This is a genomic window from Nocardiopsis sp. FR4, assembly GCF_009830945.1.
Classification (GTDB): Bacteria; Actinomycetota; Actinomycetes; order Streptosporangiales; family Streptosporangiaceae; genus Nocardiopsis.
Genome location: NZ_ML776454.1, coordinates 63,240 through 293,925, shown reverse-complemented (window position 1 = coordinate 293,925; position 230,686 = coordinate 63,240). Strand labels below are relative to the sequence as shown.

The 230,686-nt window shown below is 73.1% G+C and carries 206 protein-coding genes, 1 tRNA gene, 3 pseudogenes and 3 riboswitches (1 of these 213 running past the window's edge); of the genes and pseudogenes, 140 read left to right on the top strand and 70 right to left on the bottom strand.

Going from position 1 to position 230,686, the window contains the following annotated elements:
- Both FYW95_RS01270 and FYW95_RS01265 read right to left on the bottom strand, forming a co-directional pair.
- Positions 1-266: the start of a TetR-type transcription factor C-terminal domain-containing protein gene (locus FYW95_RS01270; protein WP_159940086.1), read on the bottom strand. Its footprint begins 355 nt before the window's first position; only the first 266 of its 621 coding nucleotides appear in the window; it begins with the start codon at positions 264-266; its stop codon lies off the left edge, out of view.
- 212 nt (positions 267-478) lie between these two features.
- On the bottom strand, positions 479-1,195 hold the full coding sequence (locus tag FYW95_RS01265) for a glycerophosphodiester phosphodiesterase (protein ID WP_159940030.1): 717 nt from the start codon (positions 1,193-1,195) through the stop codon (positions 479-481).
- Positions 1,196-1,423: 228 nt separating this feature from the next.
- Here FYW95_RS01265 and FYW95_RS01260 point away from each other — a divergent pair, with 228 nt between their 5' ends.
- Complete coding sequence (locus FYW95_RS01260; RefSeq protein WP_013151829.1) at positions 1,424-2,194, top strand: DeoR/GlpR family DNA-binding transcription regulator; 771 nt, start codon at positions 1,424-1,426, stop codon at positions 2,192-2,194.
- Between the two features lie 15 nt (positions 2,195-2,209).
- Here the strand turns inward: FYW95_RS01260 and FYW95_RS01255 are convergent, their stop codons facing one another.
- Entirely contained in the window at positions 2,210-2,677 is a 468-nt protein-coding gene (locus tag FYW95_RS01255; RefSeq protein ID WP_159940032.1) for a VOC family protein, read from the bottom strand.
- A 96-nt stretch (positions 2,678-2,773) separates the two neighbouring features.
- On the bottom strand, positions 2,774-4,024 hold the full coding sequence (locus tag FYW95_RS01250; RefSeq protein ID WP_160049879.1) for an MFS transporter: 1,251 nt from the start codon (positions 4,022-4,024) through the stop codon (positions 2,774-2,776).
- A gap of 180 nt (positions 4,025-4,204) precedes the next feature.
- Here FYW95_RS01250 and FYW95_RS01245 point away from each other — a divergent pair, with 180 nt between their 5' ends.
- Positions 4,205-4,951, top strand: a complete 747-nt coding sequence (locus FYW95_RS01245) for an HD domain-containing protein (RefSeq protein WP_236567580.1) — start codon at positions 4,205-4,207, stop codon at positions 4,949-4,951.
- Positions 4,952-4,968: 17 nt separating this feature from the next.
- On the opposite strand, the gene FYW95_RS01240 is transcribed toward FYW95_RS01245, so the two are convergent.
- Both FYW95_RS01240 and FYW95_RS01235 read right to left on the bottom strand, forming a co-directional pair.
- Entirely contained in the window at positions 4,969-5,286 is a 318-nt protein-coding gene (locus tag FYW95_RS01240; protein WP_159940036.1) for a DUF4031 domain-containing protein, read from the bottom strand.
- Positions 5,287-5,360: 74 nt separating this feature from the next.
- A complete protein-coding gene (locus FYW95_RS01235) occupies positions 5,361-5,834 on the bottom strand; it encodes an Lrp/AsnC family transcriptional regulator (protein ID WP_159940038.1) in 474 nt (157 codons plus the stop codon).
- 192 nt (positions 5,835-6,026) lie between these two features.
- Between FYW95_RS01235 and FYW95_RS01230 the strand changes: the two genes are divergently transcribed.
- The 3 genes from FYW95_RS01230 to FYW95_RS01220 all read left to right on the top strand — a co-directional run bounded on the left by FYW95_RS01230 (position 6,027) and on the right by FYW95_RS01220 (position 9,528).
- A complete protein-coding gene (locus FYW95_RS01230; protein ID WP_159940040.1) occupies positions 6,027-6,926 on the top strand; it encodes a tryptophan 2,3-dioxygenase in 900 nt (299 codons plus the stop codon).
- Between the two features lie 33 nt (positions 6,927-6,959).
- Positions 6,960-8,198: a kynureninase gene (kynU, locus tag FYW95_RS01225; RefSeq protein WP_159940042.1), complete on the top strand. Its 1,239-nt coding sequence runs from the start codon at positions 6,960-6,962 to the stop codon at positions 8,196-8,198.
- Positions 8,199-8,688: 490 nt separating this feature from the next.
- Positions 8,689-9,528 carry a hypothetical protein gene (locus FYW95_RS01220; protein ID WP_159940044.1) on the top strand — a complete coding sequence of 280 codons (840 nt, stop codon included), beginning with the start codon at positions 8,689-8,691 and terminating at the stop codon, positions 9,526-9,528.
- Between the two features lie 61 nt (positions 9,529-9,589).
- On the opposite strand, the pseudogene FYW95_RS01215 reads toward FYW95_RS01220, so the two are convergent.
- The 3 genes and pseudogenes from FYW95_RS01215 to FYW95_RS01205 all read right to left on the bottom strand — a co-directional run bounded on the left by FYW95_RS01215 (position 9,590) and on the right by FYW95_RS01205 (position 13,000).
- Positions 9,590-10,884: pseudogene (locus tag FYW95_RS01215) on the bottom strand (dihydrolipoamide acetyltransferase family protein).
- Positions 10,881-11,864 carry an alpha-ketoacid dehydrogenase subunit beta gene (locus FYW95_RS01210; protein ID WP_159940090.1) on the bottom strand — a complete coding sequence of 328 codons (984 nt, stop codon included), beginning with the start codon at positions 11,862-11,864 and terminating at the stop codon, positions 10,881-10,883. The pseudogene FYW95_RS01215 and the gene FYW95_RS01210 overlap by 4 nt, the downstream one beginning before the upstream one ends.
- 23 nt (positions 11,865-11,887) lie before the next feature.
- Positions 11,888-13,000, bottom strand: a complete 1,113-nt coding sequence (locus tag FYW95_RS01205) for a thiamine pyrophosphate-dependent enzyme (RefSeq protein WP_159940046.1) — start codon at positions 12,998-13,000, stop codon at positions 11,888-11,890.
- A gap of 134 nt (positions 13,001-13,134) precedes the next feature.
- Here FYW95_RS01205 and FYW95_RS01200 point away from each other — a divergent pair, with 134 nt between their 5' ends.
- From FYW95_RS01200 to FYW95_RS01170, 7 genes are all read left to right on the top strand, one after another.
- Positions 13,135-13,572 (top strand): Lrp/AsnC family transcriptional regulator, encoded by a 438-nt coding sequence (locus tag FYW95_RS01200; RefSeq protein WP_159940048.1) that lies wholly within the window; start codon positions 13,135-13,137, stop codon positions 13,570-13,572.
- 66 nt (positions 13,573-13,638) lie between these two features.
- On the top strand, positions 13,639-14,427 hold the full coding sequence (locus FYW95_RS01195) for a PhzF family phenazine biosynthesis protein (protein WP_159940050.1): 789 nt from the start codon (positions 13,639-13,641) through the stop codon (positions 14,425-14,427).
- A gap of 508 nt (positions 14,428-14,935) precedes the next feature.
- Positions 14,936-16,543, top strand: a complete 1,608-nt coding sequence (locus FYW95_RS28685; RefSeq protein ID WP_160049878.1) for a LuxR C-terminal-related transcriptional regulator — start codon at positions 14,936-14,938, stop codon at positions 16,541-16,543.
- A 117-nt stretch (positions 16,544-16,660) separates the two neighbouring features.
- On the top strand, positions 16,661-17,515 hold the full coding sequence (locus FYW95_RS01185; protein WP_201294592.1) for a class I SAM-dependent methyltransferase: 855 nt from the start codon (positions 16,661-16,663) through the stop codon (positions 17,513-17,515).
- A gap of 92 nt (positions 17,516-17,607) precedes the next feature.
- Positions 17,608-19,377, top strand: a complete 1,770-nt coding sequence (locus tag FYW95_RS01180) for an ABC-ATPase domain-containing protein (RefSeq protein WP_160049877.1) — start codon at positions 17,608-17,610, stop codon at positions 19,375-19,377.
- 170 nt (positions 19,378-19,547) lie between these two features.
- Entirely contained in the window at positions 19,548-20,474 is a 927-nt protein-coding gene (locus FYW95_RS01175) for a proteasome assembly chaperone family protein (protein ID WP_159941312.1), read from the top strand.
- Positions 20,471-21,625: a quinone-dependent dihydroorotate dehydrogenase gene (locus FYW95_RS01170; protein ID WP_159941310.1), complete on the top strand. Its 1,155-nt coding sequence runs from the start codon at positions 20,471-20,473 to the stop codon at positions 21,623-21,625. Before FYW95_RS01175 ends, FYW95_RS01170 begins: the two co-directional genes overlap by 4 nt.
- A 41-nt stretch (positions 21,626-21,666) precedes the next feature.
- On the opposite strand, the gene FYW95_RS01165 is transcribed toward FYW95_RS01170, so the two are convergent.
- Together FYW95_RS01165 and FYW95_RS01160 are read right to left on the bottom strand one after the other, a co-directional pair.
- Positions 21,667-23,205 carry a polysaccharide deacetylase family protein gene (locus tag FYW95_RS01165; protein WP_159941308.1) on the bottom strand — a complete coding sequence of 513 codons (1,539 nt, stop codon included), beginning with the start codon at positions 23,203-23,205 and terminating at the stop codon, positions 21,667-21,669.
- 173 nt (positions 23,206-23,378) lie between these two features.
- Positions 23,379-24,935, bottom strand: a complete 1,557-nt coding sequence (locus tag FYW95_RS01160; RefSeq protein ID WP_159941350.1) for a polysaccharide deacetylase family protein — start codon at positions 24,933-24,935, stop codon at positions 23,379-23,381.
- Between the two features lie 267 nt (positions 24,936-25,202).
- A riboswitch (cobalamin riboswitch) is annotated at positions 25,203-25,366 on the top strand.
- A gap of 159 nt (positions 25,367-25,525) precedes the next feature.
- Here FYW95_RS01160 and metE point away from each other — a divergent pair.
- Positions 25,526-27,829, top strand: a complete 2,304-nt coding sequence (metE, locus tag FYW95_RS01155) for a 5-methyltetrahydropteroyltriglutamate--homocysteine S-methyltransferase (RefSeq protein ID WP_159941306.1) — start codon at positions 25,526-25,528, stop codon at positions 27,827-27,829.
- A gap of 81 nt (positions 27,830-27,910) precedes the next feature.
- On the opposite strand, the gene FYW95_RS01150 is transcribed toward metE, so the two are convergent.
- Together FYW95_RS01150 and FYW95_RS01145 are read right to left on the bottom strand one after the other, a co-directional pair.
- Positions 27,911-28,981 (bottom strand): DUF3558 domain-containing protein, encoded by a 1,071-nt coding sequence (locus tag FYW95_RS01150; protein WP_160049876.1) that lies wholly within the window; start codon positions 28,979-28,981, stop codon positions 27,911-27,913.
- 585 nt (positions 28,982-29,566) lie between these two features.
- Positions 29,567-30,610, bottom strand: a complete 1,044-nt coding sequence (locus FYW95_RS01145; RefSeq protein ID WP_159941302.1) for a coiled-coil domain-containing protein — start codon at positions 30,608-30,610, stop codon at positions 29,567-29,569.
- 499 nt (positions 30,611-31,109) lie between these two features.
- Between FYW95_RS01145 and FYW95_RS01140 the strand changes: the two genes are divergently transcribed.
- The 6 genes from FYW95_RS01140 to FYW95_RS01120 all read left to right on the top strand — a co-directional run bounded on the left by FYW95_RS01140 (position 31,110) and on the right by FYW95_RS01120 (position 36,670).
- Entirely contained in the window at positions 31,110-32,066 is a 957-nt protein-coding gene (locus tag FYW95_RS01140) for a methionine ABC transporter ATP-binding protein (protein WP_159941349.1), read from the top strand.
- Complete coding sequence (locus FYW95_RS01135) at positions 32,063-32,800, top strand: methionine ABC transporter permease (protein WP_159941300.1); 738 nt, start codon at positions 32,063-32,065, stop codon at positions 32,798-32,800. Before FYW95_RS01140 ends, FYW95_RS01135 begins: the two co-directional genes overlap by 4 nt.
- A 197-nt stretch (positions 32,801-32,997) precedes the next feature.
- Positions 32,998-34,395, top strand: a complete 1,398-nt coding sequence (locus FYW95_RS01130) for a GH1 family beta-glucosidase (protein WP_159941298.1) — start codon at positions 32,998-33,000, stop codon at positions 34,393-34,395.
- Between the two features lie 147 nt (positions 34,396-34,542).
- Complete coding sequence (locus FYW95_RS01125) at positions 34,543-35,577, top strand: LacI family DNA-binding transcriptional regulator (protein WP_159941296.1); 1,035 nt, start codon at positions 34,543-34,545, stop codon at positions 35,575-35,577.
- A gap of 142 nt (positions 35,578-35,719) precedes the next feature.
- Positions 35,720-35,944 (top strand): hypothetical protein, encoded by a 225-nt coding sequence (locus tag FYW95_RS27920; protein ID WP_236567642.1) that lies wholly within the window; start codon positions 35,720-35,722, stop codon positions 35,942-35,944.
- A 60-nt stretch (positions 35,945-36,004) separates the two neighbouring features.
- Positions 36,005-36,670, top strand: a complete 666-nt coding sequence (locus FYW95_RS01120) for a hypothetical protein (protein WP_159941294.1) — start codon at positions 36,005-36,007, stop codon at positions 36,668-36,670.
- A 161-nt stretch (positions 36,671-36,831) separates the two neighbouring features.
- Here FYW95_RS01120 and FYW95_RS01115 read toward each other — a convergent pair whose 3' ends face one another.
- On the bottom strand, positions 36,832-37,986 hold the full coding sequence (locus FYW95_RS01115) for a M15 family metallopeptidase (protein WP_236567641.1): 1,155 nt from the start codon (positions 37,984-37,986) through the stop codon (positions 36,832-36,834).
- 714 nt (positions 37,987-38,700) lie between these two features.
- Here FYW95_RS01115 and FYW95_RS01110 point away from each other — a divergent pair.
- The 5 genes from FYW95_RS01110 (at position 38,701) to FYW95_RS01090 (ending at position 45,521) form a co-directional block, all read left to right on the top strand.
- Entirely contained in the window at positions 38,701-41,955 is a 3,255-nt protein-coding gene (locus FYW95_RS01110; protein ID WP_236567648.1) for a nitrate- and nitrite sensing domain-containing protein, read from the top strand.
- Between the two features lie 232 nt (positions 41,956-42,187).
- Positions 42,188-42,589, top strand: a complete 402-nt coding sequence (locus tag FYW95_RS01105; protein WP_014909276.1) for a roadblock/LC7 domain-containing protein — start codon at positions 42,188-42,190, stop codon at positions 42,587-42,589.
- Positions 42,590-42,687: 98 nt separating this feature from the next.
- A complete protein-coding gene (locus tag FYW95_RS01100) occupies positions 42,688-43,104 on the top strand; it encodes a DUF742 domain-containing protein (protein ID WP_236567640.1) in 417 nt (138 codons plus the stop codon).
- A gap of 34 nt (positions 43,105-43,138) precedes the next feature.
- Positions 43,139-43,732: a GTP-binding protein gene (locus FYW95_RS01095; RefSeq protein ID WP_017572034.1), complete on the top strand. Its 594-nt coding sequence runs from the start codon at positions 43,139-43,141 to the stop codon at positions 43,730-43,732.
- A gap of 100 nt (positions 43,733-43,832) precedes the next feature.
- Positions 43,833-45,521 (top strand): DUF885 domain-containing protein, encoded by a 1,689-nt coding sequence (locus tag FYW95_RS01090; protein WP_159941288.1) that lies wholly within the window; start codon positions 43,833-43,835, stop codon positions 45,519-45,521.
- Between the two features lie 46 nt (positions 45,522-45,567).
- On the opposite strand, the gene FYW95_RS01085 is transcribed toward FYW95_RS01090, so the two are convergent.
- Complete coding sequence (locus FYW95_RS01085; RefSeq protein ID WP_159941286.1) at positions 45,568-46,023, bottom strand: GNAT family N-acetyltransferase; 456 nt, start codon at positions 46,021-46,023, stop codon at positions 45,568-45,570.
- A gap of 157 nt (positions 46,024-46,180) precedes the next feature.
- Here FYW95_RS01085 and FYW95_RS01080 point away from each other — a divergent pair, with 157 nt between their 5' ends.
- From FYW95_RS01080 to FYW95_RS01010, 15 genes are all read left to right on the top strand, one after another.
- Entirely contained in the window at positions 46,181-46,756 is a 576-nt protein-coding gene (locus tag FYW95_RS01080) for an HIT family protein (RefSeq protein ID WP_159941284.1), read from the top strand.
- Positions 46,757-46,911: 155 nt separating this feature from the next.
- Complete coding sequence (pgsA, locus tag FYW95_RS01075) at positions 46,912-47,547, top strand: phosphatidylinositol phosphate synthase (RefSeq protein WP_159941348.1); 636 nt, start codon at positions 46,912-46,914, stop codon at positions 47,545-47,547.
- Positions 47,548-47,573: 26 nt separating this feature from the next.
- Positions 47,574-48,593 carry a phosphatidylinositol mannoside acyltransferase gene (locus FYW95_RS01070; RefSeq protein ID WP_159941282.1) on the top strand — a complete coding sequence of 340 codons (1,020 nt, stop codon included), beginning with the start codon at positions 47,574-47,576 and terminating at the stop codon, positions 48,591-48,593.
- Positions 48,590-49,795 carry a glycosyltransferase family 4 protein gene (locus FYW95_RS01065; protein ID WP_305081020.1) on the top strand — a complete coding sequence of 402 codons (1,206 nt, stop codon included), beginning with the start codon at positions 48,590-48,592 and terminating at the stop codon, positions 49,793-49,795. Before FYW95_RS01070 ends, FYW95_RS01065 begins: the two co-directional genes overlap by 4 nt.
- Before the next feature lie 122 nt (positions 49,796-49,917).
- On the top strand, positions 49,918-50,424 hold the full coding sequence (locus tag FYW95_RS01060) for a hypothetical protein (protein ID WP_159941280.1): 507 nt from the start codon (positions 49,918-49,920) through the stop codon (positions 50,422-50,424).
- A 229-nt stretch (positions 50,425-50,653) separates the two neighbouring features.
- On the top strand, positions 50,654-51,559 hold the full coding sequence (gene pdxS / locus FYW95_RS01055; protein WP_159941278.1) for a pyridoxal 5'-phosphate synthase lyase subunit PdxS: 906 nt from the start codon (positions 50,654-50,656) through the stop codon (positions 51,557-51,559).
- A gap of 114 nt (positions 51,560-51,673) precedes the next feature.
- Positions 51,674-52,282 (top strand): pyridoxal 5'-phosphate synthase glutaminase subunit PdxT, encoded by a 609-nt coding sequence (gene pdxT / locus FYW95_RS01050; RefSeq protein WP_159941276.1) that lies wholly within the window; start codon positions 51,674-51,676, stop codon positions 52,280-52,282.
- A complete protein-coding gene (locus tag FYW95_RS01045) occupies positions 52,279-53,028 on the top strand; it encodes a YebC/PmpR family DNA-binding transcriptional regulator (protein ID WP_159941274.1) in 750 nt (249 codons plus the stop codon). The genes pdxT and FYW95_RS01045 overlap by 4 nt, the downstream gene beginning before the upstream one ends.
- Positions 53,029-53,281: 253 nt before the next feature.
- Positions 53,282-53,791 carry a hypothetical protein gene (locus tag FYW95_RS01040; RefSeq protein ID WP_159941272.1) on the top strand — a complete coding sequence of 170 codons (510 nt, stop codon included), beginning with the start codon at positions 53,282-53,284 and terminating at the stop codon, positions 53,789-53,791.
- Between the two features lie 202 nt (positions 53,792-53,993).
- Positions 53,994-54,542, top strand: coding sequence for a crossover junction endodeoxyribonuclease RuvC (ruvC, locus tag FYW95_RS01035; RefSeq protein ID WP_159941270.1), 549 nt, complete (start codon positions 53,994-53,996; stop codon positions 54,540-54,542).
- Between the two features lie 51 nt (positions 54,543-54,593).
- Positions 54,594-55,214, top strand: coding sequence for a Holliday junction branch migration protein RuvA (ruvA, locus tag FYW95_RS01030; protein WP_159941268.1), 621 nt, complete (start codon positions 54,594-54,596; stop codon positions 55,212-55,214).
- A gap of 15 nt (positions 55,215-55,229) precedes the next feature.
- Positions 55,230-56,339, top strand: coding sequence for a Holliday junction branch migration DNA helicase RuvB (gene ruvB, locus FYW95_RS01025; RefSeq protein WP_159941266.1), 1,110 nt, complete (start codon positions 55,230-55,232; stop codon positions 56,337-56,339).
- A gap of 315 nt (positions 56,340-56,654) precedes the next feature.
- Positions 56,655-57,020, top strand: coding sequence for a preprotein translocase subunit YajC (yajC, locus tag FYW95_RS01020; protein ID WP_236567639.1), 366 nt, complete (start codon positions 56,655-56,657; stop codon positions 57,018-57,020).
- Positions 57,021-57,178: 158 nt separating this feature from the next.
- Complete coding sequence (locus tag FYW95_RS01015) at positions 57,179-57,733, top strand: adenine phosphoribosyltransferase (RefSeq protein WP_159941264.1); 555 nt, start codon at positions 57,179-57,181, stop codon at positions 57,731-57,733.
- Positions 57,734-58,313: 580 nt separating this feature from the next.
- The gene (locus FYW95_RS01010) at positions 58,314-60,491 is read left to right on the top strand and encodes a RelA/SpoT family protein (RefSeq protein ID WP_159941262.1); all 2,178 of its coding nucleotides are present in this window, start codon (positions 58,314-58,316) and stop codon (positions 60,489-60,491) included.
- A 44-nt stretch (positions 60,492-60,535) separates the two neighbouring features.
- Here the strand turns inward: FYW95_RS01010 and FYW95_RS01005 are convergent, their stop codons facing one another.
- The 4 genes from FYW95_RS01005 to FYW95_RS00990 form a co-directional block, all read right to left on the bottom strand.
- Positions 60,536-61,003 (bottom strand): nitroreductase/quinone reductase family protein, encoded by a 468-nt coding sequence (locus tag FYW95_RS01005; RefSeq protein ID WP_159941260.1) that lies wholly within the window; start codon positions 61,001-61,003, stop codon positions 60,536-60,538.
- Positions 61,004-61,119: 116 nt separating this feature from the next.
- A complete protein-coding gene (locus FYW95_RS01000) occupies positions 61,120-62,310 on the bottom strand; it encodes an acyl-CoA dehydrogenase family protein (RefSeq protein ID WP_159941258.1) in 1,191 nt (396 codons plus the stop codon).
- 94 nt (positions 62,311-62,404) lie between these two features.
- Entirely contained in the window at positions 62,405-63,661 is a 1,257-nt protein-coding gene (locus tag FYW95_RS00995; RefSeq protein ID WP_159941256.1) for a CaiB/BaiF CoA transferase family protein, read from the bottom strand.
- Positions 63,658-64,053: a DUF3870 domain-containing protein gene (locus tag FYW95_RS00990; RefSeq protein WP_159941254.1), complete on the bottom strand. Its 396-nt coding sequence runs from the start codon at positions 64,051-64,053 to the stop codon at positions 63,658-63,660. The genes FYW95_RS00995 and FYW95_RS00990 overlap by 4 nt, the downstream gene beginning before the upstream one ends.
- Before the next feature lie 214 nt (positions 64,054-64,267).
- Positions 64,268-64,382: riboswitch (SAM riboswitch) on the top strand.
- 56 nt (positions 64,383-64,438) lie between these two features.
- On the opposite strand from FYW95_RS00990, the gene FYW95_RS00985 reads away from it, so the two are divergent.
- From FYW95_RS00985 to FYW95_RS00975, 3 genes are all read left to right on the top strand, one after another.
- Entirely contained in the window at positions 64,439-65,779 is a 1,341-nt protein-coding gene (locus FYW95_RS00985; RefSeq protein WP_159941252.1) for an aminotransferase class V-fold PLP-dependent enzyme, read from the top strand.
- Positions 65,780-66,094: 315 nt separating this feature from the next.
- Positions 66,095-66,802, top strand: a complete 708-nt coding sequence (locus FYW95_RS00980) for an SAM-dependent methyltransferase (RefSeq protein WP_201294590.1) — start codon at positions 66,095-66,097, stop codon at positions 66,800-66,802.
- On the top strand, positions 66,793-67,332 hold the full coding sequence (locus FYW95_RS00975) for a DinB family protein (RefSeq protein WP_159941248.1): 540 nt from the start codon (positions 66,793-66,795) through the stop codon (positions 67,330-67,332). The genes FYW95_RS00980 and FYW95_RS00975 overlap by 10 nt, the downstream gene beginning before the upstream one ends.
- Positions 67,333-67,544: 212 nt before the next feature.
- On the opposite strand, the gene FYW95_RS00970 is transcribed toward FYW95_RS00975, so the two are convergent.
- Positions 67,545-69,638: a primosomal protein N' gene (locus tag FYW95_RS00970; protein ID WP_159941246.1), complete on the bottom strand. Its 2,094-nt coding sequence runs from the start codon at positions 69,636-69,638 to the stop codon at positions 67,545-67,547.
- Positions 69,639-69,855: 217 nt separating this feature from the next.
- Between FYW95_RS00970 and fmt the strand changes: the two genes are divergently transcribed.
- The 10 genes from fmt to FYW95_RS00920 all read left to right on the top strand — a co-directional run bounded on the left by fmt (position 69,856) and on the right by FYW95_RS00920 (position 80,032).
- Positions 69,856-70,791: a methionyl-tRNA formyltransferase gene (gene fmt, locus FYW95_RS00965; RefSeq protein WP_159941244.1), complete on the top strand. Its 936-nt coding sequence runs from the start codon at positions 69,856-69,858 to the stop codon at positions 70,789-70,791.
- 72 nt (positions 70,792-70,863) lie between these two features.
- A complete protein-coding gene (locus FYW95_RS00960) occupies positions 70,864-72,327 on the top strand; it encodes an RsmB/NOP family class I SAM-dependent RNA methyltransferase (RefSeq protein ID WP_159941242.1) in 1,464 nt (487 codons plus the stop codon).
- A 164-nt stretch (positions 72,328-72,491) separates the two neighbouring features.
- On the top strand, positions 72,492-73,163 hold the full coding sequence (gene rpe / locus FYW95_RS00955; RefSeq protein ID WP_159941240.1) for a ribulose-phosphate 3-epimerase: 672 nt from the start codon (positions 72,492-72,494) through the stop codon (positions 73,161-73,163).
- Positions 73,164-73,396: 233 nt separating this feature from the next.
- On the top strand, positions 73,397-74,518 hold the full coding sequence (locus FYW95_RS00950; RefSeq protein WP_201294588.1) for a phosphatase PAP2 family protein: 1,122 nt from the start codon (positions 73,397-73,399) through the stop codon (positions 74,516-74,518).
- A 70-nt stretch (positions 74,519-74,588) separates the two neighbouring features.
- Positions 74,589-74,719, top strand: a riboswitch (FMN riboswitch).
- A gap of 115 nt (positions 74,720-74,834) precedes the next feature.
- On the top strand, positions 74,835-75,467 hold the full coding sequence (locus FYW95_RS00945; RefSeq protein ID WP_159941238.1) for a riboflavin synthase: 633 nt from the start codon (positions 74,835-74,837) through the stop codon (positions 75,465-75,467).
- A gap of 91 nt (positions 75,468-75,558) precedes the next feature.
- Positions 75,559-76,848, top strand: coding sequence for a bifunctional 3,4-dihydroxy-2-butanone-4-phosphate synthase/GTP cyclohydrolase II (locus FYW95_RS00940; RefSeq protein WP_159941236.1), 1,290 nt, complete (start codon positions 75,559-75,561; stop codon positions 76,846-76,848).
- A gap of 106 nt (positions 76,849-76,954) precedes the next feature.
- On the top strand, positions 76,955-77,428 hold the full coding sequence (gene ribH / locus FYW95_RS00935) for a 6,7-dimethyl-8-ribityllumazine synthase (RefSeq protein WP_159941234.1): 474 nt from the start codon (positions 76,955-76,957) through the stop codon (positions 77,426-77,428).
- A gap of 107 nt (positions 77,429-77,535) precedes the next feature.
- The gene (locus tag FYW95_RS00930; protein WP_159941344.1) at positions 77,536-77,997 is read left to right on the top strand and encodes a PH domain-containing protein; all 462 of its coding nucleotides are present in this window, start codon (positions 77,536-77,538) and stop codon (positions 77,995-77,997) included.
- Positions 77,998-78,110: 113 nt separating this feature from the next.
- The gene (locus tag FYW95_RS00925; protein ID WP_159941232.1) at positions 78,111-79,271 is read left to right on the top strand and encodes an XdhC family protein; all 1,161 of its coding nucleotides are present in this window, start codon (positions 78,111-78,113) and stop codon (positions 79,269-79,271) included.
- Positions 79,272-79,444: 173 nt separating this feature from the next.
- On the top strand, positions 79,445-80,032 hold the full coding sequence (locus FYW95_RS00920; protein WP_159941343.1) for a nucleotidyltransferase family protein: 588 nt from the start codon (positions 79,445-79,447) through the stop codon (positions 80,030-80,032).
- An 18-nt stretch (positions 80,033-80,050) separates the two neighbouring features.
- On the opposite strand, the gene FYW95_RS00915 is transcribed toward FYW95_RS00920, so the two are convergent.
- The 5 genes from FYW95_RS00915 to FYW95_RS00895 all read right to left on the bottom strand — a co-directional run bounded on the left by FYW95_RS00915 (position 80,051) and on the right by FYW95_RS00895 (position 85,632).
- The gene (locus FYW95_RS00915; RefSeq protein WP_159941230.1) at positions 80,051-80,971 is read right to left on the bottom strand and encodes an aldose 1-epimerase family protein; all 921 of its coding nucleotides are present in this window, start codon (positions 80,969-80,971) and stop codon (positions 80,051-80,053) included.
- A 154-nt stretch (positions 80,972-81,125) separates the two neighbouring features.
- Complete coding sequence (locus FYW95_RS00910; RefSeq protein WP_159941228.1) at positions 81,126-81,485, bottom strand: DUF1801 domain-containing protein; 360 nt, start codon at positions 81,483-81,485, stop codon at positions 81,126-81,128.
- Positions 81,486-81,628: 143 nt separating this feature from the next.
- Entirely contained in the window at positions 81,629-84,334 is a 2,706-nt protein-coding gene (locus FYW95_RS00905) for a protein kinase domain-containing protein (RefSeq protein WP_159941342.1), read from the bottom strand.
- Between the two features lie 256 nt (positions 84,335-84,590).
- Positions 84,591-84,902 carry a DUF2470 domain-containing protein gene (locus FYW95_RS00900; protein ID WP_159941226.1) on the bottom strand — a complete coding sequence of 104 codons (312 nt, stop codon included), beginning with the start codon at positions 84,900-84,902 and terminating at the stop codon, positions 84,591-84,593.
- 187 nt (positions 84,903-85,089) lie between these two features.
- Positions 85,090-85,632, bottom strand: coding sequence for a YceI family protein (locus FYW95_RS00895; protein ID WP_159941224.1), 543 nt, complete (start codon positions 85,630-85,632; stop codon positions 85,090-85,092).
- A gap of 156 nt (positions 85,633-85,788) precedes the next feature.
- Here FYW95_RS00895 and FYW95_RS00890 point away from each other — a divergent pair, with 156 nt between their 5' ends.
- The 4 genes from FYW95_RS00890 to aroC all read left to right on the top strand — a co-directional run bounded on the left by FYW95_RS00890 (position 85,789) and on the right by aroC (position 89,262).
- Positions 85,789-86,253: a MarR family winged helix-turn-helix transcriptional regulator gene (locus FYW95_RS00890; protein ID WP_159941222.1), complete on the top strand. Its 465-nt coding sequence runs from the start codon at positions 85,789-85,791 to the stop codon at positions 86,251-86,253.
- 53 nt (positions 86,254-86,306) lie between these two features.
- Positions 86,307-87,026 carry an SseB family protein gene (locus FYW95_RS00885; RefSeq protein ID WP_159941220.1) on the top strand — a complete coding sequence of 240 codons (720 nt, stop codon included), beginning with the start codon at positions 86,307-86,309 and terminating at the stop codon, positions 87,024-87,026.
- A gap of 76 nt (positions 87,027-87,102) precedes the next feature.
- Positions 87,103-88,029, top strand: a complete 927-nt coding sequence (locus FYW95_RS00880; protein WP_159941218.1) for a prepilin peptidase — start codon at positions 87,103-87,105, stop codon at positions 88,027-88,029.
- A 51-nt stretch (positions 88,030-88,080) separates the two neighbouring features.
- Positions 88,081-89,262 carry a chorismate synthase gene (gene aroC / locus FYW95_RS00875; RefSeq protein WP_159941216.1) on the top strand — a complete coding sequence of 394 codons (1,182 nt, stop codon included), beginning with the start codon at positions 88,081-88,083 and terminating at the stop codon, positions 89,260-89,262.
- A gap of 150 nt (positions 89,263-89,412) precedes the next feature.
- Here aroC and hemC read toward each other — a convergent pair whose 3' ends face one another.
- Complete coding sequence (gene hemC / locus FYW95_RS00870) at positions 89,413-90,360, bottom strand: hydroxymethylbilane synthase (protein WP_159941214.1); 948 nt, start codon at positions 90,358-90,360, stop codon at positions 89,413-89,415.
- A 234-nt stretch (positions 90,361-90,594) separates the two neighbouring features.
- On the opposite strand from hemC, the gene FYW95_RS00865 reads away from it, so the two are divergent.
- The 8 genes from FYW95_RS00865 (at position 90,595) to FYW95_RS00830 (ending at position 96,892) form a co-directional block, all read left to right on the top strand.
- Positions 90,595-91,233, top strand: coding sequence for a DUF998 domain-containing protein (locus tag FYW95_RS00865; RefSeq protein WP_159941211.1), 639 nt, complete (start codon positions 90,595-90,597; stop codon positions 91,231-91,233).
- 123 nt (positions 91,234-91,356) lie between these two features.
- The gene (locus FYW95_RS00860; RefSeq protein ID WP_159941341.1) at positions 91,357-91,869 is read left to right on the top strand and encodes a shikimate kinase; all 513 of its coding nucleotides are present in this window, start codon (positions 91,357-91,359) and stop codon (positions 91,867-91,869) included.
- Positions 91,866-92,957 carry a 3-dehydroquinate synthase gene (gene aroB, locus FYW95_RS00855; RefSeq protein ID WP_159941209.1) on the top strand — a complete coding sequence of 364 codons (1,092 nt, stop codon included), beginning with the start codon at positions 91,866-91,868 and terminating at the stop codon, positions 92,955-92,957. Before FYW95_RS00860 ends, aroB begins: the two co-directional genes overlap by 4 nt.
- 145 nt (positions 92,958-93,102) lie before the next feature.
- On the top strand, positions 93,103-93,666 hold the full coding sequence (gene efp / locus FYW95_RS00850; protein ID WP_159941207.1) for an elongation factor P: 564 nt from the start codon (positions 93,103-93,105) through the stop codon (positions 93,664-93,666).
- Positions 93,666-94,079: a transcription antitermination factor NusB gene (gene nusB / locus FYW95_RS00845; protein ID WP_159941205.1), complete on the top strand. Its 414-nt coding sequence runs from the start codon at positions 93,666-93,668 to the stop codon at positions 94,077-94,079. Before efp ends, nusB begins: the two co-directional genes overlap by 1 nt.
- Positions 94,080-94,117: 38 nt before the next feature.
- Positions 94,118-94,882, top strand: a complete 765-nt coding sequence (locus FYW95_RS00840) for a methyltransferase domain-containing protein (RefSeq protein WP_236567638.1) — start codon at positions 94,118-94,120, stop codon at positions 94,880-94,882.
- Between the two features lie 105 nt (positions 94,883-94,987).
- Entirely contained in the window at positions 94,988-96,241 is a 1,254-nt protein-coding gene (dinB, locus tag FYW95_RS00835; protein ID WP_159941339.1) for a DNA polymerase IV, read from the top strand.
- 243 nt (positions 96,242-96,484) lie between these two features.
- Positions 96,485-96,892 carry a DUF3040 domain-containing protein gene (locus tag FYW95_RS00830; protein ID WP_159941203.1) on the top strand — a complete coding sequence of 136 codons (408 nt, stop codon included), beginning with the start codon at positions 96,485-96,487 and terminating at the stop codon, positions 96,890-96,892.
- Positions 96,893-97,112: 220 nt separating this feature from the next.
- Here FYW95_RS00830 and FYW95_RS00825 read toward each other — a convergent pair whose 3' ends face one another.
- Genes FYW95_RS00825 through FYW95_RS00815 form a run of 3 tightly spaced genes read right to left on the bottom strand, consistent with a single transcriptional unit; the run spans position 97,113 to position 101,843 of the window.
- Entirely contained in the window at positions 97,113-99,524 is a 2,412-nt protein-coding gene (locus FYW95_RS00825) for a transglutaminaseTgpA domain-containing protein (protein ID WP_159941338.1), read from the bottom strand.
- Positions 99,525-99,532: 8 nt separating this feature from the next.
- The gene (locus tag FYW95_RS00820; RefSeq protein ID WP_159941201.1) at positions 99,533-100,792 is read right to left on the bottom strand and encodes a DUF58 domain-containing protein; all 1,260 of its coding nucleotides are present in this window, start codon (positions 100,790-100,792) and stop codon (positions 99,533-99,535) included.
- Between the two features lie 58 nt (positions 100,793-100,850).
- Positions 100,851-101,843, bottom strand: coding sequence for an AAA family ATPase (locus tag FYW95_RS00815; protein WP_159941199.1), 993 nt, complete (start codon positions 101,841-101,843; stop codon positions 100,851-100,853).
- Positions 101,844-102,335: 492 nt separating this feature from the next.
- On the opposite strand from FYW95_RS00815, the gene mraZ reads away from it, so the two are divergent.
- The 4 genes from mraZ (at position 102,336) to FYW95_RS00795 (ending at position 106,484) form a co-directional block, all read left to right on the top strand.
- On the top strand, positions 102,336-102,767 hold the full coding sequence (gene mraZ, locus FYW95_RS00810; protein WP_159941197.1) for a division/cell wall cluster transcriptional repressor MraZ: 432 nt from the start codon (positions 102,336-102,338) through the stop codon (positions 102,765-102,767).
- Between the two features lie 277 nt (positions 102,768-103,044).
- A complete protein-coding gene (rsmH, locus tag FYW95_RS00805) occupies positions 103,045-104,112 on the top strand; it encodes a 16S rRNA (cytosine(1402)-N(4))-methyltransferase RsmH (protein ID WP_159941337.1) in 1,068 nt (355 codons plus the stop codon).
- A 9-nt stretch (positions 104,113-104,121) separates the two neighbouring features.
- A complete protein-coding gene (locus FYW95_RS00800; RefSeq protein ID WP_159941195.1) occupies positions 104,122-104,529 on the top strand; it encodes a cell division protein FtsL in 408 nt (135 codons plus the stop codon).
- The gene (locus FYW95_RS00795; RefSeq protein ID WP_159941193.1) at positions 104,526-106,484 is read left to right on the top strand and encodes a peptidoglycan D,D-transpeptidase FtsI family protein; all 1,959 of its coding nucleotides are present in this window, start codon (positions 104,526-104,528) and stop codon (positions 106,482-106,484) included. Before FYW95_RS00800 ends, FYW95_RS00795 begins: the two co-directional genes overlap by 4 nt.
- A gap of 153 nt (positions 106,485-106,637) precedes the next feature.
- Here FYW95_RS00795 and FYW95_RS00790 read toward each other — a convergent pair whose 3' ends face one another.
- Positions 106,638-107,843, bottom strand: a complete 1,206-nt coding sequence (locus FYW95_RS00790) for an MFS transporter (RefSeq protein WP_159941191.1) — start codon at positions 107,841-107,843, stop codon at positions 106,638-106,640.
- Between the two features lie 197 nt (positions 107,844-108,040).
- Here FYW95_RS00790 and FYW95_RS00785 point away from each other — a divergent pair, with 197 nt between their 5' ends.
- Positions 108,041-108,499: a MarR family winged helix-turn-helix transcriptional regulator gene (locus tag FYW95_RS00785; RefSeq protein WP_159941189.1), complete on the top strand. Its 459-nt coding sequence runs from the start codon at positions 108,041-108,043 to the stop codon at positions 108,497-108,499.
- 52 nt (positions 108,500-108,551) lie between these two features.
- Here FYW95_RS00785 and mmuM read toward each other — a convergent pair whose 3' ends face one another.
- Entirely contained in the window at positions 108,552-109,469 is a 918-nt protein-coding gene (gene mmuM / locus FYW95_RS00780) for a homocysteine S-methyltransferase (RefSeq protein WP_159941187.1), read from the bottom strand.
- 183 nt (positions 109,470-109,652) lie between these two features.
- Between mmuM and FYW95_RS00775 the strand changes: the two genes are divergently transcribed.
- The 15 genes from FYW95_RS00775 (at position 109,653) to FYW95_RS00705 (ending at position 128,112) form a co-directional block, all read left to right on the top strand.
- On the top strand, positions 109,653-111,314 hold the full coding sequence (locus tag FYW95_RS00775) for a UDP-N-acetylmuramoyl-L-alanyl-D-glutamate--2,6-diaminopimelate ligase (protein WP_160049875.1): 1,662 nt from the start codon (positions 109,653-109,655) through the stop codon (positions 111,312-111,314).
- A 376-nt stretch (positions 111,315-111,690) separates the two neighbouring features.
- Entirely contained in the window at positions 111,691-113,139 is a 1,449-nt protein-coding gene (gene murF / locus FYW95_RS00770) for a UDP-N-acetylmuramoyl-tripeptide--D-alanyl-D-alanine ligase (RefSeq protein ID WP_159941183.1), read from the top strand.
- Between the two features lie 41 nt (positions 113,140-113,180).
- Entirely contained in the window at positions 113,181-114,209 is a 1,029-nt protein-coding gene (gene mraY, locus FYW95_RS00765) for a phospho-N-acetylmuramoyl-pentapeptide-transferase (RefSeq protein WP_370462357.1), read from the top strand.
- 2 nt (positions 114,210-114,211) lie between these two features.
- Positions 114,212-115,666, top strand: a complete 1,455-nt coding sequence (murD, locus tag FYW95_RS00760) for a UDP-N-acetylmuramoyl-L-alanine--D-glutamate ligase (protein ID WP_159941336.1) — start codon at positions 114,212-114,214, stop codon at positions 115,664-115,666.
- A 165-nt stretch (positions 115,667-115,831) separates the two neighbouring features.
- Entirely contained in the window at positions 115,832-117,280 is a 1,449-nt protein-coding gene (ftsW, locus tag FYW95_RS00755) for a putative lipid II flippase FtsW (RefSeq protein ID WP_159941179.1), read from the top strand.
- Positions 117,277-118,437 carry an undecaprenyldiphospho-muramoylpentapeptide beta-N-acetylglucosaminyltransferase gene (gene murG, locus FYW95_RS00750; RefSeq protein WP_159941177.1) on the top strand — a complete coding sequence of 387 codons (1,161 nt, stop codon included), beginning with the start codon at positions 117,277-117,279 and terminating at the stop codon, positions 118,435-118,437. The genes ftsW and murG overlap by 4 nt, the downstream gene beginning before the upstream one ends.
- Positions 118,434-119,894, top strand: a complete 1,461-nt coding sequence (gene murC / locus FYW95_RS00745) for a UDP-N-acetylmuramate--L-alanine ligase (protein ID WP_159941175.1) — start codon at positions 118,434-118,436, stop codon at positions 119,892-119,894. The genes murG and murC overlap by 4 nt, the downstream gene beginning before the upstream one ends.
- 96 nt (positions 119,895-119,990) lie before the next feature.
- Positions 119,991-120,719, top strand: coding sequence for a cell division protein FtsQ/DivIB (locus FYW95_RS00740; RefSeq protein WP_236567637.1), 729 nt, complete (start codon positions 119,991-119,993; stop codon positions 120,717-120,719).
- 503 nt (positions 120,720-121,222) lie between these two features.
- Complete coding sequence (gene ftsZ, locus FYW95_RS00735) at positions 121,223-122,767, top strand: cell division protein FtsZ (protein ID WP_159941173.1); 1,545 nt, start codon at positions 121,223-121,225, stop codon at positions 122,765-122,767.
- 164 nt (positions 122,768-122,931) lie between these two features.
- Positions 122,932-123,651 (top strand): peptidoglycan editing factor PgeF, encoded by a 720-nt coding sequence (pgeF, locus tag FYW95_RS00730; protein WP_159941171.1) that lies wholly within the window; start codon positions 122,932-122,934, stop codon positions 123,649-123,651.
- Between the two features lie 176 nt (positions 123,652-123,827).
- Entirely contained in the window at positions 123,828-124,556 is a 729-nt protein-coding gene (locus FYW95_RS00725; RefSeq protein WP_159941169.1) for a YggS family pyridoxal phosphate-dependent enzyme, read from the top strand.
- Positions 124,557-124,690: 134 nt separating this feature from the next.
- Complete coding sequence (locus FYW95_RS00720) at positions 124,691-125,218, top strand: cell division protein SepF (RefSeq protein ID WP_159941167.1); 528 nt, start codon at positions 124,691-124,693, stop codon at positions 125,216-125,218.
- 39 nt (positions 125,219-125,257) lie between these two features.
- Positions 125,258-125,545: a YggT family protein gene (locus tag FYW95_RS00715; RefSeq protein ID WP_159941165.1), complete on the top strand. Its 288-nt coding sequence runs from the start codon at positions 125,258-125,260 to the stop codon at positions 125,543-125,545.
- Between the two features lie 135 nt (positions 125,546-125,680).
- Entirely contained in the window at positions 125,681-126,544 is an 864-nt protein-coding gene (locus FYW95_RS00710; RefSeq protein WP_160049874.1) for a DivIVA domain-containing protein, read from the top strand.
- A gap of 71 nt (positions 126,545-126,615) precedes the next feature.
- Complete coding sequence (locus FYW95_RS00705) at positions 126,616-128,112, top strand: hypothetical protein (RefSeq protein ID WP_160049873.1); 1,497 nt, start codon at positions 126,616-126,618, stop codon at positions 128,110-128,112.
- 79 nt (positions 128,113-128,191) lie between these two features.
- On the opposite strand, the gene ileS is transcribed toward FYW95_RS00705, so the two are convergent.
- Positions 128,192-131,392 (bottom strand): isoleucine--tRNA ligase, encoded by a 3,201-nt coding sequence (ileS, locus tag FYW95_RS00700; protein ID WP_159941159.1) that lies wholly within the window; start codon positions 131,390-131,392, stop codon positions 128,192-128,194.
- A gap of 361 nt (positions 131,393-131,753) precedes the next feature.
- Here ileS and FYW95_RS00695 point away from each other — a divergent pair, with 361 nt between their 5' ends.
- The 4 genes from FYW95_RS00695 to FYW95_RS00680 all read left to right on the top strand — a co-directional run bounded on the left by FYW95_RS00695 (position 131,754) and on the right by FYW95_RS00680 (position 134,201).
- The gene (locus FYW95_RS00695) at positions 131,754-132,011 is read left to right on the top strand and encodes a divalent-cation tolerance protein CutA (RefSeq protein WP_370463232.1); all 258 of its coding nucleotides are present in this window, start codon (positions 131,754-131,756) and stop codon (positions 132,009-132,011) included.
- Between the two features lie 233 nt (positions 132,012-132,244).
- Entirely contained in the window at positions 132,245-132,655 is a 411-nt protein-coding gene (locus tag FYW95_RS00690) for a TraR/DksA family transcriptional regulator (RefSeq protein WP_159941155.1), read from the top strand.
- Complete coding sequence (gene lspA / locus FYW95_RS00685; RefSeq protein WP_236567646.1) at positions 132,628-133,278, top strand: signal peptidase II; 651 nt, start codon at positions 132,628-132,630, stop codon at positions 133,276-133,278. The genes FYW95_RS00690 and lspA overlap by 28 nt, the downstream gene beginning before the upstream one ends.
- Positions 133,275-134,201, top strand: a complete 927-nt coding sequence (locus tag FYW95_RS00680) for an RluA family pseudouridine synthase (RefSeq protein ID WP_159941151.1) — start codon at positions 133,275-133,277, stop codon at positions 134,199-134,201. The genes lspA and FYW95_RS00680 overlap by 4 nt, the downstream gene beginning before the upstream one ends.
- A gap of 15 nt (positions 134,202-134,216) precedes the next feature.
- Here FYW95_RS00680 and FYW95_RS00675 read toward each other — a convergent pair whose 3' ends face one another.
- A complete protein-coding gene (locus FYW95_RS00675; RefSeq protein WP_159941149.1) occupies positions 134,217-135,185 on the bottom strand; it encodes a DMT family transporter in 969 nt (322 codons plus the stop codon).
- 73 nt (positions 135,186-135,258) lie between these two features.
- Between FYW95_RS00675 and FYW95_RS00670 the strand changes: the two genes are divergently transcribed.
- Complete coding sequence (locus FYW95_RS00670; RefSeq protein WP_159941147.1) at positions 135,259-136,167, top strand: LysR family transcriptional regulator; 909 nt, start codon at positions 135,259-135,261, stop codon at positions 136,165-136,167.
- Positions 136,168-136,201: 34 nt separating this feature from the next.
- Here the strand turns inward: FYW95_RS00670 and FYW95_RS00665 are convergent, their stop codons facing one another.
- The 4 genes from FYW95_RS00665 to FYW95_RS00650 form a co-directional block, all read right to left on the bottom strand.
- Positions 136,202-137,887, bottom strand: coding sequence for a thiamine pyrophosphate-dependent enzyme (locus FYW95_RS00665; protein WP_159941145.1), 1,686 nt, complete (start codon positions 137,885-137,887; stop codon positions 136,202-136,204).
- Positions 137,888-138,127: 240 nt separating this feature from the next.
- Positions 138,128-138,445, bottom strand: coding sequence for an AzlD domain-containing protein (locus FYW95_RS00660; protein WP_159941143.1), 318 nt, complete (start codon positions 138,443-138,445; stop codon positions 138,128-138,130).
- Positions 138,442-139,167, bottom strand: a complete 726-nt coding sequence (locus FYW95_RS00655; RefSeq protein ID WP_159941141.1) for an AzlC family ABC transporter permease — start codon at positions 139,165-139,167, stop codon at positions 138,442-138,444. The genes FYW95_RS00660 and FYW95_RS00655 overlap by 4 nt, the downstream gene beginning before the upstream one ends.
- A gap of 63 nt (positions 139,168-139,230) precedes the next feature.
- Complete coding sequence (locus FYW95_RS00650) at positions 139,231-140,088, bottom strand: AraC family transcriptional regulator (protein ID WP_201294584.1); 858 nt, start codon at positions 140,086-140,088, stop codon at positions 139,231-139,233.
- A gap of 86 nt (positions 140,089-140,174) precedes the next feature.
- On the opposite strand from FYW95_RS00650, the gene FYW95_RS00645 reads away from it, so the two are divergent.
- The 3 genes from FYW95_RS00645 (at position 140,175) to FYW95_RS00635 (ending at position 142,041) form a co-directional block, all read left to right on the top strand.
- Positions 140,175-140,612 carry a GNAT family N-acetyltransferase gene (locus FYW95_RS00645; RefSeq protein WP_159941139.1) on the top strand — a complete coding sequence of 146 codons (438 nt, stop codon included), beginning with the start codon at positions 140,175-140,177 and terminating at the stop codon, positions 140,610-140,612.
- A gap of 145 nt (positions 140,613-140,757) precedes the next feature.
- A complete protein-coding gene (locus FYW95_RS00640) occupies positions 140,758-141,429 on the top strand; it encodes a PaaI family thioesterase (protein WP_159941137.1) in 672 nt (223 codons plus the stop codon).
- A gap of 300 nt (positions 141,430-141,729) precedes the next feature.
- Entirely contained in the window at positions 141,730-142,041 is a 312-nt protein-coding gene (locus tag FYW95_RS00635) for a chorismate mutase (protein ID WP_159941135.1), read from the top strand.
- Positions 142,042-142,056: 15 nt separating this feature from the next.
- Here the strand turns inward: FYW95_RS00635 and FYW95_RS00630 are convergent, their stop codons facing one another.
- A complete protein-coding gene (locus FYW95_RS00630) occupies positions 142,057-143,325 on the bottom strand; it encodes an endonuclease/exonuclease/phosphatase family protein (protein WP_159941133.1) in 1,269 nt (422 codons plus the stop codon).
- 136 nt (positions 143,326-143,461) lie between these two features.
- Positions 143,462-144,823: a glutamine synthetase family protein gene (locus FYW95_RS00625; RefSeq protein ID WP_201294582.1), complete on the bottom strand. Its 1,362-nt coding sequence runs from the start codon at positions 144,821-144,823 to the stop codon at positions 143,462-143,464.
- 405 nt (positions 144,824-145,228) lie between these two features.
- On the opposite strand from FYW95_RS00625, the gene FYW95_RS00620 reads away from it, so the two are divergent.
- A complete protein-coding gene (locus FYW95_RS00620; protein ID WP_370462968.1) occupies positions 145,229-145,507 on the top strand; it encodes a hypothetical protein in 279 nt (92 codons plus the stop codon).
- Here FYW95_RS00620 and FYW95_RS00615 read toward each other — a convergent pair.
- Both FYW95_RS00615 and FYW95_RS27515 read right to left on the bottom strand, forming a co-directional pair.
- Positions 145,504-148,503, bottom strand: coding sequence for a helix-turn-helix transcriptional regulator (locus tag FYW95_RS00615; protein WP_159941131.1), 3,000 nt, complete (start codon positions 148,501-148,503; stop codon positions 145,504-145,506). The two genes, FYW95_RS00620 and FYW95_RS00615, sit on opposite strands and share 4 nt — an antisense overlap.
- A 107-nt stretch (positions 148,504-148,610) precedes the next feature.
- A complete protein-coding gene (locus FYW95_RS27515; protein WP_201294580.1) occupies positions 148,611-148,784 on the bottom strand; it encodes a hypothetical protein in 174 nt (57 codons plus the stop codon).
- A 272-nt stretch (positions 148,785-149,056) separates the two neighbouring features.
- Between FYW95_RS27515 and FYW95_RS00610 the strand changes: the two genes are divergently transcribed.
- The 3 genes from FYW95_RS00610 (at position 149,057) to FYW95_RS00600 (ending at position 152,328) form a co-directional block, all read left to right on the top strand.
- Positions 149,057-149,680, top strand: coding sequence for a hypothetical protein (locus FYW95_RS00610; protein ID WP_159941129.1), 624 nt, complete (start codon positions 149,057-149,059; stop codon positions 149,678-149,680).
- A 121-nt stretch (positions 149,681-149,801) separates the two neighbouring features.
- A complete protein-coding gene (locus tag FYW95_RS00605; RefSeq protein ID WP_159941127.1) occupies positions 149,802-150,140 on the top strand; it encodes a hypothetical protein in 339 nt (112 codons plus the stop codon).
- A 376-nt stretch (positions 150,141-150,516) separates the two neighbouring features.
- The gene (locus FYW95_RS00600; RefSeq protein WP_160049872.1) at positions 150,517-152,328 is read left to right on the top strand and encodes a carbohydrate-binding module family 20 domain-containing protein; all 1,812 of its coding nucleotides are present in this window, start codon (positions 150,517-150,519) and stop codon (positions 152,326-152,328) included.
- Positions 152,329-152,565: 237 nt separating this feature from the next.
- On the opposite strand, the gene FYW95_RS00595 is transcribed toward FYW95_RS00600, so the two are convergent.
- Positions 152,566-155,616 carry a bifunctional [glutamine synthetase] adenylyltransferase/[glutamine synthetase]-adenylyl-L-tyrosine phosphorylase gene (locus tag FYW95_RS00595; RefSeq protein WP_159941123.1) on the bottom strand — a complete coding sequence of 1,017 codons (3,051 nt, stop codon included), beginning with the start codon at positions 155,614-155,616 and terminating at the stop codon, positions 152,566-152,568.
- A gap of 171 nt (positions 155,617-155,787) precedes the next feature.
- Positions 155,788-157,212, bottom strand: a complete 1,425-nt coding sequence (gene glnA, locus FYW95_RS00590; RefSeq protein WP_159941121.1) for a type I glutamate--ammonia ligase — start codon at positions 157,210-157,212, stop codon at positions 155,788-155,790.
- A gap of 326 nt (positions 157,213-157,538) precedes the next feature.
- Here glnA and FYW95_RS00585 point away from each other — a divergent pair, with 326 nt between their 5' ends.
- The 5 genes from FYW95_RS00585 to FYW95_RS00565 all read left to right on the top strand — a co-directional run bounded on the left by FYW95_RS00585 (position 157,539) and on the right by FYW95_RS00565 (position 162,293).
- Positions 157,539-158,018, top strand: coding sequence for an RDD family protein (locus FYW95_RS00585; protein ID WP_159941119.1), 480 nt, complete (start codon positions 157,539-157,541; stop codon positions 158,016-158,018).
- A gap of 181 nt (positions 158,019-158,199) precedes the next feature.
- On the top strand, positions 158,200-159,633 hold the full coding sequence (locus FYW95_RS00580; protein WP_159941117.1) for an LCP family protein: 1,434 nt from the start codon (positions 158,200-158,202) through the stop codon (positions 159,631-159,633).
- Positions 159,634-159,816: 183 nt separating this feature from the next.
- Positions 159,817-161,187, top strand: coding sequence for an LCP family protein (locus FYW95_RS00575; RefSeq protein ID WP_159941332.1), 1,371 nt, complete (start codon positions 159,817-159,819; stop codon positions 161,185-161,187).
- Between the two features lie 228 nt (positions 161,188-161,415).
- Positions 161,416-162,069, top strand: a complete 654-nt coding sequence (locus tag FYW95_RS00570; RefSeq protein WP_159941115.1) for a DUF2975 domain-containing protein — start codon at positions 161,416-161,418, stop codon at positions 162,067-162,069.
- Entirely contained in the window at positions 162,069-162,293 is a 225-nt protein-coding gene (locus FYW95_RS00565) for a helix-turn-helix domain-containing protein (protein WP_159941113.1), read from the top strand. The genes FYW95_RS00570 and FYW95_RS00565 overlap by 1 nt, the downstream gene beginning before the upstream one ends.
- Positions 162,294-162,367: 74 nt before the next feature.
- On the opposite strand, the gene FYW95_RS00560 is transcribed toward FYW95_RS00565, so the two are convergent.
- The 10 genes from FYW95_RS00560 to FYW95_RS00515 all read right to left on the bottom strand — a co-directional run bounded on the left by FYW95_RS00560 (position 162,368) and on the right by FYW95_RS00515 (position 174,273).
- A complete protein-coding gene (locus FYW95_RS00560) occupies positions 162,368-163,087 on the bottom strand; it encodes a DUF4191 domain-containing protein (RefSeq protein ID WP_159941111.1) in 720 nt (239 codons plus the stop codon).
- A gap of 212 nt (positions 163,088-163,299) precedes the next feature.
- Positions 163,300-164,253, bottom strand: a complete 954-nt coding sequence (gene lipA / locus FYW95_RS00555) for a lipoyl synthase (protein ID WP_159941109.1) — start codon at positions 164,251-164,253, stop codon at positions 163,300-163,302.
- A gap of 96 nt (positions 164,254-164,349) precedes the next feature.
- Positions 164,350-165,054 (bottom strand): lipoyl(octanoyl) transferase LipB, encoded by a 705-nt coding sequence (lipB, locus tag FYW95_RS00550; RefSeq protein ID WP_159941107.1) that lies wholly within the window; start codon positions 165,052-165,054, stop codon positions 164,350-164,352.
- Between the two features lie 9 nt (positions 165,055-165,063).
- A complete protein-coding gene (locus tag FYW95_RS00545) occupies positions 165,064-165,996 on the bottom strand; it encodes a TIGR01777 family oxidoreductase (RefSeq protein WP_201294578.1) in 933 nt (310 codons plus the stop codon).
- A 344-nt stretch (positions 165,997-166,340) separates the two neighbouring features.
- Positions 166,341-166,907 carry an NADPH-dependent FMN reductase gene (locus FYW95_RS00540; RefSeq protein WP_159941105.1) on the bottom strand — a complete coding sequence of 189 codons (567 nt, stop codon included), beginning with the start codon at positions 166,905-166,907 and terminating at the stop codon, positions 166,341-166,343.
- Positions 166,908-167,220: 313 nt separating this feature from the next.
- On the bottom strand, positions 167,221-169,011 hold the full coding sequence (gene sucB, locus FYW95_RS00535) for a 2-oxoglutarate dehydrogenase, E2 component, dihydrolipoamide succinyltransferase (RefSeq protein WP_159941103.1): 1,791 nt from the start codon (positions 169,009-169,011) through the stop codon (positions 167,221-167,223).
- A gap of 106 nt (positions 169,012-169,117) precedes the next feature.
- Positions 169,118-170,494: a dihydrolipoyl dehydrogenase gene (gene lpdA / locus FYW95_RS00530; RefSeq protein ID WP_159941101.1), complete on the bottom strand. Its 1,377-nt coding sequence runs from the start codon at positions 170,492-170,494 to the stop codon at positions 169,118-169,120.
- Between the two features lie 137 nt (positions 170,495-170,631).
- Entirely contained in the window at positions 170,632-172,137 is a 1,506-nt protein-coding gene (locus tag FYW95_RS00525) for a leucyl aminopeptidase (protein WP_159941099.1), read from the bottom strand.
- Positions 172,138-172,459: 322 nt separating this feature from the next.
- Positions 172,460-173,218: an adenosylcobinamide-GDP ribazoletransferase gene (locus FYW95_RS00520; protein WP_159941330.1), complete on the bottom strand. Its 759-nt coding sequence runs from the start codon at positions 173,216-173,218 to the stop codon at positions 172,460-172,462.
- 59 nt (positions 173,219-173,277) lie between these two features.
- Positions 173,278-174,273 (bottom strand): bifunctional adenosylcobinamide kinase/adenosylcobinamide-phosphate guanylyltransferase, encoded by a 996-nt coding sequence (locus FYW95_RS00515; RefSeq protein WP_159941329.1) that lies wholly within the window; start codon positions 174,271-174,273, stop codon positions 173,278-173,280.
- 209 nt (positions 174,274-174,482) lie between these two features.
- On the opposite strand from FYW95_RS00515, the gene FYW95_RS00510 reads away from it, so the two are divergent.
- Positions 174,483-174,689 carry a hypothetical protein gene (locus tag FYW95_RS00510; RefSeq protein ID WP_160049871.1) on the top strand — a complete coding sequence of 69 codons (207 nt, stop codon included), beginning with the start codon at positions 174,483-174,485 and terminating at the stop codon, positions 174,687-174,689.
- Positions 174,690-174,816: 127 nt separating this feature from the next.
- Positions 174,817-175,272: a hypothetical protein gene (locus FYW95_RS00505; protein WP_160049911.1), complete on the top strand. Its 456-nt coding sequence runs from the start codon at positions 174,817-174,819 to the stop codon at positions 175,270-175,272.
- 19 nt (positions 175,273-175,291) lie between these two features.
- On the opposite strand, the gene FYW95_RS00500 is transcribed toward FYW95_RS00505, so the two are convergent.
- The 3 genes from FYW95_RS00500 to FYW95_RS00490 form a co-directional block, all read right to left on the bottom strand.
- Positions 175,292-175,657, bottom strand: coding sequence for a DUF1622 domain-containing protein (locus FYW95_RS00500; RefSeq protein ID WP_159941095.1), 366 nt, complete (start codon positions 175,655-175,657; stop codon positions 175,292-175,294).
- Positions 175,658-175,806: 149 nt separating this feature from the next.
- The gene (locus FYW95_RS00495) at positions 175,807-176,811 is read right to left on the bottom strand and encodes an aldo/keto reductase family protein (protein WP_201294576.1); all 1,005 of its coding nucleotides are present in this window, start codon (positions 176,809-176,811) and stop codon (positions 175,807-175,809) included.
- A gap of 124 nt (positions 176,812-176,935) precedes the next feature.
- Positions 176,936-177,589, bottom strand: a complete 654-nt coding sequence (locus FYW95_RS00490) for a DUF3043 domain-containing protein (RefSeq protein ID WP_159941093.1) — start codon at positions 177,587-177,589, stop codon at positions 176,936-176,938.
- Between the two features lie 117 nt (positions 177,590-177,706).
- On the opposite strand from FYW95_RS00490, the gene FYW95_RS00485 reads away from it, so the two are divergent.
- The 5 genes from FYW95_RS00485 (at position 177,707) to FYW95_RS00465 (ending at position 181,819) form a co-directional block, all read left to right on the top strand.
- Complete coding sequence (locus FYW95_RS00485) at positions 177,707-178,480, top strand: PspA/IM30 family protein (protein ID WP_159941091.1); 774 nt, start codon at positions 177,707-177,709, stop codon at positions 178,478-178,480.
- On the top strand, positions 178,477-178,755 hold the full coding sequence (locus FYW95_RS00480; protein WP_159941089.1) for a PspA-associated protein PspAA: 279 nt from the start codon (positions 178,477-178,479) through the stop codon (positions 178,753-178,755). Before FYW95_RS00485 ends, FYW95_RS00480 begins: the two co-directional genes overlap by 4 nt.
- A 327-nt stretch (positions 178,756-179,082) precedes the next feature.
- A complete protein-coding gene (gene htpX, locus FYW95_RS00475) occupies positions 179,083-180,003 on the top strand; it encodes a zinc metalloprotease HtpX (protein ID WP_159941087.1) in 921 nt (306 codons plus the stop codon).
- A gap of 41 nt (positions 180,004-180,044) precedes the next feature.
- Positions 180,045-180,629 (top strand): PspA-associated protein PspAB, encoded by a 585-nt coding sequence (locus FYW95_RS00470; RefSeq protein ID WP_159941085.1) that lies wholly within the window; start codon positions 180,045-180,047, stop codon positions 180,627-180,629.
- Positions 180,630-180,715: 86 nt separating this feature from the next.
- Positions 180,716-181,819 carry a glycerate kinase family protein gene (locus FYW95_RS00465; protein WP_160049870.1) on the top strand — a complete coding sequence of 368 codons (1,104 nt, stop codon included), beginning with the start codon at positions 180,716-180,718 and terminating at the stop codon, positions 181,817-181,819.
- Positions 181,820-181,990: 171 nt separating this feature from the next.
- Here the strand turns inward: FYW95_RS00465 and FYW95_RS00460 are convergent, their stop codons facing one another.
- Both FYW95_RS00460 and FYW95_RS00455 read right to left on the bottom strand, forming a co-directional pair.
- Positions 181,991-183,238 carry an ABC transporter substrate-binding protein gene (locus tag FYW95_RS00460; RefSeq protein ID WP_160049869.1) on the bottom strand — a complete coding sequence of 416 codons (1,248 nt, stop codon included), beginning with the start codon at positions 183,236-183,238 and terminating at the stop codon, positions 181,991-181,993.
- A 387-nt stretch (positions 183,239-183,625) separates the two neighbouring features.
- A complete protein-coding gene (locus tag FYW95_RS00455) occupies positions 183,626-184,054 on the bottom strand; it encodes a PaaI family thioesterase (RefSeq protein ID WP_159941079.1) in 429 nt (142 codons plus the stop codon).
- Positions 184,055-184,180: 126 nt separating this feature from the next.
- Between FYW95_RS00455 and polA the strand changes: the two genes are divergently transcribed.
- The 5 genes from polA (at position 184,181) to coaE (ending at position 190,688) form a co-directional block, all read left to right on the top strand.
- Positions 184,181-186,973, top strand: a complete 2,793-nt coding sequence (gene polA / locus FYW95_RS00450) for a DNA polymerase I (protein WP_159941077.1) — start codon at positions 184,181-184,183, stop codon at positions 186,971-186,973.
- 41 nt (positions 186,974-187,014) lie between these two features.
- Positions 187,015-187,458 carry an alternative ribosome rescue aminoacyl-tRNA hydrolase ArfB gene (gene arfB / locus FYW95_RS00445; protein ID WP_159941075.1) on the top strand — a complete coding sequence of 148 codons (444 nt, stop codon included), beginning with the start codon at positions 187,015-187,017 and terminating at the stop codon, positions 187,456-187,458.
- A 432-nt stretch (positions 187,459-187,890) separates the two neighbouring features.
- Positions 187,891-189,381, top strand: coding sequence for a 30S ribosomal protein S1 (gene rpsA, locus FYW95_RS00440; protein ID WP_159941073.1), 1,491 nt, complete (start codon positions 187,891-187,893; stop codon positions 189,379-189,381).
- Positions 189,382-189,550: 169 nt separating this feature from the next.
- A complete protein-coding gene (locus FYW95_RS00435) occupies positions 189,551-190,075 on the top strand; it encodes a GNAT family N-acetyltransferase (RefSeq protein WP_159941071.1) in 525 nt (174 codons plus the stop codon).
- Positions 190,076-190,085: 10 nt separating this feature from the next.
- Positions 190,086-190,688, top strand: coding sequence for a dephospho-CoA kinase (coaE, locus tag FYW95_RS00430; RefSeq protein WP_159941069.1), 603 nt, complete (start codon positions 190,086-190,088; stop codon positions 190,686-190,688).
- Between the two features lie 61 nt (positions 190,689-190,749).
- Here coaE and FYW95_RS00425 read toward each other — a convergent pair whose 3' ends face one another.
- The gene (locus FYW95_RS00425) at positions 190,750-191,883 is read right to left on the bottom strand and encodes a hypothetical protein (protein WP_159941067.1); all 1,134 of its coding nucleotides are present in this window, start codon (positions 191,881-191,883) and stop codon (positions 190,750-190,752) included.
- A gap of 154 nt (positions 191,884-192,037) precedes the next feature.
- Here FYW95_RS00425 and uvrB point away from each other — a divergent pair, with 154 nt between their 5' ends.
- The 4 genes from uvrB (at position 192,038) to FYW95_RS00405 (ending at position 197,115) form a co-directional block, all read left to right on the top strand.
- Complete coding sequence (gene uvrB, locus FYW95_RS00420; protein WP_159941065.1) at positions 192,038-194,137, top strand: excinuclease ABC subunit UvrB; 2,100 nt, start codon at positions 192,038-192,040, stop codon at positions 194,135-194,137.
- Positions 194,138-194,316: 179 nt separating this feature from the next.
- Complete coding sequence (locus FYW95_RS00415; protein WP_159941063.1) at positions 194,317-194,757, top strand: DUF3060 domain-containing protein; 441 nt, start codon at positions 194,317-194,319, stop codon at positions 194,755-194,757.
- A gap of 343 nt (positions 194,758-195,100) precedes the next feature.
- Positions 195,101-196,096: a GNAT family N-acetyltransferase gene (locus FYW95_RS00410; RefSeq protein WP_159941061.1), complete on the top strand. Its 996-nt coding sequence runs from the start codon at positions 195,101-195,103 to the stop codon at positions 196,094-196,096.
- Between the two features lie 95 nt (positions 196,097-196,191).
- Entirely contained in the window at positions 196,192-197,115 is a 924-nt protein-coding gene (locus FYW95_RS00405) for a hydroxymethylglutaryl-CoA lyase (RefSeq protein ID WP_159941060.1), read from the top strand.
- A gap of 67 nt (positions 197,116-197,182) precedes the next feature.
- Here the strand turns inward: FYW95_RS00405 and FYW95_RS00400 are convergent, their stop codons facing one another.
- The gene (locus tag FYW95_RS00400) at positions 197,183-197,338 is read right to left on the bottom strand and encodes a hypothetical protein (RefSeq protein WP_159941058.1); all 156 of its coding nucleotides are present in this window, start codon (positions 197,336-197,338) and stop codon (positions 197,183-197,185) included.
- Positions 197,339-197,605: 267 nt separating this feature from the next.
- On the opposite strand from FYW95_RS00400, the gene FYW95_RS00395 reads away from it, so the two are divergent.
- The 14 genes from FYW95_RS00395 to der all read left to right on the top strand — a co-directional run bounded on the left by FYW95_RS00395 (position 197,606) and on the right by der (position 211,568).
- Positions 197,606-197,962, top strand: coding sequence for an ArsR/SmtB family transcription factor (locus FYW95_RS00395; protein ID WP_159941056.1), 357 nt, complete (start codon positions 197,606-197,608; stop codon positions 197,960-197,962).
- Positions 197,962-198,729 (top strand): cation efflux transmembrane domain-containing protein, encoded by a 768-nt coding sequence (locus FYW95_RS00390; RefSeq protein ID WP_159941054.1) that lies wholly within the window; start codon positions 197,962-197,964, stop codon positions 198,727-198,729. Before FYW95_RS00395 ends, FYW95_RS00390 begins: the two co-directional genes overlap by 1 nt.
- 307 nt (positions 198,730-199,036) lie before the next feature.
- Positions 199,037-200,674, top strand: a complete 1,638-nt coding sequence (locus FYW95_RS00385) for a CTP synthase (protein WP_159941052.1) — start codon at positions 199,037-199,039, stop codon at positions 200,672-200,674.
- A gap of 45 nt (positions 200,675-200,719) precedes the next feature.
- On the top strand, positions 200,720-201,379 hold the full coding sequence (locus FYW95_RS00380; protein WP_159941050.1) for an NUDIX domain-containing protein: 660 nt from the start codon (positions 200,720-200,722) through the stop codon (positions 201,377-201,379).
- Between the two features lie 3 nt (positions 201,380-201,382).
- Entirely contained in the window at positions 201,383-202,492 is a 1,110-nt protein-coding gene (locus FYW95_RS00375) for a site-specific tyrosine recombinase XerD (RefSeq protein ID WP_236567636.1), read from the top strand.
- Between the two features lie 276 nt (positions 202,493-202,768).
- Complete coding sequence (locus FYW95_RS00370) at positions 202,769-203,725, top strand: ParA family protein (RefSeq protein WP_159941048.1); 957 nt, start codon at positions 202,769-202,771, stop codon at positions 203,723-203,725.
- The gene (locus FYW95_RS00365) at positions 203,722-204,108 is read left to right on the top strand and encodes a hypothetical protein (RefSeq protein ID WP_159941046.1); all 387 of its coding nucleotides are present in this window, start codon (positions 203,722-203,724) and stop codon (positions 204,106-204,108) included. The genes FYW95_RS00370 and FYW95_RS00365 overlap by 4 nt, the downstream gene beginning before the upstream one ends.
- A 171-nt stretch (positions 204,109-204,279) precedes the next feature.
- Positions 204,280-205,245: a segregation and condensation protein A gene (locus FYW95_RS00360; protein WP_370462354.1), complete on the top strand. Its 966-nt coding sequence runs from the start codon at positions 204,280-204,282 to the stop codon at positions 205,243-205,245.
- A complete protein-coding gene (gene scpB / locus FYW95_RS00355) occupies positions 205,242-205,889 on the top strand; it encodes an SMC-Scp complex subunit ScpB (RefSeq protein WP_236567635.1) in 648 nt (215 codons plus the stop codon). The genes FYW95_RS00360 and scpB overlap by 4 nt, the downstream gene beginning before the upstream one ends.
- Complete coding sequence (locus FYW95_RS00350) at positions 205,876-207,465, top strand: pseudouridine synthase (RefSeq protein WP_160049868.1); 1,590 nt, start codon at positions 205,876-205,878, stop codon at positions 207,463-207,465. The genes scpB and FYW95_RS00350 overlap by 14 nt, the downstream gene beginning before the upstream one ends.
- 102 nt (positions 207,466-207,567) lie before the next feature.
- Entirely contained in the window at positions 207,568-207,930 is a 363-nt protein-coding gene (aroH, locus tag FYW95_RS00345) for a chorismate mutase (protein ID WP_159941042.1), read from the top strand.
- 68 nt (positions 207,931-207,998) lie between these two features.
- Positions 207,999-209,144, top strand: coding sequence for a prephenate dehydrogenase (locus FYW95_RS00340; protein WP_159941040.1), 1,146 nt, complete (start codon positions 207,999-208,001; stop codon positions 209,142-209,144).
- Positions 209,145-209,240: 96 nt separating this feature from the next.
- Positions 209,241-209,936: a (d)CMP kinase gene (gene cmk / locus FYW95_RS00335; RefSeq protein WP_159941038.1), complete on the top strand. Its 696-nt coding sequence runs from the start codon at positions 209,241-209,243 to the stop codon at positions 209,934-209,936.
- A gap of 192 nt (positions 209,937-210,128) precedes the next feature.
- Entirely contained in the window at positions 210,129-211,568 is a 1,440-nt protein-coding gene (der, locus tag FYW95_RS00330) for a ribosome biogenesis GTPase Der (RefSeq protein WP_159941036.1), read from the top strand.
- Between the two features lie 75 nt (positions 211,569-211,643).
- On the opposite strand, the pseudogene FYW95_RS27915 reads toward der, so the two are convergent.
- A pseudogene (locus tag FYW95_RS27915) lies at positions 211,644-211,981 on the bottom strand (MFS transporter); the annotation flags it as partial.
- Between the two features lie 145 nt (positions 211,982-212,126).
- Between FYW95_RS27915 and FYW95_RS00325 the strand changes: the two are divergent.
- Complete coding sequence (locus FYW95_RS00325) at positions 212,127-212,624, top strand: 2-thiouracil desulfurase family protein (RefSeq protein ID WP_159941034.1); 498 nt, start codon at positions 212,127-212,129, stop codon at positions 212,622-212,624.
- Positions 212,625-212,649: 25 nt separating this feature from the next.
- Here the strand turns inward: FYW95_RS00325 and FYW95_RS00320 are convergent, their stop codons facing one another.
- A complete protein-coding gene (locus tag FYW95_RS00320; RefSeq protein WP_159941032.1) occupies positions 212,650-213,189 on the bottom strand; it encodes a dihydrofolate reductase family protein in 540 nt (179 codons plus the stop codon).
- Positions 213,186-214,118: a helix-turn-helix domain-containing protein gene (locus FYW95_RS00315; RefSeq protein WP_159941030.1), complete on the bottom strand. Its 933-nt coding sequence runs from the start codon at positions 214,116-214,118 to the stop codon at positions 213,186-213,188. Before FYW95_RS00315 ends, FYW95_RS00320 begins: the two co-directional genes overlap by 4 nt.
- 165 nt (positions 214,119-214,283) lie before the next feature.
- Here FYW95_RS00315 and FYW95_RS00310 point away from each other — a divergent pair.
- The 6 genes from FYW95_RS00310 to FYW95_RS00285 all read left to right on the top strand — a co-directional run bounded on the left by FYW95_RS00310 (position 214,284) and on the right by FYW95_RS00285 (position 219,288).
- Positions 214,284-214,357: transfer RNA gene (locus FYW95_RS00310), tRNA-Pro, on the top strand.
- A gap of 231 nt (positions 214,358-214,588) precedes the next feature.
- Complete coding sequence (locus tag FYW95_RS00305; protein WP_159941028.1) at positions 214,589-215,275, top strand: Crp/Fnr family transcriptional regulator; 687 nt, start codon at positions 214,589-214,591, stop codon at positions 215,273-215,275.
- Positions 215,276-215,413: 138 nt separating this feature from the next.
- On the top strand, positions 215,414-216,148 hold the full coding sequence (locus FYW95_RS00300) for a hypothetical protein (RefSeq protein ID WP_159941026.1): 735 nt from the start codon (positions 215,414-215,416) through the stop codon (positions 216,146-216,148).
- Positions 216,141-217,751, top strand: a complete 1,611-nt coding sequence (locus FYW95_RS00295; RefSeq protein WP_159941024.1) for a hypothetical protein — start codon at positions 216,141-216,143, stop codon at positions 217,749-217,751. The genes FYW95_RS00300 and FYW95_RS00295 overlap by 8 nt, the downstream gene beginning before the upstream one ends.
- Positions 217,748-218,314 (top strand): hypothetical protein, encoded by a 567-nt coding sequence (locus FYW95_RS00290; protein ID WP_159941022.1) that lies wholly within the window; start codon positions 217,748-217,750, stop codon positions 218,312-218,314. Before FYW95_RS00295 ends, FYW95_RS00290 begins: the two co-directional genes overlap by 4 nt.
- Before the next feature lie 56 nt (positions 218,315-218,370).
- Complete coding sequence (locus FYW95_RS00285; protein ID WP_159941020.1) at positions 218,371-219,288, top strand: hypothetical protein; 918 nt, start codon at positions 218,371-218,373, stop codon at positions 219,286-219,288.
- 59 nt (positions 219,289-219,347) lie between these two features.
- On the opposite strand, the gene FYW95_RS00280 is transcribed toward FYW95_RS00285, so the two are convergent.
- A complete protein-coding gene (locus FYW95_RS00280; protein ID WP_159941018.1) occupies positions 219,348-219,704 on the bottom strand; it encodes a cupin domain-containing protein in 357 nt (118 codons plus the stop codon).
- A 159-nt stretch (positions 219,705-219,863) separates the two neighbouring features.
- Here FYW95_RS00280 and FYW95_RS00275 point away from each other — a divergent pair, with 159 nt between their 5' ends.
- Complete coding sequence (locus FYW95_RS00275; RefSeq protein WP_159941016.1) at positions 219,864-220,526, top strand: esterase/lipase family protein; 663 nt, start codon at positions 219,864-219,866, stop codon at positions 220,524-220,526.
- Between the two features lie 154 nt (positions 220,527-220,680).
- Positions 220,681-221,361, top strand: coding sequence for a flavin reductase family protein (locus FYW95_RS00270; protein ID WP_201294573.1), 681 nt, complete (start codon positions 220,681-220,683; stop codon positions 221,359-221,361).
- Positions 221,362-221,387: 26 nt separating this feature from the next.
- Here the strand turns inward: FYW95_RS00270 and FYW95_RS00265 are convergent, their stop codons facing one another.
- From FYW95_RS00265 to FYW95_RS27510, 6 genes and pseudogenes are all read right to left on the bottom strand, one after another.
- Positions 221,388-224,690 carry a right-handed parallel beta-helix repeat-containing protein gene (locus tag FYW95_RS00265; RefSeq protein WP_159941012.1) on the bottom strand — a complete coding sequence of 1,101 codons (3,303 nt, stop codon included), beginning with the start codon at positions 224,688-224,690 and terminating at the stop codon, positions 221,388-221,390.
- Positions 224,691-224,763: 73 nt separating this feature from the next.
- Positions 224,764-226,368 carry a hypothetical protein gene (locus FYW95_RS00260; RefSeq protein ID WP_159941010.1) on the bottom strand — a complete coding sequence of 535 codons (1,605 nt, stop codon included), beginning with the start codon at positions 226,366-226,368 and terminating at the stop codon, positions 224,764-224,766.
- Positions 226,369-226,413: 45 nt separating this feature from the next.
- Positions 226,414-226,776, bottom strand: a complete 363-nt coding sequence (locus FYW95_RS00255; protein ID WP_159941008.1) for a hypothetical protein — start codon at positions 226,774-226,776, stop codon at positions 226,414-226,416.
- A gap of 40 nt (positions 226,777-226,816) precedes the next feature.
- Positions 226,817-227,098 carry a YbaB/EbfC family nucleoid-associated protein gene (locus FYW95_RS00250; protein WP_236567634.1) on the bottom strand — a complete coding sequence of 94 codons (282 nt, stop codon included), beginning with the start codon at positions 227,096-227,098 and terminating at the stop codon, positions 226,817-226,819.
- Positions 227,043-229,760, bottom strand: a complete 2,718-nt coding sequence (locus FYW95_RS27910; protein WP_236572028.1) for a hypothetical protein — start codon at positions 229,758-229,760, stop codon at positions 227,043-227,045. Before FYW95_RS27910 ends, FYW95_RS00250 begins: the two co-directional genes overlap by 56 nt.
- Before the next feature lie 31 nt (positions 229,761-229,791).
- Positions 229,792-230,686: pseudogene (locus FYW95_RS27510) on the bottom strand (hypothetical protein); the annotation flags it as partial.

The following is a 230,686-nucleotide window of genomic DNA, read 5'->3' as shown; positions in this document are numbered from 1 at the left end:
GCCGCGGGAAGCTCCGGACGGTCCGCGGCCAGCTGCCCGTTGACCCGCTCCCGGGTGGAGCGCAGGACCACCGCGTAGGCCAGGTCGAACCGGGTGGGGAAGGCACGTCTGAGCGAGGCGGCGTCCGTCCCGGTCTCGGCAGCGATGCGGCGGGTCAGCGCGGACATGGCCAGACCCTGGGAGCCGTGTTCGGCGAACAGGCGCGCGGCACAGTCCAGGACGGAGGCCGTGGTGCGGAGCGCGTGAGGGGAGGTCTCGGCCGTCATGTAGTGGTGTCTCATCACTCGGAGTGCGCCTTCGAGGGGAGCGAGGGCGTAGGGTCGTCACCCGGTGGGTTAATGTTTTCGAGGATATCCACGCCACGTCGGCAAAAACGGGGAATGGCCAAATTCGGCGCGCGGCGGCGCGGCCAGTCGGCCGCTCCCGTCGGCGGCACGCGGGCCCGGAGCCGGGGAGCGGGTGCGGGCTCCGGACGGCGTCAGGCCGGGTCCGCGGCGTGTTCTCCCCGCTCACGGCTGCGGGTGAGCGACACGAGGTCCTCGATCCGCTCCGTGGCCAGGGCGTCCACCCCCATTCCGAGCACCCGTGCCATTTCCGGGAAGTCGTTCACTGTCCAGGCTGTTACGAGATATCCGAAACGGTGCATTTCTCCGACCAATTCCCGGGTCAGGAGCGTGTAATGCATGCCGAGGTACTCGGGCCGCAGGGAACGGGTCGCCTCCTCGGGCGGCGGTCCGGGCCGGTCCCAGGCCAGCATGAGCCGGGCCCCGGGGCTGCGGGCCCGCAGGGCGCCCAGGGCCTCGGTGGAACCGGTGAAGAGCACCCGGTCGCCGAACCCGTAGGCGCGCAGGAGCGCGTCCGCGGCCAGGGCGGCCTCCGGTGCGGCGGCGTCCAGGAGCAGGGGCGGCGGGGCGTCGCCGTACTCGGCCAGGACCTCCATGAGGGTGGGTACGCGCCGCTCCAGGTCGTCGCGGGTGGCGGCGAGTTCCGCCAGGGTCAGCTCGCCCACGGGGCGCGGCGGGGAACCCGGGGCGGCCACCACTCGTTCGTCGGCCAGGACGGGGTAGCCGTCGAGGGTCAGGTGGACGTCGACCTTGACCAGGTCGGCCCCCGCGCGCGAGGCTGAGCGCAGGGCCGGAAGGGTGTTCCCCGGAAAGCGTGCGGTGTCTCCGCGCAGTGCGATGGACAGCGTCATGGTGCCAAGGGTCGCAAAAACTCCCGCCGTACGCGGGGCAAACAGGAAAAGCGCCCTCCGGGGCGGACTCCCGGGGCCGTGCGGCCCCCACCTGGGGCGACGGTGCGATTGCGAGCGGGCTCACGCCGCACGGGCACCGAGGCGCCCCGTCGAGCTGGGAAACTTTGTTACACGGCGTCGTGGTCGCACGGCGCCTCCGAGGCCGTCCCCTGGAGTGTGAGGCGAACGATGATTCCGGACCAGCGACGAGAGCACATTCTCAAGCTCCTCCAGGAGCGCCACGTGCTGAGCATCAACGAGCTCACGTCGATGCTGTCCGTGTCCCACATGACGGTCCGGCGCGACATCCAGGCGTTGGAGAACGACGGCAAGGTCCTGTCGGTCACCGGTGGGGTGCGCCTCGCGGCACGGCTCAAGAGCGAACCCTCCTACCTGGCCAAGGCCCAGCTGGAGGTACCCGCCAAGCGGGCCATAGCGCGCGCGGCGGCCGACCTGGTCAGGGAGAACTTCACCATCTACCTGGACGCGGGCACGACCACGCTGCAGATGGTCCCCCTGCTGACCGACAAGGTCGGCCTCACCGTCATCACCAGCGACTTCAACGTCGTCGGCCACCTGATGGAGTACCCGGGGATCGAACTGATCCACACCGGCGGGGTGGTCTCGCACTCCGACCACTCCTCGGTCGGCCGCTTCACCGCCGACTTCCTGCGTCAGGTGAACGTGGACCTGGCCTTCATCGCCAGCAGCTCCTGGGACGCCGAGCGCGGCTCGACCACGCCCTCGGAGGCCAAGGTGGTCGCCAAGCAGGCGCTGCTGCGGATCGCCTCCAAGAGCGTGCTCACCGTCGACAGCACCAAGTACGGCAAGTTCGGCACGTTCCGTGTGGCCAGCCTGGAGGAGTTCGACCTGATCATCACCGACGACCGCCTGCCGCGCTCCGCCGTGGACGATCTGGCCGAGCGCGACGTGCGTCTGAAGCTGGTCGAGGTCGAGTAGGCGGGCCGGGCGGACTCAGCTGTCGTCGGCGTCGAGTTCGGCGTGCGCGAACAGCGCCAGTTCGGCGCCGTCGGGGTCGTAGAAGAGCAGCGTGGAGCCCTCCTCGCCGTGCATCACCGGGGAGTGCTCCACGTCGAGTTCGGCGAAGCGCTCCTCCCAGGCCTCCAGTTCGCCCAGGTTGTCCACGCCCAGGGTCAGGCGGTCCAGGCCGCAGTGCCTGCGGTCGAACCTGCCCTTGAAGTTGTCACGGTGCTGGATGAGCGCGAGCAGGAGGCCGGAGGCCGGGTGCTGGCACTCGGTGCGCAGTGTGCCCTCGTGGTCTCGCTTGGCGATCACGCGGAATCCCAGGACCGTCCGGTAGAAGCGCACACTCTCGTCGCGGTCGCGGACCGACAGCGTGATGCGGGCGAGCCCATTGAGCTGGGGCACGGGCACCTCTTTGCGGCGGGGGCCGATGGTGGCCAGTAGATCGAGCACGATCATCGAGCCTAGGTCTGAGTAGGAATGATGCGTGCCTCTTTAACGCGGGTTTAACGCCTGATGTTCCCCGAATCACCACGTTCATACCCGCACTTGGGTTTAGCCGCTGATGACAGGCCCCGTCGGCGTTGAGGAGGCGCCCTCCCGGCGGTCGTACCAACGGGTGCGCATGACCGCGGTGGTGACGGTGAGGGACGCCAGCGCGCCCAGGGTCGCCAGCGCGAACGCGCCCCGGTGGCCGAGCGCGTCGGCCAGGGCGCCCGAGACCGTCGAACCCAGCGCCTGTCCCAGGATCAGGCTGCTCAGGACCAGGGCCATCGACTGGGACAGGCGGCTTGCCGGGGCGGCCCGCTCGATGAGGCCGAACAGGCTCACGATGTGCGGGCCGATGGCCGCGCCCAAGACGAAGACGGCCGCGGCCAGGGTGGCCGCGCCGTGGTCCAGGTACAGCGGCAGGGTGAGCACGAACAGCGCGCCCGCCGCGACCCGGGTCCGCGCGGTGAGGGCGAAGCCCACGGGCAGCGAGGCCATCAGCAGCCCCGCGGCGGCGCTGCTGGCACCCATCACCGCGTACATGAGCCCGGACAGGTCGCCGTGCCCGGAGGCGGCGGCGAACGCGGTCACCCCGGTGGACATGCCGCCGAAGAACAGCCCCTGGCAGAACATGGGGACGGCCAGCACGAGCAGCGCGGGTGTGGCGATGCGGCCCTGGGCGCCGCCCGCCGCCGGGGTTCCGGGAGGGGAGGTCGGGTGCAGGGCGAACACGGCCCCGAAGACGCCGATGAGCACCGCGCCGCCCAGCACGCTCGCCGACGGCGACAGGGCCACGGTCAGCACGCCGACCAGTGCCGGACCGAGGACGAAGGCGGCCTCGTCGAGCACGCCCTCGACCGACATGGCGGCGGCCAGTGAGCGCTCCCGCTCCGCGCCCCGGTACGGGCCGCGCCGGATCAGCACGACCCAGCGGGTACGGGCCATGGGACCGATCTGGGGCATGCACGCGCCCGCCACGGCGGCCAGTCCGGCCAGCGCGGGAGCGGGGGCCCCGGCCAGGACCGCGGCCACGAGCGCGACGACCAGCACCGCGTCCGCGAGCGCGGTCACCAGCACCGGTACCCGCTGCCCGTGCCGGTCGGCGAAGCGGGCGATGACGGGCCCGCCCACGGCCTCACCCAGGGCGAAGGCACCGGTCACCGCGCCGGCCGCGGCCACGCTGCCGGTGGTCGAGGTGACCAGGGTGAGCAGCCCGATGAGGGACATGGAGATGGGCAGGCGGGCCAGGAAGCTGGCCAGCAGCAGCGGCCATCCCGCGATGTCGCCCATGCGCCGCAGGGTCTGCAGAGGTGACATCCGGCCCCGTCCCGTCGTGTGTCGCCGCCCTCAGGATTCCAGCACGGCGGCCGCGGCGCGGGCAATCGTGGAAAGGGCCAAGATTCATCCCATGATAGGGCTGCCGTTTGGGGCCGGGATCCTCCGAGCGGGGAGGACCCCTTCCGTGCGCGGCCGGGCCGCGTGGGGAAGACTGGCGGCATGAGCTCCCACGAACCCGGTCGGGCGCCCGCGCCGGACCACGACGCCGGACCAGGCCAGGACACCGCGCCGGAGCGGGGACCCGCCCCGGAACGGGGCATCGCGACACGGCTGGAGGCCGCCTGGCGCGATCTCGCCGGGACCTCTCCCGAGGCGGTGGCGGTGGGCGCCGAACTCCTGGGGCGCTGGAGCGAGCCGCACCGGCGCTACCACACGCTCGCCCACCTGGAGCACACGCTGCGCGCGGCCGACCTGCTGCGCGACCAGGCGCGCGACCCCGACCGCGTCCGCTACGCGATCTGGTTCCACGACGCCGTCTACGAGGGCGTCGCGGGGCGGGACGAGGAGGAGGGCGCGCGGCTGGCCGAGCGCCTGCTGCCCCTGACCGGGGCCGAACCGGCGCTGGTCCGGGAGGTGGCCCGCCTGGTCGGGGTGACCGCCTCGCACCGGCCCTCGCGTTGGGACGCCGACGGGGCGGTGGTGTGCGACGCCGACCTGTCGGTGCTGGCCGCCCCGGCCGACGAGTACCTGGCCTACGCCACGGCGGTCCGCGCCGAGTACCCCCACGTGTCCGACGCGGACTTCCGCTCCGGACGGGCCCGGGTGCTCAGGTCGCTGCTTTCGGCGCGGCACCTGTTCCACACGCCGTTCGGCCGGAAGCACTGGGAGCCGCGGGCCCGGGTGAACGTGCTCGCCGAACTCGACCGGCTGGAGGCGCCGCCGCCCGAGGAGCTGCCCCCGCCCTGACCCGGCGGGCCCGGGCCTCAGCGGCTCCCGCGGGACTCCGCGGCTTCCGGAACCCGGGCCCGCTCGCGGGCCCGTGCGGCCTTGGGCCGGCGCAGCCCGGCGGCCCGCAGCCGGGTGACGAGCTCGCGGCTGCCCACGTGCTCGGCGCCCAGTTCCAGGGCGCGGGCGTGCAGGTGCTCGGGGACGTCGTAGTGGTCGTGGTCGAAGGCGCGCTCGCGCACGCCCAGCGCGCGGGCGAAGGCGTGCAGCTCCTCGTAGGAGGAGTCGCTGGCCAGGTGGGCGAACAGCCAGCCGCGCGGACCGGGCCAGAGCGGGGTGTCGATGAGGAGGCTCATCCCAGCCACTCTAGGAGAGCCCGCGCCCGCCCGCGCCCCCTTCGCCGCCGGCCCCGCGCGGGCGGCTGCGGGGGTCAGCCCCGCTCCGTCACCGGGGCGCTCACCGCCCGCCAGGGGACCGGGCTGGACAGGACCATCGTGCTGGAGGGGCGGCCGTGCTGGGCGAGCGTGTCGATGACCTCCTCGAAGTGCTCCATGGAGCGGACCGCGATGAGCAGCACGCAGCAGTCGTCCCCGGTCACCCGGTGCACCTGGAGGATCTCGGGGATCTCCAGAGAGGAGGGCTCCCGCAGCAGGCAGTGGGCGCCGAAGCACTGCATGCGCACCAGGGCGGTGACCGGGAGTCCGGCGGCGGTCGGGTCCACGTGCGCGTGGTAGCCGGTGATCACCCCCCGGTCGGTGAGGCGGCGCACGCGGTCGGCGACGGCGGGTGCCGACAGGTTCACCCGGCGCGAGAGCTCGTTGTACGAGAGCCGTCCGTCCCGCTGGAGTTCGGTGAGGATGCGCTGGTCGACGCCGTCCAACGCGGTCGCCAGTCGTGCGGCCATGCTTAACGCTCCCAAAGTCCAAGGGCCTCATCTCTTACGAATGCTAAGCCAATGCCCGTTTTGCGTGCTCATCTTCCCTTCCTCCACCGGGCCTCCGTGTCCGATGATGTGACCCTGCGGCGGCGTGCGCGGAAGGCGGCTCCTCCCCGCGGCGCCGCACCACAGACCACACCAGACCGAGAAGGGGTCCCCATGCTCTCCACCACCGTCCAGCAGTGTCCGTACGCCGGTGAGGCCGGCGAGGCGGAGGCGGCCCGGGTGCGGCGGGCGGAACCAGAGGAGGGCGCCCCGAACCTGGCCTTCGACCGCCCGACCCCCTACGTCGACTACACCGGTATCGACACCCTCCTGAGCCTGCAGAGACCGCGTACGGACGAGCCCGCCGAGTCCGCGTTCATCATCGCCACCCAGGTCATGGAACTGCTCTTCGCCCTGGTGCGGGAGCGCTGGGAGGCCGCACGCGACGCGCTGGAGGCCGACGACGTGCCCGGCGCCCTGGCCTGGCTGCGCCGTGCGCACCACGCCCAGGACGTGCTCAACGACTCCTGGGGCCTGCTCGCCGACATGACGCCCACCGAGTTCAACCGCTTCCGGGACTCCTTCGGCGCGGCCTCGGGCTTCCAGTCCTACGGCTACCGGGAACTGGAGTTCCTGCTGGGCAACAAGTCCGCCGCCATGATCCGCCCGCACAAGGCCATGGGCGCCGTCGCCGGCCGGCTCACCGGCCTGCTGGAGCGGCCCGGCCTCTACGACGCGGCGCTGCGGCTGCTGCACCGCCGCGGACTGCCGGTCCCCGCGGACCGCGTCGAACGCGACTGGACCCTGCCCTACGAGCCCAGCCCGGAGGTGGAGGCGGCCTGGGCGGAGGTCTACGCCGACGACCGGCCCGGCAACGACCTGTTCCTGCTGGCCGAGGCCCTGGTCGACGTGGCCGAGCGGGTCACCCGGTGGCGCCACCGCCACCTCGTCGCGGTCAAGCGCACCATGGGGGGCAAGCCCGGCAGCGGCGGCTCCAACGGCCTGTCGTGGCTGGCCCGCAACGCCGAGCAGGACGTCTTCCCCGAACTCTGGTCGCTGCGCAGCAGCGTCTGACCCGCACCCACCACCAGCAGGAAGCAGGGCCCGATGATCCCCACCACCCGTGAGGAGTGCGCCGCACTGGACGCGGCCGACCCCCTCGCCGCCTTCCGCGAGGAGTTCCTCCTCCCCGAGGGCGTGATCTACCTGGACGGCAACTCGCTGGGCGCGCTGCCGCGCTCCACGCCCGGCCGGGTCGCCGACATGATCGAGCGGGAGTGGGGCCGGGACCTCATCCGCAGCTGGAACGACGCCGGCTGGTGGGACAAGCCGCGCACGCTGGGCGCCAAGGTGGCGCCGCTGGTGGGTGCCGCCCCCGACGAGGTGGTGGTCGGCGACGGCGTCTCGGCCAACATCTTCAAGCTCCTGGTCGCGGCGCTGCGCATGTCCGACCGGTCCGTGGTGCTGGGTGAGGCGGGCAACTTCCCCACCGACCTGTACGTCGCCGAGGGCGCCGCCGCGCTGGCGGGCGCCACCCAGCGGCGGGTGGACCCCGACGGGCCCGGCCTGGCCCAGGAACTGGCGCGGGGCGACGTCGCGGTCGTGCTGCTCAGCCACGTGGACTACCGCAGCGGAACCCTGCGCGACATGCCCGGGATCACCCGCCTGGCCCACGAGCACGGCGCCCTGGTGGTCTGGGACCTGTGCCACAGCGCGGGCGCGGTCCCGGTGGACCTCTCCGGCAGCGACGCGGACTTCGCGGTGGGCTGCACCTACAAGTACCTCAACGCCGGTCCTGGCGCCCCCGCGTTCCTCTACGCCGCCCGCCGCCACCACGCCGCGGCGGACCAGCCGCTGAGCGGCTGGCACGGGCACGCCCGCCCGTTCGACTTCGGTGCCGACTACGAGCCCGCCCCCGGGGTGTCGCGCTTCCTCAGCGGTTCGCAGCCGCTGGTGGCCGACGCGGCGCTGGAGGCGAGCCTGGACGTGTGGGCGCGGGCCGACCTGGAGCAGGTGCGGGCCAAGAGCCTGGCGATGACCGACCTGTTCCTGGAGCGCGCGGCCAAGGCGGGGGTCTCCTCGATCACCCCCGCCGAGCACGGGCGGCGCGGCAGCCAGGTCGCGCTCGTGCAGCCCGAGGAGGGCGCCGGGTACCCGATCGTGCAGGCGCTCATCGCGCGCGGGGTGATCGGCGACTTCCGCGCCCCCGACGTGATGCGGTTCGGGTTCACGCCGCTGTACCTGAGCTACGTGGACGTGTGGGACGCCGCACAGGCCCTGCTGGAGGTCGTGGAGACCGGCGAGTGGCGCCAGGAGCGCTTCTCGGTGCGCGGCCAGGTGACCTGAGCCGCCGGCGCACGCGGGCGGGCCCCGGTATGACAAGGGCCACCCACGGGCCCGTCCGCCGTCCTCGGGCGGGCCCGAAAACCCCCGGCGACCGGGGGTTTTTCTGTTTTCGGACTTGCGCGCGCCCTGATTTCCACCGTAATGACCAGAACACGCACGGTCATTTTACTCTACGGGTTCGCGAGCTTTGCATAAACGTGAGTTAGTGTCCTCGTGATCGGTTCGTTATTGGCTTTCGGCGAACCGGTGCCGAGCCCTTGACCGGCCCGTGCCGCAAGGGAGCCGAGACCCCTTTCCCGGGAACAGGGCCGCGCGAACCCACGCGCCGCAGCCCCGGAGAACCTCCCGTTCCCGCCCGCCATCGCCGTCGGCGATGCGGGAGAACCCCGTCATGACACGCCCTCACGCGGGGCGCGACCGGCGTGCCCCGCGTGTGCCGTCCGTCATGCCCGCGGTCTTCTCGGCCCTGTCGTCAACCCGCTTCCACTACATGAGCAACGACACTCCCATCCAATACGGCGAAGTCACCGCGACCTACTTCTGGGACGACGGTTCCGGTATCAACGGAGACACGGGAATGCCCGCCAGCGGCGAACCCATGCAGAAGGGCCTGTTCTCCAGCCCCAGCTGGCCGCTCGGCACCGAGGGCTACGTCGTCCACGAGGGCCGGAAGGCCGAGTTCTTCATCGGCGACCGCGGCCCCGGCGCCCCGTCCCAGGACTGCGACGTCCTGCTCGACATCGACGGCAAGACCTTCGCCGAGCTCACCGGCCAGACCTGGAACGAGGACAGCTACACCGTCAGCGGCGGCAACGGCCACCTCGAGGTCGAGTACTACATCACCGAGTGGGGCGACGGGAACGGCACGGAAGGCGCCCCGCACCCCTTCCAGGAACCCGGGAACACGTGCGAGGACGCCGTCTCCCCGATCCCCCAGGAGGCCCTGCCCCGGGAGGCGCCGGAGGAGGCGACCGAGGAGGGCACGGCCGCGGGGAGCCCCGCTCCCGAGAACGGTGAGCGGGCCGACCAGCGCCAGCAGCCCGAAAAGTCCGCCCCCGCCCCGGAAGAGGAGGGGGTGACCGCGGGAACGGCCGCCAACGACCTCTCCGGGTTCCGGCTCATGGACTCCGAGGGCGTCCTGGGCGGCACGGGCCTGCTCGCCCTGGCCCTGGTCCTGCTCGCGGTCCTCCACCTGTCCTGGGTCCGCCGCCCGTCCGGCGCGCACGCCGGCGCCGTCAGCGGCGGCAGGGGCCTCCTGGCGTCCAGCGGCGGACGCCACGCCCGGGGCTCGCGCCTGGGAGCGGTACTCGCCCGGGTGCACGGCCGCTAGCCCGGCACCCGCGCTCCCGGCGGCGCCCCCGGACCCGGGGGCACCGTGCCTCCGGAGCCGTTCAGAGCTCGCCGAGCAGCAGCTGGGGGCGCTCCACGCAGTCCGCCACGAATTTCAGGAACCCGCCCGCCGCGCCGCCGTCGCACACGCGGTGGTCGAAGGCCAGGGTCAGCTCCGTCACCGGACGGGGCACCACGTCCCCGCCCACCACCCAGGGGCGGCGCAGGATCCTGCCCAGGCCCAGGATCGCGGCCTCGGGGTGGTTGATGATCGCGGCGGACCCGTCCACCCCGAACACCCCTAGTTGTTGACCGTGAACGTCCCGCCGCGCAGCGCCTCGGGGCCCAGCGCGGCCGACCGCGCCGCCTCGGTGGCCTCGGCCAGCCGCGCCGACGGCTCGCGGGTGGCCGACCGGTGCGCGTCGCGCACCACCGGCACCACCAGGCCGCGCGGCGTCTGCGCCGCGAAACCCAGGTGCACGGCGTCGAAGCGCACCGCCTCGCCGCGCTCGGAGTCGAAGTGCGCGTTCAGCTCCGGGTAGCGGACCAGGCCCGCTAGCGCGAACCGCGCCACCAGCGCCAGCACGCTCACCGGCCGGTCCGGCCGGGCCTCGTTCAGCTCCCGGCGCAGCTCCAGCAGCCCGGTCGCGTCCGCGTCCACCCACACGGTGGCCTCGGGGATCTTTCGGCGCGAGCGGGCCAGCCGCTCGGCCATCGCGCGGTGCGCCCCGCGCAGCGGCAGCCGGTGCGTTCCCGGGACCTCCCCGGCGGGTCCGGAGGAGGCCGCGCGCGCCGCCGCCTCCACGTCCCGGCGCGGCACCAGGCCGCCCTCCCTGGTGCCGCGCACCGAGGCCACGTCGATCCCGTGCTCCCGGGCCAGCCGCCGCACCAGCGGCGACACCACCCGCACGCGGGTGCCCGGGGTGGTGGACGGGCCGCCGGTCGCCGTTGACCGGCGCGGCCCGTCCGCCCCGCGGGCGTACCGGCGGGGGGCCGACGCGCCCGATCCCGTGCCGTATCCCACCAGGACGGCGCCCGAACCCGCGGTCCCGGCGGCGCCGTCGCCGCCGGCGGGTCCGGATTCCTCCCGGGGGACCGGTACGGAGGTTTCCGAGGCCCCGGTGGACACGGTGACCAGCGGCGCTCCCACCGCGATCACCTCGCCCTCCGCGCCGTGGAGTTCGGCGACCGTGCCCGCGTAGGGGCAGGGCACCTCCAAGGAGGCCTTGGCCGTCTCCACCTCGGCCACGGGCTGGTCCACGCCGACCCGGTCGCCCACCGAGACCAGCCAGGTGAGGATCTCCGCCTCGGTCAGGCCCTCACCGAGGTCGGGCAGGGTGAGGACCTCGGCGCTCACCGTGCCCCCTCCACCCACTCCGCCTCCCACTGGAGCCGGTCCACCGCGGCCAGGACGCGGCCGGCGTCCGGCAGGTGGTACCCCTCCAGCTTGGGCGGGGGATAGGGCACGTCCAGCCCGCCCACTCGCAGCACCGGCGCTTCCAGGTAGTGGAAGCACCGCTCCGTGACGCGGGCGGCGATCTCGGCGCCGTACCCGCCGAAGACCGAGGCCTCGTGCACCACCACGGCGCGGCCCGTGCGGCGCACCGACTCCACCAGGACGGCGTCGTCCAGCGGCGCCAGCTGGCGCAGGTCCACGACCTCGATGGAGCGCCCCTCCCCGGCCGCGGTCTCGGCCGCCTCCAGGGCTGTCTCCACCATCGGACCGTAGGCGACGAGGGTCACGTCGGTGCCCGGGCGGCGCACCACCGGCCGGTCCATCGGCTCGGTGCGCACCGGCAGTTCGACGGCCTCCCCGGACCAGTAGCGCCGCTTGGGCTCCAGGAACACCACCGGGTCGTCGCAGGCGATGGCCTCGCGCAGCATCGAGTAGGCGTCCGCCGGGGTGCCGGGGGTGACCACCCGCAGGCCCGGGGTGTGGGTGTAGTAGGCCTCCGAGGAGTCGCTGTGGTGCTCCACGCCGCCGATCCCGCCGCCGTAGGGCACCCGCACGACCACCGGCAGCGCCACGGCGCCCCGGGTCCGGTTGCGCGTCTTGGCCAGGTGCGAGACCACCTGTCCGAAGGCGGGGTAGGCGAACGCGTCGAACTGCATCTCCACCACCGGGCGAAGGCCGTACATGGCCATGCCGATCGCGGTGCCCAGGATGCCCGACTCCGCCAGCGGGGAGTCGAAGACCCGCTCCTCGCCGAACTCGCCGCTGAGTCCGTCGGCCACGCGGAACACGCCGCCGAGCGGCCCCACGTCCTCGCCGTAGACCACCACGTCCGGGTCCTCGGCGAGCGCGTCGCGCAGGGCGCGGTTGAGCGCGGCGCCCATCGACACCTCGGCGGGAGGCACGGTCAGGCCTCCCGCAGCTCGCCGGCCAGCTCCCGGCGCTGCTGTTCCAGCAGGGGCGGGACCGTGGCGTAGACGTCGGTGAACAGCGCGTCGGGGTCGGGGCGCCCCTGCCGGGCCAGGCGCTCGCGCACGAGCGCGGCGACCCTCTCCGCGTCGGCGTCGAAGGCGGCCAGGGCCCGGTCGGTCTCCTCGGCGCCGCCGAGCAGGCCCTCGCTCCTGAGCAGGGCCTCCGTGCGCAGCAGCGGATCGCGTTCGACCCAGTAGGCCACCTCAGACTCGTCCCGGTAGCGCTGCGGAGCGTCGGAGTCGGTGTGCGGGTCCACCCGGTAGGTGACCGCCTCCACGATGGCCGGGCCGTTCCCGGCCCGGGCCTCGGCCAGGGCGCGCGAGACCACGGCGTGGACCGCGGCGGCGTCGTTGCCGTCCACGTGGTAGCCCCGCATGCCGTAGCCGACGGCCTTGTGCGCCAGCGTCGGCGCGGCGGTCTGCCGGTGCAGGGGCACGCTGATCGCCCAGTGGTTGTTCTGCACCAGGAAGACGACGGGGGCGTTCCACACGGCGGCGAAGTTGTAGGCCTCGTGGGCGTCGCCCTCGCTGGTGGCGCCGTCGCCCATGAGCGCGAGCGCGGCCACGTCGCGGCCCTTGCGGCGCGCGGCGTAGGTCAGGCCCACCGCGTGGGAGGCGTTGGTGGCCAGGGGGGTGCACTGCGGCGCGCAGCGGTGGCGGTGCGGGTCGTAGCCCGAGTGCCAGTCGCCGCGGAAGAGGGTCAGGGCCTGGACCGGGTCGACACCGCGGGCGACCAGGGCGACGGTGTCGCGGTAGCTGGGGAAGAGCCAGTCCCGTTCCGCCAGGGCCAGCACACCGCCGACCTGGGCCGCCTCCTGTCCCGTCGAGGACGGGTACACGGCGAGGCGGCCTTGGCGGGCGAGTGCGCTGGCCTGCCGGTTGAAGCGGCGTCCGATGACCATGGCGCGGTGGAGGTCGGCGAGCCGGGCGGGATCGGGAGCGGTGAACAACGGGTGTTCCACGCGCCGGCCGTGCCGGTCCACCAGGCGCACGGGCTCCGTCGAGGGGAGTGGCGGAGCCTGACGAGATCGCTCATCGGTGTGCTTCATGTCTTGAATATGAAGTGAATTACCCCATATTGTCGATATCCCCGGGCCGATGCTGGACGAACTGCCCAGTAGCGCGGTGCGGTGCCCCTGATGTTCTCCGCCGATCATCGTGTGAGCGGTATGAGGTAAGACACATGGCCGTGCAGCTGGACGACACCGACCGCCGCATCATCTCCCTGCTCCGCGATGACGGGCGCATGTCCATCCGCGCGGTCGCCGAACAGGCGCACATCTCCCGGGCCAACGCCTACTCGCGCCTGGAACGGCTGCGCGAGGAGGGCGTCATCCTGGGGTTCACCGCCGTCATCGACCCCGAGAAGTACGGCGCGGCCCTGTCGGCCTACGTGTCCGTGCGCATCGAGCAGCACTCCTGGGAGCGTTTCCGCGGCTACCTGCGCGACATCCCCGAGGTCGACCACGCCGCCCTCGTCTCCGGCGACGTCGACCTGCTGCTCCTGGTGCGCGTGGCCGACGCCGCGGCCCTGCGCACCTTCGTCCTGGAGCGCCTCCAGCGCCTCCCCGAGGTCAAGAGCACCCAGACCATGTTCATCCTCGACGAGCCGCCCCTGTAGGAAGGGTCCACCGAGCCCCCGAATGGACCTTGGGCCCGCGCACGGCGGGCTCCTAGGCTGAACCCCATGCCCGAGTACCGCGTGGTCGACGCCTTCACCGACCGGCCCCTGGCCGGAAACCCCGCCGCCGTCCTGGTCATGGACGGGGCCTACCCCGACGCGTGGGCGCAGGGGGTGGCCGCCGAGTTCAACCTGGCCGAGACCGCCTTCGCCCGCCCCACCGACGAGGAGGGGGCCGACTACGAGCTGCGCTGGTTCACGCCCACCGTCGAGGTCGACCTGTGCGGGCACGCCACCCTGGCCACCGCCCACACCCTGGCCGAACGGGGCGTCCCCGGCCCCTACCGCTTCAGCACCCGCAGCGGGATCCTCACCGTCACCGGTGACGGCGAGCGGCTGTGGCTGGACTTTCCCGCCCGCCCCCCGAAGCCGGTCCCGGCGCCCGAGGGGCTGGCCGAGGTCCTCGGCGCCCGGCCCCGGTGGGCCGGCCTGGGCGGCGGGGAGGACCTGCTGGTCGAACTCGACGACGAGGCCGCCGTACGCGGTCTGGCGCCCGACGCCGCCGCGCTCGCCCGGCTTCCGTACACCCTGGTCATCGCCACCGCGCGGGCCGAGAAGGGGCCCGACTTCGTCTCCCGCGTCTTCGCCCCCGCCATCGGCGTTCCCGAGGACCCCGTCACCGGCCGCGCGCACACCGTCCTCACCCCCTTCTGGGCCGAGCGCCTGGGCCGGGCCGAGATGGCCGCCCACCAGGCCTCCGCGCGCGGGGGAGACCTGCTGGTGCGGGACCGTGGCGAGCGCGTGCTGATCGGCGGCCACGCCGTCTCCGTGGCCACGGGGACCCTGCACCTCTAGGCCCCTGGAGAACCCGAGGGGAGCTCGACCGCGGAGCGGTGGTCCGCCAGGGAGGAGACCACCGCCGTCCGCGAGCGCCTGGAGGCCCAGCACCCGAACCGGCGGCGCCCCGCCGCCTCCGGGGCCGGTCCGGTGCTCGACGGACGGACCTCCCCCGGCCATGTCGGCAAGGTGGTGGGCCCCTGCCCGCGGCCCTGGGGGGCTGACCGGGCCGGGAGGGATCCCGGAAGATGGGAATCCGGGTTTTCCCCGTACGGGGACCCGACTTCCGGTAGAACTGAACCCGTGGCACCTCCCCACCCCTCCCGGGGAGGTGCCCGCCACAGGCTCCCCGGTACACCCCCTTGATGCCGGAGCGGTGCCCGTGGTGTCGCCGACCGGCCCCGGTAACGCTGCCGGGGTCGGTCCCGACCCCCGCCGGGTGCCGACCGCGCCCTCCACGGCCCCGGTCACGGCCTCGGCAGGACCGCCTCCACGTGCGAGAATGGGCCCATGCCGGGAGGTGCCCATGGGTGGTGACCAGGAGAGCCTCGACGCCGCGCGCACGGCCGTCCGCGACCGCCGCTGGTCCGACGCTGACCGGTACTTCGCGCGGCTGGACCCGGCGGGGCTGGACGGCGCCGCCCTCAACGACCTCGCCGACACCCACTGGTGGCTGTGCCGCCTGGACGACTCCATCACCGTGCGCCAGTGGGCCTACGCCGCCCTGCACGCCGCCCGCGACGCCCCCGGGGCCGCGCTCACCGCGTGGCGCCTGTTCGACGCGCACCTCATGGGCGGCCGTCAGGCGGTCGCCTCCGGCTGGCTGCGCTGCGCCAGGCGGCGCCTGGAGGGCGTGGCCGAGTGCGCCGTCCACGGCTACCTGGCCTTCGCCGACGCCGAACTCGCCTACGCCCGCTCCGACCTGGCCGCCGCGACGGAGGCGGCCCGGCGCATGGAGGAACTGGGCGGGCGCCACGGAGACCCCGACCTGTGCGCGATGGGCACGGTGGTCCGGGGACGGGTCCGCGTCGCCGAGGGGCTGGTGGAGGAGGGGCTCTGCCTCTTCGACGAGGCGATGTGCGCGGTCCTGGCCGGGGAGACCAGCCCGCTGTTCACCGGATGGATCCACTGCCTGGTGGTGGCCGACTGCTTCGCCGCCGCCGACCTCGCGCGCGCCGAGGAGTGGACCTCGGCCGCCCTGACCTGGTGCCGGACCCTGGAGCCGGAGGCGCCCTACCACGGCATGTGCCGGATCAAGCGGGTCGAGCTGGCGGTCCTGCGCGGCGACCTCGCCGGGGCCGAGGGCGAGTGCCGCCGCGCCTGCGCCGAACTCCTCTCCTACCAGCCCGCCTCGGCCGCGGAGGGGTACGGCCTGCTCGGGGAGATCCTGCGCCGGCGGGGCGACGCGGCCGAGGCCGAGCGGGCCTTCGCCCGGGCGGGTGAGCTGGGCGGAGACCCCCAGCCCGGCCTCGCGCTGGTCCGGCTGGCCGCCGGCGACGCCGACACCGCCGCCGAGATGCTCGCCGGCCCGGTCGACGGGATGGACCCGGCGGGGCGGGCGCGCCGCCTGGCGGCCGCCGCCGAGGTCGCGCACGCCCGGGGCGACCTGGCCGGGCTCAAGGCCGTCGCCGCCCTGCTGGCGGAGCGGACCCGCACCGTGCCGGAGGAGGCCGCCGCCGACCTGTCCGCGGCCAGGCTCCGCATGGTCGAGGGCCGCCCGCGTGCGGCCCTCGCCGCCGCCCGCAGGGCGCACGGCGCGTTCCGCCGCGCCGGGCTGCCCTTCGAGGCCGCACAGGCACGCGCGCTGGTGGGCACCGCCCTCGCCGAGGGCGGGGACCCCGCCGGGGCCCGGGCCGAGTGGGCGCGCGCACGCGCCGACTTCGCGGCGGTGGGCGCCCGGGGGCAGACCCCGGACGCGTCCGGTACCGCGGCGCGGCCCCCGCACGGGCTGACCGCCCGCGAGACCCAGGTGCTGCGGCTGGTCGCGGCGGGCCGCACCAACCGGTCCATCGCCGCGGAGCTGCACATCAGCGAGCACACCGTCGCCCGGCACATGAACAACATCTTCGCCAAGCTCCGGGTGTCCTCCCGCGCGGCGGCCACCGCCGTCGCCGTGCAGAGCCGCCTGGTCTGACCCCGGCGTGGGCCGAACGGACCATGGGCGGCGGCGGGGGGAAATGGGCAGGTCAGGCGATGCGCCGGGAACCCAACGCGCCTACGGTGCTGTCATCGAACACCGAGGAGGCCGATGATGAGCGTGCACAACCCTCCCCTGCGGGACACGGCGTGGCGGGGCTGGCAGCTGGGCGGGTCCACCGCCCAGGCCTACGAGCGCTTCCTGGTCCCGGCCGTCTTCGCGCCCTGGGGCCGCGAACTGGTCCGCCTGGCCGACCCCGCGCCCGACGCCCGGGTCCTGGACGTGGCCTGCGGCACCGGTGTCCTGGCCCGTATCGCGGCCGAGCGGCTCAACCCGGACGCCCGCGTGACGGGGGTCGACATCAACCCGGACATGATCGCGGTGGCCCGGGCCGTGGCCCCCGAGCGCGCCGAGCCGATCCGCTTCACGGTGGGCGACGCCTGCGCCCTCGACCTGCCCGGCGGGGAGTTCGACACCGTGCTCTGCCAGCAGGCCCTGCAGTTCCTCGCCGACCGGGAAGCGGCCCTGGCCGAGATGCGCCGGGTGCTGGTCCCCGGCGGGCGGCTGGCGCTGAGCGTGCTGCGCCCGCTGCGCTACAACCCCGCCTACGGGGCCTTCGCCGAGGCCCTGGCCCGCCACGTCGGACCCGACGCCGGAGCCATGATGCGCGCGCCCTTCCCCGAACTGGACACCGACGACCTGCGCGGTCTGCTGCGCGGGGCCGGGTTCGACCCGGTGACGGTCCGGATCAGCGTGACCAGCGCGCGCTACCCGTCCGTGCGCGAGCTGGTGCGCCAGGAGACGCTCAGCTCCCCGCTGGCCGCACGGATCCAGGAGGTGGACGAGGCGGCGCGGGCGGACCTCGTCGCCGAGACCGGGCGCCTGCTCGCCGACCACACCGACGACGAGGGCGTGGTGCTCCCGGTGCAGACCCACCTGGCCCTCGCCGAGCGGCCCCTCATGGGCTGATCCGGGAGGTTGTCCACAGGGCCCTCAGCGGCCGGTCCGCCAAGGCCCTACCCTGGCCGGAGCAGGACAAGCCACGGGCAGGGGGGACAGTGATGACGGGACGGTACGGGGGCGGCCAGGGGCGCCGTCACGGCGGCGGGGGCCGGGGCGGCGCCGGCCGCGGCGGCGGGCGCGGCGGCGGGCGCGAGGCCGAGCCCATCCGCGGCGTACGCGACGACGCGCGCCTGTCCGAGGAGCTCCTGCGCATGGACGGCGCCTCCTACGGGCGCTACAAGTCCCTGAGGGGCGACTGGGACTTCGGCGACTTCACCCTGACCGTGCAGCGGGTGCAGTCCGACCCCTTCGCCCCGCCCTCGCGGGTGCGCGTCCTGGTTCCCGACGCCGGCATCCCCAAGAGCGCCTGGGGCGACCCGGTGCGCCGCCGGGCCACCGCCGACTACCTGGGGCGGCGCGCCCGCCGGCTGCTGCGCGGGTCGCTGCTCAGGATCGACACCGGCGGCCAGGAGGTCATCGAGCGCTCCTCCTGCCAGCTCACCGACGGCGGCATCGACCTGCGCGTCGGCATCGACCTGCCCGGCCACGGCCGCCGCATCGACGGCCGCACCGCGGAGCGGGAGCTGTGCCGCACCCTGCCCGACCTGGTCGACGACCTGGACTGGGAGGAGATCGACGCCGCCGAGGCGGTCGCCTTCGCCGACACCGTGGCCGACACGGTCGCCCTGCGCGGCCAGCTGGCCGAACGCGGCCTGGTGGCCTTCGTCGCCGACGGGGCCGTCCTGCCGCGCCGCAGCGGCGTCAGCGACGAGCCCATGACCAGCGGGGCCGTACCCTTCACCTCGCCCGAGAGCCTGCGGGTGAGCGCGGACCTGCCGCACCGGGGCACCGTGACCGGCATGGGCGTCCCCGAGGGCATCACCCTCATCGTCGGCGGCGGCTTCCACGGCAAGTCCACACTGCTGCACGCCCTGGAGCGCGGGGTCTACGACCACGTGCCCGGCGACGGCCGCGAACTCGTGGTGACCCGCGCCGACGCGGTCAAGATCCGCGCGGAGGAGGGCCGCCGGGTCGAGCGCGTGGACGTCAGCCCCTTCGTGCGCAACCTGCCCACCGGCGCCGACACCGGCGACTTCCGTACCGACAACGCCTCCGGATCCACCTCGCAGGCCGCCAACATCTGCGAGGCCGTGGAGGCGGGCTCGCACACGCTGCTGGTGGACGAGGACTCCACCGCCACCAACCTGATGATCCGCGACGAGCGCATGCAGGCCCTGGTGCGCGGCGACCGCGAACCCCTGGTGCCCTTCATCGACCTGGTCCGCCCGCTGTACCGCGACCACGGGGTCTCCACGGTCCTGGTCATGGGCGGCAGCGGCGACTACTTCGACGTCGCCGACCAGGTCGTCATGCTCGACGCCTACCACCCGCACGACGTCACCGAACGCGCCCGCGCACTGGCCCGCCCCCGCACCGACGCCGACTTCTCCCCGCCCCGCGCCCGGGTGGTGGACCCGGCCTCCGTGGACGACACCACGTCCCGGGGGAGGGGGAGGGTCAAGCGCCGCGACACCGACGTGCTGGTCTTCGGCGAGAGCGACATCGACGTGCGCGCCATCGAGCAGTTCGCCGACCCCGGACAGATCACCGGAGCCGGGCTGGCCCTGCGCGAGCTGGTGGCCGGACGCCACCTGGACGGCGAGCGCACCCTCCACGAGGCGCTGGACTCCCTGGAGGAGGCCCTGGAGCGAGAGGGGGTCACCCTGCTCGGCGGTGACTTCGGCGGCGACTACGTCCTGCCCCGCCGCTACGAGGTGGCCGCCGTGCTCAACCGGTTGCGCGCCCTGCGGGTGGCCGCGCTGCGCTGAACCGCCCCGGGGGGTGTGACGGTGCTCCCACGGCCCCTCGGGGGCGTTCCGGATCGGTAACCTGGAAAAGCAGGACACAGCGCCCCAGGCGGGGCCAAGCCGGGACTCCCCGGCCCGCCGCCGTGCGGGCGCCGCTCCCGCGACCCCGACTTTTTGGAGACGAGAACCCGGTGCGTGATTCCGCAGACCTGTACCAACTCCACCCTGGCTTCGAGGACGTCGCCGGGCTGGCGATGCTCGTCTGTCTGGACGGCTTCGTGGACGCCGGGCACGCCGGACGCCAGATGGTCACCTCCCTGTTCGACCGGTTCGCCGCCGAGGAGATCGCCACCTTCGACGCCGACCGCCTGCTGGACTACCGGGCGCGCCGCCCGACGATGACCTTCGTCGAGAACACCTGGACCTCCTACGACGCGCCCAAGCTCGCCCTGTACCGGATGTACGACGAGGAGGACGAGCCCTTCCTGGTGCTGCACGGACCGGAGCCGGACCGGGAGTGGGAGGCCTTCACCGACGCCGTGCGCCAGCTGGTCGAGCACTTCTCCGTCACACTGTCCGTCAGCGCCCACGGCATCCCCATGGCGGTGCCGCACACCCGGCCGGTCACGGTCACCCCGCACTCCACCCGCCCCGAGCTGGTCGAGGGGCACACCCCCTGGATCGGCCGGGTCGAGGTGCCCGCCAGCGCCACCGCGCTGCTGGAGTTCCGGCTGGGCGAGCACGGCCACGACTTCGTGGGCTACGCCGTCCACGTGCCCAGCTACCTGGCCCAGTCCCCGTACCCGCGCGCGGCCATCGCCGCCACCGAGTACGTGGCCGCCGCCACCGGCCTGGCCCTGCCCACCGATCTGCTGGAGGAGACCGCCAAGGCCACCGACGTCGACGTCGCCGAACAGGTCGCGGCCTCGGAGGAGGTCCAGCGGGTCGTGGCCAACCTGGAGCGCCAGTACGACGACATCATGTCCTCGCGGACCGACCCCGAGGACCGGCCCACGCTCCCGCTGGCCGACGACGAGGCCGCCCTGCCCACCGCCGACGAGCTCGGCGCGGAACTCGAACGCTACCTCGCCGAGCGCGAGGGCGACGGAAACGGATGACCGTGCTCTACCAGATTGTCTTCCGCTCGGTGCTGCGCCACCTGGACGCGGAGAAGGTCCACAAGCTCAGCTTCGCCGCGCTGCGCGGCGTGGCCGCCGTCCCCGGCGCGGCCGCCGCGATGGGCCGTCTCCTCGGGCCGCGCGAGCCCGAGCTGACCGTGCGCGCCCTGGGACGGGAGTTCCCCGGACCGCTGGGCCTGGCCGCGGGCTTCGACAAGAACGCGGAGAGCCCCGCGGGCCTGGCCGCCCTCGGCTTCGGGTTCGTGGAGATCGGCACCGTCACCGCCCAACCCCAGCCCGGCAACCCCAGGCCGCGCCTGTTCCGGCTGGTGGCCGACCGCGCGATCGTCAACCGGATGGGCTTCAACAACGAGGGCTCGGCCCTGGTCGCCGAACGCCTCCACCACCAGACCGGCGGACGCCGTCCCGTCCTGGGCGTCAACATCGGCAAGACCAAGGTGACCCCCGAGGCGGAGGCCCCCGCCGACTACGCCCTCAGCGCCCGGCGCCTGGCCCGCTACGCCGACTACCTGGTGGTCAACGTCAGCTCGCCCAACACCCCCGGGCTGCGCAACCTCCAGGGCGTGGAACAGCTGCGCCCGCTCCTGGCCGCCGTGCGCGAGGCCCTCACCGAGGCCGGGCACCCCGAGCTGCCCCTGCTGGTGAAGATCGCCCCCGATCTGGCCGACGAGGACATCGACGCCGTCGCCGACCTCGCCCTGGCCGAGGGCCTGGACGGCATCATCGCCACCAACACCACCATCTCCCGCGCGGGCCTGGCCACCCCCGCCGACCGTGTGGAGGCCGCCGGGGCGGGCGGCCTGTCCGGCGCTCCGCTCAAGCAGCGCTCCCTGGAGGTGCTGCGCCGCCTGCGCGCCCGCGTGGGCGACCGCGTCACCCTGGTCGCCGTCGGCGGCATCGAGACACCCCGGGACGCCTGGGAGCGCATCCGGGCCGGGGCCACCCTCGTGCAGGGCTACACCGGCCTGGTCTACGGCGGCCCCCTCTGGCCCCGGCGCGTCCACCGCGGCCTGGCCCGGCTGACCCGCGCCGCCGGATACCGCTCCATCAGCGAGGCCGTCGGCGCGGACGTCCCCGCCCCGGCCGCCGCCGAGGACGGACCGGGCGCCGCCACCGCCGCCCGGAACTGACGCGGTGACGTGTCTCCCGTGCCGACACCCGCGCCCGGGGGTCAAGGCCCCGCGGGCGCGGTCAGCCCCTCGGGCGGGTGGCTGCTCCCCGGCTCGGGGCCGTCGTAGACCTGGCTGACGGTCGCGAACTCATACCCCCGCCCCCGCAGCCGTTCGATGATCTCCGGGACCGCGGCCAGGGTCGGGGCCAGCGTGTCGTGCAGCAGCACCACCGCGCCGGGCTCGGCCTGCTCCAGCACGTTCTCCGCGATCTCGTCGCGGTCCGCGCCGCCCCAGTCCCCGCTGTCCAGGCTCCACAGGATCTCGGCCATGCCCTGTCTGCCGATCTCCGCCAGGACCCGCGGTGAGCTGTCCCCGTACGGCGGCCGGAACAGCGTCACGGTGTGCCCGGTCTGGCGGCGCACCATCGCGCTGACCGCGGCCACCTGGCCGGCCAGCTCCTCGCCCGAGAAGGCCTTGGTCATGTGCTCGTGCTGGTCGTTGTGGCTGGCCAGCTCATGTCCCTCGGCGTAGGCGCGCCGCAGCACGCCGGGCCTGGTCAGGGCGGGGTCGCCGTTGAGGAAGAAGGACGCCTTCACCCCCTCCTCCGCCAGCAGGTCCAGCAGGTGCGGTGTGGTCGGGGCCGGTCCGTCGTCGAAGGTGAGGGCGATGCACTTGGCCCGGGAGCAGTCCAGGCCCGGGTCGCCCGCCTCGACCACCCCGGGAGGCTCCGCGGGGGACGCGGGTCCGCCGACGGGCTCCTCCACGGCCAGGACGGGGTCCTCGGACAGCGATGCCTCCCGTGCCCGCGCGCCCAGGTCCGACAGCAGGGGAACGGCACGGTCGGCGGGGACCACCGCGACCACGCGCCCCGGTTCCGTCGTCGGTACGTGGCCTTCCACCACCGGCGACAGGTGGCCGTCGTCGAACTCCACCACCAGGTCGCCCCCGGCGTTGAAGCCCAGGGAGTCGTAGGTGCGCAGGACCGGGTGAAGGCCCTCCGTGTCCACGTCCTTCCTGTCGGCGAGCAGGTCGCGTACGAGGCGGTTGAGCGTGGAGAGCGCGGCGTCGTCGGCGAGCAGTTCTGCGGCGTGGGCGGTACGGCCGGAGGCGGTGTCGTACCAGGAGGTCTCGTACGCCTGGCGCAGCCCGTGGTAGTCCTCCTCGGTGCGCACCAGGCGCACGCCCAGCACCCCGTTCCCGGCGGCGGCCACCTCCCAGTCGATGTCCAGGCCCACCGGTTGGCGGCTGGCCCCCCGGAAGTCCCGGACCTCCCGGTCCACCCGTGCGGCCAGCTCCTCGGCGAAGGCCCCGGCCCCCTCGAACCGCGGGTAGGACACGTCGATGGCGACGCCCTCCGGGACGTGGGGGTGGTCGGGGAAGTCGTCGGCGCTTCCGCGCCACTCGCCGACCCCCTCGTCCGGTTCGCTCAGCACCACCGTGATCAGTTCGGGGTCGGCAGCCCGCGGGAGGGCCACTCCGGACCCGCAGGCCGCCAACGGCGGGACCAGGGCCGCCACAGCCGCCACCAGGGCGGCGGACCACCACGGCCCGCGGCCTCCTGGACGTCGGACGGCCTCGTTCACTGGGGTCGACGACACCACGGGACTCCCTCATCCCCTCGGACGCTGTTGGGAGCAACATAGGTCACACCGCCCCGTGCCCTCCGGCTCTGACCACATGTGGTCAGAGCCGCTGACCAGGGATGACGCGCGCGCCGCCCGCGTTCCAGGCCCTCCGGAGCCCGGGTGCGGGCGGCTCCGGCGTGTCGCGCTCAGACGTTCTCGCCGGTCTCCTCCGGCTCCCCCTCGGGCGTGTCGGGGGTTCCGGTGGTGTAGACCTCGCCGGGGGTCGTGCTCCCCAGCAGCTGGGAGACGGTCACCATGGTGTACCCGCGGGCGTCCAGCTCGCTCACGATGGAGCGCGTGGCGTCGATGGTGGTGCCGTGGATGTCGTGCATGAGGATGATCGCGCCGTCCGAGGCGCCCTCCACGGCCCGGGAGGAGACCACCGGGGTCTTGCGGTCCCTCCAGTCGTTGGTGTCCACGCTCCACAGGATCTGGGCCAGCCCCATGTCTGCGGTCACCTCGGCCACGGTCTCGTTGGTCGAGCCGTACGGCGGGCGCATCAGGTCCATGGTGTAGCCCGTCTCCCGGTAGACCAGCGCCTGCACCGTCTCCAGGTTCGCGCGCACCGCGTCCGGGCTCATCCGGGCCAGGTCGGGGTGGTCCAGGGTGTGGTTGGCGATCTCGTGCCCCTCGGCGTAGGCCCGCCGCACCGTGTGCGGGTGCTCCATGACCGGGTACCCGGTGACGAAGAAGGTGGCCCGCGCGTCGTACTCGGCGAGCACGTCCAGCAGTTCGGGGGTGCGTCCGCCGGGGCCGTCGTCGTAGGTCAGCGCCACGCACCTGGTGTCGGGGTCCGAGCAGTCGACGCCCTCGTCGACGGCGGCCAGGTGCCCGGGCGGGCGGCCCTCCCGCTGCCCGTCCTTGTCGGCCAGGGGCGGGGCGGCGATCTCGAAGCGCTCCACGCCCACGGTCGCCGCGTCGCGCACGCGCGCGCCCAGGTCGGAGAGCAGCTCACCGGCGGTCGGGGCGTCGACCACCGCGTACGCCCGGCCCGCCGACGCGGGGGCGACCTGACCGGCGTCGAACTCCACCACCAGGTCCCCGGCGGGGTTGAACCCCATCGAGTCGTACAGGGAGCTGATCGGGTGGAGAACGGCGGTGTCCACGGCCCCCGGGGGGCCGTCGGCGGTCACGGCGGTCTCACGCACCAGGTCGTTGAGCCGCTCCAGTTCCCGCTGCCCCGCGATTAGGGCGGTGGAGGGGTGGTGCTCGGCGGTCGCGGTGTCGTACCAGTAGGTGGTGTAACCCTCCCTGGGGCCCTCGGAGTCGGTCTCCACCCGCGTCATCCGGACGCCCACCAGCCCGCCGTGCGCGGCGGTCAGGCTCCACTCCGCCTCGAAGGAGACCGCGCCCGGGCTGGCCGCCTCGAAGGCGCGCACCTCGGCGCCCAGCTCGCGCTCCAGGAAGTCGGACAGCGGCTCGGCGTTGGGGATGACAGGGTAGGTCACCGAGGCGGGGATCGCGCCGTCGTAGGAGAGTTCGGCCTCTCCCGCCCCCGCCACGTGCGCCGGGTCCACCACGGTCAGCCCGTCGGGGTCGCCGACCGCGGGGGGAGGGGCCTCCTCCTCGTCCGCGGCGGACCGCGGCGGCTCCTCCGGGGACCGCCCCTCGTCCTCACCGGACGGCCGTACCGCCAGCAGGACCATCCCCGCCAGCACCAGCAGCGCCAGCACCACGGTGAGCAGGGGGCGGTCCGGTGCCATGGAGGAGGGGGACTGCTTCTTCACGAGGGAATCTCCACGTTCATCGTCAGACGAACGCCCGCGGACCGAGCAGGGGAACTCGTCCGCGTGACGCTTCAACGTCGGGTGTGACGCCGCCCGGGCGCCGGGGGTTCACGCTCCGCGGACCGGACGGGTGCGGTCGCGCACCGGGTGCGAGGGCGGAGGGGGTGCTCCCTATACTCGCAGGCGTGGAAGGTACGCACTCCCCTTTCCAGGGTCCGCTCCGGGCCTCGGGGAGTGCGTCGCAAGAGGGAACCCGGTGCGAGTCCGGGACTGCCCCGCAGCGGTATGGGGGAACGAACGTCGCCATAGGCACTGGTGGACCGGCCGGAGAGGGCCGGAAACCGGGAAGCGGCGGCCAGTAGGAGGAGCGGTGTCCGCACCGCCCGCGCCCCCGAGTCCGAAGACCTGCCTCCACCCGGCGGCGCAGCCGCGCCGCCGGTGGTCCCGTGCCCCGAGGGAGGGCCGAGGGCGACGGCAGGTGCGCGAGCCCGTGGCGCGCCCCCCGGCGTGCCCGCTTCCCCGCCCTCGCGGCCGGTACCCGGCTTTCGACGAGGGAGAGAAGCTCAGTGAACCCGACCCCCAGGCCCCAGGCGGCCTCCTCCGGGGAGTCCCGCCCCCCGGTGCGCTCCACCGTGCACGGCTACCCGAGGATCGGTCCCCGGCGCGAACTCAAGCGCGCCAGCGAGTCCTACTGGAGGGGCGACACCAGCGCCCGGGAGCTCGACGAGGTCGCCGCCGACCTGCGCCTGGGCGTCTACGCCCAGCTGCGCGAGGCCGGTGTCGACGACATCCCCTCCAACACCTTCTCCCACTACGACCACGTCCTGGACACCGCGGTCATGTTCGACCTGGTCCCCTCCCGCTTCGCGCCGCCCGCCGCGGCCCGCGACCGCGACGAGGAGCTGCGCCGCTACTTCGCGCTCGCCCGCGGTGAGCGGGGCGCCCCGCCGCTGGAGATGACCAAGTGGTTCGACACCAACTACCACTACCTGGTCCCCGAGCTCTCGCCGAGCACCCGTCCCCGCCTGGTGGGGGACAAGCCCGTGGCCGAGTTCCGCGAGGCGGCCCGGGCCGGCTTCCACACCCGCCCGGTCCTGGTGGGCCCGCTCACCTTCCTGCTGCTGGCCAAGGCCGCCGACGACGCTCCCGAGGGCTGGGAGCCGATCGAGCTGCTCGATCAGCTCCTGGACGCCTACGCCCAGCTCCTGTCCCGGCTGCGGGAGGCCGGGGCCACCGAGGTCCAGCTGGACGAACCGGTCCTGGCCACCGACGAGGGCCGTGCCGCTCCCGACCACCTGGAACGCGTCTGCCAGCGCCTGGGCTCCCTGACCGACCGCCCCGCCCTGCTCCTGTGCACCTACTTCGGCTCCGTCGGGGCCGACGCCCTGCGGGTCCTGAAGGAGTCCCCGGTCGAGGCCGTCGGCCTGGACCTGGTCACCGACGGCGAGGGCGTGGACGACCTGGTCAGGGTCTGCGGCCTGGGCGCCACACGCCTGGTGGCGGGGGTGGTGGACGGACGCAACGTCTGGCGCACCGACGTCCCCGCCGCAGTGGCCACGCTCGGCACCCTCCTGGCCCTGGCCGACGAGCTCACCGTGAGCACCTCCTGCCCGCTGCTGCACGTGCCCCTGGACCTGGCGGCCGAGACCTCACTGGAGCCCCGACTGCGCGAGGCCCTGGCCTTCGCCCGCCAGAAGGCCGAGGAGGTGGCGCTGCTGGGCCGCGTGCTGTCCGAGGGGGCCGGGGGGGAGTACGCCGGGAAGGGCGTGCCCGCCCCCTCCTTCACCGACGCCCGGGTGCGCGCCCGCCTCGACGCCCTGGGCCCGCGGGCCTACGAGCGGCCCCGGGATCGGCCCGCCCCCGCGGACAAGCCGCTCACGACGACCACCATCGGGTCCTTTCCGCAGACCGCCGAGCTGCGCCGGGCCCGTGCCGCGCACCGCCGGGGAGAGCTGGACGGGGAGGCCTACGAGCGGCTCCTGCGCGAGGAGATCGACCGGGTGATCGCGCTCCAGGAGGACGTCGGCCTGGACGTGCTCGTGCACGGCGAGCCCGAGCGCAACGACATGGTGCAGTACTTCGCCGAGCAGCTGGAGGGCTACGCCACCACCGAGCACGGCTGGGTGCAGTCCTACGGGTCGCGGTGCGTGCGCCCGCCGATCCTGTTCGGTGACGTCTCGCGCCCCGGACCCATGACGGTCGGGTGGACCGCCTACGCCCAGTCGCGTACCGGCAAGCCGGTCAAGGGCATGCTCACCGGTCCGGTGACCATGCTGGCCTGGTCGTTCGTGCGCACCGACCAGCCGCTGGCCGAGACCGCCCGCCAGGTGGGCCTGGCACTGCGCGACGAGGCGGCCGACCTGGAGCGCGCGGGGATCCGCCACATCCAGGTGGACGAGGCGGCCCTGCGCGAGCTGCTTCCGCTACGCCGGGAGCGGCATCCGGAGTACCTGGAGTGGGCGGTGAGCTCCTTCCGCCTGGCCACCTCCGGGGTGTCGCCGTCCACGACCATCCACACCCACATGTGCTACTCGGAGTTCGGGACGATCGTCGACGGGATCGAGGCGCTGGACGCCGACGTCACCAGCGTCGAGGCCGCGCGCTCGCGGATGGAGCTGGTCCGCGACCTCGGCGACCGGGGCTACCGGCGGGGGATCGGCCCGGGCGTGTACGACATCCACTCGCCCAGGGTGCCCTCGGTGGCGGAGATCGAGGCCGCGCTGCGCCTGGCGGCCGCGCACGTCGACCCGGCGCACCTGTGGGTCAACCCCGACTGCGGCCTCAAGACGCGCGGCTACGCCGAGGTCGGGCAGGCGCTGCGCAACATGGTGGAGGCGGCCCGCCGGGTGCGCGCCGACCTGACCGGCTGACCCGCGTCTCCAGGGCCCTCCTCCCGGTCCGGGTGCGCGAAGGGGCCGCGGCGCCGCCGCGGCCCCTTCACGAGCGGCCCGTCAGGTACCGACCACGGCCAGCGCGTCGGCGCCCGCGTTGAGCATGATCTCCTCGATGTTGTCGGGCATGACCAGGTCCTCGGCGGTGTCCTCACCGGTGAAGGACGGGTGCAGCTGGTACTCGATCCGGATGTTGAGGTTGGCGGTGCGGATGAGCAGCACGGCCTGCGGGATGTCGTCCCCCAGGAAGTCGTACTTGGTCAGCACGTAGTGGGCCTCGTCGCCGAGGTCCACCTCCTTGCTCTCCTCGACGTTGGCGGAGTCGTAGAAGGTGCTGTACGGGCTCTCCCCGGTGACCTCCTGGACGCCGTCCTGGAAGTCGTTCTTGGCGGCCTCGACGGAGTCGGCGGCCGAGTAGGGGGTGCTGTAGATGACCTCGAAGGCCGCGTAGCCGCCCTCGGCGTTGCCCTCCGGCGGGGCGCCGTCCAGGGTGTCGCAGTAGGAGGTCTCGTCCCGGACCGACTTGCTGCCTCCGTCCTGGATCAGGAAGTCGGAGATCACCTGGTCGGTGAAGGCGTTGCACGGCTCGGACGGAACCGTGTAGGGCGGTTCTCCCGCGGGGGCCGCGTCGGTGTCCGGCTGGGGCTCGGGGTCGGTGTCGCCGGACTCCTCCGCGGTCTCCTCCGCGCTCGGGGAGGTGTCCGGGTCGGAGGCGACCGCGGTGGGCTCCCGGCCGTTGCTGATGAGCATGACGATGACCGCGATCACCAGGACGACGATCACGACGCCGCCGCCGATGACCACCCACAGGCCCGCCTTGCTGCCGCCGCCCGAGGGCGGCGGCGGCGGGGGGTAGCCGGGGCCGCCGGGACCGCCCGGGCCCATGGGGCCGCCGGGGTAGGGTGGCTGCCCGCCCGCGTACATCTGCTGTTCCGGGGGGCCGGGGAAGCCCGCGGGGCCGCCGTAGCCGGGCTGGCCGCCGGTGCCGTGGTCGCCGTAGGGGACGCCGTGGGGCTGGCCCGGGGCGTTGGGGTCGCCGTAGGGCTGCCCGAAGGGCTGCTGGCCCCCACTGTTGTCCCCGCCACCGTAGGGGTTCTGCGGTGGTTGGTTGTAAGGTCCGTTTTCGCTCATGGCTCCCCTCGCCCGTGTGTGCTGACCGTGTTGTCTGGGACGCAAGTGCGCGCCGGTGGGTTCTCACGACGTTCCGCACCGTCCGTAGGAGGGCACGGAGTCGTGTGAGGGGGAGGCGCACCTGCCGCTGCTGCCGTCCCGCGGGCGAGGGCGGGGGCGTGGGGCGGGGCGTTCCCCGTGTCCTGGAGAGGAGTTCCGGCGGACCGGGAACGCCCGACCACCGGGGCGGAGGCCGGGTGGGGTCGAAGGAGAACTGTCGGACCCGGGCCGGAACGTGTTGCATCCTAACGGGGGGCGGGGGTGCGGGGGCAGGCCGGGCCAGGGCTGATGAGGTGAATCGTCACTGTTTTGTGTCGGCTGGGCAAGACCTCATCGTGCGTGTGACGCAATCGTGACGGCGGTGCGTGGAATTCCGGTCGGCGTATGGAGTAGTGGGAAACGCCCTTCCGCGGGCGCGTGCGCTCCGCCGGACCGCGTCGGCCGACGGTTCCGTCACGGCCCGCACGGGGCCGGGCGGCACGGGTGACGCAGACCTCACCGGATGGCCGGAACCGGTCATCGGGTGCTTCGCGCGGCGGACCGCGCTCAGAACATCGAGATGTGCACGTGGTCGAAGTGGTTCTCGGTGAGGTTGCCGCGGTCGGCCATCGGCCGCCAGCCGGTGTCGCCCCGGCGCACGTCCCAGATCTGCTGCCGGTAGATGACGTACATGATCCCCAGGTCGTCGGCGTTCTCCCGGGCCCACTCCGCGATCGCCCAGCCGCGGTCGATCTGCTCCTGGGAGGGCATCCCCCCGGAGGGGTGCAGCATGAAGTCGCAGGCCCGGCCCTTGGGGTGCTCGCCGACCACCCAGCCGCCGACCGCCCGGTAGCAGCCGACGCCGCCCACGTCCCGTCCCTCGCCGAACTTCTCGATGACCAGCGCCCGCATCTGCTCGGTGCGCGGGGTGATGTTGAGGGGGCCGCCCATGGGCTGTTCGGGGTAGTCGGCGATCAGCCGCTGTACCTCCGTCCGCCGCTCCTCCAGCTCCCGCAGGTCCTCCTCGGCCTGGGCCAGCTGCTCCTCGGCGGTCTCCTGGGCCGTCTCGTCCCGGCTCAGCGCCTGGTCGAGCTGGTCGATCTTGTCCTGGTTGCTGGTGGACAGGTAGTCGATCACCACCGCCCGGTCGATGACCTCGTCGGGGTCGGCCTCCACGAACAGCGCCATGGAGGGGTCGACGCCGCCGCTGGTGTAGGTGGCCACCGCCAGGGCCCGCACCTGCTCGAGCGCCTCCTCCACCTCCTCGCGGGTGCCGTCGGCGCGCTTCTGGGCGCGCTCGGCCTCGGCGATCACGCCCTCCATGTCCCGCAGTTCGCCCTGGTACTCCTCGCTCAGGGCCGAAGCGCGCTCCTTGAGGGAGTTCATGTCCTCGGGTTCCGCCGGGGCCGCCGCGGCCGGAGCGCCCGGCCAGGCCAGGAAGGCCGCGAGCACGGTGAGCGCGAGGGCGCCGGCCCGGCCGCGGCCGGGCCGCGGGGCGGCGGAAAGCGCGGCGGCCAGGGCCCCGGCGCGCTCGGTCCAGGCCGGGCCGGCGGGGTCGGGAGCCCAGAAGTCGGCGAAGTCGTCCGCGCTGCTGTGGTGGTCGGACTGCACGTGTGGTCGCTCCTTGGGCCCGCGCACCTCCCTGTGGGACCGGGGGTGTGGCGGGCGCTGCTTCTCGTCATTTCCCGGGCGGGGCCGGCGCGCGTCCTCGCGTGCGCGGTCCCCGCCCCTCGCACGCGCCATGGGCGGGGCGGGAGGGCGGGATGGTCTTGAGTGTAGGCACTCGTGCGGGATGCCGGGAGACACGGGGGATTCCTCCGTGTGACGAGCGCCCGGATGTGGCCCACATAACCTAGCCATACGGGGTGTTTCCGGCGAATCAACTGGTCCGCGCATGGTTGTCTGGACGGCGTGCGGGCTCTCGCGCGACACCGCTGTCCCCCGCTCCGACCTGGGCGGACCCGCGTGTCGGCGTGGCTTGGCCGCCCGCCCGCGGGGTGCTCCGTACGCTCGGGCCCGGGCGCCGCACCCGCGGATCCCGCCCCCCGGCTCCGGCCGGGCGCGGTGACAGCACCGTTGGGACGTCGATGGGAAGACCGTGATTGACGCAGTGGGCCTGTACAAGGCCTACAGGTTGAAGAAGCACCGGGTGGACGCCCTGAACGGGGTCGACCTGCACGTCGAGCCCGGCGAGATCTTCGGTGTCGTGGGCCAGAGCGGTGCGGGCAAGAGCACCCTGCTGCGCTCGGTCAACCTCCTGGAACGCCCCGACGCCGGAACCGTCCGCGTGGCGGGCGAGGAGCTCACCGCGCTGCGCGGCGGGCGCCTGCGCGCCGCCCGCCGCGGCATCGGCATGGTGCACCAGCACTTCGCGCTGCTGTCCTCGCGCACCGTCGCCGGGAACGTGGGCTTCCCCCTGGAGGTCGCGGGTGTGGACCGCGCCCGCCGGCGCGCTCGCGTGGGCGAACTCCTCGAACTCGTGGGGCTCGGGGACAAGGCGCGCGCCTATCCCTCCCAGCTCTCGGGCGGGCAGAAGCAGCGCGTGGGCATCGCCCGCGCGCTGGCCTCGGGCCCCCGGGTGCTGCTCAGCGACGAGGCGACCTCCGCGCTCGACCCCGCCACCACCGACTCCATCCTGGCGCTGCTGCGCCGCCTGCGCGACGAGCTGGGCCTGACCATCCTGCTGATCACCCACGAGATGGACGTCATCAAGCGGATCTGCGACTCCGCGGCGATCATGGAGAACGGCGGGTTCCGCGAGTCGGGCCGGGTGCTGGACCTCATCGGCACCCCCGGCTCCCTGCTCGCGCGCTCCCTGTTCCCGCTGCCCGCCCACCACGGGCCGGACACGGTGCACGTGACCTACCCGCGCTCCTTCGACGAGCCGCTCATGTCCGAGCTCACCCGCCGTTTCGACGTGGACGTCAACATCCTGGGTGGCGGCGTGGAGGAGGTCGCCGGGCAGTCCGTGGGCCGTCTGAGCGTGGACCTGCGCGGCGAACGCCGCGGCCAGGCCCTGAGCTACCTGTCCGAACACGGCCTGCTGGTCGAGGAGGCCGGAAAGTGACCACCCCCGCCGACACCCTCCTCCTGGCCGCCGCGGCCGAGGACGCCGGAGCCTGGGACGCCGTCGTGGCCTTCGTCCGGGCATGGCCCGCCATGTGGCCCAGCCTGTGGCTGGGCACCCTGGACACCGTCTACATGGTGGTGTGGGCCACCGTCTTCAGCGTGCTGGTCGGCCTGCCGCTGGGCGTGCTGCTCGTGGTCACCGACCGGGGCGGCCTCCTCCCCGCGCCGCCGGTGCGCGCGGTGCTCAGCGCCGTCGTCAACATCGGCCGCTCGCTGCCGTTCATCGTGCTGATGGTGGCGGTGCTCACCCTGACCCGCTTCCTGGTGGGCACGACCCTGGGCCCCACCGCCGCGATCGTGCCGCTGAGCATCGGGGCCATCCCCTTCTTCGCCCGCCTGGTGGAGACCTCGCTGCGCGAGGTGGACCGGGGGGTGGTCGAGGCCGCGCACGCCATGGGCACCCGCCGCCTGACGATCGTGGGCAAGGTGATGCTGCCCGAGGCGATGCCCGGCCTCATCGCCGGTCTGGTGATGACCGTGGTCACCCTCATCTCCTACTCGGCGATGGCCGGCGCCATCGGCGGCGGCGGTCTGGGCGACCTCGCCATCCGCGAGGGCTACCAGCGCTTCAACGACCACTACCTGTGGGCCACGGTCATCCTGCTCGTCGTCATCGTGCAGGCCGCGCAGAGTCTGGGCGACCTGCTGGTGCGCAGGCTGTCCCGGCGCTGACCCGCGCCGCCGCCGCGGGCCCGCCTCCGGCAGCGCCGGAGGCGGGCCCGCGTTCGGACGGCACCGGGGTGTTCGACTCGTAACGGTTGGGTTGCGGTGCCAGGTCCGTCGATTGACACCCGGGTACTTCTCTGTTTCTTTTATGGGAGCGCTCCCAAACAGATGTCCCCTCGTCATGGAAGGTGCGTACACCAGCAGTGAGCAACCGCAACGATTTCCCCGAGGGCTTCCTCTGGGGGGCGGCCACCGCCTCGTTCCAGATCGAGGGCGCCACGACCGAAGGCGGCCGTGGCCCCAGCATCTGGGACACCTTCGCCAAAACCCCCGGCAAGGTCCTGGGCGGAGACACCGGCGACCCCGCCGACGACCACTACCACCGCTACGCCGACGACGTCGCGCTCATGAGCCAGCTCAACCTGGGCGCGTACCGCTTCTCCATCGCCTGGCCCCGGATCATCCCCGAGGGCACCGGCGCGGTGAACCAGGAGGGGATCGACTTCTACGACCGCCTCGTGGACACCCTCCTGGCGGCCGGGATCCAGCCCTGGGCCACCCTGTACCACTGGGACCTGCCCCAGCCGCTGGAGGACGCGGGCGGCTGGCCGCACCGCGACACCGCCTACCGCTTCCGCGACTACGCCCAGGTCGTCGCGGACGCCCTCGGCGACCGCGTCAGCAACTGGATGACCGTCAACGAGCCCTGGTGCTCGGCCTTCCTCGGCTACCAGAACGGCCACCACGCGCCCGGGCACAAGGACGACGCGGCAGCCCTGGCCGCCGCGCACCACCTGCTGCTCGGCCACGGCCTGGCCACCGAGGCGATCCGCTCCACCGGGCGCCCCGCCCGCGTGGGCCTGGCCCACAACCAGGCGGTCATCCGCCCCCACGGGCCCAGCGCCGCCGACGCCCGCGCCGCCCGCCGCGCCGACGGCGTGCGCAACCGCATCTTCACCGACCCCCTGCTCAAGGGCCGCTACCCGGCGGACGTGATCGAGGACCTCGCCCACATCAGCGACTTCTCCTTCCTCGTCGACGGGGACCTGGAGATCACCTCCGCACCGATGGACTTCCTGGGCATCAACTACTACACGCCCGAGTTCGTCGCCGCCTCCGCCAAGGGCCTGGACCCGGCCCTGGTCAGCGGTGAGGGCGGCGCCTGGCTCGGCGCCGAGCCCGAGGAGGTGCACGTCTCCCAGGGCCTGCCCGTCACGCACATGGGCTGGGAGATCGACCCCACCGGCATGTACGACGTGATCATGCGCCTGGCGGGGGAGAGCGGCGGCATCGACCTCTACGTCACCGAGAACGGCTGTGCCTTCGAGGACACCGTGACCGAGGACGGCGAGGTCAACGACACCGAACGGATCGCCTACTACGAGGGCCACCTGCGGGCCGCCAAGGAGGCCGTCGAGGCCGGCGCGCCCCTGCGCGGTTACTTCGCCTGGTCCCTGCTGGATAATTTCGAGTGGGCGTGGGGGTACTCCCGCCGGTTCGGACTCGTGCACGTCGACTACGAGACGCAGAAGCGGACCGTGAAGGACAGCGGTCACTGGTACGCCGAGCTGGCCAAGACGGGGAGCTTCCCCCAGCGCTGAGCCAGGGCGCCCCCGCGGTGGCGGGAGCGCCGGTCCGGTGGACCGTGAACGACGGTGGGGTGCCCCTCGGGGCACCCCACGCGGTCGTCAGGCGGGTATGACCACGGTCGGACACCCGTCGACGACCATCCGAGAGGGAGCCTCACAGTGGCCAAGAGCGATGCGGGTCGGAAGCGTCCGACCCTGGAGATGGTGGCGCAGCGCGCCGGAGTGGGGCGCGGAACCGTCTCCCGCGTGATCAACGGCTCGGCCCAGGTGAGCCCGCGCACGAGGGACGCCGTGCACGACGCGATCGCCGAACTCGGCTACACCCCCAACCACGCCGCGCGCACCCTGGTCACCAGGCGCACCGACACGATCGCCCTGGTGGTCTCCGAACCCCGCGACCGCCTGTTCTCCGACCCCTTCTTCGCCGACATCATCCGCGGCGTGAGCTCGGTCCTGCACGAGCGCGACCTGCAGCTCATGCTCACCACGGCCCGCACCGAGCCGGAGCACAAGCGCGTGGGCGACTACCTCAGCGGCCTGCACGTCGACGGGGCGCTGCTGGTGTCCATGCACGGGGACAACCCGCTCTCGGCCCGCCTGGACGAGGCCGGGGTACCGGCGGTGCACGGCGGCCGCCCCCACTCCCCGGACCAGCCCGCGCCCTACTGCGTCGACATCGACAACATCGGCGGGGCCAGGGAGGCCACCCGGCACCTGCTGGAGCGCGGATGCCGCCGGGTGGCCACCATCACCGGCCCCCAGGACATGAACGCCGGTGTGGAGCGCCTGCGCGGCTACCGCCAGGTCATGGCCGACGCCGGGCTGGAGGTCGACGAACGGCTCGTGGTCCAGGGCGACTTCAGCGTGGAGGGCGGGGCCGAGGCGATGGAGCGGCTGCTGGACACCGGGCTGGAACCCGACGGCGTGTTCGCGGCCTCCGACATGATGGCCATCGGAGGACTGCGCACGCTGCGCTCGCGCGGCCTGCACGCGCCGGAGGACATCGCCCTGGTGGGCTACGACGACATCGTCATGGCCCAGCACAGCGACCCGCCGCTGACCACCATCCACCAGCCCACCGTGCGGATGGGGCAGGAGATGGCGCGGCTGCTGGTGGACGTGGCGATCCCGCGCACGGTGGAGAGCGAGACGGTCATGCTGCAGACCCACCTGGTGGTGCGCGAGTCCGCCTGAGCCGACGGCTCCGGCGGGGCACGGCGGCCCCTCCCGGGAGGGCGAGTACGCTCTGACCCGCTTCGACGCGTTCGCCCGGCTGGACGCGCACGTGCACCGTGTGCAAGGCTGGTCGCGATTTCGCGGGAGACGGTGGGAGCGCATGGACCCGATGCGGGAACCGACACACACCCGGTGTGCGATTTCCTCGTGCGGATGGTGTGAGCAGGACGGAGTGGACTGCCGGTTCTGTTCCGGAACGGGCTGGTGGCGGCCGGAGAGACCGCACCGGGACGGCAGCGGAGTGATCGTCTGGGTGCGGATCGACGAGCCCTGCCGCGGGTGCGCGGGCACCGGCAAGGAACACAGCCCGACCGCGGCCCGCTGAGCGGCGACGTCGCGCGCAGCGGGGGGCGTTCCCCCTCCCGCGGTGGACAAGGAGACGTGGATGCGCTGGGTGACCTACCTGTCGCCGAGCGGCGGCAGTGAGCGCGCCGGGGTGCTGGACGACGGCGACGTGCTGGGCAGCCCCGGCCCCGAACGCCTCGCCGACCTGCTGGCGGCGGGGGAGGGGGCGCTGGCCGCCGCCCACGGGCGCGCGGTCGAGGCGCCGGTCGAGATCATCGTCGAGCCCGAGGCGCGCATGTGCGCCCCCGTGCTTCCGGCGGGCCCGGTCCCGGTGCGCGCGGGCGACGAGGAGTGGTACGTGCACCCCGAGCTGGTGTGCGGCGTGGACGACGCCGTGCCCGCGGGGGCCCGCTCGGCCCGGGTGGGCGCGGCGGCCGTGGCCGGGGCCGCGGGGGCGGCGAGCGCCTACACCCCCGCCTGCCTCTGGCTGGACGCCGCGGGCCAGCCCGTGCTGCTGAGCCTGGGCCCCGTGCTGGCCACCGCCGACGAGATCGCGGGGGAGCGGCTGGGCCTGAGCGCCTGGGCGGAGGAGCGCGAGCTGGGCCGGGGACTGGTCGATCCGCACCACGCGTGGCTGGCCTCCGGGCCCGGAAGCGTACGGGCGCTGCTGCCGGTGGCCACCCCGCCCCTGGAGCCCCACGACGAGCTCTTCGTCGACGCCGGCGTCCTGGGCACCTTCGAGGTCCGGGTCGGCTCGCAGGTCTGACCCCACCGCCGGGGCGGCGGGCGAGCGGAGCACCGTCCGAGGACACACGCCCTGCGGCCTGGGCGAACTTATGGTCCAGCCGAAGCTGTTACCGGTGTGACTTACGGGATTCGATTTCCGATGGGCTCCGCCCCCGCGGTGAGGTCTGGCGCCCCGACCGCTCACCGGCCGGTGAACTCCCAGTGCCAGGGCTCGAAGCCGCCCCGGGCCCAGGCCGGGTTGTCCCAGCCGTAGCGGGGGGCGTTGGCCAGCATCCACTCGTGCTCGGCGCTGCCCAGCCAGTTCACCCCGCCGCACAGGTCCACGGCCACGCCCAACCCGTGCTGGCTGGTCCCGGGACGGGCGGCCATGCCGGGCAGCATCTCCTGGAACAGGCGCACCTGTTCGTGGTAGGGGCGGTAGGAGTCGGCCACGCACATCGGCCGTCCGAACGCCTGGCGGTAGGCGCCGTCGAGCTCGATGAAGGCCGCGGCCGCGTCGGCCCGCAGCCACTCGCCCGTCTGCGGCAGGGGACACAGCAGCGACTGCGGGATGTGCCCGTTGGCGTGGGCGGTGATGTTCCCGCCCCCGCACCGGGCGCCGGGGTCCCGCGCGGGCTGCGGCCCGTCGCCCTCCGACCCGCCGCGGTCGTCCCCGGCGGGGGAGGCCGCCGCGCGCGCCCCGCGCAGCGCCTCCTCGCGCCGCTTCTCCTCGGCCTCGGCGTCGCGGACCTCGGCCAGCCGCGCCTCCAGGCGCGTCTGCTCCTCCAGCAGCTCCTCGACCGCCGCCTCCTGGTCGGCGACGGCCAGCACGGCCTCCTCCCGCGCGGCCTCCGCGGCCTCGACCGCTTCGGCCTGCTCCCGCTCGGCGGTCTCGGCTATCCCGGCGAGGGTGCCCGTGGCCACCCGCGCGGCCTCGGCGCGCCCCATGTCGGCCTCGCGGTGCCCGGCCAGCAGGGTCAGGTACGCTCCGCGCTCCAGCATCCCGGAAGGCCCCTCGGGGCCGGTCCAGGCGTTCACCATGCCCAGGTCACCGCCCTTGTAGGCGGTCGCCGCCTGGCGGGCCGCCGCCAGTCGCGCCGCCCGGCCGCGTTCCTCGGCCATGTCCGCGCGCCGCTCGGCGGCCTTCCTGCGCTCGGTGAGCTCCGCCAACCGCTCCCGCGCGGCCTCGTAGCGCTCGATCTTGGCCGACGCCTCCTCGCGGAGGGCCTCCATGTCCGCGCGGAGCAGGGCCAGCTCCACCCGCACGTCGCCCAGCGCGGCCTCCACCGGGGGAGCGGAGTCGTCCGCGCCCCCGGGCGCTGCGGTCGACAGGGCCAGGAGGACGGCGATACCCACCGGAAGCGCGGCACTGACCGAAAAGGGCCACCTGGAGGTGCCCCGGATTCTTTCCTGTTGAGGACCCTTCGCGCGTGATGTGCTACGGAACGTGTTCGAACCAGGACATGACGAGGGACGCATTTCCGCTTCCTCCCCGGGACCTGCGTATACGTCTTGTCACGATGTCATGTCGAGGCGGTGTTGGCGGGGAAGCTGGCGGTGTGTCCAAAAAGTTACCTCGTTGCCCCTGGGGTTTCGGTCCCTGCTTCTGACCAGGAGGATTGGTCATAATGCCGGGGTTGCGGGCACTATGAGCATGGGTGGCCGAAGATGATCTTGCCGAACGCCGTCAAATCGCCGAAGCGAGCCCTTCGCGCCCATTGGTACGCTATCCACCGCACGCGCACCCACATGGAAGTGTCCGGGTGTGCGGCTCCTCTCCTCCCAGGCGAGTCCGGCGGACAGTCTTCACATCTCCCCACATTCCCCACCGCTCCCGGTTCGGTGGTCCACGTGGTCCCTACCGGTTTCCCCGAAGGTGCTTCGGTCGGAGCGGTCGGCCCCTGGGGTCCTACCAGCCGCTCGAAGCGGTGACACGAAAGGTTGCGAGGGTCCGTGTCGACACGAGCGACGAAAAACGGGGCCAGCGCGCAGAGCGAGGCAGCGCAGGCCGAACATGCCGATGCCACGCCCAAGCGCAGAGCCGACTGGTGGCGGCCACGTAACTGGCGGGTGCGCTCCCGACTGGTGGCCCTCATCGTCATCCCCACCGCCGTCGCGCTCGCGCTCGGCGGTCTGAGGGTCTACGAGGCGGCGGTCTCCACCGTCACCCACGACCACATCCAGGACCGCGCCGAGGTGGGCGTGCTCATCGTGCAGCTGGCCAACCAGCTGGGCCGTGAGCGGTCCGCCAGCGCGATCTACATCTCCGACAACGCCGACCCCGCCCGGCGCTCGGACGAGCTGCGCCAGCAGATGGAGGAGGAGCGCAACGCCTCGCGCGACCTGCAGCAGACCCTCACCGCCCGGCTCGACGACCTGGGCGAGGTGGAGGGCAACGCCTCCACCCGCCTGTCCAGCATGCGCAGCCAGATCTCCACGCTGGAGTCCCTGAGGACCGAGGTCGACGAGACCCGCATCACCGTTCTTCCCGTGGTCACCAAGTACCGGACGATCTCGCGTTCCCTCGCCGAGTTCAACCAGACGATCGCGGACGAGACCGGCGACACCGAACTGCGCGAGAGCGTCCGCACGCTCACCGCGCTGTCCAACGCGCGCGACCAGCTCTCCTACGAGACCGCGCTGATGAGCCACTCGCTGGTCCGCAACACCATGACCGGCGGTATCGCCGAGGCCATCGACTCCAGCCGAGCCCGCTACGAGAACGAGATCTCCAACTTCGCCCAGGCGGCGTCGGAGGAGCAGCGCAAGATCTTCGACGACAACTTCACCGGTCTGGAGGTCAGCCAGGTCTCCACGATGCGTATGCGCGTCATGTACCGCGCCGACCGGGGCGACGACCTCACCGGTGTGACCGACAACGACGGTCCCGAGGCCTACCGCGGCATCGCCGACGCCGCACTGGACCGCCTCCAGACGGTCGAGGAGGGCATCGCCCAGGGCATCGCCGACGAGGCCAACGAGCTGCGCGACGCGGCCATGGGCCGAGCCCTCATGGACCTCGTCGTCGTCGCGGCCGTCCTCCTGGCGGTCTTCGTCCTGACCTCCCTCGTGGTCCGCTCCCTGGTGCGCCCGCTGCGCACCCTGGAGGACGGCGCCCGCCGGGTGGCCGAACGCGACCTGCCCGACGCGATCAACCGGATGCAGGAGGCCGGGACCGTTCCCGAGAACGTCAAGGTCACCCCGATCGAGGTCGACACCAACGACGAGATCGGAGAGGTGGCCCGGGCCTTCGACGACGTCCACCGCGTGGCCCTGACCCTGGCCTCCGACGAGGCCGCCCTGCGCAGCAACGTCAACGCGATGTTCGTCAACCTGTCCCGCCGAAGCCAGACCCTGGTGGAGCGGCAGCTGCGCCTCATCGACGGTCTGGAGCAGTCCGAGCAGGACTCCGACCGCCTCTCCGACCTGTTCCAGCTGGACCACCTCGCCACGCGCATGCGCCGCAACAACGAGAACCTGCTGGTCCTGTCCGGCCAGGACAACACCCGCAAGTGGGCCCAGCCCGTCCCGCTGGTCGACGTCCTGCGCGGCGCCGTCTCCGAGGTCGAGCAGTACGAGCGCGTCAACGTGCGCGCCCCCTCCCACATCTCGGTGCTCGGACGCCCGGTCAACGACGTCATCCACCTCGTCGCCGAGCTGGTGGAGAACGCCACCTCCTTCTCCCCCCACGACACCGAGGTCCTGGTCAGTGCCAAGACCCTCGACAACGGCGGCGTCCAGGTCGACGTCACCGACAGCGGTATCGGCATGGCGGCCGAGGACCTGGCGGCGATCAACGCCCGCCTGGCCGCACCGCCGCACATCGACGTCGCGGTCTCGCGCCGCATGGGCCTGTTCGTGGTCTCGCGCCTGGCCCACCGCCACGGCGTCAAGCTCCGTCTGGAGGAGGCGCACGGCGGCGGAACCACCGCGCGCGTCATCTTCCCGCCGGACCTGCTGATCACCCCGGTCGAGGGCCAGCACTCCCTGGGCGGCGCCGACCGCCCCGAGCTCACCTCGGGCGCGCCCAACACCTACGCCGACGCCGAGGCCGCCTTCGCCTCCACCCCGGCCGCCGCCGAGCCCGGCGACCCCTGGCAGAGCCAGGAGGCCGGAACCGGCCCCGGCGACCTGGGCGGACTGCCCAAGCGCCAGCCCGGCTCCGCCCGGACCGATGAGCACCCGCCCAGCGGCCAGGACCTGTGGAAGACCTCCGAGGACTCGGGGTCGGTCTGGGACACCTCCAAGGGCGCCGGGACCACCAGCGGCGCCGCCGGCGCCAACGGCCGCCCGGTCATCGACCCCTACGAGGTCCCCGAGGACGAGCAGCCGCAGCCGGAGAGCACCGGCCGCAGCCTCTTCGACCCGGCCCCCCGCTCCGACGCGGGCGGCGACACCTCCTTCGGCGACGGCTCCTCGGTGGGCCGTGCCTCCGACACCGGGTCCTTCAGCCGGCCCTCCGACACCGGCTCGTTCCGCCGACCCGCCACCGACACCGGCGCCTTCCGCCGCCCGGTGGGGGCGACCGACTCCTACGACGCCTTCGGCGGCACGCGCCCGGGTGCCGCCGAAAACTCCGGCGGGGCCCCCGCCGACAGCGGGTCCGGCGACCTGTTCCGCAGGGACACCACCGGCTCGCACGAGCGCCCGGCGGCTCCGGCCCGCAGGGAGGACACCGAGACCTTCCCGGCCGTCTCCTCGGACTGGAACACCCCCCCGGCCCCGCAGGCCCCCTCGTCATCCGACACCGGCAGCTGGCGCACCGGCGGCCAGTCCGACTCCCGCGAGGGGTACGGCTCGACCGCCTACCTCTCCCGCCGCTACGGTGGGGCCCAGGGACCGAACAACACGGTCGTCCCGCCGACCCCGGCGGGCGAGGACGGCGACTCGCTGCCGATCTTCGACGCGATCGAGTCCAACTGGTTCAAGCGCCGCACCGGCGGACCCACGGTGGACACCACCGAGACCGGTCCGATCCAGCAGGTCTCCCCGGACCAGGGCCAGCGCCCGAAGGCGGAGCAGAGCCCGCGCCCCGCGCAGAGCGGCTCCCAGCCGGGCGCGCGCTCGGAGCAGGAGTGGACCTCGGCGGCCGACCGCGGCTGGAAGGCCGCCCGCACCGCGGCCGAGCCGCTGGCGGGCGGACTGACCACCTCGGGCTTGCCAAAACGCGTTCCCAAGGCAAACCTTGTTCCGGGGACGGCGCCCAAGCCGGAGAACTTCAAGCAGATGCCCACCCGCAGCGCGGACCGCGTCCGCAACCGTTTCTCCGGTTTCCAGAAGGGCGTCCGCGAGGGACGCAACCGACTGGGCGAAGGCGAGGGATGACCCCGGTGACGACTGGCGGGACGGGGTCCCCCTTATTCACGGGCGCCGGATGCAATAGCATCAACCGAGCTTCTCGGACGCGCCACACCCGTAGCTTGACGAGAGCAGAACACCAGTCTCCCGGTCACCCCCGCGGGAGGGACCGGGCAGCTCGTAGAGGCAGTGCTGTCACATGCTGTGCCGGCGGTAGCAGTGCCCACAGACCAGCCGGCGAATTTGGACAGGAGATCAGATGAGTCGACAGGTGAATGAACTCAACTGGTTGATCACTGACTTTGCCGACCGGGTCCCCGATGTCGCCCACGCGATCGTCGTCTCCTCTGACGGCCTTCCGTTGGCCTCGTCCGCGGGTTTCCCGGCTGACCGGGCCGACCAGCTGGCGGCGATCGCCTCCGGCCTGTCGAGCCTGACGCAGGGCGCGGCACGGGTGTTCGAAGGTGGCGCGGTCGCCCAGACCGTCGTGGAGATGGAGCGGGGGCTGATGCTCATCATGGCCATCAGTGACGGCTCCTGCCTCGCGGTCCTGGCGGCGGCGGAGAGCGACCTGGGTCTGGTCGCGTACGAGATGACCCTGCTCGTCGAGCGGGCGGGGCGGGCGCTGACACCAACGGCGCGCACCTCGGGAATCCACTGAACCACCACCGACAGGAGGAAGTGGTGGCACCTCACAGTAGAGATGCCGGGAGCGCCTCGTGGTTCGGACAACAGCCGAGCGGTCCCCCCACGGGGGGAATGCCGGCGGTTCCGGGCGGCGGAGATGTTCCTCGACCTATCCAACAACCGTATGAACAACGACCCGCCGCAGGGAGCGCGCCCAGTTCGCTGGTCCGCCCCTACGCGGTGACCAAGGGCCGCACCAAACCGAAGTCACAGCTTCCCCTGGAGGCTCTGATCTCGGCCACCGCGGCGGCCCGCAACGAGTCTGGGACGCTGACGCCCGAATGGCAGGCGATCAGCGACCTGTGCCGGGAATGGCGTTCCGTGGCGGAGATCTCCGCGCTGTTGCGGATGCCGCTCGGCGTGGCGCGGGTGCTTGTGGCGGACATGTCCGAGCAGGGACTGGTCCAGATCAGGTCCTCGCTCAACAACGACGCCCGCCCCAACACCAACCTGCTTGAAAGGGTGCTCAGTGGACTTCGCAAGCTCTAGCCCAGCCGAGGAAGGCGGTGCTGGGGGGAACGCGATGACGTCGGTCAAGATCGTCGTCGCCGGGGGCTTCGGTGTCGGGAAGACGACATTCGTTGGCTCCGTCTCCGAGATCGTGCCGCTGACCACCGAGGCGGTCATGACCAGCGCCAGCGTCGGGGTCGACGACCTCGCCAAGACGCCGGACAAGCAGACCACCACCGTGGCCATGGACTTCGGCCGTGTCTCCCTCGACTCGGACCTGATCCTGTACCTGTTCGGCACCCCCGGACAGCACCGGTTCTGGTTCATGTGGGACGACCTGGTCAAGGGCGCGATCGGTGCCGTCGTGCTGGTGGACACCCGCCGTCTCGCGGACTGCTTCCCCGCGATCGACTACTTCGAGGAGGCGCGCCTGCCCTTCATCGTGGCGATCAACGGGTTCGACGGCTACTACCCGCACGCCGCGGACGAGGTTCGGGACGCCCTGACCCTCAGTCCCGAGATCCCCATCGTCCAGGTGGACGCACGCGACCGCGCGTCCACCAAGTCGACGCTCATCACCCTCGTCGAGCACGCCATCACGGTGGGGGACCCCGAGGGCGCCGCCGGACAGCCCACTTCCACGGGCGGCCAGAACTCCTGGCGCTGACCGCGCCGACTTCTGGGCCACCCGGGCCGGGGTCCCGCACAGAGCACGGCCCGGTTCCCGCGAGGCGGGAACCGGGCGTCCGTGCTGGCATCATGGCGCAATGAGCTCTTCCTCCCAGCCCGAGCCGGGGAGCATGACCCGGCGGTTCCGCGAGGTGGCCGAGCGCGTGCTCGACTCCCTGCTCCAGGACGCCCCCGAGTGGGCGCTGGACCTGGGCGACACCCGGGGCGCCTCCCGCCTGTCCGACCACTCGCACGAGGCCGACGTGCGGCGCGTCGCCGTGCTCACCGACGCCCTCGGCTCCCTGGACGAGATCGACGGCGACCTCCTTCCCGAGGGGGACCGGGTCGACCTGGAGGTCCTGCGCTCCCGGATCAGCGCCGACCTGTGGCACACCGCGGAGCTGCGCCCGCACACCTGGGACCCGCTCCTGTACTCTCCCGGCGAGGCACTGCACACCCTCCTGGAACGCGACGTCCTGCCCCTCCCCGAGCGCCTCGCGGCGGTCGCCGCGCGCTGCGCGGCCCTGCCCGACTACCTCGCCACCGCGCGAGCACGCCTGTCCGAGGGCCCCGGCATGTCCCGCGTCCACGTGGAGACCGCGCTGGCCCAGGCCGCGGGCGCCCGCGCCATGCTCGCCTCCGACGTGCCCGCGCTGGCCGCGCGGGAGCCCTCCGCGGCCTCCCAGGTGGAACCGGCCCGCGAGGCCGCCCTGGCCGCCGTGGAGGACTACGCGGCCTGGCTGCGCGGCGAGCTGGAGGCCGCCCACGCCGACCCCCGCCTCGGCGAGCGCGACTTCGCCGCCCAGCTGTGGTACACGCTCGACTCCGAACTGTCCCCCGAGGCGCTGCTGGTGCGGGCCGAGAGCGACCTGATCGCCACCGAGGAGGCGATCGCCGAGGCCGCGGCCGAGTACCAGGACGCGCCCCGCCGACCGGGACAGGTGGCCGAGGCGCTCGCCGCCCTGGCCGCCGGGAACCCCACCGGGCCCGACACGGTCCGCCCCGCCTGCGCCGACGCGCTCATGCACCTGAACGCGCGGGTGCGCGAGCTCGACCTGGTGACGGTCCACGACGACCCGGTGCGCGTCGTGCCCATGCCCGAGTCCCGCCGGGGCGTCTCCGTGGCCTACTGCGATCCCCCCGGGCCGTTGGACCCGCGCGCCCGGGAGCAGCCCACCCTGGTCGCGGTGGCCCCGCCGCCCGCGGACTGGCCCGCCGAGCGCCGGGAGTCCTTCTTCCGCGAGTACAACGCGGGCATGCTGCGCAACCTCATGGTCCACGAGGCCGTGCCGGGCCACGCCCTGCAACTGGCCCACGCCGCGCGCCACACCGGCGGGACCCGGGTGGGCAACGCCCTGTGGAGCGGCACGTTCGTCGAGGGCTGGGCGGTCTACGCCGAGGAGGTGATGGCCGGACACGGCTGGTCGGAGGACCCCCGCCAGAACCTCGCGCTGCGCCTGGTGCAGCTCAAGATGCGCCTGCGCATGATCCTCAACGCGATCCTGGACGTGCGGCTGCACACCGGCGACCTCACCGAGGGCGAGGCGATCTCCCTGCTGACCCAGCGCGGCCACCAGGAGGAGGGCGAGGCCGTCGGCAAGTGGCGCCGCGCCCAGCTCACCAGCGCCCAGCTGTCCACCTACTACGTGGGCTACGCCGAGGTCTCCGACACCGTCCGCGACCTGGCCCGGGCGCGGCCCTCGCTCACCGAGCGCCAGCGCCACGACGCCGTGCTCGCCCACGGCAGCCCGCCCCCGCGCCACCTGCGCACCCTGCTGGGCCTGTGAGGCCCCGGGAGGGGATTCCGGGGCCCCGCCCGGAGGGGCGGGCCGCTCAGGGCAGCGGTCGGCTCCAGGCGACCTCGCGGTCGAGCTGGCCCGTTTCGGTGAACAGGCGCACCTGGTGCGTGTCGGCGAGCCTGCGGGCCAGTTCACGGCGGTCGGCCGAGGTGAAGCCGAGCCCGCGCCAGAAGGGGCCGGAGCGGCGGCTGAACAGCCACGCCCGCCGGGCGCCGTGCGCGGCGGCCCGATCGAGGGCGTACCGGGCCAGGGCGGACCCGGCGCCCGCTCCGCGCCGGTCCGGCCGCACGGCCACGCTGCGGATCAGGGCGTCGCGGCCGTCGGCGCTCAGCTCGAAGCCGGTGGTGCCGCGGATGCGACCGTCGGGGTCCCGCTGGACCCACAGCCGCACCGACGGGGAGTCGAGACCGCTCAGGGTCAGGTCGACCTCGCCCAGGAACGCCGACAGCGCCTCGTGGTCCGCCTCGGCGGCGGGGGAGAGAGTGGCCATGGCCGGTGATCCTAGAAGGACCGACCGTGGGGGCGCCGTGCCGGGGAGGGGGTGCGTGCGGCTGTCCACAGGCCGCGCCGCCCCCGCGCGCGCCACCCCCGCGCTTCTATGCTGGGAGCGCCACACAAGTACGGACAGGCGACGAAACGGACGAGCCATGAGCGGTGCCGACAACGAGCACGGAAACGGCCCCGGAGCCCCTCCCGGCGCGGGGGCGGGCGGCCCCGACGGCTGGGAGCGGCTGTGGACGCCGCACCGCATGGCCTACATCAAGGGTGAGAACAAACCCACCGGCACGCGCCCCGAGGACGGCTGCCCCTTCTGCCGGGCCCCCGGCCTGCCCGACCCCGAGGGCCTGGTGGTCCACCGCGGCAAGTGGGCCTACGCGGTCCTCAACCTCTACCCCTACAACAGCGGCCACCTCATGGTGTGCCCCTACCGCCACGTCGCCGACTACACCGCACTGGACGAGGACGAGACCGCCGAGGTGGCCGCGCTCACCCGGGCGGGCATCCACGCCCTGAACACCGCCTACCGGCCGCACGGCTTCAACGTCGGCATGAACCTCGGTAACGTGGCGGGCGCGGGTGTCGCCGCCCACCTGCACCAGCACATCGTTCCCCGCTGGGGCGGCGACGCCAACTTCATGCCCGTGATCGGCCAGACCAAGGTCCTGCCCGAGATGTTGGAGCAGACCAGGGCCAGACTGGCCGAGAGCTGGCCCGGCGACTGACGCCTCCCCCGGCCGCCGGGCACACCGCCCCGCCCCTCGTCCGGCGCGCCCCGGCCGCCCCGCGGACGGCGCACCGTCCCGGCGGTGCGGCTCCCACCCCCACTACCCCTCCCGCCCTACGATCGCAAGAAGCCATGCTGAGAATCCTTCGCCCCATGACCTCCCGGGTCACCGCTCCGCTCGGCCGGAGCCTGGCCCGGATCGGCATCACGCCGAACATCGTCACCATCGTCGGCGCCGTCGGTGTCATCGTCAGCGCCCTCTACTTCTATCCGCGCGGACAGCTGTACGCGGGCTCGGTGATCATCACGGTCTTCGCGCTCTTCGACATGCTCGACGGCGCCGTGGCCCGGGCCAACGACAGCGCCAGCGCGTTCGGCGCCTTCCTCGACTCCAGCCTGGACCGGATCGCCGACGCGGCCATCCTCGCCGGGCTCATGTGGTGGTTCATCGACGGGGGAGAGGACCCCCTGCTGGCCGGGCTCACCCTCTTCTGCCTCATCAGCGGCTTCATGGTGTCCTACATCAAGGCCCGAGCCGAGGGACTGGGGGTCAACTGCGACGTCGGCGTCGCCGAGCGCACCGAGCGCCTGGTCATCGTCCTGGTCGCCGTGGGCCTGAGCGAGCTGGGCGTGCCCTACGTCCTGGCCGGCGGCCTGTGGCTGCTCGCCGGGATGAGCCTGATCACCATCCTGCAGCGCCTGCTGGAGACCCGGGCCCGCCTCAACGACCCCGGCTTCGCCGACGCGGACGGCGGCGCCGAGGCCAACGGCCCCAGCGGCGGGGCCTGACCGGGAGAGGGGAGAGAGGCGACGACGTGGACGAACGCATGGCCGACCTGGCCTACTCGGCCGGGTGGACCCTGGTCCGACGGGCGCCCGAGAGCGTGGGCCGGGCGGCGTTCCAACGCCTGGCCGACCGCGCCTGGCGCGCGCACGACGAGGGCACCCGCGGCCTGGAGCGCAACCTGCGCCGCCTGGTGGGCCCCGGGGCCACCGACGCCCAGCTGCGCGCGCTCTCCCGCGCGGGGATGCGCTCCTACATGCGCTACTACTACGAGATGTTCCGCCTGCCCGCCATGGGCAGGGAGCGCATCCTCGGCGCCACCCGCGCCACGGGCATCGAGGTACTGGAGGAGCACGTCCGGTCCGGCCGCGGCGTGGTGGCCGCCCTGCCGCACATGGGCAACTGGGACCACGCCGGCGCCTGGATCACCCTCCGGGGCACCCCCCTGACCACGGTCGCCCAGCGGTTGCGCCCCGAGAGCCTGTACCGGCGGTTCACCGCCTACCGGGAGTCCCTGGGCATGGAGGTCCTGCCGCTGACCGGGGGTGCGGCCAACACCGTGGGCACGCTGTCCCGGCGGCTGCGCGCGGGAGGGCTCGTGTGTCTGCTCGCCGACCGCGACATCGGCGGCAACGGCCTGGAGGTGGACTTCTTCGGGGAGGCGGCGCGCGTGCCCTCCGGGCCCGCGGCCCTGGCCCTGAACACCGGGGCCGCCCTGATGCCGGTGTCGCTGTGGTACGACGGCCCCCACTGGAACATCCGCGTCCACGACGAGGTCCCCGTCGCCCCGGGGGCCACCCGCGGCGAGCGCATCCGGGCCACCACCCAGGAGCTGCTCCGGGTCTTCGAGGGGGCGATCGCCGAGCACCCCGAGGACTGGCACATGCTCCAGCCGGTGTTCAGCGCCGACCACGCCCGTCCCGCGCCCGGGCGGGCCGACCCCGCGCCCCCCGCCCGGTCCGCCGGGAAAGGCATGTTCGCGGCGGACGGGGTAGGAGACCCCAGGAGTACGGCGACGAGCCCCCGCGAACACGACGAACGGAACGGGTGACCCTGCGCATGCGTGTCGGTCTGGTCTGCCCCTACGCCTGGGACGTGCCCGGCGGCGTGCAGCAGCACATCGGAGACCTCGCCGAGGCGCTCCTGGGCATGGGACACGAGGTGTCGGTCCTGGCACCGGTCGGCGGAGCCGACGGTGTCCGCACGCCCGGCTACCTGGTTCCCGCGGGCAGGCCGGTGCCGGTGCCCTACAACGGTTCGGTGGCCCGGCTCAGTTTCGGTCCCAGGACCGCCGCGCGGGTGCGCCGGTGGATCTCCGAGGGCGACTTCGACGTCCTGCACATCCACGAGCCCTTCGCGCCCAGCGTCTCGCTGCTGGCGTGCTGGGCCGCGGAAGGGCCGCTGGTGGCCACCTTCCACACCTCCAACCCCCGCTCGCGGGCCATGGCGGTCAGCTCCGCGGCCCTGCGCTCGGCGATGGAGAAGATCAACGGGCGCATCGCCGTGTCCGAGGCGGCCCGGCGCACCCTCGTCGAACACCTGGGCGGCGACGCCGTGCTCATCCCCAACGGGGTGGCGGTGCGCAGGTTCGCCTCCGCCGAACCGCTGCCGGGCTGGCCGGGACCGGGCGGCTCGATCGGCTTCCTGGGCCGTCTGGACGAGCCCCGCAAGGGACTGTCCGTCCTGCTGGAGGCCTTCACTCTGATGGCCCCCGCCCGGCCCTCCCTGCGCCTGCTGGTCGCGGGACCCGGAGACCCCGCGGCGGCCATGGCGGCCGTCCCCGAGCACCTGCGCGAACGCGTCGTGCCGCTGGGCCGCCTGGACGACGCCGACAAGGTGCGCGCCTACCACTCCGCCGACGTGTTCTGCGCGCCCAACCTGGGCGGGGAGAGCTTCGGGATCGTCCTGACCGAGGCCATGGCCGCCGGGGCGGCCATCGTGGCCAGTGACATCCCGGCCTTCTCCGCGGTCCTGGACCGGGGGGCGGCCGGGGAGCTGTTCACCACGGGCGACCCCGCCCACCTGGCCGAGCGCGCCGGGGCGCTGCTGGACGACCCCGGGCGGCGGGCCGAGCTGTCCCGGGCCGCACGCCGCGCCGTGCACGCCTACGACTGGGAGACCGTCGCCGCCGACGTCGCCCACGTGTACCAGACCGTCCTGACGCGGGGCGGCGCCGGACGGGGCGAGCCGGGCGGGGTGCGCCTGGACACCGGTCCGCGCGCCACCGCCCTGCTGCGCCGGGAGACGCGGTGAACAGCCGCCGCGGCCTCCGCCGAGCACGCCCCGGGAACGCCCCCTCGCCGCGAACGGAGTGAGCTGCCCTGACCGACGACCTCCTCTTCCCCCTCCTGGCCGCCGGGGTCCTCCTGGCCCTGGTGCTGTTCGGCTTCTACCTGTCCTGGCGGGCCACCCGGCTGCACCGCGTGCACCACCGGGTCGACACCACGCGCGTCGCCCTGGAGGCCGCGCTGGCCCGGCGCCGCACCGCCGCGCTCGCCCTGGCCGCCGCCGACGGCACCGAGGCCACCGCCGCGCTGGCCGCCGCGGCCCGCACCGCGGGCGAGGCCTCGCTCACGGGTGAGCGCGACCTCGCCGAGAGCACGCTCTCGCGGGCCCTGCGCGACTGCCTGGAATTTCGTGACCAGGACCGGTGTTGGGGGATGCTGCGGCCCCAGTTGGCCGAGGTGGAGGCCGCCGCCAAGGGCGTCCACATGGCCCGCACGTTCCACAACGCCGCCGTCTCCGACACCCGCCGGGCACGCCGCTCCGTCCTGGTGCGGACGTTCCGGCTGGCGGGTACGGCGCCGCTGCCGGACTACTTCGAGATCGACGACGAACCGCCCCGCCTCCCGCTTCTGCCGGTCGGACCCGACACCCTGTAAGGGGAGGGCCCGCGAAAACACCGATCTGGCCAAAAACCCCGATAGGGGGTGGAAGTAGGATGGGAGGCTGGTCGACCAGGGTGCGCGGCGCCGACGGTGTCCGCGTACCTCCGCGTGAGGCCGCCGACCCGCCGTCCGCGACGCCCACGGCCCGACACGGCCGGGAGAACGCGGCGCCGCCCGGGAACCGCAGCCCTCAGCAGAATCAAGACAACGGGAGTCCACAACCGTGGCCACTACGAACACCTCCGACAACGCCGTCGGTACCGAGCGTGTCAAGCGCGGCATGGCCGAGCAGCTCAAGAACGGCGTCATCATGGACGTCGTCACCCCCGAGCAGGCCAAGATCGCCGAGGACGCCGGTGCCGTCGCTGTCATGGCCCTGGAGCGCGTCCCCGCGGACATCCGCAAGGACGGCGGCGTCGCCCGCATGTCCGACCCCGACATGATCGACGGCATCATCGAGGCCGTCTCCATCCCGGTCATGGCCAAGGTCCGCATCGGCCACTTCGTGGAGGCCCAGGTCCTGGAGTCCCTCGGCGTCGACTTCATCGACGAGTCCGAGGTCCTCACCCCGGCCGACGAGGCCTACCACATCGACAAGTGGGCGTTCACCGTCCCGTTCGTGTGCGGTGCCACCAACCTGGGCGAGGCGCTGCGCCGCATCGCCGAGGGCGCGGCCATGATCCGCTCCAAGGGCGAGGCCGGTACCGGCAACGTCGTGGAGGCCACCCGCCACATGCGCTCCATCCGCGGTGAGATCAAGCGGCTGGGCACGCTGGACGAGGCCGAGCTGTTCGGCGCGGCCAAGGAGCTGCGCGCCCCGTTCGAGGTCGTCAAGGAGGTCGCGGAACTGGGCAAGCTCCCGGTCCCGCTGTTCTCCGCCGGAGGCGTGGCCACCCCGGCCGACGCCGCGCTCATGCGCCAGCTCGGCGCCGAGAGCGTGTTCGTGGGCTCGGGCATCTTCAAGTCCGGTGACCCGGCCAGGCGCGCCGACGCCATCGTGCAGGCCACCCTGCACTACGAGGACCCCGCCGTCATCGCGCGCGTGTCCCGCGGCCTGGGCGAGGCCATGGTCGGCATCAACCTGGACGAGCTGTCGGACTCCCAGCGCTACGCGGGCCGCGGCTGGTAGGGCCGCGTCCCCCCGCCGGACGGCGCCCCCTCGGACGCCGCGCGGCGGCCAGGTCCGCGGGCGGCGGAACCCCGGTTCCGCCGCCCGCCCCGAGTACAACGAGTGAGGCCGTTCGTGACCGCCAAACCCACCATCGGCGTCCTCGCCCTCCAGGGCGACGTCGCCGAGCACCTGCGCGTCCTGGACAGCCTGGACGTGCACACCGTCAAGGTGCTCTCCCCCGACCAGCTCGACACCCTGGACGGTTTGGTCCTGCCCGGCGGGGAGTCCACCACCATGTCCAAGCTCGCCGTCCGGTACGGCCTGCTGGAGCCGCTGCGCAAACGCGTCGAGGCCGGGATGCCCGCCTACGGCACGTGCGCCGGGATGATCATGCTCGCCGACCGCCTCCTGGGCGGGACCGCCGGCCAGCAGACCGTCGGCGGAATCGACATGACGGTGCGCCGCAACGCGTTCGGACGCCAGACCGAGTCCTTCGAGGCGCCCGTGCACGTCGACGGCCTGGAGGGCGACCCCTTCGACGCGGTGTTCATCCGCGCCCCCTGGGTGGAGTCGGTGGGTCCCGCGGTCACCGTCCTCGGCGAAGTCCCGGGCCCCGACGAGGCCGGTAGGATCGTCGCCGTACGGCAGGGCGGCCTGATGGCCACGTCCTTCCATCCCGAACTGACCGGCGACACGCGCATCCACCGCCTCTTCGTCGACATCGTGAAAGGACATTCATGAGCGGCCACTCAAAGTGGGCCACCACCAAGCACAAGAAAGCCGTCATCGATGCCAAGCGCGGCAAGCTCTTCGCCAAGCTGATCAAGAACATCGAGGTGGCCGCGCGTACCGGTGGTGGGGACCCCGACGGGAACCCGACGCTCTACGACGCCATCCAGAAGGCGCGCAAGAGTTCGGTGCCGCTCGACAACATCGAGCGCGCCCGCAAGCGCGGCTCCGGTGAGGAGGCCGGCGGCGCGGAGTGGCAGACCATCATGTACGAGGGCTACGCCCCCGGCGGCGTGGCGCTGCTCGTGGAGTGCCTGACCGACAACCGCAACCGCGCCGCCTCCGAGGTGCGCGTGGCGGTGACCCGCAACGGCGGCAACATGGCCGACGCCGGCTCGGTGTCCTACCTGTTCAACCGCAAGGGCGTCGTGATCGTGCCCAAGGAGGGCACCACCGAGGACGAGGTGACCCTGGCGGTCCTGGAGGCCGGCGCGGAGGAGGTCGAGGACCTGGGCGATGCCTTCGAGATCGTCTGCGAGGCCACCGACCTGGTCCCGGTGCGCACCGCGCTGCAGGAGGCGGGCATCGACTACGAGTCGGCCGACTCCAGCTGGCTGCCCACCATGGAGGTCCCCGTGGACGCCGACACCGCCAAGAAGGTCATGCGGGTGGTCGACGCGCTGGAGGACTCCGACGACGTGCAGAACGTCTACACCAACGCCGACATCCCCGACGAGGTCATGGCCGAGATCAGCTGACCCCCGCACCCCGACGCCTGTGGCCGCGCCCCTTCCGGGAGCGCGGCCACAGGCGTTCCCGGGCCCTGCCGCCGCCACCCCGCCGTGTCGAGGGCGGCGGTTGCCCGGTGGGGCGGAGGCGCACCGCGGTCCCGCCGGGAGGGGCGCCGCTCCGACCCGGCCCCGGGGCCGGGGGGCGGCGCGCCTGCCGATACCGGTACCATCCGCCCGACAAGGGCGTCCGCGGCGGGCGGTCGGACACGAGAGAGGTGCCATGGGCGAGGTCGTACCGGATGACGGGGCGTGGCGGATCGGTGTCCGCGAGGGCGGTGAGCTCTCGGCCCGTTGGTGGAAGTGGGTGTGGTCGGCGCCGGAGGGGCGCGATCCGGTCGAGGACGTCACCGGCCAGCACGCGGCCTGCAACCAGCCGGAGGACCTGTGGTTCCTCGCCGGTACCTACGGGGGCAGGGTCGTCCGCCGGTGCGAGGTGCCCGCGGGGCGCCCCCTGTTCTTCCCCGTGCTCAACGTCCAGCACTCCCTCAGGTACTCCAAGGAGCCGATGGCCATGCCGGTCGCGCGCGCCGACGCGCACCTCAACGGCGTTCCCCTGCCGTTGGAGGAGTTCCGCGGCGTCTTCCGCAGCCCTCTGTGGGTCCGCCGGCACAGTTGGGGGCTGTGGGGCGCGATCGCCCCCCTGGTCCCCGGCGGATACGTGCTCGAGATCAAGGCGGACACCGGTGAGGGCTTCTGGGTGGACACCACCTACCACCTGACCGTCGTCTGAGACGCGTCGTGGGCGCTCGCCTTCCGGGGTGCGCCTGGCGGGAGCGGCCCGCAACGCCGCCGGGGATGGCAGGGTGGGGGCGGGGTGCCGCCGGGACGGAGCCGGTCCCGCGGCCGGCCGACACGCCCGGTCGGGCAGCCGCGGGGGTCGGTGCCCCCCGCTAGCATGGGTGCGAACTGGCGTTCGAGGAGAGGTGGGGCGCGTGCGCGTGTTGGGGATCGACCCGGGGCTGACCCGGTGCGGAGTGGCCGCGGTGGAGGGTGCCATCGGCCGCCCGCTCGCCCTGCTCGGCGCCGACGCCGTCCGCACCAGCGCCGACACCGACCTCCCCCAGCGCCTCCTGGGCATCGAGCGCGGCATCGAGGAGTGGCTGGACCGCTACCGGCCCGACGCGGTCGCGGTGGAGCGGGTCTTCGCCCAGCACAACCTCAGCACCGTCATGGGCACCGCCCAGGCCAGCGGCATCGCCCTGGTCTGCGCGGCCCGCCGCGGCCTGCCCGTGGCCCTGCACACCCCCAGCGAGGCCAAGGCGGCCATCACCGGCAGCGGCCGCGCCGACAAGGCCCAGGTGGGCACCATGGTGGCGCGTATCCTCGGTCTGGACGGGCCGCCCAAACCCGCCGACGCGGCCGACGCCGTCGCCCTGGCCATCTGCCACATCTGGCGCGGCGGGGCCCAGGCCCGCGTCGCGCAGGCCCAGCAGGACTTCGCACGCAAGGTGGAACTGGCCCGCCGCGGTCGCGGCAGGTAGCGCCCCGCCCCCAGGAAGGAGACGGGCACCGCCACCGGTGCCCCACAGGAGATGATCGCGTTCCTCACCGGCCGGGTGGCCGCGCGCGGCGCCGCCACCGCCGTGATCGACGTCGGCGGGGTCGGCATGACCGTGCAGTGCACCCCCTCGGCCCTGTCCCGCCTGCACGTGGGAGAGACCGGTACCCTCGCCACCAGCCTCGTGGTCCGCGAGGAGTCCCTGACGCTGTTCGGCTTCGCCGACGACGACGAGCGGCACCTGTTCGAGCAGCTGCAGACCGCCTCGGGGGTCGGCCCCCGCCTGGCCCTGGCCATGCTGTCCGTGCACAGCCCCGCCAGCCTGCGCCACGCCGTGTCCACCGAGGACACCGCGGCCCTGACCCGGGTGCCCGGCATCGGCAAGAAGGGCGCCCAGCGCATCGTCCTGGAACTGCGCGGCAGGCTCGACGCCCCCGTGCTCACCGACGGCACCCCGCCCGGTACCGGGGACGCGGCCGCCCCGGGCGGGCCCGACGGCGCCTGGCGCGGCCAGGTGGTCTCCGGCCTGGTCAACCTCGGCTGGTCGGCCAAGGACGCCGAGGCCGCCGCCGCGGCCGTGGCCGCCGAGGCCGAGGAGACCACCGACGTCGCCGTCCTGCTGCGCAGTGCCCTGCGCAGGCTCAGCCGCGCCTAGGAAAGGGGAAGACCCGTGTACCACCCCCACGATGAGTCAGCCGCGGCCTCCCCCCGCGAGCGCGGGGCGGTCTCGCCCGACGCCGGCGCGGACGAGCGCCAGATCGAGGGTGCGCTGCGCCCCCGGGCCCTGGACGAGTTCGTCGGCCAGCAGCGGGTCCGCGAACAGCTCTCCCTGGTGCTGCACAGCGCGCAGCGGCGCAACCGGGCGCCCGACCACATCCTGATGTCGGGCGGCCCCGGCCTGGGCAAGACCACCCTGGCCATGATCATCGCCGCCGAGCTCGGCGCCCCGCTGCGCATCACCTCGGGCCCGGCCATCGAGCGCTCCGGGGACCTGGCCGCCGTGCTCTCCACCCTCCAGGAGGGCGAGGTGCTCTTCCTGGACGAGATCCACCGCATGGCCCGCCCGGCGGAGGAGATGCTCTACGTCGCGATGGAGGACTTCCGGGTCGACGTCGTGGTCGGCAAGGGGCCCGGGGCCACCGCCATCCCGCTGGACATCGCCCCGTTCACCCTGGTGGGGGCCACCACCAGGGCGGGCATGCTGCCAGCTCCCCTGCGCGACCGCTTCGGGTTCACCGCGCACATGGACTTCTACACCCCCGAGGAGCTGGAGCTGATCCTGCACCGCTCGGCGGGCCTGCTCGGAGCCCCCCTGGAGGAGGACGCGGCCCGGGAGATCGCCGGGCGCTCGCGGGGCACGCCCCGGATCGCCAACCGCCTGCTGCGCCGGGTGCGCGACTACGCCGAGGTGCGCGGCGACGGGCGGCTGTCGCTGGACACCGCGCGGGCCGCCCTGGAGCTGTACGAGGTCGACCAGCTGGGCCTGGACCGGCTGGACCGGGCCATTCTCGACGTGCTGCTGCACCGCTTCCGCGGCGGCCCCGTCGGACTGTCCACGCTGGCCGTCTCGGTGGGGGAGGAGGCCGAGACCGTGGAGGTGGTGGCCGAGCCCTTCCTGGTCCGCTCCGGGTTCCTCGCCCGCACCCCGCGCGGCCGGGTGGCCACCCCGCAGGCCTGGGCGCACCTGGGGCTCACGCCTCCGCCGGACGCGGCCTTCGGCGCGGCGGCGGCCAACGGCGCCTCCCCGGCGGGCCAGCCGGGCGGGGTCGCGACCCCCTGAGCTGCGCCGCTGACACGGGGCTCCCGGAGGGGCACAATGGGTGATGGGTCGCGGCAACCGGCGCCGAACCGTTAACACTCCGACCTCGGCCGGTGGGTTATCGGTGATCGATGCCACGTAAGCTGAGCTCAAACCCACCGATACGGGGCAAAGCTCCGTACGTGTCGTTCGTGGCGGAACGAGTCGGACCTCCAGCGCGTTGTACGTGCCGGGTACGGCTCCGACCACTGCGGAGCCGACGCAGAGAAGGTGGCCGTCGCGGTGTCCGAGCCGACAGCCGTCGGCCACATGACGAAACGTCAGGAAGGACGCCCCGTGCAGGGCCTTTACCACCTCGCAGCCGAAGGAGAGCCCACGGGCGGTCTTCTCGGCATGCTGTTCCCGTTCCTGCTGATCATCCTGGTGTTCTGGCTGCTGTTCTGGCGTCCGAACCAGAAGCGGCGTCAGCAGGAGGCGCAGATGCACAACTCCCTGGTCCCCGGCGTCGAGGTGATGACCAAGGCCGGCATCTTCGCCACGGTCGTGGAGATCCACGAGCAGGAGGTCCTGCTGGAGATCGCGCCCGGCACCCGCATCCGCATGCTCAAGGCCGGCGTCGGCGAGGTGATCACCCCGCCCGCCGACGACACACCGGTGGAGGACCGCCCCGACTTCGGCGACGACGACAAGCCCAAGGACTAGGGCGCTCGCCGCCGCTCCTCCCGCGTCCCCCGGGGATCCGCGGGAACGGCCGAGGCCGCCTTCGGCCCGCAGACTTCGGTACCGGCCCCGCGGGGCCGGTACCGCCGTGTCCGGCCCCCGACCCCGACTCCAGCAGAACCCAGAAGGTGCCACCCGACATGCCCGACGACACCGCGACCGCGGACGCCGCCTCGACCTCCGCGCTGCTCCAGGCGCACATCCGCGACATCCCGGACTTCCCGCACCCCGGCGTCCTGTTCAAGGACATCACGCCGCTGCTCAACTCCCGGGAGGCCTTCGCCGCGGCGGTCGACGGCCTGGCCGCGCCCTTCCTCGGGGCGGGGGTGGACCACGTCCTCGGACTGGAGGCCCGCGGGTTCATCTTCGGCGCCCCGGTGGCCATGGCGCTGGGCGCCGGCTTCGTCCCCGCGCGCAAAGCCGGGAAACTGCCCTCGCGGACCATCGGCCAGGCCTATGATCTGGAGTACGGCACCGCGACCGTCGAGATCCACGCCGACGCGGTCACCGCGGGCAGCCGTGTGCTGATCGTGGACGACGTCCTCGCCACGGGCGGTACCGGCAGGGCCGCGGTGGACCTGGTCCGCAAGGCGGGTGGTACGGTCGTAGGATTCTCGGTCCTCATGGAGCTGCGAGCGCTCCGGGGGCGCGAGAAGATGCCCGACGTGGAGCCGCACACCCTCCTCTCGGTCTGAGTCCGCCGATCCGCGCCACCACCGGAGCGCCCTCCCCCGCAGGGAATGCGTACCGGCCCGTCATCGTTGACGTACTCCACCACCTGGGGTGACACCCCTGGTGGCCTGCGTCACACCCACCGGGCGCGGTGGGGGCGGCGGGCCCCGGCCCGGCCCGTGCGGGACCGGTCCCACCTAGACTGGTGGGAGGGGTACCGCGGCGGCCATGTCACGACTGGCCCAGATGACACGCACGTGCACCGGTGGAGCCGGGCGGCGCTGACGGCGCCCGCGCGACCGGGAGGATCCGCGGGAGGTAGGCATGCCAAACGAGGTGGTTTCGACCGGGGCGGTGGCGGCGAACGGAGCGCGGGGGGAGACCCCCGCCGGCCCCCGGCCGGGCGGGCACGCGGACAGCACCGGTGCGGCCGGTGCGCCCACCAGACCACAGGGAGACCGCCCGGAGGGCGCCGCGGGGGGAGCGGCGCCCTCCGACGTCTCCGGAGCGGGGAGCACGCGGCAGCCGCCCCCCTCCACCACGCCCTCCACGGTGCGAGTACGCAGGAGGCTCGCCCGACTCGGCGCCCAGCGGGGAGTGACGATGAACCCGGTGCTCGAACCACTGATCAAGACCGTGCGCGCCACCCATCCCAAGGTGGACGTGCGGCTGATCGAGCGCGCCTACGAGGTCGCCGCCCACCACCACCGCGACCAGAAGCGCAAGAGCGGCGACCCCTACATCACCCACCCGCTCGCGGTGGCCACGATCCTGGCCGAGCTGGGCATGCAGGAGGCCACGCTGGCCGCCGCGCTGCTGCACGACACCGTCGAGGACACCGAGTACTCCCTGGACGAGCTGCGCGCGGACTTCGGCGACGAGATCGCCGAACTGGTCGACGGCGTCACCAAGCTCGACAAGGTCAAGTACGGCGAGGCCACCCAGGCCGAGACGGTCCGCAAGATGGTCGTGGCCATGGCCCGCGACATCCGGGTGCTGGTCATCAAGCTGTGCGACCGCCTGCACAACATGCGCACCCTGCGCTACCTGCCCTCCAAGGCCAAACGGGAGAAGAAGGCCCGCGAGACGCTGGAGATCTTCGCCCCCCTCGCCCACCGGTTGGGCATGAACACGATCAAGTGGGAGCTGGAGGACCTGGCCTTCGCCACCCTCTACCCCAAGCGCTTCGACGAGATCGCCCGCCTGGTGTCCGAGCGCGCCCCGCGCCGCGACGTCTACCTGCAGGAGGTCATCGAGGCGGTCTCGGCCGACCTGCGCGAGTCCAAGCTCAAGGCCACCGTGCGCGGGCGCCCCAAGCACTACTACTCGATCTACCAGAAGATGATCGCCCGCAACTGCGGCTTCGACGAGATCTACGACCTCATCGCCGTGCGGGTCCTGGTGGACAGCGTCCGCGACTGCTACGCGGCCCTGGGAACCATCCACGCGCGGTGGAACCCCGTGCCGGGGCGGTTCAAGGACTACATCGCGATGCCCAAGTTCAACATGTACCAGTCGTTGCACACGACGGTCATCGGTCCCTCGGGCAACCCGGTCGAGCTGCAGATCCGCACCCGGGCGATGCACCGGCGCGCGGAGTACGGCATCGCCGCGCACTGGAAGTACAAGGAGGACCGCAACACCGGCGGCGAGGGCAAGCCCAGGGGCAGCTCCGACATGCAGTGGCTGCGCCAGCTCATCGACTGGCAGCAGGAGACCAAGGACCCCGGCGAGTTCCTGGAGTCGCTGCGCTTCGACCTGTCGGTGCAGGAGGTGTTCGTCTTCACCCCCGGCGGTGACGTGATCTCCCTGCCCCAGGGCGCCACCGCCGTCGACTTCGCCTACGCGGTGCACACCGAGGTCGGCCACCGCACCGTGGGCGCCCGCATCAACGGCCGCCTGGTGCCGCTGGAGAGCGAGCTGCACAACGGCGAGACGGTGGAGATCCTCACCTCCAAGACACCCGACGCCGGGCCCAGCCGGGACTGGCTGAACTTCGTCAGGAGCGCCCGCGCGCGCAACAAGATCCGGCACTGGTTCACCAAGGAGCGCCGCGAGGCCGCGATCGAGCAGGGCAAGGACGAGATCGCCAAGGTCATGCGCAAACAGGAGCTGCCGGTCAAGCGCCTGTTCAGCGGGGAGGCGATTCTCGCCCTGGCCAGCGACCTGCGCTATCCGGACGTGGACTCCCTCTACGCCGCCGTGGGCGAGCGCCAGGTCAGCGCCCAGAACGTGGTGGGCAAGCTCGTGGACTCCATGGGCGGCCTGGAGAGCCACACCGAGGACATCGCCGAGTCGGCCCTGCCCACCAGGGCGGCGACCCGCCAGCGCCAGCTCGGCAACCCCGGCGTGGTCGTCGAGGGCGACGCCGACGTGTGGGCGCGCCTGTCCCGGTGCTGTACGCCGGTGCCCGGGGACGAGATCGTCGGCTTCGTGACCCGGGGCAACGGGGTCTCGGTGCACCGCAAGGACTGCGTGAACACCGCGACGCTGGACCCCGACCGGATGGTCAAGGTGCAGTGGTCGCCCACCGAGGACTCCATGTTCCTGGTGGCGCTGCACGTGGAGGCCCTGGACCGGTCACGGCTGCTGTCGGACATCACCCGGGTGCTCTCCGACCAGCACGTCAACATCCTGTCCGCCACCGTCCAGACCAGCCGCGACCGGGTGGCGCAGAGCCGCTTCACCTTCGAGATGGCCGACCCCGCCCACCTGGGCAGCGTGCTGCGGGCGGTCCGCGGAGTGGACGGCGTCTACGACGTCTACCGCGTACGCAACTGAGGGGGCGGCCCCGGGCGCCCGAGCGGGCACCCGCGGCCCGCCGGTCAGATGCGGATCGTGGTCGAACGCACGATCGCGAAGACCGGGTGGCGGTCGGCCTCGGCCGCGAACGCCTCGTCCGGGGCGTCCGGCGGGGCCTCGAAGTAGGGCCCCACCACGGCGGCCCGCGGGTGGTTCACGTACTCCCGCAGCACCGGGGCGGCCTCCTCGGCGCCCAGTTCGCGCACGCTGACCAGTTCGATCCAGCCACCCTGGCGCAGCGTCGCGAAGCCGTCCTCGCGCAGGTTGCGGACCCAGTCCGTCTCCCCGTAGGGGGAGACCAGGAAGCGTCCGCGGTCGCTGTCCACCACACTGAGCGGGATGGTGCGCAGGAAGCCAGACCTGCGCCCGCGCGTGGTGAGCAGGTGCATCTCGGGCGTGCACACCCCGTACTTGACGAAGCCGCTGACGAAGGCGTTGGCGGTCCGCCGCAGCCGCGTCATCTCGAACCGCTTCGTCGGCTCGTTCCCCATTCTCGGCAACTCCCTCGCTCGGATGCTCCCCATTGTGGTGCTTGTGCGCGGCCGACGGCACCTGGGGGAGGGGTGGCGCCCCGGCGCGTCCCGCCCGGACCCCTCCCCGTCCGCGCCTAACGGAACGCCGAGACCCCCGTCACCGCCTGGCCGATGCTGAGCGCGTGGATCTCCTCGGTGCCCTCGTAGGTGGCGACCGTCTCCAGGTTCACCATGTGCCGCATCACGGGGTACTCCAGGGTGATGCCGTTGGCGCCGTGCACCGACCGCGCCGCGCTGGCCACCCGCTGGGCGGCGGCCACGCACGAGAACTTGCCGAAGCTCACGTGGTTGTGGTGGCACGCGCCCTCGTCCTTGAGACGGCCGATGCGCAGCGCCGTCATGTTGGCGTGGTTGACGTCCACCACCATGTCGGCGAGCTTGCGCTGGGTGAGCTGGAACCCGGCGATGGGCCGGCCGAACTGCTCGCGGCTGAGCGCGTACTCCAGGGCCGCCTCGTAGCAGGCGCGGGCCGCGCCCGCCACGCCCCACACGATGCCGTAACGGGCCTCGTTCAGGCAGGACAGGGGGGAACCGAGCCCGCGGGAGGCGGGCAGCAGCGCGTCTCCGGGCAGCCGTACGTCCTCCAGCACCAGTTCGGAGGTGATGGAGGCGCGCAGCGACAGCTTCCGGTGGATGACGTTGGCGGAGAACCCGGGGGCGCCGGCGGGCACCACGAACCCGCGGATCCCCTCCTCGGTGGCGGCCCAGACCACCGCCACGTCGGCCACGGACCCGTTGGTGATCCACATCTTGGTGCCGTTGAGCACCCAGTCCGCGCCGTCCCGGCGGGCGCGGGTGCGCATGGAGCCCGGGTCCGAGCCGGAGTCGGGCTCGGTCAGCCCGAAGCAGCCGATCGCCTCGCCCGCGGCCATCCGGGGCAGCCACTCCCGCTTCTGCTCCTCGGAGCCGAACTTGTGGATGGCCGCCATCGCCAGCGAGCCCTGCACCGACACGAAGCTGCGCAACCCCGAGTCGACGGCCTCCAGCTCGCGGCAGGCCAGGCCGTAGGCGACCGCGCTGGAACCGCCGCAGCCGTACCCCTCCAGGTGCATGCCCAGGACCCCGAGGTCGCCGAAGGCCCTGGCCAGGCCGCGCGGGTCGGGCAGCGTGCCCGCCTCGAACCAGTCGGCGACGTTCGGCAGCAGCTCGCGGGTGGCGAAGCCGCGCACGGCGTCGCGGACGTCGCGCTCGGTGTCGGACAGGTCGGCGTCCACGGCCAGGAAGTCGTGCGGGTCCGGTGCGGCGGGCCTGCGGGAGTCGCTCATGGTCAGGGTCCCTTCTGGTGCGGTCGGCCGTTGCGGCCGAAGGATACGGGCGGGAGGAGGCGGGGGCGGTGCGCGGGCCCGGTGCGGACCGGGGTCAGGCCGGGTCGGCCTGCTGGACGGCGCCGCGCGCGACCATCGCGTCCACGCGCGCCGCGTCCACACCCAGCTCGGACAGGACCTGCCGGGAGTGCTGGCCCAGCAGCGGCGGCGCGGTGAGCGGGGGCGGGCTGGCCTCCAGCCGGAACCCCGCGCGGACCTGTTCGAGGAGCCCGACGGTGGGGTGTTCCACGGTGCGCAGCACGTCGTCGCCGCTGGCGTGGGCGGTGCGCAGCGCGTCCAGCACCCCGCGCACCCGGCCCACCGGCACCCCGGCCGCCACGAGCACCTCCATCCAGTGGCCGGCGCCGCGGGAGCGCAGGGTCGTCGTGAGTTCGCCGACCAGCTCCTCCCGGTGGGCCACCCGTCCCGGGTTGGTGGCGTAGCGCGGGTCGTCGCCCAGGTCGGGGCGGCCCAGGGCCGCGCACAGCCGCTGGTACAGGGCGTCGTTGCCCGCGGCGACGACGATCTCCGCGTCCGCCGTGGGAAAGGCCTGGTAGGGCACGATCGTGGTGTGCGCGTTGCCCACCCGGGCCGGTTCGGTGCCCGTGACCAGCGCCTGCTGGGTGAGGTTGACCAGCCCGGACAGGGTGGAGTTGATCAGCGACACGCTGACGTTCTCCCCCCGGCCGGTCGCGCGGGCCCGCAGGAGCGCGCCGAGGATCCCCACGGCCGCGTTCAGCCCGGTGAGCACGTCGGTCAGGGCCACGCCCACCTTGCTCGCCGGGCCCTCGGCCGGTCCGGTGGTGGCCATCAGACCGCTCTCGGCCTGCACGACGATGTCGAAGCCGGGGCGCGTGGCGGGTTCGTGCTCGGGGCCGAACCCGCTCACCGAGCAGTACACGACCGCGGGGTTGCGGGCGCTGACCGCCGCGTAGCCCAGCCCGAGCCGGTCGATCACGCCGGGCCGGAAGTTCTGGATCACGACGTCGGAGGCCGCGCACAGGTCCTGGACGGCGGCCAGTCCCTCGCGGTCCTTCAGGTCCACGGCCAGGCTGCGCTTGTTGCGGTTCACCGACAGGAAGTAGGCCGCCTCGCCGTGCCCCTGCGGGCCGTCCGGCCCGGCCCAGGGCGGCCCCCAGGCGCGGGTGTCGTCGCCGCGTCCGGGCTGTTCGACCTTGACCACCTCGGCGCCCATGTCGGCCAGGAGCATGGTGGCGTAGGGGCCCGCCAGGACGCGCGACAGGTCGGTGACGCGCACGCCCGCCAGCGGCAGCGGGGCGTTTCCGGGGTCCGGTGCGGCATCGCGGCTCACGGCCGCCTCCCCTCCTCGCCGTCGGGTCCGCCGGGCAGCTGGTCGCCCTCGCGCAGCTGGTAGTAGGTCTCCAGGCAGCGGCGCAGCGCGGTGGTCAGCGCGGCCCCGGACTGGCCCGCGTAGCGCGTCTGCACCCGCCGCACGAGTTCGGCGATGTCCTCGGTGACCGAGGAGCCCTCGACCAGGGCGCGGAAGAAGTCCTTGGCCAGGTCGGTGAGCAGGGTGGTGTCCGCGGCGACGATGCGCCCGTCCGCGGTGTCCACGGCGAGGACGACGCCGAGGCGCTGGTACTGGGAGTGGCTCGCCACCGAGTCGGGAAGACGGGCGTAGCCGGAGACCAGGACGACCCTGGGATTGCGGAAGACCTGCTGGATACGGTCGTCGCCGTGCAACGTGGACACCTCTCGCTCGCGGGCACGCGAAAACTCCGATGCTCTGGAGTCTCGCGCCTGGAGGGCGGCCGGGGAAAGCCGGACACCCGCGGCGTGAGGGCAGGCGGGGACCAGTATGTCCCCCGCGGGCCCGCGGCTGTCAAGCGGGGCGGCGGTTCGGGCCACACGGGGGCCCGCTGACGTGCGCGGGGCGGCTGTGCTACCCTGCCTCGCAGGTCACGAGTACCAGCGCCAAGCCCCGGCTCGCTGGTCGGCAACCCTCCTTCCGCGGTGGGGTGCCCCGGGTGAGGACCAGGTCCCGACACGACCGTGTCGGACAAGCGCGGACCCCTGAGGCGTTCCCGGACACCTCCGCGGGTCCACCGACCCGTAGGAGAGGTGTCCCTTGACCACTGTCAGCCCCATCCACACCGCCCGTTCGGCGCGTTCGGCCAACACCGCCCGGTGCACGGTCGTCTCCTCCGACGAGGGCGTCCCCCTGGTCACCGGCGAGCGGGTGGAGTACGCCAACTTCGACTACGCGGCCAGCGCCCCCTGCCTGACCCCGGTGGCCGAGGCCCTGGCCGAGGCGCTGCCCTACTACGCCAGCGTGCACCGCGGCGCGGGGCACCACTCCCGGGTCAGCACCGAGGCCTACGAACGCGCCCGGCGCAGCGCGGCCCGCTTCCTGGGGACCCGGCCCGCGGACGCGGTCGTGTTCGTGCGCGGCACCACCGACGCCCTCAACCTGCTGGCCCGATCGGTGCCCGAGGGCTGCACCGTCGTGGTGTTCGAGTCCGAGCACCACGCCAGCCTGCTGCCGTGGGGGCACCCGGCGGCCCGCGCCGGGCGCGTGGTGCGCCTGCCGCCGCCAGCCACCCCCGAGCGGGCGGTGGAGGCGGCCCGGGCCGCCCTGCGCGCGGCCCCGGAGGGCCCCCGCCTGCTGTGCGTGACCGCCGCCTCCAACGTCACCGGCGAGATCTGGCCGGTGGAGGAGCTCGTGGCCGCCGCGCACGCCGAGGACGCCCGGGTGGTGGTGGACGCCGCCCAGTACGTGCCGCACCTGCCCTTCAGCCTGGAGGCCACCGGAGCCGACTACGTCGCGGTCTCCGCCCACAAGCTCTACGCCCCCTTCGGTTCCGGCGTGCTGGCCGGACGCGCCGACTGGCTGCGCGATGCCGCCCCCTACCTCTCCGGCGGCGGCGCCACCCGCCTGGTCACCGAGCACGACGTGGTGTGGAACGACCTGCCCGCGCGGCACGAGGCGGGCAGTCCCAACGTCCTGGGCGCTGTGGCGCTGGCCGCCGCCTGCGACACCCTGACCCCCGCCACCCAGGAGCTGCTGCACATCCGCGAGTCGGTGCTGCTGGAGCGGCTGCGCGCCGGGCTGGCCGGGATCGACGGCGTCACCGAGCTGACCCTGTGGGGCGAGGAGCACCCCCGGGTGGGCATCGTGTCGTTCACGGTGGAGGGCCTGCCCGCCGACCTGCTGGCCGCCGCCCTGTCCGCCGAGTACGGGATCGGGGTGCGCGACGGACTGTTCTGCGCGCACCCGCTCACCCGGCGCCTGCTGCCCGGGGGCCACGCGCAGGCGGTGCGGGCGAGCCTGGGCGTGGGCACCACGGGGGAGCACGTGGACCGCCTGGTCGGCGCGGTCGCCGACCTGTGCGCCCGGGGGCCGCGCTGGGAGTACGTCGACTGCGACGGCCGCCTCGTCCCGGTGCCCGACCCCGGTCAGGTGCTCTGACCGGCTCCGATACCCCGGGGAGGTTCCCACCCCGCCGAACCCCTGCGGCGGGGCGGGCCCTGCCCGGCCCATTGCGGGCCCGCACGGCCGCGGTGTGCTCGCAAGCGGGCACGCGTTCCTTTTCGGAAACCACGTGCCTCATGTGTACACAAAGCACTAAATAGGGCGCATAACACGCGGCCCTGTGCCGAGGATCACGTTCCCAGGCGGTACCATCGGGCCCTGACGGCATGGCGTGCCGCTGCCCGGGCCCGACCGGTCCGCCCTGCGGCGCGTCCTGCCTCCCACGAGCGAACCAGCTGGGGGAGCGTGATCGTGACCAAAGCCAGAGGGCCCGAACCAGGTCCGCTCACGGCTGTGTTCCGCGGACGCGACCCCGTGCCGGTCCCCGGCCAGCGGGCCCGCGTGGTCAGCCTCCGGCCGCGACCCCAGGAACCCTCCGACGCCGACCGGTCCGCGGGGGTGCGCCTGCAGCAGGCCTTCCTGGGCCGGGTCATCGACTACCTGTGCGCCGACGCCGGCGTGCGCCAGTTCGTCGACTGGGGATGCCCGGCGCCGGGGACCGACCAGCGCGTACGCGCCGCCGCCCCCGACGCCTCGGTCCTCCACCTGGCCCCGCACGGCACCGCGGGGATGCTCTCCGCCTCCGGCGCCGCCGTGCTCTCCGGGGACGGCTCCGGATCCCACGCGCTGCTGCGCCGCCTCAGCACCTGCGGGCTCGTCGACTTCGACGAGCCCGTCGCCGTTCTGATGACCACTCCCTTCCCCGCCGACGACCCGCCCTCCGCAGTCGGGGGCCTGCACGCCCTCATGCGCGGCGGCGGCTACCTCGCACTGGCCGCCCCCGCGCCCCGGACGGCGGTGGAGCGCGCCTTCGCCCCCTTCACGCCGGTCGACCCCGGGGTCGCCGACATCGCCTGGTGGCCCTACCCGGACGAGGACGTGTCCGACCGGGGCAGCGGAACCCTCGGGGGACTGGGCCGCACGCCCGCCCGGGGGAGGGGGAGCCGCCGGTGGCGGTGAACTGGACCGGGGAGATCCTGGCCCAGCTGCGGTTCTACTGGGACGACTCCCTGTGGCCCCGGCTGGAGGGGCTCACCGACGAGGAGTTCCACTGGGAGCCCGTGCCCGGGGCCCGGACCGTCCGGCGCGGTCCCGGCGGGCTCCACCAGCCCGACTCGGCCGTCCCCGAACCGCAGCCGCCCCCGGTGACCACCATCGCCTGGCGGCTGGGACACCTCGTCGTGGACGTGCTGGAGACCCGCGTCAACTGGCACTTCGGCGACCGCACCGCCACCCGGGGGTCCATCGACTGGCCCGCGACCGCCACCGACGCCAGACAGCGGCTGCGCCACGCCTACACGGTCTGGTCGGAGCACGTCCAGGACCTGGACGAGGACGCCCTGGCCGCGCCCGTGGGCGGTGCCGCCTCACCCAGCTGGGCCGACTTCCCGATGGTCGCGCTGGTCCTGCACGTCAACCGGGAGGTCATCCACCACGGCGCCGAGGTGGCCGCCCTGCGCGACCTGTACCGCGCCCGCCGCGGCCGCTGAGCCCGGCCCGAGCGGCGCCCCCGTGGCCCAGGGCGCGCGCATCCCGTGCAGGACCGCTCCGGCGACGAGGCTGCGGCCACCGGTGGGGTGGTGGTCGGTGAGGCTCTCCAGCACCCGCTCCCGCAGGGCGCGGCGCCCGGGACCGGCTGGGAGTACGGGATCACCGCGGTCCGGGGCGCCCCCTCGTACGGGGGACCGCTTCGGCCAGCCCGCTAGACCACGTGCAGCGGATCCACCCGCACCTGCGCCAGGTGCTCGTCCCGGCGCGCGCTGCGCGCCGCGGCCGCTACCTTCAGCGACCGGGCCAGCGCACCCACCCCGGCGCGGGGGACCCGCAGCAGCGCGCGTTCGGTCGGGGCGCCGCTGCCCGTGCCGGCCGTGCGCTCCGGAGCCACCGGGACCGGCCCCAGGAGTTCGGTTCCCTCGGGCAGCTCGACCTGGTCGAGCAGCTCGCGTACGTGCTCGGGGGAACCGGTGACCGAGGCCATGGACACCGCGGGGGGAAAGCCCAGTTCACGGCGCTCCGCCAGCTCGCGTGCGGCGAAACCCGTCGGGTCCCAGCGCACGAGCGACTGCACCACCGGCAGCGAGGCGTCGGCCGACACCACCACCGTGCCGCCCGGGCGGACCAGGGCCGCCGCGTTCAGCCAGCGCCGCAGCGCCTCCTCCGAGGCACGCAGGTCCATCCGGTTCAGCAGTGCCCACCCGTCCAGGAGCACCGCCGCCGCGTATCCGTTCTCGGCCACCGGTTCGGCCCCCGGGGTGGCCACCACCAGGGACGGCGCGTCCGCCACCGCCGACAGCACCTCCTCGCGGCCCGAGGTGCGCACGGTCAGTGAGGGGAAGGCCCGGCCCAGCTCCTCGGCGGTGCGGCGGGCGCCCACCACCACCGCGCGCATCCGGGTGCCCCCACACTCGGGGCACGTCCAGGCGCCCGCCACCCGGCCGCACCAGCCGCACGAGGGCATGGCGTGCGAACCGCGCACGGCGAGCGGTCCCCGGCAGGAGTCGCAGCGGGCGGGCTCACGGCACCCCGCGCACGCCAGCGTGTTGAGGTAGCCGCGCCGCGGGACCTGGAAGAGTACCGGGCCGGTGCGGGCGGCCTCGCGCGCCACCCGCAGGGCCAGGCTCGGCATACGCGCCGAACGCGCGGCCTCGTCGCGCGCCAGCTCGCGGTCGTCCCCGGCGGCCCGCACCAGCGGTGCCCGGCGGCGCAGGGTCGCACGGTCGGCGGTCAATGGCAGCGCCCACCCCGACTCGACCAGCAACTGGCTGTCGGTGGTGCGCGTGTGGCCGCCGATCAGGGCGCCGGCCCCGGCGCGGTGCGCGCGCATCGCCAGCACCGTGCGCGCGTGGGGATAGGGGGCGTGCGGGTCGGCGTGCACGTCGTCGCCGTCGTCCCACAGCACCACCAGGCCCAGGTCGCGGACCGGTGCGAACACCGCCGCGCGGGTGCCCACCACCACCCTGGTCCGCCCGCGCAGCACCGAGAGCCAGCGGCGATAGCGCTCAGCCGGGCCCAGGTCGGCTGTGAGCGCCACGTGCCCGTCCGGGCCCAACCGCTCCCCGAGCGCGGCGTCGACGGCCCCGACGTCGCGTCCGTCGGGGACCACGACCACCGTTCCGCGTCCCGCCGCGAGGGTCGCCCGCGCGGCCGTCGCCACCGCATCCGCCCAGTCGGTGCCGGGCAGGGCGTTCCACACGGCCCGCGCGGGTTGGCCCCGGCGCAGGGCGTCCAGGAACGACGGGCCCTCGGTGTAGTCCGACCAGGGGCCGTCCCCGGCCTCCTCCGGAGGCGCCTCCGCGCCCTCGGCGGGGTCCGCGGCCCCCTCCTTCTCCACCCGGGCGTGGCGCGGCGGGACGGCCAGGCGCAGCACGTCGCTCAGCGTTCCCGCGTACCGGTCGGCCACCGCGCGGGCCAGCCCCAGGACCTCGGGGGTCAGCACCGGCTCCGGCGACACCACCGCCTCCAGGTACGCCAGCCGCCCGGAGAACTCCGAGGTCTCGACCCGCTCGACCAGGAACCCGTTCAGCGGGCGGTTGTTGAAGCGCACCCTGACCCGGCAGCCGGGCACCGCCGCCTCGTCCATGTCGGCGGGCACCCGGTAGTCGAAGCAGCGGTCCAGGTGGGGCAGCGGGGTGTCCACGACCACGCGCGCCACCGGCGACCGCTCGGCGGGGACGCGCGGGGCCGGGCGGCGGGACCTCCGGGCCGCCGGGGCCTTGCTCTTGCCCTCGCCGGGGCTCCTGTCCTGCTCGGGAAGGTCGAAGAGGACCCCGTCGGGCGGTCCGGGCTGCGCTGTCATCGTCCTTTCTGTCTACCAGAGGTCGCCGACACCGCCCCGCGAGCGGCGCGGACGCGTCCCCGCACGCGGCCCGGCACGCACGGGGCCCGCCGCCGGTGACTGGTAGAACTGGGAACCCGAAAGACCGCGCCCGCGGGCTCCCCGCCTCCCCGGCCGGGACCCCGCGCACACGTCCCGCGACGCGGCGAGCGCTCCGGGCCAGTAGGGGGAGAACCACGTGAAACTTGTCTTCGCCGGTACACCGCAGGTCGCGGTTCCGTCACTCCGGGCGCTGCTCGACTCCGGCCACGAGGTGGCCGCCGTGGTCACACGCCCCGACGCCCGTTCCGGACGCGGCCGCAGGGTCGCGGCCAGCCCGGTCGGCGAACTCGCCGCCAGCGAGGGCGTCGAGGTGCTCAAGCCCGCCAAGGCGGGCGACCCCGAGTTCCTGGACCGGCTGGCCCGCATCGCCCCCGACTGCTGCCCCGTCGTCGCCTACGGCGCGCTCCTGCCGCAGGCCGCACTGGACATCCCCCGGCACGGCTGGGTCAACCTGCACTTCTCCCTGCTGCCCGCCTGGCGCGGCGCCGCGCCCGTCCAGCACTCCGTCCTGCACGGTGACGACGTCACCGGCGCGTCCACCTTCCAGATCGTCAAGGAACTCGACGCCGGACCGGTCTACGGCACCCTCGTGGAGAACATCCGTCCCACCGACACCAGCGGTGAACTCCTGGAACGGCTCTCCACCGCCGGGGCCGACCTCCTGGTGCGCACGGTCGACGGCATCGCCGCCGGTCAGCTCAGCCCGGTCGAGCAGCCCGCCGACGGCGTCTCCTACGCCCCCAAGCTCACCCCCGAGGACGCCGAACTCGACTTCACCGCGCCCGCCATGCGGGTGGACCGGCTGGCCCGGGCCTGCACGCCCGCCCCCGGCGCCTGGACCACCTTCCGCGGGACCCGGCTCAAGGTCGGCCCGGTCATCCCGCTGCCCGAGGCCGACACGCCGGTGCTCGACCCGGGGCAGCTGCACGCCGACAAGAAGCGCGTCCTCGTCGGAACCAGCACCCACCCGGTCGTCCTGGGCGAGGTGCAGCCCCAGGGCAAGCGCGCGATGGCCGCGGTGGACTGGGCCCGTGGCGTGCGTCCCACCGAGGAGGACCGCCTGGGCCGCTGAGCTGCCGTAGTCTCGACCTGGCGGTCCCCCGGGCCCGCCAGGTCCCGTCCCCGTCTTGTTGAGGCACACACGTTGAGCGAGCAGTCCCGATCCCCGTACCGCCGCCCCCGCCGGGGACCGAAGCCGGGACGGGGCGGCGGCCAGGGCAGGTCCGGACCGCCCCAGCCCCGCGACCCGGCCCGCCGGGTCGCCTACGACGTCCTGCGCGCGGTCGACCAGCGCGACGCCTACGCCAACCTGCTGCTGCCCGCCCTGCTCAACGAGCGCGGCATCAGCGGGCGCGACGCCGCGCTGGCCACCGAGCTGACCTACGGCACCCTGCGCCGCCAGGGCACCTACGACGCCGTCCTGGAGGCCTGCGTGGACCGCACGCTCGCCTCCGTGGACGCCGAGGTGCTGCCGCTGCTGCGCCTGGGCGCCCACCAGCTGCTGGCCACCAAGATCCCGCCGCACGCCGCGGTCAGCGCGACCGTGGACCTGGCGCGCAGGGTCGTGGGCCAGCACCGGTCCCGGTTCGTCAACGCGGTCCTGCGCCGGGTCTCGGCCCGCGACCTGGACGCGTGGGTGGCCGTGGTCGCCCCCGACCGCGCCGTCGACCCCAGCGGCTACCTGTCGGTCGTGCACAGCCATCCGCGCTGGGTGGTCAAGGAGCTGGCCCGGGCGCTGGGGGAGCGCTCCTCCGAGGGGCTGGTGCGGACCGAGCGCCTGCTCGCCGCGCACAACGAGCGCCCCCGTGTCACCCTCGTGGCCAAGCCGGGGCGCTCCACCGTCGCCGACCTGGTGGCCGCCGGGGCCGAGGAGGCCCGCTACTCGCCCTTCGCCGCCTACCTGCCCGAGGGCGACCCGGGCTCGATCCGCGAGGTGCACCAGAACCGCGCCGCGGTGCAGGACGAGGCCAGCCAGCTGGTGGCCCTGGCCCTGACCCGGGTGGACGCGCACGGGCGGGACGCGCTCTGGCTGGACATGTGCGCGGGCCCGGGCGGCAAGGCCGGTCTGCTGGCCTCCCTGGCCGGGCAGCGCGAGGCCCGCCTGGTGGCCGCCGAGGTGCAGCCCGCCCGTGCGGGGCTGGTGGCCCGGGCGGTGCGCCGGGCCCCGCGTGACGCGGGCCGGGCCGTGGTCGCCGACGGCACCGCGCCCGCCTGGTGGCCGGGGGTCTTCGACCGGGTGCTGGTGGACGCGCCCTGCACCGGACTGGGTGCCCTGCGCCGACGCCCGGAGTCGCGCTGGCGGCGCACCGAGTCCTCGGCCGCCGAGCTGGCGCCGCTCCAGCACGACCTGCTGGCCAGCGCGGTGGAGTCCGTCCGTCCCGGCGGGGTGGTCGCGTACGTGACGTGCTCCCCCCACCTGGACGAGACCGACGCGGTCGTGCGGGGCCTGCTCGCCGAGCGCGAGGACCTCACCCTGCTGCGCGCCGCCGACTACCTGGACGAGGTGCCCGACCTGGCCGCGGGCCCCGAGGGCCGGTACGCGCAGTTCTGGCCGCACGTCCACGGCACCGACGCGATGTTCCTGGCGCTGCTGCGCAGGCGGGACTGACCCCCGGCCGCGGCGCTCCCCGCCGCTCCTCCGCGGGTCGCTCGGGAGGATTGTGAATCTACGAGGTAAAGGTGCGGGATGTCTTTGATGTCCATTTCCGGGGGTGTAGACCCGCACTCCCGCCGCGGGCACGCGGTTCCGGGCCAGGTGGCTACACTGCACGCGTGGCCATCCAGATCTCACCCAGCATCCTGAACGCCGACTTCGCGCACCTGGCCGACGAAGCCGCCGCCGTGTCCCCCTCCGCCGACTGGCTCCACGTCGACGTGATGGACAACCACTTCGTGCCCAACCTGACCCTGGGGCTGCCCGTCGTCGAGTCCCTGCTCAAGGCGACCGACACCCCGCTGGACTGCCACCTGATGATCGAGGAGCCCGACCGGTGGGCTCCGGCCTACGCCGAGGCCGGGGCGGGCAGCGTCACCATCCACGCCAAGGCCGCCAGCGCCCCGGTGCGCACCCTGCGCGAGATCCGCCGCCTGGGCGCCCGCGCGGGCCTGGCCCTCAACCCGGCCGAGCCCGTCGAGCCCTACGCCGACCTCGTCGGCGAGATGGACATGCTGCTGCTCATGACCGTCGAGCCCGGTTTCGGCGGCCAGAAGTTCCTCGACGTGGTCCTGCCCAAGATCCGCAGGGCGCGCGAGCTCCTCGACAGCCGCCAGGCCTCCGTCTGGCTCCAGGTCGACGGCGGGGTCAGCGAGGCGACCATCGAGCGCGCCGCCGAGGCCGGAGCCGACGTCTTCGTCGCCGGTTCCGCCGTCTACGGGGCCCAGGACCCGGCCAAGGCCGTCGACTCCCTGCGCTCCCTGGCCACGCGGGCGTACGGCCGCTCCTGAACGCGGCCCGCAAGGGTCCTTCGGTGTCGCGGTACCCGCCCGCGACGCGGCGGCGGTCCCGACACGCCCGCGCGCCCGGGTGGTCACGTCGGGTCCCACCGCCCTATGCTGTGCGACCCGTAGTCGTTGATCCCAGCTTGGCCGCGGCTCCGTCTTCCCCTGCCGCGCCCCGCGCGGGCCGGGGGAGCGGCGCGGCGTGAGGCGTTGCCAGGCGCGGACCCGTGGGAGTACGCGTGAACGCTTGGACGTCCGAGCAGCTTGCCCTGGACGCGGTGTGGGAGGCGGAGGCCGTCCCGATCCGGTGGCTCCAGGGACTGGGGGACTGGCTGGTCCTCCCCCTGGGAGCCGTCACCCACCTGGGCTCCCACGCCGTGATCACCGTGGCGCTCGTCCTGGTCTTCTGGTGCGTCAGCCCGGCCCTGGGAGCCCGCCTCTTCGTCGTGGTCGCCGCCTCCGGCACCCTCAACTACCTGTGCAAGTCGGTGTTCTACGGCGCCCGGCCCTCCTGGTTCGACGCCCACGTCAGAGCGCACGCCAGCCACGACAGCTTCGGCCTGCCCTCCGGGCACGCCCAGGGCGCCATGGTCGCCTGGGGTTACCTGGCCGTGCGCTCGGGACGGAGCGCGGCGCTGTGGGCGGCCGCCGTCGTCATCGTGTTGGTCGCGCTCTCCCGGGTCTACCTCGGCGCGCACTTCATCAGCGACGTGCTCCTGGGCCTGCTGCTGGGCGCGCTGGTGGTGTGGGCGTCCCTGCGCTGGGAGGAGCGCGTCCTCACCTGGTGGCGGGGCCTGGACACGGTCCGCTGGGTGGGCTGGGCACTGGCCGCGACCCTGCTGCCCTGCCTGGCGGCCACCCTGTGGCAGTTCCTCGTGCGCGGGGCCTGGTCGGTCCCGGCGGAGTGGATCGGCGCCACGCCCGCCGACCCGGCCGCCGCCACGCTCACCGGCCTGTACACCGCGGCAGGAACCCTGCTGGGCGGGATCGTCGGCCTGACCCTGCTCGCTGGGCGCGGCTGGTACAGCGCCCGGGGCGGCTTGGCCGCGCGCGCCTCCCGCTTCGTCCTGGGCATCTCGGTCGTCGTGCTCCTGCAGGTGGTGGTGGACGTGGTCTCCGACGGTGCGCGCGGGCTGGCGGCGTCGGCGTTGAGCTTTCTCGCCTACGGCCTGATCGCCTTCTGGGCCGCCTTCCTGGCCCCGGAGCTGTTCGTGCGCACCGGCCTGGCCGGGCGCCCCGGAACCGCGGCGGACCCCGCGCGCACGGCCGCCGCGGAGGGCGTGCGCGCCGAGGACGACACGCCCGACGAGGCCTCCGCCAAGCGCACGTCGGACGGCTCCGGCAAGCCCGAACAGGGATGATCCCGGTCACACCGGCTATGCGCCCCCGCTGGCGAGGGGTTAGGATCCGAGACGTTGAGACAGTAGTCGAACACGTGCTCCGGGGTCGGTGTAATTCCGAACCGGCGGTGACAGTCCGCGACCCGGCCGAATCCATCGGCCGGTTGAACCGGTGGAATTCCGGTACCGACGGTGAAAGTCCGGATGGGAGGCAGTACGTGTCGAGACGGTCCGCCCGCTCGCGCCCCTTTCGCGCGAGCTGACCGGCGCCGCCTTGCCGTGGACCCGTTCCACACCCCTTTCCCCGGAGCCTGACAGGCGAAGGGAAGGCAAGGACGTGTTCACCGGAATCGTGGAAGAGGTCGGCGAGGTCGTCTCCGTCGAACCGGCGGGCGGCAGCGGCGAGGCCCTGCTGCTGACCGTGCACGGACCCCTGGTCAGCTCGGACGTGGGCCACGGCGAGTCCATCGCGGTCAACGGCGTGTGCCTGACCGTCGTCGGCAGCGGCGAGGGCGCCTTCACCGCCGACGTGATGAAGGAGTCGGTGGACCGCTCCACCCTGGGTTCGCTGACCGTCGGCTCCCCCGTGAACCTCGAACGCGCCGCCCGCGTGGGCGGCCGCCTGGGCGGCCACATCGTCCAGGGCCACGTCGACGGCACAGCCTGCCTGCTCTCCCGGAATCCCGGTGGCAACTGGGACGTTCTGCGTTTCGGGCTGCCCGCCCACCTGTCCCCGTACGTGGTGGAGAAGGGCTCCATCACCGTCGACGGCACCAGCCTCACCGTCTCCGCGGTCAGCGAGCCCGGCGCCCAGGAGGAGTTCTTCGAGGTAAGCCTGATCCCCGAGACCCTGCGGGCCACCACTCTGGGCGGCCTGGAGCCCGGTGCCACCGTGAACATCGAGGTGGACGTCATCGCCAAGTACGTCGAGCGGATCACCGCCGTGGCCCCGACCGGCCCGCGGGTCTGACCCGGCGCACGGAACCGGGGGCGGACCCGCAGGCAGGGCCGCCACCCGCCCAGACCACCTTCTTCACCCACGAGTTTCCCAGGGAGCGGCAATGACCGTCACCGACCCCGCAGCGGCCGCCACCGAGACCGCGCAGGCCGTCGTCCTCGACCCGATCGAGGAGGCCGTCGCCGAGTTCGCCGCCGGGCGGGCCATCGTGGTGGTGGACGACGAGGACCGCGAGAACGAGGGCGACATCATCTTCGCCGCCGAACTCGCCACCCCCGAACTCCTGGCGTTCATGATCCGGTACACCTCCGGTGTGGTGTGCGTGCCGATGGAGGGTGAGGACCTGGACCGCCTCGACCTGCCGCTGATGACCGCGCGCAACGAGGAGAGCCTGCGCACCGCCTACACGGTCACCGTCGACGCCCGCGAGGGCGTGACCACCGGCATCTCCGCAGCCGACCGCGCCCGCACCATCCGCCTGCTGGCCTCGTCGGGCAGCCGTTCCACCGACTTCGTGCGCCCCGGCCACATCCTGCCGCTGCGCGCCCGGCCGGGCGGTGTCCTGGCCCGCCGCGGCCACACCGAGGCCTCCGTGGACTTCGCCCGCCTGGCGGGGCTGCGCCCGGCCGGTGTGCTCGCCGAGGTGGTCAACGACGACGGCACGATGGCCCGCCTGCCGCGGCTGCGCGAGTTCGCCGACGAGCACGGCCTGAAGCTGGTCTCGGTGGAGCAGCTGGCTGCCCACCGCCTCGCCCTGGGCGAGAGCCTCACCGAGGACCAGGCCCACCCGCCGCTGGTCACCCGCATGGTCGAGACGCGGATGCCCAACCGGTACGGCCAGTGGCGCGCGGTCGGCTTCCGGGGCACCACCGACGGTGCCGAGCACGTCGCCCTGGTCTACGGCGACCTGACCGACGGCACCGACGTCCTGGCCCGCCTGCACTCGGAGTGCCTGACCGGGGACGCGTTCGGCTCCCACCGCTGCGACTGCGGGGCCCAGCTGGAGGCGGCCATGGCCGGCATCGCCGAGGAGGGACGCGGCGTACTGGTCTACCTGGGCGGGCACGAGGGCCGGGGGATCGGCCTGCTGCACAAGCTGCGGGCCTACAGCCTCCAGGACCGGGGCGTGGACACCGTCGACGCCAACCTGCGCCTGGGCCTGCCCGCCGACGCGCGCGAGTTCGGCGCGGGCGCCCAGATCCTCACCGACCTGGGGGTCTCCTCGGTGCGGCTGCTGACCAACAACCCCGACAAGGCCGCGGGGCTGGAGCGGCACGGCGTGCGGGTCAGCGAGCGGGTGGGGATGCCCTCCTTCGTCACCGAGGACAACATCACCTATCTGCGGACCAAGCGCGACCGCATGGGCCACGCACTGGCCGACATCGCCCGCTAGGCGGTGCCGCCGGGGGGAACCCGGCCCGGAGAGCAGACCTCACGACCGCGGTCGCGGTGCCGGGCCCGGCCCGCGGCGGCGCCGCACGACAGAGAGCAGGAAGCACATGAGTGGTGAAGGACGTCCGGACCAGTACGGCGTGGACGCCTCCGGGCTGTCAGTGGGCATCGTCGTGACCCGCTGGAACGCCCCCGTCGTCCAGCCGATGCTCGACAACGCCCTGGCCGTGGTGCGCGGATCCGGTGCGGCCGAGCCCGCAGTGGTGGAGGTGGCCGGAGCGGTGGAGATCCCCGTGGTGGCCCAGGAGCTGGCCCGCACGCACGACGCCGTGATCGCTCTGGGCGCGGTCATCCGCGGCGGCACGCCCCACTTCGACTACGTGTGCCAGTCGGTCACCCACGGCCTGACCGAGGTGGCGCTGCGCCACTCCACCCCCGTGGGCAACGGTGTGCTGACCTGTGACACCCTGGAACAGGCGCGTGACCGCGCCGGCCTGCCGGGGAGCGCCGAGAACAAGGGCGCCGAGGCTGCGCTGGCCGCCCTGGACACGGCGGCGGTCCTGCGCGGGCTGCGCCGCTGACCGGGCCCGGCCGCACGCGGTGACGACCGCTCCGCGGTGACGCGGGGCGCCCCGGCGGCGGGGTCGGGAATGAAGTGGAGCAGTCTGTGCGGACGAAGGAACAGCCGGTGGACGAGGCGTCGAAGCAGCCGGTCCTGCCCAGGACGTGGCGCCCGCGGGCGGTGCGGGTGGTCGCCTACGGTCTGGCGCTGCTGATCGTGGTGACCCTGGCGGTGCTCGCCGTGGTCCTGCCCCCGGAGTGGGGGGCCACGGACCGGGTCCTCATGGTGGGCCTGGGCCTGGCCATCGCCGGTGCCCTGCACCTGCTCGCGCGGCCCCGGCTGGTGGCCACCGAGCAGGGTGTGACGGTCGTGAACAGCATTCGCACCCACGTGCTGTCGTGGGCCGAGGTGGTGGACGTGCGGATGCCGGTGGGGGAGCCCTGGCCGTCCGCGGACCTGTCCGACGGCACCACGCTCGCGGTGATGGCCATCCAGAGCACCGACGGCGACCTGGCCCGGCGCCACCTGGAGGAGTTCCGGGCGCTGCTGCACGACCGCGGCGAGGCCCAGGAGCCCGACCGCTCGTAGGATCATCCCGGGGGAGCCGCCGAATTCTTGAGGATCGGGGGCTCCCTCCGTGTTGCGTGGGCCACGTACTTTGGTACTGAGAGCCATCGACGGAACGTGGAAGAAGGTACCGCGTGCGCGACATCCGAGCGGCCGTGTCCGACCTGTACGCATCGGGCGAGACGTTCGCGCTGGCCACCGTGGTCGACACCTACAAGAGCGCACCCCGCGACGCCGGGGCGGCGATGCTGGTCAGCGCCTCCGGCGAGGTCGTCGGCAGCGTGTCCGGCGGCTGTGTGGAGGGGGCGGTCTACGAGGAGGCCCTGGAGGTCATCCGCACCGGCGTCCCGGTGCGCCGTACCTACGGGGTCAGTGACGACGACGCGTTCAGCGTGGGCCTGACCTGCGGCGGGACCCTGCACATGTTCGTCGAGCCGGTGAGCCGCGCCGGCTATCCCCAGCTCGGCGCGGTGCTCGGCGCGATCGACGAGCACCAGCCCGTGGCCGTGGCCACCATCGTCTCCGACCCCTCCGACGCCGGCCGGGTGGGGCTGCGCCGGGTGGTCTGGCCCGGGCACGCCGAGGGCGGCCTGGGCAGCGACCGGCTGGCCGACGCGCTGGACGACGACGTGCGCGGCATGCTCGCCCAGGGCAGCACCGGCCTGCTGCGCTACGGCACCGACGGGCAGCGGCGCGGCGACCAGCTGGAGGTGTTCGTCCAGTCCTTCGCGCCCGCGCCCCGCATGCTGGTGTTCGGCGCCATCGACTTCGCCGCGGCCGTGGCCGACCTGGGCACCTACCTGGGGTACCGGGTGACCGTGTGCGACGCCCGTCCGGTGTTCGCCACCGCCAAGCGGTTCCCCACCGCGGACGAGGTGGTGGTGAAGTGGCCGCACGTGTTCCTGGACGAGATCGCCGACCAGATCGACGAGCGCACCGCCATCTGCGTGCTCACCCATGACCCCAAGTTCGACGTGCCGGTGCTCACGGCGGCTCTGCGGACCCGTGCGGGCTACATCGGGGCGATGGGGTCGCGGCGCACCCACGAGGACCGGGTGGAGCGGCTGCGTGAGGCGGGTGTGACGGAGGAGGCCCTGGAGCGCCTGCACTCGCCGATCGGCCTCGACCTGGGGGCGCGCACCCCGGAGGAGACGGCGGTGTCGATCGCCGCGGAGCTGGTGCAGACCCGGTGGGGCGGCAGCGGCCGCGCGCTGCGCGAGACCAACGGGCGGATCCACCACGACACCCCCCGGACCCCGTTGATTCCGGCCGGATTCGGTCACCCCGCCAAGTGAACCGAAAACCGCTGGGCCGTGAAGCTCCTGGTCAGGGCAGGGGTGAGGGAACTGTGGCCGGACATGTCCGGACCGTCTCCGCCAGGCGGCCCACCTGCGGCGCCCCAGCGTGACATCATCGCGTCATGGGTACTGGGGACACGCAGGACAGGGAGCGCACGCGTGGCGGCCTGGTGGCGGGCCTGTTGTTGGCGGCGGGTTCGGGGAGCAGACTCGGCCGCCCCAAGGCGCTGGTCGAGGTGGCCGGTGAGCGCCTGGTCGACCGGGGTGTGCGCACCCTGGCCGAAGGCGGCTGCCGTCCGGTCATGGTGGTGCTGGGCGCGGCCGAGACCGCGGTCCGCGGTGCCCACACCGTGTGCAACCCCGACTGGCGCACCGGCATGGGGTCGTCGGTGCGCGCCGGGATCGACGCCCTGCCCGACACGGCGGACGCGGTGCTGATCGCGCTGGCAGACCAGCCGCTGGTCACCCCCGAGGCGGTGCGCCGCCTGGTGCGCGCGCACGAGCAGGGCGCCCGCGCGGCGGTGGCCACCTACCAGGGCAACCAGCGCAACCCGGTGCTGCTGGGCCGGGAGCACTGGTCCACCGCCTACGCCATGGCCGTGCACGACGTGGGGGCGCGTCCGTTCCTGCGGGCGTACTCGCACCTGGTCACCGTCGTGGCCTGCGACGACATCGCCAGCCCGGAGGACATCGACACCATCGAGGATCTGGAGCGGCTCAGCGGCGTGCTGGGCCGTGAGCCCTCCGGGTCGGGCTGAGCGCCGCCGCGCCCGGGGTCAGGCCAGGGCCCGGGCGGTGATGCCGAACGTGTGCTCGGTGGAGTCGCCGGGGGCGAGCACGATCAGGTCTGTGCCGCTGGCCAGGGCGTTGGGCGGGCAGGTCATCGGCTCGGCCGCCAGATGGGCGCGGTGCTCCTCACCGCCCAGGGTGTCGGCGCTGAACATCTGCAGCCAGCCGAAGCTGGCGTCGCACCACAGCGACACCCGGTGCTCGGGGCCGCTCACCCGCACCCACGCGCGCCCCTCGTCGTCCCGGTCCAGGTCGGAGAAGGCGGTGTCCAGGACCGTGTCGCCCAGGGGGCGGCCCGGCGGGCGGAAGTCGAACTCCCCGCCCTCCACCGGAACGGGCGCGCCCGCGGGCAGCATCCGCTCGTCGACCGGCTGCCGGGTGCCCGCGGTGGCCTCCAGGGTGAGCTCGCCGCGCGCGGCCAGCGCCGACAGGGGTTCGCCCAGGGTCAGGTAGGGGTGGAAGCCCAGCCCGAACGGGGCGGGGGAGGGGCCGCTGTTGCGGGCGGTGGCGGTGACCGTCAGCCCGTCCCCGTCGAGCCGGTAGGCGACGGTCAGCTCCAGCGGGAAGGGGAAGCCGGGGGTGCCCCCGAAGCCCAGGCGCAGCGCGACCGCGTCCTCGGTGACCGACTCCGGTGTCCAGACCCGGTCGTGGACCAGGCCGTGGATGGCGGTGCCCGTGGCCGGGTCGTTGGGTTCCAGGCGGTACTCGGCTCCGTCGAAGCGGTAGCCCCTCTCCGTCACCCGGTTGGGCCACGGGGCGAGCACCTGGCCCTGGAAGGCCTTGGGCCCGTCGTCGCCGTAGGGCCACACCACGTCGCGCCCGCGCCAGGTGAGCGCCCGCAGACCCGCTCCCGTGTGGTCGATCTCCGCCCGGTAGTCCCCGGCACGCAGCCCGGTCACCTCACCCACCTGTCACCTGCTTCACCGTCGTGTTCGTCCGTGTGTTGAACCGGGAGATCATAGCCCACCCGCCGCCCACGCCACCCTCGGCGGCCGCACTTCGCGCGCGGTACCCCCCGTCACCCTCCACGGTCGGCCTCCGGCCCGGGCGCCCCTCGCGGGGTCACCCCTCCAGACGGCGCGCCTGGGCCAGCCAGTCGGTGTACAGCTCGGCGTCGACCTCCTCCGGGGAAGACAGCCGTACCTGTGCCATCGCGCGGGCGCCGGGCTCCAAACGGCCGGAGGGGTCCGCCGCCTCCTGGCCCCGCCAGAGGCCGAAGGACAGGCGGGACCTGTGGCCCTTGGGGTAGCAGACCGGGGACGCGCCCGGCCTCGCTCCCAGGCTCCCCACGGGGTGGCCGTGCCAGATCGCCCCGGTTCCGGGCAGGGCCGCCTCGATGGCCGGCAGCAGCCGGTCGGTGACCGCCAGCTGGCCCTCCGGCAGGGCCGAGACGTACTCGCCGACGGTGGTGTTCCTGGCCATGGTGCGCTCACGGGAGGAGGCGGTCGAGATAGCCCGGCGATGCCCCCGAACGGGCCGGTGCCGGTGCGTCCCGGCGGAGATCGCCTGCGGGTGCCGGTCAGCCGGGCCGGAACCGTCGAAGGGGCCGTCGCATGTCTCCGGAGTCAGCCGAGGAGGCCGTCCAGGGGGATGAGCACCCCCGAACCGAGGGCGACCAGCCCGGTGGACAGCAGCACCACCACCATGAACAGGGACCCCGCCACGGCCAGGCGGAAGGCGCCCAGACGGCGGCGGGCCCGGGAGGCGGGCTTCTTGCTGGCCGCCGCGCGGCCCAGGGCCACCAGGGCCACCGACAGCAGGGCGGGCAGCCACCACGCACTGCCCATGGCACCGGGCAGGGCCCCGGTCACCGCTCCGGTGACCTCCGACAGCCAGCCCAGGACGGGGCCGTCACTGGCTTCCAGCAGGCCGGTGTAGGCCGAGGTGACGAACGCGCTCTCGGGGTAGAAGCCCTCGTCCGGGCGCACCACCCGTCCCAGCGCGTCCACCAGGCCCAGCAGTGCGGCCGGGTAGGCGAAGCGGCGGCACCTGCCCGCCTTCATGGCCCGTTGGATCTGTCCCATGGTCCGGTCGGCCCGGCGCCGCCTGCGTTCCTGCTCGCGGGGGCTCAGCCCGGGTTCCTGGCCGGGCGCGTTGCCGTAGGGCCACACGGTGGTCGGGTCGACGGGCCTGTTCGGCGCGGTGGTGGCCTCGGCCCGGCGCCTGCGGGCGGCCGACACCCCCTCCCTGGCCTGTGACCAGCGCTCACGGGCCGAACCGGCCAGCGACGCCCACCGGTCCTGGCGGCGCGCCCTGCCGTCGGCCCGCTCGCGTTCGCTGATCCAGGCGCCCACCCGCGCCGCCTCGGGCAGCAGGAGCACCGCCGTGATCAGGGCGCTTCTGGTGGTCAGGGCGTCGCGGCCGCTGCCGTCGCGCAGGGCCAGGCGCCGCTGCTCCGCCCACCAGGGGGCGTGCGGGGCGGCGCTGCGCTGGCGGGGGTGCCAGGACTGGCGGCGCAGCAGCGACCGGAACCGGGAGGCGGTCTCGGGGACCAGGACCAGTTCGACCGCACGGGCCCAGGCGGTGTCGATCTCGTGGGGCTCCGGTGCGCGGGGCGCGTCCGGGCCCGCTCCGCTCAGCTGGCCGACGGTCTCCGTTACCCGCCGCATGATGAGGGGGACCTCGTGCTGGACGCGTTCGAGCAGGGCGCACCGGCCCGAGCCGCCCGAACGGCAGGCCGGGTGCGGGCACCAGTGCTGGGAGCCCAGACCGACCGCGCCCGAGGAGACCGCCTCGCGTACGACCGCGTGTCGGCTGGCGTCCCCGGTGGCCAGGGCCAGCAGTCCGTCGGCGCTGATCTCGTGTCCGCGGAAGCGCGGGGGCATGCCCGGGACGTACCGGGCGGCCAGCGCGCTGATCGCCACGTGCGCCAGTTCGGGGTGTGCGTCCAGACCGGTGAGGTAGGCGCGGTCGAAGGTGTAGTCGTTGACCTCGCGGTCCAGCCAGGTGCGCAGCTGCGGCCAGTGGCTGCGCAGCCACATGGCACCGGTCTCGGAGCGGTCGAGCAGGTCGAAGGCCAGGCTGGGCGGGTCCTCGTGGCTGACCCCGGCGAAGTCGAGGGGGCGCAGGCGGCGCGCGGTGCGGATCTGCGGCCGCTCGCCGGCCAGCCACTGCACGACCTCGTCGTAGCCCCATCGGGCGGAGGGGGCGGGGGCGAGCAGGCCGCGGGCCAGCAGGCGCCAGCGCTCGTCGGTGATGGCGGAGATGTCCACCTCGGTGTTGCGCGCGGTCAGCCAGTTGCCGCCGCGTGCGGGGCGGCGTCCGGTCACCAGTTCGTGCACCATCACGCCCAGGGACCACCAGGCGGCGGGCGCCTCGCGGCGGCCCTCGACGACCTCGGGAGCGGCGTAGTCCTCGGTGACCGCCAGTCCGCCGTAGACGCGGCTCATGGTGGCGCGCACCGCGCCGCCGAAGTCGGTCAGGGCCACGACCGTCGGGTCCAGGGAGCGCACCAGAAGGTTCTCGGGTTTGACGTCGGTGTGGTTGTGCTGGAGTTCGTGCTGCCAGTGGTGCAGGCACTCGGCGACCGCGCGGACCACGGCCCGGGCCCGCTCCTCCTCCAGCGGCGCCTGGTCGATGACCGCGCGCAGCGATCCCTGGGAGAAGTACTCCTGGGCCTCCCAGGCCAGGTCCTCGCCCCAGGAGCTGGCGGCGGTGCCGTAGCCGTGGATGGCGGGGGCGTGCGGTGAGGCTGTGCCGCGGGCGCGGAGCCGGTCCAGGAGTTCGCGGTTGAGGTCGTGGCCGGGCCGGTAGACCTTGAGGGCGAGCGCCCGGCCGGGGGAGTCCGCGGGTTCGGCCAGGTAGACGACCGCCTCGCCGCCCGCGCCGATGTGGTCGAGCACACGGTAGCGGCGGCGCAGCTGGGCGGGGACCGCGTAGTCCAGGTCGCCCGCGGGGCCGACCACCACACGGGAGACCAGGCGGGCCAGCCAGTCCAGGAGCGGGCCGAACAGGGTCCGCCACCAGGGGGTGCGGCCCGGTCCGGTCCCGGCCGGGGAGGGGCGCGGGCCCCGTCGCCCGGTCGCCGGGGAGGAGGCCGCCCGGGTGGCGCCGGGCAGGACGCTGGTGCGGTCGGCGGCGGGTGCGGCGACGCGGGTGGGCTCGGTGTCCCCGCGCAGCGTCGGACGCAGGACGCGGGTGACCCAGCGCGTGGCCGAGGCGCGCGCGGACGCACCCCCGCCGTCACCGGTCCGGGTGAGGGGAGCGGTGGGTGCGGCGGGGTCGATCCGCTGGGTCGGAGCGTTGTCGTCACCGGGGTCGGGCGTGCCCATGGAGGTCGTGGCCATCCTTCGGCTAGGCGTTCTGGCGTGGACGTCCGGGGGATCGACGGTCCTTCCAGAGTAGGCCCCGCACGGCTCCTGGAGCGGCGGTTGGCGGCGTCGGTCCCCGGTGCGGGTCCCGCCGTGTCCCCCTGTCCTCCTTTGACTCCCCGGAGTCGCGCGGAGTTCCGCCGGAGTGTGATGTTCGCCGGTCCCCTCGCGGGGCGTCGGGTGAGTTCAGCCGGGCGGGCGGGGCGCCGGGGAGCGCTCAGTGCCGTCCGCGCGCGGGGACACCGAGCCGTGCGCAGGACTCCTGGTACATGCGCACGACCTCGGCCCGGATCTGGGCGCGTTCGGTCAGCGGGTGCGCCCAGGGGATGCGGACGGTGTGCTCGGCGCCGTCCACGGTCACCGCGTAGTCGCCGCCCTCGCCGTCCAGGCCGGTCATCCGGGCGGCGGTGGCCTCGGGGCGGCCGCCCAGCGCGCGGCAGATGAGCAGGGTGTCCTCGGGGTGGTCGTCGTTCATGTGCCCGGTGACGGCGGCGACGACCTCGGGCGGGAAGGGGTTGGGCGAGGGCACGGGACCTCCCGGTCGGCCGGTTCCGCCCGCGGTGCGAACGAGCGGGGGGAGGGCGTGCGGCCCTCCCCCCGCTGACGATATCCGAGGCACCCGAGGAGGTGACGGTGTGTCGTCACAGCTTCGGCGGGGCCTCCCCCGGTTCCGGCGCGCCCCCGGCCAGACGTGGCGCCGGGCACGGCGGGCGTGCTCAGCCCTGGTGCGTGAACTCGGCGTCGATGTCGATGGTGATCTTGTCGCCGACGACCACGCCGCCGCCGTCCATCGGCATCTCGATGTCCACACCGAACTCCTTGCGGCTGATCTGCGTGGAGGCGCTGAACCCGGCGCGGGTCAGGCCGTAGGGGTCGAGGGTGGAGCCGTTGAACTCCAGGGTGAGCTCGACCGGGCGGGTGTTGCCCTTGATGCTCAGGTCGCCCTTGAGGACGAACTCCTCGCCCCGGGGCTCCAGGCCGGTGGAGCGGAAGGTGAACTCGGGGTACTCCTCGACCGCGAAGAAGTCGGCCGAGCGGATGTGGTTGTCGCGGTCGCCGTTGTCGGTGTTGATGGAGGCCGCGTCGATCGTGGCCTCGACGGAGGACTGGGTGGGGTCCTCGGGAACCGTGAGGGTGGCGTCGAACTTCTCGAACCGGCCGCGGACCTTGCTGACCATCATGTGCCGCACCGAGAAGCCGACCACGCTGTGGGCGGCGTCGATCTTCCAGGTACCGGGCTTGAGTTCCTGCGCTGCCATGGTGTCTCCCTCGTCGGGTCGTCGGACCCGGGGATTCGGGCCCTTTTCACTGCTGAGTAACAAGGTAGCTGAGAAGAATCTTCCCCGGAAGGAGTTTAGGCGGTCCTCCGCGCACGTGCAAGAGCGCCCAGCCGACCCGCCACTACGATGTTGCGCATGGACAAGGCCGTGTGGCTCGACCCGGGGGAACAGCGCGTCTGGCGAGACTTCCTGCGGATGAACGCCCGGATCTACGACGAGCTGGAGAAGGACCTGCGCGCCCGCACCGGTCTGTCGCTCATCGAGTACGGGATCCTCGTGCACCTGTCCGAGGCGCACGAGCAGCGCATGCGCATGCGCGTGCTCGCCGACACCGTCATCGTCTCCAAGAGCAGACTCTCCCACCAGGTCGCCCGGCTCGAACGCGACGGCTACGTGCGCCGCGAGCACTGCGCCGACGACCGGCGGGGCCTGTGGGCCGTGCTCACGGAGAAGGGCTCCCTCCTCCTGGACCAGGCGGCGCCCGGACACGCCGCGCGGGTGCGCTCACTGCTGTTCGACAGACTCACCGCGGAGCAGGTCGCCCAACTCAGCGCGATCATGGGCGCCCTCGATCCCGGCGGCCCCGCCCCACGCGGCTAGGCTCCCGGCGCACGCGCCACGCGCCCCGCCGCCCACCGGTAGAGTCGGTGCACGTGAGCAGACCATCCATCATCGGTGCCCAGAACTTCCGCGATGACGACGGCAGCGCCGACCCCGAGGTCGAGGCGCGCCTGCGCGAACACGCCTCGGGGAAGACCGGCGACCGCCAGGTGCTGGCCGTGCTCAGCGGATCCCGCGTGCTCATCCCGGTGGTCGCCGTGGCCACCGAGACGGAGCAGGGCGCCGGCGGGCTCACCAAGGACAAGCACAGCGAGGTCGCCGTCCCGATCATGACGGGCAAGGACGGCCGCCGGGGTGTGCTGGCCTTCACCTCGGTGGAGTCCGTGCGCCGCTGGCGCCCGGACGCCCGCCCGGTGCCCTTCACCGCCAGGGACGCCTGCCGGGCGGCCGTGGAGGAGGGTGCGGACGCCCTGGTCATCGACGTCTCCGGCCCCGTGCCCTACACCGTCCAGGGCCGCTTCCTCAGCCTGCTCGCCGAGACCGGCGGCGTTCCCGAGCCCAAGGACGACCCGCAGGTCCTGGCGCTCATCTACCGGGTGACGCACACCGAGTTCGGCATCGAGAGGGTGCGCATCCACCCCTCCGAGCGCGGCGAGATCGGCATCCGCCTCGAACTGGAGGAACGCGACGACGCGGTCCTGCGCCGCGTGGCCGCGCGGCTCACCGAGGAACTGCGGCACGTCCTGCCCGGGGGGATCGAGCTGAGCGCGGTCGTGCGCGCCCACCGCGACGACGACTCCGCCCGGGGATAGGGGCGGGGTCACCGGGTTCGTCCACAGGCGGGACCCGCCGGTGTCGCGGAGGGCCGCCAACAGATAACTTCCCACCATGCCCACCCCCTCCGCCCTCGTGCTCGGACCGCACCTGTGGACGATCCTCGTCGCCGTCCTGCTCATCCTGCTCGGCGCGGTGGTGGGCCAGCTCAACGGCCGTCTCGTCCACCTCTTCGGACCGGCGCCCTCCCCCGGGCCGCGCGGCTCGCTCGCCGCGCCCCGGCGTCGGGCCCGGCCCCCCGAGGAACCCGCGGACACCGCCGCCGGTCCCGCCTTCCCCGAGTACGACGAGGGGCCGCCGCCGCCCCGCTGCCCCCAGTGCCGCGCCGAACTCCGCTTCCTGCGCTGGTTCCCCGCCGTGGAGGCCCGCACCTTCCGAAGACGCGGGGCCTGCCCCCACTGCGAGCAGGTCATCCGCTCCGACCCCGCGGTCACCGCGGTCACCGCCGCCCTGTTCGGGTGCGTGGGCCTGTGGGCCGTACCGCAGCCGCACTGGTGTCCCTTCAGCCTCCTCGCCCTGCTCTGGCTGGTCGCCCTGGGGGTGCTGCTCTCCGCCATCGACGTGCGGGTCATGCGCCTGCCCGACGCCGTCGTCGCGCCCTCCTACGCGGTGACAGCGCTGCTGATCGGCGCGGCCGTGCTCCTGCCCCCCGAGGGTCCCGACCTCGACCGGGCCGGGGACGCGCTGTTGGGAATGGCCCTGGTCACGGTGCTGTACTGGCTGCTGTGGCGGGTCAACGGCACCGGGCTCGGGTTCGGCGACGTCAAACTCTCCGGGCTCACCGGCCTGTACACCGGCTGGGCGGCGGGCCCCCTGGGCGCCCTGGTCTCCGTCTTCTGGGCCTTCGCGGCCTTCTCCCTGGTCGGGCTGGTCCTCATGGCCCTGCGGCGGCTCACCCGACGCGACCCCTTCCCGCTCGGTCCCTTCATGCTCGCCGCCACCCTCGCCACCGTCCTGGCCGGGCAGCCCCTGCTCCCCTAACCGCGCACCCGGATGCGTCGCCACCCGCCGATCCGTGGGAGGATTGTGCACATGTTGCGTTGGCTGACCGCGGGGGAGTCCCACGGACCCGCACTCGTCGCGATTCTGGAGGGCCTCCCGGCCGGTGTGTCCGTCACCTCTGACGACATCGCCGCCGCGCTGCTCCGCCGCCGCGCCGGGTACGGCCGTGGTGCCCGGATGAAGTTCGAGAAGGACCAGGTCTCCGTCATCGGAGGCATTCGCCACGGCCGGACCCAGGGAGGGCCGGTCGCGGTCGAGGTCGGGAACACCGAGTGGCCCAAATGGGAGAAGGTGATGTCGCCCGACCCGGTTCCCGCCGAGGAACTGGACGGCGTGGCGCGCAACGCGCCGCTCACCCGGCCCCGCCCCGGTCACGCGGACCTGGTCGGCATGCAGAAGTACGGCCACGAGGAGTCGCGTCCGATCCTGGAGCGCGCCAGCGCCCGCGAGACCGCGGCCCGCGTCGCGATCGGCGAGGTGGCCCGCCAGTTCTGCCGCCAGGCCCTGGGCGTGGAGATCCTGAGCCACGTGGTCTCCATGGGAACCGTGGCCGTCCCCGAGGACGCGCCCGAACCGGCCCCGGCCGACCTGGCCGCGATCGACGCCGACCCGGTGCGCTGCTTCGACTCCCAGACCAGCGCCCGCATGGTCGAGGAGATCGACGACACCAAGAAGTCCGGTGACACCCTCGGCGGCGTCGTCGAGGTCTTGGCCTACGGTCTGCCGCCCGGCCTGGGCAGCCACGTGCACTGGGACCGGCGCCTGGACGCGCGCCTGGCCGGTGCGCTCATGGGCATCCAGGCGATCAAGGGCGTGGAGGTCGGTGACGGCTTCCGCACCGCCGCCCGCCGGGGCTCGGCGGCCCACGACGAGATCGAGCCCGGTCCCGACGGCGTGCGCCGCCGCACCAACCGCGCCGGCGGAGTCGAGGGCGGCATGAGTACCGGTGACCCGCTGCGGGTGCGCGCCGCCATGAAGCCGATCGCCACCGTGCCCAAGGCCCTGGACACGATCGACACCGAGACCGGCGAGCCCGCCCAGGCCCACCACCAGCGCAGCGACGTCACCGCCGTCCCGGCCGCCGGTGTGGTGGCCGAGGCCATGGTGGCCCTGGTGGTCGCCGAGGCCGCGATCGAGAAGTTCGGCGGCGACTCGGTCGCCGAGACCGCGCGCAACCTCCAGGGCTACCTGGACTCGCTGACCATCCGCTGAGCCCCGCTCTCCGGCCGCTGGGAGGCCAGGAAAACCGGCCTCCCAGCGGCCAGGGCAGCAGTTCAGGAGTGCTCCCCGCGCCTGCGGGGACATCCCGGCCCGAACGCCCCCGCCCTGTGCGGAACGGGGTGCCCCGCCGTGCCCTGACGCCTAGTGGGGGATGCCGTCGATGACGCCGCGAGCGCCCTTGCGCAGGAGCGTCGCGGCGACGAACGCGCCCAGTTCGGCCGGTCGCTCGACGCCGTCCCGTGCGTGGGCCTGGACGAACTGCTCGCCCTCATGGGTGAAGACGCTCCCGACCAGGGACAACCGGCCGTCCGCCGCGGTGTGGCAGTGCCCGGCGATCGGGGAGTTGCAGTGCCCCTGGAGTCCCGACAGCATCGTCCGCTCAGCGGTGACCCAGGTGCGCGTCTCGGGGTCGTCGAGCAGCCGCAGCAGTCCGGCGATGTGGCTGTCGGCGGTGCGGCACCGGACGCCGATGACACCGGAGCCGACCGCCGGGGTCATGATCTCGGGCGCGATGAACTCGGTGATTCGGTGCTCCAGGCGCACGCGGTGCAGACCGGAGGCGTTGAGGATGACCGCCTCGAACCCCTCCTCCGAGTCCATGCGGGAGAGGCGCGAGTTGACGTTTCCGCGCAGGCGGTCCACGTGCAGGTCCGGCCGGTGCCTGAGCAGCTGCGCCTTCCGGCGCACGGCGGATGTGCCGATCCGGGTGCCCGGCGGCATCTCCGCCAGCGATCCGTAGGGCGAGCCCTCCCGCACCACCAGGACGTCGCGCACGTCCTCCCGTGGCAGGTACGCGGCGAACGCGGTGCCCTCGGGCGCGGGTACGTCGCCGGGAACGTCCTTCATGGCGTGCACCGCGATGTCGATCCCGCCCATGACCAGATGACGGTCGATCTCCTTGAGGAAGGCGCCCTTGCCGCCCAGTTCGGCGAGGTCACCCGTCCACCGGTCCCCGGAGGTCTCGACGCCGACGATCTCGGCGGGGACGTCGGCGGCCTCGGCGATGAGGTTCTGGACGAGGCGGGCCTGGGCCATGGCCATGGGCGAGGTACGCGAGCCGATGCGCAGCGGAGGGCGGTCGGTGGGCATGCGCTCAAGGTACTCGTGTGCGGCTGCCGGTGTGGCTGGTATGCCACGGTCGGCGATGACCAGGCGTGGCGCGTGGTCCGCGTCGATGGCGGGACAGGGGTGGAACGCCGCCGCGCCGGGCCAGGCGCGGCGGCGATGCGATCGGCGCGGGTGCCCCGTCCCGGGGGGAGGTCGACGGGCGCGGGGCCCGCCCTATCGTGGTGTGCCCAAAGTCCCCCGGCGGAGGCGGCGAGCATGTCCCGAAAGCTCCTGTTGTGCGGCGCTGTCGCCGGCCCCCTCTTCGTCGGGGTGTTCACGGTCGCGGGTGCGCTGCGCCCCGACTACCTGCCGCTGCGCCACCCCGTCAGCTCGTTGGCGCTGACCGGGGCCGGGCGGGTCCAGGTCGCCAACTTCCTTGTCGCGGGTGCGCTCTTGGTCGCCTTCGCCGTCGGAGTGCGGCGTGAGCTGGGGAGGACCTCGCGGGCGGGGGCCAAGCCCTGGCTGCTGGGCGCGGCCGGGCTCGGGCTGATCGGCGCCGGACTGTTCCCCACCGACCCCGTGAGCGGCTACCCCCCGGGCACCCCCGACGAGCTGGTGTACACCCCCGCGGGCGCCGCGCACGACGGCGCGTCCGTGCTGTTCTTCCTGGGGATCCCGCTGGCCTGCCTGGCCTTCGCGTGGTGGTTCGCGCGCGGCCGGAGGCGGTGGCTCGCCGCCTACTCCGCGCTCAGCGCGGTCGCCTTCGTCGCGCTCTTCCTCCTGGCGGGCCTCGGGTTCGCGCAGGAGCCGGGGTTCGTGGAGCTGGCAGGTCTCCTCCAGCGGTTCTCGGTGGGTGTGGGGCTGGCGTGGACCACGGTGGTCGCGGTCGTGCTGCTGCACGCGGAGCGGACGTGACCGCTCCGCCCGCACGCGCTGTCTGCTAGACAAGGAGGCACACGTAACCCATCGGTGCCCCTCCGCGCGCGGAGGCGGACCACGGATTTCCGAGGCAGGCAGAACGTGGCGAAAGCGATCGCGGTGCTCATCGGTTCACCCGGATCGGGCAAGTCCACCGTCGGTGAGGCACTGGCCAAGCGACTGGGCGCCGATCTGCTGTGTACCGACACCGAGATCGAGCGGCGCGCGGGCAAGCCCGTCGGCGACATCTTCGTCGAGGACGGGGAGGAGCGCTTCCGCGCCCTGGAACGCGAGGTCGTCGCCGAGGGCCTGCGCTCCTGGGAGGGTGTGATCGCGGTCGGCGGCGGCGCCGTCCTCAACGAGGACACCCAGCGCGACCTGGCCGACCACCACGTGGTCTACCTCCAGGTGGAGTTCGGCGAGGCCGCCAAGCGCGTGGGCATGGACGTGGCCCGCCCCCTGCTGGCGGGCAACCCGCGCACCCGGCTGCGCCAGCTGCTCAACGAGCGCCTGCCCGTCTACGAGCGCCTGGCCACCGTCACCGTGGAGACCACCGGCTACCACCCCGAAGAGATCGTCGACGCCATCCTGCCCTCGCTGAGCGGGCAGGGGACTGGAAGGGCCCAGCAGTGACCGTCACCCGGATCGGCGTCGGCGACGCCAACGGCCGCTACGACGTGGTCGTCGGCAGCGGTGTCCTCTCCGAGCTCCCCTCGCTGGTCGGCCACGCCTCGCAGGTCGCCGTCATCCACCCCGGGGGCCTGGGGGAGATCGCCCGGCCCGTGCTCGGCGCCCTGGAGGCGGCCGGGTACCGGGCCCACTCGATGCCCGTTCCCGACGGTGAGGCCGCCAAGGCCTCCGCCGTCGCCGCGGACCTGTGGTCCCGGCTGGGCCAGCACGGCTTCACCCGCAGCGACGCCGTGGTCGGCGTCGGCGGGGGAGCCGCCACCGACCTGGCCGGTTTCGTCGCCGCCACCTGGCTGCGCGGCGTGCGCTCGGTCCTGGTGCCCACGACCCTGCTGGGCATGGTCGACGCCGCGGTGGGCGGCAAGACCGGCATCAACACCCCCGAGGGCAAGAACCTCGTCGGCGCCTTCCACCCCCCGGCCGGGGTCCTGTGCGACCTGGCCACCCTGCCGAGCCTGCCCCGGGCCGACTACATCGGAGGGCTCGCCGAGGTCGTCAAGGCCGGGTTCATCGAGGACCCGGTCATCTGCGACCTGATCGAGGACGACCCCGAGGGCGCCGCCAGCCCCGAGGGCAAGCACACCAGGGAGCTCATCGAGCGGGCGATCCGGGTCAAGGCCGACGTGGTCTCCGGCGACCTGCGCGAGAGCGGCCGCAGGGAGATCCTCAACTACGGCCACACCCTGGGGCACGCCATCGAACGGGTCGAGAACTACACCTTCCGGCACGGCTACGCGGTCTCCATCGGCATGGTCTTCGTGGCCGAACTCGCCCGGCTGGACGGCCGCATCGACGCCGACCTGGTCCGGCGCCACCGCTCGCTGCTGTCCTCGGTGGGGCTGCCGACCTCCTACGCGCCGGAGGCCTGGCCCGAGCTGCGCGCGGCCATGACCGTGGACAAGAAGGCGCGCGGCGCCACCCTGCGCTTCGTGGTCCTGGACGGCCTGGCCCGGCCCACGATCCTCAGCGGGCCCGCGCCCGAGCTGCTCGACGAGGCCTACCGCGCGGTCACGGGCGCCACCCGGGTCCCGTAGAGCCACTAGACTGCACACAGGCGGCGTGCGCACCGGTGCGCCCGGCAACACTTCCCGGGGTGCCCGCGCCCCGCCCCACCGACCACCGACCGGATCCCGAGGGTCCGGTTCCCGACGTGTCAGACCCCTGGGAGAGACGACCGAAGTGGCCACGACGAACGACATCAAGAACGGTACGACCCTGCGGCTCGACGGCGGCGTTCTCTGGAACGTCCTGGAGTTCCAGCACGTCAAGCCGGGCAAGGGCGGCGCGTTCGTCCGTACCAAGTTGAAGAACGTCCTCACGGGCAAGATCGTCGACAAGACCTTCAACGCCGGCGCCAAGGTCGAGTTCGCCAACGTCGACCGCCGCGAGATGGAGTACCTCTACAACGACGGGGAGTCCTTCATCTTCATGGACACCCAGACCTACGACCAGATCCCGGTCCCGGACGCGGTCGTCGGCGACGACAAGAACTTCCTCCTGGAGAACACCAGGGTCACGGTGGCCACCAACGAGGGCAACCCGCTCTACGTCGAGCTGCCCCCCTCGGTCGAGCTGGAGATCACCCAGACCGACCCGGGCGTGCAGGGCGACCGCTCCACCGGCGGCACCAAGCCCGCCACCGTCCAGACCGGCGCCACCATCCAGGTGCCCCTGTTCATCACCACCGGCGAGCGCGTCAAGGTCGACACCCGCACGGGTGACTACCTCGGGCGAGTCAACTGATGCACGGATCACGGCGCAAGGCGCGGCGGCGCGCGGTCGAGGTCCTCTACGAGGCCGAGGTGCGCGGCACCTCGGTCGAGGACGTCATCAGACGCCGCCGGGCCCAGCCCGAACCGCCGATCAACGAGTTCACCGAGAGCCTGGCCCGTTCGGTCGACGAGCGGCGCGGGCGCATCGACGAACTCCTGGACGCCTACGCCATCGGCTGGACCCTGGAGCGGATGCCCGTCGTGGACCGCAACATCCTGCGGATGGGAGCCTACGAGCTCCTGTGGGCCGAGGACATCCCGGACGGCGTGGCCATCGCCGAGGCGGTCGGGGTGGCCAAGGAGCTGTCCACCGACGAGTCGCCCAACTTCGTCAGCGGGCTCCTGTCCAGGCTGATGGAGAACAAGTCGACACTCTCGCTCTGACGCCGACGGCGGGGGCGACCCGGATTGAGGGGACGCAGGTGACTGACAGGACCAGCGCGACCGTGACCGGTCCGACCAGGGCGGCCAACACGGCGCGGACCGCGGTCGTGTGGGACGCCCTGGAACGGCTGCTGGCCCGTCTCGGGGACGGCGGCTCCCTGGAGATCGTCGACGCGGGCGGCGGCACCGGCGGCGCGGCCGTCCCCCTCGCCGAGCTGGGCCACCGGGTCACCGTGGTCGAGCCCAGCCCCGACTCGCTCGCCGCGCTGGAGCGGCGCGCGGCCGAGCGGGAGGTGGTCGTGCGCGGGGTCCAGGGGGAGACCCGCGACCTGGCCGCCCTGTTCGAGCCCGGCAGCGCCGACCTCGTGCTGGTGCACAACGTGCTGGAGTACGTGGAGGATCCGGCCGCGGCGCTGCGCGACGTGGTGGGTATCACCCGCCCGGGCGGCGCGGTGAGCCTGCTGGTGACCAACGCCGTCGCCGGTGCCCTGCACCGGGCGCTCGCCGGACACCTGACCGACGCCCGCACCCTGCTCGGCGATCCGGAGGGGCGCTGGGGCGCGGGCGACCCCACACCGCGCCGGTTCACCCGCCAGCAGATCCTGGAGCTGGTCGGCGGGGCGGGCCTGACCGGCGGGAGCGTGCGCGGGGTCCGCGTGTTCGCCGACCTGGTGCCCGGGCACGCCTGGGAGAGCGACGCCCACGCCAGGCAGCACCTGGTGGAGCTGGAGCGGGCCGCCGCCGAGCACCCCGAGCTGATCGGGATCGCCACCCAGCTGCACGTTCTCGCCCACCGCGCCTGAGGCACCGGTGCCCCCGGGGGAAGCACGCCTCTCCGGGGCGGCCGCGTCCGGGCGTGGGCATAACCTGGCACCATGAGCCGACGCCAACTGGAACGTGGTGCCGCGATGCGGGGCGTGGTCGCTCCGGGCGGCATCGTGCCGCTGGGCGCCGACTTCCCCGCGGACGGCTCCGGCCCGGACGCCGACTGCCACATCCTGCACCTGGACATGGACGCGTTCTTCGCGAGCGTGGAGCGCCTGCGCCACCCGGAGGCGCGCGGACGCCCCGTCATCGTGGGCGGTACCGGTCCGCGCGGTGTGGTCTCCTCCGCCGACTACCTGGCCCGCGCCCGCGGCGTGCACTCGGCGATGCCCATGACGCGGGCCATGCGCCTGTGCCCCGAGGCCCTGGTCTACCCGCCCGACGGGCGGGCCTACCGCCAGGCGTCGGAGGCGGTCATGGACATCCTGCGCTCGGTGACCCCGCTGGTGCAGCCCCTCTCCCTGGATGAGGCCTTCCTGGACGTGTCCGGCGCGCGCCGCCGTCTGGGCGGTCCGGTGCGCATCGCCGCGATGATCCGCGAACGGGTGCGCGCCGAGCAGCGCCTCACGTGCTCGGTGGGCGTGGCCGCCACCCGCTTCACCGCCAAGCTCGCCTCCACCCACTGCAAGCCCGACGGGCTGCTGCTGGTCCCCACCGCCCACGTGCGCGGCTTCCTGGACCCGCTTCCGGTCGGGGCGCTGCCCGGAGTGGGGGACCGCACCGAGCAGACCCTGTCCAGGCTGGGCGTGCGCACGGTCGGCCAGCTGGCCCGCCAGGAGCCGGACCTGCTGCGCATGGAGCTGGGTACCAAGGCCGGGACCCGGCTGGCCGAGCTGGCCCGGGGCGTGGACCCCAGCCCGGTCGTGCCCGAGACCCCCGACAAGAGCGTGGGCTCGGAGGAGACCTTCGACGAGGACGTCGCCGAGCCGGAGGTGGTGGACCGGGAGCTGCTGCGGCTGTCGGAGAAGGTGGCGCGGCGTCTGAGGGCCTCCGGGCAGATGGGACGCACGGTGAGCTTGAAGCTGCGCCGGGGCGACTTCTCCACCATCACCCGGTCGCGGACCCTGCCCGAGAGCACCGACGTGGCCCGCGAGATCAGTGCCGTCGCACGCGAGCTCTACACCGCCTCCGGACTGCGCGGCGTGCCGCTGCGTCTGGTGGGTGTGCGGGTGGAGGGGGTCATCCCGGCCGAACGGGCGCACCGGCAGCTGGCGCTGGGGGAGGAGGAATCGGGATGGAGAGATGTCGAACGGGTTATGGACCGCGTAACGGCACGTTTCGGTCCAGGCGCGATACAGTCAGCAGTGTTGGTCAAACGTGACGAGAACGACGTATGATGCGGCAACTTTCAGGGCCTCCGGAGCGTTCCAGGAGTAGGGCCCGGAGTGAGGTAGGAAGAGAGGCATGGAAGCCGGTGTTTCCGATACAGCGCGCGGGTATCGTGGCCGTCATGGGTCAGGTACGCACGCAGCTTTTCTTTCCACCAGGCGCTAGCGCACCGTATTCTGGGCATACCACTGACCAAGATACTGTTTATCAGTACCCGTCACCCCAACCGGGGACTGCCGTAGGGAGGCGCCGTGCCGCTCTCTGAACACGAGCAGCGCATGCTCGACCAGATCGAGCGGGCGCTGTATGCCGAGGACCCGAAGTTCGCGAACACCGTTCGGCAAACGAACCCCGCGGTCCATTACAAGCGCTGGATCATCAAGGCCGGACTCGGATTCGTCGTCGGCGTGGTTCTGCTGATGACGGGGCTGATGCTCCAGTCCACAGTCGCCCAGGTCGCCATCAGCGTCCTCGGCTTCCTCGTCATGCTGCTCTGCTTCCTGTGGGGCACCAGTGCCTGGCGCAGGGCCTCCGGGGGCGGTGCCGAGGCCGCCGCCGCGGCCGCCGAGGCCAAGCCCAGGCGCAAGGGCGGAAGCCGTCCCGGCATGATGAACCGTTTCGAGGAGCGTTGGCGCCGTCGCCAGGAGGGCGAGGAGTAGCCCCTTCCGGTCGGCCGCGCGCTGGACATGTCCGCGTCAGTGGGGGTCCGGGTCCGACCGCCGGGCGCGGAGTGTCACGTGGTGGGGTCCCGCACGAACCGTGCGGGGCCCCACCACGTTCTGTGCCACCCGCGAACGGCGGTCCCCGCCCCGCGCGGGTTCCGGTCCCGTCGCCGTCCGCGACCGGAGTTCCCGCCGGGAGGCGGCGGACCGTCGACGGTCAGGAGGTGACGGGTTCGGGGTCCGGGACGGGGCGCGGACGGTTCCACGGCGCCAGTGAGCGCGGCAGGAGCACCGCGCGCACCCGGGCGCCGGGGCGGACCGTCGCGGCCAGCCCGGCCCGGGCCGTCTCCAGGTCCTGGCGCAGCGCCTCCGGCTCCGTGGGGGAGGGCGCGTAACGGGCCGCCTCCTCGGCCAGGGCCAGGCGCCACAGCGCCGCCGCGGCCTCCTCCGGCACGGGTTCGCGCACCGCCCCCGACATCAGCCCCATCCGTCCCGGCGCCGCCTCCGGGGCCGCCCCCGACCCGGCCAGCCGTGTGGCCGTGGCCCGCGGGCTCTCCGCCAGCGTCCACGTTCCGCCCAGGTCCAGGCAGGTGTCCCGCAGCTCCCGCCACGCGGTGTGCGCCGACCCGGCGGCGCCCGAGGCCAGGGCGGCCGTGCGCGACCAGCGGACCAAGGCGCGGACCAGCGCGGGCAGGGCCGACAGCAGCAGGCCGCCCGCCACCGCGGCCGCAGCGGGCAGCCACGCCAGGCCGGAGCCGGCCCGCCCGTCCCCGTCCGGGGCCGCCGCCGAGGCGCTCGGCTCGTCCTCGGGCTCCCCGCTCTCGCTCGGGGCCTGGTCGCTCTCCGCCTCGTCCGCCTCCCGGGACCCGTCCGGCCGCTCGGGCGCCTCGGTCACCCCGGCGGCGGGGTCCTCCTCCACCGCTCCGTCCGGGGAACCCGCGCCGTCCTCCTGCGCCCCGCGCGTGTACTCGGGCACCGAGGCCGACCCCTGGCCGCCGGAGGAGGCGGGGGTCGGCTCGAACCGCACCCAGCCCGTGCCCTCGAAGTACAGCTCGGGCCAGGCGTGCGCGTCACCCGCCGACACCGCCCACCGGCCGTCGCCCATGCGCTCGCCCGCCGTGTAGCCCACCGCCACCCGCGCCGGGATGTCGACCTGCCGGGCCATGACCGCCATCGCCCCGGCGAACTGCTCGCAGTAGCCCACCCGGTCCTCCAGCAGGAAGTGGGCGAGCGGGTCGGAGCCCCCCGGCACGGCCGGGGGGCTGAGGTCGTAGGTGAACGCGCCGCCGGTGAAGTAGTCCTGCAGGGCCACCGCGCGCTCGTAGGGGGACCGCGCGTCCTCGGTGAGCGCCTCGGCCAGCTCCCGCACCCGCGGGTCCAGGTCCCGGGGCAGGTTGCGGAAGTCGCCCGGCAGGGAGCGGGGCTCACCGCTGTCGGCCAGGTCCTCGGGGGCGGGGACCCGGTCCACGGTCTCCACGCTGAAGCCCAGGCCCGTGGGCGGGCTGCTGGTGGTGAACACCATGAGGCTGCCCGGGTCGGCGTACCACTCGCCGGAGACCTGTACCGTGCGCGCCCAGTAGGGCAGCGGCAGGAAGTCCACCGGCGGCGCGTCCGAGTCCAGCCAGATCCGGGTGCTCACGGTCTCCTGTGAGGGAACCGAGCCCCAGCCGGTCGGCAGCGGCAGCTCCCCGTCGACCCGGGTGTCCCGGGAGGCGTTGACGGGGGTCATCGTCCAGTTCACGCCGTCGAACTCGTCCAGGACGTAGGTGCGCAGGTAGTCGGGCCGTTCGGCGTCGGTCCGGTAGGTGAGCACGGTGCGGTCGGAGGAGGAGGCCAGCTCGCGCCGCAGCGACACCAGCGGGTGCGTGGTGGTGATGACGTCCGAGCCGGTGCCGATGTAGGTGCCGTCGGCCATCGCGTGGAACGCGTCGGTGCGCAGCCAGGGCAGGGCCAGCGGGACCGTCAGCGCCAGCAGTACCGCCGCGGCCAAGGCCAGCGACACCGTCGCCGCCCGGCGCACGGCGCCCCACGCCCGCGCCGAGGAGTCCTGCCCGCCGGGCGCGGGCATCCCCCACTCGCGGCTCCGGACCCCCGTGTCCGCCGCGAGCAGCAGCAGGAAGCCGACCGCGCAGCCGGCCGCGGCCAGCCAGCTCAGCCCGGTGTCGTGCAGGACCAGCGGCACCGCCATCAGCGCCAGCACCAGGACACCGACCATGCCCGGGCAGCGCGCCGTCACGGCGAGGAAGTCCGCGGCCATCATGAACACGGTCAGGCACAGCGCGATGATCAGCGTGACCCCGGCCGAGGAGGACACCGGCGGCGCGTTGCCGTCGATGGTCTGCGCGCCCTGTTCGAGCGCCATCCCCAGGTGCGCCAGCACGTCTCCGTTGGGCACCAGGCCCAGGGGGGCGACGTGCCCGGCGAAGAGGGGTGTGACCAGGAAGGCCGCGACCAGCAGTTGCAGGAACGGCACGGCCAGGGAGCCGCGCCCGCTGAGGCGGTAGAGGGCGGATACGCCAGCCACCGCCACCATCATCACGAAGGCGGGCACCCACCAGGTGCCCCCCCGTACGAGCGGGTCCAGCGGGGGCAGCGCCATCACCAGGCAGACCAGGCAGGCCAGGGGCATCAGTGCTCTCAACGCGGGCCCTTCGCAAAGGTGTGCGGCCCGGCGTGCGCGGGCCTCGGAGGCGCCGCGGCCGGGGCCCCGGCGGCCCGGCTCCACAGCGCGGGGAGTTCGGCGGCGGAGGACAGGGTGAGGACGTGCCAGCCCGCCCCGGCCAGCACCTCGCCCACACGGCGAGGGAGGTCGGGGGCCGGCCAGGCGGCGTGCGGGCACAGCACGGCCACCCGGGTCCCGCCGCCCACCCGGGACAGCGCGACGGCCTCCTCCGGGTTCACCGCGCCCAGTACAGCGACGACCACGCTGGTGTTCCCGCGCCCCTGGCCGAGCATGCCGATCCCGCCGAGGAGACCGGTGGCGTCGGAGGGCGTGGCGACCGCCAGGCCGTCCAGCACACCGGTGGCGGTGGCGGTCCGCACCGGGCCCCGCTCGGTGTGGAAGCGCAGGCCGTGGCCGCCGTGGATCAGGTGCACCGCCACGGAGGCGGCCACGCTCACCGCGGTCTCCAGGGATCCGGCGGGCCCGAAGCCGGCGTGCGCGCCGCGCCGTGTGTCCAGCAGGACGGCGCTGTTCTCCCGCCGGTGCTGCTCGTCGCGGCGCACCATCAGCTCACCGTGCTTGGCGGTGGACTTCCAGTGCACCCGGCGCAGCTCGTCGCCGTACCGGTACTCCCGGGGCACGGGGTCCTGTTCGCCCGCGCCGGTGACCGAGCGGCGCGGGGACTCCTCGCCCTTGGCGGTGCCGGCGGCGCCCCATGGCTCCAGGGGCACGGTCGCGGGGGTCACGAGCAGGTGTGAGGGCGCTCCCACCGTCCGGCTCACCCGGACGCAGCCCAGGGGGTCGGTCACCGAGGCCCGCAGCGGGCCCAGGGCGTAGTTGCCGCGTACCGTGGGGCGGACCAGGTAGCTGACGTCGCGTACCGCGCGCGGCCCGAGGTAGCCCACGCCGTAGCGGGGCTCGCCGCCCAGGGGGACCGGAAGGGTGTCCGCCACCGCCAGCGAGGCCACCGGCCAGGTGGGCGAGGCGTTGCCGACCCGCAGCCCCACCCTGGCGTCGTGCCCGGCCTGGACCCGGACGGGGGTCACGGTGCGGCTGTGCGCCACACGCGCGGTGGCGCCCAGGACGGTCAGGGCCGACAGCGGCGGCACCGCCAGCAGCAGCACCCCCACGCCCACGACCTCGCGCTGCCCCACGATCAGGCCGACCACCAGGGCGGACAGGCCGAAGACGAGCATGCAGACGCCTCGTGCGGTGAGGGTTCGGTGCGGGCGCATGGGCCCTCTCTCGGGCGGGTGCGGACAGAGGAGGAGGGGAGCCGGGTCGGAGCGGGGTCTACTGGGGGCCGGGGACGGGCAGGCGCGCGACCAGCTTGGCCACGATCTGCTCGGGGGTCAGGCGTTCCATCTGCGCCTCCGGCCCGGGCAGGAGGCGGTGCGCCAGCACGGGCACGGCCAGGGCCTGCACGTCGTCGGGGACGACGTAGTGACGACCGTCCAGGGCGGCGTAGGCGCGGGCGGCCCGGACCAGGTGCAGGGTCGCCCGGGGCGAGGCGCCCAGGCGCAGCTCGGGGCTGGTGCGGGTGGCGTTGACCAGGTCCACGACGTAGCGGCGCATCCCCGGGGCCACGTGCACCGACCGGACCCGGTCGACCAGTTCGCGGAGCTGGGCGGCGTCGGTGACGGGCCTCAGGTCCTCCAGCGGTGACCGGGAGCCGTGCGAGTCGATCATGTCGAGTTCGGCCTGCGGCGCCGGGTAGCCCACCGAGACGCGGGCCATGAACCGGTCGCGCTGGGCCTCGGGCAGGGCGTAGGTGCCCTCCATGTCCGCGGGGTTCTGGGTGGCCACCACCATGAACGGCCGCTCCAGGGCGCGGGTCTGGCCGTCCACGCTGACCTGGCGTTCGGCCATGCACTCCAGCAGGGCGGCCTGGGTCTTGGGCGAGGCGCGGTTGATCTCGTCGCCCAGCACGATGTTGGCGAACACCGGTCCGGGGTTGAACTCGAACTCGCGCCGGTCCTGGTGGTAGACGCTGACGCCGGTGATGTCGCTGGGCAGCAGGTCCGGGGTGAACTGCACCCGCTGCACGGAGCAGTCCACGGCCCTGCCCAGGGCCTTGGCCAGCATGGTCTTGCCGACGCCGGGAACGTCCTCGATGAGCAGGTGGCCCTCGGCGAGCAGCACCGTCAGTGTCAGGCGCAGCACCTCCGGCTTGCCCTCGATGACGGTCTCGATCGCGCCGCGGACGCGGTCGGCCACGGCGACGATCTCTCCGACGTCCTCCTGGACGCCGCCCCCGCGACCGCCGTGGTGTGTGCCGAGTGACACCAGACCCCTCCCGCTTCCTGTGGCCGGTCTTCGGAACCGAGGCTAGGCCCAATCAGACCGATTGCAAACCAAAGTGCCGGAATCAGCGGCTGATTGCGGCGAGGGGAGATCAAAGAGGTCAAAGGGCCCTAAACACTCTCCTGATCATTCGTGTTCGGGGCTGGGAGGGGAGGGGGACGGAGCCCGGATAAGGGTCGGAGCGCCCGGTTTCGGTCCCGGGCGGGAGGCGGTCGCCCGTGTCCCCGCCCCGTGCGGGCGCTCCCGGGGACGCCGGTGTTCTCGCAGGTCGGAGGCGGCTCCGGTTCCGTGCGCGCCGACACTCCGTGTGCCGCGCCTCCCCCACTCCTATGCTCAACGCTCTGACCTGCGCATTTGTCGATTCTTCGACGTCTGAATCCCGATTGGAGCGGTTGACGGTGGGGAAGAGTGGAGTAAGGTGGAGCACCGTGGAGAGGGTGAATTCTCCACTTCGAGGGTGAGGGAGGTGGAAGTGTGTTCCTCGGCACCCACACGCCCCGCCTCGACCAGAAGGGGCGGCTCTTCCTCCCCGCGAAGTACCGCGACGAGCTGTCGGGGGGGTTGGTGATCACCAAGGGCCAGGAGCGCTGCCTCTACGTCTTTCCGGCGGAGGAGTTCGCGCGCATCACCGAGGCCCTCGCCACCACCCCCGTCACGGCCAAGGCGGTCCGCGACTACAGCAGGGTCCTCTTCGCCAGCGCCTCCGACGAGAGCTGCGACAAGCAGGGCAGGGTCACCATCCCCGCCAAGCTGCGCGAGTACGCGGGCCTGGACCGCGAGTGCGTCGTCATCGGCGCCAACACACGCCTGGAGATCTGGGACGCCACGGCGTGGGCCGACTACGAGGCCGAGCAGGAACCCGCCTTCGCGCAACTGTCGGAGGAGGTGCTGCCCGGAGTGCTGTGACGCCGGCGCGAAGACCGCCGGTCCGAGCAGTACGCAGTCCACACCCTCGCAAGCCGGAGTCCGGCAACGGCCTCCGGACGCGGTTCCCACGAGCTGGCGCGACTTCCCCGGTGCCAGGTCGTGAACGCGAGCCCGCCGCAAGGTGGACAATAGCGACCGTGTCCGGGGGCCCGCCGGAACCCGCCGGGCCACGCCAAGGACACCGCGGAGCGCACCGAACACGGCGCTACCGCGGCGACTGGGGGGAGACGGCGACAGCGTGGAGGAACAGCAGCGCATGGGGGACATCCGGCGGTACGGAGCATCCGGGGGCGACGGCGCCGGGGGGCGCCCGCGCGGCTCCGGCGCGGATCCGGGCATCGCGGCGCGCGTCGCGGCCGCCCGGGCCGGACTCGACCCCCTGCACGTCCCCGTCATGCTCGACCGGATCGTGGAACTCCTCGCCCCTGCCCTGGAACGGCCCGGCGCCGTGCTCGTCGACGGAACCCTGGGACTGGGCGGACACTCCGAGGCCCTGCTCAAGGCCTGCCCCGAGGCGCGCCTGGTCGGCGTCGACCGCGACACCACCGCCCTGGAGCGCAGCGCCGAGCGCCTCGCCCCCTACGCCGACCGCGTCCACCTCGTGCACGCCGTCTACTCCGACATCCCGCGCGCCCTGGACGAGGCGGGCGCCGACGCGGCCGACGCGGTCCTGCTCGACCTCGGGGTGTCCTCCCCGCAGCTGGACGAGACCGACCGGGGGTTCGCCTACGCCCACGACGCGCCCCTGGACATGCGGATGGACCGCACCCAGTCCCTCACCGCGGCCGAGGTGGTCAACACCTACTCCGTCGCCGAGCTCACCCGCGTCCTGCGCACCTACGGCGAGGAGCGCTTCGCCTCGCGCGTGGCCCGGGCCATCGAGCGCAGGCGCGCCCGGGCGCCCATCGAGTCCACCCGGGTCCTGGCCGAGCTCGTCCGCGAGGCCATCCCCGCCGCCACCCGGCGCACCGGCGGCCACCCCGCCAAGCGCGCCTTCCAGGGCCTGCGCATCGAGGTCAACGCCGAGCTGCCCATCCTGGAGCGCGCCCTGCCCACGGCCGTCTCCCGCCTCGGTGTGGGCGGGCGCATCGCCGTACTGTCCTACCACTCGCTGGAGGACAGGATGACCAAGAGGGCCCTGGCCGCCCTGTCCACCGACACCACACCTGCCGAGCTTCCCGTCCCCCTTCCCGATCGGCAGCCCGAACTCCGGCTCCTCACCAGGGGGGCCGAACTCCCCACGGACGAAGAGAACGAACGCAACCCGCGCGCGCAGTCGGCCCGCCTCCGGGCGGCCGAACGCGTGCGGCCGCCGCGGCAGTAGGGAGAACAGATGAGCACGAGGACGGACACGCGCCGCACACCCGCCCGCGGCCGGAGGACCGCGACCGGTGACGCGCCCCCCGGGCCCGCCGCGCCGCGCACACGCCCCGCCGCGGCGGCCCAGGCACGGGCACCGCGCATCCCCTTCGTCCTGCTCATCCTGTGCCTGCTCAGCGGGGCCCTGGTCAGCCTGCTCGTCCTGCGCAGCGTCGTGGCCGAGGAGGCGTTCGCCATCACCAGCCTGCAGGCCGAGAACCGGGAGCTGTCCCAGCAGGAACAGCAGCTGCGCCGGACCGTCGCGAACCTGGAGAGCCCCGAGCGCATCGCCCAGGAGGCCGAGGCCATGGGGATGGAGCAGGGCGAGGCCCCCCTCTTCCTCGACCCCGACAAGGGCGAGGTCACCGGGAGCGGTGAGTGAGCGCCCCCAGAGACCGCCGTCCCCGCGACCCCCGCAGGCCCGGGGCCACCAGCCGTTCGGGATCCCGGCCCAGCAGGCGCTCCCAGCGCGAACCGCGCCGCCCCGAGGGCGGGGCGCGCCCCCGATCCTCGACGCGCGCCCAGGGCCGGGGGCCGCGCGAGGCGCGCGGGGGCGCCCGCCGCCCGGCCTCCCCGCCACCGCCCCCGCCGCTGCTGCGCCGCACCTTCCGACGGGGCGAGCCGCACGGGCGGATCAGGATCGGCGGCGCCCTCATCCTGGTGGTCCTGCTGCTCTTCGCCGGACGCCTGGTGCAGATCCAGGGCCTGGAGGCCGAGCAGTACGCCGAGGCCGCCTCCAACACCCGTCTGCAGACCATCGACATCCCCACCCTGCGCGGCCAGATCACCGACGCCAACGGCAGGCCCTTCGCGCTGTCGATGGAGGTGCGCACCGTCTTCGTCGACCCGGAGGAGGTCGAGGAGGAGGAACGCGCCCGGCTCGTCGACGAGCTCAGCGCCCGCTTCGACCTGGCGGAGGAGGAGGTCGAGGCCAAGGTGGACGCCAGGCCCAGCCGCTACCAGGTGGTGGCCCGGGGCGTTCTGCCCGAGGAGTGGCAGGAGCTGCGTTCCCTGGGCCTGTCCGGGCTGGGTTCGGAGGTGGACTACGAACGGGTCTACCCCGAGGAGACCGGCGCCGCCGACCTGGTGGGCTTCGTCGGTTCGGAGGGCCACGGCCTGGAGGGCCTGGAGGGCTACCTCGACAGCACGCTCGCGGGTGAGGCGGGCAAGCGCCGGGTCGAGGTGGGCATGGACGGCACCCAGATCCCCATGGCGGGCGGCCTGGCCCAGGAACCCGTCCCCGGCCAGGACGTGCGGCTGACGCTGGACCAGGACATCCAGTGGTACGCGGCCCAGACCCTCGCCGAGCGGGCCGAGGAGCTTGAGGCCGAGGCGGGCAGCGTCATCGTCGAGCGGGTCGGCACCGGCGAGATCCTCGCCATGGCCGACTACCCGACCTACTCCCAGAGCGACATCTCCGCCACCGGGGCGCGGGAGTGGGCCAACGGCGCCGTGTCGGAGATCTTCGAACCCGGCAGCACCAACAAGGTCATCACCCTGGGCGCCGCCCTGGAGGAGGGGCTCACCACCCCCGAGACGGTGTACACGGTGCCCTACAGCATCGAGTACTACGACCGGACCTTCCGCAACTCCACCAACCAGGGAACCCAGCGCCTCACCGTCAACGGCATCATGGCCCAGTCCAGCAACGTCGGCACCATCAAGATCGCCGACCAGGTGGGAGCCGGGGTGCTGCACTCCTACATGAAGGACTTCGGGCTCGGCCAGCCCACCGGGCTGCACCTGCCCGGTGAGGAGGCGGGCGTGCTCACCAGCCCCGAGGACTGGTGGGGCACCCAGCTCCCGTCGGTCTCGATCGGCCACGGCCTGTCCGTGAACGCCGCGCAGATGGCGTCGGTGTACTCCACCATCGCCAACGGCGGGGTGCGGGTGGCCCCCCGGGTGATCGCCGGGACCGTGGACGCCGAGGGCAACTTCACCCCCGCCGAGGAACCCGAGCAGCGCAGGGTGATCAGTCAGGAGACCGCCGAGCAGCTCGCCCTGATGCTGGAGGCGGTCACCAGTGACGAGGGCACCGCGCCCGAGGCCCGCATCGACGGCTACCGCGTCGCGGGCAAGACCGGTACCGCCAACCGGATCAACCCCGAGACGGGCAGCTACGAGGGCGGCGGCTACACGGCCACCTTCGCCGGCTTCGCACCCGCCGACGACCCGCAGGTGGTGGTCCAGGTCGTGCTGCACAACCCGCAGGGCACCTACTACGGCGGTGAGGCCGCCGGTCCGGTGTTCAACGACATCATGTCCTTCGCCCTGAAGTCGCTGAAGATCCCGCCGACGGAGACCGACCCGCCGGCCATCCGCCTGTTCGAGAACTGAGCTTTCCCGGCACGGGTTCGGGCGCCTTCAGGGCGGGGACCTTCGGCCTCTGCGCGCCCTTCCGAGGAACGAGGACGGTGCGCTCCGAGTCCTGCAGGACCCCGCCGGCGCCCTCATCGCGCCTCGTGACGAGGGCTCCCGTGACGTTCCGGATCATCCCGCATCCCGGGAAAAGGGGTGACCCGAGGGTGTGTGCCGGGTGCCGCGGCGCCGCGCCACCCGGCGGTCCAGTGAGGCTGAGGAGAGGGTGACGCAGAACGCGGCGGCGGCCATCAGGGCGCCGACAGCGAGCGGGGCGGTGTAGCCGTAACCGGCGTCGATCGTCGTTCCTGCCAGGTAGGAGCCGACGGCGATCCCCGCGTTGGCGGCGGAGGAGACGACGGCGGCGGCGAGGGTGGTCGCCCCCTTGGCCTTGTCGATGACACGCGTCACGAATCCGGGGACCGTGGCGAAGCCCGCGCCGCCCAGCAGCATGAGCAGGACGACGGCGGCCGCGGCGAACTGCGCTGTCAGGGCGAAGAGCACCAGCACCGCGAACAGCAGGGCCTGCGCGCTCAGCAGTGTGGCGACCTGGGCCCGGTCGGCGTACCGGCCGCCCAGGAGGTTGCCGACGACCAGGCCGACGCCGAAGAGCATGAGCAGCGGAGTGAGCATGCCGGAGCTGAACCCGGCCACCTCGGTCATGAGCGGGGCGACGTAGCTGAAGGCGGCGAACAGCGATCCGATGCTCAGCCCGGCGATCGCCAGGGCCATCCACAGCTGCCCGCGGCCGAACACCGCGAGTTCGTCGCGCAGGCGCACGGATCCGTCGTTGGGCTGGACGGGGAGCAGGGCGATGAGGCCGACCAGGCTGATCACGCCGATCGCGGCGATGGCCCAGAAGGTGGCGCGCCAGTCGAAGGCCTGACCGATCCAGGTACCCATGGGGGCGCCGAACACGTTGGCGACGGTCAGGCCGGTGAAGACGAGTGAGATGGCCCGGGAGCGCTTGTCCCGGGCGACCATGTCCGCGGCGACGACGGAACCGATGCCGAGGAAGGCGCCGTGGCAGATCGCCGCCATGATGCGGCCCGCCATGAGGACCCAGTAGGCGGGCGCGACGGCGGAGAGCGCGTTCCCGACGATGAACAGCACCATGAGGATCAGCAGCATCCTCTTGCGCGGCATGCGCGTGGCGGCGGCGGTGAACAGGGGCCCGCCGAAGACGACACCGAGGGCGTAGCCGGAGATGAGCAGACCGGCCCTGGTGAGGCTGACCGACATGTCGTCGGCCACCTCCGGTAGGAGGCCCATGATCACGAACTCGGTCGTTCCTATGCCGAAGCTGGCGACCATCAGGGCGAGTACGGCGAGGGGCATGGCGGCGGTTCCTCCGCTGGTGACGTTTGTCCTTGGTCCTTCTTGCGAGGGTGTGGCGTGCCCGGCCGGGACGACTCCCGAAGTATGCGCCTATGCAAATATTGCATGGGCGTCTTCTTTTCGACAAGTATGCGCTCAGACGTTAGGCGTCGGGGGACGTATGCTGGCGCAAAGCCCGAGACGACCGGGGGTCGTACATGAACTCCGCAGCCTCCACCCACCGCGTGCCGCGTATCCAGGAACCGACCGACCTGGAGACAGGTTGGCGCAGACTGCGCCTGTTCGAGGCGCGCGTGCGTGAGCGGCTCGAGGCTGCCCTGGAACCGCACGGGCTGACCTGCTCGGAGTACGCGGCCCTGGCCGCGCTGCACTACTCCGACGACGGCGGGCACCTTCGCCAGCAGTTCCTGGCCGAGGCCATTCCGATCAACCAGAGCTCGCTCAGCAGACTCGTCGGGCGGCTGGAGCGCAGCGGTCTGACCGAGCGCTACCACTGCGCCGAGGACAGGCGCGGGGTCTACACCCAGATCACCGACAAGGGCAGGGCCACGGTCGAGGAGGCCAGGAAGAGCTTCGTGGCCGCGCTGCGGAGCTCTCTCGCCGAACAGCGGGAGGACGGCCTACGCGACGCGATCACCACCTTGCTGCCCGACTGACCCGGGTCGGCGGCCACCCACCCGGCGCGTGCGGGTGGCGGGGCCGGGTGGCTCACCCGTCGGCGGCGGCGCGGTCCAGGTGGGCGCGCACGGAGCGGATGTGCTCGGGGCCGGTGCGGCAGCACCCGCCCACGAGCACCGCACCGGCCGCGCACCAGTCCGCGGCGGCCCGCCCGAACTCCTCGGGGTCGCCGGTGCCGCTCCAGCTCCGGGTGAAGGGGTCCCAGACCTCGCCCGAGTTGGGGTAGGCCACCGCGGGCAGGCCCGCCTCGGCGACGGCGCGCACCAGCGCGGGAACGTACCGGGGCGCGGTGCAGTTGACGCCCACCGCCACCAGCCGTCCGGCGGCGTGCAGGGGGGAGAGCCCGGCCGCCGCCTCGCGCAGGGGGGCGCCGTCGCTGATCCGGACGCCGTCCCGGCAGGAGAAGCTGATCCACGCGCGGGCGCCGGGCGTCTCCGCCAGCAGCCGTCCCAGGGCCCGCGCCTCGGGGAGGGAGGGAACGGTCTCGCAGGCGATCAGGTCCGCCCCCGCGTCGGCGAGCACCCGCCACCGCTCCCGGTGCCAGCGGTAGAGTCCCTCCTCGTCCAGGTCGTAGTCGCCGGTGTACTCCGAGCCGTCGGCCAGCGCCGCCCCGTAGGGGCCCACCCCGGCCGCGACCAGCCCGGAGCCGAAGGCGTCGCGTTCGGCGCGCGCCAGCTCGACCGAGCGGGCGATCAGCGCGAGGGCCTCCCCGTGCGTGAGGCCGTAAGCGGTCAGGGCCGGAACGCTCGCCTGGTACCCGGCGGCGATGGCCACGTCCGCGCCCGCCTCGAAGTAGTCCCGGTGCACCCGGCGCACGAGCGCGGGCTCCTCGGCCAGCAGTCGGGCCGACCACAGGCCGCCGCCCAGGTCGCGGCCGTAGGACTCCAGCCGGGTGGCCAGCCCGCCGTCGAGCACCAGGGGGCGCCGTACCGGCATGTTCCGTGGCATGTCCAACCTCCGTCCACGACGGTCGCCTCCAGCCTAGGAGCGGACACCGAACGGTCATCGACACGTCCCGTGCGGCGCGCGTAACCTGTGCCGAACACCCGGTCGGGGAAACCGCGGCGAACGCAGCGTGGAAATTACCGACCGGTCGTCCACAAGGGTTAACCTCCACACGTGCCACCGGTAATGCGACCTGAACACACGCCACTTCGTCCTCTGTCCGCCCTGGCAGCGCTGCTCGGGCCGGACGCCACACTCCTGCGCCCGGACCTGGACCCGGACCGTCCTCCCGAGGTGCCCGACAGAGAGGTGCACGTCCGGGGCATCACCCACGACTCCCGCCAGGTGGGGCCCGGCGACCTGTACGCCGCGCTGCCGGGGACCCGCGCGCACGGCGCCGACTTCGCAGCCCAGGCCGCCGAGGCGGGCGCCACCGCGATCCTCACCGACGCCGACGGGGCCGAGCGCGCCGCCGCCACCGGGCTGCCCGTGATCGTGGTCCCCCACGCGCGCGCCGCGCTGGGCCGGGCCGCCTCCTGGGTCTTCAAGGATCCCGCGCAGGACCTGCTGCTCATCGGCACCACCGGTACCAGCGGCAAGACCACCGTCACGTACCTGGTCGAGGCCGGACTGCGCCACGCCGGGATGCGCACCGGCCTGGTCGGAACCGTGGAGATGAGGGTGGGGGACGAGCGCGTCCGGTCCTCCCTGACCACCCCCGAGGCCACCGACCTGCACGGCCTGTTCGCCCTCATGCGCGAGAGCGGCGTCACCGCCGCCGCCATGGAGGTCTCCAGCCACGCGCTGGCCCTGCACCGGGTCGGGGGAACCCGCTACGACGTCGCGGTCTTCACCAACCTGTCCCAGGACCACCTGGACTTCCACTCGGACCTGCGCGACTACTTCGACGCCAAGGCCCGGCTGTTCACCCCCGAGTACTGCGACATCGCGGTGGTCAACGCCGACGACCGCTTCGGCCGCGCGCTCGTGGACATGGTGCAGGCCGACGGCCGCGTCCCCGTCACCACGTTCGCCGTGGAGGGCCGCAGCGACGCCGACCCCGCCACGGCCATGAAGGCCGACTGGACGGCCGTGGACGTGGTCCTGGGCGCCACTGGCAGCACCTTCCGCATCGTCGGGCCCGGCGGGATGGAGGCGGCCGCCTCCGTGGCCCTGCCCGGCCCCTTCAACGTCTCCAACGCCATGGCCGCCGTCGTCGGCCTGGTCGAGGCCGGGCTGCCCCTGGAGACCGCGATCGCCGGTGTGGCCCAGGCACCCGGCGTGCCCGGGCGCATGGAACCGGTCGTGGCGCCCGGCGTGCCGGACGCGGACTTCACCGCCCTGGTCGACTACTCCCACAAGCCCGGCGCCATCGAGGCGGTGCTGACCGCCCTGCGCGCCACCACCGACGGCGAGATCACGATGGTCGTCGGCTGCGGGGGCGACCGGGACCGGGGCAAACGCCCGCTCATGGGCGAGGCCGCCGCGCGCCTGGCCGACCAGCTCGTCATCACCAACGACAACCCGCGCACCGAGGACCCGGTCGCCATCGCCGCCGCGATGCTCGAAGGGGTCGTCAAGGTCCCCGAGGACCAGCGCGCCCGCGTCACCGTGGAGCTCGACCGCGCCGAGGCCATCCGCCTGGCCGTGGAACGGGTCCGGCCCGGCGGTGTGGTGGTGGTCGCCGGAAAGGGTCACGAGACGGGTCAGTACGTCAAGGGCGAGGTGCTGCCCTTCGACGACCGCGAGGTGCTGCGCGAGGCGATCGAGGACCACTTCGGCATGAGCGCCCGCGAGCGCCTGGGGGTCGCCCTCCAGGACGTCCACCGGGTACCTGACCAGCCCTGACACCTCGGCGCCCGGCGGGCGCCACCACCCCGCCCGGGGCGCGGACACGGTCCGCGCCCCTTCGCGCGTGCGCCCCGCGTACCGCCTCCGGATCCCCGGCCGCCCGGCCGCGAACGGTCACGAACTGGAGCATATTGCCGCTCACAGGGCCTGGCGGGACCCCGGACGCCCCAATCATGTTCTAAGGTAGGTCCGGCAATCGCAGCCCGACCGCCCACGGTGGCGCCCACGGCGTAGCCCGCCAGCGCGGTCCCGGTGGGCCCGGCGCGGCACCCTGCGCACGGTTTCACGCGGTGCCATCCCCTGACCTGACTCCGGCCGGGTGGCCAGCGGCCCCTGTGGCGCCGTGAACCCGGGCCTGACATGAGGAGTGGATTTGATCGCGCTCACGCTCGATCGGATCGCTGAGATCACCCAAACCGCCATCGGCGGATCAGCGCGCCCCGAAGCCGTCGTTGACGGCCCCGTCGTCATCGACTCGCGGCAGGCAGCGCCCGGCGCGCTCTTCGTCGCCCTGGGAGGTGAGCGCGTCGACGGACACGACTTCGCGGCCTCCGCCGCGGCCGCCGGAGCGGCGGCCGCCCTGGTCTCACGCCCCGTCGACGCACCGCACCTGCTGGCCGAGGGCGGGGACGGGGGCGTGGTCGACGCCCTGACCCGGCTCGCCCACCACGTGGCCCTGGAGCTCAGCGACCCCCGGCGCGGAGCGGAGCGGGCCGAGATCGTCGCGGTCACCGGTTCCTCCGGCAAGACCACCACCAAGGACCTCATCGCGCAGGTCGTCTCCCGAACGGGTCCGACCGTGGCCCCGGCGGGCTCGTTCAACAACGAGATCGGCCACCCGCTCACCGTGCTGCGCGCCGACACCGGGACCCGCAACCTGGTCCTGGAGACGGCCGCCCGCGGTATCGGGCACATCGCCCACCTGTGCCGGATCGCCCCGCCCCGGATCGGCGTGGTCCTCAACGTCGGCAGCGCCCACATGGGCGAGTTCGGCGGCCGGGACGCCATCGCCAAGGCCAAGGGCGAGCTGGTCGAGTCGCTTCCCCCCGGCGGCGAACAGCGGGGTTCGGGCGGGGTCGCCGTCCTCAACGAGGACGACCCCCGCGTGCGGGCGATGGCCTCGCGCACCCGGGCCCGCGTGGTCACCTACGGCCTGGCCGAGGAGGCGCGCGTGCGCGCCACCGACGTCGTCATCCGGGAAACCGGAGCCCCCTCCTTCACCCTGAACCTGGACGGCCGCCGGGCCCGGGTGGACCTCGCGCTCGTCGGCGCCCACCAGGTCTCCAACGCCCTGGCCGCCGCGGCGGTCGCCGACGAGCTCGGCATGGACATCGCCGACATCGCCGAGGCGCTGGGCGCGGCCGTCCCGGCCAGTCGGTGGCGGATGGAGGTCACCGAGCACGCGGGCGCCACGCTCGTCAACGACGCCTACAACGCCAACCCCGAGTCCATGCGGGCCGCGCTGACCACGCTGGAAGCGCTCTCCCGGGACCGCCGGTCCATCGCGGTCCTGGCCCACATGGCCGAGCTCGGCGCCGACGGCCGGGTCGAGCACGAGCGGATCGGTGAGCTGGCCGCCCGCGCCGGCGTGGCCCACCTGATCGTGGTCGGGGAGGAGGCCGAGGGCATCGCCGTCGGCGCCGAGGACGCCGCGGGACGGGGCCTGTGGGAGGGCGAGTGCGTCCGCGTGGCGGACGCGCGGGCAGCAGCGGAGGCGCTGCGCGAACGGTTGCGCACAGGAGACGTCGTCATTGTGAAGGGATCGCGCGTGGCAGCGCTCGAAAGGGTCATCGACCTCATCACCCAGGGGGATGTCCAGTGATCGGCATCTCCATCGCGTCAGCGCTGTCGCTGATCGTCTCCATGGCGCTGATGCCGCCGCTGATCAAACTCCTGTACCGCTTCAAGTTCGGCCAGGAGGTGCGCGACGACGGGCCCGAGGGCCACAAGACCAAGCAGGGCACGCCCACCATGGGCGGCATCGTCATCATCCTCGGCGCGGTGGTGGGCTACTTCGGCTCCCACGCCCTGCTGCTGCTGGTCCAGCCCTCGGCCTCGGGGCCCACGGCCTCCGGCATGCTGGTGATGTTCCTCTTCGTCGGGATGGGCTGCGTCGGCTTCCTCGACGACTTCATCAAGATCTACAAGCGCCGCAGCCTGGGTCTGCGCAGCGGCGCCAAGATGGTCGGCCAGGCCATCGTGGGCGTCGGCTTCGCCTACGGCGTCACCATGTTCCCCAACGGCTACGGCTACACCCCCGCCGCCCCCAGCCTGTCCTTCCTGCGCGACTTCGGCCCCCCGCTGATGATCGGCCTGTTCATCCTCTGGGCGCTGTTCCTCATCGTCGGCTTCTCCAACGCCGTCAACCTCACCGACGGCCTCGACGGCCTGGCCACCGGCGCGACCATCCTCTCCCTGGTCGCCTACGTCATCATCGGCAACTGGCAGCTGCGCCAGTCCTGCGTGGCCTACCTGTCCGACAGCTGCTACACCGTCCGCGACCCCCTGGACCTGGCGGTGGTGGCCGCCGCCGTGCTCGGCGCCTGCATCGCCTTCCTGTGGTTCAACGCCCCGCCCGCCAAGATCTTCATGGGCGACACCGGCTCCCTGGCCCTGGGCGGCCTGATCGTGGGTCTGGCCATCACCACCCGCACCCAGCTCCTGCTGCTGCTCATCGGCGGCCTGTTCGTCATCATCACCCTGTCGGTGATGATCCAGATCACCTCCTTCCGCCTCACCGGCAAGCGCGTGTTCCGGATGGCGCCGCTGCAGCACCACTTCGAGCTCAAGGGCTGGGCCGAACCCACCATCGTGATCCGCTTCTGGATCATCCAGGGCCTGTTCGTGGCGATCGCCATCGGACTCTTCTACCTGGAATGGATGCCGAGGTAGCCATGGCCCACCCCACCCCTGACACTCCGGACGCCACGCCCGCGGACGCCCTCGGCGAGCGGTCGGTCTGCGTCGCCGGGCTGGGCGTGTCCGGTCCCCCCGTGGCCCGGGCGCTCCTGGCCCGAGGGGCCCGCGTGACCGTCGTGGACGGCCGCGACGACGACACCGTGCGCCCCGCCGCCGCCGAACTGCGCGAGGCGGGGGCCTCGGTGGTGCTCGGCGACACCCCGCTGCCCGAGGACTGCGACCTGGTCGTCACCTCGCCCGGCTGGCGCCCCGACTCCCCGCTGCTGGTCCGGGCGGCCGAGGCGGGGATCGAGGTCATCGGCGACGTCGAGCTCGCCTGGCGGCTCAAGCCCGCCGACCAGGTCTGGCTCGCCGTCACCGGCACCAACGGCAAGACCACCACCGTGCGGATGCTGGAGGCCGTGCTGCGCGCGGACGGCCGCCGGGCCCTGGCGGTCGGCAACGTCGGGACCCCGATCATCGACGCCGTGCTGCCCGACGCCGAGGGCCGTGTCCACGAGATCCTGGCCGTGGAGCTGTCCAGCTTCCAGCTGCACTGGTCCTCCAGCGTGCGGCCGTACGCCGCCACCGTCCTCAACGTCGCCCCCGACCACCTGGACTGGCACGGCGGCATCGACCCCTACGCCCGCGCCAAGGGCAGGGTGTTCGCCCGCGGCACCATCCGCGTGGTCAACACCGCCGACGCCTGGTCCACCCGGCTGGCCGAGGAGGACGGCGACCCGCGCGCACCCCTGGTCGGCTTCGGGCTGGACACCCCCCGCGCGGGACAGCTCGGCGTGGTCGAGGACCTGCTGGTGGACCGCGCCTTCGTCGACGAACCGCACAGCGGCGCCGAGGAGCTGGCCACGCTCGCCGACGTGCGCCCCGCCGCGCCGCACAACGTCGCCAACGCCCTGGCCGCAGCCGCGCTGGCGCGTTCGGTGGGGGTGGCTCCCGCCTCGGTGCGGGCCGGACTGGCCGCCTTCGAACCCGAGCCGCACCGCATCGCCTTCGTGGCCTCGGTCCGGGGGGTCGACTACGTCAACGACTCCAAGGCCACCAATCCCCACGCCGCCGCGGCGTCGCTGGGCGCCTACCCGTCCGTGGTCTGGGTGGCGGGCGGCCTGCTCAAGGGCGCCGAGGTCGACGACCTGGTGCGGATGGCCGCCGGCCGGCTGCGCGGCGCCGTGCTGATCGGCGCCGACCGCGAGCGCCTGCGCCGGGCCCTGGCCGAGCACGCCCCCGAGGTGCCCGTCGTCGAGGTCGGGGGCCCGGCCGAGGACGCCCCCGAGGGGCACACGGTCATGGACGCGGTGGTCGCCGCCGCCGCGTCCCTCGCACAGGAGGGCGACACCGTGCTGCTGGCACCGGCCGCCGCCTCCATGGACATGTTCACCAACTACCCCGAGCGGGGCCGCCTCTTCGCCGAGGCGGTCCATCGGCTGCTCTGAGTGGCGAAGTGCTGCCCGTGCGTGAGAAAGCGCGCGCGGGCAGCCCTTGCCATGCCCTCGGATCCCGTTTTCGCCGCCAAAGATGGCCAACACGCGGGAAATGTCCACGGTTCCCTACCCGCGCGTACGCCACTATTGAGGCGCTGATCGGTGCGGAGGGTGTGGATGGCGGCGACGACGGCTGTTCCCGGGATGGCCCGGCCCAAGGGGCGCGCGGCGACGAGAGGGCACGCTGGGGCCCGGGGGCGCGAGCGCGCCCTGTGGCGTGAGTGGGCGCGGTCCCTGGACCGACCGCTCACCTCCTACTACCTGATCCTGGGCACCGGCGTGCTGCTGATCGCCCTGGGCCTGGTGATGGTGCTGTCGTCCACGATGGTCAACTCCATCAGCGAGACCGGCTCGGCCTTCTCCATGTTCCAGAAGCAGCTGGTCTCTGCGGTCATCGGCCTGCCGCTGATGTTCCTGGCCTCCCACCTGCCCCAGCACCTCTTCCGGGTCATCGGGTACCCGGCGATGATCCTGTCGGCGGCACTGCTGCTGCTCACGGTCTTCCAGGGGGTGGAGGTCAACGGCGCCACCCGCTGGCTGGACATCGGCGGCCTGGTCGTGCAGCCCTCCGAGCCCGCCAAGCTCGCCTTCGCCCTGTGGGGGGCCAACATCCTGGCCCGCAAGGACGAACTGCGCGAGCTGACCGAGTGGCGGCACCTGCTCATCCCGCTGCTGCCCGGCTGCGGCCTGCTGGTCCTGCTGGTCCTGCTGGGCTCCAACCTGTCCACGGCCCTGGTGTTCCTGGTCACCTTCCTGGGCCTGCTGTGGGTGGTCGGCGCTCCCGGGCGGCTCTTCGTGGCGATGTTCGGGCTCGTCCTGGGCCTGGCCGTGATCGCCATCGCCATCGAGCCCTACCGGATGGCCCGGGTCACCAGCTTCCTGGACCCCGGCTCCGATCCGCTCGGCTCGGGCATGCAGTCCCTGCACGGCCTCTACGCGCTGGGCACCGGCGGGATCTTCGGCGTGGGCATCGGCGCCAGCCGGGAGAAGTGGGGATTCCTGCCCTTCGCCGAGTCCGACTTCGTCTTCGCCATCATCGGCGAGGAGTTCGGCCTGATCGGGACCCTGCTGGTCCTGGCGCTCTTCGGCGTGCTCGGCTACGCCGGGCTGCGCGTGGCCTCCCGGGTCAGGGAGCCCTTCCCGCGCCTGGCGTCCTTCGCCATCGTCATCTGGATCCTGGGCCAGGCCATGATCAACGTGGGCGCCGTCATCGGCCTGCTCCCGGTCACCGGCGTGCCGCTCCCCCTGGTCTCCTACGGGGGTTCGTCGCTGATCACCACCATGGTCGCCCTGGGCGTCCTGCTGGCCCTGGCCAAGACCGAACCCCAGGCGCAGCGGACCCTGGCGGCCCGGGGTCCCGGTTGGGCGCAAAGGGCTCTAAGCTGGCTGGGCCTGGACAACGTCGCTGCCTCGGTGAACAACCGCGGCGGCACCGCGTCCCCCAGGCGCGCCACCACGGCACGCGGCCCTCGCACCGCGGGCGCCCGCGGTGGCGGGACAACGGCCAAGCACAGGAGCGGACCGGTCCCGGCGGGTGACCGGCCAAGGAGGAATCGGCGACGATGAGGGTAGCCCTCGCCGGAGGCGGCACGGCCGGGCATATCGAGCCCGCACTCTCCCTTGCGGACGCGCTGCGGCGCATCGACCCCGGTACGGAGATCCTCTGCCTGGGCACCGAGCGGGGTCTGGAGACCCGGCTGGTGCCCATGCGGGGTTACGAGCTGGGACTGATCCCGGCCGTTCCCCTGCCGCGCAAGCTCACCCCCCAGCTGCTCAGCGTTCCGGGCAAGCTGGCGGGTGCGCTCAGCGCGGCGGGCGAGCAGCTGGACCGTTTGCAGGCCGACGTGGTGGTCGGCTTCGGCGGCTACGTGGCCACCCCGGGCTACCTGGCCGCGCGGCGCAGGCGCATCCCCATCGTGGTGCACGAGGCCAACCCGCTGCCCGGGCTGGCCAACCGCCTGGGCGCGCGCCTGACCCCGCACGTGTACACGGGCCACCCCCACACCCAGATCCGCAACGGGCGCTTCATCGGCATCCCCCTGCGCCACCAGATCTCGACGCTGGACCGGCTGGCCATGGGCGACAAGGCGCGCACCTACTTCGGCCTGCGCCACGACCTGCCCACCCTGCTCATCTTCGGCGGCTCCCAGGGCGCCCAGCGCATCAACGAGACCGCCTACGCCGCGCGCGACGCCTTCCGCGACAGCGGGGTGCAGGTCCTGCACGTGGTGGGCCCCAAGAACGCCGAGGAGCCCCAGGACCTCACCCAGGACGGCATCCCCTACGTCGCGGTGCCCTACGTGGACCGCATGGACATGGCCTACGCCGCCGCGGACATGGCGATGTGCCGTTCCGGCGCGATGACCTGCGCGGAGCTGACCGCCGTGGGCCTGCCGGGCGCCTTCGTGCCGCTGGCCATCGGCAACGGCGAGCAGGCCCTCAACGCCGAGCCCATCGTCCAGGCGGGCGGCGGTCTGATGGTCAACAACGCCGACGTCTCCGTCGAGTGGATCGTGCGGCACCTCATCCCGCTGCTCACCGACACCGACAAGGTCGTGACCATGTCCGAGGCCGCGGCCCGCATGGGCCGCCGGGACGCCGACGCGGAGCTGGCCCGCGAGGTCATGGCCATCGCCCGCGGTGACAAGCCCACCCCCGAGCTGCCCGTGCCCGAGGACGAGGGCGACGAGGTCTACTACGACGACGGTAAGGACGCCCGATGAGCCTGGTGCGACCGACCGAGCCGGTCCCCGTCGACAAGCTGGGCCGCACGCACTTCATCGGCCTGGGCGGCGCCGGGATGTCCGGTATCGCCCGCGTGCTGCTGCAGTCGGGGGTGGAGGTCTCCGGCAGCGACGCGCGCGACAGCGACACCCTGCGCGAGCTGGAGGAGATGGGCGCCGAGGTGCACGTGGGGCACGCCGCGGAGAACCTCGGTCCCGCCGAGACCCTCGTGGTCTCCTCGGCCATCCGCGAGGACAACCCCGAGCTGGCCGAGGCCCGCCGCCGGGGCCTGCGCGTGCTGCCCCGGGCCGCGGCCCTGGGCGCCCTGCTGCTGGACCGCGAGGGCATCGCTGTCTCCGGTACCCACGGCAAGACCACCACGACCTCCATGGTCACGGTGGTGCTCCAGCACCTGGGAGCGGAGCCGGGCTACGTGATCGGCGGCAAGCTGGTCACCACCGGCCTGGGCGCCGACGCCGGTATCGGCGAGGCCATCGCGGTGGAGGCCGACGAGAGCGACGGCTCCTTCCTCATGCTCTCCCCGAAGATCGCCGTGGTCACCAACGTCGAGGCCGACCACCTGGACAACTACAGCGGGATCGAGGAGATCCACGCCAACTTCGCCGCCTTCGTGGACCGGGTCGAGCGCACCCTCATCGTGGGCGTCGACGATCCCGGCGCCCGCCGGGTGGCCGCGCTGGCCCGCGAGCGCGGCAAGAGGGTGCTGACCTACGGTGAGGCCGAGGACGCCGACTACCGGATCACCCGGGTGCGCGCCCGCGGCTTCACCACCGAGTTCACCCTCCAGACCGCGGACGGGGAGCCCGTCGAGGGCCAGCTCGCCGTTCCGGGCCGCCACAACGTGCTCAACGCGGCCGCCGCCGTCGCGGTCGCCGACGAGCTCGGCCACGACCTGGACGTGGCGGTGGAGGGCATCGCCGACTTCGCCGGGGCCGCGCGCCGCTTCGAGCTCAAGGGCGAGGCCCGGGGTGTGGCCGTCTACGACAGCTACGCCCACCACCCCACCGAGATCGAGGCCGACCTGCGCGCCACGCGGGCCGCCCTGGAGTCCTTCGCCGAGCAGGCGGAGGAGGAGGGGCGCGAGTACCCGGGCGGCCGGGTCGTGGCCCTGTTCCAGCCGCACCTGTACAGCCGCACCCGCTTCTTCGCCGAGGAGTTCGCCGCCGCGCTGAGCCTGGCCGACGAGGTCGTGGTCATGGAGGTCTACGCGGCCCGCGAGGACCCCGAGCCCGGGGTCACCGGCGAGCTGATCACCTCGCGCGTCACCCACGACCGGGTGGCCTACGTCCCCGGGCGGGACGAGGTCGTCCGCGCGGTGGCCGCGCTGGCCCGCCCGGGGGACATCGTGCTCACCATGGGCGCGGGCGACGTCACCGAACTGGGCCCCCGCGTCGTGGAGGCCCTCGCCGAGTCGGCCGAGGGCGCCGGGGAGTGATCGCGCGACCGGGTCCGGCCTCCGGGCTCCGGACCCGGGCACCCGGGGCGCGGGAGGTCGGGCGCCCCGGACGGACACAGTAGGGGGAGGGCGCAGGTGAGTGCGCGACGCGGCCGGTCCGCCGCCGGTCCGGGGACACGCGGGGTGTCGGACCCGTGGAAGGTCGCCTTCGTGGCGCTGCTGGTGGTCGCCCTGGTGTGCGTGGTCACCTGGATCCTGCTCGGCTCGCGCCTGCTCGTGGTCCGCGACGTCGCGGTCACGGGCGTGCAGCGGGTGCCGGCCGAGGAGGTGGTCGCCGCCGTGGACGTGGCCACCGGCACCCCCCTGATCCGGGTCGACCTGGAGCGCAGCGCCGAGGGCGCCGAGTCCCTGACCCTGGTGGAGTCGGCCACGGTCAGGCGCGGCTGGCCCGCCACCCTGGAGGTCGAGGTGGTCGAGCGCCAACCCGTGCTGGCCGTCCGGGCGGGGCAGGAGTACCGGCTGGTGGACGGCGACGGCGTGCGCATCGAGGACTCCCCGAGGCGTCCCGACGCCCACCCGCTGGTGCGCGTCACCGGGGAGGTCGAGGGTAATCCGGCGGTGCGGGCCGCCGCCGACATCGCCGAACAGGCCCCGGACTCCCTGGTCTCCCGGATCCACCTCATCGAAGCCGCCGACCCCGAGTCGATCACCCTCGAACTCACCGACGGCTCCCAGGTCGCCTGGGGCACCTCCGAGGGCACCGCCGACAAGAGCGCCGTCCTGGAGGTGCTCATGGACGAGCACCCGCCGCGGGAGGGGCGCGTGTACGACGTGTCCCTCCCCGACCTGGCCATCGTCCGGTGAAGCGGTCGTCAGGAGTGGGAAAAGGAGGAGCCGTGACGGAACGGAGCGATCCGCGGCCCGTCGCGGGGAGTCCCGGGGCCCGCCCGGGGCCGCCGGACCGGCGCCGGTGCGGCCCGCTCGGACATTCCAGACGCGACGCGCCGACGGCGCACATCGCTTCCCCGTGTTATACGACGTTAGGCTGAACTCGTTCATCGGTTGCCCGTGGTCGGCGGTCCGCTTACTGTCGGGAAGCACAACCAACGTCAACAAAGCAGCAAAACACGCTTTTCGGGTACGTAGGAACCATTTCGTTCCGCCTCGCGGCGGATCGCGCCCACCCTCGGCGGGCGCGCGGTGGAACCGGCGACCCTGGGTCCCCCGGTCACGGCGTCGTCCACGGCCCGTCGGGGAGCCCGAAACGCACACTGTAGAACCGGATGCCGGTCACGGCGTCGCCTCCGGTGGCACAGCCACCTCCGGGCGGCGGCGAACGGCATATGCGAGCGGAAAGGCCCCTCGTCGTGGCAGCACCGCAGAACTACCTCGCGGTCATCAAAGTCGTCGGCATCGGCGGCGGCGGTGTCAACGCCGTCAACCGAATGATCGAAGAGGGGCTCAAGGGCGTCGAGTTCATCGCAATCAACACCGACGCCCAAGCGCTGCTGATGAGTGACGCCGACGTCAAACTCGACGTCGGGCGCGAACTCACCCGCGGCCTGGGGGCCGGAGCCAACCCCGACGTCGGCCGCAAGGCGGCGGAGGACCACCGGGAGGAGATCGAGGAGGTCCTCAAGGGGGCCGACATGGTCTTCGTGACCGCGGGTGAGGGCGGCGGCACCGGCACCGGCGGTGCTCCGGTCGTGGCCAACATCGCCCGCTCCCTGGGCGCCCTCACCATCGGTGTGGTCACCCGGCCCTTCGGTTTCGAGGGCAAGCGGCGCGCCACCCAGGCCGAGTCGGGGATAGCGATGCTCCGCGAGGAGGTCGACACCCTCATCGTGATCCCCAACGACCGCCTGCTGTCCATCTCCGACCGCCAGGTCAGCGTGCTGGACGCCTTCAAGGCGGCCGACCAGGTCCTGCTCTCCGGTGTCCAGGGCATCACCGACCTGATCACCACGCCGGGTCTGATCAACCTGGACTTCGCCGACGTCAAGTCGGTCATGTCCGGGGCGGGGTCGGCGCTCATGGGCATCGGTTCCGCACGCGGGGACGACAGGGCGGTCGCCGCGGCGGAGATGGCCATCTCCTCGCCCCTGCTGGAGGCGAGCATCGACGGCGCCCACGGCGTGCTGCTGTCCATCCAGGGCGGTTCCGACCTGGGGCTGTTCGAGATCAACGAGGCGGCGCAGCTCGTGGCGAACTCGGCGGCGCCCGAGGCCAACATCATCTTCGGCGCGGTCATCGACGACGCCCTCGGGGACGAGGTCAGGGTCACCGTCATCGCGGCGGGCTTCGACGAACCCGAGATCACCGCCCCGGTGGTCCGGGAGCGCCGGCCCGTGGACCCTCCTGAGGCCGTCGTCCCCAAGGCAGGCACCGCGTCCGGCAGGGAGGAGTCGTCCGCCTCGGCGGCGTCCGCCGCCTCGGACACGGGCAGGACGGCGGCCACCAACATGCCGTGGATTCCGCAGAACCGTCCGGCCGAGTCCGCCCCGGATGCGGTCCGCCCGCACACGCCCCCGGCGCACCGCCCTGACCAGCGGCAGGCTCAGCAGCCCGCGCAGCCGCAGCCGGCCCAGCCGCAGCCCGCGCAGCACCAGTCGGTGCGGCAGCAGGCCGAGGCCGACCCCGGCCCCCGGGAGCACTCCGCCGAGCCCGACCCGGGAACCCCGGCGCACAGTACGGGCGCCTTCCCCACCGGGGCCGTTCCCGCGGAGCCGGCTCCGGCGGAGGAGCCGCGGGTCCCGGCGGAGGAGCCCTCCGCGCGCGAGGACACCCAGCCGAGCCGTATCCACGCGATCGCCGACTCCACCGCCGAGCGGCGCGGGGAGGCGCCCACGCCCCGCCGCCGGGTCATCTTCGACGACCCCGACGACCTGGACGTGCCGGAGTTCCTGAAGTAGCCGGCCGTCGCGACCGGCCCGCGCCCCCTCCCGGAGCGGTGGTAGTGTCCTGCACCGAGGGGACGGCGGGGCCGGAACCGGCCACTTCTCCGTCCTCGGAGCCCGTCTCCGGGCCGGGGCGGAAACGGCGGACCTCCCCTCGGGAACGGGGAGGACGCGAGCGGATGGGCAACGTCATCGACCTGGGACACGGGATCCGCGCCGCCGTCACCGAGCGGCACGGGGGCGTGAGCGCACCGCCCTACGACTCGCTCAACCTGGGGTTCGGCAGCGGCGACGAGCGCGAGGCGGTGCTCGCCAACCGCACGGCCGCCGCCCGTGACCTGGGCTTCGACGCCGACCGGGTCGTGTGGATGAACCAGGTGCACAGCGCCGACGTCCTCGTGGCCACCGAACCCGGAGGCGTGGGCACCTGCGACGGCGTGGTCACCACCCGACCGGACCTGGTCCTGGCCTCGGTGTCCGCCGACTGCCTGCCGGTGCTGGCCGCCGACGCCGGGGCGGGCGTCCTGGGCGCCGCGCACTCGGGGCGGATCGGCACCGCGCACGGGGTGGCCGCCAACCTAATCGCCACCATGGTCGACCGGGGAGCCCGCGCCGACCGGATCACCGTCCTCCTCGGTCCCTCCATCTGCGGCGGGTGCTACGAGGTGCCTCCCGAGCTGCGGGAGGAGACCGCCCGCCACACCCCCGAGGCGGCCTGCACCACCCGCCGGGGCACCGCCGGGGTGGACATGCGCGCCGCCGTCACCGCACAGCTGCGCCGCGCTGGGGTCTCCGACGTCCGCGCCGACGAACGCTGCACCCTGGAGAGCCCCGAGCTCTTCTCCCACCGCCGGGGCGCGCCCACCGGCAGGTTCGCCTCCTTCCTCTGGCGCGTGTGACTGTCGTACCGGGCCACCAGGATGGTCACCATGAACTCCCAGGAACACCAGATGCTCTGGAGTTTTCGGGGGTCGCATCGGTCTCGTGTGCCCTCGAACTCTCGGCCGAGCCGGAACTTCCAGCCGACCCCGGGCCTTCAGCCAGCAGCAGTGGATCCGTCCCAGAAGGGAACACCGTGACACACGCCGACCCCGCTCGCGTCGAGCAGGTCCGCGCCAACCTCGCCGCCGTGCGCGCCAGGATCGACGCCGCCTGCGCGAAGGCGGGCCGCGACCCCGACGAGGTGTCGCTGATCGCGGTCACCAAGACCTACCCGGCCTCCGATGTGCGGATTCTCGCCTCACTCGGGGTGACCGACGTGGGGGAGAACCGCGACCAGGAGGCCGCGCCCAAGGCGGCCGAGACCGCTGACCTCGGCCTGACCTGGCACTTCGTCGGCCAGTTGCAGACCAACAAGGCCCGGTCGGTGGCTTTCTACGCCGACGTCGTGCACTCGGTGGACCGCGCCAAGCTGGCCCGGGCGCTGGGCGACCGCGCCGCCGCGGCCGACCGCCGCCTGACCTGCCTGGTCCAGGTCAACCTCGACGAGGACTCGCGGGCGGGGGTGATCGGCCCGCGCGGGGGAGTGGACCCCGGGGACGCGCTCGACCTCGCCGCGCGCGTGGAGGAACACGAGGCGCTCACGCTCGGGGGTGTGATGGCGGTCGCCCCGCGCGGGGGCGATCCCCGGGAGGCCTTCGCCCGCCTGCGGGGGGTCGCCAGCCGGATCCGGGATCGCTATCCTCGGGCGACGGCGATCTCCGCCGGGATGAGCGGGGATCTCGAGGCGGCCGTCGAGCGAGGCGCGACACACCTGCGACTCGGTACGGCGTTGCTCGGCAACCGGGAACCGATCGTGGGGTAATGTCCCCACATAGACCTTGGAGCCCGTCTGTGGAGTTCGCCCGAATGAGCGTACACCCCCGATCACGGGACCGGACGGGTCGGTACGGAGGAGTCGGCTGCGGTGAAGGCCGCGGGGACGACGGAGGACATGAGATGGCCGGCGCGATGCGCAAGATGGCGGTCTACCTCGGCCTCGTGGAGGACGACCGTTACGATCACCGCTATGCGGACGAATATGATGAGTTCGATGATTTCGACGAGGGAGCGGACGATCAGCGCGAACGTGACGCTGACGCCCCGTCCGGCGAGGAAGCACGAGGCGACGCAGTGACGGACACCGGCGGCTACCTGGGTGCAGGTGAACGACGCGGTGGCACGACCACGACCGCTTCCACCGCCGACCTCGCACGGATCACCACGCTCCACCCCCGCACCTACAACGAGGCGCGTACCATCGGAGAGCACTTCCGGGAGGGCACGCCGGTGATCATGAACCTGACGGAGATGGTCGACAGTGACGCCAAGCGTCTCGTCGACTTCGCGGCTGGTCTGATCTTCGGTCTGCATGGCAGTATCGAACGCGTCACCAACAAGGTGTTCCTGCTGTCTCCCGCCAACGTCGAGGTAACCGCCGAGGACAAGGCGCGGATCGCCGAGCGAGGGTTCTTCAATCAGAGCTAGAACATCACATTTGTCCAGAGATTGGGTCGGGGAACGACCGTGAGTATCGTCCTGTCCGTGCTGCTCTTCCTGCTGCAGCTGTTTGTCTTCGTGCTGCTGGCGAGGGTGATCCTGGAGATGGTGCAGTCCTTCTCCAGGACGTGGCGCCCCACGGGGTTCGTGCTCGTGCTCGCCGAGATCGTGTACACGATCACCGACCCGCCACTGAGGTTCCTGCGCCGGTTTATCAAGCCGGTACGCCTGGGGAGTATCGCACTCGACCTGAGCGTCCTGGTCCTGTTCATCGGGGTGTACATCCTGATGGCCGTACTCAGGTCCCTTGTCTAGCAGGGAGGTGGAACGAGGGGTGCGGGAACGGCCTCGAATTCCGCTATGTGGTCTTGGTCATGATCTGGATTGCCGTAAGGTCACGATCAGGTAGCGTCCCTACGGACAGACTCCAAGCGCGCCAAGGAGACGAACATGCCGCTGACACCCGCCGATGTGCGGAACAAGCAGTTCAGTACGACCCGGCTTCGACCGGGATACGACGAGGAAGAGGTCGACGCCTTTCTCGACGAGGTCGAGTCCGAACTCGACCGCCTGATCCAGGAGAACGAGGAACTGCGCGGCAAGCTTGCCGAGTGCCTGCGGGGCAAGGTGCCCAACGCCGGTATGCAGGACTTCCAGGATCAGGGCCCCGAGCAGCACGAGCAGATGCGCCCGGAGCCGGTCCAGCCGCCCCAGGCCGCCGAGCCGCAGCCCCCGGTCCAGCAGCAGATGCCGATGACCGGCGCCAACCTGGCCATGGGCGGCGAGGAGAACATGGACACGGCCGCCCGTGTCCTGGCCCTCGCCCAGCAGACCGCCGACCAGGCGATCTCGGACGCCCGCCGCGAGGCCGACGAGACCCTCGGCCGCGCCCGCCACGAGTCCGAGGACATCCTCGGCAAGGCACGCCAGCAGGCCGACCAGATCATCGGTGAGGCCCGCGCCCGTTCGGAGAACCTGGACCGCGACGCCCAGGAGCGCCACCGCCAGGTCATGGGCAGCCTCGTCCAGCAGCGCGAGGAGCTCGAGCACAAGGTCAACGTCCTCAAGGGCTTCGAGCGCGAGTACCGCAGCCGTCTGAAGGACTACTTCGAGCGCCAGCTGCGCGAGCTCAACGAGGAGAGCAAGCCCGCCGAGCCGAACCTGAACACCACGGGGGGCTTCCAGACGATGGCCCCGCAGACCGGTGGGGCGCCCGCGCTCCAGCATGGCCCCGCGGGCAACCCGTTCGGCCAGCCCGAGCCCGCCCAGCACGGTGGGTTCCACCCGGGCGAGGCTCCGCACGAGCGTCGCTGACACCCCGGTGGCATGGTGCTCCGAACAACTGAAGACTCCGGCACAACACGTGTAAAGGCCCTGGTCGTCCCGTGATCCTTAGCATCCTCGCAACCGTGGCGGTGCTGGCGGCCATCGCCGTCATCGCGGCCGCCCTGGTACTGGCCGAGACCGTCCTGGTGTACGTCGCACTCGGACTGGCGGGCCTCAGCGTCCTCCTGCTGTTGGGGGCGCTCGTCCAGGGACGGTTCGGCGGGACAGGACCGGATCGCACCGGGACGGACGGTTTGGGGAAGTCGTCCGTCCGCGCCACGACCGCTCCGGCGGCCGCGGCGACACCAGGCGCACACGTGGAGCCGGAGCACTCCGGGCGCGTACCCGCACCGGCCTCCGGGCCGGTGCGGCGGGTTCCCGCCCCGGAGCACCCGCCCTGGTCGGCTCCGGCCGCGGACGACTCCGGTCCGGGGGAACCGGAGTACGAGGTCCCCCGCTGGGAGACCCCCACGGCCGACGAGTGGCCGGAGGCGGACACCGCGGTACCCGCACCCTCTCCTCCGCGGGAGGAGTCCCGCTGGGAGACCCCCGCCGAGGGCGGCTGGCCGGTTCCGGCCCAGGCCTCCGGGGAAGGGGACGCGGCCGAGGACGCCGGGGAGCGGCCCGAGGCCGCGGATTCCGAGGCGTGGAGCGGCACCGCTTCCGGGGAGGGGCCCGGGAACGGCGGGTGGGACGAGGACCTCCGCGATCCCTCCCTCGGCTCCGTCGACCACCCGGAGGGGTACCGCTCCGAGGAGTACGGCCGCGAACCGGCCGACACCCCCCCGGAGCCGGACGCCCGGGCCGACGCCGAGCCCCCCTTCGCCTACAGCATCCCCGGGCGCTCCGACCCCTCCGGGGACGAGGCGTTCGACTCCGCGGGCGAGGACGCCGCCGACCGGTCCGAGGATCCCGGGCCCGGGGACGACGCGCACTCCGCACAGGAGGAACCCCCCACGGACTGGTCCGAGCCCTTCTCCCACGGCGTTCCGGGCCGCTCGACGGTGTGGGAGGAGAGGCCGGTGGAGGAGGACGTCGCCTCCGAGGACCTGACCGCCGAGGCGGCGGAGGAACCGGAACCCGGGCGCGTCGAGGCGGCGGGGCACGCCGACGAGCCCGCCGGAGAGACGAACCCCTGCGCGACCTGGGACGACGCCGAGGACGCGGTTCCCGAGGACACGGCTTCCGGGAGCGCGTTCTCCGCTGACGCCTCCTCCGAGGGCACGAGTCCTGCGGACGAGGAGTACGGGGGCGCGGAGCGGGAGGACGCGGAGACGACCGGGGCCTTCGCCTACCGGGTTCCCGGACGCCGGGAAGTCCCGGCCGAGGACGATGATGAGGGCGATCCGGAGGAGACGGCGACCCTCACCCGCCGGCGCTCGTGGGGCCCCGGGGCGGACCACGGGCCGGAGGGGGAGGCCGACGAGGAGGCGGACCCCGAGGACACCGCGGTGATCGTCCGCCGGGAGCGCGAGGTTCCCGAGACGCCGGACGACGCGGTCGGGGAGGGGCGGGACCCGGCGGCGGACGGGCGCGACGAGGCCGCGCAACGCTGACGGCCCCGTCCGGGCACCCCGCACAGCGGCGGGCGCCGCTCCCGAGGGAGCGGCGCCCGCCGTCGTGCGTCCGGCCCGGTCAGGCCTTGCGGAACCCGAAGGCCACACCGAACTCCTCGGAGGAGACGGTGTGCAGGTCCCGGCCGATGCTCCCGGAGACGAAGGTGTCGGCGAGCACCTCGGCGGCGATGGCCGTGCCGTGCTCGGCCAGCGCCAGCTCGGTCACCTCGTCGGTGGCCGACCACCACACCTCGATGCGGTCCGACACCTCCAGGCCGCTCCTCTTGCGGGCGTCCTGGATCATCCGGACCATCTCGCGGGCCACACCGGCCCGGCGCAGTTCGGGGGTCAGCTCCAGGTCCAGGGCCACCGTCTCCCCGGACTCCGAGGCCACCGCCCAGCCCTCGCGGGGCTGCTCGGTGACCAGGAGCTCGTCGGAGCTGACTTCGACCGGCTCGTCCTCGACCGTCACCCGCGCCCAGCCGGTCTCCCGCACCTGCTCGACCAGCGCGGCCGGGTCGGCGGCCTGGACGGCCTTGGCCACCAGGGGCGTGCGCTTGGCGAAGCGCTTGCCCAGCGCCCGGAAGTTCGGCTTCACGGTGTAGTCCACCAGGTCGCCGCCCACCGAGGACAGCGACTCCAGGGAGGCCACGTTCAGCTCTTCGGCGATCTGGGCGCGCAGCTGCTCGGGCAGGTCCGCGAAGCCCCGGGCGCCCACCAGGGCGCGGGCCAGGGGCTGGCGGGTGCGCACCGCCGACTCCACGCGGGCCGAGCGGCCCAGCTCCACCAGGCGGCGGGTCAGCGCCATGTTCCGGGACAGCTCCGGGTCGATGAGGTCCTCGCGCACCGTCGGCCACGAGGCCAGATGCACCGAGTCCGCGGCGTCCGGGCGGCGCAGGGCCGACCACACGTGCTCGGTCAGGAACGGCACGATCGGGGCCATGAGCAGCGTGACCGTCTCCAGGGCCTCGAAGAGCGTGGCGAAGGCCGCCGCGCCCTCGGGGGTGTCCGCCCCGCCCCAGAAGCGGCGGCGCGAACGCCGCACGTACCAGTTGGACACGTCGTCGACGAACGCGGTCAGGCGGCGCCCGGCCGTGGTGGTGTCGAAGGAGTCCAGCGCCTCCGTGACGTCGCGGACGACCTCGTTCAGCTCCGAGAGCAGCCACCGGTCCAGCAGCGGCCGGTCCCGCGGGGCGGGCGCGTCCGCCAGCCTGGAGTGGTCCCAGCCCTCACCGGCGTTCGCGTACAGGGTCAGGAAGGACACGGTGCTGTAGTAGGTGAGCAGCACCTTGCGGACGATCTCCTCCAGGGCGGCGTGGCCCACCCGGCGGGCCGTCCAGGGGGAGCCGCTGGCCAGCATGAACCAGCGCAGGGCGTCGGCGCCGTGCCGGTCCATCACCGGGATGGGCTCCATGACGTTGCCCAGGTGCTTGCTCATCTTGCGGCCGTCCTCGGCGAGGATGTGGCCCAGCACGACCACGTTCTCGAACGAGTTGCGGCCGAACACCAGGGTGCTCACCGCCAGCAGCGAGTAGAACCAGCCGCGGGTCTGGTCGATGGCCTCGGAGATGTACTGCGCCGGGAAGTTGTCCCGGAAGGTCTGCTCGTCGCGGTGCGGGGCGCCCCACTGCGCGAAGGGCATGGAACCGGAGTCGAACCAGGCGTCGATCACCTCGGGCACCCGGCGCGCCACCCGCTGCTCCTCCGGCAGGGAGGGGTCGGCGTCCGGGTCGGGGATGACGATGTCGTCCACGTGGGGCCGGTGCGGGTCCAGGTTGGACAGGTCCTGGCCGCTCAGGCGGCCCAGCTCCTCCAGGGAGCCCACGCAGATCTGGCGGCCGTCGGGGAACTCCCAGATCGGCAGCGGGGTGCCCCAGTAGCGGTTGCGCGACAGGGCCCAGTCGACGTTGCCCCGCAGCCACTCCCCGAAACGGCCCTCCTTGACGTTCTCCGGCACCCAGTTGGTGGCCTGGTTCTGCTCGATGAGCTCGTCCTTGACCGCGGTGGTGCGGATGTACCAGGACGGGACCGCGTAGTACAGCAGCGCCGTGTGGCAGCGCCAGCAGTGCGGGTAGGAGTGCTCGTAGCTGACGTGGCGGAAGAGCAGGCCGCGGTCCTTCAGGTCGCGCACCAGCGTCTTGTCGGCCTCCTTGAAGAACACCCCGCCCACCAGGGACAGCTCGGCCTCGAAGGTGCCGTCCGGGCGGACCGGGTTGACCACGGGCAGGCCGTAGGCGCGGCCCACGAGCATGTCGTCGGCACCGAAGGCGGGCGCCTGGTGGACCAGACCGGTGCCGTCCTCGACGGTGACGTAGTCGGCGAGCACGATGTAGTGCGCGGGCTCCTCGAAGGGCACCAGGCCGAAGGGGCGCTCGTAGGTCCAGCGCTCCATCTCGTCGCCCTCGAAGCTCTCGCCGGTGAGCTCCCAGCCCTCGCCGAGCACCTTCTCGAAGAGCGGGCGGGCCACCAGGAGGCGCTCCTGGCCGTCGGTGGCCACCACGTACTCCACGTCCGGGTGCACGGCCACGGCCGTGTTGGACACCAGGGTCCACGGGGTGGTGGTCCACACCAGCAGCGAGGTGGGGTGGTCCGGGGAGGCCAGCGGACCGGAGGTCACCGGGAAGCGCACGTACACCGACGGGTCGGTGACGGTCTCGTAGCCCTGGGCCAGCTCGTGGTCGGAGAGCGTGGTGCCGCAGCGCGGGCAGTAGGGGCTGATCCGGTAGTCGCGGACCAGCAGGCCCTTGTCCCAGATCTGCTTGAGCGCCCACCAGACCGACTCCACGTACTGGGGGTCCATGGTGCGGTAGGCGTCGTCCATGTTCACCCAGTAGCCCATGCGCTCGGTCATGGCGGTGAAGGCGTCCACGTTGCGCAGGACGGACTCGCGGCAGCGCTCGTTGAACTCGGCGATGCCGAAGGCCTCGATGTCCTTCTTGCCCGACAGGCCGAGCTCCTTCTCCACGGCCACCTCGACGGGCAGGCCGTGGCAGTCCCAGCCCGCCTTGCGGTCCACGTGGTAGCCGCGCATGGTCCGGAAGCGCGGGAAGACGTCCTTGAACGCGCGGGCCTCGACGTGGTGCACGCCGGGCTGGCCGTTGGCGGTGGGCGGTCCCTCGTAGAAGACCCAGTTGGGGCCGCCGCGGGTCTGGTCGAGCGAGCGCTGGAAGACGTCCTCCTTCGACCAGCGGCCGAGGATCTCGCGCTCCATGGCGGGCAGGTCGATCTGCGCGGGCAGCTGGGGCAGCGCGCGGGAGTCGGGCCGGGGGTCGTTGGCCACCGTCGTACCTTTCCATCAGGTGTCGTCCTGACGGAGGGACGAGGCGTGCGGCCCCGCGGTACCACCCTCCTTGGACCGCGGCCGTGCCGCTGGGCGGCGGGCGGCGGATCCCTCTTCGTTGCGCTTGCCGGTTCTACTGGGGCGCGCTGGACGGGCGCCTGTTCTTCCGGCGGCTCCGGGGTGATCTTCGCGCTGGTCGTGCCCCCGGGCTCCCACCGCCCCCGGGTCGCTTGGCCGGACCAGGCCCTAAGCTGTGTCCGTCCGGTCGGGGCCAGCGTTACTCGTCCCCATCGACACCTGCAGTCAGGATAACGCAGCGGGGAGGGCCCGTTGCGCGATGTGTGAAGAGGTTGCCGTCGTGGTGAGCGAGTCCGGGGGTGTGGTCCTGGTGACCCTGCCCGATCGCGAGGACGCCGAGGAGTTGGCCGAACAGCTCCTGGAACAGGGGTACGAGCCCTGCCGGGTGCACCGGGACATGCTCGCGGGCGAGGACGACGCCGAGGACGTGGACTGGGTGATCGAGGTGGGCACCGGGCCGCACGGCGGTCCGGCGGTGTTCGACGAACCCCACCTGGCGGCGCTGGCCGAGGACTACGGGGGCTTCGCGGCGGCGGGCTGACGCGCTCCGCCGGGTTCCCCGCGCGCGACGCGAGAGCGTAAGGGGGCCGGGCCGTCGCGGGCTCCGGGCGGCGGCACCCCGCCCGGGGGAGGTGCGCCCCCGCCGCGGCCCGGATCGTTGCCTTGGACCGGCGGATTGCCTAGGCTTCCGGCACCACTGGCGGTACCGCCCACGGGGAGAGCCCGCGGCCCGGCGGGTTCGGGGCGGGTACCGGACCGTCTGGAGGAATTGCGATGAAGGCCACCGACGCCGCCCGACTGCCGGTCCTGCCGGGGGAGGAGCCCTGGACGGCGGAGGAGATCACCGAGGTCCGGGAGCGGCTGGAGGCGGACATCACCGCCGCGCGGCGGGAGCTGCGGGAGGTCGAGGCCGAGTTCGCGGCGCTGCTGGAGGACCCCGTGGAGGGGGCGGGGGACGACCCCGCCGACGTCGGGGCCAAGGCCTTCCAGCGCGAACACGATCTGGCGTTGGCCTACAATACTCGTGACCTGCTCTCCACGAGCGAGCGGGCGATCGAACGGATGGACGCGGGAACCTACGGGGTTTGTGAGTCATGTGGCCAGGCCGTCGGAAAGGCACGTCTACAGGCCTTTCCGCGCGCCACCCTGTGCGTCACCTGCAAACAGCGCGAGGAGCGCCGCTGACTGAGGTAGAGCCCTCCGGGGACCACAACACGACCAGGACCGACGACACCGGTGCCCGCCCGCGCAGGTATCCGCTGCTGCTGCTCGTCGCGCTCGTCGCGATCGGCGCCGACCTGTTCACCAAGGAGTGGGTGCTGTCGGTCTTCTCCGAGGGCGAGAGGCTCGACGTCCTCGGCAGCCTTGTCCAGTTCACCCTGGTGTTCAACACCGGCGCGGCCTTCTCGATGGGCACCGACTTCACCTGGGTGTTCACCTGCATCGCCAGCGTCGTGGTGATCGCGATCGGTTACATGGGGCTGCGCGTGCGCAGCGTCTGGTGGGCGGTGACCCTGGGCCTGATGATGGGCGGGGCCGCCGGGAACCTGGTGGACCGGATCTTCCGCGACCCCGCCCCCTTCCACGGCGCGGTCGTCGACTTCATCAGCGTGGGGGACTTCCCGGTCTTCAACCTCGCCGACTCCTGCGTGGTCGTCGGCGCGTGCCTGGTGGTGGCGCTGACCTTCAGGGGGCTCAACCTGGACGGCAGCGTCGTCGCCGACGAGCGGCGCGGCGGTACGACCGCGGAGGAGCCCGGCGACGGGGGACCCGCGGAGGACGACACGAACGAGGGGAGGGACCAGTGAGCGACACCCGTAGCCTGCCCGTGCCCGACGGGTTGGAGGGCGACCGGCTCGACTCGGCCATCGCCCGCATGTTCGGCCTGTCCCGCACCCGGGCCGCCGAGCTCATCGTGGACGGCAGCGTGCTCGTCGACGGCAGCGAGGCGGGCAAGTCCGACCGCGTCCGCGCGGGGGCCTGGCTGGACATCACCCTCCCGCCGCCGCCCACCGCGCCCGTGCCGCGTCCCGAGCCGGTGCCCGGTATGCGGATCGTGCACGAGGACGCCGACATCATCGTGGTGGACAAGCCGGTCGGCGTGGTCGCCCACCCCACGGTCGGCTGGACCGGCCCCAGCGTCCTGGAGGGCCTGCTGGCCTCCGGGATCCAGGTGGCCACCAGCGGTGCGGCCGAACGGCAGGGCATCGTGCACCGGCTGGACGCCAACACCACCGGACTGATGGTGGTCGCCAAGAGCGAGACCGCCTACAGCGTGCTCAAGCGCGCGTTCAAGGAACGCACGGTGGACAAGCGCTACCACACGCTCGTCCAGGGCCACCCGGACCCGCTGCGGGGCACCGTGGACGCGCCGATCGACCGGCACCCGGCCGGTGACGGGCGCTGGGCGGTGGTCGCGGGCGGGCGCCCCTCGGTGACGCACTACGACACCCAGGAGGCCTTCCGCGCCGCCAGCCTGCTGGAGATCAAGCTGGAGACGGGCCGCACCCACCAGATCCGGGTGCACATGGCCGCGCTGCGCCACCCGTGCGTGGGGGACACGCTCTACGGGGCCGACCCGACGCTGGCCGAGCGGCTGGGCGTGCGCCGCCAGTGGCTGCACGCCGTGCGGCTGGGCTTCGACCACCCCACCGAGCACCGCCCGGTGGAGTTCTCCAGTCCCTACCCCGACGACCTGGCCGCCGCGATCGAGATCCTGCGCGAGGACTGACCGGACCCCGGTGGCTCACCGTCCGCGCGAGGGCGGCACCACGTACCGGGTGCGCACGACCCCCTGGCACAGGGCGGCGCCCAGGATGATGACCGCCGCGCCCAGCGGCTGGTTCCAGGCCAGGGTCTCGCCCAGCAGCACGATTCCGGCGGTGATCGCCACCACGGGGGCCACGTAGGTGACCGTGGTGGCCACGGTCGCCCCGGCCTCGCGCACGATCGCGTACTGCAGGACGTAGGCGAAGCCGGTGCCGAGGACCCCCAGGAGGCTCACCGAGGCCACCACCTGCCAGGTCAGTCCCGTGGGCGCCCCGGTCGCCAGCGGGACCAGCACCACCAGCGGCAGCGCCCCCAGCAGCAGTTGCAGGGTGCTCAGCTCCAGGGCGCCGTGGGAGCTGCCCGCCACGAAACGGCGCAGGTAGGGGGTGCCGATCCCGTAGCACATGGTGGCCCCCACCACGAAGAGCATGCCCAGGACGGCGTCGCGGTCGGTGACGGCCACCTCGCCGAGGGAGTTCCACACCCCGAACACGGTGAGAACGCCCAGGAAGCCGACGCCCAGCCCCAGCACCCGGTCGCGGTCGGGGCGCTCGTCGGAGAGCAGCAGCATCGAGAACACCACCCCGAACAGCGGGGTGGAGGCGTTCACGATCCCCATGAGGGAGGAGGGGATCAGCTGGGCGGCGTACCCGAACAGGGTGAAGGGGACCGTGTTGAGCAGCAGCGCCGCCACGAACATGTGGCCCCACAGGCGCGGCGAGGTCGGCAGGCGGCCGCCCCGCGCCAGCAGGATCGCCAGGAGCGGCAGGGCTCCGGTGACCATGCGCCCGAGGGAGAGCTGCATCGGGGAGAGCGCCTCGGACCCCACCTTGATGAACAGGAAGCTCATCCCCCAGATCAGGGCGAGCAGGACGAACTTGGCGCGCCAGCCGGACAGCCGGCGCCGGCCGGCGGACCTCGCGGACACAGCGGAGAGAACGGACATGGGATGTTTCTATCGCCCGTCCGGGTCTTAGGTCTACTTCGTATTGCTTAAGCGGGGCGTTAGGGTTGCTTACATGCTCAGTGTCGACCGCCTCCGAGTCCTCCACACCATCGCGGCGCACGGCTCCCTCAGCGCCGCCGCGGAGGCCCTCCACGTCACCAACTCCGCCGTCTCCCAGCAGCTCGCCAAACTCGAACGCGAGGTCGGCCAGCCCCTCGTCGAACGCAACGGCCGGGGCGTGCGCCTGACCGACGCGGCCGAACTGCTGGTCGAGCACACCGCCAAGATCCTGTCCATGGTCCACCGCGCCGAGGCCGACCTGGAGGCGCACCGCGACGACGTCACCGGACACCTGCGCCTGACCGCCACCCCCACCGCGGTGCGCGGCCTCCTGCCCCACGCGCTCGCCTCCCTGCGCGAGACCCACCCCGGGCTGCGGGTGGAGCTGCACGAGGAGGAACCGCACGAGAGCGTGCCCGCCATGGCCCGCGGTGACGCGGACCTGGCCATGGTCATCGACTGGGTCGGCGCGCCGCTGAGCCTGCCCCGCAGCATGACCCGGGCCCCGCTCACGGAGGACATCGGCGACATCGCCCTGCCCGCCGACCACCCCCTGGCCCACCGCGAGATCCTCGAACCCGAGGAGATCCTCGACCTGCCCTGGATCAGCTGGTCGCGCGGGTCCACCTGCGACGACTGGCTGCACAACATGATCCGCGAGCGCGGCGGCGAACCCCGCATCATCCACAACGTGGAGGAGCACCAGACCAAGCTGGCGCTCATCGCCGCCGGAATCGGCGCCGCCGTCATGCCCCGGCTGGGCCGCGGCCCCCTGCCGGAGGGCGTACGGGTGGTTCCGGTGCAGCCCGCCCTGGTCCGCCAGGTGTACGTGTTCTGGCGGACCGACGCCTCCCGGCGCCCGGCGATCCGCGCCACCGTCCGCGCCCTGCGCGAGGCGGCCGCCGCTTACAACGGCGGTTGAGGCGGGGGCGGACCGCCGCGCGGGCGGGCCGGGCTCAGTCCCGTCCGCCGAGAAGGCCGGACAGCGTGGCCGCCGGGCTGATCACCTCCGGGTCCGTGCGCACGTCGACCAGGGTGGGCAGATCGGCGGCCACCGCCTCGGCCAGGGCCTTCTCCAGTTCCTCCCGGCTGTGCGCCGTCGCGCCCCGCGCCCCCAGCGAGCGGGCGAACCCGGCCAGGTCCAGCGGCCCGCTGATCCGGGTGCCCGCGATCCGGCCCATCTCCCGGGCCTGGTGCATCGCGATCGTGCCGTAGAGGCCGTTCTGGAACACCACCACGGTGACCGGGGCCTTCTCCCGCACCGCCGTCTCCAGCTCCTGCCCGGTCATCAGGGCGCCGCCGTCCCCGGCCACGGCCACCACCGTCCGGTGCGGTTCGGCGATCTTGGCCGCCACTGCGGCGGGTACGGCGTAGCCCATGGCCCCGCTGGTCGGCGCCAGCTGGGTGCGGGGGTGCCGGAACCACCAGCCCCGGTGCAGGAAGGAGGCGAAGTTGCCCGCGTCGTTGGTGATCAGCGCGTCCTCGGGCAGGGCCGCCCGCATCCCGGCCACCACCGCCCACGGGTGCAGCCGGGGACCGCCGTGCCCGGCGCCCTCGGGCGGCACGGTGGCGGTCTCCACCCACACCCGGCGGGCCGAGCTCCAGTCCCGGTAGGGCGCCTGCACCGGAGCGTCGGCCAGCGCGCGCAGGGCCTCGCGCGCGTCGGCGACCGCGCCGAACCACAGAGGGGTGGTGGCGCCCACCTGTCCGGGGTCGATGTCGATCTGCGCGACCCGGACGTGGCCGCCGGGCTCGGGCAGCCGGTACCCCTGCGTGGTGGTCTCGCTCATCCGGCACCCGACGACCAGGACCGCGTCGGCCTCAGCCAGGGCGTTCAGGACCGGTGCCGGGCAGCCCAGTCCCAGGTGGCCGAGGTAGAGCGGGTGGTCGTTGGGGAACACGTCCTGGCGCCGCCAGGCGGCGTAGACCCCGGCGTGGAAGCGCTCGGCGACCCGGACGAGGTCCTCCCGAGCCCCGCGGGCGCCGCCGCCCGCCACGATCACCGGGCGCACGGCCCTGGCCAGCCAGGTGGCCAGGCGGTCGCGGTCCTCCCCGCCGAGTACGGGCCGGGGGACCACGGGCGGCTCCGGCGGGTCCTGCGGCCCGATCCGCTGGCCGAACAGGTCGCCGGGCACCGCGACGGCCACCGGCCCGGGGCGCCCGGTCGTGGCCACCCGGACAGCCCGGGCGGTGGTCTCCGCGAGCCGGTCGGCGCGGTGTACGGTCGTGCACCACTTGGTGATGGGGGCGTAGAACGCGGTGAGGTCCACCTCCTGGAACGCCTCCCGGCCCAGCCTCTCGGTCTCCGCCTGGCCCAGGAACACGATCATCGGGGTCGAGTCCTGCATGGCGGTGTGCACGCCCACCGCCAGGTTGGCGGCCCCCGGCCCCCGGGTGGCCGCGGCCACCGCGGGGACCCCGGTGAGCTTGGCCTCGGCCTCGGCCATGAACCCGGCGCCGTTCTCGTGCCGGGTGGAGACCAGCCGCATGCGGGGGTGCTGGTCGACGGCGTCGGCGAGTTCCAGGAAGCTCTCGCCGGGGACGGTGTAACACCGTCTGATCCCGGCGGCGGCCAGGACCTCCGCCACCGCCCGTGCGGCGGTGTCGGCGGGCGGTCGGGGGCGCGGAGCGGCTGTGGTCATGGGGGTGGAGTCCCTTCCCTCGTCGCAAGGTCCACTGGGCGTACCCGCGGCAGTGCGTCGTGTGCGCTGCGTACGGGCACGTGCGGCCGACTCTGACAGGCCGTACCAGGCCGGTCAAGGACGGGGCCGCCAGCCTGTGGGCGACCCGGCCGCGGGTGGCATCCGAGGTGAACGGTGGGGCCCACGGGGCGGGCGGCGCCGCCCGCCCCGTGGGCCCGCGCCCCCGCCGCCGAGTCGGCGTCAGCCCGCCCCCAGGGCGCGCAGGCCCGCCGTGGTGGCCGCGGCGACCACGACCACGACCAGGAAGGGCGCGCGCAGGACCAGGGCGAGGACCGCCGCGCCCAGACCGCCCATCCGCGCGGTGTCCCAGCTCAGGGGCTGCCCCTCGCCGCGCAGCGCCTCCACGGCGATGAGCGCGGCCAGCAGGGCGACGGGCACTGCGGTGGCGAAACGGCGCAGCCACGGGCTGTCCAGCAGGCGCCGGGGCGCGGCCAGACCCGCGTACTTGAGCAGGTAGCAGCCCGCGGCGGTGGCCGCGAGCGCGATCCACAGGGTCACGAGAGCGCCTCCTCGGATCTGGCCGGGGCGGGGGCGGTTCCCGCGTCGCGGTCGGGGCCGACCAGGGCGAGCAGGGCGGCGGAGGCGGCCAGCAGCACCGGCACGCCCGCGGGAACGAACGGGGTGGCCGCCAGGGCGGTTCCGGCGCCGAGGAGTGCGATCAGCCTGGTGCGGCCGCCGTCCCCTCGCAGGCGCGGCCACAGCAGTGCCAGGAAGATCGCCGGGCCGACGGCGTCCAGGCCGAACGCGTCGAGGTCGCCGACCCGCTCGGTGGCCAGGGCGCCGAGCAGGGTCGTGGCCACCCAGAAGCCGCCCAGCACCACGGCGGTCGCCACGAACGCGGTACGCGCGGAGGCCCGGTCCGGCTGGGCCAGCGTCACGGCCGTGGTCTCGTCGATCACGCCGTGCGCGGCCAGGGCCCGCCGCGCGCCGCGCCAGCCCAGCAGGTCCGCCAGCCGCAGCCCGTACAGCGTGTTCCGGGCGCCCAGGAGCAGCGCCCCCAGGGCCCCGGCGACCAGGCTGCCGCCGCCGGAGACCACCCCGACCAGGGCGAACTGCGAGGCCCCGGTGAACATGAACAGGCTCAGGAACACGGCCTGGGCCGGGGACAGCCCGGCGGCCACGGCCGTGGTGCCGAAGGCCAGCCCGGCCGCGCCCACGGCGACGCCGATGCCGGTGCTGTCGCGCACGGCGGGCGAACGGAGGAGAGACAGGGATTTCACCCTCCCCACGCTAGGAGGGGCGGACCGGGGGAGTCTTGAACGTTCTTGCCGGTCCGGCCGCCCTCAGGAGGCGAGCAGGGCGCGCTGGTAGGACCCGGGCGGAACGCCCAGGTGCCGCCGGAAGTGGCGGGTCAGGTGCGACTGGTCGGCGAAGCCGACCTCCGCCGCGACCTCGCCCGAACGGCGGCCCGCGGCCAGCAGTTCCCGTGCCCGCTGGACCCGGACCTGGTTGAGGTAGGCGTGCGGGGGCAGGCCGTGCGCGGCGCGGAAGGCCCGCGACAGGGCGAAGGGCCCCATGCCGACCCGCGCGGCGAGTTCCTCCAGGGTCGGCGGGGCGACCAGGTGTTCGGTGAGGATCCGCCGCGCCCGCTCCACCTCCGGGCGCGCGGTGCGCCGGACCGGGTCGGGGACGGGCTCGCGGCCGTGGGAGCGCAACAGCATCGCGAGTCCCCGCCGGGTGAGGGAGGACGCGGTCAGCCGGTCGCCCCGTTCGGCGGCCAGGTGGGCGTCGGCCAGGGCCCGAGCGGCCCCGGGCGCGTCGATGCCGGACTCGCTGAAGGCGGGGGTGCCCCGCAGGCCCAGCTCCCGTGCGATGCCGGTGACCACCTCGGAGGAGGGGTAGAACACGCGGTAGCTCCACCCCTCGGGAACCCCCGCGTGGCCGGTGTGCACCTCGTCCGGCGCCACCACCGCCAGCCCGCCCGGTCCGACCCTGGCCAGGCCGCGCCCGTGGGAGTACTCCTCGACGCCGCCGGTGATCACCCCGAAGACGTAGGTGGGATGGGTGTGGCGGGCGAACGAGGTGGTGACGAAGCGCGCGGTGAGGAGTTCCGTCCCGGGCAGCCCGGAGGAGCGCCAGTAGCGGGCGTGCTCCGTGCGCGGGTCCTCCACCCGCGGGTGGACGTCACTGGGCAGCTCCATGCCTCCAGGTTAGGCAGCCGCGCCGGTGGGCGTCCCCGCGCGGACCGCGGGTGGGAGCGGTCCGGCCGCCCGGCTACCCTTCGGGCATGACTACGACCGAGATCCGCCGGGCACGGGACGAGCGCGACCGTGCCGCGGTGTTCGTCATCCGGGGCGCGGTGTTCGTCGCCGAGCAGCAGGTGCCCGTGGAGGAGGAGTGGGACGAGCGCGACGCCGCCGCCGACCACCTGTTGGCCCTGGACGGTGGCGTCCCCGTGGGCACGGTGCGCCTGGTGGACCTGGGGGAGGGCGTGGGCCTGCTCGGGCGCCTGGCGGTCCTGCCCAAGGGGCGCGGCAACGGCACCGGGGCCGCGTTGGTGCGCGCGGTGGAGGAGCGGGCCCGGGAGCGGGGAATGCGCACGGTGGAGCTGCACGCCCAGACGCACGCCCTGGGCTTCTACACGCGGCTCGGCTACACCGCCCACGGCGAGGAGTTCCTGGACGCCGGTATCCCGCACATGAACATGGTGCGTGAGCTGGACTGACGCCGGAGCGGGTGCTCCCCGTCTCGGCGGCGTGTGACGGGGAACGCCCGCCCCGGGCCGTTCTGTCGGAATACTCCCGAGTAGGATTCGGTTTGACGGTGGTGCCCCCAACCACCCGCGCACACGCCGATCCGACGAGGAACACATGACGGTCAACACGCAGCCGGTCACCGAGCGCCCCGACCCCCGCGCCTTCGGACTGCCGGTGGTCGAGCAGGCCCAGATCCCCGCCGAGCTCCGCGCCCTCGTGGCCCGAGTCCACGACCTCGTCGACGCCGTCGCCAACACCGAGGCCGACACCGACACCCTCGCCGAGGCCGCCGACACCGTCGAGGCCCTCACCGGCAGGCTGAACGTCGCCCGCCGCCAGATCGGCACCATGGTCAACCGCGAGTTCGCCAGCGGCGACACCGAGTACGGCACCATCACCAACATCGTCTCCGGCGACACCAACCCCGCCGCCCCGCCGCTTCTGCTGGAGCGCGCCCCTGAGGGCGTGCGCGGTGAGGTCACCCTCACCACCGTCTACCAGGGCCCGCCCGGACTGGTGCACGGCGGCTGGATCGCGGCCCTGCTCGACCAGGCCGTCGGTACCGTCTCCGCGCTCGAGACCATGCCCGGGCTCACCGCCAGGCTCGAGGTGGACTACCGCAGGCCCACGCCGCTGTTCACCCCGCTGGAGGTCACCGCGCGGGTGGACCGGGTCGAGGGGCGCAAGGTCTTCGTCTCCGGTCGGATCCGCGCCCACGGCGAGATCACCGCCGAGGCCACCGCCCTCATGGTCCAGGTCAGGATGCCGGGGAACCAGGAGAGCTGACCTCCGGCGCCCGTGCCCCGCGGCGGTGGCACCGGCGTTCCGGGATTCGGTAGTATTCCCGCATGACCCACCGCTATCGCGTGTTTAGCCAGCCGACGATCCCGTCGGCCGCTCACGCGTAGGCGGAACCAGGGATCGTCGGCAGGAGAGCACCCGGGCACCGGCCCCGGTGCTCTTTCGCTTTTCCGGGCGGCCGACGCCCCGCGACACGCTCCCGGCGGACGCGGATCCCACGGGACGTACGGCCGCACCCGTCCGTCCCGGGCCGATCCGCGGCCCGCCGTTCCGAGGGAGCCCACCGTGTCCCAGAACCAGCCCGCCCGCGAGAACGCCCCGAGCGAGCAGATCCGCCAGCTGCGCGGACGCATCGACCAGATGGACGCCGAGCTCGCAGGACTCCTCGAACGCCGCGCCCTGGTGGCCGCGCAGGTGCAGCGGCTCAAGCCGGTCGGCTACTTCGCGGGGCGCGACGCCCGGCGCGAGCGCGAGCTGGTCGAGCGCATGGCCGAGCACGCCCCGCGCCTGGGCCCGGAGCGGCTGGCCGCCATCATGGACAGCGTCATCACCGCGGGCCTGGCCGCGGCCCAGGAGGAGGCCGCCGACGCCCGCTGAGCGAGGCCGACCGGCTCAGCGCAGCACCAGGTCCACCCACACCAGCCGGTGGTCGGAGCTGGCGAAGGGGTGGTCGCCGGTGAGCCGGAACAGCGGGTCGTCCACCGTCGGCCAGAACACCCCCGAGGCCCCCGTGGCGACGTCGCGCGAGGGCAGCACGTAGTCCACGCGCAGGTTGCCCGGGCCCGGCTCGTCCGCGAAGTCGGCGCTGTCCAGTTCGGGGGCGCCCGTGTGCCGGTCGTTGGCCCCGCCCTGGCGCAGGGCCGCGCCCCGGCCCCCCTGGCTGGCCGGGCGCACGTCCCTCACCAGCGGGTGCCCCAGGAGCTGGTGCACGGCCCCCGGCAGGGAGGAACCGTCGTGGGGGTCGGCGTTCAGGTCGCCCGCGATGACGAACGGCTCCCCGGCGGGCAGCCCGCCGCGTCGCCCCCGGTCGTCGTAGACGTAGGAGGCCGCCCCGGGGGTGACGTAGTCGGCCCAGAACCGGATCTCGTCGTGGTTGCGCAGCGCGTTGCGCCGCTCGGGCCCGTCGAAGGCGGGCGGCGTGGGGTGGCTGGCCAGCAGGTGGACCGGGCGGCCCCGCCCCGTGTCGACGGGCAGGTCCCAGTGGCTCTTGGAGGACAGCCGCAGTACGGCGAGCGCCTCGGGGGAGTGGAAGGGCGCGCCCGTGCCGGGGTCGGTCGGCAGGAGCGCGCCGGGCATGTCGGCCCAGCGGAAGGTCCGGAAGGTGCGCGCCCGCTCGGTGAGGATCGGGTACGCCGAGTACACGACCATGCCGTACTGGCCGGGGAAGAGCCCGTAGCCGAAGGCGTCCGCGCCGTACCCCGGCGCGCCGGGGTCGGTCACCGCCTCGCCGTCGCCGTCGAGGTCCGCTCCCGAGGCCACGCCCGTGTTGACGGGTGCGGTGTAGACGTGGGGGTACCGGATCGGTTCGGCTCCCCGCTGGCCCACGGACAGGTAGTGGTCCTGGAACAGGCGCGGACCCGCCCCCTCCGCGTCGTGGTCGAACTCGTTGACGAGCAGGACGTCGGGGCGCACCCGCTGGATGATCTCGGCGACGTTGCGCGCCTGCTCGCTGCCGCGGGTGGCCAGCTCCGCGGCGAGTACCCCCGGCCCGGAGCGCTCCAGCGCGGTGTTGAACGTGGCGAACCGCACCTCGCGCGGACCCGGCGGCCGGGGGACCGCCGCGGAGAGCTCGGCGGCCAGGGACGCCGCCACCCGTGAGGACGAGGCGAGCACGAGGGTGGAGGTGGGGGCCACCGGACGGGCGGGCGCGCACGGACTCATGCGGGCATTCTCCCAGCCCGGGAACGGGACCGGGGGAAGGCGGGCCGGGCCGTGCGCTCCGTGCCCGCCGGGCGTCCCCCGTCACCCGCGCCGGTCGGGCGCCCGGACCGGGGCCCGGACCGGGCGGGGCGCCCCCCTACAGCGTCGGCAGGTACCGCTGCAGCTCGTAGGGGGTGACCTGGCGGCGGTAGGAGTACCACTCCGCCTTCTTGTTGCGCAGGAAGAAGTCGAACACGTGCTCGCCGAGGGTCTCGGCGACCAGTTCGCTGTTCTCCATGATCCGCAGCGCCTCGTCCAGGCTCTGCGGCAGCGGGCGGATGCCCAGCGCGCGGCGCTCGACGTCGGTCAGCGCCCAGACGTCGTCCTCCGCGCCCGGCGGCAGCTCGTAGCCCTCCTCGATCCCCTTGAGCCCGGCGGCCAGGATGACCGCGTAGGCCAGGTAGGGGTTGCAGGCGGTGTCCAGCGAGCGGATCTCGATCCGGCTGGAGTTGGACTTGCCGGGCTTGTACATCGGCACGCGCACCAGGGCCGAGCGGTTGTTGTGGCCCCAGCAGATGTAGGCGGGCGCCTCGCCGCCCATTCCGGCGGAGGCGGCCGGGTCGTCCCACAGGCGCTTGTAGGAGTTGACCCACTGGTTGGTCACGGCCGTGATCTCGTCGGCGTGCCGCAGCAGGCCCGCGATGAACCCGCGCCCCACCTTGGACAGCTGGAAGTCCGCGCCCGGCTCGTAGAAGGCGTTGCGGTCGCCCTCGAACAGCGACAGGTGGGTGTGCATGCCCGAACCCGGGTACTGGGTGAAGGGCTTGGGCATGAAGGTCGCGTACACGTCCTGCTCCATCGCCACCTCCTTCATCACGAGCCGGAAGGTCATGATGTTGTCGGCGGTGGTCAGCGCGTCGGCGTAGCGCAGGTCGATCTCCTGCTGCCCCGGGCCGCCCTCGTGGTGGCTGAACTCCACGGAGATGCCCATGGCCTCCAGCATGTTGATGGCGTTGCGCCGGAAGTCGTGCGCGCTGTTGTGCGGCGTGTGGTCGAAGTAGCCGCCCGAGTCGTTGGGCTCGGGGAGTTCGCCCAGCTCGGGCATCTTCTTGAGCAGGTAGAACTCGATCTCGGGGTGCGTGTAGAACGTGAACCCCAGGTCGGAGGCCTTGCCGAGCTGGCGTTTGAGCACGTGCCGCGGGTCCGCCGAGGACGGCGAGCCGTCCGGCATGAGGATGTCGCAGTACATGCGGGCGGTGCCGTGCGGCTCGTTGCGCCAGGGCAGCACCTGGAAGGTGGAGGGGTCGGGCTGGGCCAGCATGTCGGCCTCGTAGACCCGGGCGAACCCCTCGATGGACGAGCCGTCGAAACCGATGCCCTCGGAGAAGGCGGCCTCCAGTTCGGCGGGGGCGACCGCCACGGACTTGAGGTACCCGAGCACGTCGGTGAACCACAGCCTCACGAACCGGATGTCGCGCTCCTCCAAGGTACGGAGCACGAATTCCTGCTGTCGATTCACGATCAACCTTCCTCGATGCCGGTCGGTCCGCGGCCCCTCCCGCCGCACACGGGGTCGAGCCGGGCACAGTGTCCCAGAGCCAGTCTGCCGTGCGGATATTTCCGGGGTATTTCCGCACACGCCAACCAGCCTGCCCGGTCCGTCACCCCGCACACGCATTATGACCGCTGACCGGTGGTTTCGTACCACCGCCCCGCGTCTGTCCGCCGCAGGCGTAGGGGCGCACCCGCACGGCGCGGCGGGCGGGAACCACGCTCGCGTGCGTGGGGCGGCTGGGAGCCGCCCTGGCCCAGGTCAACCCCGCGGCGGGGGCCTGGAGGCAAACCTGTCCCTCGTCGCCGACTCCGCGCGCCGGACCGCCGAGGAGGGCGCGCGCCAGCCAGGCACCACCTGCCCGACTACGGGGTGTTCGACGAGTCCCGCACCTTCGTTCCCGGCGACACCCTCGCGGTGGTCCGGGTGCGCGGCGTCGACGCCGTCCTGGACGCCTGCGTCGGCACGGACAAGGGCGGGGGCGAGCCGGTCCCCGCCGGGTACGACCCCGACCTCGCGCGCCGCGTCGTCCGCATGGCGGACCGCGCCGAGTACAAGCGCCGCCAGTCCGCGCCGGGCACCAAGATCAGCCCCGCAACCTCAGCCGCGACCGGCGCCCGCCCGTCACCAGCCGGTGGACCGTCTGGCTAGACCAGGCCCAGCTCCCGGAGCCGGGCCCCGGCGGCGGCCCGGTTGGGGACCCGCAGTTTGGCCAGGATGTTGGACACGTGCACGCTGGCGGTCTTGGGGGTGATGAAGAGCTGTTCGGCGATCTGGGCGTTGGTGCGGCCCAGGGCCAGCAGCCGGGCGACCTCGGTCTCACGGGGGGTGAGCCCCGCCGGAGCCGCGGGCGGGGCCACGTCCTCGACCAGGCCCGCGCCCATCCTTCGGGCCAGGCCGGCGCAGGCGTTGGCCAGGGGCTGCGCTCCGCACTCCACGGCGATCGCGTGCGCCCGGCGCAGCCAGGGCAGGGCGCGGTCGCGCTCTCCGGCCGCCACCGCGGCCTCGGCCGCCCGCAGGAGGTCCGCCGCCAGGTTCAGCCGCATGGGCGTGGCCTCCCAGGCCGCCACGGACTCCGCCCACAGCTCCAGCCGCTCCGCCGGTTCCCGGGGGTCCACCGCGGCCAGACGGGCCCGTACGGACGCCCGGTGGGCGCGCTGCGCGGCCCCGTGGGCCGAGGCCGCCGACACCAGTTCGCCGACCAGGGCGCTCACACGCCGGGCCCGCTCCGCCGTCTCCGGCGGGCGGGCCGGGTCGGCGCCCAGCCGCGCGGCCTCGGCCATGGCGTTGGCCATCGGCCACTGGTAGCCGGGCGCGGAGTCCAGGACCAGCCGCTCCAGGGTCAGTTCCGACAGGGTGAGCGCCTCGTCCACGGCCCCCGCGACCAGGTCGGTCTCCAGCTGCCCCAGGACCGCCAACTGCACGGTGTTCATCCGCTGCGAGGCCGTGGCCCTCGCGCGCCTGATCTCGTCCAGGGCCCGACGTGCCGCCGCCAGGTCCCCCTGGGCGGCGGCGGTGCGGGACAGCACACCGCCGGCGTAGCAGCGCCTGGGGTCGGTCTGCCGGGCGCTGGCCACCTGCTCGGCGATCTCGCGGGCCCGGGCCAGCTCGCCCAGTTCGAAGTGGATCTCGGCTCTGTTCTGCTGGTTGAAGGTCTTGTGCACCGCCGCCCACCCCATCGCCTCGTGGCGGGTCAGGGACTCCTCCAGCACCGCCAGGCCCTCCTCGTGGTGGCCCAGCTCGCGCAGGAAGTGGCTGAGGTTGCCCGCGCCCCGCGCCTCCAGGGAGGGGTCACCGGCCGCGGCGGCGTAGCGGATGGCCTCCTCGACCAGCGGGCGCCCCGTGGCCAGGTCGCCCGCCTGCATGTGGAGGGCGCCCAGGGTGATGCGGGCGTCGGCGGCCGCGCAGGTGTCGCCCGCCCGGTCGGGGTCGGCCAGCGCGATGGCCTCCTCGGCCAGGGCGCGCACCGTCCTTCCGGCCCTCTCCAGCTCCCGCAGCCGCGCCTGGTCCGGGCTGGGCACCCGGTCGGCGCGGTGGAGCAGGCTCTCCTTGGCCAGGACGGCCAGCAGCATGCAGTACCCCGGCATGTGCGGCGGGTGCAGTTCCAGAGCCTCGGCCAGGTCGAGGACGCCGTTGCCCTGGGACTCCGCGGCGCGGGCCAGCCCCCTGCGACGCAGGAGTCCGGCCCGCACCGCCAGTGTCCGCTCGTCGCGGTCGTCCTCCGAGAGCGTGGCCAGGGCCTCCTCGGCCAGTTCGAGGGCGCGCCTGCCGCGTCCCGCCTCCACGGCGGCGCCCGACGCGAGGCTGGCCACCTCGGCCCAGGTGCGGCCCTGGACCCGTTCCCGGGCGTCCGGGACCCGGTCCCACAGGGCCAGCACCCGTTCCAGCATGTCGAGTTCCTCGCCGTAGGCGAGGGTGTCTCCCGCACGGACCGCCGCCCACCAGGCGGCCTGCAGCGCCCGGGGCAGCTCCCGGGCGGCGTTGTAGTGGTGGGCCTGTTCGGCGGCCCGGCGGTCGACGGGGACGGAGGCGGGGTACTCGTCGATGAGCTCGGCGAAGCGCATGTGCAGGCGGGCGTGGGGGCCGGGCAGCAGTTCCCCGTGCACGGCGTCGCGCAGCAGCGCGTGCCGGAAGCGGTATCCGGTGCGCTCGGCGCGCAGCACGTTGGCGTCGACCAGGGTGTGCAGGGCCGCCTCCAGCCGGTGCTCGGGCAGCCCGGCGGCGTGGTAGAGCATCTCGTGCTCGACCCCGCCCGAGACGGCGCCGACCGAGGCCACCCGCAGGACGAACAGGGTGGTCTCGTCGAAGCGGTGCAGCGGCTCCAGGAGCAGGTCGCGGAACTGGTCGGGCACGGCGCCGCCCTCGTCGGAGGAGCCGTCGGCCGCGGCCGCCAGCGACTCCACGAACAGGGGGACGCCCTCGGTGCGCCGGTAGAGCTCGTCCATCTCGTGGTGGGTCAGCACCGTCCCCCGGATCGCGGCGGCCTGGGCCGCCGCCTCGTCCCGGCTGAGCGGTTCCAGGCGCAGGGACTCCACCCCCGGCACGCGCTGCAACTCGGGGAGCAGGCGGCGCAGCGGGTGGGAGCGGTGCAGGTCGTCGCTGCGGTAGGTGGCCACGATCTGCACGCCGGGCAGGTCGAGGTTGCGCACGAGGAAGACGAGCAGGTCGCGGGTGGCGCCGTCGGACCAGTGCAGGTCCTCCAGGACCACGGTGACGGCGCCGCCCTCGGCGGCCTGGTGGAACAGGCGCAGGACCTGCTCGAAGAGGACGGCGCGGTTCTCCGGGCGTTGCCCGGAGACCTCCCCCAGCTCCGGCAGCAGTCGGGCGAGCTCACCGAACCCGCCGGGTGCGGCGGCCTCGAACACCGCCGGTCCGCGCTCGCGCAGCAGTTGGCGCAGGACCGCGGTGAAGGGCGCGTAGGACAGGCCGTCGACGCCGAGCTGGAGGCAGCCGCCGACGAACACCGACCCCGGGGGCAGGGCGGCGGTGAACTCGCCGACCAGGCGGCTCTTGCCGACACCGGCGTCCCCGCCGATGAGGACCGTTCCCGAGGCCTCGCTGGCCGAACGCGCGGCGTGTTCCCGAAGGAACCGGAGTTCGGGTTCGCGACCCACGAAAACGGTACTGCTCTCCATAAGAACCGGCATAGAGACCATTATGTCGACAAACCAGGGCGCTTTCCCGGGGTTTTCCCATCCTGGCCGGCTCAGCCCGTGCCGAGTCCGTGGACGCGCGCAGCCGGGCTCCGCACCGTTCAGGCGGCGCGGCCGTAGGAACGCCCCGAGCGCCGCCGTTCGCGCTTCTCCTTCCGGCGCCGCGCGCGCTCCTCGGCGCGGGCCTGCTTGGCGGCGCGCAGGTTCTGCGCCTCACGGATGCGCTGCTCGGTCATCTTCTCGGCGTTGGCGCTGAGCAGTTCGCTGTGGAACACGGTGACTTCTCCCGTCCTGAGCGCGGACCCGTGTCCGCACCGTGGCCTCCACCCTCGCCCTAAGACCCCGGGCCCCGCATGGGGAGAAGTCCCAGTCCTGACGCGGAGAGGGGCGGACGGTGTCTGAGCGTCCCGGGGTCCGGCTAAGCCCCGCCTCCGCCGCGGAACGCCGGTGACGGTGCTCTCATCCGGGGGCGTGTCACCACATGCGGTTGTGTGATCACTCATAGTTTGCTAGGGCTGTCGGTTCGTGAACACGCGGGAGGCTCGGCATGGCTCAGAAGTACCGGGGGAACAGGGCGTACGGGCGGACGGCCGCGGTCGGTCTGGCGGCGGCCGGGGCGCTCGCGGCGCCCGCGTACGCCGCCGACGAGTTCCGGGGGGTGGAGCAGGTCCCGTCCCCGCCCGCGGACCAGGGCGCTCGGGTGGGCCTGGTCCTGGAGGCGGACGCGAAGCCGCCGCGTCCCGGACAGGAGGTCACCCTGCGCACCACCGTCGCCAACGACGACGCCGAGCCGGTGGAGGGGGCGCTGCTCGCCCAGCACGTGCCGACCGCGGTGGAGATCGTGGAGGTCGGCGGTGACGGGGTGGTCAACGAGGGCATCGTGAACTGGAACGTGGACGTGCCCGCGGGGGAGGAGGCGGTGTACACCCTGCGCGTGCGGGCGCCGGAGGGGGGCGAACGGTTGACCAGTACGGCCTGCCTGCTGCTGGACCGGAACTCCGACCCCACCGCGTGCGCGAGCGACACGGTGGACGTCACCGAGGCGACCGTGGCGTGGCGGGTGTCGGAGTTCACCGACCGCGACGGCCTGCTGCGTGCCGCGGGGGCGGCCGCGCTGGCCGGTCTGGCCTGGGTGCTGTGGCGGCGCAGGAGGGCCGCGGGGCGAGGGTGAGGGGTGTGCGCGCACCGGTCGGCGGCGGTGCGCGGACGGCCGAGGCGAAAGGTCCGGATTTGCTACGTCAGTGTGTCATATGAGCGGAAGCGAAAACTACAAGCCGTAGTAGTGTTCCGGTATGGACATCATCTACTCCGCGCTCGTCTTCCTGCACATGATCGGCCTGGCGGGCATCCTCGCGGGTTTCCTGATGCAGGTCATGACCGGCAATGCCAAGTCTCCCAAGGTGCTGCTGCACAGCTCCCTGCTGCAGCTGGTCACCGGTCTGCTCCTCGTCGGGCTCGCCGAGACGGCGGACCTGGGCGACCTCAACCACGTCAAGGTCGGCGTCAAGCTCCTGGTGACCGTGGCCGTCGTCGTGGTGGGCGTGCTCAACCTGCGCAGGCCCGCCAGGAACCTGGCCGTCACCGCGGGCGTGCTCGCCGTCCTCAACATCGGTGTGGCCGTCTTCTGGTAGTCCCGTCCCTCACGCCATCCGCCGGTGGCGGCACGGAACCCGTGGTCCGTGCCGCCACCGGTTTTTCGTGTCTTTCAGTGATTCTGCAAAATTTTTCATCCTTCACGCCCTCAGGGCCTCGGCGCGTCTTCGCAGCTCACGGTGGCGCTCCGAAGAATGCGCTCCGTATGAGAGGGCTACTTAACCGTCAAGTTGTGCAGGTCGCGGCGTTGTCGATCGCTCTGGGTGAGTACCGAAACCCGGCTGACACCGGCTGTTCACAAGGGAGGGAGCGTCTGTTACGTTCGTCACCCTCACGCAAACTCTTGCAATCACTGCAAGAGTACGGCGGTCGGGGCAGCGCAGCCCCGCCACGCACCTCCCCCAAGGAGCGCACATGAAGCCATCCGGACTCGGCGCCGTCGCCGGGGCCCTGCTGATGGGAGCCGGCCTGCTGACGGCTCCCGCCGCGGCGGCCCCCGCCCCCGCCGCGGACGCCCAGACCAGCGCCACCGGCAACGGCGAGACCATCGTCCACCTCTTCCAGTGGACCTGGGACGCCGTCGCCGACGAGTGCGAGGAGTTCCTCGGACCGAACGGTTTCGGCGGGGTACAGGTCTCCCCGCCCCAGGAACACGTCGTCATCCCCTTCGCCGAGGGCGGCAACTACCCCTGGTGGCAGGACTACCAGCCCGTCTCCTACAGCATCGAGAACACCCGGCGCGGCACCGCTGACGAGTTCGCGGACATGGTCGCCACCTGCCGCGACAGCGGCGTGCGGATCTACGTCGACGCCGTCGTCAACCACATGACCGGCAACGGCTCCGGCACCGGCAGCAACGGCACCGAGTGGGCCAAGTACGAGTACCCCGACCTGTTCGGCGACGGCAGCGCCGCCTACACCCGGAACGACTTCGGGCCCTGCTTCGAGCAGATCACCGACTGGAACGACAAGTACCAGGTGCAGAACTGCCAGCTCCTGGAGCTGGCCGACCTCGACACCGCCAGCCCCCACGTCCGCGCCCAGCTCGTGCGCTACCTCAACGGCCTGGTCGCCCTCGGCGTGGCGGGCTTCCGGGTGGACGCCTCCAAGCACGTGGCCGAGGAGGACATCGGCGCGATCTTCGGCCAGCTCGACGACGTCCCGGGCTTCGGCGGAAAGCCGCACGTCTACCACGAGGTCTACGGCGACGGCACCGTCCCCTACACCGCCTACACCCCCTACGGTCAGGTCACCAACTTCGACTACAAGCGCGACGTGTCCTCCCGCTTCGCGGGCGGCGACATCGCGGACCTGACCTCCACGGGCGACTACGGCGGCCTCACCTCCGACCAGGCGGTCGTGTTCATCGACAACCACGACACCCAGCGCTACGAGCCGACCCTCACCCACATGGACGGGGACCGCTACTACCTGGCCACCGCCTTCATGCTGGCCCACCCCTACGGCACTCCGGTGGTCATGTCCAGCTACGACTTCAAGGGCAACGAGACCGAGGGCCCGCCCAGCGTCGGCGAGGTGCCCGGCGACCCCGCCGGATGGGTCACCGAGGACGCCGACTGCTCCAGGTCCGACTGGATCTGCGAGCACCGCGACCCCACGGTCGCCGGAATGGCCGCCTTCCGCAACGCGGTGGGGGACGCCCCGCTCGCCGAACGCGCCCGGGACGGTTCCTCGCGGGTGGCCTTCGACCGGGGCGACCGGGGCTTCGCGGCCTTCAACGCCTCCGGCGGCACCTGGAACCTGAACGCCGCGACGAACCTGCCCGACGGCAGCTACGAGAACGCGGCCGGAGGCGGCTCCCTCACCGTCGCCGACGGCCGGATCAGCGCCCAGGTTCCGGCCAACGGGGCCGTCGCCCTGCACGTGGGCGGGACCTGCGACGACCCCGACGCCTGCGGCGGGGGTGCCGACCCGGGCGACCCGGGTGATCCGAGCCAGGTCAGCCTCTCGGCCACCGTGGAGACCTGGTACGGGCAGGAGGTGTACGTGGTCGGCTCCACACCCGGGCTGGGCTCGTGGAACCCGCACGGCGGGGTGAAGCTGTCCACCGACGCCTCCACCTACCCCGTGTGGTCGGGCACCGCCCCCATCGGCTCCGACACCGAGTGGAAGCTGGTCAAGATCGACGGCGCCGGAAACGTGGAGTGGGAGGCGGGCGGCAACCGCGTCGGCCCCGCCACCACCGTCACCTGGCGCAACGGCTGACCGCCCGTGGCGCCCCGCGGCCCCGCCGCCGGGCGCCACCTCCCGGGCCCGTCCCCGGGCCGCACCACTCCCACCCCGTGCGGCCCCGCGCCCCCGCTTCTCCGGCGCGGGGGCGCTGACGGGGTTCGGGATCTCGGACGTGCCGCCAGCGAGGGACGAGCCAGGCACGGGAGAGCCCACTGCGCCTGCTTCGACCCGAAACCCGCCTCCAAGGCGCCCGGGCCTGCGCCGGAAGACTCAGTCGTCGTAGAAGACCCGCTCCATCACCGCGCGTGCCCGCCGGGTGGTGCGCAGGTAGGAGTCGGTCAGCTGCTCGGCCGGTCCCTCCCAGACGCCCTCCTCGTCCTCGCCGCTGCGGTAGCCCATCGCCTCGGCCAGCGCCGCCCGCACGCGCAGATCCGTGGGCAGGGAGTCCCCGCCGCGTCCGCGCACCAGCATCACCATGCCGCGCACCCGCGAGGCCAGCTTCCACGCCTGTCCCAGGACCTCGCCGTCCTCCGCGTCCAGCAGGCCGTGCGCCACGGCCGCCTCCAGCGCCTCCAGGGTCCCCGTGGTCCGCAGCTCCGGGTACTCGTGGGCGTGACGTAGTTGGAGCAGCTGGGCCACCCACTCCACGTCCGACAGCCCGCCCCGGCCCAGCTTGGTGTGCAGGGTGGGATCGGCGCCGCGCGGCAGGCGCTCGGCCTCCATCCGCGCCTTGAGCTTGCGGATCTCCAGGACCGCCGAGGAGTCGACGCCCCCGACCGGATAGCGGATCGGGTCGATCAGCTCCGTGAACGCCGTGCGCAGTCCGGGGTCGCCCGCGATCGGCTTGGCCCGCAGCAGCGCCTGACTCTCCCACACCTGGGACCAGCGCCCGTAGTAGGCGGCGTAGGACTCCAGCGTGCGCACCACCGGCCCGCTGCGCCCCTCCGGGCGCAGGTCGGTGTCCACCTTCAGCGGCGGCTCCGCCGCGGGCATCTCCAGCAGGCGGGCCAGCTCCCGCACGATCGCCAGAGCCTGCCTGGTGGCCGCGCCGGTGTCCACCCCCGGAAGGGGATCGTGCACGTACATCACGTCCGCGTCGCTGGCGTAGGTCAGCTCACCGCCGCCGAACCGGCCCATCGCCACCACGCAGACCCGGGTGAGCGGCTCGTCCCCGGAAGCCGCCACCACCGTGTTCTGCGCCAGCCTCAGCGCGGCCTCGATGGTCACCGCCGCGATGTCGGTCAGCGCCGAGCCCACCTCCTGGATCGAGGAGACCTCCAGCAGGTCGGCGGCGGCCGTGCGCAGCAGCTCGCGGCGGCGCAGCGCGCGGACCGCCGACACCGACTCCTCGGCCGTGTCGTAGCGCCGCTGCGCAGCCTCGGCCTCGCCCGCCAGCACACCGGGGGAGCGGCGGGCCAGGTCGGCGTCGTCGGCCAGCATCGCCACCGCCTCCGGTGCGCGCAGCAGCAGCTCGGTCACGTAGCGGCTGGTGCCCAGCAGCCAGGCCATGCGCTCGGCGACCCTCACGTCGTCGCGCAGCAGGCGCAGGTACCACGGGGTGGTGCCCAGGACCTCGCTCACCTGGCGGAACCCCAGCAGCCCGGCGTCGGGGTCGGGCGCGTCGGAGAACCAGCCGAGCATCACCGGCAGCAGCGTCCGCTGTATCGACGCCCGCCGCGAGACCCCCGAGGTCAGCGCCTCCAGGTGGCGCAGCGCCCCGCCCGGGTCGGCGAACCCCAGTGCCTCCAGCCGGTCCCGGGCCTGGTCCGGCGAGAGCCGGGCCTCCTCTCCCGGGAGCTTGGCCACCGCGTTGAGCAGCGGCCGGTAGAACAGCTTCTCGTGCAGGCGCCGCACCTCCGAGGAGACCCGGCGCCGTGCGTCGGTCAGCTCCTTGACCGGGTTGGAGGTGAGCCCGAGCGCGCGCCCCAGGCGACGCAGGTGCTCGACGCCCTCCTCGGCGGCCTGGTCGGGCATCAGGTGGGTGCGCCGCAGCCGTTCCAGTTGCAGCAGGTGCTCCAGGCGGCGCAGGAACCGGTAGGCGTCCGCCAGTCCGGCCGCGTCGGCGCGGCCCACGTACCCGTGTTCGGACAGCGCCGTCAGCGCCCGCAGGGTGTTGCCCGACCGCAGGCGCTCGTCGGTGCGCCCGTGCACCAGTTGCAGGAGCTGCACGGAGAACTCGATGTCGCGCAGGCCGCCCGGCCCCAGCTTGAGCTCGCGCTCGGCCTCGCCCGCCGGGATGTGCGCCACCACCCGGCGGCGCATCGCCTGCACGTCCTCCACGAAGTCCGGCCGGCCCGCCGCCTCCCACACCATGGGGGAGATCACGTCCATGTAGGCCCGGCCCAGTTCGGCGTCACCGGCGATCGGGCGTGCCTTGAGCAGGGCTTGGAACTCCCACGTCTTGGCCCAGCGCTCGTAGTAGGCGCGGTGCCCGGCCAGCGGACGCACCAAGGGGCCGTTCTTGCCCTCGGGGCGCAGCGCCGGGTCCACCTCCCACAGGGTGCCCTCGGCGTCGGTCTCCGAGGGCAGGCGCATCATCGCGGTGGCCAGACGGGTCGCCGCGCGCATCGCCGTCTGGTCCTCCACCGGCTCCTCCGCGCCGGGTACCCGGGCGGGCTCGGCCACGAACACCACGTCCACGTCGCTGACGTAGTTCAGTTCGCGTCCGCCGCACTTGCCCATGCCGATGACCGCCAGACGGCACAGCGCCGCGTCCTCGGGGTGCTCGGCGCGGGCCACCGCCAGCGAGGCGTCCAGCACCGACGCCGCCAGGTCGGCCAGTTCGGCGGCGACCTCGTCCACCGTGCACAGTCCGGTGAGGTCGCGTCCGGCCAGGCGCAGCACCCGCCTGCGGTAGGCCACGCGCAGGGTCCGACGCAGGGAGGTGACCGAGCCGTCCCCGGCCGCGGCGGGGTCGGCCGTGGGCGCGGGGCTGTGCGGGTCGGCGCCCACGGTGTGCAGCAGGCCGTGGCGCACCTCCTCCGGTTCGGGGGAGCGGGCCGCGTCGGCGCCGCGCAGCTCACGCCAGTCGCCCGGGTGGCGGGCCAGGTGGTCGGCCAGGGCGTTGCTGGTGCCCAGCACGCGGCACAGCCGGTCGCGCAGGTCGCGGTCCTCGCGCACCGCCTCCAGGACCTCGGCGGGGTCCGGTTCGGCCTCCAGGACGCGGATGAGCCCGAGCAGGGCCAGGTCGGGGTCGGGGGCCACCGCCAGGGCGTCGATGACCTCGGTGTCGGCCCGGGCGTCCAGACCTGCCTCCGACAACAGCCGCAGGGCCCGTTCGCTGTCGCTGAAACCGCGCCTGGCGAGCGCACCTGCCGTCATGACCACTCTTCCGTCCCTTGCCACGCGTCAACGGTAACCGTGCGGTCCGCCCTCGGGCACACGGGGTGAGGCCGCGGGTCCGCAACCGGGTCGGGGCCGGTATCCGAACGGATACCGGCCCCGAGGGGGAGGGCGCGCGGGGCGCCGCTCCGGGGAGCTGCTGTCTACGGACTAGATGTCGTAGTAGAGCTCGAACTCACGCGGGTGCGGGCGCAGGCGCAGGGAGTCGATCTCCTCGGTGCGCTTGAAGTCCACGTAGGTCTCGAGGAGGTCCTTGGTGAACACGCCGCCCTCGAGCAGGAACTCGTGGTCGGCCTCCAGGGCCTCCAGGGCCTCGTCCAGGGACGCCGGGACGGTCTTGATGGCCTGGGCCTCCGCCGGGGGCAGCTCGTAGAGGTCCTTGTCGACCGGCTCCGGCGGCTCGATCTTGTTCTTGATGCCGTCGATGCCGGCCATCAGCATGGCGGAGAAGGCCAGGTACGGGTTGGCCGACGGGTCCGGCACGCGGAACTCGATGCGCTTGGCCTTGGGGTTGGACCCGGTCAGCGGCAGGCGGATGCAGGCCGAGCGGTTGCGCTGGCTGTAGACCAGGTTGATCGGGGCCTCGTAGCCGGGCACCAGGCGGTGGTAGGAGTTCACCGTCGGGTTGGTGAAGGCCAGCAGCGCCGAGGCGTGCTTGAGCAGGCCGCCGATGTAGTAGCGGGCCGTGTCGGAGAGCTGGCCGTAGCCGGACTCGTCGAAGAACAGCGGCTCGCCGTCCTTCCACAGGCTCTGGTGGCAGTGCATGCCGGAGCCGTTGTCGCCGAACAGCGGCTTGGGCATGAAGGTGGCCGTCTTGCCCGCGGCGTTGGCGACGTTCTTGACGATGTACTTGTACAGCTGCACGCGGTCGGCCTGCTGGAGCAGGGTGCCGAACTTGATACCGATCTCGGCCTGCCCGGCGGTGCCGACCTCGTGGTGCTGGAGCTCGACCTCGATGCCGGACGCGATCAGCTGCTGCACCATGTCCGAGCGCAGGTCGCTGTAGTGGTCGACCGGCTCGACCGGGAAGTAGCCGCCCTTGTAGCGCGGACGGTAGCCGCGGTTGCCGCCCTCAAGGGTGGAGCCGGTGTTCCAGGCGCCCTCGATCGAGTCGATCTCGTAGTAGCCGGTGTTGGACCGGGTCTCGAACTTGACGTCGTCGAAGATGTAGAACTCGGCCTCGGGGCCGAAGAAGGCGGTGTCGGCGACGCCGGAGCCGCGCAGGTAGGCCTCGGCCTTGCGGGCGACGTTGCGCGGGTCGCGGCTGTAGGACTCCAGGGTGAGCGGGTCGTGGACGAAGAACGTCATGTTCAGCGTCTTGTGCTTGCGGAACGGGTCCAGCACACCGGTGCTCAGGTCCGGCAGCAGCAGCATGTCGGACTCGTGGATGGCCTGGAAGCCGCGGATCGAGGAGCCGTCGAACATCTGGCCATCGGTGAACGTCGACTCGTCGACGTTCTCGGTCGGGAGGGTAACGTGGTTCACGCCTCCGAACAGGTCCGTGAATCGGACGTCGAGGAACTTGACGTCCTCGTCCCGGATATAGGCGAGCACCTCGTCGACGCTGCTGAACAAAACGAACCTCCGTGCAGGTGGCTGAGACGGTGGACCGGGGTCCGCCCCATCGCGGACACGTCGGATCGCGCGCCGTCTCCCGGCTTCGTTCTCGAAGCTAAGAGTGCGTGGTTTCCGCGCCATGTCTCGATTGTTTCCTGCATGTTACGGAGCCCGCCGTTTTCGCAGACCACGCGGCCTGACCCGGTGATTCCACCCCGGAGGGGCCCAAAACGGGACGCTTCGCGGGGGCGGATGTGCTCCGCGACACCCGGGCCGACCGACGTGTCACACCCCCTCAGCGGCCCCGGACACGGGTGGGGGAGGAACGCGGATACCGTGGAGGTATGACTGACGAGAGCCGGGGCGGCGCCATCTCCGCCCCCGGGGACGACTTCCGCTACCGGGGCAACCGGTTGGGCCTGCCCCCGAGCGGCCCGGGCTCGGTTCCCGGTGTCGCGCGCCGCCTGACCGGTCTGGCCCTGGACTGGGCGCTGGCGCTCGCGCTGGCCTGGGGCGCCTACGGCGCGGGCCTGCTCGGCTCCGGCCCCACCTCACAGGAGGCGGTCGTGCAGCTGGTGAACAACACGGTCCTGGTGCTCTTCGCGGGAATGAACATCCTCCTGCTCACCCTCTTCGGCACCACCGTGGGCCGGCGGATCGCGGGCGTGGGCATCCGCGCCACCGGCGAGCGATCCTGGCCGTGGTTCCTGTCCGTGACCGTGCGCACCCTGCTGCTGTGCCTGGTCATCCCGGCCGTCATCTACGACCGCGACACCCGGGGGCTGCACGACCGGGCCGCCGGAACGGTGGCCGCACGCTACTGAGGGGCCACATTCCGTTCCGAGTGTGGAACGTGCCGCCGCACGTGTGTGCGCACCCGTTTCGAGACTGCTGTTAACATCCGTTCATCGCTGCGGCCGGGGCATGACCGAAAACCCGCGCGGCGTTCCCCCTCACCCTCCCCCACGTACCAGGTCCGTCCCGTCGCACCGTCCGAAGGTTCGCATGGCTGGAAAACGCTCCGCCCCCCGCCCCTCGGGCGCACTCAACGCCGTGCGGATGTCCGCAGGCCAGTGGGTCGCCTGCGGCGCCACCGCGTTGGCGATCCTCGTCAGCCTCGGCAGTTACGGCTGGTACCAGGGCATCGTCGGCAACATCACCACCGCGCAGGTGGACACGGACACCTGGGACCGGCCCACCAGTGTCGAGGGCGTGATGAACCTGCTCATCATCGGCTCCGACGTCCGCTCGGGGGAGAACGCCAACTACGGCGAGGCCGAGGGAGAGCGTCCCGACACCATGCTCATCGCCAGCATCAACGTCGACAGCGGCGCGGCCACCCTGGTGAACCTGCCCCGCGACCTGATCGTGGACCTGCCCGGCTGCGAGGCGGTGGAGGGCTACGAGGGGATGGGCCCGCACAGCGGGATGATCAACTCGGCGATGACCTTCGGCGGCGTGGGCTGCCAGTGGAAGGCCGTCGAGCAGGTCACCGGCGTGCACCTGGACCACTTCGTCATGATGGACTTCACCGGGTTCAAGGACATGGTGAACGCCATCGGCGGCGTGGAGATGTGCATCCCCGCCCCGATCGAGGACCCCAAGGCCCACCTGGAGCTGGACGCGGGCCTGCAGAAGCTCAACGGCGAGGAGTCCCTGGGCTACGTGCGCTCCCGCTACGGCCAGGGCGACGGCAGCGACCTGTCCCGGATCGACCGCCAGCAGCAGTTCATGGGCGCGATGCTGCGCCAGGTGCTCAGCAGCGAGGTCATGACCAGCCCGGTCACCATCACGAACTTCCTGGGCGCGGTCACCGACTCGGTCACCACCGACGAGGAGCTGACCGTGGACACCATGACCGACATCGCCATCTCCATGCGCGAGGTCGACCTGGGCCGCATCCAGTTCGTCACCGTGCCCAACGGCCAGCACCCCGCCGACCCGAACCGGCTGGCCATGAGCGAGCCCGCGGCCTCGGAACTGTTCGCGGCGATCAACTCCGGAGCCGACCTCGCTGGCGGTGAGGAGGAGGACAAGGGCGACAAGGGTGACAAGGGCGCGTCCCAGGAGGCCCCCGACCCCTCCGAGATCTCCGTGCAGATCATGAACAACGCGGGCATCGACGGCCTGGCGGGCGAGGTCGAGGCCGTCCTGCTCGACCAGGGGTACGTGGTCACCGGCAAGGGCAACCCCGTGGAGCGCTTCCCCGAGAACACCACGGTCTACTACGCTCCGGGCCAGGAGGCGGCGGCCGAGCTGCTGGCCGGCTCGCTGGAGAACGCGGTCACCGAGGAGGCCGCGGCCCTTCCCCAGACCCTGGAGCTGGTCATCGGCCAGGACTGGGGCGGCTTCGCGGGCGAGGGCTCCTCCGAGCCCTCGGTCTCCATCACCGAGGACCTGGGCGGCAGCACCGCCGAGCAGACGGAGAGCGCCTGCTGACCCCGGGACGGCGTTCGATGGCGATCTGACACGTTACGTACCTTCCGGTAGCATCCGGCCGTTACGTCCGTGCCGCTGTGCGTGTGGCGCACCCTGACCTTGCGACCGGACCCGACCCTGTCCCATACCGATCGCAGGTGCCTCTTGGCTACCAGAAACGTGTCCTCGGCCCGCGCCGGGAGGATGACCCCCGGCCAGTGGGCGGCGTGTGGGGTGACCGGCCTGCTCATCGCGGCGAGCCTGGCCGTCTACGCGGGCTACCGCGACGCCCTGAGCATCGACACCGAGGAGGTCAACACCGACGCCTGGGGTGACCGGCCCGTTCAAGTGGAAGGTATCCACAACATCCTGCTGCTGGGCGTGGACACCGAGTCCGAGGGCAACCGCCCCGACGTGCTGGTCATCGTGAACGTCGACGTGGACAGGGGCGCGGTGACCATGGTGAACCTGCCCCGCGACCTGATCGTGGACATCCCCCGGTGCGACCCGGTGGGGGACTCCTCCGGGTGGCGGGGCGGGTTCGACCAGATCAACCACTCCATGATGTACGGCGGCCTGGACTGCCTGGGCAACACCGTGGAGAGCACCACCGACATCCACCTGGACCACATGGTGATGGTGGACTTCGCGGGGTTCGAGAACATCGTCGACACCGTCGGCGGCGTCGAGCTGTGCATCCCCGAGCCGCTCGACGACCCCAAGGCCCACCTCCAGCTGGAGGCGGGCGTGCAGACCCTCGACGGGGAGCAGGCGCTCGGCCTGGCCCGGTCGCGCGACAGCACCGAGTACGGCAACGACATGGGCCGCATCCAGAGCCAGCAGCGGCTGATCGGCGCCCTGCTGCGCGAGGTCACCAGCGGCAAGGTGCTGGCCAGCCCCGCCACGCTCTACGACTTCCTGGGCTCGGTCACCGACAGCATGGTGACCGACGACGGGCTCAGCGTGGACAAGATGGCCGAGCTGGCCATCGCCATGCGCCAGGTCGACCTCAGCCGGATGAACATGGTGATGGCCCCGGTCACGGAGTCGCGGTTCAACGCGCAGAAGCTGGACCTCCAGCAGCCCGAGGCGGGTGAGCTGTTCGCCGCCGTGGCCGCCGGCGAGGTGCTGCCCGGGGACGGGGAGGCGGAGGAGGGTGAGGGCGGCGGCGCGTCCGCCGGGGAGGAGCCCGTGGAGCCCGCGGACGTGTCCGTGCGGGTGCTCAACGGCACCGGCCGGAACGGCCTCGCCGCCGCGGTCGGGCAGATCCTGGTCAACGACCACGGGTTCGTCGTCACCGGGACCGGGAATCCCGGCGAGCGCCGGCCCGCCGACACCACGGTCTACCACGGTCCGGGGCAGCGCCCGCACGCGGAGGAGCTCGCCTCGGTGCTCGCCGCCGCTCAGCTGGAGGAGGTCCCCGGTCTCGGCGGGGAGCTGGAGCTGGTGATGGGACAGGACTGGGAGGGCGTTCCCGGCGGTGACGGCCGAAGCGGCGAGAGCGGCGGGGAGCAGGACCCCCTGGCCGCCCTGGGCGCCACCTCCGCCGCCGAGGACACCGTCCCCTGCGATTGACCGCGCGTCGCTCCGGTGGCTCCCCGGAAGGGGGGAGACGCCGGGTCGGCGTCCGGCGGCGGCCGTGCCGGAGTGAGCCGTCATCCGTTCCAGGGCGTCCGCGGCCGTGTGAGGACTGAGTCGCGTACCTGGGGAAACCACACACGACGGGGCCCGACTCGGCGGGACCTGACATGACAGGCCGTGGCTTATCGTTATTATCGAAAATCGATAAGCAAAGGGTGTGTCATGTCCAGGTGGTACCACGTCCGCTGGAGTCGGAGCGACGACGTCATTCTGCGGCTCCTGCTCGGACTCGGCATCGTGTTCGTCGGTCTCGGTATGCTCGTCGCCCTGGCCTGGACCGCCTCGCTGCTGCCGGCGAGCGGCGGGACGGTGCCCGACAGCATCACCGTGCGGGTACCGGAGGGGGCCTCCGGGCCCCGGCCCGACGCGGCCACCGCGGACGAGGACTACGAGGCGGCGCCGACCGGGACCATGCGCCTGGTCTTCCACGACCCCACCCTCCTGGAGCGGTGCCTGCTCGCGGCCCCCGGCCTGCTCGGCGGCGCGGCCGCCCTCGTGGTGCTGGCGGCGCTTTGGCCCCTCGCCCGGAGCCTGCGGGCGGGGGACCCCTTCGTCCCCGCCAACGTGCGCCGGGTCTACACCGTCGCGCTCACGGTCCTGGCGGGCTCGGTGCTCGTTCCCCTGGTCAGGATGCTCTGCGAGGGGAACCTGTGGTCCAGGGCCCTCGGTGGGGACGGTTTCCTCTTCACGCTGGGTGTTCCGGGGGGAAACACCCTCTCGCTCACCCACGTCTTCGCCGGCCTGGTCCTGGTCGCGCTCGCGGAGGTCTTCCGCGGGGGCGCCCGACTGCGTGAGGACACCAGGGGGCTGGTCTGATGCCGCCGGAGGAGGACGACGGGATCCGGGTGCACCTGGACCGGCTCCTGGCCGAACGCGGGATGACCCTGACCCAGCTCGCGGAGCGGGTCGGCGTGACGGTGGTCAACCTGTCGGTGCTCAAGAACGACCGGGCACGGGCGATCCGCTTCTCCACCCTGGCCGCCCTGTGCCGGGAACTGCGCTGCCAGCCCGGTGACCTGCTCGGCTACGAACCCGAGTGAGCCGCGTACACCACGGGGCCGTCGCACCGTACGGTGCGACGGCCCCCGCTGTCGCGTGAGGAGGGCGGGCGGTCTCAGCCGCCCATCTGGCCGCGCATACCCCGGGGCAGCTTGGCGCCCTTGGGCATGGGGCCCTTGGGCATCTGCATCTTGGCGGGCAGCGCGCGCAGGCGGTAGTTCAGCTCGGCGGTCCCGGCCTTGTCCAGGTTGCGGGGCAGCTTGACCAGCGTGCGCTGGAGCTTGGAGATCGGCACCTGGTCCTCGCCGTTGCCGACCTTGATGTCGTAGATGGGGGTGTCCAGGGCCACCCGCGCCACGCGCTTCTTCTCACCGGCGATCAGCGGCTTGAGGCGGTTCGGGTCGCCCTCGCCGACCAGGATGACGCCGGGGCGGCCCACCACGCGGTGCACCACGTCCATCTGCTTGTTGGCCGCCACACCGGGCTCGACCACCCAGTTGCCGCGCATGTTGTCCAGGATCGCCATCCCCGCGCCCAGGCGTCCGTCCAGGATCTTGTACTGCACGCGCTGCGCCGAGCGGGTGAAGATGATGAAGCCCACCAGGAAGGCGATCGGCAGGCCGGTCAGCGGCCACAGGATCCACGACCCGGTCAGGATGCCGATCACGACGAAGACCGTGAGGATGACCACCGCGACGGCGACCGCGAGCGGGATGCTGCGCGGGCTCTGCTGGTGGACGACCTTGGCGACCATGCCGATCTGCTTGAGACGGCCCGGCTGCTTCTCGGCCCCGTCCGTGCCCTTGGCGGTGTTCTGTGAGCCCTTTTTCGCCATCGTGCTCTCAGGCAGCGCGCGCCGATGCCGGGTCGGCGGGGACCCGCTGGGCCCCTGGACTGCCTTGCCTCCTCTTCGCGGTCGACCTGGGTGTGGTCGGCGACACCAGCGGTGCGCCGCGCTCACCAGGATATGTGGACGTGCCCCTACATGAGGAACGGTGGCCCGGGGGCCACCGTTCCAGGTTGGTCACGACTAAGGCGAAAAGCCCGCTACGCGTTGTTCGCCAGGGCGGCGTTCTCGGCGTCCCGCTTCTCCCGGGCCTGCTTGTACAGGCGCCCCGCCCGGTAGGAGGAGCGCACCAGCGGACCCGACATGACACCGGCGAAGCCGATCTCCTCGGCCTCCTCGCCCAGCTCCACGAACTCCTCCGGCTTGACCCACCGGTCGATCGGGTGGTGCAGCTTGGACGGGCGCAGGTACTGGGTGATGGTGAGCAGGTCGCACCCGGCCTCGTACAGGTCGCGCATCGCCTCGCTGATCTCCTCACGGGTCTCGCCCATGCCCAGGATCAGGTTCGACTTGGTGACCAGGTTGTCCGCGCGCGCCTCGGTGATCACCTTCAGGGAGCGCTCGTAGCGGAAGCCCGGGCGGATGCGCTTGAAGATCCGCGGCACCGTCTCGACGTTGTGCGCGAGCACCTCCGGCCGCGAGCCGAACACCTCGGCCAGCTGGTCGGGGTCGGCGTTGAAGTCGGGGATCAGCAGCTCCACGCCCGTGCCCGGGTTGAGCTCGTGGATCTTGCGGACGGTCTCCGCGTACAGCCAGGCGCCGCCGTCCTCCAGGTCGTCACGGGCCACACCGGTGATGGTGGCGTAGCGCAGGCCCATGGTCTTCACGGAGTTGGCGACCTTGGTCGGCTCCATCCGGTCCAGGGCGGTGGGCTTGCCGGTGGCGATGTTGCAGAAGTCGCAGCGCCGCGTGCACTGGTCGCCGCCGATGAGGAACGTGGCCTCGCGGTCCTCCCAGCACTCGTAGATGTTGGGGCAGCCCGCCTCCTGGCAGACCGTGTGCAGGCCCTCGTTCTTGACCAGCGAGTGCAGCTCGGTGTACTCGGGCCCCATGTGCGCCTTGATCTTGATCCACGGCGGCTTCTTCTCGATGGGGGTCTCGCTGTTGCGCGCCTCCACGCGCAGCAGCTTGCGGCCCTCAGGAGCGATGGTCAACGTGAACCCGTTCCCTTCCGTGCCCCGTGGCGGGGACCCTCTCGCCCCTCGTGGGGGCACTGTGTCCCTGCGGGGACTGGCTCATGGTGTGGTGTGTCATCCACGGGCGGTGGCGCCGGTGAGCAGCTCGGCGCCGTCGGTGTGGCTGTAACCGTCCGCACCGAGGACGTCCGCCAGGTGGCGCTCCATCCGCGGCCGTACGTCGGCCACGGTCACGTCGCGCCCCAGCTCGGCGGAGAGCGAGGTCGTCCCGGCGTCACTGATCCCGCACGGGACGATCCGGTCGTACCACGACAAGTCATTGTCGCAGTTCAACGCGAGTCCGTGCATACCGACCCCGCGGGCGATACGGCAGCCGATGGCGGCCACCTTGCGCTCGATCAGCCCGCGTCCGGGATCGGCCTCCAGCCACACCCCGGTGCGTCCCTCCACCCGTTTGCCGGTCAGGCCGTACTCCGCGATGGTGCGCAGGATGGCCTCCTCCAGCATCCGGACGTAGGCGATCACGTCCACGGGGTCCGACAGGCGGACGATGGGGTACACCGTCAGCTGACCGGGGCCGTGCCAGGTGATCTTGCCGCCCCGGTCGATGTCCACGACGGGCGCACCGGGGTCGGTGATGGGACGATCCCACCTCCCGGTGCGCTTTCCCGCGGTGTACACGGGTTCGTGCTCCAGCAACAGGACGGTGTCGGCCACCTCGTCGGCGACGCGGCGCTCGTGGAGCCGCTTCTGCAGGTCCCAGCCCTGGTGGTACGGGACGGGGGTGTCGCCCAGCCATGCGTAAACGAGATCACTCACACATCCACCTTACGCCCCGGTGGAAGGTACGGGTCTGGCCAGGATGTCGGATAGCGCACGGTCGATCGTGGGGAGCGCGAAGGAATAACCGGCCTTGAGGAGGCGTTCGGGCACCGCCCGGAGGTCGATCAGCGCGGTCTCCTCCGCGAAGTCCCCCAGGGCCGCCCGCATCGCCGTGGCCGGGACGGGAAGGAAGGCCGGGCGTCCCAGGGCGCGGCCCAGCGCCCGGGTGAAGTCGGCGTTGCTCACCGGCTCGGGGGCGCACATGTTCACCGGCCCGGTGATCTCGGGGTGCTCCAGCAGGAAGCGGAGGGCCCCGACGTGGTCGCGCATGGCGATCCAGCTCATGTACTGCGTCCCCGACCCCAGGCGTCCCCCCAGACCCACCCGGTACAGCGGAAGCAGGGGGCGCAGCATCCCGCCCGAGCGGTCCAGGACCACCGAGGTGCGCATGAGGGCCACCGACAGGCCCGCCTCGACGGCCGGGGCGGTGGCCTCCTCCCAGTCCCGGCACACCCCGGCCAGGAAGCCCGTACCCGGCGGACTGTCCTCGGTGGCCGTCCGCCCGTCCGTGTCCCCGTAGTAGTGCATCCCCGACGCGCTCAGCAGTCGCGGCGGCGGGCGGTCCATGCCGGCCAGCGCCTGGCACAGCGTGCGGGTGCCGCGCACCCGGCTGCGCCGGATCAGCGCCCGCCGGTGCCGGGTCCACAGCGCCGGGCCGACCGGGGCCCCGGCCAGGTGCACCACGGCGTCGGTCTCGTGCAGGGCCACCGTGTCCACCCGCCCCTGTTCGGGGCGCCACTCCGCCTCCTCCAAACCCGGTGTGTGCTGGACCCGCGGAAGGCGCCGCACCATGCGCACCACCGTGTGCCCGTCGTCGAGCAGGGACGCCTCCAGCGCCCTGCCGATGAGTCCTGATGCCCCCGTGATCGCCACTCTCATGAACCAGGGTCTACCCCCAGCGCCCCGTATCTCGCACGCGGGGCGGGGCCAAAGGCGTGTCCTGGACCACCCACCCGTTTTTTCTTCTGCTTTTTCCGCGAAAGAGCTGCGCGGGGGAGCCCGGGTCTTCTACCTTGAAGGTGGGGACAGGAACTCCGCGTCAGCGCGGGGCTACTGTGGGCGACGCGCCGTCGGGCTGGCTGTCGCGCGCCCGACCTCAGACCTTTGATGATGGGGATCATCAGGGGATGGTGATTGGTGGGGTAGAAAGACGGGGCGGTGCCGCGAGGCACCGCCCCGTCCACCCGCCGGTCCGCTCCACCCCGTCCCGGCGCGCCGCCGGGCTAACCCGGGTAGGGGCGGCGCTCGCGGGCCTCGCGCAGGGCCAGCGCCCACCAGGTCAGCTGGCGCAGCATCCGCTCCACGGCCGCCTCCGAGGCCGCCAGGTCCACCAGGGGCTCGCCGTCCTCGCCGAACATCGCCTGGGCGTTGTGCAGGCTCACCGTGTCCCGGATCGTCGCGGTGTGCAGCTCGGAGAAGACCAGCCGCAGCTGCTCGACCGCCCGCAGGCCGCCGGACATCCCGCCGTAGGAGACGAACCCCACGGCCTTGCCGAACCACTCCCGGCGCGCGGCGTCGATGGCGCTCTTGAGCTCTCCCGGGTAGCCGTGGTTGTACTCCGGGGTCAGCACCACGTACCCGTCTGCCTCCGCCACGGTCCGCGCCGGGGCGGGGGCCATCGGTCCGCCGTGGCCGTCGGCGGGGCCGATCTCCGCCACGTCCAGGAAGTCGAACACCACGTCCTGGTCCGGGTACTTGACGGCGAGTTCCGCGAACCAGCGGGAGACGGCGGGTCCGGTGCGGCCCCGCCGGTTGGCAGCGAGGATGACCGCGATCCGAAGCTTGTCCATCAGGGTCCTTGCTTGTCGTGCCGTCTCGGCCCGGGCAGGCGGGCACGTCGGGCGGGCGCGCGGGGCGGCTCGTCCGGACCGCGGGTCCGCCCCGGTGGGAGCGAGCCGCGCGGCGCGCCGTGGATTCTGGCAGACCAACGCTAAGACCTCAAGAGCACTTGAGGTCAAATCGGGCGTGTCCGGCGGGAGGCCGCCGGAGAACGCCACCGGGCCGGGCACCGCTCGGCGGTACCCGGCCCGGCCGGTGTCACGGCTGCTGAGGCCCTGTCCCGTGAACGGACCGGGGCCGAGCGCAGGTCCGAAACGGCACGGCCTAGGACAGGCCCAGATCGCCCTCGAAGGCGCCCTCCTCCAGGCGGTCCTTGATCGTCTGCAGGAAGCGTCCTGCGTCGGCGCTGTCGATCAGGCGGTGGTCGTGGGCCAGCGACAGGTAGACCATCGAGCGCACCGCGATCACCTCACCGCCCATGGCCGGGTCCTCGACCACGACGGGGCGCTTGACGACCGCGCCGGTACCCAGGATCGCCACCTGCGGCTGGTTGATGATCGGCGTGCCGAACAGCGCGCCGGTGCACCCGGTCTCGGCGATGGTGAACGTACCGCCGCCCAGCTCGTCCGGCCCGAGCCTGCCCGTGTGGGCGCGCTCGGTCAGGTCGGTGATCCGGTGGGCCAGGCCGCTCAGGTTGAGCTTGCCCGCCTCCTTGACCACCGGGGCCAGCAGCCCGCGCTCGGTGTCCACCGACACTCCGAGGTTCTCCACGTCGTGGTAGGTGACCTCCTGCTTGTCGCTGTCGACCACCGCGTTGAGCTTGGGGTGCTTGCGCAGGGCCTCCACCGCGGCCAGCGCGAAGAACGGGAAGAAGTCCAGCGTGATGCCCTCGCGCTCGGCGAAGCGGTCGGCGGCCTGCTCGCGCAGACGGGCGATCCTGGTGACGTCCACCTCGATGACCTGCGTGGTCGTGGCCGAGACGTGCAGCGACTCCACCATGCGGTCCGCGATGGACAGGCGCAGGCGGGTGAGCTTCTCGGTGCGTCCGCGCAGCGAGGAGTCGTCGGCGACCTTGCTCGGGGTGGAGGACGGGGCCGGGGCGGCGGCGCGCGCGGCGGCGGCCTTCTGCTCCTCGGCGGCCTTCAGGACGTCCTGCTTGCGCACGCGCCCGCCCACACCGGTGCCCCTGACCCTGCCCAGGTCCACACCGTGCTCGGCGGCGAGCTTGCGCACCAGCGGCGTCACGTACGCCTCGGTGCCGGCGTCGGTGCCCGAGGCGCGGCCGGTACCGCTGAGGGTGCCGATGTCCACCGACGGGCCCTCCTCCTCGCGCTGGTCCGCCGCGGGGGCGGGCTCGGGCTCGGGCTGCGGCTCCTCCGCGGCGGGCTCGGGCTCGGGCTGCGGCTCCTCCGCGGCGGGCTCGGGGCTGGGCTCGGCGCTCGGCGGGGCCGGGGCCTCGGAGGTGGCCGGGGGCTCGTCACCGGTGCCGCCGATGACGGCGATCTCCGCGCCGATCTCCACGGTCTCGTCCTCCTGGACGAGGATCTTGGTGAGCACACCCGCGACCGGCGAGGGGATCTCGGTGTCCACCTTGTCGGTGGAGACCTCCAGGAGCGGCTCGTCCACCTCTACGGTGTCGCCGACGCTCTTCAGCCACTGGGTGACGGTCCCCTCGGTGACGCTCTCACCCAGGGCCGGCATGGTCACCGACGTGGTCGGGCCGCCGGCGGAGGACTCGCTCTGGGCGGTGGGCTCGGACTCCGGGGAGGGAGCGGGCTCGGGCTCGGGCTCGGCGGCCCGGGGAGCGGGCTCCTCCTCCGGCTCGGGCTGGGGCTCCTCGGCGGCGGGCTCGGCCCCGCCCTCGTCGGCGCTCTCGCCCTCACCGCCGATGACGGCGATCTCCGCGCCGATCTCCACGGTCTCGTCCTCCTGGACGAGGATCTTGGTGAGCACACCCGCGACCGGTGAAGGGATCTCGGTGTCCACCTTGTCGGTGGAGACCTCCAGGAGCGGCTCGTCCACCTCTACGGTGTCGCCCACGTTCTTCAGCCACTGGGTGACGGTCCCCTCGGTGACGCTCTCACCCAGGGCGGGCATGGAAACGGATGTCGGCATGGGTTCCTCGTTGGATCTGGGCGCGGTCTTCTGCCCAACCCCTTGACTGGGCAGCGCGGATGTGTGCGGGGGCGGGCCTCGGGCGGCCCGCCCCCGGGTGGTGCGGTCAGTCGTGGACGTGCAGCGGCTTGCCCGCCAGCGCCAGGTGAGCCTCTCCCAGCGCCTCGGACTGGCTCGGGTGCGGGTGGATCAGCTGGGCGACCTCCGCGGGCAGCGCCTCCCAGTTGTAGATCAGCTGGCCCTCGGCGATCAGCTCGCCGACACGGCTGCCGACCATGTGGACGCCCAGCACGCGGCCGTCCTTCTCGGCGATGACCTTCACCGCACCCTGCGTCTGCAGGATCTGGCTCTTGCCGTTGCCGGCCAGGTTGTAGTTCATCTCCACGATGTCGTGGCCCCGCTCCTTGGCGACCTTGGAGGTCAGGCCGACGGAGGCGACCTCGGGCTCACAGTACGTGACGCGGGGGACACCGTCGTAGTCGATCGCGGGCGGGTTCTGCCCGGCGATGTGCTCGGCGACGAAGATGCCCTCGGCGAAGCCGACGTGGGCGAGCTGCAGGGTGGGGATGAGGTCGCCCACGGCGTAGATGTTGCCCACACCCGTGTGCAGGTTCTCGTCCACCTGGACGAAGCCGCGGTCCAGGGTGATGCCCTGCTCCTCGTAGCCCAGGCCCTCCGAGACGGGGCCGCGGCCGATGGCGACGAGCAGGATCTCGGCGTCCAGGGTCTTGCCGCCCTTGAGGGTGACGGTGACGCCGGAGTCGGTGGTCTTGACCGACTCGAACGGGGTGCCCAGCTCGTACTTGATCTTGCGCTTGCGGAAGGCCCGCTCCAGGAGCTTGGAGCTGGACTCCTCCTCCACCGGGACCAGGTGGGGCAGGGCCTCGACGATGGTGACGTCGGCGCCGTAGGAGCGCCACACGCTGGCGAACTCCACGCCGATCACGCCGCCGCCCAGGACGATGACCGACTCGGGGACGCGGTTCAGGCCCAGGGCCTGGTCGCTGGTCATGACCTTCTCACCGTCGATGTCCAGGCCCAGGGTCTTGGGCTGGGAACCGGTGGCCAGCAGGATGTTGCGGCCCTTGTAGACGGCGCCGTCGACGGTGACCTCATCAGTGCCGGTGAGCTTGCCCTCACCCTCCACGACGGTGATCTTCCGCGACTTGACCAGGCCGGTCAGGCCCTTGAACAGGCCCCCGATCACCTTGTCCTTGTACTGGTGCACGGCCTCGATGTCGATGCCCTCGAAGGTGGCCCGCACACCGAAGTTCTCGCTCTCCTTGGCGGAGTCGGCGACCTCGGCCGAGTGCAGGAGGGCCTTGGTGGGGATGCAGCCGCGGTGCAGGCAGGTGCCGCCGAGCTTGTCTTTCTCGATCAGGACGACGCTCATGTCCAGCTCCGCGGCGCGCAGTGCCGCCGCGTAGCCGCCGCTGCCGCCGCCAAGGACGACGAGGTCGAAGGTGCCGCCGCTCTCACTCACGGGAACGAACTCCTTGTTGTGGTGGCTGGTGATGGGTGGGACCGCGGCCGGGTGGGAACCGGGGGGCGACGTGGACGGCCGCGGCGGCCGGGAGGGGGCGGGCGCTGCGGCTCACAGGACCCGCCCCTCCACGGGTGCTACCTGGCGTACTCCTCGGCGATGCGGACCAGGGTGCGGGTGCCCGCGCCGGTGCCGCCCTTCGGGGTGTAGCCGTACGGACCGCCCTGGTTGAAGGAGGGGCCCGCGACGTCGAGGTGCGCCCACTTGACGCCCTCCTCGATGAACTCCTTGAGGAACACGCCCGCGGACAGCATGCCGCCCCAGCGCTCGCCCGCCACGTTGGCGATGTCGGCGACGGAGGAGTCCAGCCCCGAGCGCAGCTCGGCGGGCAGCGGCATCGGCCAGGAGGCCTCACCCGCGGCGCCCGCGGCGGAGACGACCTCGTCGCGCACGTCGTCGTCGTTGGACATGACGGCGAACACGCGGGTGCCGAGCGCGACCAGCTGGGCGCCGGTGAGGGTGGCGATGTCCACGACCAGGTCGGGCTGGTCCTCGTGCGCGCGGACCAGGGCGTCGGCCATGACCAGGCGGCCCTCGGCGTCGGTGTTGAGCACCTCGACGGTCTTGCCGCCGTAGATGGTCAGCACGTCGGAGGGGCGCTGGGCGGTGCCGCTGGGCATGTTCTCGGCCACGGCGAGGTAGCCGACGACGTTGACCCGCAGGTTCAGGGCGGCGATGGCGCGCATGGCGGCGAGCACGGAGGCGGCGCCGGCCATGTCGGACTTCATCCAGTCCATCGAGCCCGCGGGCTTGAGGGACAGGCCGCCGGAGTCGAACGTGATGCCCTTGCCGACGAAGGCGACGGTCCGGGTGGCCTCGGGGTGGGTGTGGGCCAGGCGCACCAGGCGGGGCGGGTTGGCCGAACCCTGGCCGACGCCGGTCAGGCCGCCGTAGCCGCCCTCGGACAGGGCGCGCTCGTCCAGGACCTCGATCTCCAGGCCCGCCCGCTGGGCGATCTCCTGGGCGGCGGAGGCCAGGTCCTCGGGGACCAGGTCCGCCGGGGGGGTGTTGACCAGGTCGCGCGTGAGGTTGACCGCCTCGGCCAGGACCTCGGCGCGCCCGGCGGCCTCCGCGGCGCCGGGGGCACCGGAGACCAGGAGCAGTTCGGCGGTGGTCTCGGACCTCTTGCCGTCACCGGTGCGGTAGCGGTCGAAGGAGTAGGCGCCGAGCCGGGCGCCGAGGGCGACGGCCTCGGCCTCGGCGGCGCTCTGGGCGGGCAGGGCCAGGGCGACCCGGCCCGCGCCCTCGGGGCGCGCGCTCAGCGAGCGCAGCGCCGCGCCGGCCGCGCGGGACAGGGTCTCGGAGTCGACGGGCCCCTCGGCGGGCGCCGGGCCGAGACCGACCGCGACGACGACCGGGGCCTTGACGGCTCCGAGGGAGGCAAGGGTGTGCACCTCCTCGGGTGCGCCGCTCGCTCCCAGGAGCGACAGGGTCTGGGCGAGGCCGCCGGAGAAGGCGGCATCGACGTCATGAGCGCCCGACGCGGGTTCCGGAGCGTCGCCTCCGGAGTGGTAGCCGACGACAACCGCGTCGGCGTCGAGCGAACTGGGGGACTCCGTATGTACTGACAACGACGTGCTCACGTTCCCGATGCTAGTCGCCCCGCACGCCCGGCGGCGACGCGGCGCCCCGGGTCGGGAGGGGCCCTGACGCTGCGCTGTGCGCCGTCGCGGGGGCCACGGGTTATCCGGATCGGCCCCGGTGGGCGCGGGCCCCGAGCGTGGCCCTGGAGGCCGGTGGGAGGTGTCGTGCGTCTCCACCAGGGCTGGAGCGCGCTCCCCGCGTGTGGGACGGGTGAAACCCCGTGTGAAAAAATGTGATGATCACGACATCGCGCACGCCGCTCGGATCACCGAATGGTAGGAAACCCCCTGGTGGGGGCCGTCCGCGCCCTCACAGCGGACCTCACAGCCATGTGACGGCCGCGGCGGCCACCACGAGGGCCGCTGTGCCCGCCGACTCCGCCAGCGCGCCCAGCACGTCGCCGGTGACACCGCCCAGCCGCCGCACCGCCCGGCGCAGTACCGCGCCCGCCACCACCAGCCCCGCCACCCCGGCCAGGAGACAGGCCAGCGCGAAGCCCGGCGCGTGCGCCCACCCGGCCAGGCACACCGCGGCCGTGCACACCCCGGCCGCCAGGGCCCCGGGCCAGCGCACGGTGCCCGCCACGAACGCTCCCAGCCCCTCCGGCCGGGCCGGCGGCACCCGCGGGGTGCACGCCAGCGTGACCGCCAGCCGCCCCACCGCACCGGCCGCCGCCGCACCGGTCAGCGCCGCCCAGGGTGAGGCCGCCGCCAGCTGTCCCAGCGCCAGCGCCTGCGCGGCCAGGGCGACGACCAGGGTGACGACGCCGAACGGTCCGATGTCGGAGCGGCGCATCACCTCCAGGGCGCCCTCTGCTGGGCGGTTGCTGCCCAGCCCGTCGGCCAGGTCCGCCAGGCCGTCCAGGTGCAGTCCCCGGGTCAGCAGCGCGGACAGGCCCACGGCCAGGACGGCCGCCAGCGCCGCGGACAGGCCCGCGGCCGCGCCCGCCGCCGCCACCGCGCCGGTCACCGCGCCCACGAGCGCGCCCACCGCGGGCGCGCACACCATCGCCCACCCGGCCGCGGCGCGGTCCACCCGCTCCGCGCGCACCGGGAGGACGGTGAACGTGCCCACCGCCATCCGCGCCCCGGCCAGGGCGCTGCCGCGGCGGCCGCGCACCCGCTCTCCGGGGCCGCCGGTCACGGAAGCTCCGTAACCCGGCCCGCGGTCACCAGGACCACGTCCTCCGACTCGGCGCCCACCCACTGGTTCAGACGTCCCAGGTGGTCGCGGAACAGCCCTCCCGCGCGGGTGGCGGGCACCACGCCCGAACCGACCTCGTTGGTCACCGCCACGACGTAGGCCTGGGTGGCGCGCCAGGCCTCCAGCAGCCCGTGCACGGAGGCCTCGACCTGCTCCTGGGCGTCGGAGGGCGGGGACTCGTCCCACAGCCCGGCCTCGCCCATGACCGCGGTCAGCCAGGTGCCCAGGCAGTCCACCAGGACCGCGCCCCGGGAGCGCTTGAGGACCGAGGGCAGGTCGGTGGTCTGCTCCGTGCTCCACCACCACGGGCGCCGCCGCACGTGCTGGGCCACCCGGTCGGCCCACTCGGGGTCGGCCACCGGGTCCGGAGCCGGACCGGTCGCCGCGTACAGCACCTTCGGCTCGGCCAGCAGGCGCAGTTCCGCCTCGGTGGACTTGCCCGAGCGCGCGCCCCCCGTGACCAGCGTGCGGTGCGGGCCGCGCGGCCGCGACTCCGGCCACACCGTCGGGGGGCAGGACAGCACCTGGCCGTCCCCCGGCACCAGGGCGCCCCACAGCCGGGCCCGCCGGGCGAACTCCTCGGGGGAGCGGACGCGGTGGTCGCCGCCGACCGCCACGACGGCCGTCGTCACCCCGATCACCCCGGAGCGGCGCAGTTCACCGATGACCTCGGGGCGCTGGGCGGCGTCCACGATGACCATGTCCACCTGCTGGTCGGGGCGGGTCGAGGAGTAGCCCGAGGAGCCCTCCGCCCGGGCCTCCACCGGTGGGACGCCGGGCAGGGGCCCGGGGCCGGTGCGCGCGTACATCAGCCTGCCGCCGTCGGGTCCCTCCACCAGTACGCCGTCGGGGGTGGGCGTCACCGAGTACCCCGGGGGTACCGGGCCGACGGCCCCCGACTCGCGGATGCGGAAGCGGTCGTCCACGGTCACCCGCAGCGGCAGGCGCCGCTCGGCCTGGGCCTTGTTGCACGAGGCGCAGGTGCACTGCGGGGCGGGCCACCCCGAATGTCCCGCTGTCCCCAGAAAACGGATACGCACCCACATGAGTAAACCGCATCCTCCACCAAGCCTTGGTTAAGCTCGGCACAGGATCACGGTGACCCGCACCGTGGCCTGAGCGACGAGGGGGCGATCGAGACATGGCGTGGACCTGGCGGTACTTCGGAGCCGGCGGTTCCCGTCCGGTGGACGGGGACCTGCCCGCGGAGACCTTCACCTCGCGGGGCGACGCCGAGAGCTGGCTGGGTGAGAACTGGCAGGAGCTCGCCGACGGCGGCGTGGACCGGGTCGCCCTCCTGGAGGGCGACAAGCAGGTCTACGAGATGGCCCTGGAACCGGTCGAGTAGCGCGCTCCGCCCCGGCCCCCGTCTCCTCTTCGGTGGAGAGGGCCCGGGCGGTCCCCGGCTGTGCGGCTGACCGCTTCCGGCCAGGTGCCGCCAGCCGTTTCCGTCCCCCCGGATGATACGAACCGTGATGTCATCCCTGCGCAACCCGACCGTCCTGGAACTGGTCAACATCCCCCTGCTCGCGGTCGCGCTGTTCCACTTCCCGGGCGTGCCGCCCGCACCCGCCAACCTGGTGGGCTTCGGGCTGTTCGCGCTGCTGCTGGTTCAGGGCAGCGCCTACTGGTGGGCCAAGGCGCACCAGCTCCGCGCGCGGTCGCGCCGCCCGGCGGGCCTGCCGGTGTTCCGGGTACTGCGGCGGGTCGACCCCGTGCTGTTCTTGGCGGGCGGCGCCCTCATCGGGTGGGCCCTCGCGGACGGTGCCCCGTGGACCCGGGTGTGGCCGGGGCTGTGGCTGTTCGCCCTGCTGGAGCACGTCAACTACTTCCACGTCCAGCTGTCCCACCAGACCCGCGCCGACCTGTCCCGGCTGCTGCGCACGAGGCGCCTGCGCCGCTCCCACCTGTCCCGGGACCTGGCTCGCTGAAGCGGTTCCGCCCCCCGGATCAGCCCGGCCCGGGGGAGGGGCGGCGCGCGGACTGCCACGGCCACCGGTTCTCCAGCTCCACCTCCAGGGAGAAGCTGAGGAAGGTGCGGATGAGGACGATCCCGGCGAGCACCCCCACACTGGCGAAGGTGGGAGAGATCGCGACCGTGCGGATGATGTCCCCCGCCACGAGGAACTCCAGCCCCAGGAGGATCGCCCGGCCCAGCCCGTGGCGGTAGGGCCGGTAGGCCGCGTCGAGGTCCCGTCCGCTCATCCACCGGCGGACGAACAGGACGGTCGAGCCCAGGGCGCCGACGACGATGACGCCGACCCCGGCGACGTCGACGGCCGTCCCGACCGCCTCGATGATCTCCCCGATGTCCATCGGCCCTCCCCGCCTCGGATCCGCGGGTGCGACAGCTACCCACGCCGTGGCACGATCACACACGGTCCCCGCGAGGCACCGGAGGGGCCACTGTGTCCGCTCCAACCCGAACGCCGCCTTGGGGCGCCGAGCCGCGCCGGGGGGTTCCGCTAGCCGCGGATGTTCTCCGGGCTCTTGGTCAGCGCCGGGTCGCGCTTGACGCTGTCACCCAAGACCTCGTCGATCCGCGCGAGCAGCTCCGGGTCGAGGCGGACCCCGGCGGCCTGGACGTTGTCCTCCACCTGCTCGGGGCGGGAGGCGCCGATGATCGCGGCCGACACGTTCGGGTTCTGCAGCACCCAGGCCACCGCCAGCTGGGCCAGGGAGAGACCGGCCTCGGCGGCCAGCGGCTCCAGCTTCTGCACGCGCTCCAGGAGGACCTGGTCCTCCAGCGGGCCCTGCAGGAAACGGCCGCTCTGGGGGTCGGCGGCGCGCGAACCGGCGGGGATCTCCTGGCCGGGCTTGTACTTGCCGGTCAGGACGCCGCCCGCGATCGGCGACCACACGATCTGGCCGATGCCCTCGCGCTCGCACACCGGGACGACCTCGGGCTCGATCACGCGCCAGAGCATGTTGTACTGCGGCTGGCTGGAGACGATGCGGTCGAAGCCCATCTCGTCGGCGATCTTGAGCGCCTGCTCGATCTCCTCGGCGCGCCACTCCGAGACGCCGACGTAGAGGACCTTGCCCTGGCGGACCAGGTCCTCGAAGGCCCGCATGGTCTCCTCAAGCGGGGTCGAGTAGTCGAACCGGTGCGCCTGGTACAGGTCCAGGTAGTCGGTGCCCAGGCGGCGCAGGGAGTCCTCGGCGCCGCGGAGGATGTGCTTGCGGGACAGTCCCTTGTCGTTCTTGCCCTCACCCATGGGCCAGTAGACCTTGGAGAAGATCTCCAGCCCGTCGCGGCGCTCCCCCTTCAGGGCGCGGCCCAGGACCTCCTCGGCCCTGCCCTGGGCGTAGACGTCGGCGGTGTCGAAGGTGGTGACACCGGCGTCCAGTGCCGCTCGGACACAGGCCCTGGCCGTGTCCTCCTCCACCTGGGAGCCGTGGGTGAGCCAGTTCCCGTAGGCGATCTCGCTGACCATGAGACCGCTGTTGCCTAGATGCCGAAATTCCATGCCGAGCACTCTAACGGTGCTTTGTGGCTCTTCGCGAGGTTTTCCGCGGTGCTCTGGGCACGCTCCCAAAGGCGGGGGAGGTGAGGGGCCGGTACGCGCACCGGCCCCGCTCACACCGCCCGGGTCAGCGGGCGCCGCGCGGCGTGGGGTCCTCGCGGACCTTCAGCCGGGGCTTGGGGAGGCGCAGGCGGCGGAACTGCAGCTGGCGCATGGCCGCGTACATGCCCACACCGCGCACGCCCGGGTCGTCGGGGAAGTACTGGGCGGCGCGCTTCTTGACCGTGCGGCCCGTCATGACGCCCTCGCCGATGATCGTCACCATCATCAGCGGCCACGCGACGTAGGCCACGCCGATCTGGAAGACCGGGTTGTTGATGAACAGCAGCGCGATGATCACGATGGAGAACGGCAGGAAGAACTCGCTGGCGCTGCGGCGCGAGTCGACGTAGTCGCGGGCGTAGGCCCGCGCCTCGCCGAGGTCCTGCTGGCGGTAGTAGCGGGCCTCGTCCTTGGGTACGCCCTTGGGCGCGGCGGAACCCCGGGCGCCCAGTCCGCGTTGACGTTCGAGACGTTCCCGGTAGGCCCGGTAGGCCTCCTTGCGCGTCTCGGGCGCCTTGAGCGGCCGGCGCGGGGTCGCCTCGGACTCCCTGCGCTTTGGGGTGGGCACACCCTTCTTGGGGGTATATCCCTTAGGTTGGGTGGCCTCAGTGGCCTCAGGGCTGGCGGATTCGGCGGTGGCCGAATCCGTGGCTGTGGAAGCGGAGCGACGTCGGAACACACCTTCAGGGTAGCCGCTCGTCGCTTTATGGCGACCGCGGACCAGACCGCGTAGGGTTGGGCAAAGCGCCCGCTGGGAACAGCCGATGTACGCACCGAGAAGGGGACGGCCACGCCAATGAGCGTGTTTCAGCGACTTTCGATGATCTTCAAGTCCAAGGCCAACCGAGCCCTGGACTCGGTCGAGGATCCCAGGGAAACCCTCGACTACTCGTACCAGAAACAGCTTGAGCTCCTGCAGAAGGTCCGTCGTGGTGTGGCCGACGTCGCGACCTCCCGCAAGCGCGTCGAGCTCCAGATCCAGCAGCTGGAGCAGCAGTCCAGCAAGCTGGAGAACCAGGGCCGCGCCGCCCTGACCCAGGGCCGTGAGGACCTCGCCCGCGAGGCCCTGACCCGCCGCTCAGGCCTGACCACGCAGATCGAGAGCCTGCGTGAGCAGCACGCCAACCTCCAGGGCGAGGAGCAGAAGCTCACGATGGCGGCGCAGCGCCTGCAGAGCAAGGTGGACGCCTTCCGCACGCGCAAGGAGACCATCAAGGCCACCTACACCGCCGCCCAGGCCCAGACCCAGATCAGCGAGGCCTTCTCCGGCATCTCCGAGGAGATGGGCGACGTCGGCATGGCCGTGCAGCGTGCCGAGGACAAGACCGCCGAGATGCAGGCCCGCGCGGGCGCCGTCGACGAACTGCTCGCCTCCGGGGCGCTCGACGACGTCACCGGCACCGCCCGGGACGACATCCAGAGCGAGCTCGACCGCATGGCCAGCACGGCCGGCGTCGAGAACGAGCTGGAGCGCATGAAGATGGAGCTGGGCCAGGGCAACGGCGGCTCCACCCCGCAGATCGAGGGCGGGAACGGCACCGGTACCACGGGCAACCGGGAGGGCGCGTGATCGTCCGCATCATGGGTGAGGGCCAGCTCGACCTCACCGACGCCGACCTGGACCTGCTCAACTCCTTCGACTCCGCACTGGAGTCGGCCATCGAGGCGGGCGACGAGGCCGCGTTCCGCCAGGCCCTGCACGACCTGCTGCAGAAGGTGCGCGAGGACGGCACCCCGCTGCCGCCCGACGCGCTGGAGCCCTCGCAGTTCATCCTTCCGCACGCCGACGCCAGCATGGAAGAGGTGCGGCAGATGCTGCAGGACGACGGACTCATCCCCGGCTAGGCCGGTTTTCCGCCCGGGCGCACCGCCACCGTCCAGGTGCGCCCGGGACAGGGTGGGTGGGCCCGACCGGCCACGGCCACGGCCGGTCGGAGTCACGCTCGGTGCCCGCGTGCGCGCGTCGCAGGGGCCGCCGCGACCCCCGGGTCGCGGCGGCCCCTTGCCGTTGTGCGCGACCCCGGTCGGGTTCGGCACGTTGGCGGGAGGGGTAACGGGTAGGGGTTCCCCGAGGAAGCGGTGCGCTGACGCCCACGACCGGCTCCCGCCCCTTTCTCACCTGTGCGAACTACACTCCGAGACAGTCGACACCGCAGCGGGAGGGAGCACGGCATGGCCGGTTCCAAGTTCAGACCTGACCGGGGGCTGACCGCCCGCATGGTGATGACCATGGGCCTGCTCGCCCTGGTCTACATGGCCTTCATCGCGGGGCTGATCCTCGTCGGACTCAACGTGTGGCTGGTCCTGCTGATCGTCGCCGGGTTCGCCCTGTTCAGCTACTTCGCCTCGGACCGGATCGCCATGTTCTCCATGGGCGCCAAGGAGGTCTCACCCCAGCAGGCGCCCGAGCTGCACGCCGTGATCGACCGGCTGTGCGCCCTGGCGGACATGCCCAAGCCCCGGGTGGGGATCGCCGACACCGACGTCCCCAACGCCTTCGCCACCGGCCACAACAGCAAGTCCGCGGTCATCTGCGTGACCACCGGCCTCATGCGCCGCCTGGAGGGCCCCGAGCTGGAGGCGGTCCTGGCCCACGAACTGTCCCACGTCGCCCACCGCGACGTCATGGTCATGACCGTCGCCGGGTTCCTCGGCATCGTCGCCGGGTTCCTCACCCAGGCCGGTCTGCGCTTCGCCATGTTCAGCGGGGGAATGCGCAGCAACAACAACGGGCCCGCCCCGGCCGTGGTCGCCCTGCTCGTCGTCCTGGTCAGCGCGGTGGCCTGGGCGCTCAGCTTCCTGCTGACCCGCGCGCTCTCGCGCTACCGAGAACTGTCCGCCGACCGCGCCGCCGCCTACCTCACCGGTCGTCCCTCCATGCTGGGCAGCGCCCTGACCAAGATCACCGGCGACATGGCCCGCATCCCCACCCGCGACCTGCGCCAGGTAGAGCCGTTCAACGCGTTCTTCTTCGCCCCGGCCTTCTCCCGGCAGGGGTTCAGCTTCAGCCAGCTGATCGCCACCCACCCGCCGGTGCAGCAGCGCCTGGCCCAGCTGTCCGACATCTCCCGCCAGCTCGGCCAGGGCCGCTGATCCGCCGCATCCGTACCGCCGACAAGGAGCAAGGGAGCACGATGAGTTTCTGGCGAGCCCTGCTGGGGCGCTCCGCACCGGCCAAGCCCGACCTCGACGCCCTGTTCGGCCTGCCCTCGGCCGCCGTCACCCTGCGTGCCGCGTCGGGGTTCCGCCCCACCGGCACCGGCTCCGTGGCCTTCCGCGCCAGCGAGGGCGCCGCCTTCGCCGACCTGGAGCGCGACGTCACCGCGCTGCTCAACGCCGGAGGCGGGCCGCCCGTCGGCCAGATCAACGACGACTACGGCTACACGTGGCTCGTGGTCGGCTCCCGGGAGGCGGGCGAGGAGGCCGAGCCCGACATCACCGGTCTGGTGACCGACCTGCACGCGGTCAACTCCACCCTGGAGGCCAACGGGTACGGGCCCTCACTGCTGTGCTCCCTGGTCGGCTTCACCGACGGGACCCGCTCCCTGGGACTGGTCTACCTCTACAAGCGCGGCACCTTCTACCCCTTCGCCCCCGCGGGCGGCCAGCGCCGCGACAACGCCCTCGAACTCCAGGCCGAGGCCGCCATCGGGGGCGACCTGCCCCTGGAGAAGGACCGCTCCCGCTGGTTCCCGGTCTACGGCGCCCCCGGCCTGTGAGCCGGAAAGGTCCTGTGGTCGGGTCTTCGGGTGCTGACCAGGGGTGCCTCGCGCCCGAGGAAATGTGGCCTGGCACACTGGGGCCTGTGCGTATCCTCATCGCTCCTGACAAGTTCGCCGGTACCCTCTCCGCGCTCGAAGCCGCCCAGGCCGTCGCCGACGGCTGGCACCGGACCGACCCCTCCGCCCGGACGGAACTGCTTCCGCTCTCCGACGGCGGTCCCGGGTTCGTCGAGGTGCTGCACACCGCCCTCGGCGGCGAGGTGCACTCGACCGAGGTGACCGGCCCCCTCGGCCCGCCCGTGACCGCGGAGTACCTCCTGCACGACGGCACCGCCTACGTGGAGAGCGCCCAGGCCTGTGGCCTCCACCTGGTCCCCGCCGACCGGCGCGACCCCGGCCGCACCACCAGCCACGGTGTGGGCGAACTGGTCGCCCACGCGGCCCGGGCGGGCGCCCGCACCGTCGTGGTCGGCCTCGGCGGCAGCTCCACCAACGACGCCGGATCGGGGCTCCTGGCCGCCCTCGGAGCCGTCCCGGCCGACCGCCTGAGCCGCGGCGGCGCGGCCCTGGCCGAGCCCGTCGACGCCGTCGACCTCGGACCCGCCCGGGAGGCCCTGGCCGGGGTGCGGCTCGTCGCCGCCACCGACGTCGACAACCCGCTGCTCGGCCTGCACGGCGCCAGTGCCGTGTTCGGGCCGCAGAAGGGCGCCGACCCCGGCCAGGTCCAGCGCCTGGACCTCGCCCTGACCGCCTTCGCCGACCGCGTCGACCCGGACGGGACCGTCCGGGACACCCCCGGCGCCGGTGCCGCGGGCGGCCTGGGCTTCGCCCTGCTGCTCCTGGGCGGCACCGTGGAGTCCGGGATCAGCCTCGTGCTCGACTCCGTGCGCCTGGCCGACCGGCTCGCCGGCGCCGACCTGGTCATCACCGGGGAGGGCTCCTTCGACTCCCAGTCCCTGCGGGGCAAGCTGCCGCACGGCGTGGCCCAGGCCGCCAGCAAGAACGGCGTCCCGTGCGTGGTCACCGCCGGGATCGTCAAGGTCGGCCGGGCCGAGGCCGCCAGCGCCGGGATCACCGAGACCTACTCCCTCGTGGAGTCCTCGGGGTCGGTGGAGGCCGCCATGTCCCGCTCCGCCGAGGAGCTGCGCGCCCTGGCGGCCGACGTGGCGCGCCGCTGGTCCCGCTGACGCGGGCCGGGCCGTCCGGGGGCACGCGCGGACGGCGGCGGGGAACAGCCACGACCCCGCCGCCGGCACCGCGTCCCCCTTCCGCGGGAAGACGGGAAGAGCGCCCCGGGAGAACCTCCCGGGGCGCTCTTCGCCGTGTCTCAGGGGCGGACGGAGCCGCTCCGCCGTGTACTAGTCCTGCAGTGAGTGCTCCTCGTAGCCGAGGACCTCGTGGCCGTCGTCTCCGTAGTGGAAGATCTCGAAGGTGGCCGCGGTCGGGTCGCCGTTGTCGTCGAAGTCGATGTTGCCGCTGACGCCCTGGTAGTTGATCTCCTCACCGTCGGCCAGCAGGTCGCGGCACTCGGCGAAGGAACCGCACTCGGTGCCCTCGGGGCGGCTGACGTTGGGCAGCTCGGCCACGTAGTCGGACGGGTTCACGCTGCCCGCGGCCTCGGCGGCCAGGGCGATCACGGTGACGCAGTCGAAGACCTGCGGGGCGAACTGGAACACGTCCAGGTCGGACTCGAACTCGGTGAGCCCGCTGTTGAACTCCTCGTTGTCCGCGCTCGGGGCGACACCGGTGATGCCGTTGACGCTGTCCGGATCGTCCTGGTTGACGGTCTCGCCCAGCTCCGGGTCGTTGAGGCCGTCGGTGACGTAGATCTGGTCGCCCTCGGTGCCGCTCTCCAGCAGCTGGGCGATGACCTGCGCGCCCTCCTCGAAGGCGATGAGCGCGACGGCGTCCGGCTCCTCGTCGTTCACGGAGTTGACGACCGAGTCGAACGTGGTGGCCTCGGGGTCGTAGGTCTCGTTCACGGAGACCTGGGCGCCCAGGGACTCCAGCTCGTCCTGGAGGGCGTTGGCGTAACCGCCGCCGTAGTCGTCGGCGCGGGCGACGACCGCGACGCTCTGGTGGCCGTCCTCGACGATCTTGCGGGCCATCACGACCGCGGAGAGCAGGTCGCTGGGCGCGGTCCGGAAGTAGTAGCCGTTGTCCTCGATGTTGGACAGTTCGGCGGACGTGTTGGACCCCGAGCACTGGACGATCTCGGCGCCGGTGACGGTGTCGTAGGTCGCCTGGGTCATGCTGGAGGCGGCGGCGCCGATGACCGCGTTCACCTCGTCGGAGACCAGGCTGTTGGCGGCCTCGTTGGCCTGGGCGTTGTCGCCGGCCTCGTCGCCCTCGATGAGCTCGGGGACCTCGGTGCCGAGGATGCCGCCGGCCTCGTTGATCTCCGAGATCGCGTAGCGCGCGGCGGTGACCTGGGGCGGGCCGAGGAAGGCCAGGTTTCCGGTCTGGGGGTAGATGATGCCGTAGGTGAACTCCTCACCTCCGCCGCCCCCGTCGCCGCCGTTTCCGCCGTCGCTGCCACACGCGGTCAGGCCGAGGACAAGGGCCGCGGTTGCGGCAGTGAGGCCTAGGACCTTCTTGCTTGCCATGATCGTGGTCACTCCGTTCAACCGGCGAAGCACGTACCGCGCAGCGCGGCCGTGCCATGGGCGTGTGCGTCCTGATGTCCGCGTTGTGTGGCATGACTTAATCAGGAGCGTTAGCGGAGCTTAATCACGGGCGCCGCGGCTTCGAAAGCGCCGACCGGCCGTTGGTGCCGACTCGCCGTCATGCTGTTATGGCTCCGTAGTCATCCCCGGCGTCCCGGGAGCGTTGTCTGTACAGTTCGCAGCTATGCGTGCCCGAGGGAAAGCAAACTGTCGCGGTTCGTGGGCAGGGCGGAGCCCGGCCGTCAATAATTACGGCCGGGCCGTAAGGAAGCTACAGGAGCGCTACACAAGGGCGTGAAGCGGTGCTTTCCTTCCCCGCCCCGTTCCCTATCCGCCGGGCATCTCGCGCAGCATGCAGGTGAGCCGGGAGGTGCACACCTTGCGGCCCTCCTCGTCGGTGATCGCGATCTCCCACGTGGCCAGGGTCCGGCCCAGGTGCACCGGGGTGGCCACGCCGGTCACGTACCCCCCGGTGGCCGACCGGTGGTGGGTGGCGTTGATCTCGATGCCGACCGCCACCATGCCGAACCGCGCGGCGTGGGCGGTGGCGCCGACCGACCCCAGTGACTCGGCCAGCACGCACGAAGCGCCCCCGTGCAGCAGCCCGAAGGGCTGGACGTTGCCCTCGACCGGCATCCTGCCCACCACCCGCTCGGTGGAGACCTCGGTGATCTCGATGCCCATGCGCTCGCTCAGGCCGCGCTGGAGCGCGCCGCTGTCGAGCATCGCGCGCAGCGCCTCGGCGTCCGTCGTCATGTGTGTGCCCTCCCGTCGGCGGGGAGCGCCGTCCGGACGGCGGAACGGTCCGGACCGGGCGCGGTGGTCCCCGGTGTTCTCGCGGCACGGCCGCGAAGTGTCCGCGTGGCATCCTAGGATTCACCTGTGGTGACCAAGCGAGAGACCCCCGACCAGACATCCCCGGCCAGCGCCTCCGACGGCGGCCGGCGCCCCCGGCTCCTGCTCCTGGACGGCCACTCCATGGCCTTCCGCGCGTTCTTCGCGCTGCCGGTGGAGAAGTTCGGCACGAGCACCGGGCAGTCGACCAACGCCATCTACGGTTTCGCGTCGATGCTGGTCAAGCTGCTGCGCGATGAGGAACCCACCCACATCGCGGTGGCCTGGGACCTGTCCGGTCCCACGTTCCGGCACGAGGAGTACGCCGAGTACAAGGACGGCCGCTCCGACACCCCGCCGGAGTTCCCCTCCCAGGTGCCGCTCACCCAGGACCTCATGCGGCTGGTCGGCGTGGCCAACCTCTCCGCGCCGGGCTTCGAGGCCGACGACGTCATCGCCACCCTGGCCCGCCAGGGCGGCGAGGCCGGGATGGAGGTGCTCATCGCCTCCGGCGACCGCGACGCCTTCCAGTTGGTCACCGACTCCTGCACGGTCCTGTACCCCGGCAAGAGCCTGTCGGACCTGCGGCGTATGGACCCCGCCGCGGTACAGGACAAGTACGGCGTCTCCCCGGACCGCTACCGCGACCTGGCCGCGCTGGTGGGGGAGAAGGCCGACAACCTGCCGGGCGTGCCCGGCGTGGGCCCCAAGACCGCGGCCAAGTGGATCACCAAGTACGGCTCCCTGGACGAGCTCGTCGCCCACGCCGACGAGCTCACCGGCAAGGCCGGGCAGAGCTTCCGCGACCACCTCGACGACGTGCTGCGCAACCAGCGCCTGAACCGCCTGGCCACCGACGTCGAGCTGGGCGTGGACGTGCGGGCCCTGGAGCTGGGCCGGGCCGACCGGGCCGGGATCGACGCGCTCTTCGACAACCTGGAGTTCGCCTCCAACCTGCGCGAGCGCCTGTACGCCGTCGTCCGGACGGAGGAGGGCGGAGCGGACGAGGCCGCCCCGGCGCCCGCCGAGGGGTTCCGGGTGGACCTGACCGTGGCCGGGACGGGGGAGCTGGCCGCCTGGATCGAGGAGCACGCCGCCCCCGGCACCGCCGACGGCGACACCCTCGCCCCCACCGCCCCCGCCGGACTGGCCGTGGACGGCACGTGGGGGAGCGGCACCGGCCGGGTGGACGCGCTGGCGCTCAGCGTGCCCTCCGGGGCCGCGGTCCTGGTCGACCCCACCGCGCTGGACGCGGCCGACACCGAGGCCCTGACCGCCTTCCTGGCCGACCCCGACCGGCCCAAGGCGGTGCACGAGTACAAGGGCGCCCTGCTGGCGCTGGGCGCGCACGGGTGGACCCTGAGCGGGGTGGTCAGCGACACCGCCCTGGCCGCCTACCTCGCCCAGCCGGGGCAGCGCCGCTTCGACCTGGCCGACCTGTGCCGCAGGTACCTGGGCCGGGAGCTCGAGGAGGACTCCTCCGGCGGTCAGCTGACCCTGGACCTGGGCGGGGACGGCGAGGAGGGCGCGCACGGCCAGCAGCTGCTGGCGGTACGCGCGAGCGCCACCCGGGACCTGGCCGGGGTGCTGGCGGCCGAACTCGACAAGCGCGGCGGCACCCACCTGCTGCACGAGGTCGAGCTGCCCCTGGTGGACGTGCTGGCCCGCCTGGAACGGGCCGGGATCGCCGCCGACCGCGCCTACCTGGAGGGCCTGCAGGGCGAGTTCGCCGCCGCGGCCCGCGGCGCGGTGGAACGGGCGCACGAGATCGTGGGCCGCGAGTTCAACCTGGGCTCGCCCAAGCAGCTCCAGCAGGTGCTGTTCGAGGACCTGGGCCTGCCCCGGACCAAGAAGATCAAGACCGGCTACACCACCGACGCCGACGCCCTGGCCTGGCTGGCCGCGCAGACCGACAACGAGCTGCCCGCGGTGCTGCTGCACCACCGCGACCAGACCAAGCTGCGCACCACGGTCGAGGGTCTGATCAAGACCATCGCCGACGACGGCCGCATCCACACCACCTTCAACCAGACGGTGGCCGCCACCGGACGGCTCAGCTCCACCGAGCCCAACCTGCAGAACATCCCGGTCCGCACCGACGTGGGGCGGCGGATCCGCCGGGCGTTCGTGGTGGGCGAGGGCTACTCCGAGCTGCTCACCGCCGACTACAGCCAGATCGAGCTGCGCATCATGGCGCACCTGTCCGGCGAGCAGGCGCTGATCGACGCCTTCAACAGCGGCTACGACTTTCACGCCCAGATGGCCGCGCAGGTCTTCGGCGTGCCGGTGGACCGGGTCGACGGGGAGGCGCGGGCCCGGATCAAGGCCATGAGCTACGGTCTGGCCTACGGGTTGAGCGCCTACGGCCTGTCCCAGCAGCTGGGCATCACGCCGGAGGAGTCCCGGCGCCTGATGGAGGACTACTTCGCCGAGTTCGGCGGGGTCCGCGACTACCTCAACGAGGTGGTGGAGCAGGCCCGCAAGGTCGGCTACACCGAGACCATCCTGGGGCGCCGCCGCTACCTGCCCGACCTCACCAGCGACAACCGCCAGCGCCGGGAGATGGCCGAGCGCATGGCGCTCAACGCGCCCATCCAGGGGTCGGCCGCCGACATCATCAAGGTGGCCATGCTCCGGGTGGACGCGGCGCTCACCGAGCGGGGCCTGGGGTCCCGGGTGCTGCTGCAGGTGCACGACGAACTCGTGGTGGAGGTGTCTTCGGGCGAGCGCGAGGAGGTCGAAAACCTCGTGGCGCACGAGATGGGCTCGGCCTATGATCTGCGTGTCCCGCTGGCCGTCTCGGTCGGCAGCGGACAGAACTGGCACGACGCCGCGCACTGAGGGGCCGCGGCGTCCGGACACGACGTGGGGAGGCGGGAACGGTGGCGGAACACGGCACGACCACGGAGGGGCTGACCGTGGGATCGGTCACCGTCCCCGCCGACGCCCTCACATGGCGCTTCTCCCGGTCCTCCGGGCCCGGCGGCCAGCACGTCAACACCTCCGACACCCGGGTGTCGCTGTCGCTGGACGTGGCTTCCTGCGCCAGCCTGGGCCGTACGCGGCGCGAGCGCGCCCTGGAGCGGCTCCAGGGGCGCCTGGTGGACGGGGTGCTGACGGTGACCGTGCAGACGCACCGCTCCCAGGCGCGCAACCGCGCCGAGGCCCTGGAGCGGATGGCGGCCCTGCTGGCCGAGGCCACGGCGCCGCCGCCGCGTGAGCGGCGCGCCACCCGGCCCACCCGGGCGTCCCGCCAGCGCCGCCTGGACGCCAAGAAACGGCGGGGTGCCGTCAAACGGTCGCGCTCTCGTCCTCCTATGGACTGACCGCAATCCGGTCCTGCAGAATTTTCCCGTGTCTTGGCACCCACCCGCCGACGTGTGCGCGGCGTCCCGGCCCGGACCGCGACATCCGCCCGGACGTGGGCGGACCCCCCAGTTGATCTCAACCGCCATGCTCGGGTAAATTGCCGCCATTGCGACCTACGTCGGGTTGGCGGCCCTGGGTTCCGATTGACCAGGACGCCCTTGTCTCATATTCTGGCCGGAGCGTTGTGGGTTCGTGCGGCGTCCGCTGTCTCCGGTAGGGGGCGGTAGGGGGCACCGCTTCGGTCGGCACTCTGGACCCGGCGGCTGGTGGTCAGGCGGCTTTCGAGCGGCCCAGGCCCCGCTTCTCACCTCTGGACGGCGGATCGACGGGCCCGATCCCGCGGCGTGCCCATCTTCCTGAATCTGTCCGTATCCGGAGTCCACCCACAAATGACGAGCAGCACCGAGGCCACCTCGACACCCCAGGTAGCGGTCAACGACATCGGGTCCGAGGAAGCCTTCCTCGCGGCGATCGACGAGACCATCAAGTACTTCAACGACGGTGACATTGTCGAGGGCACCATCGTGAAGGTCGATCGAGACGAGGTCTTGCTCGACATCGGCTACAAGACCGAGGGTGTGATTCCCTCCCGGGAACTCTCGATCAAGCACGACGTCGACCCCGGCGAGGTCGTCGCCGTCGGCGACCAGGTCGAGGCCCTCGTCCTCCAGAAGGAGGACAAGGAGGGTCGCCTGATCCTGTCCAAGAAGCGCGCCCAGTACGAGCGCGCCTGGGGCACGATCGAGAAGATCAAGGAGGAGGACGGCGTCGTCACCGGCACCGTCATCGAGGTCGTCAAGGGTGGTCTCATCCTGGACATCGGCCTCCGCGGCTTCCTGCCCGCCTCCCTGGTCGAGATGCGCCGCGTCCGCGACCTGCAGCCCTACGTCGGCCGCGAGCTCGAGGCCAAGATCATCGAGCTGGACAAGAACCGCAACAACGTGGTCCTGTCCCGTCGCGCCTGGCTGGAGCAGACCCAGTCCGAGGTCCGCCAGACCTTCCTCAACACCCTGCAGAAGGGCCAGATCCGCAAGGGCGTCGTCTCCTCGATCGTCAACTTCGGCGCGTTCGTGGACCTGGGCGGCGTCGACGGCCTGGTGCACGTCTCCGAGCTGTCCTGGAAGCACATCGACCACCCGAGCGAGGTCGTCGAGGTCGGCCAGGAGGTCACCGTCGAGGTCCTCGACGTGGACATGGAGCGCGAGCGCGTCTCCCTGTCGCTCAAGGCGACGCAGGAGGACCCCTGGCAGCAGTTCGCCCGGACCCACCAGATCGGCCAGGTCGTTCCCGGCAAGGTCACCAAGCTGGTTCCGTTCGGTGCGTTCGTGCGCGTGGAGGAGGGCATCGAGGGCCTGGTCCACATCTCCGAGCTGGCCGAGCGCCACGTCGAGGTGCCCGAGCAGGTCGTCCAGGTCGGCACCGAGATCTTCGTCAAGATCATCGACATCGACCTCGACCGCCGCCGCATCAGCCTCTCGCTGAAGCAGGCCAACGAGAGCGTCTCGCCGGACCAGGTGGACTTCGACCCCACCCTCTACGGCATGGCCGCGGAGTACGACGAGCAGGGCAACTACAAGTACCCCGAGGGCTTCGACCCCGACAGCGGCGAGTGGCTCGAGGGCTTCGAGGCGCAGCGGGACGAGTGGGAGCGCAGCTACGCCGAGGCGCAGGCCCGCTTCGAGGCGCACCGCAAGCAGGTCGAGGAGGCTCGCGCGGCCGAGGCCGACGCCGCCAACGCGCCCGCCCCGGAGGAGGAAGAGGAGTACACCGGCGGTGGCCAGAGCGCCAGCGCGGCGGCCTCCGAGTCCTCCAGCGGCGCCCTGGCCTCGGACGAGGCCCTGGCCGCCCTCCGCGAGAAGCTCGCGGGCGGCGAGGCCTAGCCAGCGGTTCCGCCCGGAACCCCTGACAGCCCCGAAGGGCCGTTCCCTCCTCGGAGGGGGCGGCCCTTCGCCCTTTCCCCCGCCCGGACCGGGATACGGGACCGGGGGCCCCGGGGAGACTAGGGTCGGTGGGGTGCGCCCCGGAGCGCGGGGCACAGGAGGAGGCGACGTGTTCGACATCCACCCGGCCACCCCCGCCGACGCCGGGGAGGTCTTCACCCTGCAGCGGGCCGCGTTCGTCGACGAGGCGCAGGCCTACGGGGACCCCTTCGTCCTGCCGCTCACCGAGAGCCTGGACCGGGTCGAGCGGTTCCTCGGCCGCCCGGACGCGCTGGTGCTCAAGGCCGTGGCCGGACACCGGCTCGTCGGCGCGGTCAGGGGCGCGGTCACCGGAACCACGGGCGTGGTGAGCCGCCTGGCGGTCGTGCCCGACCTGCGCGGCCGGGGGATCGCGCGGGCGCTGTTGGGCCGCGTGGAGGAGGCCCTGCGCGAGCGCGTACCCGCCCTGGCCGCGCTCACCCTGTTCACCGGTGCCCAGAGCGCGCGCGACCAGCGCCTGTACCGGGACCTGGGCTACGCGGAGACGCACCGCGAACGCGTCGCCGATCACCTGGTCATGGTCCACATGCGCAAGGAGCTCGTCCCCGCCGACCGCGACGGGGGCGGCGTTCCCGAACGGGGGGCGACTGTTTAGGGTGAGCGGCATGCTGAAAGTGGGACTCACCGGCGGGATCGGCTCCGGCAAGAGCGCGGTCTCGGCCGAGCTGGCGGCCTACGGCGCCACCGTCATCGACGCAGACGCCCTGGCCCGGGAGGTGGTCGAGCCGGGCACCCCCGGGCTGGCCGCCGTGGTCGCCGAGTTCGGCGAGGGGGTGCTCACCCCCGAGGGGCGGCTGGACCGTTCCCGGCTGGGCGAGATCGTCTTCGCCGACGAGGAGCGCCTGGCCAGGCTCAACGCCATCGTGCACCCTCTGGTGGGGGAGCGCAGCGCGGCACTGATGGAGGAGGCCGTGGCCTCGGGGGCCAAGGTCGTGGTCTACGACGTCCCCCTGCTGGTGGAGAACGGCCTGGGGCCGCTCTACGACGTGGTGGTCGTGGTCGACGCCCCCGACGAGGTGCGGGTGGAGCGGGTGGCCGTGAACCGGGGCATGCCGCGCGAACAGGTGCGGGCCCGTATCCGGGCGCAGGCCGACCGTCCGACCCGACTGGCCGCCGCGGACCTGGTGGTGGACAACTCCGGGACCCTGGAGGAGCTGCGCGAGCGGGTCGCCGAGCTGTGGCGCGAACTCCTCGCGCGCGCCGGGTAGCCCGCCCGGCGGTGGAACACGGCGCGGCCGGGGCGACGCGGCCCCGTGGGGCCGGTCCGCCTCACCGTTTCCGGGTAACCCCGGGCGGGCTCTGGCCGCCGTCGGACCCCCGGCGCAGGGCCTCGGTCAGAGAGGAGCCGGCGTCCACGGCCTTGCGGACCAGCTCCTCGCGCACCGAGTGCGCGGCCTCGACGCTGAGGAGGCTCTCATCGAGCTCCTCGGTGTGCACGGTGTCGCGGGAGGAGGACAGCGCCAGGTCGGCGTAGTCGGCGGCGCGGTCGGCGATCTCCTGGCACTGCTCCCACTCGCGGTGCGCGGTCACCGCCGCGTGCACGCGCTCGCCGTAGCCGGCCAGCACCGCGATCCGCTCCGCCAGCGCCGCGTGGGCGCGCGCCACCGCCTCCTCCTGGGGCTGGAGCGCCCGGGTGACCTGTTCGGAGACGGCCTCGCGCCTGCGCCGTACCAGTTCCTCACGCAGGGAGCGCAGCCGCAGCAGCTCCCGGGCCAGACGCCACTCCTCCTCGCGCAGCAGCGGCAGGGTGTGCCCGGCGTCGAAGGAGGCGCCCAGCACCCGCTGGCCCTCCTCCACCCGGTCGGTGGCCTGCTGGAGCCGGGCGAACAGGTGCGCCTCGGGTTCCTCGCGGCGGGCGGCGTAGCCGTAGCGGCGGCCGAAGTCCTCGGGCAGCACGTAGCGGTCGGCGTTCTCCGCGGCCAGCCGGGAGACCATGCCCGGGCGCATGATGGCCCCGCTGCCGCCCGCGGCGGCGGCCAGGTAGAGCGCGGCTGTGGCGGGGTCGCCGGGCACGAGCGCCTCCAGCGGACCGACGACCGGGCCGAGCAGCAGCCGCGCGCCCAGTACCCCGGCCGCGGCGGCGGGCAGCGCCCAGAAGGCGTGCATCACCAGGTCGGTCCAGTCGTCGGTGAAGGAGTTCCCAAGGGAGACCAGGCCGAGCACGGCCGCGGTGGTGCCGAGGCACAGCAGGAGGAGCAGGAGGACGCCGGCGGTCGGGGAGAGCAGGGCGACGGCGGCCAGGGAGGTGCACCCCGCCGCGGTGAGCGCGGCGCCCTGTCTCCAGGAGGGGCGGCGGGAGCGGCCGGCCGAGGCCGGGCGCAGCTTCTCGGGGTGGGCCCGCAGCCGGGCGACCACACGGGGCGGGAGGGCCGGGTCGAAGGTGGGTCTGGAGGGGTGGGACACGGCTGGCACCTCGCTTCGGGCACAGTGCGCTGAAGTCGATGCTAACTCCGTACCCGGGAGCGGCCGGGGATGTCACAGCCCCTCGGTAGCGTTGGGTGGAAGGGACACGCGGGCGCGGGGGACGGGTCCGCGGTGCGATGGGAGACGAGGCGACGTGCGACCGGTCAGCGACATCAAGCGCAGCGAGGCGCCCTTCGAGGTGGTCTCGGAGATGACCCCGGCGGGGGACCAGCCGCGGGCGATCGAGGAGATCACCCGGCGCGTGCGGGCGGGGGAGCCGCACACGGTCCTGCTCGGCGCCACGGGCACGGGCAAGACGGCGACCGTGGCGTGGACGGTGGAGCGACTGCAGCGGCCCACCCTGGTCATGCAGCCCAACAAGACGCTGGCGGCGCAGTTCGCCAACGAGCTGCGGCAGATGCTGCCGAACAACGCGGTCGAGTACTTCGTCTCGTACTACGACTACTACCAGCCCGAGGCCTACGTCCCGCAGAGCGACACCTACATCGAGAAGGACTCGTCGATCAACGACGAGGTGGAGCGGCTGCGCCACTCGGCGACCAACTCCCTGCTCACCCGTCGGGACACCATCGTGGTCGCGTCGGTCTCGTGCATCTACGGCCTGGGCACGCCCCAGGAGTACGTGGACCGCATGGCGCAGCTGTCGGTGGGCATGGAGGTCGACCGCGACGACCTGCTGCGGCGCCTGGTGGAGATGCAGTACTCGCGCAACGACACCGCGTTCACCCGCGGCACGTTCCGGGTGCGCGGCGACACGATCGAGATCATCCCGGTCTACGAGGAGCTGGCGATCCGCATCGAGATGTTCGGTGACGAGGTCGAGCGCCTGCTCACCCTGCACCCCCTCACGGGCGAGGTGCTGGGCGAGAGCGAGGAGATGTTCATCTTCCCCGCCTCGCACTACGTGGCCGGTGAGGAGCGCACCGAGCGGGCGATCGCCTCGATCGAGGCGGAGCTGGGCGAGCGGCTGGGCGAACTGGAGGCGCGGGGCAGCCTGCTGGAGGCCCAGCGCCTGCGGATGCGCACCACCCACGACCTGGAGATGATGCGCCAGCTGGGCACGTGCTCGGGTATCGAGAACTACTCGCGGCACTTCGACGGCCGCGAGCCGGGCAGCCCGCCCAACACCCTGCTGGACTACTTCCCCGAGGACTTCCTGCTGGTGCTGGACGAGTCGCACGTGACCGTTCCGCAGATCGGCGCGATGTACGAGGGCGACGCCGCGCGCAAGCGCACCCTGGTCGAGCACGGGTTCCGCCTGCCCTCGGCGATGGACAACCGGCCGCTGCGGTGGGAGGAGTTCACCGAGCGGATCGGGCAGACGGTCTACCTGTCGGCGACGCCGGGCCGCTACGAGCTGCGCCAGAGCGGCGGCGACGTGGTCGAGCAGGTGATCCGCCCCACCGGCCTGGTCGACCCCGAGGTGCTGGTCAAGCCGACCGACGGCCAGATCGACGACCTGGTGCACGAGATCCGGGTGCGGGCCGAGCGCCGGGAGCGGGTCCTGGTGACCACCCTCACCAAGAAGATGGCCGAGGACCTCACCGACTACTTCGCCGAGCTGGGCATCCGGGTGCGCTACCTGCACAGCGAGGTGGACACCCTGCGCCGGGTGGAGCTGCTGCGGGAGCTGCGGGTGGGCGAGTTCGACGTCCTGGTGGGCATCAACCTGCTCCGGGAGGGCCTGGACCTGCCCGAGGTGTCGCTGGTGGCGATCCTGGACGCGGACAAGGAGGGCTTCCTGCGCTCGGAGACCTCGCTGATCCAGACGATCGGCCGAGCGGCGCGCAACGTCGCCGGGCAGGTGCACATGTACGCCGACAACGTCACCGACTCGATGCGCGCGGCCATCGACGAGACCAACCGGCGCCGGGACAAGCAGCTGGCCTACAACGCCGAGCACGGGATCGACCCCACGCCGCTGCGCAAGCAGATCGGCGACATCCTGGACTCGCTGCACCGGGAGGACCTGGACACCGAGGAGCTGATGGCCACCGGTTACCGCGGTGCCGGGGCCAAGGGCGGCCGGGCGCCGGTGCCCGCGCTGGGCGAGCGCTCGGCCGAGGTGTCCGCCATGCCCCGTGCGGAACTGGCCGCTCTGATCGAGCAGCTGAGCGAGCAGATGCACCAGGCGGCGGCGGACCTGCGGTTCGAGCTGGCGGCCAGGCTGCGCGACGAGATCGGTGAGCTCAAGCGTGAGCTTCGCGGCATGGACGCGGCCGGGGTGAAGTGACGCAAGCCCCGCGGAGCGGCGCTTCCGGCCGGACGGGGCGGTTTCCGCAGTTCCCCGGGGATCTCGGAAGAGGAACTTCTTGGCAACGATGAGGTCGCGCAGTTACCTTCGCGTGACATAGTCTTGGCTTCGCACAAGCCCTATGTCGCAATTGTCGGTTATCCGGTCGTGGGGGAAACATGAAGGTTCGGCGTCTCGTGGCCGCGGGCGGCGGTCTGCTGCTCGTTTCCCTCCTTCCGGGCTGCGGTCTGGCCTTCGAGGACGTGGAGGAGCCCAGGGGCGCCCCGGGCACCGAGGGCGCCGCGGGCGAGGCCGCCCTCCCCGAGCACAACGTCAGCGACGCGGAGTTCCTGATCGTCGTCGACGACGGCGCCCGGCTCAGCGAGGACTGCGCTGACCGGGAGGTCGTCGTCACCGCCGACGACGCCGTCGTGGTGCTGCACGGAGACTGCGGACTCGTCCGCGCCACCGGCCGCGGGTCCACGGTGGAGGTGGGCTCGGCGGACAAGATCGTGCTGGTGGGCGTGGACAACACCGTCTCCTTCGCCTCCGGCGACCCCGAGGTCATCAACCAGGGGCGCAACACCTTCGTCACCGAGGGCGGCTCCGCCCGCGGGTGATCCGCGGACCCCGGCGGCGCGGGCGGTTCCGTTTCGGGGCATTGACCGCCCCGGCACCCGAGAGTGACCTTGGATCGGTTACCGTGGTGCGGGTCCGCTCGCCGACCGGGTCGAGGCGCGCGGACGCCAAGGTCGGAAGGGCATGGCGACGCGGAGTGAATTCTTGGTTGCAATCGGCTGTTTCGTCCCATGGGTGGCCCAGGAGACGATACGGTCGGTTCGTTCCGCCCGCGGTGCGACCGACCCCGTCAGGGCGGTATGACGGCCAAGGGCGGCGCGCGCGCCGTACGGCACCGGTCCGGGGACGCGCGTTCGACGTGAGGACCCGCTAGGGGAGGGGTGGATGAGCGGTTATGTCGCGCGGGTGCGACATGATGAGTCGCCCGGAGGCGATGTCGGCCTGGACCCGTTGGTGCGGTCGGCCGCCCAGCGTTGGGCCGCCGCGGACCCCCTGCTTCCCGAGCCCGTCGGCTTCGCCCAGGGTTCCTACCCCCTCCTGACCGTCAGCGACGAGGACGGGCGCGAGGTCGCCGCGGGCACGATGCACTACACGTGGTACCAGCCCGGCGAGGTCGGCCGGATCTGGGGCGTGCCCGACCAGCACTGGCTCACCCCCATCGTCGGCGGTCCCGACCCCGGCCGCGCCCTGGACTCCCTCCTGACCAGCTGGCGCGACCAGCTGGAGGAGCTGCCCACCGGTACCGGTTCGGAGTCGGCGGCCCTGGTGAGCTGGCCCGCCCGCGACGTGTGCGGCATCATCCCGCTGCAGCGCCACGGCCTGCAGCCCTACACCGTGCTGGCCGCCCGGCCGCGGCGCCGCGGGGTGCCGCCCTCGCTGCCGCCGCGCGACGTCACGATACGGCTGGCCGACCGCAGCGACCTGACCCAGGTGGTCGGGCTCCTGATGGAGGAGCACCGCTACGAGCAGCACTTCGGCGGGGTGTTCCTGCAGCCGGACACCGCAGAGCAGACCCGCAAGGTCGCCGCGCGGGCGCTCAACCGCTCCCGGTCCTGGATCTGGCTGGCCGAGCGGCGCGGTCGCGCCGTGGGCCTGCTGTGGGTGTCCCCGCCCGAACGCTCCCGCTGGGCCAAGTCACTGGTCAACGCCCGCCCCATCGCGCACATCGGTTACGGCGTGGTGGTCGCCCAGGAGCGCGGCCACGGGATCGGTACCGCGCTGGTGAGCCAGGCGCACCAGGCCCTGGACAGCCACGGCGTGGGTGTCTCGGTGCTCAACTACGCCGAGATGAACCCGCTGTCGGGCCCGTTCTGGCACCGCATGGGCTACCGCCCGGTATGGACGACCTGGGAGGTCCGCCCCGCGCTGGCCCTGCGCTGAGCGCCGGGAGCGGGCCCGCCCCGGTGCGCGCCCGCCGGGGAGTACCTCGCTAGCCTGTGCCCAGGACGCAACGGCGCGTGGGAAGGTGAGGGACGATGGCCGCGAACGACCGTGGGCCCGAGGGCGCGGAGCACGTCGAGATCGTCGAGGTGGGGCCGCGCGACGGCCTGCAGAACGAGGACCGGGTGCTGTCGGCGGAGGACCGTGTCGAGCTGATCGACCGGGCCGTGGCCGCCGGGGTGCGCCGGATCGAGGCGGTCAGCTTCGTCAACCCCAAACGGGTGCCCCAGATGGCCGGGGCCGAGGAGGTCATGGCGGGTGTCACGCGCGCGCCCGGGGTCTCCCACATCGGCCTGGTGCTCAACCGGCGTGGGCTCGATCGGGCCGTGGCCGCGGGGGTGTCGGAGGTCAACGTGGCGGTGCCCGCCACCGACGGCTTCTGCGTCCGCAACCAGGGGTGCACCGTCTCGGAGATGCTGGACGTCCTCGCCGGCATCGACACGGACCTGGCCGGAACGGGCATTCCGCTGAGCGTCACCGTCTCCACGGCCTTCGGCTGCCCCTTCGACGGGGAGGTGGACCCCGCACGGGTGGTGGAGGTGGTCCGCCGCGTCGCGGACACCGGCGCCGTGGAGATCGCCCTGGCCGACACCATCGGCGTCGGCGTGCCCCACCAGGTCACCGAGCTGGTGGCCGGGGTCGCGAAGGTCGCTGACGGGCGCACGCTGCGCTGCCACTTCCACAACACCCGCAACACCGGTTACGCGAACGCGCTCGCGGCGGTGGAGGCGGGGGTGCGGGTGCTCGACTCCAGCCTGGGCGGCTTCGGCGGCTGCCCGTTCGCACCCGCCGCCACCGGCAACATCGCCACTGAGGACCTGCTCTACCTGCTGCACCGCAGCGGCCTGCACACGGGCGTGAGCCTGTCCGGGGCCGCCGCCCTGGGGGAGTGGATGGGTCAGCGCCTGGACAAGCAGCCGCCCGCCTACCTGGGCCGCGCCGGAAATTTCCCGGCCTGAGTGTTCGGAGCCCGGGCGTGGGAGCCCCGAGCTCCGGGGCCCTGGGTGTGCGGGGCCCGGCGGACGGTCAGCCGAGGGCGCCCAGCAGCCGGGCGGCCTCCTCCGCCCGGCCTCCCGGGGCGGGGCGCCTGCCGGGCCTGAGCCCCGTGCGCAGGAGCACGTGCGCCCCCTCCCGTTCGACCCGCAGGTCCAGGAAGGCGCAGCAGCCGCGTTCGGCGGCCACCAGCTCCGTCAGGGCGCCGGCCCGTGCCCGGGGCAGCGTCCAGACCGATCCGTTGCCCCCGGGCCGCCTCTCGGCGCCCCGCAGCAGCTCCCGCCAGGCGGCGGTCCTCGTGCGGTAGGCGTCCTCGTCCAGCGAGCACGCCCCGGCCGCCTCCGTGAGGGGGAGGTGACGGCGTCCGGCTTCATGCCCCCGGTAGGTTCGGTCCGGCGTGGCGCGCTCCTCGGTTCATGATTTCGTGGATTCACGATTTTATGTACCATGGTGGCCATGCTGCAAGTAGCCACCGAGACCGACGCCCTGGCCCGTTTCGGCCGAGCCCTGGCCGACCCGATCCGCTGCCGGGTCCTGCTGGTCCTGCGGGAGGGCCCCGCCCACCCCGCCGAGCTGGCCGAGGAACTCGACATCAGCCGCACCCGGCTGTCCAACCACCTGGCCTGCCTGCGCGACTGCGGGCTGGTCGTCACCGTCCCCGTCGGCCGCCGTGTCCGCTACGAGCTGGCCGACCCCCGCCTGGCACACGCCCTGGACGATCTGCGCTCGGCCGTGCTCGCGGTGGAGACCGACCGCTCCTGCGCCGACACCGGGGCCGACGGCGCCGAGGCGGCGAAGGAGGGCTGCTGCTGATGCGCGTCACCGCGGACTCCGCGCGCAGGTCGGTCCTGACCAGGAGGATCCGCCTGCTGGTCGCGGCCACCATCGCCTACAACCTCGTCGAGGCGGCCGTGGCCCTGACCGCGGGCACCCTGGCCTCCTCCGCCGCGCTGATCGGGTTCGGCCTGGACTCGCTGGTGGAGGTCTCCTCCGCCGCCGCGGTGGCCTGGCAGTTCTCCGCCCGGCAGGAGGACGTGCGCCGGGCGCGTGAGCGCACGGCGATGCGGATCATCGCGATCGCCTTCTTCGCCCTGGCCGCCTACGTGACGGTGGAGGCGGTGCGCACCCTGCTGGGCGCCCAGGAGGCCGAGCCGTCGGTGGTGGGCATCGCCCTGGCCGCGGTGTCGGTGGTGCTCATGCCGGTGCTGTCCCTGGCCCAGCGCCGGACGGGGCGCGAACTCGGATCGGCCACGGCCGTCGCCGACTCCAAGCAGACCCTGCTGTGCTCCTACCTGTCCGCGGCCCTGCTGGTCGGCCTGCTGCTCAACGCCGTGCTCGGCTGGGCCTGGGCCGACCCGGCCGCCGCCCTGGTCATCGCGGTCCTGGCCGTGCGCGAGGGGCGGGAGGCCTGGCGCGGGGACGCCTGCTGCGGGTCCGCTGGGCTGGCCTCGGTCGCCGTCCGCGGCGAGGAGCCGGGCTGCGCCGACGGCTGCTGCTCCGGCGGCGCCGGTGACGGGAGCACCGGCGGCGGGAGCGCTGCCGAGGGGAGCGCCGCCGACGGGGACGCACGCGGCGACTGACCCCGCCGAGGGGAGGGCCCTATGGCGTTGGTCTCTCCCCGGGTCCGCCCCGCCCGGCGCGCGCCGGGCGGGGCGGTGCCGATCCCCGCCGCGAAGGCCCTTCCGGCGCGGCGGGTCGGTGGACGCGGGGTGGCGAGGGGGTGTACGCAGGTGTGCCTCGGTGTGGAGGGACAGGGGGCCTGTTATCCTGGTGCCCCGTGGAGTCCGGCGGCCGGAGCGACGATCAACCGCCCGCAACCGGACCGCCGCACGGCGGCTCCGCCCGATCAGAGCCAGCCGTAGCCACTCAACCCACGGGAGCACCACTTTGGCATCCGCCGCGAGTACCAAGCACCTTTTCGTTACTGGCGGCGTCGCCTCCAGTCTGGGCAAGGGTCTGACCGCCTCCAGCCTGGGACGACTCCTCAAGTCGCGCGGCCTGCGGGTCACCATGCAAAAGCTCGACCCCTACCTCAACGTCGACCCGGGGACGATGAACCCCTTCCAGCACGGCGAGGTGTTCGTCACCGACGACGGTGCCGAGACCGACCTGGACGTGGGCCACTACGAGCGCTTCCTGGACACCGAGCTGTCAGCCACGGCCAACGTCACCACGGGCCAGATCTACTCCAGCGTCATCGCCAAGGAGCGCCAGGGCGCCTACCTCGGTGACACCGTGCAGGTCATCCCGCACATCACCAACGAGATCAAGGCGCGCATCTACGCGATGGACGCCCCCGACGTCGACATCGTCATCACCGAGATCGGCGGCACGGTCGGCGACATCGAGTCGCAGCCCTTCCTGGAGGCGGTCCGCCAGATCCGGCACGAGATCGGCCGGGACAACTGCTTCTTCCTGCACGTGTCCCTCATCCCCTTCCTCGGCCCGTCCGGGGAGATGAAGACCAAGCCGACCCAGCACTCGGTCGCCGCCCTGCGCAGCATCGGCATTCAGCCCGACGCCATCGTGTGCCGCTCGGACCGGCCCATCACCCAGAGCCTGAAGGCCAAGATCAGCCTCATGTGCGACGTGGAGGAGGCCGGCGTGGTCTCCACCCCCGACGCCCCCTCCATCTACGACATCCCCAAGGTCCTGCACCGCGAGGGCCTGGACGCCTACGTCGTCCGCCGCCTGGGCATGCCCTTCCGCGACGTGGACTGGACCGAGTGGGACGAGCTGCTGCGCCGCGTGCACCAGCCCGACCACGAGGTCACCATCGCCCTGGTCGGCAAGTACATCGACCTGCCCGACGCCTACCTGTCGGTCAGCGAGGCGCTGCGCGCGGGCGGGTTCGCGGTGGACACCCGGGTCAACATCCGCTGGGTGGCCAGCGACAACTGCGCCAGCCCCTCCGGGGCGGCCGCCGAGCTCGACGGCGCGGACGGCATCCTCATCCCCGGCGGCTTCGGCGTGCGCGGCATCGAGGGCAAGATCGGGGCCATCCGCTACGCCCGCGAGAACCGGATCCCGCTGCTGGGCATCTGCCTGGGCCTGCAGGCCGTGGTGATCGAGTACGCCCGCGACGTCCTGGGCCTGGCGGGCGCCAACAGCACCGAGTTCGACGACAAGGCCGCGGACCCGGTCATCGCCACCATGGCCGACCAGACCGACGTCGTCGCCGGTGAGCGCGACATGGGCGGCACCATGCGGCTGGGCATGTACCCGGCCGCGCTGACCGAGGGCAGCGTGGTGCGCGAGCTCTACGGCGCCGCCGAGGCCTCCGAGCGCCACCGGCACCGCTTCGAGGTCAACAACGCCTACCGTTCCCAGCTGGAGGAGGCCGGCCTGTTGTTCTCCGGGCTCTCCCCGGATGGCAAGCTGGTGGAGTACGTCGAACTGCCCCGGGACGCCCACCCGTTCTTCGTGGCGACGCAGGCGCACCCGGAGCTGCGTTCCCGTCCGACCAAGGCCAACCCGCTCTTCCGCGGGCTGGTCTCGGCGGCCCTGGAGTACCACAACTCCTGACGGAGGCCGGGCCGGGCGGGGTACGAGTCCTGAAAGGCGGGATCCATGCCCAGTGACCCCCACCCGGCCCAGACCGCGGGGACGGACGCCAAGATCGCCGACGTCCCCGAATCGTGGCCGGTGGAACGGTCGACCGAGCGCTTCCGCGGTGTCAAGTGCGGCATGCGCACGGATTGGGTGCGTATGCCCGGGGCGGACGGGGAGAGCACCGTGGCCGCCCGCGACTACATGGACCACCCCGGAGCCGCGGCGGCCCTGGCCCTGGACGAGGGCGGCCGGGTGCTCCTGCAGCGCCAGTACCGGCACGCCACCCGGCACGCCATGTGGGAGCTGCCCGCCGGGATGATCGACGTGGCGGGCGAGGGCCCCCTGCCCACCGCCCAGCGCGAACTGCTGGAGGAGGCGGGCCTGCGCGCGCGGCTCTGGCACGAGCTGGCCGACTTCTTCCCCTCGCCGGGCTTCTCCAACGAGCGCATCCACGTGTACCTGGCCCGGGACCTGACGGTGGTGCCCGAGGCGGAGATCGACTTCGTGCGCGAGCACGAGGAGTTCGGGCTGGTCGCCGAGTGGATCCCCCTGGGGCAGGCGGTCGGACTGGCCATGTCGGGCGCGCTGCACAACGGCGCGACGCTGATCGGCTTGCTGGCGGCCCAGGCCGCGGCGGCGGACGGTTTCGCGTCGCTGCGCGAGCCCGGCGCCGCCTGACCCGTGGCCGGGCGAACGGGGGACCCGGTGGGCGGGACCGGGGCGGCCGACGGCGAGGCGGAGTCGGGGCCGCTGGCCCGGCTGTGCTCCGCCTACCTGGACCACCTCAGCGCCGAACGGGCCCTGGCCGACAACACCCTCGCTGCCTACCGGCGCGACCTGCGCCGCTACCGCGCCCACCTGGCCGACCGAGGCGTGCGCGACCCCGGGGGCGTGGGGCCGGGCCACGTGGGCGACTTCCTGCGGGCCCTGCGCGAGGGGGACGGGCACCACCCGCCGCTCGGCGCCGCCTCGGCCGGGCGGGCCCTGGCCGCCGTGCGCGGCCTGCATCGCTTCGCCGTGCGCGAGGGGTGGGCCCCCGTGGACCCCGCCGCCGACATCTCCCCGCCCGCGACGCCGATGCGCCTGCCCAAGGCGCTGCCCCTGGCGTCGGTGGAGCGCCTCCTGGAGGCCGCCGGACCGGTCGGGGCTCCGGCCTCGGGTGAGCGCTCCGCGCTGCTGGCCCTGCGCGACCGCGCCCTGTTGGAGATGCTCTACGGGACGGGCGCGCGCATCTCGGAGGCCGTGGGGCTGGACGTGGACGACGTCATCGACGCCGTGGGCGCCGGGAGCGGCGGAGGCGGTGGGACGGGGGGCAACAGCGGAGGGGGCGACGGGAGCCGCGGGGCGGGCGCGGTCGGCCCGGAGGCCGGCCGGGACCCCGTGGGCCTGGTGCGGTTCCGGGGCAAGGGCGGCAAGGAGCGGCTGGTGCCGCTGGGCTCCTACGCGCGCCGGGCGCTGGAGGGCTACCTGGTGAGAGCCCGCCCGACCCTGGCCTCCTCCGGACGGGGCGGACCGGCGCTGTTCCTCAACGCCCGCGGCGGCAGGCTCACCCGCCAGGGCGGCTGGAGCGCCCTGGCCGCCGTCGCCGAGCGGGCCGGGGTGGAGGACGTGTCACCGCACACGCTGCGGCACTCCTTCGCCACCCACCTCCTCGACGGCGGCGCCGACATCCGCGTCGTACAGGAACTCCTGGGACACAGTTCGGTCACCACCACGCAGATCTACACCCTGGTGACGGTGGAGCGCCTGCGCGAGGTCTACGCGTCGAGTCATCCCAGGGCACGGCGTTGAGGCGGCCGGGAGCGGCCGGAGCGGAGGGGACGCGCCGGCGGAACGGATCGGTCGCGCGGGCGAAGCGGACAACCGGGTCGACGGTTTTCGATTTCCCCCAGCGGCGAAGGCGTGGGATTCTACGCGTACGTTTCATTGAAGTGCGACGTGTCGGCGTTCTAGAGTCGCCGCACGGAGGTACGTTGCTGTCGACATATTGAGTTTCCGACGGCGGCCAGGCCCAAGAGCACGGTATCCCTTGGAGCCGTGGCCGGTCCGTAGGGGAGGTCAAGGGTTGTGAACTGGGAACATGGCGAGGATGCGAGTAACGCACCCGTCGGCGAGGGGGAACTCGTCGGCCCGGTGACCAACCCGTGGGGGACGACACGCAACACGGGGGTTGATCTGCACACCTCAAGACCTGAGCGAACGTATCCGGAACCGGAACCCGTCGACGAACACGGCCCGGCACGGATTGTAGCACTCTGTAACCAGAAGGGTGGGGTCGGTAAGACCACCACCACGATCAACCTCGGTGCCGCGATCGCCGAGTACGGAAGACGGGTGCTCCTGGTCGACTTCGACCCGCAGGGAGCTCTCTCCGTCGGCCTGGGCCGCCTCGATCCGCGCGAGCTGGACCTGACCGTCTACAACCTGCTCATGCAGCGGGACGTGACGGTCGAGGACGTCCTGCTCAAGACCGACATCGACGGCCTGGACCTGATTCCGAGCAATATCGACCTGTCGGCCGCCGAGGTGCAGCTGGTCGGCGAGGTGGCGCGCGAGCAGATGCTCGGCCGCGCGCTGCGCCCGGTCATCGACGACTACGACGTCGTGCTGATCGACTGCCAGCCCTCGCTGGGCCTGCTCACCGTCAACGCGCTCACCGCCGCCGACGGCGTCATCGTGCCGCTGGAGTGCGAGTTCTTCGCGCTGCGCGGTGTGGCCCTGCTCATGGACACCATCCAGAAGGTCCAGGAACGGCTCAACGAGCGCCTGGTCATCGACGGTTTCCTGGGCACCATGTACGACCCGCGCACGCTCCACGCGCGTGAGGTCCTGTCCACGATCATCGACGGATTCGGGGACAAGGTCTACGGCACGGTCATCAACCGGACCGTGCGCTTCCCGGACGCCACCGTGGCGGGTGAGCCCATCACCAGGTTCGACTCGTCCTCGGCCGGGGCCAACGCCTATCGGGACCTGGCCAAGGAGGTGCTGGCGAGGTGGCCTCTCAGCGGTCACGGCGCGTGACCCTACCCGGGGCGGACGAGTTGTTCTTCCGTCCCAGCGGTGCCGAGGAGGCGCCGGAAGAGACCGAACGCCAGTACACGGCACCGGAGCAGGGCAGGAAGACCGAGACGTCGGCGCGCTCCAAGGGCAAGGGCGCGTCCGGCACGAAGGTGCGGCAGGCGCCCAAGCCGAGCGGGCGCCAGCGCCACGACGAGAAGATCACCGTCTACATCTCCGGGCCCGAACTGCTGGCCCTGGAACAGACCCGGCTGTCGCTGCGTGCCGAGCACGGGCTGGCCGCGGACCGGGGCCGCCTCGTCCGTGAGGCCGTCGCGGTCCTGCTGGCCGACTTCGAGGAGCACGGCTCGTCCAGCATGCTGGTGCGCAGGCTGCGCGAGGAGTGAGCGATCGCACCGGTGCCGGAGGGGGCACCGGTTCGGCGGAGGGGGCGCGGGTGTCACCGGCGGGTTCGGTCCGGTGACACCCTTGTCGTATGAGCGAGACGACGTGGGGCCGGTGCCATGGCGGTTGAACGGAGCCCGGCCGGACGGAGCACGGCGAGGGGCGGAGCCGCGGTGGGGTCCGGTGCGCGGAGCGGGACCGGGGCGGGCGCCGCGACCGGTACGGAGGCGGGAAGCGCCGCGGAGCCGGAGGGTGTCCCGGAGGCGGAGAACGGCGCGGAGGCGGGGAGCGGCGCCTTCCAGGTGCACCTGGACAACTTCGAGGGCCCCTTCGACCTGCTGCTCGGACTGATCGCCAAGCACAAGCTCGACATCACCGAGGTGTCCCTGTCCAAGGTCACCGATGAGTTCATCGCGCACATCCGGGCCCACGGTGACGGCTGGGACCTGGACCAGGCCAGCAGCTTCCTGCTGGTCGCGGCGACGCTGCTGGACCTGAAGGCGGCCCGGCTGCTGCCGCGCGGCGACGTGGAGGACGAGGCCGACCTGGCGCTGCTGGAGGCCCGAGACCTGCTGTTCGCCCGGCTGCTGCAGTACCGGGCCTACAAGGAGGTGGCCGCGGTCATGCGCGACCGGCTGGCCTCACAGGGGCGCCGCTACGCGCGCGCCGTTCCGCTGGAGGAGCGGTTCGCCGGACTCCGGCCGGAGGTGCTGTTCAAGCTGGGGCCCCAGGAGTTCGCCGCGCTGGCCGGGCTGGTGTTCACGCCCAAGGAACCGCCGAGCGTCCCGGTCACCCACATCCACCAGGCCAAGACCTCGGTCCGGGAGCAGGGCGAGCTGATGGTCGCGGAGCTGCGCGAGCACGGTCAGCTGACCTTCGCCCAGCTCACGGCGGCCTGCACCGGTACCTTCGAGGTGATCGCCCGCTTCCTGGCCCTGCTGGAGCTGTACCGGGCCGCCAACGTGGGTTTCGAGCAGCCCGAGCCGCTCGGTGAGTTGCTCGTCACCTGGACCGGCGGGGAGGGCGAGGTCGAGCTGGAGAGCGAGTACGACGAGTCCGAGGCCGCCGGAGAGGGTGGTGGGACCGGAGACGTGGACTCGGACGGGACCGGGGACGACGAGGGGGAGGACAGCCGATGACCGCTGAGGACACCACCGCCGGGAGCACGCTCGGGAAGGAGCCCGAGGGGCCGCTCGGGGAGGAGGCGCGGGGAGGGACCGACGGGGCCGGGGTCCCGCCGACGCTGCGCCGCGACCTGGAGGCGGTGCTGATGGTGGTGGACCAGCCGGTGTCGGAGTACGACCTGGCCCGGGCCCTGGACGTACCGGTCGCCGTGGTCTCGCGGACCCTGGAGTCCCTGTCCCGGGAATACACCGAGCAGGGCCGGGGTTTCGACCTTCGGGCGGTGGCCGAGGGGTGGCGTGTGTACACGCGACCCGAATGCGCCGACGTCGTCGAGCACTTCCTCAAGGAGGGGCAGGAGGTGCGGCTCACCCAGGCCGCGCTGGAGACGATGGCGGTGGTGGCCTACCGGCAGCCGGTCTCCCGGGGCAGGGTCTCGGCCGTACGCGGTGTCAACTGCGACGGGGTTATGCGTACCCTCGTACTGAGGGGCCTGATCGAGGAGGCCGGACACGATCCCGAGTCCGGTGCCCTGCTGTATCGGACCACCTCCTATTTCCTGGAACGGCTCGGCCTGCGAGGCCTCGACGAGTTGCCCGATCTGGCGCCGTTCCTCCCCGACGACATCGAAGGTCTAGACGACACCGGTGAGCACACCTAACAGCAGTTCCCGCGGTGCGCGGGACGACGCCCCGCGCGGTGAGCGCGGCGACTACGACAACCGCGGCGGCTCGGACCGCCGCGACAGCAGGAACCGGGGGGACGACCGTTCCCGCGGCGACCGCCGCTCCTTCGGCGGCGGCGGACGCGACGACCGTTCCCGCGGCGGCTTCCGGGGTGACCGGGACTCGCGCGGCTTCCGCGACCGCGACGACCGCGGCCCAGGGGGCCGTTCCTACGGCCGTGATGACCGCGGCGGGCGTGACTTCCGGTCCGGTCGTGATGACCGCGCTGGGCGTGGTTCCGGTGGCGGTCGCGACTTCCGTGACCGTGATGACCGTCGTTCGTTCGGCGGTGGGCGTGATGACCGTGACCGTGGTGGTTTCCGGGGTGACCGGGACGGCCGTGGTGCGGGTGAGCGTTCCTACGGCCGTGGTCCGGGTGGCGGTCGTGACGACCGTGGCCCCGGTGGTCGTTCGTTCGGTCGTGATGACCGCGCTGGACGTGGTTCCGGTGGCGGGCGCGACTTCCGTGACCGTGATGACCGTCGTTCGTTCGGCGGTGACCGGGACGGGCGCGGCGCGGGCCGCCGCGATGACCGCGGCGGACGTGACTTCCGCTCCGGTCGTGACGACCGCGGCAACGGCGGGCGCTCCCACGGTCGGGGTGACCGCGACGACCGCCGTTCCTCCGGGGGCGGTCGGCGCGGCGGTGCCCCCGCGGGCGGCCACCCGAGCGAGAACCAGCTCTCCAAGGCGGCCCGCGAGCGGCTCAACGCCCTGCGCGCCGACTACGACCCCAGGGACGAGGACCGCGACGGCGACGAGGGGCGCGACACCTACACCGACGTCGAGGGCGGCATCCGCCTGCAGAAGGCGCTCGCCGCGGCCGGTGTCGCCAGCCGCAGGGCCAGCGAGGAGATGATCGCCGCCGGACGCGTCAGCGTGGACGGCCAGGTCGTGCGCCGGTTCGGCGCCCGGGTCAACCCGGAGACCTCCGAGATCCGCGTCGACGGCATGCGCGTGGTCACCGCCCCGGACAAGCTGTACTTCGCGCTCAACAAGCCGCGCGGCGTGGTCAGCACCATGTGGGACCCCGAGGGGCGCCCCACCCTGGCCGACTACACCGGCCAGACCGAGGAGCGGATCTTCCACGTGGGCAGGCTGGACACCGAGACCGAGGGTCTGATCCTGCTGACCAACGACGGCGAGCTGGCCAACCGGCTCACCCATCCGCGGTACAAGGTCGTCAAGACCTACATCGCCAAGGTGCCCGGCCCGGTGCCGCACCGGGTCGTGCGCGAGATCGAGAAGGGCGTGGAGCTGGAGGACGGCCCGGTCGAGGTCGACTCCTTCCGCGTGGTCGAGAACGAGCCGCCCAAGGCGCTCGTCGAGATCCGGCTGCACGAGGGCCGCAAGCACATCGTGCGCCGCCTGATGGAGGCCGTCGGCCACCCGGTCGCTGACCTCGCCCGGACCCAGGTCGGCCCGATCGACCTCAACACCCTCAAACTGGGCACGATGCGGGCGCTGACCTCGCGTGAGGTGAGCGAGCTCTACGAGGCCGCTGGCCTGTAGATACAGTTGACGGCGGTCGTCGTCCCGGCGAAGCCCGGGAGGCGGCCGCCGTTCCCCTTTCCGGGAACGGCCCGGTGAGACGAGGACAAGGCGGGATCCAACGTGGCGGTACGGGCCATCCGTGGTGCGGTGCAGGTCGACGCGGACGAACGTGAGCAGGTGCTGGAGGCCACGGCGGAGCTGGTCACGGAGGTCATGCGGCGCAACGCGCTGGAGACCGACGACGTGATCAGCGTGCTGTTCACCGCCACCCCGGACCTGACCAGTGAGTTTCCGGCGCTGGCGGCGCGCAAGGTCGGCTTCACCGACGTGCCGCTCATGTGCGCGACAGAGATCGCCGTTCCGCACGCCCTGCCGCGCGTGGTCCGGCTCATGGCGCACGTGGAGACGGACCGGCCGCGTTCGGAGCTGCAGCACGTCTACCTGCGCGGGGCCCAGGCCCTGCGGCTGGACATCGCCCAGTAGCCGTCCGACCGGCCCCCGGGCGGGCGGCTAGGCTTGGGGGATCGGTACACGTCGGAGGCGGGAGAGCAGTGGGTAACACCAGAGGGGGAGAGCACCGGCCCGCGGTGCGTCGGGTCACGGTGGTCGGGACCGGGCTCATCGGGACCTCGGTGGCGCTCGCCCTGCGCTCCCGCGACGTCGACGTCACCCTCTCCGACCCCGACGGCGCCTCACTGCGCCTGGCCTGCGATCTGGGTGCGGGACGTCCCCTGGAGGAGTCCGCGGACCCTTCGGAGGTGCCCGCCGACGTCGCGGTCATCGCCGCGCCGCCCGCCGTCATCCCCTCCGCACTGCGCCGCGCGCAGGACCGGGGGCTGGCGCACGTGTACACCGACGTGGCCAGTGTGAAGGCGAGCGTGCTGGCTGAGGCCGAGCGCCTGGGCTGCGACATGGCCACGTTCGTGCCCGGGCACCCGATGGGCGGCCGGGAGAAGCACGGGCCCGGCGCCGCCCGCGCCGACCTGTTCCTCGGGCGTTCCTGGGCGCTGTGCCCCACCGACAAGGCCGACGCTCAGGCCGTCGCCATGGTCGTGGAGATCGCCCGCATGTGCGGCGCGGACCCCGTGGTGCTGGACGCGCGTGCGCACGACCGCGCGGTGGCGCTGGTCTCGCACGCGCCCCACGTGGCCTCCTCCGCGGTGGCGGCCCGGCTGGTCGCGGGCGACGGTACCGCGCTGGGCCTGGCCGGACAGGGCGTGCGCGACGTCACCCGCGTGGCGGGCGGAGACCCCGCCATGTGGACCGAGATCCTCACGCACAACGCCGCCCCGGTGGCCGAGGTCCTGCACGCGATGGCCGTCGACCTGGCGGCGACCGCCGACGTCCTGCGCGCGCTGGCGGCCCGGGCGCCCGACGTTCGGGCGGAGGAGCTGGAGCCGGTGCGCGACCTGCTGGAGCGCGGGCGCTCCGGCCACGGCCGCATCCCCGGCAAGCACGGCACGGTGCGCAGGCCCGAGTACACGGTGATCCCCGTGGTCATCCCGGACGAGCCCGGCGCACTGGGCCGCCTCTTCGCCGCCGCGGCCGAGGCGGGGGTCAACATCGAGGACGTCCGCATCGAGCACACCCCGGGGCTTCCGCTGGGTGTGGCCCAGCTCCACGTCCTGCCCGCCGCCGTGGACACGCTCTCGGAGGCGCTGGACGCCCGGGGCTGGTCGGTCCACCCGGGACTGTGAGACCGGCGGCGGTCCTGGTCCGCGGGCGTACCGCGTGCCCGCGGACGGGTAGGGTTGGGCGTCGGCAACAGCGCAAGTACACGGGAGTCAACGGCAGTGAGCGCGCAGGACAGCACCGAGGGCATCGTCATCGCGATCGACGGTCCCTCCGGCTCGGGCAAGTCGAGCACCTCCAGGGGTGTGGCCAGGGCGTGTGAGCTGCGTTACCTCGACACCGGCGCCATGTACCGGGCGCTGACCTGGTGGATGCTGGACCACGGCGTCGACGTCGAGGACGCCGAGGCGGTGGCCGCCCTCGTCGAGCGCCCCGAGATCGTCATGGGCACCGACCCCAGCGCGCCCACGGTGACGGTCGACGGCCGCGACGTGGCCGCCGAGATCCGGGGCAGGGACGTGACCGCCAACGTCAGCGCGGTCTCGGCCGTGCCCGCGGCGCGCGAGCGCCTGGTGCGCACCCAGCGGGAGATCATCGCCGCCGCCCGGGAGCAGGGTCCGGGCATCGTGGTCGAGGGGCGCGACATCACCACGGTCGTCGCCCCCGACGCCCCGGTGAAGCTGTTCCTGACCGCCAGCGCCGAGGCCCGCGCGCAGCGGCGCAGCAGGGAGGTCCGCACCAGCGACGTCGCGGCCACCCAGGCCGACCTGGTCCGCCGCGACCGGCTGGACTCCAGCCGGGTGCACTCGCCGCTGCGGCAGACCGCCGACGCCACCGAGCTCGACACCACCGGGCTGACCCTCGACGAGGTGATCGCCCTGGTGGTCAAGCTGGCCGACGAGGCCCGCGCCCGCTGACGCCGGACCACCGCCCCTCCGGGGGAACATACCGACCTCCGCGGGGGTTCCTCCCCGTGGCCACCAGTACGCGGGTGCCGTCGGCGCCCGCGTCCGACCCGCACGGCCCCGGACCCTCGGGGCCGGGTCGACCTTTCGCGTCCCCGCGGCACGCATCCTGGGCGCGCGGGGGCCAAGAACCGGGAGCAGTACATGAGTGACTTCGACATCTCCGACGTCGGTCCCGAGGGCACCGACGCCGCCGAACCCGCGACCCTGCCCGTGGTGGCCGTGGTCGGCCGCCCCAACGTGGGCAAGTCCAGCCTGGTCAACCGCATCATCGGCCGTCGTGAGGCCGTGGTGGAGGACGTTCCGGGCGTGACCCGCGACCGGGTCGCCTACGACGCCGAGTGGCAGAACACCAGGTTCACCCTGGTGGACACCGGCGGCTGGGAGACCAGCGTCAGCGGGCTGGCCGCCATGGTGGCCCGGCAGGCCGAGTACGCCGCGCAGACCGCCGACGTCATCCTGTTCGTGGTCGACGCCACGGTCGGCGTGACCGACGCCGACGCCGCCGTCACCCGCGTGCTGCGCTCGACCAAGCGCCCCGTCGTGCTGGCCGCCAACAAGGTCGACGGCAGCATGCAGGAGGCCGACGCGCTCGACCTGTGGCAGCTGGGCGTGGGCGAGCCGTACCCGATCAGCGCCCTGCACGGCCGCGGCACCGGCGACCTGCTGGACGCGCTCGTCGCCGAGTTCCCCGAGCAGCCGCGGGGCGAGGAGGAGGACGAGGGCGAGGACGGGCCGCCCCGGATCGCGCTGCTGGGCCGCCCCAACGTGGGCAAGTCCAGCCTTCTCAACCGGCTGGCCGGTGAGGACCGGGTGGTCGTGGACTCGGTGGCGGGCACGACCCGTGACGCGGTGGACGAGCTCATCGAGCTGGGCGGCAAGACCTGGAAGTTCATCGACACCGCCGGCATCCGCCGCCGGTTCCGCGCCCTGCAGGGCGCGGACTACTACGCCACGATGCGCACCGGCACCGCGCTGGAGCGGGCCGAGGTCGCCGTGGTCCTGATGGACGTCAGCGAGCCCCTCGCCGAGCAGGACATCCGGGTGGTCGAGCAGGTGGTGGAGGCCGGTCGCGGCCTGGTCCTGGCCTTCAACAAGTGGGACATCCTGGACGAGGAGCGCCGGATCTACCTGGAGAAGGAGATCGACCGGCAGCTGGCGCGGGTCTCCTGGGCTCCCCGCGTGAACGTCTCGGCCAAGACCGGGCGCCACATGGAGCGGCTGGTCCCGGCGATCGAGACCAGCCTCCAGGGGTGGAACCAGCGCATCCCGACCGGCCAGCTCAACAACTGGCTCAAGGAGCTGGTGGCGGCCACCCCTCCGCCGGTGCGCGGCGGCAAGCAGCCCAAGATCCTGTTCGCGACTCAGGCGGGTACCCGTCCGCCGCACTTCATCCTGTTCACCACCGGGTTCCTGGAGGACAACTACCGCCGCTTCGTCGAGCGGCGCCTGCGGGAGGACTTCGGTTTCGAGGGCTCACCGGTGCACATCAGCATGCGCATCCGTGAGAAGAAGGGCGCCGGGGCCCCGGGCCGCGCCTCCAAGGGCAGCGTGCGCCCGGACCGCAAGCAGCGCCGCCGCTAGGCACGGCTGCTCGCCGGGTTCGACGGCGGAGGGGGCGTCTCCCGTGTGGGACGCCCCCTCCGCCGTGTCCGGTCAGGGCGGGGCCAGCAGGAACGGCACGCGCCACCCCCCGGTCCCGCATGGACTCCGCGCCGATCAGCAGGCTCGTCGCGGTGACGACCGGCGCTCCGCCCACGTAGCCGCTGACCGTGCCGAACTCCAGCCAGGACGCGCTTGCGGCCGATCCGGTCGCCGAGCGGGCCGAAGAACGGGCCGTCCAGGGGGCGCGCCGGGAACACGGCGGCGAACGTGGTGAAGGCGGCGATGAGCTGGGCGGCCTGGGTCCGCCCCGGGTAGGACACCAGCCCGATGGTGGCCGCCAGGCAGCTGTAGACGCCGAGGTCGTACCACTCGGTCGCGCTGCCGGTTCTGGCCCTGTGACCGCGACTCGCTCACGTACCCTCCTCGCTGGACCCGTCCAGGTGTGTCCCAGACGGGCGTCCGATCACCCGGAGCGGGGAAAGGCGTGGTTCGCCCGTGTCGCCGCCCGGTAGCGTGAGGGGGACGGGAGGGGATGCCGTGCACAGGGTGCTGGTCAGCGCCTGCCTCGTGGGGCGCCGCGTGCGCTACGACGGGCGCGCCAAGACGGTGGGGGACGCCGCGGTCGACCGCTGGCGCGAGGAGGGGCGCCTCGTGGTGCACTGCCCCGAGGTGGCGGGCGGCCTGCCGGTGCCCCGTCCGCCCGCCGAGATCGAGCCCGGCGCCACCGCCGCCGAGGTGCTCGCCGGACGGGCGCGCATCCTCACCGCCGCCGGGGAGGACGTGACCGCCCACTTCGTGGCCGGGGCCCGCGCCGCCCTGGCCACGGCCCGGGACCGGGGCGTGGCGGTGGCCCTGCTCAAGGAGTCCAGCCCCTCGTGCGGCCTGCACCGGGTCTACGACGGCACCTTCTCGGGGGGCACGCGCCCCGGGGAGGGGGTGACCGCGAGGCTGCTGCTGGAGCACGGCGTCGCGGTCTTCAGCGAGAACGAGGTTCCCGCCGCCGCCGAGCACCTGCGGCGGCTGGAACGGGGCTGAGGGCGCCCCGCGGGGCGCCCCCTCCTCACGGACGCACCACCTCGTAGCGCGCGCAGGCGAAGTCCCCGGCGCGGTGCACGTCGAGCACCCGCAGGTCCACGCGCCCGGCCATCAGCGGGGCACCCGACCCCAGGGTGACCGGTGCGATGGACACGACCACCTCGTCGAGCAGGCCCAGCCGGGCCAGGGACGCGGCGATCCCGCCGCCGCCCACCACCCAGACGTCGCGTCCTCCGGCGGACGCGACCACCCGCGCGTGCAGGTCGCGCAGCTCCCGGTCGGTGTCGGCGCTGGCGAAGCGCAGGTCGCCCTCCACCCGCGGCAGGTCGCGGTGGGTCAGCACCCAGGTGGGCGCCTGGTAGGGCCAGGGCTTGTCGCCCTCGTGGCGCAGGATCCACTCGTAGGTGCTCGCGCCGGTCACGATCGCACCCGCCCCGCGGATGAAGTCCTCGGTCTCGTTGAGGGCGTCGCCGCCGTCGGCGGCGAAGAGCCACTCCAGGGAGTGGTCCTCGGTGGCGATGAAGCCGTCCAGGCTCGTCGCGGTGTTGTAGACCGTCCTGCTCACCGTGTACCTCCGTCGTGGTGTCGGTCCTGTAGCCAGGCGATGGGGTCTCCCTCGTCGACCTTCACGCCCTCGGCGCGCAGCATGTGGCGCACGAGCTGCCTGCGGTGCGCGGAGAAGGTCAGGACGTGCGCGACGACGCTGCCGAGGACGAAGCTCTCGGGCGGGTCGCACAGGGCGTCGACCAGCCGGTCGCCCCAGGCACCGCGGCGGCCGATGTCCTCGACCGCGGCGATCCAGCGGGCCCCGGCGTCGGCGTGCCGTTCGGTCAGCGCCGCCGCGTCGTCCGCGCCGCGCCCGGGCAGGTCGGCGCCCTCGATCGAGGCCAGCCACACCTCCTTGGTCCGGACCAGGTGGTCGAGCACGGCGGCGACCGACTCCTCGGGGCCGTCCCACTCCAGGACGGTCTGTCCGGGCGCGCGGACGCGCCGGTAGGCCTCCTCCGGCAGCGTCGCGGCCAGGCGGAGCAGGCGGGCGGTGTCGTCCACGTCGTGGTGGACCTGCAGGGCGGTCACGTCCATGCCGGGCCGGTCCTTCGGTGCGTCCTCGACCCACAGGTGGACCGGGGGGTGGAAGTGGATGCCGTTGGGCGCGGGCAGCCAGGTGCCGCTGCCGGGTGTGGTGGTGCTGGGCGGATAACCGAAGGCCCGTCCGAAGGCGCGGGTGAACCCCTCGACGGACTCGTATCCGGCCGCGAACGCGGCGTCGGTGACGCTGCTGCCCTGGCCGATCTGCCAGGCGGCGCGCTCCAGCAGCACGCGGCGGCGCAGCGCGACCGGGGACTCCCCGGTGTCGCGGGTCAGCCTGCGGGAGAAGTGGAACGGCGAGGTGTAGGCCTGGTCGGCCATGTCGGTGAGGCGGGTGTTGTCCTCGGCCAGGACCGCGTCGAGCAGCGCGCGCAGGCGGTCCCGCCCCTGGGTGGGCTCGGTCATGCGACCAGTATGTTCGGGGAGGGGGTGCGGGCGCCTGACCGTTCTTGCGCACCCGGGGCCTCCAGCGCGCCGGGGCCGCCGCACCGTGACCGTGGTGCGGGCGCCGCCGTGGATGCGGTAGAGTCTTCCCGTCGGCGGGGCCGGAACGGCCGCCCGCGCGGCACACGGGACGTAGCGCAGTTTGGCAGCGCACTTGACTGGGGGTCAAGGGGTCGTGGGTTCAAATCCCGCCGTCCCGACAGAGCAGTAGCAGGTTAGTGAGGGGTCCACCCGAGGGTGGGCCCCTTTCGTCGTGCCGACGGTCGACCGCCCTCCGCCGCCGAGCCGCACCGGAACCCGCCGGCCCCTTGACGGTAGGTCCTGTCATGTGACGTCACCTTTGGGCAACGCCCTGCGCGATCCGCGGACCCCGGGTCCGGTGTCACCCACCATGGTTGCGTGATGCCGGGTTTTCCTCGGAGGTGCGAAAGGTGGCAAGGCAGGGTTTTGGCGGCCTTCTGGGCGACGCCCAGTGGGAGTCGCTGCTGCGGGCCGGATCCGTCAGGGTCCACTCCGAGTCCGACTGTGTCATGGAGCAGGGGAAACGGGACGACACCGTCCATCTCCTGGTCAGGGGCAGCGTCAAGGTCTCCGTCCTCATGCGCGAGGGGGTGGAGACCCCGATCGCGGTACGCGGCCCGGGGGAGGTCCTCGGCGAGATGTCGGTCATGTCCGGCCTGCCGCGTACCGCCACGGTGCGCAGTACTCGCGAGGGCTGCACCACCCACGTGATCAGGGGGAGGACCTTCCGCCACCTGATCCGCAGCATGGACCTGGACCGTGCCCTGTGGGAGCACAGCGTGCGCAGACAGCAGGAGAGTGAGGCGCTGCGAACCCAGATGGCCGCGCTCACCTCGCGTCAGCGGATGGCGGAGACGATGATCAGGCTGTCCACGCCGCTGGCCGCCGGTGACGGCGGGGAGCGCGGAATCGAACTGCACCTGACCCAGCGCGAGCTCGGCGACGCCCTGGGGCGTTCCCTGTCCTGGGTGCAGGGAGAGCTTCGGAGGCTGAGGGAGGAGGGGGTCGTCTCCACCCGCCGCAGGAAACTGGTGATCCACAGCGCGGAGGAGCTGCGCCGAGCGGCGGACGCGGCCGAGGGACAGCCCACCAGCTGAATTCCGGGCGCACCGGTGAAAAACGGTCCCCCGAAAGCACACTTCTGGGTATTGGCCCCTGGCACACCGGGTGTGATGGGACCGCGTTGCCACACGGGGCAACGCGAGCCCACTCGTTTCCAGGAGTCCACACCCACCATGGCGAAGATTCCTCGCCGGGACCGGCGCACGAGCCGTCCGATGCCACCCTTCCGCGCCGTGCTGGCGCTCGACGCGGAGGGGTTCTCCCGCACGTCCTCCGCCCACCAGAAGATCCTCAACATCACTGTGCGGGACGTCCTGGAGGAGGCCTTCGGCCGCTCCGGGCTCGGCGATCTCTGGCACCGCTGCTCGTTTCCCCAACACACCGGGGACGGCTACATGGTCGGCGTTCCGCCGGAGTACCTGCCTCTGCTCATCCACCCCCTGATGGACGAACTCCAGGGGGTGCTGGACGACGCCCAGCCCCATCTGGCCTTCGAGGACCGCGAGTTGCGCCTGCGCATGCGCGCCGCCCTCGGGCTGGGGCCGCTGCCCGACAGCGGCGGAGCCGAACCGGGGGACGGCATCGGCACGGCGATGACCGACACCCACCGCCTGCTGGACGCTCCCGCGCTGAAGGAGGCCCTGGCCGGTGCCGATCCCGACATCACCCTGCTCGTCGTGGGACTGACCACGCGCGCCTACGAGGACGCCGTGCTCGGCGGCTACACCCTCCTGTCCCCCCGCGCCTTCAGCGCGATCGAGGTGGCTCACCCGGCGAAGGGCTATCGGGCCGCGGCACACCTGCGCGTGCCCCGGCCCTCGTCCTGGTCGGCGGACGCGACCGCGGGTCCGGCCACCGCGCCGATCCCCACCGGGCACGTCGTGTTCGAGGCGGTGCGCCGTGGCTGACACGGTCACCGTTCCCCTGGACCCCGTCCCGGAGCGCCCGGAGTTCGCGGCGGACCCTCCCCGGGGCACCTCCCCCGAAGTCACCCGCCGCCTGTGCCTGGGCGCCTATCTCGACCGCGTGTTCCGCGACACCGTCGTCCGCCGGATCGTGGAGGAGCCGGAACGCGTCACCGCCCCCTCCTACGGGTTCGACGCGGTCCCCGTCGTCGCGCACTGCCTGAGGGCGCGGGAGATCGACCAGGAGTTCGCCCGTAGGGAGGCACAGGCCCAGGTGCTGGGGGTGGTCGCGCTCATGGCCTTCCTCGTGTGGCTGGTGCTCGGACTCGTCGACGCGTTCGTCATGGGGCGCGGTCCGGTCTGGCTCGTCCTGCTCACGGTCGTCGTGTGCCTGGTCGCCGTCGCTCGTGCCCTCCCCTGGTTCTTGGGAGGAGAGCTGGGACGGGACGCGGCCCGGCTCGTGCGCTCCGTGGACGACCGTCTCTTGCCCGGACTGGCGCGCAGGGCCCACCGCCGCCGCGTGCTGCGGATCCTGGCCGAGGAGCTCAGTGAGGAGACCTTCACCGGCCACACCCCCAAAGGCGTTCCCACGCGCCATTCCCCGCTCCTGAGACGGATAGCCCGGGAGCAGTACTCCTCCCTGACCGTCTACAACCCCTCCGACCCCTTCCTCGGCGCCGGACAGCCCCTGAGGCAGTGGACCCTGGTCCAGGAGCTCCGTCGGCGCGAGGGCGGGAAGGCGCTGGAAGCGGACGGGCCGCCGGACGAACGCGTGATCATCGACCTGGTGCGGCCCCAACTGGAGGCCCTGTCCCGGTCCGCGGCCGAGAGCAACCGGGACCGCCTCGGCGCGCTGGAGGTAGCCGAGTGCGTGTACCTGCCCGGCCCTCTGCCGCACGGGTCCGACCGCAGCCGGCTGCCGACCGGTACCGTCCAGGACGACGGGGTGGCTCACCACATGAGGGCCGCCGTCGGCGAGGGCGGGGAGGGGCGCCGCCACTTCCTCCGCATCCGCGTGGCCGGGTGGGACGAGCACGTGGTCATCACCGTCTTCGTCCGGGTGCACACCCAGGGCGGGATCCTCCTGCTGGAGGTGGCCCCCCACGTGCTGGCGCCCCTGGGACTGGAGTTCACGGTCATGGCCGCGCTCGTCGACGCGCTCACCTCGGGTGTGGACACGGACTCCGACACGGAGGCGTGGCTGCGACGGGAGCGGGGGCTGCGGGGGCTCGGAGCACTCCTGCCGCCCCCCGCACCGTTCCGGGAGGCCCACCGCGACGGGCTCGGACGGCGGGTCCGGGGCCCCTCCTTCAGCATGCGGGAGTACACGGCCACCGGAGAACTGTCCCTGTTCCAGCGGATGGACGTGGTCCGCTACGTCAAGACCCTCCAGGCACGCATCGGTGAGGGGGTCCTTCAGGCGCTCCGGGCGGCGGGCTACGAGACGGACGAGTTCCAGAGGCAGATCGTCAACATCGGCGAGGGCGGCGTCTTCGTCGACGGATCGGTGAACGGTGGCGCCATCGCCACGGGCGAGAACTCCCGTGCCGCGGACAACTCCTCGCGGCGCGGGTCCGACGACAACGGTAAGGGAGCCACACCATGACCCGAGACGCGCAGATCCCCGGCGAGGACGAGCGGCGACCAGCCCCCGGAGGGATCTACGTCGTCGGTTCCATGACCGGCGGCGCCGTGGCGACCGGACCCCGGGCGCGGGCCGAGGACCGCTCCCGGAGGGAGGGCGCGCCCACGGAGGCCGAACTGACCCCGCCCGGGGCCCTCCCGGTCTCCATCCCCCCGGGGCAGGTACTGGTGGGCGGCCACATGACCGGAGGCGCGGTGGCCTCCGCGGAGGACGCCGAGGCGATCGACTCCTCGGTCCGCCTCAGCGGCACCTCCGCGCGCGTGCTGACCGGACTGGCCGAGGTGCGCCGTACTCTGGCCGACTCGGGGCGGACGTTCGAGTCCGCGGCGGTCGACGGCGAGCTGGCCCGGGCCCAGCAGGAGATCGAGGACGCCGGAGAGGTGCGTCCAGGGATCCTGCGGCACCTGCTCTCCCTGCTGCGCGGCGGCAGTGCGCTCCTGGAGGGCATGGCGCGCGACAGCGGCGCGGTACGTGACCTCTACGGCTTCCTGTGCGCGTTGGAAGCCCCGCGTGGACAGGACTGACGGACACGCGGCCCACGGCCGCCACGGCGAGAACCCCTCTGGAAGGAAGACATGCGATGACCGACAGGCCCGTCTGGGACGATGACCGCCAGCGCTGGCGGCGCCCCCCCGAACAGCCCCTGAGCGAGGCCGAGGAGACCCGTCCTCCGCTGGGTGCGGCGGTCGGGATCACCGCGGTCGCCCTCGCGCTGGGAACGGCGTCGGCGGCCACGGCGCAGACAGGGGACCAGCTCCCGCCCCTGGCCGACGCCCCAGCGGGGTCGGAGACGTGGGAGGCCGACCCGGCCGACGGCGGGGAGTGGAGTTCCGACGAGGAGGACTTCTCCCGCGTGCCCGATCCGGAGGAGCCCGGGGAGGGGGCGCGGGAGGAAGCCGGTGCACGGGAGACCGTCGGCGGCGGGAGCGGAGCGGACGGCAGGGGTGGCGACGGAGGATCGTCGGAGACCGACTCCCCGGACGAGCCCCCGGCGTCTGCTCCCGAGGGCGAGGAGGAGCCCACGGAGGAGCCCTCGCCCACCGAACCGGACCTCGGGGACGCCTCGCCCGAGGTTGTGGGGTTCACCTTCCTGGCCGAGGACGACTCCTGGGAGTTGGCGGAGGAAAAGGAGGAGGAGTGGGTCTTCACCCGGGTCGACGATGACCGCTTCCGGGTGGTGGTCCTGTGGACGCCGGGCGGCGATGAGGCCCTGTCCGACCTCCTGGAGGAGCGGGTGCGCGTGCCCGCCCGTGCCGAGGAGGGGTTCGAGGAGGTCTTCGCGGCGCCGGAGGAGGAGTGGCGGCAACGCGAACCGGCCTTCGAGTACCGTTCCGGCACGGACCCGGTCGAGCATGTACTCGCCACGGCCTTCAGCGAGGGCGCAACCGCCTTCGCGGTGATCTCCCGGGGGCCCGCCGAGGAGGGGAGGGAGGCCGTGGAGGAGAATTTGGACGGCGCGGTCGCCTCCTTCCGCGGTGGGGAGGAGGGCGCCCACTGAACCCCGTACGGGCCGCCCCGTCCGGGGCGGCCCGTACGAGCATCGCGCCGACCGCGCGGTCAGGAGCCCGTCGCGGACGAGTGGTAGACCTTGCGCAGGGTCTCGTGCACCGTCCACGTGGTCCGGTCGCCCTCGCGCAGCAGGCCCACGTCGCCGGGGCCGAACTCCAGGGTGGGGCCGCCCTCGACCTCGACGGTCGCCCGACCGGAGAGCACGACGAACATCTCGTCGGTCTCGGTGTCGGTCACCACGCCGGGGGTGATCTGCCAGACGCCCCGGCTCTGGGTGCCGTCGGCGGACTCCCACAGCACCGCCGAGGTCACCACGGGATCGCCCGCCACGATCTGTGCGGGGTCGAGCGGGTCGGGGGAGAGCGCCGCGTCGGCGACGTGCAGGGAGAGGGGCTTCGTCGTCATGGCGGACACGCTAACCGGCCCCGCGCCGTGCGGCGGGGGGCAGCGTGTCAGTGATGCGGGCCGGGTTCTGACGGAGTGGCACCCGACGCGTGGTTTGCCGGATGCGCACCGCCGCGGAGCCACGGAGAATCATGGTTCCCTCACCGAAAGGAGCCACCGATGCGGTTCCTCCTCGCTCCCGTCCTGACCGCGCTGGTCCTCGTGTCCGTGTTCGCACTGCCCGCGCAGGCCCGGGAACGCGATCCCGTCCTCTTCGTGCACGGGTACAGCGGCGACGCCACGAACTGGGACGCCTTGATCGACGACCTGACCCGGCACGGGTGGGCCCGCGACGAGCTGTACGCGATCAGCTACGACTACGACGCCTCGAACAGGCAGACCGCCGCACTCATCGACCGGGAGGTCGACCGGATCCTGGCGGAGACCGAGGCGAGCCGGGTCGACCTGGTCGCGCACTCCATGGGCAGCCTGTCCTCGCGCTGGTACCTGCGGTTCCTCGACGGGCACGAGAGCGTCGGTGACTGGGTCTCCCTGGCCGGGCCCAACCAGGGCTCGACCGTGGAACTGCCGTGCGTGCGCACCTCGCCCTCGTGCCAGGAGGTGGTCGTGGGGTCGGACTTCCTGGCCCAGCTCAACGCGGGCGACCCCACCCCGGGCGGCGCGCGGTACACGACCCTCCGCTCGCTGTGCGACCTCGTCGTGCGCCCCTCGCTCAACGTCACCCTGAACGGTGCCGACAACCAGCGGGTCGGTTGCGTGGGGCACACCGCCTTCCTGAGGGACGCCGAGGTGGCCGGGCGGGTCCGGGCCGCCCTGTCCTGATCCGTCGCCAGCCCGGCGGCCGCGCCCAGGCCGCCCCTCCGGTGGGCGGCACCCGGCACCCGGTGAGCGGTCCGCCACGTCCCCGGGCGCGGGCCGCCTCACGGGCACCGCACTTGGGTCGGGGGCGAAGTGCCACGGCTCCAGGATGGTCGCCATGACTACCGCACACACGGACACGTCCTCCGCCGGTACCGGCCACGTGGCCATCGAGCCGAGCATCCTGTACTTCGGAACGCCGGTCGTGCTCCTGTCCACGGAGAACCCCGACGGAACCTTCAACCTCGCCCCGATGTCGTCGGCGTGGGCGCTGGGACGCCTGGTCGTGCTCGGCCTCGGAGCGGGCGGCCAGACGGCCCGCAACCTCGCGGAGCGGCCGGAGGCGGTGATCAACCTGCCCTCGCCCGGCCAGTGGCGGCACGTGGAACGGCTGGCGCCACTCACCGGCAGGTACCCGGTACCGGAGGACAAACCCGCGGGCTGCCGCTTCGAGCCGGACAAGTTCGCCGCCTCGGGGCTGCTCCCCGAGCCCTCGCTGGCGGTCCGGCCGCCGCGGGTGGCCCGGTGCCCGCTGCAGCTGGAGGCCCGGGTCCAACGCGTGCGGCCGGACGGGTCCGGGGCCTTCGTCATCGCCGAGGCCCTCGTGGAGAGGGTGCACGCCCACCCGGACATCGTCGTACCCGGTACGCAGCACGTCGATCCGGACGCCTGGAGTCCGCTGGTCTACAACTTCCGCCACTACTTCGGGCTCGGCCCCGAACGCGGCTGCTCCCACCGCAGCGAGACACCCCGCGGAGGCGGCGGCGCGCCGCGCGCCGGTACGGCCGGAGCGCCGTAGGCGCCCGGTACGGCGCCGCCTCCGGGTCACGGGGCCGGGATGTCCTCGGGCAGCAGGGTGGTGAAGTCCTCCCGGGATGCGTTCGCGGCACCGTTGACCAGCCGCCCCGCCTGGCGGGTGATCATCCGCTCCATCACCTGGCGCGCGTAGCGGGCGTTGCCGAAGTTGGCGTCGCGCGCGATGCGGGAGAAGTGCTCCAGCAGCGCCGCCGACGTCGGCGGCGCGCAGGTGTAGCCCGAGCCCCGCGCCATGCGCTCGACGATGGTCACCAGCTCCTGGTCGCTGTAGCTCGGGAACTCCACCCGGTGGTTGAACCGTGAGGCCAGACCCGGGTTGGAGTCCAGGAACCGCTGCATCTCGGCGGTGTACCCGGCGACGATGACCACGACCTCGTCGCGGTGGTCCTCCATGAGCTTGACCAGGGTGTCGATCGCCTCCTGGCCGAAGTCGTTGCCCGCCGAGCGCGGCGCCAGGGTGTAGGCCTCGTCGATGAACAGCACCCCGCCCCGGGCCCGCTCGAACACCTCGGCGGTCAGCTGCGCGGTGTGGCCCACGTAGCGCCCCACCAGGTCCGAACGGGCCGACTCCACCACCTGGCCGCCCGGCAGCACCCCCAGGGTGTGCAGCAGGCGCCCGTAGAGCCGGGCCACGGTGGTCTTACCGGTACCGGGGGGACCGGCGAAGACCAGGTGGTGGCTCATCGGCGCCACCGGCAGCCCCATGGAACGCCGCTGCTCCGACATCAGCAGCAGGTTGGCCAGGTCGTTGACGGTCTCCTTCACCGAGGCCAGCCCCACCATGGAGTCCAGCTCCTCGCGCAGGGCCGCGATCCGGTCGCCCCGGCTGGGTGTGTCCTCCTCCTGGGCCGCCGCGCCCAGGTCCTCGGGCAGCAGGAGGGTGAGCGACTCGGGGTCGTCGGGGGAGGACCCGCCGAGGCGGAACGCCTGCCGGTCGATCATCTCCTCGAACACCTTGCGGGCCTCGCGGCCGTTGCCGAAGGCCGGGCCCTTGGGCACGCGCTCGAAGTGCGCCCGGAGGGCCTCCAGGGTTTCGGGGGCCATCCGGTAGCTGTGCGCCTCGCACATCCGGCGCACGATCTCCACCAGTTCGTCCACCTCGTAGTTGAGGAACTCGATGGTCTTGCTGAACCGCGAGGCCAGGCCCGGGTTGGCCGCCAGGAAGCGGTCCATGTCCTCGGTGTACCCGGCGACGATGACCACGACCTCGTCGCGGTGGTCCTCCATGAGCTTGACCAGGGTGTCGATCGCCTCCCGGCCGAAGTCGGGGCCGCTGCCGCCCTCACCGCCGCTGGAGAGCGTGTAGGCCTCGTCGATGAACAGCACGCCGCCCTTGGCCCGCTCGAACACCTCGGTGGTCTTGATCGCGGTGCCGCCCACGTACTGCGAGACCAGGTCGGCGCGCGCCACCTCCACGACGTGTCCGTAGCGCAGCACGTCCAGTTCGGCCAGGATCTGGCCGTAGAGCCGGGCCACGGTCGTCTTGCCGGTGCCCGGGGCGCCGCCGAAGACCAGGTGCCTGCTCATCGGCGGTGTGGGCAGCCCCATCTCGGCGCGGCGCTGGGCCATCTGGTTGCGGGTGACGAGGGTCCTGACCTCGTGCTTGACGTTGCCCAGGCCCACCAGTGCGTCCAGTTCCAGCATCGGACCCGTCTGTTCCCCGGGGTCCTCCTCCGCGGGCGGGGGAGCGGCGGGCGCGGGGACCGGGGTCCCGGCCAGTTCGCCGAAGGCGTCCGGCGCACCGTTGCCGTGGCTGAGCAGCTCCTCGGTGCGCACGCGTTCGCTGGCCACGGTCTGGCGCAGCCCCGAACGGCCGTTGGAGCGGACCGAGCAGTCCTCCACCGCCACGTCCTCGGTGGAGTGCACGAGGATGCCGTCGGCGCCGTTGCCGAACACCTCGCAGCGTCGCAGCGTAGCGCTGGCCCCGGCCGCGACCAGGACGCCGTTGCGCCGTCCGTCGTAGACGCGCGTGCGCAGCACGGTGATCCGGCCGCCGCCGCGCACCGCGATCCCGTCGCCGGTGCACCCGGACACGTCGCAGTCGCGCACGTCGGCCTCGCCCCCGGAGCCCACCGCGATCCCCGTCTCGCGGCTGCCCGAGATCTGCACCCCCTCCAGCTGCGGGTGCGCCTCCTCCTCCACGGACACCGCGCTCTTGCCGGTGCGCTCCAGCGTCACGTCCTCCAGGCGCCCGCGCGCGCCCCGGCCGAACACCACACCCTGGCCCCGGGTGTCGGTGATCGCCGTCGCGCGCAGGAACGGCGTGCACGCGCCGACCACCACGCCGGGCCCCGTCGTGCCGGTGACCAGACCCCGGTCGAACTCGGCCGCGCTGTCGCCCTCCAGGCGCAGCCCGCCGCCGCCGCGGACCGACAGTCCGAGGAAGGCGGTGGAGGCCCGTTCCTCGGCGAGCACCGCGTCCTTGCCCGCCTCCTCCACCTCGCAGTCGGTGAAGACGCCGCGGGCCCGCCCCCACACGTGGATGGCGGCCTCCTTGGCGCGCACCACGCGCACCCGGGCCACCTGGGGATCGGCGCCGCTGTGGACGGCCACCCCGCGACCGCCCGCCTCCTCGACCACGCAGTCCTCCACCACCGGCCGGGCGCGGCTGGCCAGCACCAGGCCGTCGCCCTCGACGCGGTGCACGCGCAGGCCGCGCAGGAAGGTGGCGGCGCCGTCCTCCAGGGCCACCGCGGGCTTCTTCGTCCCGGTGATCTCGCAGTCCTCGATCGACCCGGCGGCCTCCCCGCTGGCGAAGACGCCGTTGCCCCCGGCGTCGCGCAGCACGCAGGAGCGGATCGCCGGCCGTCCCCGCTCACCGATCACCAGGGCGCTGGTGTCGACCTCCTCGACCACGCAGTCCTCGACCGTGCTCGGCCCGGCGGAAGTGATCACGATGCCCGCGCCGGCCGAGCAGGTGACCCGGCTCTCGCGCATGGCGAGCGCGCCGGTGCCGCGCACCGACACCGCGGTCCACGCGGCGCCGTCCACCTCGCAGTCGGCCATCTCCACCTGCCCGGCGGGGATGTCCACCGCGGGGTGCTCGGAGTCCCGGCCGCGCAGCACCAGCCCGGAGAGCTTGACCGCCTCGGCGCCCGAGACCACGGCGCTGCGGGAGGAGGCGATGACCTCCACGCTGCCGCGCCCGTCCCGGGACACCAGGGTGAGCACCTTGCGCAGGACGAGGCTCTCCTCGTAGCGGCCCGGGGCGATGGTGATGAGCGCGCCTCCCCGGGCGGCCTCCACCGCGGCGGTGATCGTCGCGTGGCCGTCCCGGCCCTCCGGGTCGACGGTGAGGAGCTGCCTGGTCATCGTTGCCTTCCTCTGTTCTGGCCCGTTGGGGCCGCGTGGCGGCGGGGCGGCACGGCCGCCCCGCCGATGGGGGTCAGGAGCAGGACGCGCGTACGGCCGAGGCGGCCACGTGCGCGCTCGTGTGCTCCTGGTCCGCGAGGGCGTTCGCGCCCGCGTTGGTGAGCTGGACGGTGAACTCCTCCGCCGGTGAGGTGAACCCCGTCACCTGGACCCAGCCGCCGCGGACCTCGGACTGGTCGAAGCCGAAGACGGCGGCGGCCTCCCCCTCGGCGGCTGAGCCGGGGAAGATCTGGTACCGGGCCTCCCCGGAGGCGACCCACAGCGGGCTCTCGTCGTCGGGGACGTGGACGTAGAGGTCGCACACGGCCCCGGCGCCGCCGGGGGCGAAGGTCCAGGCCGCGTACTGGCCGTCGCCGCGTTCGGGGTCGCCCGAGACGGGGATCGCCTCATAGCCGCCGTCGCAGCCCTCCTGCGCGTACCCGCCGGGGCGGGTGGCCCAGCTGGTGGTCCCCTCGGCGCTGTCCCAGCGCCCCTCCCGCGTGTAGGAGGCCCCGGGGGTGGTCAGGCAGCCGGGCCCGGCCACCGCCAGGTAGGGCTCGGGTTCGGTGGCGGCCTGGGCGAGGGCGTTCTCCAGGACCGAGCCGTCGTCCTCCGGGGGCGAGGTGAGCGTCTCGGGGGCGGCGGCGTCCTGGGGGCCGGGGGCGGCGCCCTGCGGCTCGGTGCCGTTCTGGGCCTCGGCACCGGTCTGGGTTTCGGTGCCGGTCCGCGGGTCCGGAGCGGTGTCCCCGGTGGCCTCCGCGCCGCCGGCGTCCTGCTCCTGGGCGTCCGTTCCGCCGTCGGTCCCGGTGGCGGGGTCCTGCTCGGTTCCGCCGGGGGTGTCCTCCCCGGGGGCGGCGTCCTCCCCGGAGGCGGGGACGCCTTCGGGTTCCCCCTCGACCGGGGGAGTGTCCCCGTCCGGTTCCAGGTCCCGTCCGACCGTCTCCCCGGCGGCGTCCGGGGTCCCCCCGGCGTCCCCCGCCGGGGCCTGCGGGTCGCCGGCGGCGGTCTCCGCCGTCGGACCGCCGCGTTCGGCGGGGCTGGTCTCGACCGCGCCGCCCCGGGCGCCGCCGTCGGTTCCCGGGTCGGGCAGGGAGGGGGCGGGGCCGCCGTCCTCGCGGATCTCCGGCACGTACCCGCCCGTCTCGGCGGGCGGCGGCTGGGGGGCGGTGGTCGTGGCCGTCCCTCCGGCGGAGGCGTCCGCGGCCGCGCCCTGCGCCTGGGCCTCCGGGACCGGTCCGGGCCCCGGGCCCGCGGCCGTGTCCGCGCCGAAGGACAGGGGTGAGGCGTCCAGTGTCAGCGCCGGGACTCCCGTGGTCACGGCGAAGGGCGCCGCGACGAGCAGGAGTCCGGCGATGGCCGCTCCGGCCAGGAGGGGCTTGCCCGGCCGGTCCAGCGGTTCGGCGGCCGCGGGGACGGAGCCCGCGGCGGCCTCGGCGAGGGTCCCGCTGATCCGCGGCGCGGGCGGCTCCTCCGCCGGTGCCTCCCGCGGGTCGGGGGACTCCGGGACGGCCCCGTCGGCGGGCGCGGGACGCACGGTGCGCGGCTCGGCGGAGGCCCGCTGGCCGGCCTCCCCCGAGAGCGCGGCGCGGAAGTCCGCCGCGGCCTCCTGGGCCTTCTGGGCGTGGGGGTTGTCAGACATCGCCTCTCCTTCGGGGGGCGCGCCGCCGGGCACCGGGGGCGGGGGTCATCTGCGGCCTCCGGAACCGGGTCCGGTGCCGGGGTGCACACGCGAGGAGATGTCCACGTTCTCCTCCTCGGCGTTGCCGAAGTTGCCCGCCGTGCGCATCGTGCGGTCCGCCGCGTCGCGCTGCGCCCTGACCAGGAAGTCCAGGTACGTGCGGAAGTTCTCCTCCAGCGGGACGAAGATCTTCGCCATCTGCTCGGCGTACTCGCCCTTGGTGCCCCAGGGAATCCCCATGGCGGCGCGGGAGGCGGTGTACCAGGCGTTGATCTCGTCGGTGTAGTCGGCCGCGTCGTGGATCCGCGAGCCGTCCCTGTTCATGCCCTCGGGAAAGGCGGAGAGCCCCTTGCCGGGTTCACTCGTCACGGTCGTTCTCCTTGGTGCGTGCGCGGGTGCGCGGCAGGTCTCACTTCAGGTCGTCCAGGGACACGCCCATCCGGCGGAGGACCTCCTCGGGGTCCAGCTCCCCCCGCATGGCCGCGTCGGTGTCGATCTCCTCCGGAACGAAGGGGTGGTAGGCCTGCGCCACCCGTTCGGCCATCTGCCGCCGGGCGCGATTGACCACGTCGGTCACCGCCGAGGCCAGCTCGGCCGGGGCCATGTCGCGGTAGGCCTGGGTGTGGAACTTGAGCTCAATCAGTTCGCCCGTCGCGTCCACCTTCGCCCCCACGAGCCTGTTCTTGGCCACGACCTCTTCGGTTGCCGCCTCCAGGCTTGCGCTTGCGTCCGCGAGCTGCGCCATCGTCGTGTGAAGTCGTGCCAACTCCGCTTCCATCTGCGCCCGCATCGATGAACTCATGGCGCGTGGTTCCCTTCTTGTTCTGTCCGGGTACGGGTCGCCCGAGCACGGACCTGTGCTTGTCGTTGGCGGTGCCCCAGACCCGCTCGTCCTCGCTGAGCCAGGTGGAGCGCTGCCGGTCCCGGTTGGAGTCGCCGCCCCCCATGCCCCCGCCCATGCCGCCCATCATGGGCGGCATCATCGGCATGGAGGGCGCGGTGGCGTCGGTGCTGGTGGCGGCGGAGGCGTTCTCGCCGCCGGTCTGGGCCCCCGGGCCGCCGCCCGCCTGGAGCTGGCTCCCGTTCGGTACCGGGTTGTTGAACAGCGCGGAGCGGTCGACCGTGCGCGGAGCGCCCCCCGTGCCGCCGCCGGACGATCCGTCGTCGGCGCCGCCGAAGTTGAGTCCGTAGGGGTCGGAGCTCTCCAGGCGCGGGATGCCGGAGGTGGGGTCGGGCCCGGGGCCGGAGACGTCGAAGCCCGTGGTGATCGGCTCGCCCGTCTCGGGGTCGATCGGGTAGGGCAGCCCGGTCTCCGGGTCGACGACGTAGGGCTCGCCGGTGATCGGGTTGATCCCGGGGCCGTCGGAATCGGAGCCGAAGTTGGTGCCCAGACCGGGGTCGTCCGTCACCAGGTCCGAGTAGTCCGGCGGCTGGTAGCCGGAGCCGTCGCCCCCGGGACCGTCGAGGTCCAGGGGTTCGCGGGTGGCGGGGTCGATGGGGGTGAACTCGCCGGTCCCGGGGTCGTAGGTGACCGGCTGTCCGGTGATGGGGTCGATGAGGTCGACCTGGCCGGTGTCGGGGTCGTAGTTGATCGGGAGGCCGGTGTCGGGGTTGTAGGGGAGTCCGGTGTCGGGGTCGAGGGGGTAGGGCTCGCCGGTGTCCGGGTTGAGGGGTAGGCCGGTCGCCGGGTCCAGTTCGACGGAGGGGAAGTTGGTGTTCAACCCGGGGCCGGAGCCCCGGTTGCGTCCGTTGGTGCTGCCCGGGCCCGAGACGGGCGGCATGAGGCCGCCGAGCGGCGGCACGCCGCCGCCGGTGCCGCCGATACCGTCCCCGGTGTCGAAGTTGGTGTTCAGGCCGGGGTCGGAGGAGACGAGGGGGATGTTCGTTCCGGCTCCGCCCGGGCCGTCGCCGCCTCCGGGGCCGGTGAGGTCCAGAGGGCTGCCGTTGCCGTCCAGGCCGTTGGGCGCGTCGTTGGTGCCGAGGCCGGACAGGTTCAGGGGAGTGTTGTTACCGCCGAGGTCGTCGCCTCCCGGACCGGTGAGGTCGAAGGGGGTGGTGTTGAGTTCCGGGCCGCCATCGCCGTTGCCACCGCCACCCCCGTCGCCGGGGCCGTTGACGTCCGGCGGTGGGTTGTTGTTGAGGAGGTTCCTGAGCCAGTCGGGGGTTCCGTCCCCGTCCCCGTCGCCGGGGCCGTTGACGTCCGGTGGCGGGTTGTTGTTGAGGAGGTCCTTGAGCCAGTCGGGGGTTCCGTCCCCGTCGCCGGGGCCGTTGACGTCCGGCGGTGGGTTGTTGTTGAGGAGGTCCTTGAGCCAGTCGGGGGTTCCGTCCCCGTCGCCGGGGCCGGTGGGCGACGAGTAGCCCGGGGGCAGGCCGCCGAGCGGTTCGCGGATCGGCACCAGGTCCACCGAGGTCTGCTGGTAGTGCGACAGCATCGTGGTGTACAGGTCGTTGGCCGCGGTGATGACCGGTTGGTAGTTGTCCAGCCAGCGCTTCTTCAGGACCTGGTTGACGTTGTGGTCGGTGATGGAGTCACCGACGATCCCGTACGTCGGCGGGTCGGCGTGGTACATGATCGCGAACTGTCCGCGTTCGGAGTTCCAGACCTCCGACCCCGCGGAGACGTTGTTGTACCAGTTGTCGAGCGTCGCCTTGATCGTGTTGTTGGCCCCGCTGAACGCCTTGTCCCGGGCCTCGACCAGGGCACTGAGCTTCTCCAGCAGGGGACCGCGCAGGTTGTTGACCTCGTTGTGGAAGCGGTGCAGCTGCATGCTCAGGTCGGACATCCGCATGGCCAGGTCGTACAGGCGCGCGGCGAAGGCCGCGGCGGCCGAGCCGCGCATGGCGCTCTCGGGGACGTCGATGCTGTGGTAGGCCTGCAACAGCCCGGAGTCCTTGCTCCCCACGTAGGTTTCGAGGAAGTCGTCCAGGCTCGCCGCGTTCACCGACACGTCCCAGATCGTGCTCTGGTCGTAGCTGGTGGAGGCCAGGTCGCCCGTGGCCATGGCCGCGACGCCGACCAGGTCGTTCAGGCCGTTCAGGAACTTCCTCTCGGGTGAGTCGTCACCCGTCCACAGCTGGTCCTGCATCTTGTAGCCGGCGTAGTCCCACCGCGTGCCGTAGATGGGCGTTCCGCCGTAGGTGGTGGCCACCGGCACGTTGTGGCCGTAGCGCCACCAGCGGTCCACGTTCGCGAAGTCGAACCCCTTGATGAAGTGGTCCGTGCGGTAGAAGTGGTAACGGCCCAGGTCGACCCAGGGCGGGTCCATGATGGTGCTCATGGCCGGCATCGGAGGGTGTTTCCCGCCCTCCTCCTTGTCGGCGAAGATGTTCAGGATCTCGTGCAGTTCCGGCATGGCCTCCTCCTCCCGCTCCCGTGCCGCCGTCCTAGGGCTTCTCGGTCGTGCCGCCGCCGGAACCGCTGCCCGCGGACGGCGTGCCGATGATGGCGGCGACCTCCTCCGCGGTGAGCTTCTGCTCGTCCTCCAGGTCCATGAAGACCCTCATGTTCGTGCTGAGCCGGTCCTCGACCAGGAGGAGTTCGCTCTCCATGTCGGCGAGGATCCGGTAGAGGGTGCCCATGGACGTGTCGATCTCCCCGGCCACCGTGCCCGCGATGGGGAGGTACTTCGCGTTGCCCAGGAGGATGAGGTGGCCCGTGCCGCCGCTCTCCGAGCCGGCCGAGGCCTCCCCGTACTTGGCGAACTTCATCATCATCGTGCTGACCTCCTCCCGCAGCGGCACCACGAACTTGTCCCGGAACTGCGTCAGCCGGTCGAGGTCGATCGCGGTGCCCTCGTCGCCGCCGTTGCCGGAACCGGATCCTGAACCGTCGCCGTCCGTCTTCTCGCCCCCGCCCGGTCCGTCGCCCGTGCTCTCCGTCCCGGGGCTCACGGCCCCGGTGGGGGCGAAGGAGGTGAAAGCGCTCCGGGGCCTCGCCACCGTCGGCGGCGGGTCCTGGTCTGGGGCCGGGTGGGAGGTGCCGGGGTTCGGGTCGGGGTTCGAGGAGGTGTGGACGGGCTGGGGTGTGTCGGGGGTCGGGTTCCCGTCCTGTTCCGTCTCCTCCAAGTCGGACTGGCCCGGGGCGGTGCGGCTGTGGAGGGTGACGCCGTCCGCGGGGGTCTCCCCGGGGACCGGATTCCCGTCGCTCTCCGTCGTCGGCGGCGGGTCCTGGTCTGGGGCCGGGTGGGAGGTGCCGGGGTTCGGGTCGGGGTTCGAGGAGGTGTGGACGGGCTGGGGTGTGTCGGGGGTCGGGTTCCCGTCCTGTTCCGTCTCCTCCAAG

Excerpts from the sequence above, each read along its gene's own strand:
- FYW95_RS00570 (WP_159941115.1), top strand. The coding sequence starts at position 161,416 with ATGTCCAGGTGGTACCACGTCCGCTGGAGTCGGAGCGACGACGTCATT.
- FYW95_RS00585 (WP_159941119.1), top strand. The coding sequence starts at position 157,539 with ATGACTGACGAGAGCCGGGGCGGCGCCATCTCCGCCCCCGGGGACGAC.
- FYW95_RS00455 (WP_159941079.1), bottom strand. The coding sequence starts at position 184,054 with ATGACGACGGACGCCGAGGCGCTGCGCGCGATGCTCGACAGCGGCGCG.
- FYW95_RS00595 (WP_159941123.1), bottom strand. The coding sequence starts at position 155,616 with ATGACGGCAGGTGCGCTCGCCAGGCGCGGTTTCAGCGACAGCGAACGG.
- FYW95_RS01105 (WP_014909276.1), top strand. The coding sequence starts at position 42,188 with ATGAGTCGACAGGTGAATGAACTCAACTGGTTGATCACTGACTTTGCC.
- FYW95_RS00510 (WP_160049871.1), top strand. The coding sequence starts at position 174,483 with ATGGCGTGGACCTGGCGGTACTTCGGAGCCGGCGGTTCCCGTCCGGTG.
- FYW95_RS01040 (WP_159941272.1), top strand. The coding sequence starts at position 53,282 with ATGGGCGAGGTCGTACCGGATGACGGGGCGTGGCGGATCGGTGTCCGC.
- dinB (WP_159941339.1), top strand. The coding sequence starts at position 94,988 with ATGCGGGGCGTGGTCGCTCCGGGCGGCATCGTGCCGCTGGGCGCCGAC.
- FYW95_RS00470 (WP_159941085.1), top strand. The coding sequence starts at position 180,045 with ATGAGTTTCTGGCGAGCCCTGCTGGGGCGCTCCGCACCGGCCAAGCCC.
- FYW95_RS01170 (WP_159941310.1), top strand. The coding sequence starts at position 20,471 with ATGACCGTGCTCTACCAGATTGTCTTCCGCTCGGTGCTGCGCCACCTG.
- FYW95_RS00410 (WP_159941061.1), top strand. The coding sequence starts at position 195,101 with ATGAGCGGTTATGTCGCGCGGGTGCGACATGATGAGTCGCCCGGAGGC.
- FYW95_RS00260 (WP_159941010.1), bottom strand. The coding sequence starts at position 226,368 with ATGTCTGACAACCCCCACGCCCAGAAGGCCCAGGAGGCCGCGGCGGAC.
- FYW95_RS00565 (WP_159941113.1), top strand. The coding sequence starts at position 162,069 with ATGCCGCCGGAGGAGGACGACGGGATCCGGGTGCACCTGGACCGGCTC.
- FYW95_RS01100 (WP_236567640.1), top strand. The coding sequence starts at position 42,688 with ATGCCGGCGGTTCCGGGCGGCGGAGATGTTCCTCGACCTATCCAACAA.
- murD (WP_159941336.1), top strand. The coding sequence starts at position 114,212 with ATGGCCCACCCCACCCCTGACACTCCGGACGCCACGCCCGCGGACGCC.
- hemC (WP_159941214.1), bottom strand. The coding sequence starts at position 90,360 with ATGCCCACCGACCGCCCTCCGCTGCGCATCGGCTCGCGTACCTCGCCC.
- FYW95_RS01120 (WP_159941294.1), top strand. The coding sequence starts at position 36,005 with ATGCGCTGGGTGACCTACCTGTCGCCGAGCGGCGGCAGTGAGCGCGCC.
- FYW95_RS00520 (WP_159941330.1), bottom strand. The coding sequence starts at position 173,218 with ATGGCGGTGGGCACGTTCACCGTCCTCCCGGTGCGCGCGGAGCGGGTG.
- FYW95_RS00395 (WP_159941056.1), top strand. The coding sequence starts at position 197,606 with ATGCTGCAAGTAGCCACCGAGACCGACGCCCTGGCCCGTTTCGGCCGA.
- rpsA (WP_159941073.1), top strand. The coding sequence starts at position 187,891 with ATGACGAGCAGCACCGAGGCCACCTCGACACCCCAGGTAGCGGTCAAC.
- FYW95_RS00285 (WP_159941020.1), top strand. The coding sequence starts at position 218,371 with ATGACCGACAGGCCCGTCTGGGACGATGACCGCCAGCGCTGGCGGCGC.
- FYW95_RS00615 (WP_159941131.1), bottom strand. The coding sequence starts at position 148,503 with ATGCCGGTTCTTATGGAGAGCAGTACCGTTTTCGTGGGTCGCGAACCC.
- FYW95_RS01200 (WP_159940048.1), top strand. The coding sequence starts at position 13,135 with ATGGCCGTGCAGCTGGACGACACCGACCGCCGCATCATCTCCCTGCTC.
- FYW95_RS00280 (WP_159941018.1), bottom strand. The coding sequence starts at position 219,704 with ATGACGACGAAGCCCCTCTCCCTGCACGTCGCCGACGCGGCGCTCTCC.
- scpB (WP_236567635.1), top strand. The coding sequence starts at position 205,242 with ATGACCGCTGAGGACACCACCGCCGGGAGCACGCTCGGGAAGGAGCCC.
- FYW95_RS00880 (WP_159941218.1), top strand. The coding sequence starts at position 87,103 with ATGCCCACCCCCTCCGCCCTCGTGCTCGGACCGCACCTGTGGACGATC.
- murG (WP_159941177.1), top strand. The coding sequence starts at position 117,277 with ATGAGGGTAGCCCTCGCCGGAGGCGGCACGGCCGGGCATATCGAGCCC.
- FYW95_RS00825 (WP_159941338.1), bottom strand. The coding sequence starts at position 99,524 with ATGCCCCTGGCCTGCCTGGTCTGCCTGGTGATGGCGCTGCCCCCGCTG.
- murC (WP_159941175.1), top strand. The coding sequence starts at position 118,434 with ATGAGCCTGGTGCGACCGACCGAGCCGGTCCCCGTCGACAAGCTGGGC.
- FYW95_RS01010 (WP_159941262.1), top strand. The coding sequence starts at position 58,314 with ATGAACCCGGTGCTCGAACCACTGATCAAGACCGTGCGCGCCACCCAT.
- der (WP_159941036.1), top strand. The coding sequence starts at position 210,129 with ATGAGTGACTTCGACATCTCCGACGTCGGTCCCGAGGGCACCGACGCC.
- FYW95_RS01205 (WP_159940046.1), bottom strand. The coding sequence starts at position 13,000 with ATGAAGCACACCGATGAGCGATCTCGTCAGGCTCCGCCACTCCCCTCG.
- mraY (WP_370462357.1), top strand. The coding sequence starts at position 113,181 with ATGGCGCTGATGCCGCCGCTGATCAAACTCCTGTACCGCTTCAAGTTC.
- FYW95_RS00820 (WP_159941201.1), bottom strand. The coding sequence starts at position 100,792 with ATGCGCCCGCACCGAACCCTCACCGCACGAGGCGTCTGCATGCTCGTC.
- FYW95_RS27910 (WP_236572028.1), bottom strand. The coding sequence starts at position 229,760 with ATGCCGGAACTGCACGAGATCCTGAACATCTTCGCCGACAAGGAGGAG.
- FYW95_RS01015 (WP_159941264.1), top strand. The coding sequence starts at position 57,179 with ATGCCCGACGACACCGCGACCGCGGACGCCGCCTCGACCTCCGCGCTG.
- FYW95_RS01150 (WP_160049876.1), bottom strand. The coding sequence starts at position 28,981 with ATGAGCGAAAACGGACCTTACAACCAACCACCGCAGAACCCCTACGGT.
- FYW95_RS00650 (WP_201294584.1), bottom strand. The coding sequence starts at position 140,088 with ATGGAGCTGCCCAGTGACGTCCACCCGCGGGTGGAGGACCCGCGCACG.
- FYW95_RS00275 (WP_159941016.1), top strand. The coding sequence starts at position 219,864 with ATGCGGTTCCTCCTCGCTCCCGTCCTGACCGCGCTGGTCCTCGTGTCC.
- FYW95_RS00890 (WP_159941222.1), top strand. The coding sequence starts at position 85,789 with ATGGACAAGGCCGTGTGGCTCGACCCGGGGGAACAGCGCGTCTGGCGA.
- FYW95_RS01185 (WP_201294592.1), top strand. The coding sequence starts at position 16,661 with ATGAGCGTGCACAACCCTCCCCTGCGGGACACGGCGTGGCGGGGCTGG.
- FYW95_RS00910 (WP_159941228.1), bottom strand. The coding sequence starts at position 81,485 with ATGGCCAGGAACACCACCGTCGGCGAGTACGTCTCGGCCCTGCCGGAG.
- FYW95_RS00545 (WP_201294578.1), bottom strand. The coding sequence starts at position 165,996 with ATGAGAGTGGCGATCACGGGGGCATCAGGACTCATCGGCAGGGCGCTG.
- FYW95_RS01230 (WP_159940040.1), top strand. The coding sequence starts at position 6,027 with ATGCTCTCCACCACCGTCCAGCAGTGTCCGTACGCCGGTGAGGCCGGC.
- FYW95_RS00270 (WP_201294573.1), top strand. The coding sequence starts at position 220,681 with ATGACTACCGCACACACGGACACGTCCTCCGCCGGTACCGGCCACGTG.
- FYW95_RS00720 (WP_159941167.1), top strand. The coding sequence starts at position 124,691 with ATGGCCGGCGCGATGCGCAAGATGGCGGTCTACCTCGGCCTCGTGGAG.
- FYW95_RS00415 (WP_159941063.1), top strand. The coding sequence starts at position 194,317 with ATGAAGGTTCGGCGTCTCGTGGCCGCGGGCGGCGGTCTGCTGCTCGTT.
- FYW95_RS00560 (WP_159941111.1), bottom strand. The coding sequence starts at position 163,087 with ATGGCGAAAAAGGGCTCACAGAACACCGCCAAGGGCACGGACGGGGCC.
- FYW95_RS00315 (WP_159941030.1), bottom strand. The coding sequence starts at position 214,118 with ATGACCGAGCCCACCCAGGGGCGGGACCGCCTGCGCGCGCTGCTCGAC.
- FYW95_RS00460 (WP_160049869.1), bottom strand. The coding sequence starts at position 183,238 with ATGGCAAGCAAGAAGGTCCTAGGCCTCACTGCCGCAACCGCGGCCCTT.
- FYW95_RS28685 (WP_160049878.1), top strand. The coding sequence starts at position 14,936 with ATGGGTGGTGACCAGGAGAGCCTCGACGCCGCGCGCACGGCCGTCCGC.
- FYW95_RS00485 (WP_159941091.1), top strand. The coding sequence starts at position 177,707 with ATGAGCGTGTTTCAGCGACTTTCGATGATCTTCAAGTCCAAGGCCAAC.
- aroC (WP_159941216.1), top strand. The coding sequence starts at position 88,081 with ATGTTGCGTTGGCTGACCGCGGGGGAGTCCCACGGACCCGCACTCGTC.
- FYW95_RS01160 (WP_159941350.1), bottom strand. The coding sequence starts at position 24,935 with ATGGCACCGGACCGCCCCCTGCTCACCGTGGTGCTGGCGCTGCTGGTG.
- FYW95_RS00785 (WP_159941189.1), top strand. The coding sequence starts at position 108,041 with ATGAACTCCGCAGCCTCCACCCACCGCGTGCCGCGTATCCAGGAACCG.
- FYW95_RS00505 (WP_160049911.1), top strand. The coding sequence starts at position 174,817 with ATGTCATCCCTGCGCAACCCGACCGTCCTGGAACTGGTCAACATCCCC.
- FYW95_RS01045 (WP_159941274.1), top strand. The coding sequence starts at position 52,279 with ATGAGCGGCCACTCAAAGTGGGCCACCACCAAGCACAAGAAAGCCGTC.
- FYW95_RS00610 (WP_159941129.1), top strand. The coding sequence starts at position 149,057 with ATGGCTCAGAAGTACCGGGGGAACAGGGCGTACGGGCGGACGGCCGCG.
- FYW95_RS01255 (WP_159940032.1), bottom strand. The coding sequence starts at position 2,677 with ATGATCGTGCTCGATCTACTGGCCACCATCGGCCCCCGCCGCAAAGAG.
- FYW95_RS00300 (WP_159941026.1), top strand. The coding sequence starts at position 215,414 with ATGGCGAAGATTCCTCGCCGGGACCGGCGCACGAGCCGTCCGATGCCA.
- FYW95_RS00970 (WP_159941246.1), bottom strand. The coding sequence starts at position 69,638 with ATGACAGCGCAGCCCGGACCGCCCGACGGGGTCCTCTTCGACCTTCCC.
- FYW95_RS00865 (WP_159941211.1), top strand. The coding sequence starts at position 90,595 with ATGTCCCGAAAGCTCCTGTTGTGCGGCGCTGTCGCCGGCCCCCTCTTC.
- FYW95_RS00690 (WP_159941155.1), top strand. The coding sequence starts at position 132,245 with ATGAAGGCCACCGACGCCGCCCGACTGCCGGTCCTGCCGGGGGAGGAG.
- FYW95_RS01240 (WP_159940036.1), bottom strand. The coding sequence starts at position 5,286 with ATGAGCCTCCTCATCGACACCCCGCTCTGGCCCGGTCCGCGCGGCTGG.
- FYW95_RS00540 (WP_159941105.1), bottom strand. The coding sequence starts at position 166,907 with ATGGACAAGCTTCGGATCGCGGTCATCCTCGCTGCCAACCGGCGGGGC.
- FYW95_RS00500 (WP_159941095.1), bottom strand. The coding sequence starts at position 175,657 with ATGGACATCGGGGAGATCATCGAGGCGGTCGGGACGGCCGTCGACGTC.
- FYW95_RS01265 (WP_159940030.1), bottom strand. The coding sequence starts at position 1,195 with ATGACGCTGTCCATCGCACTGCGCGGAGACACCGCACGCTTTCCGGGG.
- mmuM (WP_159941187.1), bottom strand. The coding sequence starts at position 109,469 with ATGCCACGGAACATGCCGGTACGGCGCCCCCTGGTGCTCGACGGCGGG.
- pgeF (WP_159941171.1), top strand. The coding sequence starts at position 122,932 with ATGGGCAACGTCATCGACCTGGGACACGGGATCCGCGCCGCCGTCACC.
- FYW95_RS00640 (WP_159941137.1), top strand. The coding sequence starts at position 140,758 with ATGACGGTCAACACGCAGCCGGTCACCGAGCGCCCCGACCCCCGCGCC.
- FYW95_RS01250 (WP_160049879.1), bottom strand. The coding sequence starts at position 4,024 with ATGTCACCTCTGCAGACCCTGCGGCGCATGGGCGACATCGCGGGATGG.
- FYW95_RS01180 (WP_160049877.1), top strand. The coding sequence starts at position 17,608 with ATGACGGGACGGTACGGGGGCGGCCAGGGGCGCCGTCACGGCGGCGGG.
- FYW95_RS01095 (WP_017572034.1), top strand. The coding sequence starts at position 43,139 with ATGACGTCGGTCAAGATCGTCGTCGCCGGGGGCTTCGGTGTCGGGAAG.
- FYW95_RS00605 (WP_159941127.1), top strand. The coding sequence starts at position 149,802 with ATGGACATCATCTACTCCGCGCTCGTCTTCCTGCACATGATCGGCCTG.
- pgsA (WP_159941348.1), top strand. The coding sequence starts at position 46,912 with ATGACCTCCCGGGTCACCGCTCCGCTCGGCCGGAGCCTGGCCCGGATC.
- FYW95_RS00630 (WP_159941133.1), bottom strand. The coding sequence starts at position 143,325 with ATGAGTCCGTGCGCGCCCGCCCGTCCGGTGGCCCCCACCTCCACCCTC.
- FYW95_RS01260 (WP_013151829.1), top strand. The coding sequence starts at position 1,424 with ATGATTCCGGACCAGCGACGAGAGCACATTCTCAAGCTCCTCCAGGAG.
- FYW95_RS00665 (WP_159941145.1), bottom strand. The coding sequence starts at position 137,887 with ATGACCACAGCCGCTCCGCGCCCCCGACCGCCCGCCGACACCGCCGCA.
- ruvA (WP_159941268.1), top strand. The coding sequence starts at position 54,594 with ATGATCGCGTTCCTCACCGGCCGGGTGGCCGCGCGCGGCGCCGCCACC.
- FYW95_RS00670 (WP_159941147.1), top strand. The coding sequence starts at position 135,259 with ATGCTCAGTGTCGACCGCCTCCGAGTCCTCCACACCATCGCGGCGCAC.
- coaE (WP_159941069.1), top strand. The coding sequence starts at position 190,086 with ATGCTGAAAGTGGGACTCACCGGCGGGATCGGCTCCGGCAAGAGCGCG.
- FYW95_RS01220 (WP_159940044.1), top strand. The coding sequence starts at position 8,689 with ATGAGCAACGACACTCCCATCCAATACGGCGAAGTCACCGCGACCTAC.
- FYW95_RS00940 (WP_159941236.1), top strand. The coding sequence starts at position 75,559 with ATGACCGTCACCGACCCCGCAGCGGCCGCCACCGAGACCGCGCAGGCC.
- ribH (WP_159941234.1), top strand. The coding sequence starts at position 76,955 with ATGAGTGGTGAAGGACGTCCGGACCAGTACGGCGTGGACGCCTCCGGG.
- FYW95_RS01005 (WP_159941260.1), bottom strand. The coding sequence starts at position 61,003 with ATGGGGAACGAGCCGACGAAGCGGTTCGAGATGACGCGGCTGCGGCGG.
- FYW95_RS00580 (WP_159941117.1), top strand. The coding sequence starts at position 158,200 with ATGGCTGGAAAACGCTCCGCCCCCCGCCCCTCGGGCGCACTCAACGCC.
- FYW95_RS00390 (WP_159941054.1), top strand. The coding sequence starts at position 197,962 with ATGCGCGTCACCGCGGACTCCGCGCGCAGGTCGGTCCTGACCAGGAGG.
- rsmH (WP_159941337.1), top strand. The coding sequence starts at position 103,045 with ATGGGGGACATCCGGCGGTACGGAGCATCCGGGGGCGACGGCGCCGGG.
- FYW95_RS01235 (WP_159940038.1), bottom strand. The coding sequence starts at position 5,834 with ATGGCCGCACGACTGGCGACCGCGTTGGACGGCGTCGACCAGCGCATC.
- FYW95_RS00380 (WP_159941050.1), top strand. The coding sequence starts at position 200,720 with ATGCCCAGTGACCCCCACCCGGCCCAGACCGCGGGGACGGACGCCAAG.
- FYW95_RS01245 (WP_236567580.1), top strand. The coding sequence starts at position 4,205 with ATGAGCTCCCACGAACCCGGTCGGGCGCCCGCGCCGGACCACGACGCC.
- FYW95_RS01195 (WP_159940050.1), top strand. The coding sequence starts at position 13,639 with ATGCCCGAGTACCGCGTGGTCGACGCCTTCACCGACCGGCCCCTGGCC.
- FYW95_RS00895 (WP_159941224.1), bottom strand. The coding sequence starts at position 85,632 with ATGGCAGCGCAGGAACTCAAGCCCGGTACCTGGAAGATCGACGCCGCC.
- FYW95_RS01000 (WP_159941258.1), bottom strand. The coding sequence starts at position 62,310 with ATGAGCGACTCCCGCAGGCCCGCCGCACCGGACCCGCACGACTTCCTG.
- ftsW (WP_159941179.1), top strand. The coding sequence starts at position 115,832 with ATGGCGGCGACGACGGCTGTTCCCGGGATGGCCCGGCCCAAGGGGCGC.
- FYW95_RS00405 (WP_159941060.1), top strand. The coding sequence starts at position 196,192 with ATGGCCGCGAACGACCGTGGGCCCGAGGGCGCGGAGCACGTCGAGATC.
- FYW95_RS01080 (WP_159941284.1), top strand. The coding sequence starts at position 46,181 with ATGAGCGGTGCCGACAACGAGCACGGAAACGGCCCCGGAGCCCCTCCC.
- nusB (WP_159941205.1), top strand. The coding sequence starts at position 93,666 with ATGCACGGATCACGGCGCAAGGCGCGGCGGCGCGCGGTCGAGGTCCTC.
- FYW95_RS00495 (WP_201294576.1), bottom strand. The coding sequence starts at position 176,811 with ATGGAATTTCGGCATCTAGGCAACAGCGGTCTCATGGTCAGCGAGATC.
- FYW95_RS01085 (WP_159941286.1), bottom strand. The coding sequence starts at position 46,023 with ATGGCCACTCTCTCCCCCGCCGCCGAGGCGGACCACGAGGCGCTGTCG.
- FYW95_RS01210 (WP_159940090.1), bottom strand. The coding sequence starts at position 11,864 with ATGGGCGCCGCGCTCAACCGCGCCCTGCGCGACGCGCTCGCCGAGGAC.
- FYW95_RS00575 (WP_159941332.1), top strand. The coding sequence starts at position 159,817 with ATGACCCCCGGCCAGTGGGCGGCGTGTGGGGTGACCGGCCTGCTCATC.
- FYW95_RS00800 (WP_159941195.1), top strand. The coding sequence starts at position 104,122 with ATGAGCACGAGGACGGACACGCGCCGCACACCCGCCCGCGGCCGGAGG.
- kynU (WP_159940042.1), top strand. The coding sequence starts at position 6,960 with ATGATCCCCACCACCCGTGAGGAGTGCGCCGCACTGGACGCGGCCGAC.
- htpX (WP_159941087.1), top strand. The coding sequence starts at position 179,083 with ATGGCCGGTTCCAAGTTCAGACCTGACCGGGGGCTGACCGCCCGCATG.
- FYW95_RS00290 (WP_159941022.1), top strand. The coding sequence starts at position 217,748 with ATGACCCGAGACGCGCAGATCCCCGGCGAGGACGAGCGGCGACCAGCC.
- FYW95_RS00790 (WP_159941191.1), bottom strand. The coding sequence starts at position 107,843 with ATGCCCCTCGCCGTACTCGCCCTGATGGTCGCCAGCTTCGGCATAGGA.
- FYW95_RS01090 (WP_159941288.1), top strand. The coding sequence starts at position 43,833 with ATGAGCTCTTCCTCCCAGCCCGAGCCGGGGAGCATGACCCGGCGGTTC.
- FYW95_RS00775 (WP_160049875.1), top strand. The coding sequence starts at position 109,653 with ATGCGACCTGAACACACGCCACTTCGTCCTCTGTCCGCCCTGGCAGCG.
- FYW95_RS00645 (WP_159941139.1), top strand. The coding sequence starts at position 140,175 with ATGACTACGACCGAGATCCGCCGGGCACGGGACGAGCGCGACCGTGCC.
- FYW95_RS00675 (WP_159941149.1), bottom strand. The coding sequence starts at position 135,185 with ATGTCCGTTCTCTCCGCTGTGTCCGCGAGGTCCGCCGGCCGGCGCCGG.
- FYW95_RS00710 (WP_160049874.1), top strand. The coding sequence starts at position 125,681 with ATGCCGCTGACACCCGCCGATGTGCGGAACAAGCAGTTCAGTACGACC.
- FYW95_RS00600 (WP_160049872.1), top strand. The coding sequence starts at position 150,517 with ATGAAGCCATCCGGACTCGGCGCCGTCGCCGGGGCCCTGCTGATGGGA.
- sucB (WP_159941103.1), bottom strand. The coding sequence starts at position 169,011 with ATGCCGACATCCGTTTCCATGCCCGCCCTGGGTGAGAGCGTCACCGAG.
- FYW95_RS00905 (WP_159941342.1), bottom strand. The coding sequence starts at position 84,334 with ATGGGCACGCCCGACCCCGGTGACGACAACGCTCCGACCCAGCGGATC.
- FYW95_RS00265 (WP_159941012.1), bottom strand. The coding sequence starts at position 224,690 with ATGACCAGGCAGCTCCTCACCGTCGACCCGGAGGGCCGGGACGGCCAC.
- FYW95_RS27920 (WP_236567642.1), top strand. The coding sequence starts at position 35,720 with ATGGACCCGATGCGGGAACCGACACACACCCGGTGTGCGATTTCCTCG.